General features: G+C 65.5%; 196 protein-coding genes, 5 tRNA genes, 1 other RNA gene, 6 pseudogenes and 1 riboswitch (1 of these 209 cut by a window edge). Of the genes and pseudogenes, 134 read left to right on the forward strand and 74 right to left on the reverse strand.

Features of this window, described 5'->3' with window-relative positions:
• From QFZ57_RS12155 to QFZ57_RS12225, 15 genes are all read left to right on the forward strand, one after another.
• A protein-coding gene (locus QFZ57_RS12155; protein WP_306630675.1) for a type II secretion system F family protein crosses the window boundary here: on the forward strand, positions 1–452 show its 3' portion. The gene continues 406 nt to the left of window position 1, outside the view; 452 of the gene's 858 nt are visible here — the last part of the coding sequence; its start codon lies off the left edge, out of view; the stop codon is at positions 450–452.
• Positions 452–1,390, forward strand: a complete 939-nt coding sequence (locus QFZ57_RS12160; RefSeq protein WP_306630676.1) for a type II secretion system F family protein — start codon at positions 452–454, stop codon at positions 1,388–1,390. Before QFZ57_RS12155 ends, QFZ57_RS12160 begins: the two co-directional genes overlap by 1 nt.
• 68 nt (positions 1,391–1,458) lie before the next feature.
• Positions 1,459–1,755, forward strand: coding sequence for a hypothetical protein (locus QFZ57_RS12165; RefSeq protein ID WP_306630677.1), 297 nt, complete (start codon positions 1,459–1,461; stop codon positions 1,753–1,755).
• 3 nt (positions 1,756–1,758) lie between these two features.
• Positions 1,759–2,175, forward strand: a complete 417-nt coding sequence (locus QFZ57_RS12170; RefSeq protein WP_306630678.1) for a TadE family protein — start codon at positions 1,759–1,761, stop codon at positions 2,173–2,175.
• The gene (locus tag QFZ57_RS12175) at positions 2,156–2,785 is read left to right on the forward strand and encodes a hypothetical protein (protein WP_306900460.1); all 630 of its coding nucleotides are present in this window, start codon (positions 2,156–2,158) and stop codon (positions 2,783–2,785) included. The genes QFZ57_RS12170 and QFZ57_RS12175 overlap by 20 nt, the downstream gene beginning before the upstream one ends.
• A 32-nt stretch (positions 2,786–2,817) precedes the next feature.
• Positions 2,818–3,228 (forward strand): pilus assembly protein TadG-related protein, encoded by a 411-nt coding sequence (locus QFZ57_RS12180; RefSeq protein WP_306632495.1) that lies wholly within the window; start codon positions 2,818–2,820, stop codon positions 3,226–3,228.
• 66 nt (positions 3,229–3,294) lie between these two features.
• Entirely contained in the window at positions 3,295–4,410 is a 1,116-nt protein-coding gene (prfB, locus tag QFZ57_RS12185) for a peptide chain release factor 2 (protein ID WP_306630680.1), read from the forward strand.
• A gap of 187 nt (positions 4,411–4,597) precedes the next feature.
• Positions 4,598–5,386: a cell division ATP-binding protein FtsE gene (gene ftsE / locus QFZ57_RS12190; RefSeq protein ID WP_306630681.1), complete on the forward strand. Its 789-nt coding sequence runs from the start codon at positions 4,598–4,600 to the stop codon at positions 5,384–5,386.
• A complete protein-coding gene (gene ftsX / locus QFZ57_RS12195) occupies positions 5,383–6,297 on the forward strand; it encodes a permease-like cell division protein FtsX (protein WP_306630682.1) in 915 nt (304 codons plus the stop codon). The genes ftsE and ftsX overlap by 4 nt, the downstream gene beginning before the upstream one ends.
• 27 nt (positions 6,298–6,324) lie before the next feature.
• Positions 6,325–7,755 (forward strand): M23 family metallopeptidase, encoded by a 1,431-nt coding sequence (locus tag QFZ57_RS12200; RefSeq protein WP_306900463.1) that lies wholly within the window; start codon positions 6,325–6,327, stop codon positions 7,753–7,755.
• An 83-nt stretch (positions 7,756–7,838) separates the two neighbouring features.
• Positions 7,839–8,312 carry an SsrA-binding protein SmpB gene (smpB, locus tag QFZ57_RS12205; RefSeq protein ID WP_050054575.1) on the forward strand — a complete coding sequence of 158 codons (474 nt, stop codon included), beginning with the start codon at positions 7,839–7,841 and terminating at the stop codon, positions 8,310–8,312.
• 73 nt (positions 8,313–8,385) lie between these two features.
• Positions 8,386–8,754, forward strand: a transfer-messenger RNA (tmRNA) gene (gene ssrA, locus QFZ57_RS12210).
• Positions 8,755–9,680: 926 nt separating this feature from the next.
• Positions 9,681–10,130, forward strand: coding sequence for a pyridoxamine 5'-phosphate oxidase family protein (locus QFZ57_RS12215; protein WP_306630684.1), 450 nt, complete (start codon positions 9,681–9,683; stop codon positions 10,128–10,130).
• A gap of 69 nt (positions 10,131–10,199) precedes the next feature.
• A complete protein-coding gene (locus QFZ57_RS12220; protein ID WP_306900467.1) occupies positions 10,200–13,382 on the forward strand; it encodes an HAD-IA family hydrolase in 3,183 nt (1,060 codons plus the stop codon).
• Positions 13,379–14,404 carry an ATP-dependent 6-phosphofructokinase gene (locus QFZ57_RS12225; RefSeq protein ID WP_306900469.1) on the forward strand — a complete coding sequence of 342 codons (1,026 nt, stop codon included), beginning with the start codon at positions 13,379–13,381 and terminating at the stop codon, positions 14,402–14,404. The genes QFZ57_RS12220 and QFZ57_RS12225 overlap by 4 nt, the downstream gene beginning before the upstream one ends.
• Before the next feature lie 26 nt (positions 14,405–14,430).
• Here QFZ57_RS12225 and QFZ57_RS12230 read toward each other — a convergent pair whose 3' ends face one another.
• Positions 14,431–15,525 carry a zinc-dependent alcohol dehydrogenase family protein gene (locus tag QFZ57_RS12230; RefSeq protein ID WP_373461238.1) on the reverse strand — a complete coding sequence of 365 codons (1,095 nt, stop codon included), beginning with the start codon at positions 15,523–15,525 and terminating at the stop codon, positions 14,431–14,433.
• Complete coding sequence (locus QFZ57_RS12235; RefSeq protein WP_306630688.1) at positions 15,480–15,950, reverse strand: pyridoxamine 5'-phosphate oxidase family protein; 471 nt, start codon at positions 15,948–15,950, stop codon at positions 15,480–15,482. Before QFZ57_RS12235 ends, QFZ57_RS12230 begins: the two co-directional genes overlap by 46 nt.
• A gap of 148 nt (positions 15,951–16,098) precedes the next feature.
• On the opposite strand from QFZ57_RS12235, the gene QFZ57_RS12240 reads away from it, so the two are divergent.
• Both QFZ57_RS12240 and QFZ57_RS12245 read left to right on the forward strand, forming a co-directional pair.
• Positions 16,099–16,992, forward strand: coding sequence for a hypothetical protein (locus QFZ57_RS12240; RefSeq protein WP_306900474.1), 894 nt, complete (start codon positions 16,099–16,101; stop codon positions 16,990–16,992).
• A 10-nt stretch (positions 16,993–17,002) separates the two neighbouring features.
• Positions 17,003–18,076, forward strand: coding sequence for a zinc-dependent alcohol dehydrogenase family protein (locus QFZ57_RS12245; protein WP_306630690.1), 1,074 nt, complete (start codon positions 17,003–17,005; stop codon positions 18,074–18,076).
• Between the two features lie 8 nt (positions 18,077–18,084).
• Here the strand turns inward: QFZ57_RS12245 and QFZ57_RS12250 are convergent, their stop codons facing one another.
• The gene (locus QFZ57_RS12250) at positions 18,085–18,546 is read right to left on the reverse strand and encodes a pyridoxamine 5'-phosphate oxidase family protein (protein ID WP_306630691.1); all 462 of its coding nucleotides are present in this window, start codon (positions 18,544–18,546) and stop codon (positions 18,085–18,087) included.
• A 196-nt stretch (positions 18,547–18,742) separates the two neighbouring features.
• Between QFZ57_RS12250 and QFZ57_RS12255 the strand changes: the two genes are divergently transcribed.
• Positions 18,743–19,726: a S1C family serine protease gene (locus tag QFZ57_RS12255; RefSeq protein WP_306900476.1), complete on the forward strand. Its 984-nt coding sequence runs from the start codon at positions 18,743–18,745 to the stop codon at positions 19,724–19,726.
• A 61-nt stretch (positions 19,727–19,787) separates the two neighbouring features.
• Here the strand turns inward: QFZ57_RS12255 and QFZ57_RS12260 are convergent, their stop codons facing one another.
• From QFZ57_RS12260 to QFZ57_RS12305, 10 genes are all read right to left on the reverse strand, one after another.
• Positions 19,788–20,165, reverse strand: coding sequence for a hypothetical protein (locus tag QFZ57_RS12260; RefSeq protein ID WP_306900477.1), 378 nt, complete (start codon positions 20,163–20,165; stop codon positions 19,788–19,790).
• Positions 20,166–20,229: 64 nt separating this feature from the next.
• The gene (locus QFZ57_RS12265) at positions 20,230–20,628 is read right to left on the reverse strand and encodes a fluoride efflux transporter FluC (RefSeq protein WP_306630694.1); all 399 of its coding nucleotides are present in this window, start codon (positions 20,626–20,628) and stop codon (positions 20,230–20,232) included.
• Positions 20,625–21,044 carry a fluoride efflux transporter FluC gene (locus QFZ57_RS12270; protein ID WP_306901573.1) on the reverse strand — a complete coding sequence of 140 codons (420 nt, stop codon included), beginning with the start codon at positions 21,042–21,044 and terminating at the stop codon, positions 20,625–20,627. The genes QFZ57_RS12265 and QFZ57_RS12270 overlap by 4 nt, the downstream gene beginning before the upstream one ends.
• A gap of 7 nt (positions 21,045–21,051) precedes the next feature.
• Entirely contained in the window at positions 21,052–21,765 is a 714-nt protein-coding gene (locus QFZ57_RS12275; protein WP_306630695.1) for a metal-dependent transcriptional regulator, read from the reverse strand.
• A 46-nt stretch (positions 21,766–21,811) separates the two neighbouring features.
• Entirely contained in the window at positions 21,812–22,570 is a 759-nt protein-coding gene (locus QFZ57_RS12280) for a class I SAM-dependent methyltransferase (protein ID WP_306900480.1), read from the reverse strand.
• A 63-nt stretch (positions 22,571–22,633) separates the two neighbouring features.
• Entirely contained in the window at positions 22,634–24,052 is a 1,419-nt protein-coding gene (locus QFZ57_RS12285; RefSeq protein WP_306900481.1) for an aminotransferase class V-fold PLP-dependent enzyme, read from the reverse strand.
• Positions 24,053–24,089: 37 nt separating this feature from the next.
• A riboswitch (SAM riboswitch) is annotated at positions 24,090–24,203 on the reverse strand.
• Positions 24,204–24,366: 163 nt separating this feature from the next.
• A complete protein-coding gene (hisN, locus tag QFZ57_RS12290) occupies positions 24,367–25,179 on the reverse strand; it encodes a histidinol-phosphatase (protein ID WP_306630698.1) in 813 nt (270 codons plus the stop codon).
• 44 nt (positions 25,180–25,223) lie between these two features.
• The gene (gene rsgA, locus QFZ57_RS12295; protein WP_306630699.1) at positions 25,224–26,339 is read right to left on the reverse strand and encodes a ribosome small subunit-dependent GTPase A; all 1,116 of its coding nucleotides are present in this window, start codon (positions 26,337–26,339) and stop codon (positions 25,224–25,226) included.
• Positions 26,323–27,711, reverse strand: a complete 1,389-nt coding sequence (aroA, locus tag QFZ57_RS12300; protein WP_306630700.1) for a 3-phosphoshikimate 1-carboxyvinyltransferase — start codon at positions 27,709–27,711, stop codon at positions 26,323–26,325. The genes rsgA and aroA overlap by 17 nt, the downstream gene beginning before the upstream one ends.
• Positions 27,712–27,717: 6 nt before the next feature.
• The gene (locus QFZ57_RS12305; RefSeq protein ID WP_306900482.1) at positions 27,718–28,266 is read right to left on the reverse strand and encodes a DoxX family protein; all 549 of its coding nucleotides are present in this window, start codon (positions 28,264–28,266) and stop codon (positions 27,718–27,720) included.
• 236 nt (positions 28,267–28,502) lie between these two features.
• Between QFZ57_RS12305 and QFZ57_RS12310 the strand changes: the two genes are divergently transcribed.
• A complete protein-coding gene (locus QFZ57_RS12310) occupies positions 28,503–29,315 on the forward strand; it encodes a sigma-70 family RNA polymerase sigma factor (protein ID WP_373461308.1) in 813 nt (270 codons plus the stop codon).
• Entirely contained in the window at positions 29,312–29,572 is a 261-nt protein-coding gene (rsrA, locus tag QFZ57_RS12315; RefSeq protein ID WP_306630703.1) for a mycothiol system anti-sigma-R factor, read from the forward strand. Before QFZ57_RS12310 ends, rsrA begins: the two co-directional genes overlap by 4 nt.
• A 119-nt stretch (positions 29,573–29,691) precedes the next feature.
• On the opposite strand, the gene QFZ57_RS21615 is transcribed toward rsrA, so the two are convergent.
• From QFZ57_RS21615 to QFZ57_RS12335, 5 genes are all read right to left on the reverse strand, one after another.
• Complete coding sequence (locus tag QFZ57_RS21615; RefSeq protein WP_369299106.1) at positions 29,692–29,766, reverse strand: 50S ribosomal protein bL37; 75 nt, start codon at positions 29,764–29,766, stop codon at positions 29,692–29,694.
• Positions 29,767–29,899: 133 nt separating this feature from the next.
• The gene (locus tag QFZ57_RS12320) at positions 29,900–30,361 is read right to left on the reverse strand and encodes a PadR family transcriptional regulator (RefSeq protein ID WP_306630704.1); all 462 of its coding nucleotides are present in this window, start codon (positions 30,359–30,361) and stop codon (positions 29,900–29,902) included.
• On the reverse strand, positions 30,361–31,194 hold the full coding sequence (locus QFZ57_RS12325) for a DUF4097 family beta strand repeat-containing protein (protein ID WP_306630705.1): 834 nt from the start codon (positions 31,192–31,194) through the stop codon (positions 30,361–30,363). Before QFZ57_RS12325 ends, QFZ57_RS12320 begins: the two co-directional genes overlap by 1 nt.
• Before the next feature lie 84 nt (positions 31,195–31,278).
• The gene (locus QFZ57_RS12330; protein WP_306901574.1) at positions 31,279–31,878 is read right to left on the reverse strand and encodes a GDSL-type esterase/lipase family protein; all 600 of its coding nucleotides are present in this window, start codon (positions 31,876–31,878) and stop codon (positions 31,279–31,281) included.
• A 156-nt stretch (positions 31,879–32,034) separates the two neighbouring features.
• Positions 32,035–35,856, reverse strand: a complete 3,822-nt coding sequence (locus tag QFZ57_RS12335; protein WP_306900484.1) for a multifunctional oxoglutarate decarboxylase/oxoglutarate dehydrogenase thiamine pyrophosphate-binding subunit/dihydrolipoyllysine-residue succinyltransferase subunit — start codon at positions 35,854–35,856, stop codon at positions 32,035–32,037.
• Positions 35,857–36,414: 558 nt separating this feature from the next.
• On the opposite strand from QFZ57_RS12335, the gene QFZ57_RS12340 reads away from it, so the two are divergent.
• The 5 genes and pseudogenes from QFZ57_RS12340 (at position 36,415) to QFZ57_RS12360 (ending at position 41,635) form a co-directional block, all read left to right on the forward strand.
• The gene (locus QFZ57_RS12340) at positions 36,415–37,749 is read left to right on the forward strand and encodes a hemolysin family protein (protein WP_306630707.1); all 1,335 of its coding nucleotides are present in this window, start codon (positions 36,415–36,417) and stop codon (positions 37,747–37,749) included.
• Positions 37,746–38,817: pseudogene (locus tag QFZ57_RS12345) on the forward strand (hemolysin family protein). The gene QFZ57_RS12340 and the pseudogene QFZ57_RS12345 overlap by 4 nt, the downstream one beginning before the upstream one ends.
• A 143-nt stretch (positions 38,818–38,960) precedes the next feature.
• Complete coding sequence (locus QFZ57_RS12350; RefSeq protein WP_306900485.1) at positions 38,961–39,935, forward strand: metal ABC transporter solute-binding protein, Zn/Mn family; 975 nt, start codon at positions 38,961–38,963, stop codon at positions 39,933–39,935.
• Positions 39,936–40,751 carry a metal ABC transporter ATP-binding protein gene (locus QFZ57_RS12355; RefSeq protein WP_306900486.1) on the forward strand — a complete coding sequence of 272 codons (816 nt, stop codon included), beginning with the start codon at positions 39,936–39,938 and terminating at the stop codon, positions 40,749–40,751.
• Positions 40,751–41,635, forward strand: coding sequence for a metal ABC transporter permease (locus QFZ57_RS12360; RefSeq protein WP_306630711.1), 885 nt, complete (start codon positions 40,751–40,753; stop codon positions 41,633–41,635). The genes QFZ57_RS12355 and QFZ57_RS12360 overlap by 1 nt, the downstream gene beginning before the upstream one ends.
• Here the strand turns inward: QFZ57_RS12360 and QFZ57_RS12365 are convergent.
• The gene (locus QFZ57_RS12365; RefSeq protein WP_018768436.1) at positions 41,613–42,074 is read right to left on the reverse strand and encodes a Fur family transcriptional regulator; all 462 of its coding nucleotides are present in this window, start codon (positions 42,072–42,074) and stop codon (positions 41,613–41,615) included. The two genes, QFZ57_RS12360 and QFZ57_RS12365, sit on opposite strands and share 23 nt — an antisense overlap.
• A 103-nt stretch (positions 42,075–42,177) precedes the next feature.
• Here QFZ57_RS12365 and QFZ57_RS12370 point away from each other — a divergent pair, with 103 nt between their 5' ends.
• A complete protein-coding gene (locus tag QFZ57_RS12370; RefSeq protein WP_306900487.1) occupies positions 42,178–42,834 on the forward strand; it encodes an MBL fold metallo-hydrolase in 657 nt (218 codons plus the stop codon).
• On the opposite strand, the gene QFZ57_RS12375 is transcribed toward QFZ57_RS12370, so the two are convergent.
• Positions 42,831–43,943: a PLP-dependent cysteine synthase family protein gene (locus QFZ57_RS12375; RefSeq protein WP_306900488.1), complete on the reverse strand. Its 1,113-nt coding sequence runs from the start codon at positions 43,941–43,943 to the stop codon at positions 42,831–42,833. The two genes, QFZ57_RS12370 and QFZ57_RS12375, sit on opposite strands and share 4 nt — an antisense overlap.
• Positions 43,944–44,051: 108 nt before the next feature.
• Here QFZ57_RS12375 and QFZ57_RS12380 point away from each other — a divergent pair, with 108 nt between their 5' ends.
• The 3 genes from QFZ57_RS12380 to QFZ57_RS12390 are packed head-to-tail and all read left to right on the forward strand — an operon-like array spanning position 44,052 to position 46,593.
• The gene (locus QFZ57_RS12380) at positions 44,052–44,966 is read left to right on the forward strand and encodes a sulfurtransferase (protein ID WP_306900489.1); all 915 of its coding nucleotides are present in this window, start codon (positions 44,052–44,054) and stop codon (positions 44,964–44,966) included.
• Positions 44,963–46,168, forward strand: a complete 1,206-nt coding sequence (locus QFZ57_RS12385; protein ID WP_306900490.1) for an NAD(P)-dependent alcohol dehydrogenase — start codon at positions 44,963–44,965, stop codon at positions 46,166–46,168. Before QFZ57_RS12380 ends, QFZ57_RS12385 begins: the two co-directional genes overlap by 4 nt.
• Positions 46,165–46,593, forward strand: coding sequence for an HIT family protein (locus QFZ57_RS12390; RefSeq protein ID WP_306630716.1), 429 nt, complete (start codon positions 46,165–46,167; stop codon positions 46,591–46,593). The genes QFZ57_RS12385 and QFZ57_RS12390 overlap by 4 nt, the downstream gene beginning before the upstream one ends.
• Positions 46,594–46,632: 39 nt before the next feature.
• Here QFZ57_RS12390 and QFZ57_RS12395 read toward each other — a convergent pair whose 3' ends face one another.
• From QFZ57_RS12395 to QFZ57_RS12405, 3 genes are all read right to left on the reverse strand, one after another.
• Positions 46,633–47,616 carry a beta-ketoacyl-ACP synthase III gene (locus QFZ57_RS12395; RefSeq protein ID WP_306900491.1) on the reverse strand — a complete coding sequence of 328 codons (984 nt, stop codon included), beginning with the start codon at positions 47,614–47,616 and terminating at the stop codon, positions 46,633–46,635.
• Positions 47,617–47,646: 30 nt separating this feature from the next.
• Positions 47,647–51,612, reverse strand: a complete 3,966-nt coding sequence (hrpA, locus tag QFZ57_RS12400; protein ID WP_306900492.1) for an ATP-dependent RNA helicase HrpA — start codon at positions 51,610–51,612, stop codon at positions 47,647–47,649.
• 77 nt (positions 51,613–51,689) lie between these two features.
• The gene (locus tag QFZ57_RS12405; RefSeq protein ID WP_306630719.1) at positions 51,690–51,857 is read right to left on the reverse strand and encodes a hypothetical protein; all 168 of its coding nucleotides are present in this window, start codon (positions 51,855–51,857) and stop codon (positions 51,690–51,692) included.
• 81 nt (positions 51,858–51,938) lie between these two features.
• Here QFZ57_RS12405 and QFZ57_RS12410 point away from each other — a divergent pair, with 81 nt between their 5' ends.
• On the forward strand, positions 51,939–52,907 hold the full coding sequence (locus QFZ57_RS12410; RefSeq protein WP_306900493.1) for a GlxA family transcriptional regulator: 969 nt from the start codon (positions 51,939–51,941) through the stop codon (positions 52,905–52,907).
• 52 nt (positions 52,908–52,959) lie between these two features.
• On the opposite strand, the gene QFZ57_RS12415 is transcribed toward QFZ57_RS12410, so the two are convergent.
• The gene (locus tag QFZ57_RS12415; protein ID WP_306630721.1) at positions 52,960–53,295 is read right to left on the reverse strand and encodes a protealysin inhibitor emfourin; all 336 of its coding nucleotides are present in this window, start codon (positions 53,293–53,295) and stop codon (positions 52,960–52,962) included.
• A 59-nt stretch (positions 53,296–53,354) separates the two neighbouring features.
• On the reverse strand, positions 53,355–54,407 hold the full coding sequence (locus QFZ57_RS12420; protein WP_306900494.1) for a M4 family metallopeptidase: 1,053 nt from the start codon (positions 54,405–54,407) through the stop codon (positions 53,355–53,357).
• A gap of 125 nt (positions 54,408–54,532) precedes the next feature.
• Between QFZ57_RS12420 and QFZ57_RS12425 the strand changes: the two genes are divergently transcribed.
• A complete protein-coding gene (locus tag QFZ57_RS12425) occupies positions 54,533–55,483 on the forward strand; it encodes a cation diffusion facilitator family transporter (RefSeq protein ID WP_306630723.1) in 951 nt (316 codons plus the stop codon).
• Positions 55,484–55,615: 132 nt separating this feature from the next.
• On the opposite strand, the gene QFZ57_RS12430 is transcribed toward QFZ57_RS12425, so the two are convergent.
• The 4 genes from QFZ57_RS12430 to QFZ57_RS12445 all read right to left on the reverse strand — a co-directional run bounded on the left by QFZ57_RS12430 (position 55,616) and on the right by QFZ57_RS12445 (position 58,723).
• A tRNA-Arg gene (locus tag QFZ57_RS12430) sits at positions 55,616–55,691 on the reverse strand.
• Between the two features lie 123 nt (positions 55,692–55,814).
• Positions 55,815–57,359, reverse strand: a complete 1,545-nt coding sequence (locus QFZ57_RS12435; RefSeq protein WP_306900495.1) for a ferredoxin--NADP reductase — start codon at positions 57,357–57,359, stop codon at positions 55,815–55,817.
• The gene (locus QFZ57_RS12440; RefSeq protein ID WP_306900496.1) at positions 57,356–58,228 is read right to left on the reverse strand and encodes an FAD:protein FMN transferase; all 873 of its coding nucleotides are present in this window, start codon (positions 58,226–58,228) and stop codon (positions 57,356–57,358) included. The genes QFZ57_RS12435 and QFZ57_RS12440 overlap by 4 nt, the downstream gene beginning before the upstream one ends.
• A gap of 3 nt (positions 58,229–58,231) precedes the next feature.
• Complete coding sequence (locus tag QFZ57_RS12445; RefSeq protein WP_306900497.1) at positions 58,232–58,723, reverse strand: FMN-binding protein; 492 nt, start codon at positions 58,721–58,723, stop codon at positions 58,232–58,234.
• 176 nt (positions 58,724–58,899) lie between these two features.
• On the opposite strand from QFZ57_RS12445, the gene argS reads away from it, so the two are divergent.
• The 26 genes and pseudogenes from argS (at position 58,900) to QFZ57_RS12580 (ending at position 88,241) form a co-directional block, all read left to right on the forward strand.
• Complete coding sequence (gene argS / locus QFZ57_RS12450; RefSeq protein WP_306630727.1) at positions 58,900–60,564, forward strand: arginine--tRNA ligase; 1,665 nt, start codon at positions 58,900–58,902, stop codon at positions 60,562–60,564.
• 5 nt (positions 60,565–60,569) lie between these two features.
• A complete protein-coding gene (gene lysA / locus QFZ57_RS12455; protein ID WP_306900498.1) occupies positions 60,570–62,045 on the forward strand; it encodes a diaminopimelate decarboxylase in 1,476 nt (491 codons plus the stop codon).
• A complete protein-coding gene (locus tag QFZ57_RS12460; protein ID WP_306900499.1) occupies positions 62,046–63,374 on the forward strand; it encodes a homoserine dehydrogenase in 1,329 nt (442 codons plus the stop codon).
• Positions 63,375–64,481 (forward strand): threonine synthase, encoded by a 1,107-nt coding sequence (thrC, locus tag QFZ57_RS12465; protein ID WP_306630730.1) that lies wholly within the window; start codon positions 63,375–63,377, stop codon positions 64,479–64,481.
• Between the two features lie 2 nt (positions 64,482–64,483).
• Positions 64,484–65,458: a homoserine kinase gene (gene thrB, locus QFZ57_RS12470; RefSeq protein WP_306900500.1), complete on the forward strand. Its 975-nt coding sequence runs from the start codon at positions 64,484–64,486 to the stop codon at positions 65,456–65,458.
• A gap of 293 nt (positions 65,459–65,751) precedes the next feature.
• Entirely contained in the window at positions 65,752–67,902 is a 2,151-nt protein-coding gene (gene rho, locus QFZ57_RS12475) for a transcription termination factor Rho (RefSeq protein ID WP_306900501.1), read from the forward strand.
• A 254-nt stretch (positions 67,903–68,156) separates the two neighbouring features.
• Positions 68,157–69,230, forward strand: a complete 1,074-nt coding sequence (gene prfA, locus QFZ57_RS12480; protein ID WP_306630733.1) for a peptide chain release factor 1 — start codon at positions 68,157–68,159, stop codon at positions 69,228–69,230.
• A gap of 13 nt (positions 69,231–69,243) precedes the next feature.
• Entirely contained in the window at positions 69,244–70,143 is a 900-nt protein-coding gene (gene prmC, locus QFZ57_RS12485) for a peptide chain release factor N(5)-glutamine methyltransferase (RefSeq protein ID WP_306900502.1), read from the forward strand.
• Positions 70,140–70,955, forward strand: coding sequence for an L-threonylcarbamoyladenylate synthase (locus tag QFZ57_RS12490; protein ID WP_306900503.1), 816 nt, complete (start codon positions 70,140–70,142; stop codon positions 70,953–70,955). The genes prmC and QFZ57_RS12490 overlap by 4 nt, the downstream gene beginning before the upstream one ends.
• A 1-nt stretch (position 70,956) precedes the next feature.
• On the forward strand, positions 70,957–71,868 hold the full coding sequence (locus tag QFZ57_RS12495; protein ID WP_306900504.1) for a glycosyltransferase: 912 nt from the start codon (positions 70,957–70,959) through the stop codon (positions 71,866–71,868).
• 6 nt (positions 71,869–71,874) lie between these two features.
• Entirely contained in the window at positions 71,875–72,837 is a 963-nt protein-coding gene (locus tag QFZ57_RS12500) for a glycosyltransferase (RefSeq protein WP_306900505.1), read from the forward strand.
• A gap of 99 nt (positions 72,838–72,936) precedes the next feature.
• Complete coding sequence (locus QFZ57_RS12505) at positions 72,937–74,805, forward strand: polysaccharide biosynthesis protein (protein WP_306630738.1); 1,869 nt, start codon at positions 72,937–72,939, stop codon at positions 74,803–74,805.
• Positions 74,802–75,827, forward strand: coding sequence for an MraY family glycosyltransferase (locus tag QFZ57_RS12510; protein WP_306900506.1), 1,026 nt, complete (start codon positions 74,802–74,804; stop codon positions 75,825–75,827). The genes QFZ57_RS12505 and QFZ57_RS12510 overlap by 4 nt, the downstream gene beginning before the upstream one ends.
• Positions 75,828–75,926: 99 nt before the next feature.
• A complete protein-coding gene (locus QFZ57_RS12515) occupies positions 75,927–76,409 on the forward strand; it encodes a hypothetical protein (RefSeq protein WP_306630740.1) in 483 nt (160 codons plus the stop codon).
• Entirely contained in the window at positions 76,402–76,740 is a 339-nt protein-coding gene (locus QFZ57_RS12520) for an AtpZ/AtpI family protein (protein WP_306900507.1), read from the forward strand. The genes QFZ57_RS12515 and QFZ57_RS12520 overlap by 8 nt, the downstream gene beginning before the upstream one ends.
• A gap of 81 nt (positions 76,741–76,821) precedes the next feature.
• A complete protein-coding gene (atpB, locus tag QFZ57_RS12525) occupies positions 76,822–77,622 on the forward strand; it encodes a F0F1 ATP synthase subunit A (protein WP_306630742.1) in 801 nt (266 codons plus the stop codon).
• 109 nt (positions 77,623–77,731) lie between these two features.
• Positions 77,732–77,935, forward strand: a complete 204-nt coding sequence (gene atpE / locus QFZ57_RS12530) for an ATP synthase F0 subunit C (RefSeq protein ID WP_009356484.1) — start codon at positions 77,732–77,734, stop codon at positions 77,933–77,935.
• Between the two features lie 51 nt (positions 77,936–77,986).
• Positions 77,987–78,538 (forward strand): F0F1 ATP synthase subunit B, encoded by a 552-nt coding sequence (locus QFZ57_RS12535; RefSeq protein ID WP_306630743.1) that lies wholly within the window; start codon positions 77,987–77,989, stop codon positions 78,536–78,538.
• Entirely contained in the window at positions 78,538–79,365 is an 828-nt protein-coding gene (locus tag QFZ57_RS12540) for a F0F1 ATP synthase subunit delta (protein WP_306900508.1), read from the forward strand. Before QFZ57_RS12535 ends, QFZ57_RS12540 begins: the two co-directional genes overlap by 1 nt.
• A 79-nt stretch (positions 79,366–79,444) precedes the next feature.
• Complete coding sequence (atpA, locus tag QFZ57_RS12545; protein ID WP_306630745.1) at positions 79,445–81,082, forward strand: F0F1 ATP synthase subunit alpha; 1,638 nt, start codon at positions 79,445–79,447, stop codon at positions 81,080–81,082.
• A 69-nt stretch (positions 81,083–81,151) separates the two neighbouring features.
• Positions 81,152–82,042, forward strand: a complete 891-nt coding sequence (locus QFZ57_RS12550) for a F0F1 ATP synthase subunit gamma (RefSeq protein WP_306630746.1) — start codon at positions 81,152–81,154, stop codon at positions 82,040–82,042.
• A gap of 84 nt (positions 82,043–82,126) precedes the next feature.
• Complete coding sequence (gene atpD, locus QFZ57_RS12555) at positions 82,127–83,581, forward strand: F0F1 ATP synthase subunit beta (protein ID WP_306630747.1); 1,455 nt, start codon at positions 82,127–82,129, stop codon at positions 83,579–83,581.
• 1 nt (position 83,582) lies between these two features.
• On the forward strand, positions 83,583–83,867 hold the full coding sequence (locus QFZ57_RS12560) for a F0F1 ATP synthase subunit epsilon (protein WP_018760117.1): 285 nt from the start codon (positions 83,583–83,585) through the stop codon (positions 83,865–83,867).
• Between the two features lie 10 nt (positions 83,868–83,877).
• Positions 83,878–84,309, forward strand: coding sequence for a DUF2550 domain-containing protein (locus QFZ57_RS12565; RefSeq protein ID WP_306630748.1), 432 nt, complete (start codon positions 83,878–83,880; stop codon positions 84,307–84,309).
• 5 nt (positions 84,310–84,314) lie between these two features.
• Positions 84,315–85,644: pseudogene (locus tag QFZ57_RS21620) on the forward strand (alpha/beta hydrolase).
• Complete coding sequence (locus tag QFZ57_RS12580; protein ID WP_373461240.1) at positions 85,626–88,241, forward strand: phosphatidylglycerol lysyltransferase domain-containing protein; 2,616 nt, start codon at positions 85,626–85,628, stop codon at positions 88,239–88,241. Before QFZ57_RS21620 ends, QFZ57_RS12580 begins: the two are co-directional and overlap by 19 nt.
• Positions 88,242–88,382: 141 nt before the next feature.
• On the opposite strand, the gene QFZ57_RS12585 is transcribed toward QFZ57_RS12580, so the two are convergent.
• Positions 88,383–88,586, reverse strand: a complete 204-nt coding sequence (locus tag QFZ57_RS12585) for a cold-shock protein (RefSeq protein ID WP_011692441.1) — start codon at positions 88,584–88,586, stop codon at positions 88,383–88,385.
• Positions 88,587–88,886: 300 nt separating this feature from the next.
• A complete protein-coding gene (gene nucS, locus QFZ57_RS12590) occupies positions 88,887–89,582 on the reverse strand; it encodes an endonuclease NucS (RefSeq protein ID WP_306630750.1) in 696 nt (231 codons plus the stop codon).
• A gap of 118 nt (positions 89,583–89,700) precedes the next feature.
• Here nucS and QFZ57_RS12595 point away from each other — a divergent pair, with 118 nt between their 5' ends.
• Both QFZ57_RS12595 and QFZ57_RS12600 read left to right on the forward strand, forming a co-directional pair.
• Positions 89,701–90,054 carry an ATP/GTP-binding protein gene (locus QFZ57_RS12595; RefSeq protein WP_306900511.1) on the forward strand — a complete coding sequence of 118 codons (354 nt, stop codon included), beginning with the start codon at positions 89,701–89,703 and terminating at the stop codon, positions 90,052–90,054.
• 93 nt (positions 90,055–90,147) lie between these two features.
• On the forward strand, positions 90,148–90,945 hold the full coding sequence (locus QFZ57_RS12600; protein WP_306900512.1) for an alpha/beta hydrolase: 798 nt from the start codon (positions 90,148–90,150) through the stop codon (positions 90,943–90,945).
• Positions 90,946–90,957: 12 nt separating this feature from the next.
• Here QFZ57_RS12600 and QFZ57_RS12605 read toward each other — a convergent pair whose 3' ends face one another.
• Positions 90,958–92,277: an AI-2E family transporter gene (locus QFZ57_RS12605; protein ID WP_306900513.1), complete on the reverse strand. Its 1,320-nt coding sequence runs from the start codon at positions 92,275–92,277 to the stop codon at positions 90,958–90,960.
• Positions 92,278–92,509: 232 nt separating this feature from the next.
• On the opposite strand from QFZ57_RS12605, the gene QFZ57_RS12610 reads away from it, so the two are divergent.
• The 4 genes from QFZ57_RS12610 to QFZ57_RS12625 are packed head-to-tail and all read left to right on the forward strand — an operon-like array spanning position 92,510 to position 96,656.
• Positions 92,510–94,186, forward strand: a complete 1,677-nt coding sequence (locus tag QFZ57_RS12610) for a hypothetical protein (RefSeq protein ID WP_306901576.1) — start codon at positions 92,510–92,512, stop codon at positions 94,184–94,186.
• A gap of 51 nt (positions 94,187–94,237) precedes the next feature.
• Positions 94,238–95,251: a tetratricopeptide repeat protein gene (locus QFZ57_RS12615; protein ID WP_306900514.1), complete on the forward strand. Its 1,014-nt coding sequence runs from the start codon at positions 94,238–94,240 to the stop codon at positions 95,249–95,251.
• The gene (locus QFZ57_RS12620) at positions 95,251–96,348 is read left to right on the forward strand and encodes an NADH:flavin oxidoreductase/NADH oxidase (protein ID WP_306900515.1); all 1,098 of its coding nucleotides are present in this window, start codon (positions 95,251–95,253) and stop codon (positions 96,346–96,348) included. Before QFZ57_RS12615 ends, QFZ57_RS12620 begins: the two co-directional genes overlap by 1 nt.
• A gap of 14 nt (positions 96,349–96,362) precedes the next feature.
• Positions 96,363–96,656: a DUF3253 domain-containing protein gene (locus QFZ57_RS12625; protein WP_306900516.1), complete on the forward strand. Its 294-nt coding sequence runs from the start codon at positions 96,363–96,365 to the stop codon at positions 96,654–96,656.
• 31 nt (positions 96,657–96,687) lie between these two features.
• On the opposite strand, the gene QFZ57_RS12630 is transcribed toward QFZ57_RS12625, so the two are convergent.
• Positions 96,688–98,562 carry a Na+/H+ antiporter gene (locus QFZ57_RS12630; protein ID WP_306900517.1) on the reverse strand — a complete coding sequence of 625 codons (1,875 nt, stop codon included), beginning with the start codon at positions 98,560–98,562 and terminating at the stop codon, positions 96,688–96,690.
• Positions 98,563–98,612: 50 nt separating this feature from the next.
• On the opposite strand from QFZ57_RS12630, the gene QFZ57_RS12635 reads away from it, so the two are divergent.
• From QFZ57_RS12635 to QFZ57_RS12655, 5 genes are all read left to right on the forward strand, one after another.
• Positions 98,613–99,407 carry an ABC transporter ATP-binding protein gene (locus QFZ57_RS12635; protein WP_306900518.1) on the forward strand — a complete coding sequence of 265 codons (795 nt, stop codon included), beginning with the start codon at positions 98,613–98,615 and terminating at the stop codon, positions 99,405–99,407.
• Entirely contained in the window at positions 99,389–100,960 is a 1,572-nt protein-coding gene (locus QFZ57_RS12640) for a transporter (RefSeq protein ID WP_306900519.1), read from the forward strand. The genes QFZ57_RS12635 and QFZ57_RS12640 overlap by 19 nt, the downstream gene beginning before the upstream one ends.
• Positions 100,961–100,981: 21 nt before the next feature.
• Positions 100,982–101,761 (forward strand): glucosamine-6-phosphate deaminase, encoded by a 780-nt coding sequence (gene nagB / locus QFZ57_RS12645; protein WP_306630760.1) that lies wholly within the window; start codon positions 100,982–100,984, stop codon positions 101,759–101,761.
• A 109-nt stretch (positions 101,762–101,870) separates the two neighbouring features.
• Positions 101,871–102,212: a DUF3039 domain-containing protein gene (locus QFZ57_RS12650; protein WP_306630761.1), complete on the forward strand. Its 342-nt coding sequence runs from the start codon at positions 101,871–101,873 to the stop codon at positions 102,210–102,212.
• Positions 102,212–103,996, forward strand: coding sequence for a DEAD/DEAH box helicase (locus tag QFZ57_RS12655; protein WP_306900520.1), 1,785 nt, complete (start codon positions 102,212–102,214; stop codon positions 103,994–103,996). The genes QFZ57_RS12650 and QFZ57_RS12655 overlap by 1 nt, the downstream gene beginning before the upstream one ends.
• 4 nt (positions 103,997–104,000) lie before the next feature.
• On the opposite strand, the gene QFZ57_RS12660 is transcribed toward QFZ57_RS12655, so the two are convergent.
• Positions 104,001–104,633: an isochorismatase family protein gene (locus QFZ57_RS12660; RefSeq protein WP_306900521.1), complete on the reverse strand. Its 633-nt coding sequence runs from the start codon at positions 104,631–104,633 to the stop codon at positions 104,001–104,003.
• Positions 104,633–105,961 (reverse strand): nicotinate phosphoribosyltransferase, encoded by a 1,329-nt coding sequence (locus tag QFZ57_RS12665; RefSeq protein ID WP_306630764.1) that lies wholly within the window; start codon positions 105,959–105,961, stop codon positions 104,633–104,635. The genes QFZ57_RS12660 and QFZ57_RS12665 overlap by 1 nt, the downstream gene beginning before the upstream one ends.
• Before the next feature lie 38 nt (positions 105,962–105,999).
• Here QFZ57_RS12665 and clpS point away from each other — a divergent pair, with 38 nt between their 5' ends.
• The 6 genes from clpS to rdgB all read left to right on the forward strand — a co-directional run bounded on the left by clpS (position 106,000) and on the right by rdgB (position 110,343).
• Complete coding sequence (clpS, locus tag QFZ57_RS12670; RefSeq protein WP_306630765.1) at positions 106,000–106,383, forward strand: ATP-dependent Clp protease adapter ClpS; 384 nt, start codon at positions 106,000–106,002, stop codon at positions 106,381–106,383.
• Entirely contained in the window at positions 106,376–106,942 is a 567-nt protein-coding gene (locus tag QFZ57_RS12675; RefSeq protein WP_306900522.1) for a DUF2017 domain-containing protein, read from the forward strand. The genes clpS and QFZ57_RS12675 overlap by 8 nt, the downstream gene beginning before the upstream one ends.
• A gap of 66 nt (positions 106,943–107,008) precedes the next feature.
• Entirely contained in the window at positions 107,009–108,079 is a 1,071-nt protein-coding gene (gene murI, locus QFZ57_RS12680; RefSeq protein ID WP_306900523.1) for a glutamate racemase, read from the forward strand.
• Positions 108,076–108,873 (forward strand): MBL fold metallo-hydrolase, encoded by a 798-nt coding sequence (locus tag QFZ57_RS12685; protein WP_306630768.1) that lies wholly within the window; start codon positions 108,076–108,078, stop codon positions 108,871–108,873. The genes murI and QFZ57_RS12685 overlap by 4 nt, the downstream gene beginning before the upstream one ends.
• A 67-nt stretch (positions 108,874–108,940) precedes the next feature.
• The gene (gene rph / locus QFZ57_RS12690) at positions 108,941–109,699 is read left to right on the forward strand and encodes a ribonuclease PH (protein WP_306630769.1); all 759 of its coding nucleotides are present in this window, start codon (positions 108,941–108,943) and stop codon (positions 109,697–109,699) included.
• A complete protein-coding gene (gene rdgB, locus QFZ57_RS12695) occupies positions 109,696–110,343 on the forward strand; it encodes an RdgB/HAM1 family non-canonical purine NTP pyrophosphatase (RefSeq protein WP_306900524.1) in 648 nt (215 codons plus the stop codon). The genes rph and rdgB overlap by 4 nt, the downstream gene beginning before the upstream one ends.
• Positions 110,344–110,439: 96 nt before the next feature.
• On the opposite strand, the gene QFZ57_RS12700 is transcribed toward rdgB, so the two are convergent.
• On the reverse strand, positions 110,440–111,234 hold the full coding sequence (locus QFZ57_RS12700) for a VTT domain-containing protein (RefSeq protein ID WP_306632501.1): 795 nt from the start codon (positions 111,232–111,234) through the stop codon (positions 110,440–110,442).
• An 82-nt stretch (positions 111,235–111,316) separates the two neighbouring features.
• Here QFZ57_RS12700 and QFZ57_RS12705 point away from each other — a divergent pair, with 82 nt between their 5' ends.
• Both QFZ57_RS12705 and QFZ57_RS12710 read left to right on the forward strand, forming a co-directional pair.
• The gene (locus tag QFZ57_RS12705; RefSeq protein WP_306900525.1) at positions 111,317–112,381 is read left to right on the forward strand and encodes an exonuclease domain-containing protein; all 1,065 of its coding nucleotides are present in this window, start codon (positions 111,317–111,319) and stop codon (positions 112,379–112,381) included.
• Between the two features lie 82 nt (positions 112,382–112,463).
• Positions 112,464–112,943 (forward strand): DUF4395 domain-containing protein, encoded by a 480-nt coding sequence (locus QFZ57_RS12710; protein WP_306900526.1) that lies wholly within the window; start codon positions 112,464–112,466, stop codon positions 112,941–112,943.
• Here the strand turns inward: QFZ57_RS12710 and QFZ57_RS12715 are convergent.
• A complete protein-coding gene (locus tag QFZ57_RS12715; protein WP_306900527.1) occupies positions 112,924–114,009 on the reverse strand; it encodes an ADP-ribosylglycohydrolase family protein in 1,086 nt (361 codons plus the stop codon). The genes QFZ57_RS12710 and QFZ57_RS12715 overlap by 20 nt on opposite strands.
• Positions 114,010–114,236: 227 nt before the next feature.
• On the opposite strand from QFZ57_RS12715, the gene QFZ57_RS12720 reads away from it, so the two are divergent.
• The 4 genes from QFZ57_RS12720 (at position 114,237) to QFZ57_RS12735 (ending at position 120,928) form a co-directional block, all read left to right on the forward strand.
• Positions 114,237–115,211 carry an aquaporin gene (locus QFZ57_RS12720; protein ID WP_306630774.1) on the forward strand — a complete coding sequence of 325 codons (975 nt, stop codon included), beginning with the start codon at positions 114,237–114,239 and terminating at the stop codon, positions 115,209–115,211.
• Positions 115,212–115,268: 57 nt separating this feature from the next.
• A complete protein-coding gene (locus tag QFZ57_RS12725; protein ID WP_306630775.1) occupies positions 115,269–116,447 on the forward strand; it encodes an exonuclease SbcCD subunit D in 1,179 nt (392 codons plus the stop codon).
• Positions 116,444–119,497 carry an AAA family ATPase gene (locus QFZ57_RS12730; RefSeq protein WP_306630776.1) on the forward strand — a complete coding sequence of 1,018 codons (3,054 nt, stop codon included), beginning with the start codon at positions 116,444–116,446 and terminating at the stop codon, positions 119,495–119,497. The genes QFZ57_RS12725 and QFZ57_RS12730 overlap by 4 nt, the downstream gene beginning before the upstream one ends.
• Before the next feature lie 81 nt (positions 119,498–119,578).
• A complete protein-coding gene (locus tag QFZ57_RS12735; protein WP_373461242.1) occupies positions 119,579–120,928 on the forward strand; it encodes an MFS transporter in 1,350 nt (449 codons plus the stop codon).
• 40 nt (positions 120,929–120,968) lie between these two features.
• Here the strand turns inward: QFZ57_RS12735 and QFZ57_RS12740 are convergent, their stop codons facing one another.
• Entirely contained in the window at positions 120,969–121,700 is a 732-nt protein-coding gene (locus QFZ57_RS12740; protein ID WP_306630777.1) for an IclR family transcriptional regulator, read from the reverse strand.
• A gap of 253 nt (positions 121,701–121,953) precedes the next feature.
• Between QFZ57_RS12740 and QFZ57_RS12745 the strand changes: the two genes are divergently transcribed.
• Positions 121,954–123,288, forward strand: a complete 1,335-nt coding sequence (locus QFZ57_RS12745; RefSeq protein WP_306630778.1) for an MFS transporter — start codon at positions 121,954–121,956, stop codon at positions 123,286–123,288.
• Positions 123,289–123,420: 132 nt separating this feature from the next.
• Here the strand turns inward: QFZ57_RS12745 and QFZ57_RS12750 are convergent, their stop codons facing one another.
• The 3 genes from QFZ57_RS12750 to QFZ57_RS12760 form a co-directional block, all read right to left on the reverse strand.
• Entirely contained in the window at positions 123,421–124,068 is a 648-nt protein-coding gene (locus QFZ57_RS12750; protein ID WP_306630779.1) for a phosphoribosyltransferase, read from the reverse strand.
• A 99-nt stretch (positions 124,069–124,167) separates the two neighbouring features.
• Positions 124,168–124,995, reverse strand: coding sequence for an alpha/beta fold hydrolase (locus QFZ57_RS12755; RefSeq protein WP_306630780.1), 828 nt, complete (start codon positions 124,993–124,995; stop codon positions 124,168–124,170).
• Positions 124,996–125,076: 81 nt separating this feature from the next.
• Positions 125,077–126,471, reverse strand: coding sequence for an amino acid permease (locus QFZ57_RS12760; RefSeq protein WP_306630781.1), 1,395 nt, complete (start codon positions 126,469–126,471; stop codon positions 125,077–125,079).
• A gap of 298 nt (positions 126,472–126,769) precedes the next feature.
• On the opposite strand from QFZ57_RS12760, the gene QFZ57_RS12765 reads away from it, so the two are divergent.
• Genes QFZ57_RS12765 through QFZ57_RS12785 form a run of 5 tightly spaced genes read left to right on the forward strand, consistent with a single transcriptional unit; the run spans position 126,770 to position 132,655 of the window.
• Positions 126,770–127,480: an NUDIX hydrolase gene (locus tag QFZ57_RS12765; RefSeq protein ID WP_306630782.1), complete on the forward strand. Its 711-nt coding sequence runs from the start codon at positions 126,770–126,772 to the stop codon at positions 127,478–127,480.
• Positions 127,477–128,781 carry a quinolinate synthase NadA gene (gene nadA, locus QFZ57_RS12770; RefSeq protein WP_306900528.1) on the forward strand — a complete coding sequence of 435 codons (1,305 nt, stop codon included), beginning with the start codon at positions 127,477–127,479 and terminating at the stop codon, positions 128,779–128,781. The genes QFZ57_RS12765 and nadA overlap by 4 nt, the downstream gene beginning before the upstream one ends.
• Positions 128,781–130,571 carry an L-aspartate oxidase gene (locus tag QFZ57_RS12775; protein WP_306900529.1) on the forward strand — a complete coding sequence of 597 codons (1,791 nt, stop codon included), beginning with the start codon at positions 128,781–128,783 and terminating at the stop codon, positions 130,569–130,571. The genes nadA and QFZ57_RS12775 overlap by 1 nt, the downstream gene beginning before the upstream one ends.
• A complete protein-coding gene (gene nadC / locus QFZ57_RS12780) occupies positions 130,564–131,481 on the forward strand; it encodes a carboxylating nicotinate-nucleotide diphosphorylase (protein ID WP_306900530.1) in 918 nt (305 codons plus the stop codon). The genes QFZ57_RS12775 and nadC overlap by 8 nt, the downstream gene beginning before the upstream one ends.
• Before the next feature lie 7 nt (positions 131,482–131,488).
• A complete protein-coding gene (locus tag QFZ57_RS12785; protein WP_306630787.1) occupies positions 131,489–132,655 on the forward strand; it encodes a cysteine desulfurase family protein in 1,167 nt (388 codons plus the stop codon).
• Positions 132,656–132,673: 18 nt separating this feature from the next.
• Here the strand turns inward: QFZ57_RS12785 and QFZ57_RS12790 are convergent, their stop codons facing one another.
• Both QFZ57_RS12790 and QFZ57_RS12795 read right to left on the reverse strand, forming a co-directional pair.
• The gene (locus tag QFZ57_RS12790; protein ID WP_306900531.1) at positions 132,674–133,162 is read right to left on the reverse strand and encodes a GtrA family protein; all 489 of its coding nucleotides are present in this window, start codon (positions 133,160–133,162) and stop codon (positions 132,674–132,676) included.
• A gap of 86 nt (positions 133,163–133,248) precedes the next feature.
• A complete protein-coding gene (locus tag QFZ57_RS12795; protein ID WP_306630789.1) occupies positions 133,249–133,911 on the reverse strand; it encodes a DUF1684 domain-containing protein in 663 nt (220 codons plus the stop codon).
• A gap of 171 nt (positions 133,912–134,082) precedes the next feature.
• On the opposite strand from QFZ57_RS12795, the gene QFZ57_RS12800 reads away from it, so the two are divergent.
• Both QFZ57_RS12800 and QFZ57_RS12805 read left to right on the forward strand, forming a co-directional pair.
• Complete coding sequence (locus QFZ57_RS12800; RefSeq protein ID WP_306630790.1) at positions 134,083–134,910, forward strand: hypothetical protein; 828 nt, start codon at positions 134,083–134,085, stop codon at positions 134,908–134,910.
• A 70-nt stretch (positions 134,911–134,980) separates the two neighbouring features.
• Positions 134,981–135,787, forward strand: a complete 807-nt coding sequence (locus QFZ57_RS12805; protein WP_306630791.1) for a transglutaminase-like domain-containing protein — start codon at positions 134,981–134,983, stop codon at positions 135,785–135,787.
• 23 nt (positions 135,788–135,810) lie between these two features.
• On the opposite strand, the gene QFZ57_RS12810 is transcribed toward QFZ57_RS12805, so the two are convergent.
• From QFZ57_RS12810 to bcp, 8 genes and pseudogenes are all read right to left on the reverse strand, one after another.
• Complete coding sequence (locus QFZ57_RS12810; protein ID WP_306630792.1) at positions 135,811–136,278, reverse strand: MarR family winged helix-turn-helix transcriptional regulator; 468 nt, start codon at positions 136,276–136,278, stop codon at positions 135,811–135,813.
• Entirely contained in the window at positions 136,278–137,387 is a 1,110-nt protein-coding gene (locus QFZ57_RS12815; protein ID WP_306630793.1) for an LLM class flavin-dependent oxidoreductase, read from the reverse strand. The genes QFZ57_RS12810 and QFZ57_RS12815 overlap by 1 nt, the downstream gene beginning before the upstream one ends.
• A 113-nt stretch (positions 137,388–137,500) precedes the next feature.
• On the reverse strand, positions 137,501–140,731 hold the full coding sequence (locus tag QFZ57_RS12820; protein WP_306630794.1) for an efflux RND transporter permease subunit: 3,231 nt from the start codon (positions 140,729–140,731) through the stop codon (positions 137,501–137,503).
• 69 nt (positions 140,732–140,800) lie between these two features.
• Entirely contained in the window at positions 140,801–142,303 is a 1,503-nt protein-coding gene (locus tag QFZ57_RS12825) for a malate:quinone oxidoreductase (RefSeq protein ID WP_306630795.1), read from the reverse strand.
• Positions 142,304–142,382: 79 nt separating this feature from the next.
• A pseudogene (locus tag QFZ57_RS12830) lies at positions 142,383–144,000 on the reverse strand (ABC transporter substrate-binding protein).
• Between the two features lie 214 nt (positions 144,001–144,214).
• On the reverse strand, positions 144,215–144,910 hold the full coding sequence (locus tag QFZ57_RS12835) for a fasciclin domain-containing protein (RefSeq protein WP_306630797.1): 696 nt from the start codon (positions 144,908–144,910) through the stop codon (positions 144,215–144,217).
• Between the two features lie 233 nt (positions 144,911–145,143).
• Positions 145,144–145,225, reverse strand: a tRNA-Leu gene (locus QFZ57_RS12840).
• Between the two features lie 99 nt (positions 145,226–145,324).
• Entirely contained in the window at positions 145,325–145,798 is a 474-nt protein-coding gene (gene bcp / locus QFZ57_RS12845) for a thioredoxin-dependent thiol peroxidase (RefSeq protein WP_306630798.1), read from the reverse strand.
• Positions 145,799–145,894: 96 nt separating this feature from the next.
• On the opposite strand from bcp, the gene QFZ57_RS12850 reads away from it, so the two are divergent.
• Complete coding sequence (locus QFZ57_RS12850) at positions 145,895–146,353, forward strand: MarR family winged helix-turn-helix transcriptional regulator (protein ID WP_306632503.1); 459 nt, start codon at positions 145,895–145,897, stop codon at positions 146,351–146,353.
• A 600-nt stretch (positions 146,354–146,953) separates the two neighbouring features.
• Here QFZ57_RS12850 and QFZ57_RS12855 read toward each other — a convergent pair.
• Positions 146,954–150,667 (reverse strand): WD40 repeat domain-containing protein, encoded by a 3,714-nt coding sequence (locus tag QFZ57_RS12855; RefSeq protein WP_306900532.1) that lies wholly within the window; start codon positions 150,665–150,667, stop codon positions 146,954–146,956.
• A gap of 622 nt (positions 150,668–151,289) precedes the next feature.
• Positions 151,290–152,525 (reverse strand): lipase/acyltransferase domain-containing protein, encoded by a 1,236-nt coding sequence (locus tag QFZ57_RS12860; protein ID WP_306900533.1) that lies wholly within the window; start codon positions 152,523–152,525, stop codon positions 151,290–151,292.
• Positions 152,526–153,091: 566 nt separating this feature from the next.
• Between QFZ57_RS12860 and QFZ57_RS12865 the strand changes: the two genes are divergently transcribed.
• Positions 153,092–153,814, forward strand: coding sequence for a recombinase family protein (locus QFZ57_RS12865; protein WP_306900534.1), 723 nt, complete (start codon positions 153,092–153,094; stop codon positions 153,812–153,814).
• 259 nt (positions 153,815–154,073) lie between these two features.
• Here the strand turns inward: QFZ57_RS12865 and QFZ57_RS12870 are convergent, their stop codons facing one another.
• From QFZ57_RS12870 to QFZ57_RS12885, 5 genes are all read right to left on the reverse strand, one after another.
• Complete coding sequence (locus tag QFZ57_RS12870; protein ID WP_306900535.1) at positions 154,074–154,391, reverse strand: helix-turn-helix domain-containing protein; 318 nt, start codon at positions 154,389–154,391, stop codon at positions 154,074–154,076.
• A 135-nt stretch (positions 154,392–154,526) separates the two neighbouring features.
• On the reverse strand, positions 154,527–154,586 hold the full coding sequence (locus QFZ57_RS21675; RefSeq protein WP_441296748.1) for a hypothetical protein: 60 nt from the start codon (positions 154,584–154,586) through the stop codon (positions 154,527–154,529).
• On the reverse strand, positions 154,583–154,855 hold the full coding sequence (locus QFZ57_RS12875) for a histone-like nucleoid-structuring protein Lsr2 (protein WP_373461243.1): 273 nt from the start codon (positions 154,853–154,855) through the stop codon (positions 154,583–154,585). Before QFZ57_RS12875 ends, QFZ57_RS21675 begins: the two co-directional genes overlap by 4 nt.
• Before the next feature lie 820 nt (positions 154,856–155,675).
• On the reverse strand, positions 155,676–156,179 hold the full coding sequence (locus QFZ57_RS12880; protein WP_306900536.1) for a hypothetical protein: 504 nt from the start codon (positions 156,177–156,179) through the stop codon (positions 155,676–155,678).
• 249 nt (positions 156,180–156,428) lie between these two features.
• The gene (locus QFZ57_RS12885) at positions 156,429–158,294 is read right to left on the reverse strand and encodes a DUF262 domain-containing protein (protein ID WP_306900537.1); all 1,866 of its coding nucleotides are present in this window, start codon (positions 158,292–158,294) and stop codon (positions 156,429–156,431) included.
• A gap of 507 nt (positions 158,295–158,801) precedes the next feature.
• On the opposite strand from QFZ57_RS12885, the gene QFZ57_RS12890 reads away from it, so the two are divergent.
• Together QFZ57_RS12890 and QFZ57_RS21625 are read left to right on the forward strand one after the other, a co-directional pair.
• Positions 158,802–159,554, forward strand: a complete 753-nt coding sequence (locus tag QFZ57_RS12890) for a hypothetical protein (RefSeq protein WP_306900538.1) — start codon at positions 158,802–158,804, stop codon at positions 159,552–159,554.
• A gap of 200 nt (positions 159,555–159,754) precedes the next feature.
• Entirely contained in the window at positions 159,755–160,831 is a 1,077-nt protein-coding gene (locus QFZ57_RS21625; protein WP_373461244.1) for a DUF2510 domain-containing protein, read from the forward strand.
• Between the two features lie 345 nt (positions 160,832–161,176).
• Here the strand turns inward: QFZ57_RS21625 and QFZ57_RS12895 are convergent, their stop codons facing one another.
• Positions 161,177–161,965 carry a type I restriction endonuclease subunit R, EcoR124 family gene (locus QFZ57_RS12895; protein WP_306900539.1) on the reverse strand — a complete coding sequence of 263 codons (789 nt, stop codon included), beginning with the start codon at positions 161,963–161,965 and terminating at the stop codon, positions 161,177–161,179.
• Here QFZ57_RS12895 and QFZ57_RS12900 point away from each other — a divergent pair.
• From QFZ57_RS12900 to QFZ57_RS12910, 3 genes are all read left to right on the forward strand, one after another.
• The gene (locus QFZ57_RS12900) at positions 161,955–162,518 is read left to right on the forward strand and encodes a hypothetical protein (RefSeq protein ID WP_306900540.1); all 564 of its coding nucleotides are present in this window, start codon (positions 161,955–161,957) and stop codon (positions 162,516–162,518) included. The two genes, QFZ57_RS12895 and QFZ57_RS12900, sit on opposite strands and share 11 nt — an antisense overlap.
• 212 nt (positions 162,519–162,730) lie before the next feature.
• Complete coding sequence (locus QFZ57_RS12905) at positions 162,731–163,588, forward strand: DNA-processing protein DprA (protein ID WP_306900541.1); 858 nt, start codon at positions 162,731–162,733, stop codon at positions 163,586–163,588.
• A 262-nt stretch (positions 163,589–163,850) separates the two neighbouring features.
• Entirely contained in the window at positions 163,851–168,041 is a 4,191-nt protein-coding gene (locus QFZ57_RS12910; protein WP_306900542.1) for an NACHT domain-containing protein, read from the forward strand.
• A 278-nt stretch (positions 168,042–168,319) separates the two neighbouring features.
• Here the strand turns inward: QFZ57_RS12910 and QFZ57_RS12915 are convergent, their stop codons facing one another.
• Both QFZ57_RS12915 and QFZ57_RS12920 read right to left on the reverse strand, forming a co-directional pair.
• The gene (locus tag QFZ57_RS12915; protein ID WP_306900543.1) at positions 168,320–168,748 is read right to left on the reverse strand and encodes a hypothetical protein; all 429 of its coding nucleotides are present in this window, start codon (positions 168,746–168,748) and stop codon (positions 168,320–168,322) included.
• Positions 168,749–168,827: 79 nt separating this feature from the next.
• Complete coding sequence (locus QFZ57_RS12920) at positions 168,828–169,037, reverse strand: helix-turn-helix transcriptional regulator (protein ID WP_306900544.1); 210 nt, start codon at positions 169,035–169,037, stop codon at positions 168,828–168,830.
• Positions 169,038–169,103: 66 nt separating this feature from the next.
• On the opposite strand from QFZ57_RS12920, the pseudogene QFZ57_RS12925 reads away from it, so the two are divergent.
• A pseudogene (locus tag QFZ57_RS12925) lies at positions 169,104–169,732 on the forward strand (IS481 family transposase); the annotation flags it as partial.
• A 629-nt stretch (positions 169,733–170,361) separates the two neighbouring features.
• A complete protein-coding gene (locus QFZ57_RS21630; RefSeq protein ID WP_373461309.1) occupies positions 170,362–170,901 on the forward strand; it encodes a site-specific integrase in 540 nt (179 codons plus the stop codon).
• 74 nt (positions 170,902–170,975) lie between these two features.
• Here QFZ57_RS21630 and QFZ57_RS12930 read toward each other — a convergent pair.
• The 3 genes from QFZ57_RS12930 to QFZ57_RS12940 form a co-directional block, all read right to left on the reverse strand.
• Positions 170,976–171,051, reverse strand: a tRNA-Lys gene (locus QFZ57_RS12930).
• A 113-nt stretch (positions 171,052–171,164) separates the two neighbouring features.
• Positions 171,165–172,292, reverse strand: a complete 1,128-nt coding sequence (locus QFZ57_RS12935; RefSeq protein ID WP_306901578.1) for a PQQ-dependent sugar dehydrogenase — start codon at positions 172,290–172,292, stop codon at positions 171,165–171,167.
• A 19-nt stretch (positions 172,293–172,311) separates the two neighbouring features.
• Complete coding sequence (locus QFZ57_RS12940) at positions 172,312–173,397, reverse strand: sunset domain-containing protein (RefSeq protein ID WP_306900545.1); 1,086 nt, start codon at positions 173,395–173,397, stop codon at positions 172,312–172,314.
• A 260-nt stretch (positions 173,398–173,657) separates the two neighbouring features.
• Between QFZ57_RS12940 and ilvD the strand changes: the two genes are divergently transcribed.
• From ilvD to QFZ57_RS13010, 14 genes are all read left to right on the forward strand, one after another.
• Positions 173,658–175,376 carry a dihydroxy-acid dehydratase gene (gene ilvD / locus QFZ57_RS12945; protein ID WP_306900546.1) on the forward strand — a complete coding sequence of 573 codons (1,719 nt, stop codon included), beginning with the start codon at positions 173,658–173,660 and terminating at the stop codon, positions 175,374–175,376.
• A 393-nt stretch (positions 175,377–175,769) separates the two neighbouring features.
• Positions 175,770–177,677, forward strand: a complete 1,908-nt coding sequence (locus QFZ57_RS12950) for an acetolactate synthase large subunit (RefSeq protein WP_306630801.1) — start codon at positions 175,770–175,772, stop codon at positions 177,675–177,677.
• A gap of 2 nt (positions 177,678–177,679) precedes the next feature.
• On the forward strand, positions 177,680–178,192 hold the full coding sequence (gene ilvN / locus QFZ57_RS12955; protein WP_018768340.1) for an acetolactate synthase small subunit: 513 nt from the start codon (positions 177,680–177,682) through the stop codon (positions 178,190–178,192).
• 84 nt (positions 178,193–178,276) lie between these two features.
• The gene (gene ilvC, locus QFZ57_RS12960; RefSeq protein ID WP_306630802.1) at positions 178,277–179,302 is read left to right on the forward strand and encodes a ketol-acid reductoisomerase; all 1,026 of its coding nucleotides are present in this window, start codon (positions 178,277–178,279) and stop codon (positions 179,300–179,302) included.
• Positions 179,303–179,427: 125 nt separating this feature from the next.
• Positions 179,428–181,017, forward strand: a complete 1,590-nt coding sequence (serA, locus tag QFZ57_RS12965) for a phosphoglycerate dehydrogenase (RefSeq protein WP_306630803.1) — start codon at positions 179,428–179,430, stop codon at positions 181,015–181,017.
• Between the two features lie 217 nt (positions 181,018–181,234).
• Positions 181,235–184,033, forward strand: a complete 2,799-nt coding sequence (locus QFZ57_RS12970; protein WP_306630804.1) for an ABC transporter permease — start codon at positions 181,235–181,237, stop codon at positions 184,031–184,033.
• Positions 184,030–184,785, forward strand: coding sequence for an ABC transporter ATP-binding protein (locus tag QFZ57_RS12975; RefSeq protein ID WP_141160114.1), 756 nt, complete (start codon positions 184,030–184,032; stop codon positions 184,783–184,785). The genes QFZ57_RS12970 and QFZ57_RS12975 overlap by 4 nt, the downstream gene beginning before the upstream one ends.
• 35 nt (positions 184,786–184,820) lie before the next feature.
• On the forward strand, positions 184,821–186,377 hold the full coding sequence (gene metG, locus QFZ57_RS12980; RefSeq protein WP_306900547.1) for a methionine--tRNA ligase: 1,557 nt from the start codon (positions 184,821–184,823) through the stop codon (positions 186,375–186,377).
• Positions 186,378–186,466: 89 nt separating this feature from the next.
• Entirely contained in the window at positions 186,467–187,519 is a 1,053-nt protein-coding gene (locus tag QFZ57_RS12985; RefSeq protein ID WP_306630806.1) for a 3-isopropylmalate dehydrogenase, read from the forward strand.
• Between the two features lie 104 nt (positions 187,520–187,623).
• Positions 187,624–188,736: a branched-chain amino acid aminotransferase gene (locus QFZ57_RS12990; protein WP_306630807.1), complete on the forward strand. Its 1,113-nt coding sequence runs from the start codon at positions 187,624–187,626 to the stop codon at positions 188,734–188,736.
• A 220-nt stretch (positions 188,737–188,956) separates the two neighbouring features.
• Complete coding sequence (locus QFZ57_RS12995; RefSeq protein WP_306900548.1) at positions 188,957–189,772, forward strand: MBL fold metallo-hydrolase; 816 nt, start codon at positions 188,957–188,959, stop codon at positions 189,770–189,772.
• Between the two features lie 10 nt (positions 189,773–189,782).
• Positions 189,783–190,559 carry a fumarylacetoacetate hydrolase family protein gene (locus tag QFZ57_RS13000; protein WP_306630809.1) on the forward strand — a complete coding sequence of 259 codons (777 nt, stop codon included), beginning with the start codon at positions 189,783–189,785 and terminating at the stop codon, positions 190,557–190,559.
• Positions 190,560–190,615: 56 nt separating this feature from the next.
• Positions 190,616–192,130 carry a glutamate--tRNA ligase gene (gltX, locus tag QFZ57_RS13005; protein ID WP_306900549.1) on the forward strand — a complete coding sequence of 505 codons (1,515 nt, stop codon included), beginning with the start codon at positions 190,616–190,618 and terminating at the stop codon, positions 192,128–192,130.
• Positions 192,130–192,870 carry an HAD family hydrolase gene (locus tag QFZ57_RS13010; RefSeq protein ID WP_306900550.1) on the forward strand — a complete coding sequence of 247 codons (741 nt, stop codon included), beginning with the start codon at positions 192,130–192,132 and terminating at the stop codon, positions 192,868–192,870. Before gltX ends, QFZ57_RS13010 begins: the two co-directional genes overlap by 1 nt.
• A 64-nt stretch (positions 192,871–192,934) precedes the next feature.
• Here the strand turns inward: QFZ57_RS13010 and QFZ57_RS13015 are convergent, their stop codons facing one another.
• Complete coding sequence (locus QFZ57_RS13015) at positions 192,935–194,530, reverse strand: hypothetical protein (RefSeq protein ID WP_306900551.1); 1,596 nt, start codon at positions 194,528–194,530, stop codon at positions 192,935–192,937.
• Positions 194,531–194,842: 312 nt separating this feature from the next.
• On the opposite strand from QFZ57_RS13015, the gene QFZ57_RS13020 reads away from it, so the two are divergent.
• The 4 genes and pseudogenes from QFZ57_RS13020 (at position 194,843) to QFZ57_RS13035 (ending at position 198,660) form a co-directional block, all read left to right on the forward strand.
• Positions 194,843–194,914 (forward strand) — tRNA-Gln (locus tag QFZ57_RS13020).
• 128 nt (positions 194,915–195,042) lie between these two features.
• Positions 195,043–195,118, forward strand: a tRNA-Glu gene (locus tag QFZ57_RS13025).
• Between the two features lie 161 nt (positions 195,119–195,279).
• A pseudogene (locus tag QFZ57_RS13030) lies at positions 195,280–197,047 on the forward strand (dynamin family protein).
• Positions 197,044–198,660, forward strand: coding sequence for a GTPase (locus QFZ57_RS13035; RefSeq protein WP_306900552.1), 1,617 nt, complete (start codon positions 197,044–197,046; stop codon positions 198,658–198,660). Before QFZ57_RS13030 ends, QFZ57_RS13035 begins: the two are co-directional and overlap by 4 nt.
• A gap of 10 nt (positions 198,661–198,670) precedes the next feature.
• Here QFZ57_RS13035 and QFZ57_RS13040 read toward each other — a convergent pair whose 3' ends face one another.
• A complete protein-coding gene (locus tag QFZ57_RS13040) occupies positions 198,671–199,216 on the reverse strand; it encodes a DUF1697 domain-containing protein (protein ID WP_306900553.1) in 546 nt (181 codons plus the stop codon).
• A 43-nt stretch (positions 199,217–199,259) separates the two neighbouring features.
• Positions 199,260–199,979: an IclR family transcriptional regulator gene (locus QFZ57_RS13045; RefSeq protein WP_009356552.1), complete on the reverse strand. Its 720-nt coding sequence runs from the start codon at positions 199,977–199,979 to the stop codon at positions 199,260–199,262.
• A gap of 114 nt (positions 199,980–200,093) precedes the next feature.
• Here QFZ57_RS13045 and leuC point away from each other — a divergent pair, with 114 nt between their 5' ends.
• The 6 genes from leuC (at position 200,094) to QFZ57_RS13075 (ending at position 206,621) form a co-directional block, all read left to right on the forward strand.
• Complete coding sequence (gene leuC, locus QFZ57_RS13050; RefSeq protein ID WP_306630815.1) at positions 200,094–201,548, forward strand: 3-isopropylmalate dehydratase large subunit; 1,455 nt, start codon at positions 200,094–200,096, stop codon at positions 201,546–201,548.
• A gap of 9 nt (positions 201,549–201,557) precedes the next feature.
• Entirely contained in the window at positions 201,558–202,160 is a 603-nt protein-coding gene (gene leuD / locus QFZ57_RS13055) for a 3-isopropylmalate dehydratase small subunit (RefSeq protein ID WP_306630816.1), read from the forward strand.
• Between the two features lie 159 nt (positions 202,161–202,319).
• Positions 202,320–203,645: a UDP-N-acetylglucosamine 1-carboxyvinyltransferase gene (murA, locus tag QFZ57_RS13060; RefSeq protein ID WP_306630817.1), complete on the forward strand. Its 1,326-nt coding sequence runs from the start codon at positions 202,320–202,322 to the stop codon at positions 203,643–203,645.
• 8 nt (positions 203,646–203,653) lie between these two features.
• Positions 203,654–204,424, forward strand: coding sequence for a lysophospholipid acyltransferase family protein (locus QFZ57_RS13065; protein WP_306630818.1), 771 nt, complete (start codon positions 203,654–203,656; stop codon positions 204,422–204,424).
• Complete coding sequence (locus tag QFZ57_RS13070; protein ID WP_306900554.1) at positions 204,421–205,470, forward strand: NAD(P)H-dependent glycerol-3-phosphate dehydrogenase; 1,050 nt, start codon at positions 204,421–204,423, stop codon at positions 205,468–205,470. Before QFZ57_RS13065 ends, QFZ57_RS13070 begins: the two co-directional genes overlap by 4 nt.
• A gap of 2 nt (positions 205,471–205,472) precedes the next feature.
• Positions 205,473–206,621, forward strand: coding sequence for a D-alanine--D-alanine ligase family protein (locus QFZ57_RS13075; protein ID WP_306900555.1), 1,149 nt, complete (start codon positions 205,473–205,475; stop codon positions 206,619–206,621).
• A gap of 207 nt (positions 206,622–206,828) precedes the next feature.
• Here QFZ57_RS13075 and QFZ57_RS13080 read toward each other — a convergent pair whose 3' ends face one another.
• Entirely contained in the window at positions 206,829–207,332 is a 504-nt protein-coding gene (locus tag QFZ57_RS13080; RefSeq protein ID WP_306630821.1) for a DUF3515 domain-containing protein, read from the reverse strand.
• A 69-nt stretch (positions 207,333–207,401) separates the two neighbouring features.
• Here QFZ57_RS13080 and thiL point away from each other — a divergent pair, with 69 nt between their 5' ends.
• From thiL to rsmD, 4 genes and pseudogenes are all read left to right on the forward strand, one after another.
• A complete protein-coding gene (gene thiL, locus QFZ57_RS13085; protein ID WP_306900556.1) occupies positions 207,402–208,448 on the forward strand; it encodes a thiamine-phosphate kinase in 1,047 nt (348 codons plus the stop codon).
• A 22-nt stretch (positions 208,449–208,470) separates the two neighbouring features.
• Entirely contained in the window at positions 208,471–209,457 is a 987-nt protein-coding gene (locus QFZ57_RS13090; RefSeq protein ID WP_306632506.1) for a DAK2 domain-containing protein, read from the forward strand.
• A pseudogene (locus QFZ57_RS13095) lies at positions 209,447–211,718 on the forward strand (ATP-dependent DNA helicase RecG). Before QFZ57_RS13090 ends, QFZ57_RS13095 begins: the two are co-directional and overlap by 11 nt.
• Before the next feature lie 42 nt (positions 211,719–211,760).
• Entirely contained in the window at positions 211,761–212,390 is a 630-nt protein-coding gene (rsmD, locus tag QFZ57_RS13100) for a 16S rRNA (guanine(966)-N(2))-methyltransferase RsmD (protein ID WP_306630824.1), read from the forward strand.
• Here rsmD and QFZ57_RS13105 read toward each other — a convergent pair.
• Positions 212,387–213,184: a spermidine synthase gene (locus QFZ57_RS13105; RefSeq protein WP_306630825.1), complete on the reverse strand. Its 798-nt coding sequence runs from the start codon at positions 213,182–213,184 to the stop codon at positions 212,387–212,389. The two genes, rsmD and QFZ57_RS13105, sit on opposite strands and share 4 nt — an antisense overlap.
• Positions 213,184–214,413, reverse strand: coding sequence for an aminotransferase class I/II-fold pyridoxal phosphate-dependent enzyme (locus QFZ57_RS13110; RefSeq protein WP_306630826.1), 1,230 nt, complete (start codon positions 214,411–214,413; stop codon positions 213,184–213,186). The genes QFZ57_RS13105 and QFZ57_RS13110 overlap by 1 nt, the downstream gene beginning before the upstream one ends.
• 43 nt (positions 214,414–214,456) lie before the next feature.
• Here QFZ57_RS13110 and coaD point away from each other — a divergent pair, with 43 nt between their 5' ends.
• The 5 genes from coaD (at position 214,457) to mutM (ending at position 217,565) form a co-directional block, all read left to right on the forward strand.
• Positions 214,457–214,957: a pantetheine-phosphate adenylyltransferase gene (gene coaD, locus QFZ57_RS13115; protein ID WP_306630827.1), complete on the forward strand. Its 501-nt coding sequence runs from the start codon at positions 214,457–214,459 to the stop codon at positions 214,955–214,957.
• A gap of 122 nt (positions 214,958–215,079) precedes the next feature.
• On the forward strand, positions 215,080–215,604 hold the full coding sequence (locus QFZ57_RS13120; protein ID WP_306632507.1) for a YceD family protein: 525 nt from the start codon (positions 215,080–215,082) through the stop codon (positions 215,602–215,604).
• Between the two features lie 36 nt (positions 215,605–215,640).
• Positions 215,641–215,844 (forward strand): 50S ribosomal protein L32, encoded by a 204-nt coding sequence (gene rpmF / locus QFZ57_RS13125; RefSeq protein WP_009356569.1) that lies wholly within the window; start codon positions 215,641–215,643, stop codon positions 215,842–215,844.
• 20 nt (positions 215,845–215,864) lie between these two features.
• A complete protein-coding gene (gene rnc, locus QFZ57_RS13130; protein WP_306630828.1) occupies positions 215,865–216,593 on the forward strand; it encodes a ribonuclease III in 729 nt (242 codons plus the stop codon).
• Positions 216,594–216,599: 6 nt separating this feature from the next.
• Complete coding sequence (gene mutM / locus QFZ57_RS13135; RefSeq protein ID WP_306900557.1) at positions 216,600–217,565, forward strand: bifunctional DNA-formamidopyrimidine glycosylase/DNA-(apurinic or apyrimidinic site) lyase; 966 nt, start codon at positions 216,600–216,602, stop codon at positions 217,563–217,565.
• 29 nt (positions 217,566–217,594) lie between these two features.
• On the opposite strand, the gene QFZ57_RS13140 is transcribed toward mutM, so the two are convergent.
• From QFZ57_RS13140 to QFZ57_RS13150, 3 genes are read right to left on the reverse strand one after another with little or no spacing between them, the layout of a single operon-like run.
• Positions 217,595–218,566: an NAD-dependent epimerase/dehydratase family protein gene (locus QFZ57_RS13140; protein ID WP_306630830.1), complete on the reverse strand. Its 972-nt coding sequence runs from the start codon at positions 218,564–218,566 to the stop codon at positions 217,595–217,597.
• Positions 218,563–221,250, reverse strand: a complete 2,688-nt coding sequence (locus tag QFZ57_RS13145) for an alpha/beta fold hydrolase (protein ID WP_306900558.1) — start codon at positions 221,248–221,250, stop codon at positions 218,563–218,565. Before QFZ57_RS13145 ends, QFZ57_RS13140 begins: the two co-directional genes overlap by 4 nt.
• Positions 221,244–222,296 (reverse strand): 3-oxoacyl-ACP synthase III, encoded by a 1,053-nt coding sequence (locus tag QFZ57_RS13150; protein WP_306900559.1) that lies wholly within the window; start codon positions 222,294–222,296, stop codon positions 221,244–221,246. The genes QFZ57_RS13145 and QFZ57_RS13150 overlap by 7 nt, the downstream gene beginning before the upstream one ends.
• Before the next feature lie 201 nt (positions 222,297–222,497).
• On the opposite strand from QFZ57_RS13150, the gene smc reads away from it, so the two are divergent.
• Together smc and ftsY are read left to right on the forward strand one after the other, a co-directional pair.
• Positions 222,498–226,103 (forward strand): chromosome segregation protein SMC, encoded by a 3,606-nt coding sequence (gene smc, locus QFZ57_RS13155; RefSeq protein ID WP_306900560.1) that lies wholly within the window; start codon positions 222,498–222,500, stop codon positions 226,101–226,103.
• A 114-nt stretch (positions 226,104–226,217) separates the two neighbouring features.
• Positions 226,218–227,423 carry a signal recognition particle-docking protein FtsY gene (gene ftsY / locus QFZ57_RS13160; protein ID WP_306630833.1) on the forward strand — a complete coding sequence of 402 codons (1,206 nt, stop codon included), beginning with the start codon at positions 226,218–226,220 and terminating at the stop codon, positions 227,421–227,423.
• Between the two features lie 35 nt (positions 227,424–227,458).
• Here the strand turns inward: ftsY and QFZ57_RS13165 are convergent, their stop codons facing one another.
• Positions 227,459–228,694, reverse strand: a complete 1,236-nt coding sequence (locus QFZ57_RS13165) for an MFS transporter (protein WP_306900561.1) — start codon at positions 228,692–228,694, stop codon at positions 227,459–227,461.
• A 225-nt stretch (positions 228,695–228,919) separates the two neighbouring features.
• On the opposite strand from QFZ57_RS13165, the gene QFZ57_RS13170 reads away from it, so the two are divergent.
• Positions 228,920–230,281: an ammonium transporter gene (locus QFZ57_RS13170; RefSeq protein WP_306900562.1), complete on the forward strand. Its 1,362-nt coding sequence runs from the start codon at positions 228,920–228,922 to the stop codon at positions 230,279–230,281.
• Positions 230,278–230,616, forward strand: a complete 339-nt coding sequence (locus tag QFZ57_RS13175) for a P-II family nitrogen regulator (protein WP_043453189.1) — start codon at positions 230,278–230,280, stop codon at positions 230,614–230,616. Before QFZ57_RS13170 ends, QFZ57_RS13175 begins: the two co-directional genes overlap by 4 nt.
• The last annotated feature ends 70 nt before the right edge of the window (positions 230,617–230,686 follow it).

Genomic DNA, 230,686 nt, shown 5'->3' on the forward strand with positions numbered 1-230,686 from the left:
AGGGGCCTGACGAACTGCGGCTCATCTTTCGCGAATTCGGTGCTGATTACCGTGCGGGTGGCCAGTTCGATGGCGCTCTGAACAAGCTGAAGCAGCGGCTGGCCGACCCGGTGGCTGACCGCATTATCGAAGCACTCCGGCTGACCCGGGAAGTGGGCGGCTCAGACCTGGGGAAGCTCCTGGGCACCCTGGCGGAGTTCCTTCGGGAAAACGCCCGGACCCGGAGTGAGCTCGAGGCTCGGCAGTCCTGGACCATCAATGCTGCGCGGCTTGCTGTTGCAGCACCGTGGATCGTGATGATTCTGCTTGCGACCAGACAGGAGGCGATCCAGGCCTATAACACCCCCATGGGTGCCGCAGTCCTGCTCGGGGGCCTGGTGGTCTCGCTGGTTTGCTACACGGTCATGTTGAAGATCGGAGCCCTGCCGCAGGATGAAAGGGTACTCCGCTAATGATTATTTCCCCAGGAGCAGTTATCTGCGGAATCGGCCTTGGCTTTGGATTGTGGCTCGTGATCTTCCGGTCCCCTCCAATGCGCGCCATAACCCTGTCTGAACGGATTGAGCCCCAACTCAAGTCGCAGAACCTGGAGTCGCGGCTTCTGCGCGCCGGTGAGCAGAACCTGACACCGTTCGGCCCCCTTGAACGGATTCTGCGTCCTGTCTTCCGGGATTGGCTCACCGCTCTGGGGAAACTGAACCCCTCGCCCGGTGCCACCGGGCGGCGTCTGGCGCAGGCAGGGACCAACAAGTCGCCCATCGACTTCCGCGCGGAACAGCTGCTGTGGGCTGCCGCCGGTTTTGTCCTCTCGTCTGCTGGCATCCTCATCGGAGCCGCAGCGGGCAGGTTCAGTCCCGTCCTCGCAGCCGCAGTGATTTTCGGCAGTGCTGCAGCAGGTTTTGTGCTGCGGGACTACTGGCTCGGCGTCCAGGTCCGGCGGCGGGAAACACGGATGATGGCAGAGTTCCCCAGCCTTGCCGAACTGATGGCACTGGCGGTCGGCGCAGGGGAGAGCGCAACAGGGGCGTTGGATCGGGTCTGCAGGAGTGCGAACGGTGAGCTGTCAAAGGAATTTTCGAAGATCCTCGCAGAGACAAGGGCCGGTAAACCCCTGGTCCTGGCCTTGCAGGAGTTCTCGGCGCGCACCGACCTTGCGCCGCTGGTCAGGTTCGTTGACGGCATCATCGTCGCGGTGGAAAGAGGAACACCACTTGCAGACGTGCTCCGCGCGCAGGCGCAGGACGTTCGCGATTCTGCCAAACGCGACCTGATGGAAGCCGCCGGAAAGAAGGAGATTGCCATGATGGTGCCGCTTGTCTTTGGGGTGCTTCCCCTGACCGTGGTGTTTGCTGTCTTCCCCGGTCTCGCCGCCATCAACTTGGGCTTCTGATGGCGATGAACCCAAAGCCCACAGCAACTACGGAAAGTCCACTCAACAAACCAGGAACAGGACGCAAGATGAAAACCATGGGAACCCGCTGCGCGATGCTGCTTCTTAGCCTGGTGGCCCTGCTGCAGCTGGAGATGCCAATGGCGGCCAGGTCCAGGCGCCCTCAGGCCACCAAGGGACCAGAGGGGCCGGATAACGGCAAAATGCCTTCGACAAGCGCAAGCGACAACCATGAGCGCGGTGATGTCCCGGGATGGGTAATGATTACCCTGATGTCAGCAGTCCTGGTTGCAGCCCTACTGGCGCTCGCCGGCCCCGCTCTGGAGGCCATGTTCAACCAGGCAATGGACAAAGTGGGAAGCTGACCCATGAGGAAGTCCGTTCCCGGGCCGGAGGTGCAGCCGGAGCTGTCCCGGCCGGGTGAGCGGGGTTCAGCCGTCGTGGACTTCGTCCTGGTGGGTGGGCTGCTGACGGTGTTCTTCCTTGCGATCATCCAGCTGACTCTGGTTCTGCATGTCCGGAACACCCTCATCGATGCTGCTGCGTCCGGCGCCCGATATGGAACCCTGGCTGACCGCAACGCCGCAGACGCCGAAGAACGGACCCGCGGCCTCATCGGAATGGCCCTGAACCCAGGCTTTGCTGAACAGGTCAGTACGCAGGAAGTCACTGTCCAGGGGATGCGCACCCTGGAAGTAACTGTGCGTTCCCCAATGCCCGTTATCGGTCTAATCGGGCCGCGGGACATGCTGGAGGTGAAAGGGCATGCGCCTGTTCAGCCCTAACCCGTCCAGCTTCGCTACGGTGCCCCGCTCCAGGGCGGAGTCCCGTTCCAATACAAAGCGGCGTTCCAGCAGACAGCCCCGCATCCGGACCCACCTGGCAGACGCGCTCTCACGCGGGCAGGCGCAGGGAGCCGCAGCAGATGCCATACCCCCATGCCCCGCACTCAAGCAGCGGGAGCACCAGATACCGCGGCAGGGCCACGTGAATGAACAGGGGAGTGCCGTGATCGAGTTCACGTTCCTTGCCCTGCTGCTGATGGTTCCGCTGGTGTACTTCGTTATCACCGTGGGCCAGATCCAGGGCGGTTCCTTTGCCGTGGTGGGCGCTGCGGACCAGGCGGCGAAGGTCTATGTTGCCCAACCCGATGCCGCCACCGCCCAGGCAGCTGCGGAGCAGGCGGTGGCCCTCGCCCTCTCCGACTTTGGGCATGACGCAGGCCGGGCCAGCATGACCACCGCCTGCACTCCCGCTGATTGCCGGGCCGCAGGCACCACGGTAACGGTGACGGTTATCCTTAGCGTGCCGCTGCCCTTCGTACCGTTTGCCCAAGGCTTGTCCGCCACGGAGGTTGAAGCATCCTCCACTCAACTGGTGGGGCGGTACCGGTGAACCCGAGCAAACCGGACGAGAGCGGCCAAGTGATGGTGATGATCCTCGGGTACGTGGTTCTGGCGCTCCTGGTGGCAACGGTTGTTATAGGGATCTCGGCTGTCTATCTGGAGCACAAGCGCCTGCTGTCCCTTGCAGACGGGGCTTCGCTGGCGGCGGCCGACAGCTATACACTGGGCGAAGTGGCATCCCAAGGCGGAAGCCCGTCGGCTGTCCTCAACCCTGCCCGTGTCCGCAATGTGGCCGCGGACTTCGTGGCCAGGAGTCCCGCCTCCCAGCGTTTCTCCGGTCTCGCCGTGGCAGGGGAAACGGGCACGCCGGACGGCTCCACCGCCGTCGTGGTGCTCACAGCCGCGGTGCACCCACCCGTAGTGAACTTCCTCATTCCCGATGGCATCCCTATCGAGGCAACATCCACCGCACGTTCGCGGTTGACCCGCTGACCGGTGGCCACCAGCAGGCAGGCCGCGCCAGGCCCGTATCCGTCGATAGCGTAGGCTTGAACCACCATGGCCAATATTGATTTTTCCGCTGAAATACGTGCACTCCGCGCCACCTACGAGTCCATCGAACGCGTTAGCGAAGTAGAAGCACTCAAGGAAGACATCGCCGAACTCAGCGAGCGGGCAGGGGAGCCGAACCTGTGGGACGACCCCGCGGCAGCGCAGAAGATCACCTCACGGCTCTCCCACCGCCAGTCCGAACTGGAGCGACTCACCAACCTGCAGTCCCGGATCGACGATCTCGAAGTCCTGGTGGAGCTGGGACAGGACGAGGACGATGCCGACTCGATGGGGGAGGCAGCGGCAGAACTCGAGTCCATCAAAAAAGCCCTGAAGGACCTGGAAGTGGTGACGCTGCTCTCCGGTGAGTTCGACGAGCGCGAGGCCGTGGTTTCCATCCGCGCCGGTGCCGGCGGCGTCGACGCCGCGGACTTCGCCGAGATGCTTCTGCGGATGTACCTGCGCTGGGCCGAGCGCCACGGGTATCCGACGACTATCATGGACACCTCTTATGCGGAGGAAGCCGGGCTGAAGTCGGCCACCTTTGAGGTGAAGGCGCCCTATGCCTTCGGCACCCTCAGTGTGGAAGCCGGCACCCACCGCCTGGTCAGGATCAGCCCCTTCGACAACCAGGGCCGCCGCCAGACGTCCTTCGCGGCCGTTGAAGTCATTCCGCTGATCGAACAGACCGATTCAATCGAAATCCCGGACAACGAAATCAGGGTGGACGTGTTCCGCTCGTCGGGCCCCGGCGGCCAGTCGGTCAACACCACAGACTCTGCCGTCCGCCTCACCCACATCCCCACTGGCACCGTAGTGTCCATGCAGAACGAAAAGTCGCAGCTGCAGAACCGCGCCGCCGCCATGCGCGTGCTCCAGTCCCGGCTCCTGCTGCTTAAGAAGGAACAGGAAGATGCGGAAAAGAAGGCGATGGCCGGCGATGTCAAGGCCTCCTGGGGCGACCAGATGCGCTCCTACGTCCTCAATCCGTATCAGATGGTCAAGGATCTGCGCACCGAACACGAAGTGGGCAACACCTCCGCGGTGTTCGACGGCGAGATCGACGACTTCATCGACGCGGGCATCCGCTGGCGGACGGACAACCGCAACGCCGAAAAGTAGGCCGGCCGGTCGGGCTGCGCCGCAGCCGATCCGGCGACACGCCCCCTAAAGCGCGCCCAACCACCCGGCATCCTGCGTATAGTCAAGGGGCCGGGGCCCTACTTTCCCCAAACGAAGACCCGTGCACCGGCTGCAGAACTGGGCTGCATCAGAAGAATCAGCCATGCCCTGCAGGGTACTTAGGGCCATGATCCGATTCGAAAATGTCACCAAGGTCTACGACCAGAAAGCCCGGCCTGCGCTGGACTCCGTCAACCTTGAGATTGACCGCGGCGAATTCGCCTTCCTCGTCGGCGCATCAGGCTCCGGCAAGTCCACCTTCCTCCGGCTGGTGCTGAAGGAAGACCGCGCCACCTCCGGGGCCGTCTACGTCGCCGGCCAGGACGTCGCCAAGATTTCCAGCTGGCGTGTTCCGCGCCTCCGCCGGGGCATCGGCGTCGTCTTCCAGGACTTCCGCCTCCTGCCACAGAAGAACGTGTTCGCCAACGTTGCGTTCGCCATGCAGGTCATCGGCAAGAGCCGCAGCGTCATCCGCGACACCGTCCCCGAGGTCCTCAAGACCGTAGGCCTCGAAGGCAAGGAACACCGCATGCCGCACGAGCTTTCCGGCGGCGAGCAGCAGCGCGTTGCCATCGCACGTGCTGTGGTCAACCGTCCCGGGATCCTCCTCGCGGACGAACCCACCGGAAACCTGGACCCCACCACATCCATGGGAATCATGGGCGTGCTGGACAAGATCAACCAGAACGGAACCACGGTGGTCATGGCCACGCACGACGACGACATCGTCAACGAGATGCGCAAGCGGGTGGTCGAACTCAAGAACGGCGTGGTGATCCGCGACGAAGCCAGGGCCTTGTACACCTCGATGATTCCCGTCGTCGGCCAGTCCAGGCGCCTTAAGGACGCCAGTGGCAGGGAAACGTCCGACGACGGTCTTCCGGGCACGGGCGCAGAAGGCGAGGCCCAGCGGTGAGGCTCGCTTTCATCCTGTCGGAGATCGGCAGCGGCCTGCGCCGCAACCTTTCCATGGTGGTATCGGTCATCCTGGTGACATTTGTGTCGCTCACCTTCGTGGGTGCGGCCGGGATGCTGCAGATGCAGATCAACCAGATGAAGGGCTACTGGTATGACAAGGTCCAGGTGGCCATCTTCCTCTGCAGTGAGGGTTCGACGGCGCCGGGTTGCGCGTCCGGGCCGGTCACCCCTGAGCAGCAACAGGGGCTGAACGCACTCCTCGAATCCCCGGCTGTGGTGCAGTACATCAACGACTTCCAGTTCGAGTCCAAAGATGAGGCCTACAAGCACTTTAAGGACCAGTTCTCCAACTCGCCGATCGTCGATTCCGTGACGCCGGACCAGCTGCCGGCGTCCTTCCGGATCAACATGAAGGATCCCGAGAAGTACCAGATCATCAGCGAGACGTTCTCCTCCCAGCCGGGAGTGGAAACGGTGATTGACCAGCGCCAGCTCCTCGAACGCCTCTTCTCGGTGATGAACGGGGCCTCCCTGGTGGCAGTCGGCATCGCCGGTGTGATGATCGTCTGCGCGATCCTGCTGATTGCCACCACCATCAGGCTCTCGGCGTTCAGCAGGCGCCGGGAGACCGGAATCATGCGGCTTGTCGGCGCCTCCAAAACCGTGATCCAGCTGCCGTTCATCCTTGAAGGCGTCATAGCAGCAGTCATCGGGGCTGCCCTGGCTTCGGGAACTCTGTGGGCAGTAGCGCATTTCTTCCTGGGCGACTACATGTCCCGCCAGTATCCCGATACGGCGTTCATCTCATCGGGACAGACCCTGATCCTCGCGCCGGCGCTGCTGATCCTTGGCGGATCCTTGGCTGGAATTTCGTCTCTCTTGACCTTACGTAGATATTTGCGCGTTTAGGCTGTGCACACCGACCAAGGAATGCCCATGAACGTAACTGATCAAGCCCTGCCCCGCCCCCGGCACAGCCGAGGGCGGACCGCTGCCCGCCGTCTGGGACTGGTCAGCGGCGTGCTCACTGTCATCCTTTCCGCCGGTATGGCCCTGGCCACGCCCGTCGCCTTCGCAGACGACCTCGAAGACCGCAAAACCGCGCTCGAAGCCGAGGCCGCCCGTGTCCAGGCGTCCCTTGAGTTTGTCGACTCCCGGATCGCCAAGGCGGCCGGGGACCTGGTGATCTTCCAGGGCCAGTTGCCGGGTGCCCAGCAGGCGCTGCTCGAGGCCCAGGGTAGGGTAGCCGGCGCCGTCAAGGAAGTCGAAGCCCTGTCGGCACGCGTGGACATGGCCCAACAGAACAAGGCCAAGATCACCCAGCAGCTGGAAACGGACAAGCAAAAGATCGCCGACACCAAGAAGCTGATCGGGCAGATCGCCACCCAGGCTTATAAATCCGGCGGCGTTCCGTCCAACCTGTCGCTGTTCTTTGGATCCAACAGCGGCAGCAGCCTGACCGAAACCATGGACCTTGCGGACCAGGCCATGCGCAGCCAGAACGCGGCCATGGACAAGCTCAGCCAGCAAAACGCCACCAACGTCAACTCCCAGGCCCGCCTTCAGGCCGTTGAAGCGGAAATCAAGGACCTCAAAGCCAAGGCGGACGCCGCCCTGGAACGGGAAAAAGCCGCACGCGACGAAGCCGCCGCCAAAAAAGCGCAGGTTGACCAGCTGATCGCGGACACCACCCGCCTCGACGCTGAGCTCCAGGCGGCCAAGCCCGGGATCCAAGCGCAGCTCGCCGGCGTCCAGGCCAACCAGAACCAGGTAGCCAACGAGATCGCCGAACGCGACCGTAGGGCCCGCGAGGCATGGGAAGCCGAGCAGCGCAGGAAGGCTGCGGCCGCTGCTGCAGCCGCAGCCGCGGCGGCAGCTGCCGCCAACCGCCCGGCCCCGCCGGCCCCGCCGTACGTTCCGCCCGTCGCGGGGCCGCCGTCGGCCTTTGGCCTCCGTCACCCCTTCGACGGCGGCATCCCCATCACTTCCGGCTTTGGCTACCGCAGCACTCCGCCGGGAACGATCGACTTCTACGGTACCGGCGGATACATGCACACCGGCATCGACTTCGGCGCCGCCTGCGGCACCCCGGTGTACGCTGCAGCTGCCGGCGAAGTCTTCAGCTCGGGCTGGAACTCCGCCGACGGCGGCGGCTGGCGCGTCAAGATTGATCACGGCGTGGTGCAGGGCAACAGCCTGACCACCATCTACTACCACAACTCCAGCATCATGGTCTCGAATGGACAAAGGGTCTCTCAGGGCCAGCTCATTGCCTACTCCGGCAGCACGGGCAACTCCACAGGTTGCCACGCCCACTTCGAAACCTGGCTCAACGCCGCCGCCGTCGACCCGATGGGGCTGCTGTAGGGGCCACGGACTGCTGCCGTAGACTGGTATAGCTCCGCGCCGCTGGCCCGGACGCACCCGACTTTAACCTGAGGAGTTTTCCCGTGCCGAAAGAAAGTGGCCGTAAGGTGGTGGCCACCAACCGCAAGGCCCGGCACGACTATCACGTGCTGGACACCTACGAGGCCGGCATCGCGCTGATGGGCACCGAAGTGAAGTCCCTGCGCGAGGGCCACGCCTCCATGGTGGACGGATTCTGCACGTTCTACAACGACGAGTTGTGGATGGAAGCCATCCACATTCCCGAGTACAACCAGGGCAGTTGGACCAATCACGCTGCACGCCGCCGCCGCAAGCTGCTGCTTCACCGGGAAGAACTCATCAAGATCTCCCACAAAGTGCGGGAGTCCGGCTACACCATTGTTCCGCTCCAGCTGTACTTCGTGGACGGCCGGGCCAAGGTCGAAATCGGCGTGGCCCGCGGCAAGCGCGAATACGACAAACGGCAGACGCTGCGGGAGCAGCAGGACAACCGTGAAGCCCAGCGCGAGATGCGCGAACGCAACCGGCGGCGCTAGGAATTATTTCGGCGGGGCATGCGTTAGTATGGGTAGTCCGGCAGGCTTGCCAGCCGGTTTGGTAACAAAATACGGGGATGATCGGTTTCGACGGTGTTAGTCGCGACAGGTGAAGCGGGCCGAGGATGCAGAATTATCTCGTAAACGCTTTCTGCAAACCAATAAGTGCCGAATCTAAGCGCACTGACTTCGCTCTTGCTGCCTAAGCAGTAAGACAGTCCGTCAGCCCGGGGACGCTATCGCCCCGGATCCTGGCGTCATTTAGATAGCCACTGCTGTTTGCTCCCGTCATCGGAGTAAACGGGACTTTTAGATGACTGGGCCCGGATCAGCCAGCTGTTTGCAGCATGGCTGGGGCCGAGAAAATCCGACGCAAACTGCGCCCGGAGAAGCCCTGACAACACGACACCGGACGGGGGTTCAATTCCCCCCATCTCCACCCTTGTGGTGAGTCGGGACATCCTTTACGGATGTTTCGAGTCATCAGAAACACCCTGGTCTTCGGACCGGGGTGTTTTTCTTTGCCCTGATGTTCCGGGATGGCAGCTTTCCCACGAGTGGTCGGCGGCAGCTGACCGTCACCGGCCCGGCTGCTTGCTGCTGCGGTCCAGGAGCCATGATGGGTCCGTGTCCGGCTGTGGCCGACGGCGAAGCCTCCTTGGCAGGAGGGCGAACGGATGGGTGGTGACTATTGAATTGCTGGCTGCCCGGCTTTTTGCCAGGCCTTCAGTACCCCAGCGGCGCCTGGGTCTTCAGCCCCTGACTTTTCTGAGTCTCAACCTGCCCCGCCTCCGTGCAGGACTTTGTCCCGTTACGGGCCGGGACCGGCGCCAGGGCCTGTGCGGACGATCACTGGCGGGGTCAGGAAGGACGGGCGCTGAAGCTACCCTCGAAGACCCTTTCCTGCGGCGCCGCAGCTTCAAGAGAACCCACACAGTCAGGCCGATCCACGCGAACGCGGCAGCAAGTATCAGGGACACCACCTGCACCGTGTTCATGGCCGGGATGCCTGGCGGGGCCCGGACCGGTTCCCGCTGAGGTCTTTCCAGTGTCCACACGTGCTGACCAGGCGGAGTTGAAAAAAGGCCTGTGGCGAGGATCGGGAAGACCGGGCAAGCCGACCCGACAAGGTGCCCGACGGCGAAAGGTTATGGTCTGGGTGATGGTCAGCATGGATGGACATGGCGTCGTGGCTCTCCGGCTACCGGTTTGGCTGACTTCATAACCCGGTAGCTAAAGTCTCCGCTCCTTAGCGCAGCGAGGCAAGGATATTGTGCGGCCACTCTTTGGTGGGGACGTTGTTCGGCTAACCTCCGCCGGGCCTAAGTGCCCTAGCGGTCGGCCCGGCAAGCCGATACCTTCGACTCCATGCACAACGACCCTCCGCAAACGCCCACGGAAGTCCTGGATGCCGGAACGTGCTGGGACCTCCTCCGCGGGGTGTCCGTCGGCCATTTGGCCGTGCTGGTGAACGGGTATCCGGAGGTCTTCCCGGTCAATTACAAGGTCGACCAACAGTCCCTGCTCTTCCGTACGGGTGAAGGCACCAAACTCCGGGCAGCCGGGGGACCACTCGCCGTCGCCCTGGAAGCCGACGGCCATGATGACGCCAAAGCATGGAGCGTTCTGGTCAAAGGCAGGGCCGTCATCCTGGAGCCCTCGGAGGAACTGTTGACGGGCGCAGGGCTTACGCTTTTTCCCTGGCAGGCCGGTGAGAAGGACCACTACGTCCGGATCGTTCCCACCTCCGTGACCGGACGGCGCTTCACCATCACGTCGCCCCTGACGTGGTGGAACCATGTTGGCACGGCCCACTGAGGCACGGAGCAGGAGCCGGCGGGCCCAACGACCCTGTCTGCAACGCCCGCTTACTGATAGCACTGACCTATGACCGGGTCGCCCACCGCCGCTGCTGCCAGGCCGCCGTTCGACGCCGTCATTTTCGACCTGGACGGGGTGGTCACCAACACGGCGCTGCTCCACCAGGCTGCATGGAAAGACGCCTTCGACCGGATCCTCCATGATGCGAGGCTTCCGCCCGGCGCCGGCCGTGCCCCGCTCAGCAGGACGGACTACCTCACCTTTATTGATGGGATGCCACGCGAGGAAGGGGTTGTGCGGTTCCTGGCCTCACGGGGAGTGCAGGTCGAAAAGGGAAAGGAAACGGACCAAGCAGGCACCTGGACCGGGTTTGGCTTGGGTGCCTGGAAGAACGAACTGTTCCTGCAACACCTCCAGCAGGATGGTGTCCAAACCTATCCCGGCACGCTGCAGCTGCTGCAAAGGCTTGCGGGCGCGGCAGTACCAACCGCCGTTGTCACCTCCAGCCGGAACGCCCGGTTGGTCCTGGAAACGGCGGGCATCCAGGATCTGTTCAGGATAGTGATGGACGGAACGACGGCGGCAGGGCTCGGCCTGCGCGGAAAGCCGGCACCGGATGTTTTTCTTGCGGCCGCTTCGAAGCTTGGGGTTGCTCCACCACACGCGGTAGTGGTCGAGGATTCGGCCGCAGGGGTTGAGGCCGGACGCCGGGGCGGCTTTGGCCTGGTGGTGGGAATCGACCGCACCGGCGACCGCCGGCAGCTTGAAGACGCCGGTGCCGACACCGTCCTCAATGACGTGGGCGAGCTGGACCTGGGACAGGTCATCGGCAACGCCTGGCACCTCGTTTATGAGGGGTTCGACGCCGGACACGAGGGGCACCGGGAAGCCCTCACCACCCTGGGCAACGGCTACATGGGAGTCAGGGGAGCGGCCCCTGAGGGCGGCCCGTTCAGCTACGCCGGAATGTACCTGGCCGGCGTCTACAACCGCGTCCAGGTTGAAGCCGCCGGCGAGACGCTGCTGGAAGAACACATGGTCAACGCGCCCGACTGCCTCCCGCTGGACCTGCGCCTGCCCGGCCAGCAATGGTGGTCGGAAGGCGGACTGACCGTAGTCCGCGAGCGCCGGACCCTGGACCTCAGAAGGGCCGTGCTGGAGCGGCGGCTGCTGTTGGAGGGCGTGGACCGCCGGCGCCTGGAGGTAGTGCAGACCCGTTTCGTATCCATGGCCGAACCCCACCTGCTGGCCCTTGAGACAACCATCACCGCCCTGGGCTGGAACGGTCCGGTGGAAGTCCGCAGCGGGATCAACGCCGGCGTCCGCAACGTGAACCTGCCCGAACGTGCCCGGGGGTCCGACGTCCACCTGGCCGACCGGACAGCCCCGCATGGCGCCAGCCCGGGCATGGCCCCGGAGGCAACTGCCGTCGTCGAAGTCGAAACCACCCAAAGCCTCATCCGCATCGCCGCAGCCTATCGAACACAGGTATCTCCGAAAGCGGCGGCCATTGAGGACGGCAGGCAAGGGGCCTTCCACTTCCGTGCACTTCTGCTTTCCCTGCGTGCCGGTGCCGCGGTGCGGATTACCAAGACGGTGGCAGTGGTGACGTCCCGTGACCGTGCCATCTCCTCTCCGGAAACGGGTGCCCTATCGGTGCTGGAGCGTTCAGGGGACTTCGCTTCGCTGCTGGCACTGCATGAGGAGGCATGGCGGCGCGAGCTGCGTCCGTTCATGGTTGAGATCGACGCCCCGATCCCGGTGCGCCTGGTCCTGAACCTGCACATCTTCCATCTGCTGCAGACACTGACACACCATACGGCCGAACTCGATGCCGGCGTCACCGCCCGTGGACTCCACGGCGAGGGCTACCGCGGGCACGTGTTTTGGGATGAGCTGTTTGTCCTGCCAGTACTCACCTCGAGGACGCCCGATGTTGCCAGGGCGGTGCTCGACTACAGGTGGCGGCGGCTTCCCGCCGCGCGGCATGCCGCGGCGGTGGCGGGCCGGGCAGGGGCAAAGTTCCCGTGGCAAAGCGGCAGCGACGGGACCGAGGAAACGCCGAAATGGTTGTACAACGAGAGGTCCGGCAGATGGGTCAAGGATTTCTCCCACCTGCAGGCCCACTCCGGCCTGGCTGTCGCCTTCAACGCCTGGCAGTACTTCCAGGCCACGGGGAACAAGATCTGGCTCCTTCAAAAGGGGGCTGAACTGGTGATCGAGGTTGCCCGGTTCTTCCGCTCCCTGGCGGACTACGACCAGCAGGGCGGCCGGTACCACCTGCGCGGCGTCGTGGGACCGGACGAGTATCACACCGGCTATCCGGGCCGCGGGGAACCGGGCCTGGAGGACAATGCCTACACCAACGTCATGGCGGCATGGGTCTGCTTCCAGGCTGCGGGCATCATGTCCTTGCTGCACGGCAGCGAGCGTTCCGGACTTATGGAACGCCTCGGCGTCACAGATGAGGAAACGGCCGGGTGGGCGCACATGGGTACCGCGATGTACGTCCCCTTCCACAGCGACGGCGTCATAAGCCAGTTCGAGGGATACGGGGAGTTGAAGGAACTGGACTGGGAGCATTACCGGGACAGGTACGGCGACATTGAACGGCTGGACCTGATCCTGGAAGCTGAAGACGACGCAACCAACTGCTACAAGCTGGCAAAACAGGCGGATGTCCTCATGCTCCCGTACCTGCTGGGGCACGAAGGGCTGGTCACCATCCTTGAGCGGCTGCAGTACGGCTTCACGAAAGAACAACTCAACCAGACCATCGAGTACTACCTGGCCAGGACCGCCCACGGGTCCACGCTGAGCCGGGTTGCGCACGCATCCGTACTGGCAGGCCTGGACGCGGACCGGGCGTGGGACAGTTTCCGGGAAGCGCTCGACGCCGATCTCGACGACACGCAGCACGGCACCACGCGCGCAGGCATCCATTTGGGCGCGATGGCTGGAACAATCGACGTGGTCCAGCGCAGTTTTGCGGGGCTCCGGTTCAGCGGCGACACCATCCTGTTCGCTCCCAACCTGCCGACGGGGCTCCGCGCCGTTGCTTTTGAGGTCCTGTACCGGGGACATCGCCTCCGCGTGCATCTCAAGGACGGGGACATGAGCATCGCCTCCGCACCCGGTGATGCAGGCCCGATCAAGGTACACATGTCCGGCACTGACGTGGTCCTTATGCCGGGCCACACCCGGCATTTTCCGGTGCCGGCACGGGCCCGGGGGGTGGCGGTGCCGTGAAGCGGCTGGGGATCCTCACCAGCGGTGGCGACTGCCCGGGGGTGAACGCAGTGATACGGGGAGCCGTGCTGGGCGGGGACGTTGCGCATGGTTACGAATTCCTGGGCTTCCGGGACGGGTGGCGCGGTGTCCTGGAACAGGATTTTCTTCCTCTGCCCCGGACGAGTGTCCGTGGAATCTCGCGCCTTGGCGGCACCATCCTGGGCACGTCCAGGACCAATCCGCTGGCGGGCAATGGGATCGAGGGCGTCCGTGCCTGCTTCCGGCGCCACGGCCTGGAGGGCCTGATTGCGATCGGGGGAGAGGGAACCCTGGCGGCAGCCCGGGAACTGGGCGCACAGGGCATCAATGTGGTGGGAGTGCCCAAGACCATCGACAATGACCTCGGCGCCACGGACTACACCTTCGGCTTTGATTCCGCGGTCCAGACCGCCACCGAGGCCATTGACCGGCTGCGGACGACAGGCGAATCGCACCACCGGTGCATGGTTGCCGAAGTCATGGGCCGCAACGCGGGCTGGATAGCACTGCACGCGGGGATGGCTTCCGGCGCGCATGCCATCCTGATACCTGAACATCCCGTGTCCCTGGACCAGGTCTGTTCGTGGGTGCTTTCAGCCCGCGACCGCGGCAGGGCACCCCTTGTGGTGGTGGCGGAAGCCTTTGCACCCGAAGGCCATGCAGCACCCTACGCACCCCGTGGCCTGGATACCTTCGGACGGCCGCGGCTGGGCGGCATCGGACTGCTGCTTGAAGGAGAGCTGCAGATACGGACCGGCATCGAAACCAGGGCCACGGTCCTCGGCTACATCCAGCGCGGCGGCGAACCCACAGCCTTCGATCGGGTCCTTGCCACCAGGCTGGGCCTGGCCGCCGTCGAATCCGCCGCCGCGGGCAGATGGGGCACCATGGTGTCGCTGCGTGCCACGGACATCGTCAACGTCGGCCTTGAGGAAGCGCTCGGAGAGTTGAAGGTGGTACCCGAAGCGCGGTACCAGGAGGCCGCTGTCCTGTTCGGGTGACGGGGGGATCTGGGGTGATACGTGGACTACTGTTCCGGCCGGACCCGCAGGACTGCCGAACCGGTAATCCTGTCGGCAGCCAGGTCTTCCAGGGCCTTGTCTGCAGCCTCGAACGGATAGGCCGTTGTGGTGAGGGCCAGGGAAAGCCTGGCCGCGAGAGTCAGGAACTCACGCCCGTCAGCCCTGGTATTGGCCGTCACGCTCCGTACCTGCCGTTCAAAAAAGAGCTCCCTGCCATAATTGAGGGCCGGGATGTCGCTCAAGTGGATTCCGGCGATGGCCAGGGTTCCGCCCCGGTCGAGGGCCCGCAGTGCTGCCGGGACAAGATCACCCGCGGGCGCAAAAAGAATAGCGGAATCGAGTGGCACCGGGGGTTCGTCATAGGCGTCCCCCGCATACTCCGCTCCCAACTCCAGTGCCAGCAACCGCGCTTTTTCGGACCGGGTCATGACATATACGGAGGCGCCCTGTTTGAGCGCCAGCTGGGCGGTGATATGGGCGGAGCTGCCGAAGCCGTAAATACCAAGGCGGCCGCCCACGGGCAGGGCCGCGCGTTTCAAGGCGCGGTACCCGATGATGCCCGAACACAGCAGGGGCGCCGCCTGGTCGTCCGTGAAAACAGGCGGCAGGGGGTAGGCGAAGTCCTCAGCAACCGTCAAGTACTCGGCATAGCCGCCATCCCTGTCCCAGCCGGTGAAGACGGGCGCCAGGCATAGATTTTCGTCGCCGCGGCGGCAGTAATCGCACCGGCCGCAAACGCCGCCAAGCCAGGCCACGCCAACCCTGTCACCTGCCCTGAAACGGGAGCAGCCAGCCCCCGTTTCAATAACGGCGCCGACTGCCTCGTGCCCGGGCACGGCGTGCGGACGGTGCGGTGGTAGGTCTCCTTCAGCCAGATGGAGGTCGGTGCGGCAAACACCGCAAACAGTCACTTCCACCAGGAGCTCGTTAGCCGCAGGCGTGGGAGTGTCACGGAGACCCTGAACCAGCGGACGGGTGGATATGGGACCCGGCCCGTTCACCCACCACGCGCGCACAGCGCCTCCTGCCCCCACGTCTTCCGTCCGCGGATCGCCTACTCGAAACCGGCGCGGGTTGCGTCGTCCAGCGGGGTTTGCCACAGAAGCGGTGCGTTCACTGTGAAGCGCCTCCCCGTTACCGACTCCGGCGTGATGCGGATGAAGTGCTCCTGCCCCACGCCCTGCCAGGGAAACAACGCCCGCCGGATGTCATCCAGGTCAGGGCCGGTGGGCATCGTCTCAGCGGCCCTGCCCTTCACCACGACGCTCCACGCGAGGCCAAACTGGGAGCTGACCGCATCTGCTTCGAGGGCCACAGTGGCCTCCGACTGGAGGGCCTGGTGCTTGGTGCCGCCGCCGGTACGGAAAACCAGCGTGCGGCCGTCCACCTTGTAGTTGACCGGAAAGACATCCGGATGGCCCTCGGCGGTGACAGCCAGGCGCCCCACCCCGGTTTGGGAGAGAAGCGTCCAGCACTCGTCCGCGTCAAGGATTTCCGGCACAGGCACGTTTGTGTTGTCAGTCATAGGGCACAGCGTAGGCAACTCTTCCGCCTGCCGTAAGGGCATAAAGGCCCGGCGTGAAAGGGAGGACCTATGGCCCTTGGGACCGGACTGGCCGAATGGGAGGCTGTGTGGACACCCGGGAACCCTGATCTTCCTGCGAAAGGTGGCCATGCTGACGCATCTGTTCCTCAACCGCCTGCTGTGGGCTGTTGCCGGACTGCTGGCGCTGGCCGCTGCGGTGACCGGAGTCTGGCGGCCGGAGATCTACGAGTGGGTGGTCGCCAGGGAACTGATCCCCGGTGCTTACTCCCAGGACCTGCTTTCGGCGGCGGCCGGGCTCGCGTTGCTGTATCTGTCGTATGCTGCCAGGCCGCACCGGACAAAGTACCAGATCGTGGCCGTGGGGCTCCTTGGCTACCTGTTTTACGCATATGGGATCTACGTGATTGAGCGGACCTACAACGGCTTGTACCTGCTCTACATGGCAGTCTTCGCCCTGTCATTTTGGGCGATGGTCACGGCCGGGGCCACCATGGACCGCGGCAACCCATCCGTATCCCTTTCCCGCGCGCTGAGGATCACGTCGGCGTCCGGGGCCATGCTTCAGCCGCTGATCTTCTACCCACTCTGGATCGGCATGCTCCTGCCCTTGATGCGCAGCGGTGAGCAAATCGATTCCCTCTACTCCATCTTCATCCTGGACCTTTGCTTCATCATGCCCGGATTCCTGATCCTGTCCTTCCTGACGTTCCGGAACCACCGCACGGGGCTGCTGCTCCTGCCGGCGCTCTATGTCCTGGGCTTCACCCTCATCTTCTCCCTGGCGGTGGGTGAACTGGTCAAACCCCTGTTCCGTGCAGCTCCCAGCCTGGCCGCCCTGCTGCCGGCACTTGGGCTCTCGGGGCTTTTCCTCGTGCTTGGAGTACTGCACCTGGCCCGGCTTCGGCCGTCGGGACCACCACTTGAAGGCCCAACCGTCCCGCAGCCCGTGGATCCTCAGCGGGCCAGCGCGCAGTCACCGCCAGCGGCCGGGCAAACAACTCAAAGCCGGCCCCCACAGTAAGGAAAACACCGTGAAAGCTCTCGTCTACGGCGGACCCGGCGACAAGTCATGGATGGATGTTCCAGACCCGCGGATCCAGCAACCCGGCGACGCCATCGTCAGAGTTGAAACCACCACGATCTGCGGTACGGACCTGCATATCCTCAAAGGTGACGTGCCCGCCGTCGAAAAAGGCCGGATCCTGGGCCACGAAGGGGTGGGAACCATCGTGGAGACGGGTCCTTCCGTGACGGGCCTGAAGGTGAACGACCGCGTCATCATCTCGTGCATCAAATCCTGCGGCCGTTGTGCCAACTGCAAGACGGGCCTCTATTCACACTGCCTCGGGGACGAGGGCCAAGAGGGTACTGGGTGGATCTTCGGCCACCTGATCGACGGGACCCAGGCAGAATACGTCCGTGTTCCCTATGCCGATAACTCACTGCACCTGTTGCCCGGGGGAGTCAGCGACGAACAGGCCGTCATGCTGTCGGACATCCTTCCCACCGGATTCGAAATCGGGGTCCAGTACGGCCGCGTCAAGCCCGGCGACAGCGTGGCGGTGGTAGGTGCCGGTCCGGTGGGCCTGGCGGCAATCGCTACTGCCGGACTGTACGGCGCGGCTACGGTGATAGCCATCGACCTCGATGCCAACCGCCTTGAAAAAGCGAAGGAATTCGGTGCCACGGACACCGTCCTTTCCAGCAGTGGCGACTGGAAGGACCAGGTCATGCAGCTCACCGGCGGGCACGGCGTGGACGTGGCCATCGAAGCTGTGGGCATCCCGGCAACGTTCGCAATGTGCACGGACATTGTGCGGCCCGGCGGCTCGGTGGCGAACGTGGGAGTGCACGGAAAACCGGTGGAACTGCACCTGGAAAACCTTTGGATCCAAAACATCAACATCAGCATGGGGCTGGTGAATACCAACACGACACCCATGCTGCTCAAGCTGGTGGCGCAGGGAAAGATCAGGGCGGAAAAATTCGCCACGCACCATTTTGGTTTCGACCAGTTCCTCGACGCCTATGACACCTTCTCCCGGGCTGCCGAAACCAAGGCGCTCAAAGTGATCCTCAAGGCCCAGGCAAGCCGGCCTGCCTGAAGGACGGGCTACAGCCAGTCGGCGGAGAAATCGACCGGCGGCCACCAGCGCGTGCGCGACCTGACCGCGAACCGGCGGCCAGTGATATCAGTGGGGGTAATGGCCACCAGATGGTCCTTGATCCCCGGCTGCCACGGTTCCCGGTCGGCGTCGTCCGGGACGTGCATGCTGGTTTCATCGAACGGCTGCGGCCTGCCCTTGGCAACAACGCTCCAGACCTCCGTGGCGTAAGGGTTGAGTCCGTCCACTTCCAGCGCGGCGACTGCACCGCTGAGCAGGGCACGAAGCTTGGTTCCCGGCGCCGTGCGGAACACCAGGGTTTCTCCGGCAACGGAAAAATTCACCGGAAAAATCTCGGGTACATCACCGTTGATGACCGCCAGCCGGCCGATATAAGAGGACCGAAGGTACCGCCAGCACTCATCAGCGCCCAGTATTTCTGTTTGAGACCCTGCCGGGGATTCGGTCATGCTCCGATCCTAGGGCCTGGACGGCAGCCGCGCACGGGTGGGGAAGGGGCCGCGCCAGCAGGGCGGGCCGCAATTGCTGCGTTCACCCACGGCGTAGCGGCAGCGGGACTTGAATCTGGCCGTCCGTCGTTGTTTCCCGTAAGGACCCGGAAGGGCCACGGCACTGCCGGGAACGGCATGAACCTGGAGGTGCGCCATGGAGCAGGCGCGGGAATTCACACCACCGGAGGACGACGACGTCCTGGACTCATATTCGCAGACCGTGATGCGGGTGGCGGCGGCCGTCACACCCCACGTGGCGGCCATCGAAATGAGCGCCAACCGCCGCAACGGAAGGGTCAGGGTGGGCGCCGGTTCGGCGGTGCTCTTCACCGAGGACGGATATCTGCTCACCAACTCCCACGTGGTGGCCGGAACGCAGAAAGGGCACGCGGTCTTCGGGGACGGGAGCCGGATGGAGCTTGAACTGGTGGGAACGGACCCGCTGTCCGATCTTGCAGTGGTCCACGGTTCGCGGCCCAAGGTCCCGCCCGCGGAATTCGGCGCCGCAGAGACCCTGCGCGTGGGGCAGCTGGTGGTCGCGGTCGGCAACCCGCTGGGACTGGCCGGTTCAGTCACCGCTGGTGTGGTCAGCGGCCTGGGCCGGGCCATCCCGGTCTGGTCCGGCGGCAACAGGCGGGTCATCGAGGACGTCATCCAGACAGACGCGGCCCTGAACCCCGGAAATTCCGGTGGAGCGCTCGCGGACACCCGCGCCAGGATCGTCGGCATCAACACCGCTGTAGCCGGTGCCGGCCTGGGGCTGGCCATACCGATCAACGCCACCACCCGCAGGATCATCTCCGCGCTGCTATCGGACGGGAGGGTGCGCCGCGCCTACCTGGGCCTTGTCAGCACCCCGATCCAGCTCAGCCCCAGCGCCCTGATCCGCAGCGGGCTGCGCGAAGGGCTCCGCGTGGTGGAGGTGCTGCCCGGTTCACCGGCCGGCAAGGCAGGCCTGTCGGCGGGCGACATCATAATCACAGCCGGAGGCCGCCCCGTCAGCAACGCCGAGAGCCTGCAGCGGCTCCTGTTTTCCGACGCCATCGGCGAGCCGCTCGATGTTGCCGTCCTGCGCGATGGCACCGAACTGCACCTCATCGCCGTCCCGGAGGAAATGACGGGCAACGGCGCGGCATGATGCGCGACGGCGGCCCGAACTGGGTGCCGCACACCTCGCCGCCGGGTCCTTCGACTGGGGGCTAAGGGCTGACCGACGGCGCTTCCACGTCCGCGATGCCCACGAAACGCGTCCCCACGCCGTCGTACTCACTCCGGACGCAGCCCGGGCGCACGGCAGGAACGTCGGAAGGCGCATGGTGGCTGCACACCACATAGGTGAAGTCCGGCCACCACTTCTTGGGGCGGGCCGCTTCCTCATAACCGCAGACGGCGCATTCCAGGTGAACCCACACGGGCCGCTTGCCCGTCCGGTTGGCACGCGACTGGACCAGCCAGGGCGGAGGATTGTCCAGGATGCCGCGGAGCTCGGCCTCCGTCATCCACTTGGGCAGGCCGTGGCGCTGAGCCATTTCCAGGGGAACATCAAGGGTTATTGCGGCGTCGCGTCTGCTGATCATCACCTTCCACCATACGGGAGGCCGCCAAATCGCAGGCCGGGGGACATCAATGGAAACAGCGCACTCAGGACGCCAGCGCAATGCCCGCGGCCGCCGCAGCAAAGCCAAGGCCCAGGTTGACTGCCACGTTCAGGGCCGCGGCACCGAACCGTGCTTCGCTGAGCAACCGGACGGTGGCGGTGGTCCACGAACTGAAAGTGGTGAGGCCGCCGGCCAGCCCGGTGGCCAGTCCCACCTGCCATTCGGCGCCCAGCCCCAGTCCGGCGGTCAGGCCGTGTGCCAGGCCGATGATGAAGCAGCCTACGGCGTTGACCACCAGCGTGGCCCAGGGCCAGTGCAGCGCGCCACGGCCATCCGTCCGGACGCTGCGGATGCTGCTGTGGTGGGCGAACCAGCTGTCGATCCCAAACCGCAGCAGCGCGCCGGCCATGCCAAAGACCCCCACCAGGGCTGCCGTGATCATCGCCGGACACGGTTCCGGGAGCTGAGCCGGTTTCGTGCGAGGAGCCTGCCGGACCGCCAGCCCAGGCCGGCGGCCGCGAGACCCAGGAGCAGCGACAGCCCCATGTACGTGAGCAATACGGGGTGCGCACCTGCACGTGCCAGCTGGTCGGAGGCGAAGATGACTGCGGAAAAGGTGGTGAAGGAGCCCAGCAGGCCCGGCCCGAGCCCTGCGCGCAGCCAGAAAGCCGTATGCGGGCGGGCCATCCAGATGGTGGTCAGCGCAGCCAGCGCGAAACTGCCGCTGATGTTGATGCTCAGCGTGGCCCACGGCACCGAGTTGGGCCCGTCCGGGAATGCCAGCCCCAGCCCATACCGCAGCTCACTGCCGAGCAGCCCGCCGACGGCAACAGCCAGCCACGCGCGGCCGTTGGGCATCGCCACGTCAGAGACCGTCCAGGACGCAGCCGGCATGCGGGGCGTCGGTGGAGACCCACAGCGCCGAAGCGATCTCATCGGCGAGGTCGTACTCGCGGACGCCGCCGGGACCACCGATCCGCACCACCAGGGCGCCGCCGAACGGACGCCGGCCCACCACCTCAACTTCCGCATCGAGGTCGATGTCCTGGGCGGCGAGGTAGCGGAGCAGTTCAGGGTTGTCGTCGCTGATCCGGGTGATCCTGCCGGTATGTCCCTGGTCCAGTTCGGCGAGCAGGTGTGCGCGCGGCATCAGCACCTGGCCGTCCGCTGTGGGGATTGGATCCCCGTGCGGGTCACGCTTCGGGTTCCCGAGCTTGGCCGCGACGCGTTCGATGAACGTATCCGACACGGCGTGTTCAAGTTGTTCAGCCTCATCGTGGACTTCGTCCCAGCTGTAGCCGAGCCGCTGGACAAGGTAGGTCTCGATCAACCGGTGGCGCCGGACCATGGCCAGGGCCAGCCGCAAGCCGGCCTCGGTCAGCGTTACGGCGCTGTACGGCTTGTGGTCCACCAGGCCCTGGTCCTTGAGCTTGCGGACCATTTCCGAAACCGAGGAATTTGCCACGCCAAGCCGCTGCGCCAGCTGGGAGGACGTGATGGGTTTGTCCTGCCACTCAGTGAATGAATAGATGACCTTGACGTAATCCTCGATCGAGGAGGAGGGCGCGCCGGTCTTCACACGGTCAAGCCTACCGGCTCGGCGGGGGCCGTACGGGATGCGCCGGTCATGCCTTGACGGCCCGCCACGACAGAGTGAGGTAGGGAAGGTCGAGTTCCTGGTGGGGGCTGTAGGCCAGGTGTTCGTGCAGGTACCAGTCCAGGTTGGCCAGGACCTTGGCCCGCGTCGCCTCGCCGGCCCGCAGGTAGTAGCTGCGTGACTTGGTGAGTTCCATCAGATCCGTGGTGCTGACTTTGTCCTCCCAGCGGGTGACGTGCCCTTCGAGCCCTTGGAATTCAGGTCCGACGACGGGTTTGTGGCCGGGCCGGTACACGTCACCTGCGTGCATGATCCGGGAGAGGCGGTGCACCCAGGGCACGGAGGTGTCCAGCTGGTTCCAGACCAGGCCGAGGGTTCCGTACGGCCGCAGGACGCGGGCCAGTTCGGTGCTTGCGGCCGGGGCGTCGCACCAGTGCCACGCCTGGGCAACGGTGACGACGTCGAAGCCGGCATCGGGCAGGCCTGTCGCCTCGGCAGTCCCGGGCACAGCCGTGGCAGCGGGGTAGTGTTCCTTGAGCTGGGTGAGCATGTCCGCGGAGGGGTCCACGGCCGTGACTGCCAGTCCCATGTCCAGCAACAACGCGGTGAATTTCCCGGTACCGGCGCCGGCGTCGAGGGCGTCATGGGCTCCGGCGGGCACCAGCCACCGGGCCGACTCTTCAGGGTAGCCGGGCCGGACGCGCTGGTAGTGCCTGCCGCCGTCCTGGAAGCTCTGTCCGAGCTCCCGGCGCCGCCCGTGATCGAGCTTGGGGCCACCCCGAACCACCCCTGGCCTCCTTCAGTCAACGCCTTGCGGTACCTTCCGAATCTACCGCATCCGCTGGACTTCTCAGTCGTCCGTGCAGGGGGCAGCGCCGGCCGTTCCCGGCGTGTTGGGGGCCCAATGCGGGTAGGTACGGGAATCGTTGACGGGTACCCAGCGGCCGGCGTCCACCACATAGTCCCATCCCAGTCCGTTGCTGCGCAGCGTCCGGATGCCGGCGAGCAGGCGCTCTGCATCCTCGAGCCGTGAGCCCACCCCGAAGCTTGCGCGGAGGGAACCGGATGGCAGGCCCAGGCGCTTCAGCAGGGGATGCGCGCAGAAGCGCCCGTCGCGCAGGCCCACACCGTGCTCTGCCGAGAGGTAGGCCGCCACCAGTCCTGCGTCGTAGCCCTCAACGGAGAAGTTGACCACGCCGATGGTGTCTGTTTCCGGGTTGGTGTCCTTGAAGATCTGGTGGACCGTGACGCCGTCGATGCCCTGGAGGCCCTCCACCAGGAAGGACCGGATGGCGGACTCGTGGGCATGCCAGCGTTCCTGGTCCAGTCCGGCGATGACCTGGGTGGCACGGGCAAGGGTTGCGGCCCCGAGGACGTTCGGCGAGCCCCCCTCGTGGCGGGCCGGTCCGGTGGCCCAGCTGACGCCGTCGAGCCGTGCTTCCTTGACGGCGCCGCCGCCGGCCAGGTGCGGGACGCCTGCGTCCAGCCAGTCGGGGCGTCCCACCAGGACGCCGGCGCCGAAGGGCGCGTACAGCTTGTGGCCGGAGAAGGCGAGATAGTCGACGCCGTCCGCGCTGATGTCCACCCGGCGGTGCGGGGCGAGCTGGGCCGCGTCCACCACGATCCGTGCCCCATGCTGGTGGGCCAGGGCGGCCAATGCACGGATGGGGAGGATTTCGCCGGTGACGTTGGAAGCGCCGGTGACGGCGAGCAGGCTGACGCCGCCCTGTTCCAGCTCGGCGCGGACGGCCTCAAGGGTGCCGGTGAGCGTGTCCGCGGCAACGATGCTGCGGTGCGGGACGCCCTGCCACGGCAGGAGGTTGGCGTGGTGTTCGATGTCCAGGTAGAGGACGTCGCCGTCGGGGCGGCCATCAGTCACCGGCAGGCAACCTGCCAGCAGGTTCAGCGAGTCGGTGGTGTTGCGGGTGAAGATGACCGAATCATCCGGGCGGCCGCCCACGAAGTCGCGGACGATGGTGCGCGCGTTCTCATACACGGAGGTGCTGATCTGGGAGGCGTAGCCGGCGCCGCGGTGGACGCTCGCGTAGTAGGGCAGGATCTCGTTCAGGTAGGCGGATACCACGGACAGTGCCGGGGCGGAGGCGCCGTAATCGAGGTTGGCGTACCGGACGTGGCCACCCGAAATCAGGGGCGCCTGGATCTCGGCGCCGGTGACGGCAGCGAGCGGCCGGCCGGCAACGGCCTGGCGTGCACCAGAAACGGCGGCTTCGGCAGTGACGGGCTGGGGAGATACGGTGGCAGTTGTCACAGAGACCTCACTTGGTTACAGGACTCCGGCATAGGGGAATCCGCGCTTGCCGTATCCGCTCCGGACCGGCCTGGTCGTCACCCGGGGCACCCCACCGCGAATGGAGGGTTGCCGGCCAGCAAACCGGGGTTTTGCGCTGGCACTCGTGACCTGCATAAAAGCGTAGGACATGGGGCGGCCCGGACTGAAGCCGCGGCAATTGTTAAGGGCTTTGTTACGCACTGCCGAATAAACGACGCCGGACACCTCCCCTGGAAGGCGTCCGGCATCGCAATATTCGTTTTCGCGGCTATTTCACGGGGAGGCTGCGGCAGTTACAGCAGATCATCCAGGTAGGGGTTGAGGCGGTGGAGCACCTCTGAGTGCAGGATCGAGTTCGTGGCCAGGGCGTTCCCGCCAAACGGGCCGTCCTCGCCTTCGAGCGAGGTGAACCGGCCGCCGGCCTCCACCACGATCGGCACCAGGGCGGCCATGTCGTAGAGGTTCAACTCCGGTTCGCAGGCGATGTCCACCGAGCCTTCGGCCACCATGCAGTACGACCAGAAGTCCCCATAGGCCCGGGTCCGCCAAACGTCCTCGGTGAGGCCGAGGAAATCATCCAGGTTTCCGCGTTCCTTCCAGCCCCCCAGGCTGGAGTAGGAGAGGGAGGCGTCGGAGAGTTTCGACACGTCCGACACGCGGAGACGGGTGGCTGCGGCAAGGGACCGTCCCATGTAGGCGCCCATGCCTTTCGCGGCCCACCAGCGCTTCCCAAGGGCCGGGGCGCTGACCACGCCCACCACCGGCTCGCCTTCGTCGACGAGGGCGATCAGCGTGGCCCAGACCGGAACGCCGCGGACGAAGTTCTTGGTCCCGTCAATGGGATCGATGATCCAACGCCGCGAACCGTGGCCGGTGCTGCCGAATTCCTCGCCCAGGACGGCGTCGCGGGGGCGTGAGCGGGAGAGCTGGCCCCGGATGGCTTCCTCGGCGGCCTTGTCGGCGTCGGTGACCGGCGTCAGGTCCGGCTTGGTCTCAACATGGAGGTCCTGTGCCTTGAAGCGGCTCATTGTCTGGTCATCCACGGAGTCGGCCAGGACATGGGCCAGGCGCAGGTCATCGTTGTAGCTCGAAGCGGGTTGGATCATGGTTCCAAACTACCGTCTGCGGACGCTTCTGCCGGGAGAACGCGTCAGTTGACGCTGCCGAGCTCCTTCGTTTCCTGTGCTTCCATCCTTGGGTCCGTACCGAGCAGCCGCCGCAATGATGCCAGCCGGGCCGCGCCCGTGGGACCTGCGTGTCCGCCCGCCACCCAGTCGTCGAGGCCGCAGTCCACCGCGGTTGCCGTGTGCTTGCAGCCCCGTTCACACTTCTCGATGCCGGGGGAGAGGTCCGGGAATGAGCGGAGGATCCGGTCCGGGTCCACATGCGCCAGGCCAAAGGAACGGATCCCGGGGGTGTCGATGATCCAGCTGCCGGGCGGCGCGTCTGCCAGCCGCAAGGCAAGCGCGGACGACGACGTGTGGCGGCCGCGTCCGGTCACAGCATTCACTCCGCCGGTGGCCCGCTCGGCGCCGGTCAGCGCGTTTACCATGGTGGATTTACCGACGCCGGAGTGCCCGAGCATCACGGTGACCTTGCCGTCGAGGTGGGCGCGCAGGGCGGCCACCGCCGCGCTGTCCAGCCGGGCCGAGAGGCCGTCGTCGGAGCGCGCGTCGATTCCCGAGGCCAGCGAGTCCGCGGTCCGGCTGATGATGACCGGGAAGTCCAGGTGGGTGTAGTTGGAGAGCAACTCCGCGGGGTCCTTGACGTCGGCCTTGGTAACCAGCAGGATCGGTTCGATCCCGGCGTCGTAGGCGGCCACGAGTGCACGGTCGATAAACCCTGTGCGGGGCTCCGGGTTGGCGGCTGCCACCACTATCACCAGCTGGTCGGCATTGGCCACCACCGCCCGCTCAACGGGGTCCGTATCGTCGGCGCTGCGGCGCAGGAGGGTGTGGCGGTCCTGGATCTTCACCAGCCGGGCCAGCGTGTCCGGGGCCCCGGACACGTCTCCCACGAGTGAGACGAAGTCGCCCGCAACCACGGGCGAGCGGCGAAGCTCGCGGGCACGCGCCGCAATCACCACGCGCTCGTTTGCCGAGTCCTCGCCCACCACCGCCGTGTACCGGCCGCGGTCCACGGTGATGATCCGCCCGGTGACGGCGTCGTCATGGCTGGGGCGGTCCTTCGTGCGGGGTCGGGAGCCTTTCTTGCTGGGGCGGATGCGAACGTCCGATTCGTCCCAGGAATCAGTGCTCCGCGCCACTGCCGCGCCCCTCCGGTCCGGTGACGGACGCAGTTCCCTGGGCCAGCATGTCTGCCCACAGTTGCGGGAAGTCCGGCATGGTCTTTGCGGTGGTGGCGATGTCCTCCACCTGCACGCCGTCCACTGCCAGTCCCAGGATTGCGCCGGCTGTGGCCATGCGGTGGTCCGCGTAGCTGTGGACGACGCCGGCGTGCAGCGGGGCGGGCCGGATCACCAGGCCGTCGCCGGTTTCTTCGGCGTCGCCGCCGAGCCGGTTGATCTCCGCCACCAGCGCCGCTAGCCGGTCCGTCTCGTGTCCCCTCAGGTGGGCGATCCCGCTGAGCCGGGAGGGGCCCGTAGCGAGGGCACACAGTGCTGCCACCGTGGGAGCCAGTTCACTGGTATCAGCGAAATCGCCGCCCTTGATCTCCGGGCCGCCGGTGACAGTCAGGACGCCGTCAGCCAGGGTGACGCTGGCGCCCATGCTGGCCAGTATATTGCGCCAAAGGTCACCCACCTGCCGGGTTTCCGCCGGCCAGTTGGGGATCCGGACCGTACCCCGTGAGGCCAGGGCCGCCGCCAGGAAGGGACCTGCATTGGAAAGGTCCTGCTCGATCCGCTGGTCCAAGGCACGGATGGGGCCCGGTGCCACCACCCAATGGTTGGGAACGGAGTCGTCAACCGACACGCCGGCACTCCGCAGGACGGCCACCGTCATATTGATGTGGTCCAGGCTGGGGACGGGCTTACCCACGTGTTCCAGGTGCAGGCCCTCGTCGAACCGTGCCCCCACCAGGAGGAGGGCGGAGACGAACTGAGAGGAGGCGCTGGCATCGATCACCAGGTGGCCGCCACGGACCGCGCCCGTGCCTTCCACCACGAAGGGGAGCGACGACGGCGCGCTGCCATCTTCCGCGGAAACGGCCACTCCCAAGGCTTTGAGGGCCTCGATGATGGTTCCCATGGGCCGGTTGCGGGCATGGGGATCGCCGTCGAACACGCTGGCTCCGCTGCGGAGCGCCGCCAGCGGCGGGACGAACCGCATGACGGTACCCGCAAGTCCGCAGTCGATCCTGGCCAGGGACGCCGGCGCCGCAGCCGGCAGCGGAACCACCTCCAGGTCAGGCCCAAAGGCGCCGTCCCCAGGCACTTCGGTGATGACGGCACCGAGCTGCCGGAGCGCGTCGATCATGAGGGCGGAGTCCCTGGAATGCAGGGGCGCCCGCAGCCGGGACGGCCCCTCCGCAAGGGCTGCCAGGACCAGGTACCTGTTGGTCAGGGATTTCGATCCGGGCACCGTCACGGTGGCATTCACGGGCCGGGACGCAAAAGGTGCGGCCCAGTGCTGGACAGGTGTTCCGGATCCGTCCCGGGTGGCAGCTGCTGCGGTCATTCGTGTTTATGCTCCCGTGGCGTGTTCGACGGCGCGGCGGACAGCCTTGTCTGCTTTGGTCAACTTTTTGCTGGTGGTCTTGCGGGCATCGGCAGCCAGGTGCGAGGCGTTCCGCCGGGCGTCGGCGGCCAGGTGCTCGGCGCGCCAGGCCAGGCCGGGCTTCCCGGCGGTGTCCACGGAAGCGAGCAGGGCGCCGCCCGACAGCGAGAGGTTCTTGAGCAGCTGGTTCCGGCGGCTTTCGCGCCCTTCCTTGCTGCTGATATCCGCACTGCGCCACTCAACGAAGGTGTTCAAAAGCGAAATCACCGTCAACAGAGAAGCGGAGAGCCGGGAGAACTTGCCAAGACCGAACAGGACGCCGGCCCCCACCTGGGTTCCGCCGATGACACGGGCAAGGGTCTTGTCGCTGGCCTGGATGGGGAGCGAGGCTGCAGCCTTGCGCAGCAGCGGTGAGAGCTGCTGTGCGGTGTCGTCGGAGTTCCTGAGCTTATCCAGTCCGGCAAGAACGAAACTGGATGCAAGCATGGGCCGTGCGAGCGTTCGGACAAAGGGCATGGATTTCCTCCTGGATGGACGAGCCGCGCCGAGCGGCGGAGTCGGTCCTAGTCTTGCACTTTTAGGGAATATTTGCCCGCGGGAGGCGGTTATTGAAGTCGGGTCCACGACATGGGCCCCGACGATCATTCACCCGATACGGAGCGGAGTTGGCCTTGGGGAAGGTGTTGGACGGAACCAGACAGGCGGGCCCGGTGGCAGTGGATAAGCTGGCCGCCGAGCCGCCGGAGTACGGCATGCCCCGGGCAGGGAGCCTGACAGTAGACTTGAAGGCAATGAGCACCCTGGATCCGGCCGTTGCGGCCATGTATGAGGCTTCCCCCGGCGAAGTAAACGGCAGGGCAGGCACCGCGCCGGTGCCTGCCGAACAGGCAGGTCCTGGTTCGTTGGCCGCAGAAGCGGAGACCGATGACGGCACGCTGGACGTTTCCACGGAGAGCGTGGAGCAGCGTCGGCTTCGCTTTGAGCGGGACGCGATGCAGTACGTGGACCAGCTGTATTCCGCGGCTATGCGCATGGCCCGGAACCCGTCCGACGCGGAGGACCTGGTCCAGGAGGCCTACACGAAGGCTTTTTCGGCGTTCCATCAGTACAAGCCGGGCACTAACCTCAAGGCCTGGCTGTACCGGATCCTGACCAACACGTACATCAACCTCTACCGCAAGAGGCAGCGTGAGCCGTTGCAGTCCAACTCCGACACCATCGAGGACTGGCAGCTGGCACGGGCGGAGTCGCACACGTCCAGCGGACTGCGCTCGGCCGAGGCCGAAGCTCTGGACCACCTTCCCGACTCGGACGTGAAGCGGGCGCTGCAGGACATTCCGGAGGAGTTCCGCCTGGCGGTCTACTTCGCTGACGTGGAGGGCTTCGCCTACAAGGAAATTTCAGACATCATGAACACGCCTATCGGCACCGTGATGTCCCGGCTCCACCGCGGCCGGCGAATGTTGCGGGACATGCTCGCGGAATACGCCGCCGAGCGGGGATTCAAAACGGCCGCTGATGCCTCGAATGCGGCAGGAAGCAAAGCACAGGAGAACAGGAAATGAGCGACTGCCAGGGATTGGGCGATTGCGACGATACCCGGATGCAACGCATCTACGAATACCTTGACGGGGCGCTGACCCGCGAGGACCTCACCGAAATCAAGAACCACCTTGATGACTGCCCTGAGTGCACGGAGCAGTATGACCTGGAGTGCGTTATCCGCAACATGGTCAAGCGTTCCTGCACGGAGTCCGCTCCGGACAATCTGAAGAACGCCATCCTGGACAGGATCCACTCCATCCGTACCGTGGAGGCGTAGGTACGAGCCTCGCCCTGTGCGGATCAGGTGTGTGGGAGCAGGGACGCAAACAGCAAAGGACCCCGGAAGCCAATTGGCGTCCGGGGTCCTTCGCTTGAACCGTAGTTCCTGGCATTTGCCTAGGTGTTGGGGCGCTTCCCGTGGTTCGCGCCGCCACGCTTACGGTCACGACGCTTGCGTGCACGCTTGCTCATAGCTGGCCTCCTTACTGTTGGTACTCAAAAGAGCTGCCCTCAAGTCTCCCACATGATGTGGCGGCCCGCGAACCGGGAAGGGCGGATGACCTGCGGCAGTGCGGCAGGACGCGAAGGACCAGGAGACGAAGGACTAGGACTGGAGGGTGCTGCGGATGGCCACGCGGGCCTCGTCCAGGACCGTCCTGACGGTTTCCAGCGTGACGGGGCTGATGGGGTGCCGCCGCGCCTGCCGGCGCAGGTCAGCGCAAAGCTCGTCGCGGAACTTCTGCAGCATCAGCTCCACATCAAGCCGTTGCGCAGAGAGGGCGATGCTGTTCTCCACGCCGGCCAAGTCCTCCCGGCGCCGGTCAAGCTCGGCAAGGCCGGCTGCCGTGATGCGGTAGTTGGTGCGCCGTCCGGCAGGCTCGGTGGCCACCAGGCCGTCTTCCTCGAGCTTGCCCAGGCGGGGGTAGATGGTTCCGGCGCTCGGCGAATAGGTGCCGCCGGACCGGTCCTTAAGCGCCTTGATGAGCTCGTAGCCGTGCTTTGGCCCGCTTTCCAGCAGCGCCAGGAGATAGAGGCGCAACGCACCGTGTGCGAAGACGGGCGGCATCAGCCTTGCGCTTCCCCGTCGCCGTCAATGGGTGCAGGAGCGTGGAAGATGGTGGTCTTGCCGGACACTGAGTTGGTCCGGGCGAGCATCAGTTGCCCGTCCGGTCCGGCGATGGTCTCCATTTTGCCATTGGCCAGCAGGTACTGGTGGCCGTCAAGAATCACTGCTCCGCCGGCGGACTTTGCCACGATGTCAATGCCAACGTCATGTGGCAGCCTGATGGTGAGGTCCCCGGACACGGAGTTGGAGCCGAAGTCCCGGGTGAAATCGAGCAGGTCGAAGCTGAGGTGGCCGCTGACGGTGTTGGTGCGCACGTTGGTGAAGTGGCCGGAGGCGGTGACCTCACCGGAGACACTCTTGGCGGTGAGCACGCCGCGGTGGTTTCTGACAAGCACGCTGCCGCTGATGGTGTTGATCTGCAGCTCTCCGGACGTACCCTCCGCCACCACGGAACCTGACACCGTGTTCAGCCGGACGCGGGCGGAGACGCCGGATACCAGTCCTTCACCGCTGACGGTGCCGGCCTCCACCTCCACACCGTGGGGGACGGCGACGGTGATGAGCGCGGAATTGTCGCTGGTGTGGTTGACCGTTTCCATGAGGTTTTTGAACCAGCCGTGGGCGCCGTGCAGTTGATGCCGGATTTCCAGCCTGCCGCTGTTCAGTGACACGGCCACTGGATCGCCGTGGACCTCAGCGAGCTCCAGCCGAACCACTGGTTCGGCATGCGTCACGACTTCGAACCTGCCCCGGACTATTCCCAGCTTCAGGGACGTCACGCCCTCGATCTCGATGGATTGCGGGCCGTCAACGGTCCAGTTTCCCTCGGCCATGGTTCCCCTCCAAAAGCGATATATCGCGTTGCCCCTTCAACGTATCGCCGCCACCGGGTGGGGTCAAGATATATCTCGAAAGGGTTACTGGGGCGCTTCCATGCCCAGCCACTGGAACCAGCCGCGGTGCAGCACCAGCCATGCCATGAGGCCGTACCCGGCCTGGCCGGGCGTTCCGTTGTTGGCCGCGAGGTCCTGGCGCCACTGTTCGTGGTTCAGAAGTGGCGAGAACGTGTCGACGTAGAGGTGCTTGCGGCGGGTGGTGACGTCGGCGAAAGCGGTGTTCAGTTCGTCAAGCCGCCGGTTCTGGGCCGGATCAAGTGTGGGCGGCGGCCCCACCACGAAAACCTCGATCCGGTTCTGGGAGGCCGAGTCCAGGATGTTGGCCAGGTTCAGCCTGCTCCGTGCAGTGGAGAGGCCGAATTCGATGTCCCGCCCGGAAAGCCCGATGACCAGCCGGTTCTCTGCCTGGTTACTGAAACGCCGGCCTGCTTCGCCCAGCCAGCGTGCAGCCAGACCCTCGGTACCTTCCTGCGGACAGGGGAGGGCATAGCTTTCCAGAAGCATGCCGTCCTGGGGAGTGCGGGCCAGGACGCGGCCCAGCCAGCCAAGGGCCCTGGGATCGCCCAGTCCGGCCAGCAGTTCGTCTCCTACAGCTGCGATCCGCAGCTTCCTGTCTTCCACGCGTTCCTCTTTACTTCGGTACGGGCTTACTTCGGTACGGACGCTGCCACCGTCGCCGCCGCGGCTGCGGAGGTACGGGGCGGCGCTGTCCATCCATTAAACAGAACTGCCCGGCCGGGGTCTGGTATTTCGACTCCGGCCGGGCAGCCTTACTGCTTACTTCCGCGCAAATGCCTGCTTCAGCAGGACATCCTGCTCTGCAGCGTGGCGCTTCATGGAACCGGCAGCAGTGGAGGCGGATGCCGGACGTGAAACCAGCCGGACCCGGCGGTCCAGCATCTCCGGCAGGTTCAGGCCGATGAAAGGCCACGGCCCCTGGTTGGCTGGTTCGTCCTGGGCCCACACCACTTCGGCGTTGGGGTACTTGGCGAGTTCCGCCGCGATCTCCTCGTGCGGCAGCGGGTAGAGCTGCTCCACTCGGACGATGGCGGTGGTCTTGTCGCCGGTCTTCTGCCGGGTGGACAGGAGATCGTAGTACAGGCGGCCGGAGACCAGGAGCACGCGTTCGACGGCGGTGGCCGGCAGCTGCTCATGCTCACCGATGACGGGGCGGAAGGTGCCGGTGGTGAAGTCCTCCACGGAGGAGGCGGCGGCCTTCAGGCGCAGCAGCTGCTTGGGCGTGAAGATGATCAGCGGCTTGCGCGGGCGGCTGTACGCCTGGCGGCGCAGCAGGTGGAAGTGCGAGGCCGCCGTGGTGGGGTTGGCCACGATCATGTTGTCTTCCGCGCACAGTTGCAGGAAGCGCTCGATCCGGGCCGAGGAGTGGTCCGGGCCCTGGCCTTCGTAGCCGTGCGGGAGCATCAGGACCAGCGAGGAGCGCTGGCCCCACTTCTGCTCTGCCGAGGAAATGAATTCGTCGATGATGGTCTGTGCACCGTTGACGAAGTCACCGAACTGGGCTTCCCAGAGAACCAGGGCGTCCGGGCGTTCCACGGAGTAGCCATACTCGAAGCCCATGGCAGCGTATTCGGACAGCAGCGAGTCGTAGATCCACAGCTTGGCCTGGTCATCGGAGAGGTTGCCCAGCGGCAGCCATTCCTTGCCATTGGCGCGGTCATGGAAGACGGCGTGGCGCTGCACGAACGTGCCGCGCCGTGAGTCCTGGCCGGCCAAACGTACGGGGACGCCTTCCATGATCAGGGAACCGAAGGCCGCGATCTCGCCGAAGCCCCAGTCGATGCCGCCCTCGCGGGACATCTGCTCGCGCTTTTCCAGCAGCTGCTTGAGCTTGGGGTGGACGGTGAAGCCGTCGGGGATCTCGACGTGTGCCTTGCCGATCCGGGCCAGGGTCTCGGTGCTGATGGCTGTGGAGGCCGGTGCGCTGACGCTGGAATCGGACTGCTGCGCCATGGGCCGCTCAATGTCGGACACGGCAGCGGAATCCGCCGTAACGATCGGGATCGGGGAGGTCTGCGCGGCGTGGGTCTCGGCGAAGACCCGCTCCAGCCGTTCCTGGTAGTCGCGGAGCAGCTGCTCGGCTTCTTCCTCGGTGATGTCCCCACGGCCGATGAGCGACTCGGTGTACAGCTTCCGGACGGAGCGCTTGGCCTCGATGAGGTTGTACATGAGCGGCTGGGTCATCGAAGGGTCGTCGCCCTCGTTGTGGCCACGGCGGCGGTAGCACACCATGTCGATGACAACGTCCTTGTGGAAGCGCTGACGGAACTCGTAGGCGAGCTGGCCAATGCGGACAACGGCCTCGGGGTCGTCACCGTTCACGTGGAAGACCGGCGCCTGGATCATCTTGGCAACGTCCGTGGAGTACGTGGACGAGCGCGACGACGACGGGGCCGTGGTGAATCCGACCTGGTTGTTGACCACGATGTGGATGGTTCCGCCGGTACGGTAGCCGCGCAGCTGGGACAGGTTGAGCGTTTCGGCAACCACGCCCTGGCCGGCGAAGGCAGCGTCGCCGTGGACCATGATGGGCAGGACGGGGAAAGATTCGCCCTGGTCCAGGCGGTCCTGCTTGGCCCGGACGATGCCCTCGAGGACGGAGTCCACTGCTTCCAGGTGCGACGGGTTGGCGGCGAGATAGACCTTGGTTTCCTTGCCGTTGTCCGACGTGAAGGTGCCTTCGGTGCCCAGGTGGTACTTCACGTCACCGGAGCCCTGGACGGAGCGCGGATCCTGCGTGCCTTCAAACTCGCGGAACACCTGGGCGTAGGTCTTGCCGGCGATGTTCGTCAGGACGTTCAGGCGGCCGCGGTGGGCCATGCCGATGGCAACCTCGTCCAGGCCGTTGTCGGCGGCATCGGACATGATGGCGTCCAGCAGCGGAATCAGGGACTCGCCGCCTTCCAGCGAGAAGCGCTTCTGGCCAACGAACTTGGTCTGCAGGAAGGTTTCAAAGGCCTCGGCAGCATTCAGCTTCGAGACGATCCGCAGCTGCTCCTCGCGGCTGGGCTTGGAGTAGGGGTGCTCCAGCTGGTCCTGGAACCACTTGCGCTCGGCAGGCTCCTGGATGTGCATGTATTCGATGCCGGTGGTGCGGCAGTAGGCGTCACGCAGGACCCCGAGGATGTCACGGAACTTCAGCATCGGCTTGCCGCCGAAGCCGCCGGTGGGCCATTCGCGGTCCAGGTCCCAGAGGGTCAGGCCGTAGGTGAGGACGTCGAGGTCCGGGTGCTTGCGCTGCACGTACTCCAGCGGATCGGTGTCCGCCATGAGGTGCCCGCGCACGCGGAAGGAGTGGATCAGCTGCTGGATCCGGGCCACCTTGTTGATCTCGTCGGCAGGATCCACCTGCAGGTCCGGGCTCCAGCGGACGGGCTCGTAGGGGATGCGCAGGGCTTCGAAGATCTCGTCGTAGAAGTTCTGTGCACCCAGCAGCAGCTGGTGCACCAGCTTGAGGAACTCGCCGCTGCCTGCGCCCTGGATGACCCGGTGGTCGTAGGTCGAGGTCAGGGTGAGGACCTTGCTGATGGCGTTCTGCGCGATGATCTTTTCGCTGGCGCCCTGGAATTCGGCGGGGTAGTCAAGGGCGCCGACGCCGATGATGGCCGCCTGGCCCTTGGAGAGGCGCGGTACCGAGTGCACCGTGCCGATGCCGCCGGGGTTGGTGAGGGAGACCGTGGTGCCCTGGTGGTCCTCGGCTGTGAGCTTGCCGTTGCGGGCCCGCTTGATGAGGTCCTCATAGGTGTGCCAGAACTCGGCGAAGTTGAGGGTCTCGGCCTTCTTGATGTTCGGGACCATGAGCAGCCGGGTGCCGTCGGGCTTGGGCATGTCGATGGCGATGCCGAAGTTGACGTGCGCCGGCTGGACCGCAACAGGCTTTCCGTCCACTTCGTCGTAGTACACGTTCATCGACGGGAACTGGGACAGGGCGCGGATCACGGCGTAGCCGATGAGGTGCGTGAAGGAGACCTTGCCGCCGCGGGCGCGTGCCAGGTTGGAGTTGATAACCACCCGGTTGTCGATGAGCAGCTTGGCCGGAATCGCGCGGACGCTGGTGGCGGTGGGCACCTGGAGGCTGGTGACCATGTTGGTGGCGATGGCCTTGGCCGGTCCGCGGAGGACGGAGACGACGTCCTCCTCCGGTGCGGTGGGGGCCTTGACGTTCTTGGGCAGCTGCGCCGGAATGGGCTGTGAGCCGGTTCCGGCTTCGGTCTTCTTGCCGCCGTCGCGCGCTTCCGTGGCAGGGGCCTTCTTGACAGGTGCCTGGGCCGCGGCGGGAGCGGCCGGGGCAGCGGCTGCGGGTGACGCAGGGGCAGCAGCGGCAGGGGCTGCGGCCGGCGACGGTGCCGGAGCAGCGGGTGCCGTCTTTACGACAGGGAGTTCCCGGGTAGGGGGGTGGGCGGCGTGCGCCGAATTTCCGTTGGAAGAAGAACCGTTGCCCGAGTCGAAGGATTCAAAGAGCGGCCACCACTTGGCGTCCACTGCGTTCTTGTCCTGCTGGTACTGCTCGTACAGTTCGTCCACGAGCCACTCGTTTCCGCCAAATTCCTCTGGTAGACGGTGGCTTGGCTGCTCTGGCACTTGAAATACGCCTCTTCCATGAGTTTGATTTCTCTTTGGCCCCCCGGTGCTTCAGCACTACGTTCGAACCAGTCTCTGTCCTCTGAACCCGGACCTTTGCAAGTCTAGTGAGCATCCTGTCTTAACTGCCAATAAGGGTGACCCAAATCATGAAGTGACGAACAAAGGCCCAAATGTGGCGGTCATCCGCGGTCCGACAGGTGCCGCGTGACAGTCAGCGGAAGGGCGTTTGACGCCGGAAATCCGCGCATTTCCGGGTGCGCTGCCGCGCGTCCAGTGGCGGCACCGCTCCTGTAGACTGAAATTCTTATGGACAGTAAATCTAGGTGCCGGCCTGGGCGCTGTCAGCGGAGCTCCAAGAGAAGCGCCGCGCAGTCCGCCCCCAGAGCCGGCAAACCCCGACAACGCGCCCATCACCAGCCAGCGGCCCAGCTTGCCGCAACCCGCCCGGACCAGGTGTCCGGATCGGCTGATCATCCTCCGCCGGGTCGAAGCAGCTTGCCCACTCCGCGATTACTTACCCTTCCGGCGGTCTCCGCACTTCAGGCGGGATGCTGAATGGAGTGGCTCCTCCTGGCAGCAGGCTTGCTGCTGATCGCCGGCACCGGATTCTTCGTGGCCGTCGAGTTCTCCCTCATCGCCCTGGACCAGCCCACCGTCCAGCGTGCAATTGACGACGGCGACGCCGGCGCGGTGCCGTTGCTCACCTGCCTCAAATCCCTGTCAACCCAGCTGTCCAGTTGCCAGCTCGGCATCACCCTGACCACGCTGCTCACCGGCTACGTCATGGAACCCTCGGTGGGGCGCCTCCTCGAGGCGCCGCTGGCCGCCGTCGGACTTCCGGACGTGGCAGTGCAGTCCGTCTCGCTCATCCTGGCGATGGTGGTGGCAACGCTGCTGTCCATGCTCCTGGGCGAGCTGGTGCCGAAAAACATGGCAATCGCGCTGGCGTTTCCCGTAGGCCGGGCGCTGGCCGGGCCGCAGCTGGTTTTTACGGCGATCTTCAAACCGGCCATCCTGGTCCTCAACGGCTTTTCCAACAAGGTCCTCAACGTTTTCGGCCTGGAAGCCAAGGAGGAAATTTCCGGCGCACGGACACCGGCGGAGCTGGCGTCGCTGGTCCGCAGGTCCGCCGCGATGGGAACGCTCGACGCCGGGACCGCCAACTTCATCGCCCGCACCCTGGATTTCTCCACCCGGACGGCCGCGGATGTCATGACGCCGCGCATCCGGCTGGAGACCATTGACGCGGGCCAGCCAGTCTCGGATGTGGTGGACGCAGCGCGCAGGACCGGTTACTCCAGGTTCCCCGTTATTGGTGATTCCGCCGATGACATCCGCGGACTGGTGCACGTCAAGAAGGCTGTCGCCGTGCCGTGGGACCGGCGCCGGAACCTTGAAGCGGGTGCCATCATGACGGAGGTCCTGCGCGTACCCGAGACCATCCACCTCGATGCACTGCTGGCCGAGCTCCGGGAGGGAAACCTCCAGCTGGCCGTGGTGCTTGATGAATACGGCGGCACTGCGGGCATCGCCACCCTTGAGGACCTCGTGGAGGAAATCGTGGGCGAGGTGGCAGACGAGCACGACAGGGTACGCCCGGGGCTCCTGCAAAGCGCCTCCGGCGACTGGTACTTCCCCGGACTCCTCCGCCCGGATGAGTTGTCCGAACAGATTCCAGGGCTGAGCGTTCCGGACGAAGCTGCATACGAAACCGTAGGCGGCTACGTCATGAGCGAGCTCGGCAGGATCGCCGTTGTGGGGGACACCGTCCCGGTGGGCGGCGGAACGCTCAGCGTCACCAGGATGGACGGCCGCAGGATCGACCGCATCTGCTTCCACCCCGCGGATGAACCTGCTGCGCAGGGCGCCAATGACAGGAGCAAGCCATGAGCGACTGGGCCGGAATACTCTGGCTGGGCTTCCTCCTGCTGGGCAACGCCTTTTTTGTGGCCGCGGAATTCGCCATTATGTCCGCCCGCCGCAGCCAGATAGAGCCTTTGGCCGACGCCGGGTCCAAGCGGGCACAGACCACCCTGCGCGCCATGGAGAACGTCTCGTTGATGCTGGCCTGCGCGCAGCTGGGCATCACTGTGTGTTCGCTGCTGATCCTGCTGGTGGCCGAGCCCGGCCATCCACCACCTGCTCGCGGTCCCGCTGGAGATGCTGGGGCTGCCGATGGAGATCGCCGACGTCGCGGCCTTCGCAGTGGCCCTGATGCTGGTTACCTTCCTGCACGTGACGTTTGGCGAGATGGTGCCCAAGAACATTTCGGTGTCCGTGGCGGACAAAGCCGCACTGTTCCTGGCCCCGTCCCTGTTGTTCATCTCCCGGCTGGTCCATCCGGTGATTTCAGTCCTCAACTGGTCGGCCAACCACATCCTCAAACTGATGCGGATCGAGCCCAAGGACGAGGTGACGTCCTCCTTCACGCTGGAGGAGGTGCAGTCGATTGTCCAGGAGTCCACCCGCCACGGTTTGGTGGACGATGACGCCGGGCTCATCACCGGTGCGCTGGAGTTCTCGGAGCACACGGCGGAGGACATCATGGTGCCGCTCGAAAACCTCGTCATGCTCGGGGCTTCCACCACCCCGGTGGAGTTTGAGAAGGCCGTCAGCCGTACGGGTTTCTCCCGGTTCCCCATGCTGGATGACGAGGACATGCTCTACGGCTACCTCCATGTCAAGGACGTGCTGTCCATTCCGGAGTCTGCCTACGAACTGCCCATTGCCGAGAGCCGCATCAGGTCGCTGGCAAACCTGGCCCTGGCCGATGAGATCGAAAAGGCCATGTCCGTCATGCAGCGCACCGGATCCCACCTTGCGCGGGTGATCGGCCCCGACGGCAAAACGCGCGGTGTCCTTTTCCTTGAAGACGTCATTGAACAGCTCGTCGGGGAGATCCGGGACGCGACGCAGGCCAGAGGCATCCGCAGGCTGGGCCAGCCGAACGGAAGCTGACCATGCCGGGCGCCCTCCCGGCCGGGAAGGGCGCCCAGCGGCGGGTGTCCCACTGCGGGGGAGTCGACCTAAATAGGAATCATTCGCATTTACGTATAGGCTTGCACTGTCATCCTCCCCATCTGAGTGAACTGAGGTTTTCCGTGCGCCGTACAGCCGCTGCCAGCTCTTTCCTTGCCGCCTTTACGGGCCTTGGCCTTTTGCTGGGCGCATGCAGCCCCCAGCCGGCCGGGACGCCCGCTTCCGCGCAGGGGATCAACGTCGTGGCCTCAACGAACGTCTACGGCGACATTGCAAAGACAGTTGGCGGGGACAAGGTCAACGTCACCGCGATCATCAACAGCGCCGGCCAGGATCCGCACTCCTACGAGGCAACCGCCCAGGACCGTCTCACCGTTTCCAAGGCGCAGCTGGTCATTGAAAATGGCGGGGGCTATGACGACTTCCTCCATACCCTGGTGGAGGCCGGCAAGCTTGACAGCGGCTCGGTGCTGACCGCCGTCGAAATCTCCGGCCTTGCCCACCCGGAAGAGGAAACGCCTGCAGCGGCGGGGCCGGCGGCAGAGGGTTCCGATGCGCACGACCACGGCGACTTCAACGAGCACGTCTGGTACAGCCTGCCGGCCATGGAACGGGTGGCCGACAGCATCGCGGAAAAACTCGCCACGCTGGATCCCGGTTCTGCCGCTGCATTCACAGCCAACGCCGAAACCTTCAAGTCCTCCCTGTCCGACCTGCACAGCAAGCTGGACGCCCGCAAAGGCGCCGCAGGCGGGGGCCAGGTTGCAGTCACCGAACCTGTTCCGCTCTACCTGCTCGAAGACGCCGGCCTGAAGAACGCCACACCGCAGCAGTACACCGCAGCGATCGAAGAAGGCAGTGATGTCCCACCCGCCGCCATGAAGGACGCCACTGACCTGGTAGCTTCCAAGACGGTGCGGCTTCTGGCCTACAACGCACAGACGGAAGGTCCACAGACGGAAGCTCTGAAGAAGGCGGCCGAAGCCGCAGGCGTTCCGGTGGTGGACTTCACTGAAACCCTGCCTGAGGGCAAGACCTACCTGCAGTGGATGACGGACAATGTGAACAACATCAGCAAAATTCTGGAGACAAATTAAGTGAAATCCGTCGTCAGCCTCAACGGGGCGTGCCTCAAGTTCGGCCAGCGCACGCTCTGGGAGGACCTGGACCTGGAGATCAGGCCCGGCGAGTTCTTCGCCGTCCTGGGCCCCAACGGCAGCGGCAAGACCAGCTTCCTGAAAGTCCTGCTGGGCCTGCAAAAGCTGCACTCCGGACAAGTGTCCTTGGGCGGACGGCCGGTGGAACGCGGCAGCAGCCTGATCGGCTACATCCCCCAACAGAAGTCCTTTCCGCAGGACACGCCGATGCGGGCCCGCGACCTGGTGGCACTGGGAGTGGACGGGCACCGGTGGGGTTTCCGGCTTTCGGCGGGCAAGACAAACCGCCGGGTGGACCAGCTCCTGGAGCTGGTGGGCGCCTCCGACTACGCCAAAGTGCCGGTTGGCCAGCTCTCCGGCGGAGAACAGCAGCGGCTCCGGGTAGCGCAGGCGCTGGCCACCGATCCGCAGGCGCTGCTCTGCGACGAGCCGCTGCTGTCCCTTGACCTGCACCACCAGCAGGCAGTCAGCGCCCTGATCAACAAACAAAGCCGCGAACACAACAGCGCCGTTGTTTTCGTCACCCACGAAATCAATCCCATCATCGACTATGTGGACCGGGTCCTGTACCTGGCAGGGGGACGGTTCCGGGTGGGGACGCCGGAAGAGGTGATGACCACGGAAGTGCTCTCGGACCTGTACGGCAGCCAGGTGGAGGTGATCCACGCCAACGGGCGGATCGTCGTCGTTGGCCTTCCCGATGCAACCACCCACCACCACGCCGCGGCCGACGCCCTGGCGCGGGAGGTTGCGTAATGGACGCCGACAGCATCCTGGGGGCCATCTTCAACTTTGACAACTACGGCGAACTGCTGGTGCTGGTCCAGAACTCCATCTGGGCGGGCGCCATCCTGGGGCTCCTTGGCGGCCTCGTAGGCACATTCGTCATGAAGCGCGACCTTGCCTTCGCGGTCCACGGCATCTCTGAACTTTCCTTCGCGGGCGCTGCCTTTGCCCTGCTGGTCGGCGCGGATGTGGTGTTTGGCTCGCTCATCGGATCAGTGGCGGCAGCCCTGCTGCTGGGCCTGATGGGAGTCCGGGCAAGGGACAAGAACTCAACCATCGGGGTGATCATGCCATTCGGCCTGGGACTCGGAATCCTGTTCCTGTCCCTCTATCAGGGCCGCGCCGCGAACAAGTTCGGGCTCCTCACCGGGCAAATCGTCTCCGTGGACACCGTCCAGCTCCAGGCGCTTGCCGGCACGGCCGTCGTCGTCATGGCCGTCCTGCTGGCCATCTGGCGGCCGCTCAACTTCGCCAGCGTGGATCCCGAGCTCGCCGAGGCGCGGGGAGTCCCGGTCCGCACGCTGGCCATCGTGTTCATGGTCCTCCTGGGGGTCAGTGTGGCCCTGTCCATCCAGGTGGTTGGCGCCCTGCTGGTGCTTGCCTTGCTGATTACCCCTGCGGCCGCGGCACTGCGGGTCACGTCCTCTCCGGTAGCGGCGGTGGTCCTGAGCGTCGTCTTCGCGGTGGCTGCAACGGTGGGCGGCATCCTGCTGGCATTGGGCGGCCGGATCCCCATCAGCCCCTACGTCACCACGCTGTCATTCCTGATCTACGTCGTGTGCCGCGCCATCAGCTCGGTGCGCGACGCGCGGGGGATCAACGGGCGGGTCCTTACAGCTTCCCGGCAGCCTTAAGGGCGGTGCAGTCGGGGCACAGGCCGAAAATCTCCACCGTATGGTCCACCTCGGTGAATCCATGCTCGGCGGCCGTGCGCACCGCCCACGTTTCGACGGCGGGCGCTTCCACCTCCACTGCCTTCCCGCAGTTCCTGCACAGCAGGTGATGGTGGTGGGCGGTCACTGCGCAGCGCCGGTACACCGCCTCGCCGTCGCCATTGCGCAGCACATCCACCAGGCCTTCGTCGGCGAGGGACTGCAGGATCCGGTAGGCGGTGGCGAGTGAAACGGATACGCCCTGGTTCTGCAGGATCCGGTACAGCTCCTGCGTGCTGACAAAGTCGTCCAGGTGGTCCAGGGCCGCACTGACGGCCTTGCGCTGCTTGGTAACGCGCTGTTCCCTGCCGCCTCCTGCCGGGGATGGGGCGGCGGAATCAGCCTTGACGCCGATCGGCATGGACGAACTCGCTTCCGTGGGGGGCAAACATCAAGATTACCAGCCGCAGCTTCGTGGACAGGGTCCGTGGACAGGGTTCCGGGATGGACCCTAGGCTGGCGCTATGAAGCTGACCAAATACACCCATGCCTGTGTCCGGCTCGAGAAGGAAGGCGGCGTCCTGGTCCTCGATCCCGGCACCTTTTCCGAATCGGCCGAGGCGCTGTCGGGGGCGCAGGCGGTCCTGGTGACGCACGAACACGCGGACCATATTGATACCAAAGCCGTGGTGGCCGCCCTGGAATCGAACAGGGATCTGGCACTTTATGCGCCGGAAGGCGTTGCCGGCCAGCTGCGTGGGGAAACTCCCGCTGCCGCGGACCGCATCCACAGCGTGGAACCCGGCCAGTCCTTCCAGGCCGCCGGCTTCGACATCCGCAGTTTCGGCGGCCAGCATGCCCTGATCCACCCGCAGATCCCCGTGGTGGCCAACATCGGCTTCCTGGTGGACGGCAACGTCTACCACCCGGGGGATTCCTTCATCATCCCGGACGGCATCAAGGTCCAGACCCTCCTGGTCCCGCTGCACGCGCCGTGGAGCAAGTCGGCCGAGGTGGTGGACTTCGTCATCGGGGTGCGGGCACCGAGGGCGTTCCAGATCCATGACGGGCTGCTCAACGAGAACGGCCTGGGCATCGTTGAAGGCCACGTCAAACGGATCGGCGCCAAGTACGGCACGGAATACAGGCACCTGGCCGCCCGCGAGTCCGTAGAGGTCTAGGCTGCGGCGCCGGTCCACTCCCCGGTGTCCAGGAAGCGCGAAATCACCGCTTCATAGGGCGCCGGATCCAACCCCTGGGAAGCCAGCCAGTCCTGGTTGTAGTAGTTGCCCGCATACCGTTCGCCGCCGTCGCACATCAACGACACGATGCTGCCCTGGCGGCCCTCGGAGAGCATCTGCGCCACTGTCTGCCAGACTCCCCACAGGTTGGTGCCGGTGGACGGACCGGCGTGCAGCCCGGCGAAAAAGTTCAGGTGCCGCATCGCGGCAACCGACGCGGCGTCCGGCACCTGGACCATCCGGTCGATCACGGTGGGGATGAAGCTCGGCTCCATCCGGGCCCGGCCAATGCCTTCGATCCTCGACGGCAGCCCGGTGGGACGTTCGGCTGTTTCCCCCAGCCATCCGGGATAGAACGCGGAGTTTTCCGGATCCACCACCAGCAGCCGTGTGGGATGGCTGTGGTAGCGCAGGTACCGGCCGATCGTGGCGCTGGTTCCACCGGTGCCGGCGCCTGCCACGATCCATTCCGGCACCGGGTGCTGTTCCAGGCTGAGCTGGCCGAAGATCGATTCGGCGATGTTGTTGTTCCCCCGCCAGTCCGTGGCCCGCTCGGCGAACGTGAACTGGTCCATGTAGTGCCCGTTGCTGGTGGCAGCCACTTCCTCGGCTATCGAGTAGACATCCGAAGCATTTTCCACCAGCAGGCAGGAACCGCCGAACTTCTCGATCAGCGCGATCTTTTCGCGGCTGGTGGTGCTCGCCATCACCGCGACGAAGGGGAGGCCCAGCAGTTGGGCGAAGTATGCCTCCGAGACCGCCGTGCTGCCGCTGGAGGCCTCCACGATGGTGGTGTCCTCGCGGATCCAGCCGTTCACGAGCCCGAACAGGAACAGGGATCTGGCCAGCCGGTGCTTCAGGCTGCCGGAGCGGTGCGTGGACTCGTCCTTGAGGTACAGCTGGATGCCCCACTGTTCGGGCAAGGGCACGGAGTACAGGTGGGTGTCCGCCGAGCGGTTGTTTTCGGCCGTGATGGTGCGGATGGCACGGTCGGCCCAATCCCGGTCCGTTCCGCCATGGTTCTTACCGGTGCTGCCCTCGATCGTCACCAATCCAGCCTACCCGGGGCAAGAGGAACTGCCCGTCTAGAGTGGGACCGTTGGCTGTAGCAGGATGGTTGCCCGCAGCCGCAGTCCATACCCAGCAGAAGGAGCACCATGAAACCGCTGATGGATATCCCCGCCCTCGAAGCGAGGCTTGCCGCCGGGCACCGGACCGTGCTGCTGGATGTGCGGTGGGTGCTGGGAGATCCGCACGGCCACGAACACTATCTCGCCGAACACCTGCCGGGCGCGGTGTTCGTGGACCTCGCGTCCGGGCTTGCGGACCCGGCAGTCCCGGACCGGGGGCGGCACCCCCTGCCGTCTGCCGCGCAGTTCCAGGAGTTTGCCCGGAGCTGGGGCATCAGGAACGGCGACGTCGTGGTCGCCTACGATGACAGCGCGAACATGGCCGCGGCCAGGCTGTGGTGGATGCTCCGGGACGCCGGCCTCGCCGAGGTTTACCTTCTCGACGGCGGCCTGGGCGCCTGGCGTGCCGCCGGCCTGCCGCTTGAGTCAGGCCCCGTCCATCCCGCGCGGGGAGACGTGGAACTGGGCAGCGGACAGATGCCCGTGCTCGACGCCGGTACTGCCGCCGCCTGGCCGCACAAAGGCCTGTTGCTCGACGCAAGGGCGGGGGAGAGGTACCGGGGCGAGGTGGAGCCCGTTGATCCCCGTGCCGGCCATATTCCCGGAGCGGTGAGCGCCCCCACCACGGGGAACGTGGACGACGCCGGGCGGTTCCTGCCCCGGGCGGAGCTGCGCCGGAGGTTCGAGTCCCTCGGCGTGCAGGCTGACCGGCCGGTGGCCGTCTACTGCGGGTCCGGTGTCACGGCGGCCCATGAGGTGGCTGCGCTGGAGCTCGCCGGGTTCCCGGCCGCGCTGTACCCCGGCTCCTTTTCGGAGTGGTCCAACCGGCCCGAACTGGCGGTGGCCACTGGCCCGGAACCCTGGGAGAGCGGAGCGGGCCGCGGCGAGGGTGGAACGCCGGCTGGAAACTTCGCCTGGGGCGGGGGTAGCGTCGAACTATGACACCAGGACGTCCCGTACCACCGCCTCTTGCTAATCCCATAGCCCCCGCCCAACCCGTAAACCCCGTTCGACCCCTGGCCGCCGCTGCCGGCAGTACAGCCGGGGCAGCTGCGGCGGAAGGCGCCGGCGTGACCGCCGCAGCCTACGGTGCAGTCTCCGGGGACAGCGGACTGGTGCCGCTGACGGTTGCCCGGCGGGCGCCCAAAGCGGATGACGTGGAGATCGCCATCGAGTTCTGCGGGCTCTGCCACTCGGATGTGCACGCAACCCGTGGGGAATGGGGCGGCCAGACGTACCCCCTGGTACCCGGCCATGAAATCGTGGGAACCGTCAGCAGGGTTGGCCCGGGCGTCACGGAATTCGCCGTGGGCGACCGCGTGGGCGTGGGCTGCATGGTGGACTCCTGCCGTGAGTGCGACAGTTGCCTTGACGGCCTGGAGCAGTACTGCGAAAACGGGATGACCGGCACCTACGGCGCAAAGGACCGGCGGAACGGCGGCGCCATCAGCCAGGGCGGCTACTCCACGTCCATCGTGGTGGACCGCCGTTACGTGCTCCGGGTCCCCGAGTCGCTGGACCCGGCCGCTGTCGCGCCCCTGCTGTGCGCCGGCGTCACCACGTTCTCGCCGCTGCGCCACTTCGACGTCGGGGAAGGCGACGTGGTGGGCGTCGTCGGGCTTGGCGGGCTCGGTCACATGGCCGTCAAGCTGGCAAAGGCGATGGGGGCAAGGGTGGTGGTGTTCACCACCTCGGAGTCCAAGGTTGCGGCCGCGCTGGAGCTTGGAGCGGACGAGGTTGTCCTGTCCCGTGATGAGGCCGCCATGGCTGCCGCGGACCGGACCATCGACCTGATTATTGATACCGTTGCCGCCCCGCATGACCTGAACCCCTTCTTCCGCGCCCTGCGCGTGGACGGGGCATTGTTCCAGTTGGGACTGCCGTCCGAGGCCATGCCGCCGGTCAATCCGGGGGCCCTGATCAGGCGCAGGATCGCCTACGCCGGATCCCTGATCGGGGGCATCGCCGAAACCCAGGAGATGCTGGACTTCTGTGCTGGGCACGGCGTGGTGGCCGACATTGAGATGGTGACCGCCGGGCAGCTGAATGAGGCGTACGACCGGATGGTGGCAGGAGACGTAAAGTACCGGTTTGTGCTGGACACCGGCACACTGCGGGAAGAAGCCAGGGAGGCAGACGCATGAGCACGATTTTCACGAAGATCCTGAAGGGCGAGATCCCGGGCCGTTTTGTGTGGCGCGAGGACGACGTTTCGGCGTTCCTCACCACCGGGCCGCTCGCGGACGGCCACACGCTGGTGGTTCCCACCGAAGAAGTTGACCGCTGGACGGATGCCCCGCCGGAAACCCTTGCCAAAGTCATGGAAGTGGCCCGGCGCATCGGTGCGGTCCAGGTGGACGTTTTCGGGGCGCGGCGGGCGGGCCTGATCGTGGCCGGCTACGAAGTCAACCATCTGCACGTCCACGTGTGGCCATCGCAAAGTATGGCCGACTTTGACTTCGGCTCGGCGGACCAGAATCCGGATCCCGCAGTCCTGGACGCCAACGCGGAGAAATTGCGCGAAGGCCTCCGCGCGGCCGGCTACGGGGAGTTCGTTCCGGCGTCGTAACTTCCCGCCCCCGCTGCCGCGGGGCCGTAACCGGGAAGGTCAGCTCCGTCGCGGCGTCATCGCCACCATGCCTGCATAGGTGAAGCCGCCGCCGAAGCCGAACAGCAGTGCGGGGACGTCCGCCGGGATTTTTCCGGAATGCCACCATTTGCTCAGCCCGAGCGGTACGCTCGCGGCGGATGTGTTCCCTGATTCAGTGACATCGGTAATGACAATCCGGTCCGACAGGCCCAGGGCTTCCGCAAGCGGTTCAATGATGCGAAGGTTGGCCTGGTGCGCGGCCAGGACCTGGATGTCGTCCAAGGCCAGTCCCGCTTTGGCCACCGTTTCGCGGGCACGTTCCGGCGCCTTGGTAAGGGCCCACCGCAACACCTCGCGGCCGTTCTGCGAAAACCTGCCCGTGGGCGGGGAGATGCGTACAGCGTCGGCCATCCCGTCCTCCGACCCCCACACCACCGGCCCAATCCGGGGCCTCGCGGACGGGCGCACGACGGCGGCACCGGCACCGTCGGCGGTGAGCACCGCCGTCGCGCGGTCCGTCCAGTCAGTGACCGCCGACAGGGTTTCCGCACCGACCACGATCGCGTGGGAGGCGCTTCCGCTGCGGATGGCCTGGTCGGCCACGGCAAGGGCGTACTCGAAACCGGAACAGGCCGTGTTGACATCCAGGATTCCCGGGCCCCGGCCGTCCCGTCCCAACCCCAGCGCCTCGGCTACGCGGCCGGCGGTGTTGGGGGAGCGTTCGGCGGCCGTCGTCGTGGCAACCACCACGAGGTCGATGTCCGCGGCAGCGACCCCCGAATCGGCCAGTGCCATCCGGGCCGCGGGAACCGCAAGGTCCACCACTGTCTCGCCCTCGCCGGCAATACGCCTTGTGACGATGCCGGTGCGTTGGCGGATCCACTCATCGTTCGTGTCCATCATGGCTTCGAGCTCATGGTTGTCCATGATGCGCGCGGGCTGTGCGTGGCCGAGCCCTGCGATTTCTGTCCCTGCCGGTCCCTGGGCAAGCGTGAGCTTCATTGGATTCCTCTCGTGGGTGGCTGGCCGCCGCTAGGCGGGGGCAAGCGCTTTGTTGAGCACGGCGCGGATCCGCTTCTCGGACACCGAGTAGGCAGTGCCGAGCTCGACGGCGAACAGGCTTACCCGAAGCTCCTCGAGCATCCAGCGCACCTGGGTTAACTCACGTCCGGCACGGCGGCCGGGCAGCAGCGCCGAGACGGCGTTGTCGTAGTCGTCCTCAAGCCGCTGGACCACAGCCATGCTAAGGGCGTCGCGCTGGACGTTGCCGGGCAGGCGCTCCAGCCGCTTCTCGATCGCTGCGAGGTACCGCGGCAACTGGCTGAGCTGCGCGTAGCCCGTGCGTGCCACAAAACCCGGATACACAAGTTGTTCGAGCTGGCTCTTGATGTCGTTCAGCGCGCTGATCAGGGCCAGGCTGGTGGTGCCCTTGAGCTGCTTTTCGATCCGCCTGGTGCTGGCCAGGATGCGTTCAACGACGGCGGTGACCGTGAAGACGGTATCGATCAGTTCGGCGCGCACCAGCTCATAAAGCTGGTCGAAGGCCTTGCGGTCCCAGGGAAGGTCCGCGGGCGTTAGCTTGTCGATGGCCGCCAGCGCGCAGTCGGCGATGAGCGCGGACACCGAGCCGTGCGGATTTTGGCTGAAGGTGAGCTTTTCCGTGTTGCTCAGGTGCTCCAGGACGTAGCGGTCCGGTGCCGGAACCCGCAGTGCCAGGAGACGGATCACGCCGCCGCGCATGGCGTCCAGCTGTTCCTCCTGTGTCTGGAAGACCCGCAGCGACACCGATGTACCCTGGTCCACCAGGGCCGGATAGCCGGTGATGGTGTGGCCTTTGACCACGCTGTTCACCTGGCGCTCGATGGTGCCGAAAGTCCATTCCGTCAGGCCCTCCTGCTCCACGAGGCCGGCCCCGGCGGGGGCTCCGGACACCCCGGTGGCCTGCTGCCCTACGGATGCTCCGCCGTCGGACGCCGTGCCGTTCCTGCGCTGAGCACTGCCGCCGGCGCCGGATGCAGCGGAGGCCGGGGTGGCGCCGAGCGATTCGGCGATGGCACGCCGGGTGGCGGGGGCCAGCCTCTCCTGCAGTTCCGCCAGGTCCTTTCCTTCGCCCAGGACCTTGCCCTTGCTGTCCACCACCTTGAAACTCACGCGGAGGTGCGGAGGGACGGCGTCCCAGTTCCAGGAGCCGGGCGGGATGACGGCGCCCCGGATCCGCCGCAGGGCGAGTTCCAGTGACGGCTCCAGTTCATCCGTGGCGGGATCGAAGTCCGATTCGAGGACGGCCACCGCCTGCCGGGCAACATCGGGCGCCGGAACGAAATTCTTCCGGACCTGCTTGGGCAGCGATTTGATCAGCGCGGTCACCAGCTCAACGCGCTGGCCCGGGATCAGCCACCGGAACGGGGCGTCGTCCAGCTGGTTGAGGAACAGGACGGGAACTTCGGCCGTGACGCCGTCGGACGGATTGGGCGGCGAACCAGGAGCCACGGGATGGAACTCGTAGGTCAGCGGAAGCTCGAAGCCCCTGTGCAGCCAGGTCTTGGGGTATGCGGATTCATCCAGTTCCTCGGCGTCGTCGCTGAGGAGCAGCGATTTGTCGTAGTCCAGGAGGTCCGGGTTCTCCCTGCGGGCATCCTTCCACCACTTGTCGAAGTGCCGTTCGGAAACCACCTCGGGGCCGATCCTGGCGTCGTAGAACTCAAACAGCGTCTCGTCATCGACCAACAGGTCGCGCCGGCGCATGCGTGCCTCGAGTTCCTCCACCTCATGCAGGAGGGCGCGGTTTCGGTGGAAGAACTTGTGGTGGGTCTTCCAGTCGCCTTCCACCAGGGCATGCCGGATGAAGAGTTCCCGGGCCACCACCGGGTCCACGCGGCCATAGTTGATCCGCCGCTGGGCGATGATCGGAACGCCATAGAGGGTGACTTTTTCATACGCCATGACGGCGCCCTGCCGGGTGGACCAGTGCGGTTCGCTGTAGCTGCGCTTCACCAGGTCCGGCGCCACCTGCTCGGCCCACAGGGGGTCGAACTTCGCGGCCACCCTTGCCCACAGCCTGCTGGTTTCCACCAGTTCGGCCGCCATGACGAAGGTGGGGGACTTCTTGAACAGCGCGGAGCCGGGGAAGATTGCGAAGCGGCTGCCGCGGGCACCTGCGTATTCGCGCTTGCGCTCGTCCAGGATGCCGATATGGCTCAGCAGCCCGGAGAGCAGGCTGATATGGATCCCGTCATGGTTGCCCACGGGATCCGCCAGGCGCTTGTTGTCCAGGCTGATCCCCAGCGGCCGGGCGAGCTGGCGCAGCTGGGCGAAGAGGTCCTGCCATTCCCGCACCCGGAGGTAGTTGATGAATTCGGCACGGCACAGCCGGCGGAAAGCCGACGACGACAGCTCCTGCTGTTTCTCCTGCAGGTAGTTCCAGAGGTTCAGGTAGCCGGTGAAGTCGGAGTTCTCGTCCCGGAAGCGGTTGTGCTTCTCCGCGGCCAGCTGCTGCTTGTCGGTGGGCCGTTCCCGCGGATCCTGGATGGTCAGCGCGGCCGCCAGGACCATGACTTCGCGGACGCAGCCCCGTTTCCCGGCTTCCACGATCATCCGGCCCAGGCGGGGATCCACGGGCAGCTGGGCGAGCTTTTGTCCGACGGCGGTGAGGCCGCCGCCCCCTTCGGGCTTGCCGCCCTTGCCCTGGGGGCGTGGGGGAGCCAGGGCGCCGAGCTCGCGAAGGAGGGTGACGCCGTCGTTGATGGCCCGTGTTTCCGGCGGCTCGACGAAGGGGAACTCCTCGACGTCCCTGGGCCCTTTCGCCACTCCCATGGCGGTCATCTGGAGGATGACGGCGGCAAGGTTGGTGCGCAGGATTTCCGGATCGGTGAACCGGGGCCGCGACTCGAAGTCCTCCTCGGAGTACAGGCGGATGGCGATGCCGTCAGACACGCGCCCGCAGCGGCCTGAGCGCTGGTTGGCAGATGCCTGCGAGACGCGCTCGATGGGGAGGCGCTGGACCTTGGTGCGGTGTGAATACCGGGAAATGCGGGCCGTGCCGGTATCGATGACGTACTTGATGCCCGGTACCGTCAGCGACGTTTCCGCCACGTTGGTGGCCAGCACGATCCGTCGCCTGCTGCCCGGGTGGAACACCTTGTGCTGCTCCTGGAGGCTCAGCCGCGCGAACAGGGGGAGGATCTCGGTATTGGCCAGCCTGCGGTTGGACTGGATACGTGCCTGCAGTGCGTCTGCGGCATCGCGGATTTCGCGCTCGCCGGAGAAGAAGACCAGGATGTCGCCGGGGGCTTCCGCTGCGAGTTCGTCCACGGCATCGCAGACGGCATCCAGGGGGTCGCGGTCCTCTTCGAGTTCGTCATCCGAGGCCTCGTCATCCTCGGACTTCGGCTGCGACAACGGCCGGTAGCGGATCTCCACGGGGTAGGTCCGGCCCGAGACTTCGACGATGGGGGCGGGCTTGTCCGGGGTGCCGAAATGGTTGGCGAACCGTTCGGGATCGATGGTGGCCGAGGTGATGATGACCTTCAAGTCCGGCCGCTGCGGCAGGACCCGCTTCAGGTAGCCCAGGATGAAGTCGATGTTGAGGCTTCGTTCGTGTGCCTCGTCAATGATGATGGTGCTGTACCTGCGCAGCAGTTTGTCCCGCTGGATCTCGGCGAGCAGGATGCCGTCGGTCATCAGCTTGACCTTGGTTTCCTTGCTTACCTCACCCGTGAACCGGACCTGGAAGCCCACCTCCTGGCCGATTTCAACGCCAAGTTCTTCCGCGATGCGCTCGGCCACCGTCCGGGCTGCCAGCCGCCGGGGCTGCGTGTGCCCGATCAGGCCCTTCTCGCCCAGGCCCAGTTCCAGGCACATCTTGGGGATCTGCGTGGTCTTTCCGGAGCCGGTCTCGCCGGCGATGATGGTCACCTGGTTGGCGGCGATCGCGGCCATCAGGTCCTCGCGGCGCTCGGAAACCGGCAGCTCGGCGGGATAGGAGATATGAAAAGTCATGGCTGCAGACAGTCTACTGCGGCGGGGCCGGCCCTCCGGTTCGACTGCCTGCGGCGTTCCTTGCGGTGCTGGGCTTACTAGAAGATGCGCAGGGTGTAGCTGGTGCTGGGAAGGTCCAGAGCTGACCATGCCTCGTGGGAGCTGACGGGAGGGGTGTGCCCGCGGCCGTCGCGGAGGAGCGCTGCGATGGTGGCGGCAGCGAGAAGAACGAGCAGGATGACGATGATGGTTGCGAAGATTTCCATGGCTCCATGCTTCTCTTCACGGTTCCAACCCAACAGTGGCAGAAATGCCCAAAAAGCTAAAATTCCTGCCACAATGGAAGCATGCTGAAATCGGTAGCCGTGATTGTGGTTCCCAACTTTTCGATCTTCGAATTCGGAACGGCGTGCGAGGTCTTCGGGATCGACAGGTCCGGCCGGGAGAGCGGCGTCCCGGCCTTTGATTTCCGGGTGTGCACCCCGGAGCCGGGCAATGTCCCCATGAGGTCGGGGTTGTCCATGAACGTGAGCCATGGGCTGGAAGCCACGGAGGATGCGGACCTGGTGATCATGGCTCCCTTTGAGCGGGACCAGGAATTGCCTGAGCCTGTGCTCGCTGCCCTTCAGGCCGCTGACGCCAGGGGCGCGTGGGTCATGTCGATCTGCTCAGGAGCGTTCGCGCTGGCCCGCGCAGGCCTGCTGGATGGCCGCCGCTGCACCACGCACTGGCACTACTCCCGCGACCTGGCCGACGCCTACCCGGCCGTACGGGTGGATGAGAACGTCCTCTATGTGCAGGACGGCAACATCATTTCCTCCGCCGGAACCGCTGCCGGCATCGACGCATGCCTGCACCTCGTGCGGCTGGAACTGGGGGCGAACGTTGCCGCCGCGATCGCCCGGGACATGGTGGTTCCGCCGCACCGCGACGGCGGCCAGGCCCAGTTCATCGACCGGCCCATGCCCACCTGCGGCTCGGCGCCCATGGAGGAACTGCTGAGGTGGATGGTGCAGAGCCTGGACCGTGAGCATACCGTCAACGAGCTGGCAGCCCTCGTACACATGTCACCGAGGACCTTTGCCAGGAAATTCCGTTCCGAAACGGGCGCCACGCCTGCGGCCTGGCTCAACTCGCAGCGGGTAATCCGGGCACAGGAGCTGCTGGAAACGACCGATTTGAACATCGACGAGATCGCCAGGGAAGCCGGGTTCGGCCACCCGGTCCTGTTGCGGCACCACTTTGCCAAGGTCCTCGACACCAGCCCGCAGTCCTACCGCCGGGCTTTCCGGGGGCAGCTGGCCGAGGCAGGCTGATTGCGGTCCTCCTACCTTGGTTGGGCTGCTGTCCGGGTACAGCCCGGGAGTGTTATTCCGTGCTGCGAGGGGTGGAGGTGCCCTGCCCGGTCCCGGACTCCTGGGCTGCTGCCCGGGTGCGGTCCACCAGCACCCGCCAGGGACCGGTCACGGCCTGTTCCGGCAGGGCAGCCCTGCGCTGCCCTGCCGTGATCGAGTACATGAAGCGGTCCGGCTGCGGTGCCTCGAACGCCGCAGCGGCTGCCCGCTGAGTGCTGGGTACTGCATCCCAGGGGCAGGCTTCAACAAGGGGCTGCCACTGGCTGAGGTCGCTGTCCGTTTGCGCGTCCACCGTCCAAACCCGCGTCATCGCGGCGATCCCGCCGCTCCGCTCCACCTTGATCTTCATGGCCTGGCCTCTGGGCTTCCATATGCCCCGGCGGCCTGTGACGGGACAGCGGGGAGTGGTTAAACCTTGACCTTTACAGTCTCCCACGCGACTCGTACAGCGTCATGCTCCGGCGAATCCAATCCGAACAGATCCGCGGCGGAACGCACCGTGGCACGCGCAAAGACGGAAAACGTTGCTGCCGGCGGCAGCGAACCGTTGGTGAGTGTCTCGTACCAGATGCGGCCCGGCGCCTCCCAGGCATAGCCGCCCAAGGTGTCGGCAACCAGGTAGAACGCGCGGTTGGGGATGCCGGAGTTGATGTGGACGCCGCCGTTGTCGGCGCTGGTCCGGACATAGGAGTCCATGGAGTCGGGCTGCGGGTCCTTGCCCAGCACGTCGTCGTCGTATGCCGTTCCGGGTGCTTTCATGGACCGCAGGGCCAGCCCCTGGACCTTGGGCGTAAACAGGCCTTCCCCGATCAGCCAACTGGCCTGGGCGGCTGACTGGTTCTTCACGTACTGCTCAACGAGCACACCGAAGACATCGGACATCGATTCATTCAGCGCGCCCGCCTGGTTCCGGTACGCCAGCCCGGCCGAGTACTGGGTGACGCCGTGCGCCAGTTCGTGTCCGATAACGCTCAGGGACTTTGTGAACCGTTCAAAGACGTCACCGTCGCCATCACCGAACACCATCTGGCTGCCGTTCCAGAAAGCGTTGTCGTACAGGTTTCCGAAGTGGACCGTGGCGTCAAGTTTCAACCCGCGCCCGTCAATCGAATTCCGGCCGAACGCGTCGGCGTACAGCCGATGCGTGTGCCCCAATCCGTCATAGGCCTCATCGGCGGCAACATCGCTGGTGGCCGGTCCGCCTTCTTTACGGATGACCCTGCCAGGCAAGGTTTCCTCGCCGCCGGCATCATAGATGGTGCGGTTCACCGGGCCCGGCGCTACCTGGCGCAGGCTGGAGGGCGGGACCGTGGCGGCTTGTGCACGTGCAGCCTGGAATGATTCGACGTGGCCCAGGGCTTTCCTGGCGGCGCTTGCCGCCGAAGAGAACCCGGGTGCATCCTGGTGCGCCAGCCGCCGCAACAAGTAGGGCGGAACGATGGAACAGAACTGAACTTGCATGGCGTACTCCCTCAGCTAGGTGGTTTCAGCCTAAGAGGAGCCACTGACAATCAACGGCAGGCGGCGGGCGAAAATTAAACAGCGTCCCGGGCACTGCACCAGGCCCGGATGGGTACGGTAGGCCCATGGCTGAAACCGAAAAGGAACCCACCAAAAGCTCCACCATGCTGACGGTCATCATCGCATTCGTAGCCAACACGCTCGTGGCGGCGGCAAAGTCAGTGGCCGCTGTCCTTACCGGCTCGGCCTCCATGGCAGCGGAGGCAGCCCATTCCTGGGCGGATACCGGAAACCAGGTATTCCTGTTCTTCGCGGAGCGCCGCTCTGCCCGCCCCCGGGACGAGGGCCATCCCATGGGCTACGGCCGGGAAGCCTACGTGTGGTCCATGTTCGCCGCTTTCGGACTTTTTACCGCCGGCGCAGTGGTGTCCATCATGCACGGCGTCCAGCAGATCATTGAGCCCGAGCCGGCGTCGGACTTCGGTGTGGCCTACGTGGTCCTTGCCGTAGCTTTCGTGCTCGAAGGGATCTCCTTCGTCCAGGCCTTCCGGCAGACCAGGAAGGCGGCCCATGAGCTGGACCGGCACACGCTCGAGCAGGTCCTCATCAGCTCCGATCCCACCCTGCGCGCCGTCTTCGCCGAGGATGCTGCCGCGCTGATCGGCCTCGTCGTGGCATTCGTGGGCGTGTTCCTGCACCAGGTCACCGGATCACCACTGCCCGATGCGATCGGTTCGATTGCCGTCGGCGTGCTGCTGGCCGTCGTCGCCGTTGTCCTGATCGACCGCAACAGGCGCTTCCTGGTGGGCCAGGGTGTAACCCCCGACATCGAGCGGTCCATGGCCCGCCGGGTGCTGGAGCACCCCGGGATCGCCCGGCTCACGTACCTGCACCTGGAATTCGTTGGTCCCCGCAAGCTGTACCTTGTGGCGGCCGTGGACCTGCAGGGGGACCACCCCGAACACGAGGTGGCGGTGGCCCTCCGCCGCATCGAGCGTGAGCTGGAAGACCACGAAACTGTCGAGGAAGCCGTGCTGACTCTGGCCACCCTCGACGAGGCCGCCTTGCGTTACTAAACGAGCAGGGATCTGCCGGCCCCGGCGGGCCGGAACAGTCCTGTCCGGTCTGGAGCTGCGGCACCACTGCTGCGGCGGCCGAAACGGGGAAACGAAAACCCCGCCACTTCCCTGAAGTGACGGGGTTTCTGTTGGTGCCCTCGATAGGATTCGAACCTACGACCTTCTGCTCCGGAGGCAGACGCTCTATCCCCTGAGCTACGAGGGCAATCCGGATTTCCTGCCGTTGCCGGCGGGACGTCCTAGAGCTTAGCAGGAAGGTGGGCCCCAAGGGAAAATCGGCGCCCGCCTGGCGGGTTTTGCCCTGCCGGCAGGGACGAAGGCTGCGGCATCAGTATCCGGAGAACGAGTCCACGTGAATCCGCCGGGCCCCTGCGTTGCGCGCGGCCCGGCGAAGGGAGGCGACGCTGGCCGGCGAGCCGGAGACATACACTTCGCGGGTTCCGATATCCGGGACCAGTGACTTCAGTCCTTCCGGGTCCAGCCTTGCACCGCCGCCCGCAACGGTGCCAAAGTCCGGCGGAGGCTCTGAACCGTCCGCCAACCGCACCAGCACCCGGACGCCGGAGTCCCGCAGTTCGTCCGCGTAGGCCAGCTCATCTGCGCTCCTGGCCAGGAGCAGGAGCACGGCGTCCCGCTCCCGCAGGCCCCCGGAGGAGAGATGCGAAACAAAGGGCGTGATGCCGATGCCGGCGGCAATGAGCAGCACCGGCCGGCGCGGATCGCGTGGCAGGACAAAGTCGCCGCCCACCGAGGTTGCCGTCAGCTCATCGCCGGGCTTCAGGGCCAGGAGCACCTTCTTTGCCGCGGACAGCGGCTCGGCGGTCCGGACTCCGAATTTCACCACCCGTTCCCCAGGCGAACCCGTCAGGCTGAACACCCGCCGTCGGCCCTTCCCATCCGGTTTCGCGTGCGGCAGGTCAAGTTCCATGTACTGCCCCGGAAGGAAGCGCACCGGCCGGGCCGGCTCGAACGAGAACTCCGTGGTACTCGGGGTCAGGCTGCGGCTTCCCGTGAACCGGAGCCTGACACGGCCACGCTGGCCCACCAGGAAGGCTAGGAGGTTACCCGCCAGCAAAGCTGCCTCCGGCGAATTCGCGAGGAATCCGAGGTTCCAGGGGACAGCGAACAGAACGCCAACGACGCCGGCCAGCGCCAGCTGCTGCCGGCGCCGCGGCGGCAGCGTCAGGGGCTCGGTCAGCATGAATCCGACGAAGAACAGCACCGGGCGCTGGGCCAGGGCCTGGTAGATGCCCGTCCCCGCCGTCATGCCCGAGCGAAGCAGCTCAAGGGTGATGACCGCCGTGGCCACAACGGTGAACGCGGACGCCATCAGGACCTTGCGCGTCCGGTACAGGACCAGCAGCACGCCCGGCACCAGGAGCCACAGCATGGCAGGAGTCGCTGCCCACCACGTGGCGATATTCAGCCCGGTAAGTCCGGTGACAAATGCGCCCGCGGCGGCAGGATTGAAGATGTGCCGGCCTTGCCACGCCAACGCGTATTTAGATGCGGACGCCAGGACACATGCCAGTGCCACCCCGGCCAGATCCCGCGATTCCAGGGACGGCCAGAACAGGAAGTACAGCAGCAGCCCCGTGATGAGGGACGAATCCGTATGGGGGCTCACCCGGAAAAGCGCCGCCAGTGCCCTGTTGGAGGCGTAGGTCAAGCCCAGGCACAGCACCAGATGGGCCAGCATTTCGGGAATGCCGAAGGTCAGCCAGCCAAGTACGTTGAGCAGAATGCTGTAGGCGGCCAGCACCGCCAGCACCACCAGGACAATCCGGTACATGGTGAACCTGCCCACGGCTGTCCCCATCCGGCCAGCCAGGGAGGGCGCAGGTCGGGCTTCCGGCGTTTCCACAGGGCTCATGAGTACAGCGTCCCTTCGAATTCGGCGGAATAGGCTGCGCTGCCGTCGGAAAAGACGGTCAGCCACGAAAAATCAAAGGTCTCCTGGAGCGTGGCGCCGGGGACAAAGAACAGGGCCGTTGCCAGGGCGTCGGCTGCCATGGCGGTCTCCGCCAGTGTCCAGGTGGCGACGGCGGTCCGCACCGGCCGCCCGGTGGTCCCGTCCAGGACGTGGTGCAGTCCGTCGCCCCAGGCGCGGCGGTTGGCAGCGGAAGCACACAGGGCGCGGCCGTCCAGGTGGATCACGCCAATCGCCTGCGCAGGGTTGTAGGGGTGTTCAAGTGCCACGCTGACGGGCCCTGCCCCGCGGACCAGCAGGTCGCCGCTGGCATCGATGACGAACGCGCCAATCCCGGCAGCCTGCAACTCCGCTGCCAGCAGGTCGACCAGCAGGCCCTTGCCCGCGGCGCCGATGTCCAGAACCACGGGGGCGCTGGCCGTCAGCACTGTTCCGGACCACGTGAGGACTGATTCCCAGGCCGGCGCGGGGAGCGGCGGTCCGGCCGGCCGGAGCGAATATGCTGCGTCGTATCCCAGGCGCTCCAGGCTGCCGCCAATCAGCGGCGTCATGGCGCCGTCGGTGACCCGGTAGAGCCGGCTGTACAACTCGCCCAGGGGAGCGGCCTCGTCCGGAAATCCGTAACGCCCGGGTTCCCGTGCCATGTCTGCAACCAGGGAGTCGGCGCGGAAACGGGACCAGTCGCCGTCGAACTCTTCAACCCTGTCCACAAGGCGCGTACGCAGGGACGAAGGCAGCGGCAGGGGAGTGGTGATTTCCCACTCGGTACCTATCCCCTGGAATGAAAAGTCCTCCCAGTCCGTGACGGGCACCGCCTACTGCGCCTCCGCCCTGATCTTGTCTACGGCCTGGTTGAAGCCTCCGCTGGTCAGCGAGGACCCGGCAACCTTGGACACGTCCAGTTCATCGATGTTCCTGCCCACCACCTGCGCAGCGATGCCACCGGCGAACTCGCCCTGGAATTTGCGGGTGTTTGGGTTGGACGGGTGCTGGGTGATCTGCACGTCCGTGATTTTTCCCGCTGCAAGCGTCAATTGCACGCCAACGGTTTCCGTGCCGTTGGGCGACACATAGTTCCCATCCGCGCTATAGGTGCCGTCTTTATAACCGGCGCCGCTGCCGGCAAGAGCGGAAGAGCCGGTTGACGGGGTGGCCGGGCTTCCAGCGGTCCCAGGGGTGCTGTCCGCGGTGGACGGTGCGCAACCCGCCACGGTTCCTGCCAGGGACAGCCCGGCGATACCGGCAAAAAGGCCTTTGCGTAAGGTGCCTTGGGGTAGGGAGGGGCTTGTCGAGTTGGAGGGTCTCATGAAGGCTCTCGTTTCACTTTTGGGGCTGCGCCCTGCGGCAGTGGCTACGGTTTAGTCAACGCCGGATCCGCCTGAATGGTTCACGGACGTCGCCGGGTCACCATTCTTTTCCGCGCCGGACGTCAGCCAAGGCGGTCAAATTCTTTGCTGTCTCTGGCCCCCGGTAGGCTAGAGGGGTGACTCCCGAAGAACTTTCCCTCGCCATATCCGCCTGCCTCAAGGACGCCGTCGCCGCCGGCGATATTGCCCTTGCGGCGTCAGCCATTCCGGCTGAGGTGCGTGTGGAGCGGCCCAAGAACCGGGACCACGGCGACTGGGCCACCAACATAGCCCTCCAGCTCGCCAAGCAGGCAGGCACCAACCCGCGTGAGTTCGCCACCATCCTCAGCAGCCGGCTGAAGTCGATCGACGGCGTCTCCGCGGTGGATATCGCAGGCCCCGGCTTCCTGAACATCACCGTGGACGCCGCAGCCGCGGGCGCCCTGGCCAAGGCCATTGTCGAGGCCGGCAAGGAGTACGGCACCAACACCGCGCTCGCCGGGCACACCGTCAACATGGAGTTCGTGTCCGCCAACCCCACAGGTCCGCTGCACATCGGCCACACCCGCTGGGCCGCCCTGGGTGACGCCATCGCGCGCGTGCTGCGGGCATCCGGCGCGGACGTCACGGCCGAGTACTACATCAACGATGCCGGCTCGCAGATGAACACGTTCGCCACCTCCGTGTACTCCCGCCTGCATGGCCTTCCCGTGCCCGACGGCGGCTACCCCGGGCAGTACATCGCCGACCTTGGCCATGAGGTTCTCACCGCACACCCTGATATCCGTGAGCTCACTGAAGTGGCAGCCCTGCCGGTCATCCGCGCCGCCGCCTATGAAGCCCAGATGAAGGACATCCAGGCCACCCTGGCGGACTTCGGCGTCGAGTTCGACGTTTTCTTCTCCGAGCAGGAACTGCACGACGCCGGCGCCATTGAAAGTGCCGTGGCGCGCCTTCGCGAACAGGGCCACGTGTTCGACGACGGCGGTGCGGTCTGGCTGCGCACCACGGACTTTGGCGATGACAAGGACCGTGTGATGATCCGCGCCAACGGCGAACCCACTTACTTCGCCGCCGACGCGGCGTACTACCTGTCCAAAAAGGACCGCGGCTTCACGGAGAAGATCTACCTCCTGGGCGCCGACCACCACGGGTACATCAACCGGCTCAAGGCCATCGCGGCTGCCGCCGGCGACGATCCCGAAGTGAACATCGAGGTGCTGATTGGCCAGCTGGTGTCCGTAAACGGCGCCAAGCTGTCCAAGCGCGCCGGCAACATCATCGAGCTCAAGGACCTGATCGACTGGCTGGGCAAGGACGCCGTCCGCTACTCGCTGGCCCGGTTCCCCGCAGATTCGCCGCTGACCCTCGATCCGGAACTGTTGAAGAAGCACAGCAACGAGAACCCGGTGTTCTACGTGCAGTACGCCCATGCCCGCTCGCGCGGCGCGGCCCGCAATGCCGTGGCAGCGGGCGTGGAACGCCGTGTGGACGGCAAAGACAGCTTTGACGCCTCGCTGCTTGACCACGCCACCGAGAACGAGCTGTTGTCCTACCTGGGCAGCTACCCGTCGATCGTGGCCAAGGCGGCCGAACTGCGCGAACCGCACCGCGTGGCCCGTCACCTTGAGGCGATCGCAGGGGCCTACCACCGCTGGTACGACGCGTGCCGCATTGCCCCCATGGGCGACGAAGCGGTGACCGACCTCAACCGCACCCGGCTGTGGCTCAACGACGCCACCAGCCAGGTGCTGGCCAACGGACTCGACCTGCTGGGCGTTTCAGCCCCGGAACGGATGTAAGCGCCATGCCAGTATTCCCAAGCACCGCCGCGTCCCCGCTTGCCCCGGAATGGCTGCAGGTGCCGGCCGACCTCAACACGCTGCATGAGCCCATGTGGGCCGGCAGCGTGGTCCGCAGCGACTCCGGTGCCCTCGCCGTGGGCGGCGTGGACGTTCAGGAGCTCAAGGAGCAGTTCGGCACCCCCCTGTTCGTGATGGACGAGGCCGACTTCCGTGCCCGGGCCCGCGCGTTCAAGGATTCCTTTGACGCCGCGTTCGCCGATATCTGCGGCGGGGTGGACGTCTACTACGCCGGAAAATCCTTCCTCTGCACCGCAGTGGTGAAGTGGGTGGAAGAGGAAGGGCTGTGTTTGGACACCGCATCCGGGGGCGAACTGGCAGTGGCAGCCCGCGCCGGAATACCTGGGGAGCGGGTGGCGCTGCACGGCAACAACAAGTCCGACGGTGAGATCAAGCGCGCCCTGGACATGAAACTGGGCCGGATTGTGGTGGACAGCCTGGCCGAGCTTGTCCGCGTGGGTGACATCGCCCAAGCCCGTGGGGAGCAGGCCAAGGTCATGCTGCGGCTTACCCCCGGCGTCCATGCCCACACCCACGAGTTCATCGCCACCGCCCACGAGGACCAGAAGTTTGGCCTCTCCATGGCGGCAGACACCACAGACCAGGCTGGCCTGTCCGCTGCCGAGGAGGCGGTGGCTGCTGCCACGGCACACCCCGGCATCGAGCTGCTGGGCCTGCACTGCCACATCGGCTCCCAGATCTTCGAGCCGGATGGCTTCGCCATGGCAGCGGAGAAGCTGCTCCGCTTCCTCGCAGCGATGCAGGAAAAGTACTCCATCGCGATGCCGGAGCTGGATCTCGGCGGTGGCTACGGCATTGCCTACACTCCGGTGGACACCCCCCGCCCCGCAGCGGACATCGCGCAGGCGATGGCCGCCGTCGTGCGTTCCACCTGCGCCGAGCTCGGCATCGATTCTCCCCGGATTTCCATTGAGCCGGGCCGCGCCATCGTGGGCAGCACCACGTTCACCCTGTACGAGGTGGGCACGCTGAAGACCGTTCGCGTCGACGCTCCCGCCACCTCAACCGCCGGTGACGGCGGCAACAACGTTACGTATCTGCGCCGGTATGTTTCGGTGGACGGCGGCATGAGCGATAACGCCCGGCCGGTGCTGTACGACGCGGATTATTCGGCCGTCCTGGCGTCCCGCACGTCCTCCGCCGCGCCGCAGCTGTCCCGCGTGGTGGGCAAACATTGCGAGAGCGGCGACATAGTTGTTAGAGATGTATATCTGCCCGAGGACGTGGCAGCCGGTGATCTGCTTGCCGTACCGGGGACCGGCGCCTACTGCTGGGCCCTGTCAAGCAACTACAACTATCTGGCCCGGCCGGGCGTTGTCGCGGTGCGCGACGGATCTGCCCGGCTGATTGTCCGCGGGGAAACCGAAGAAGATCTGCTGAACCGCGACATGGGAGCCTGAATGACGGAAATGCGAACGCTGAAAGTAGCCCTGCTGGGCTGTGGCAACGTTGGGGCCCAGGTTGCGCGGATTCTCATTGAGGATGCCGACACCCTTGCCGCCCGGACCGGTGCCCGACTGCAGCTCAGCGGCATCGCCGTGCGCAACGTCAGCGCCCCGCGCGACGTGGACCTGCCGCAGGAGCTCTTCACCACCGACGCCGATACCCTGGTCAAGGACGCCGACCTGGTGATCGAACTGATGGGCGGCATCGAACCTGCCCGCACGCTGATCCTCTCCGCGCTGCGCAACGGCGCCTGCGTGGTCACCGGCAACAAGGCGCTCCTGGCCCAGGACGGCCCCACGCTTTACGAAGAAGCCGACAAAGCCGGCGTCCAGCTTTCCTACGAGGCCGCCGTGGCCGGAGCCATCCCCATCCTCCGCCCCATCCGCGACAGCCTTTCCGGCGACCGGATCACCCGGGTGCTGGGCATCGTCAACGGCACCACCAACTTCATCCTTGACCAGATGGACAGCACCGGCGCCCAGTTTGCCGACGCCCTCGCGGAAGCCCAGCGCCTTGGCTACGCCGAAGCGGACCCCACTGCCGACGTCGAAGGCCACGACGCCGCGGCGAAGGCCGCGATCCTCGCGTCCCTTGCGTTCCACACGCGGTTCGCCCTCGAAAATGTGCATTGCGAAGGCATCACCTCCGTCAGCGCCGCGGACATCGCCGCCGCAAAAGACGCCGGCTTTGTCATCAAGCTGCTGGCCATCGCTGAGAAGCTGCCCGCTGCAGGCACGGAAGCAGACGGCAGCGAGGGCGTTTCCGTCCGCGTCCACCCCACGCTCCTGCCACGCGAGCACCCGCTGGCCGCCGTTCGCGGCGCCTTCAACGCCGTGTTCATCGAGGCGGAGAACGCCGGCGAGCTGATGTTCTACGGCCAGGGCGCCGGCGGAACCCCTACAGCATCCGCCGTACTGGGCGACCTCGTCTCGGCAGCCCGCCGCCTGGTTCTCGGCGGCCCCGGACGCACCGAGACCACCACGGGCCACGTGCCGGCGCTGCCCATCGACGCCGCCGTCACCAGCTACTACATCGGCCTCGACGTGGCGGACCAGCCCGGCGTCCTCGCCAGGATCGCCCAGCTGTTCGCCGAGCACGGCGTGTCCATCGAAATCATGCGGCAGACCATCCACCGCGACGCCGAGTCCAACGTTGAGTCGGCCGAACTGCGGATCGTCACCCACCGCGCATCAGAGGCTGCCCTTGCAGCCACCGTCGAGGCCGTAAAGGGCCTGGACGTCATCAATTCAGTTACATCCGTTCTGCGGGTAGAAGGAGTCTAAGTGGCTCACCAATGGCGCGGTGTCATCCGCGAATACGCTGACCGTCTGCCCGTGACGGAATCCACCAGGGTCATCACCCTGGGTGAGGGAGGCACCCCGCTGGTGCGCGCGCAGAAGCTTTCCGAGCTCACCGGCTCGGAGGTGTACCTGAAGGTTGAGGGTATGAACCCCACCGGTTCCTTCAAGGACCGCGGCATGACCATGGCCATGACCGCTGCGGTGGCCTCCGGGGCCAAGGCTGTGGTGTGTGCTTCCACAGGCAACACCTCTGCCTCTGCTGCTGCTTACGCAACGGCGGCAGGCCTCAAGTGCGCCGTCCTGGTGCCTGAAGGCAAGATCTCCATGGGCAAGCTGAGCCAGGCGATCGCCCACGGCGCCACCCTGCTCCAGGTGGACGGCAACTTTGACAACTGTCTCGACATCGCCCGGAAACTGGGGGAGTCCTACCCGGTATTCCTGGTCAACTCCGTCAATCCGGCGCGCATCCAGGGACAGAAGACCGGTGCGTTCGAGATCGTCGACGCACTCGGTGACGCCCCCGACATCCACGTCCTCCCGGTAGGAAACGCCGGAAACATCACTGCCTACTGGAAGGGCTACAAGGAGTACTCCGCTCCGTTCGAGTCCGACACAGCCGGCACGCTGCCCGCCGTTGCCACCAGGACCCCCGCGATGTGGGGCTTCCAGGCAGCCGGGGCCGCGCCCTTCGTAGCTGGCCACCCCATCACGGAACCGGACACGATCGCCACCGCAATCCGGATCGGCAACCCTGCTTCCTGGGACGGCGCCATCGCTGCCCGCGATGAGTCCGGCGGGTTCATCGACGCGGTTACCGACGACGAGATCCTCAACGCCCACCGCTGGCTGTCCTCACGGGAAGGCGTCTTTGTGGAGCCGGGGTCTGCAGCAGGCGTTGCCGGGCTTCTGAAGAAGCACGCCGCCGGCGAGGTGCCGTCCGGCAAGACCATCGTCATCACGGTCACCGGGCACGGCCTGAAGGATCCCCAGTGGGCCCTGCGCACCGAGGATGGCAGCGACGTCCAGCCGGTTAAGGTTCCGAACGACGTGGTGACCGTTGCCGCTGAGCTGGGACTGGAAGAAAAGTAGCCTTGGACACCACCTCGCAGGCCGCCGTCGGCCTGCAACTGATTGAGCCGGGGCAGTGCGTCACTGTCCGCGTCCCCGCCACCAGCGCCAACCTCGGTCCCGGTTATGACAGTCTGGGCCTCGCGCTGGCCCTGCATGACACCCTCACCGTGGAAAGCCTCGGCACGGACCAACTCGTGTTCGAGCTCCGCGGCGAGGGTGCGGACACCCTGCCCCGGGATGCCAGCCACCTGGTGGTCCGCGCCATGGATGCGGCCTTCGAACGGCTGGGCTACCGCCACGGCGGCCTGCGGGTGGTTGCCGAAAATGTGAACCCGCACGGCCGGGGGCTCGGTTCCTCCGCGTCGGCCGTGGTGGCCGCGGTGTCGGCTGCCAACGCGATGGTGCCGGCCGAAGACCAGCGCGGAAAGGACTGGATCCTCCAGCTCACCAGCGAACTGGAGGGCCATCCGGACAACGTGGCTCCCGCCATTTTCGGCGGCCTGGCGCTGTCGTGGCAGGACAGTGAGCAGTACAGCAGCACCAGTGCCACCGTGGCCGGGTCCGTTATTCCCATCGTGGCGGTACCCGACTTCGAACTCTCCACCGAAGCGGCCCGCGCACTGCTCCCGGCATCCGTGGGACACCACGCGGCCGCCATGAACTCCGGCCGGGCAGCACTGCTGATCCATGCGCTGACGCAGAAGCCCGAATTCCTGTTGCCGGGCACTGAGGACTACCTGCACCAGAGCTATCGTGCTGAAGCCATGCGGCCCAGTGCGGTGCTCATCGGGGCACTTCGCGCAGCCGGCTATGCCGCAGTGGTTTCCGGGGCCGGGCCCACCGTGCTGGTGCTGGCGAACGGTGAAGAGCAGGCGGGCAATGCCCTTGCCTTGATTGAGGCCTATACGGCGGAGAACACGCCGGACATCGGCTGGCGCGTGCTGAAGCTCGCAGTGGACGTCGAAGGTGCTAAGGTTGAACTGCACCGGCGGTAATTCCGCCTATCTGATCTGCTTCTGCATCCAGTTGCTATTTGATCTACCACTGTGAATGTATTCCGGTGCCGCCTGCTTGGTCTGTCGCAGGAATCTGCAGCATTCAACTGCCCCTGAACCGTCAGCCCGGCGTTGCGCCATGGGCACAACGCAAGGTGTATCAGTATCCGGCCCTGCTGGCCGATATCCAACCGGCAAGGCCGAAATCCCGGCTGCAAATCTGAACTGCAGCCCAGATCAAATCATCGCGCCCAGCTCCCAGTCTGGACGCCGTCGAGGGGGAAGGATCCTTCGTGACCGAAACCACTGAGCTGTCGCCAGCTGTGGAACACACAACTTCTGCTGCCGAATCACCGGCCGCAACCGCCAAGAGCAGCGGCCTCGCCGGCCTGAAGCTCGCCCAGCTGCAGGCCCTCGCCAGCCAGCTCGGTATTTCCGGCGGCTCCCGCATGCGCAAGGGGGACCTGGTCTCGGCCATTTCCGCCCACCGTGCAGGAACGCCTACCGTCAAGGCCCCCGCAAAGGCAGCGGAAAAGGCTCGGGAATCCATCGTGGCCCCGGCCGCAGCTGCACCGGCTTCTGCTCCGGAGGCCCCGGCCGCCGAAGCTCCCGCCGTTGAAGGCAGCCGTGCCCGCGGACGCGGCCGCAGCCGCCGCGCCGTCAGTGACGGCGTGGTTGCCCCGGCAACCGAAACCCCCGTAGTGGAAACCTCCGCCGCGCCTGCCGGCGCAACCGACGAGGTGCCGTCGGCCGCCCCTGCGGAAACCACGGAGGCAACCGAAGGCGCCCCTGAGCGCCGCCAGCCGCGCACCCGCAACCGCCGCCGCGGCGAAGCCGCTGCCGCCTCCATCCAGGAAGCCCCGGCGGAAACCCCGGCGGAACAGCCCGCCACGGAACAGCGTTCAGGCGAGCAGCGCACTGAAGCTCCCGCAACTGAAGCGGGAGACGCAGGCCAGCGCGGCGAACGCCGTGAAGGCGGGCGCACCCGCGGCCGCGACAACACCTCCCGTGATTCGGACGGCGGCCGCGACAACAGCGGCAGCCGCGATGCAGGCCAGCGTGAAGGCAGCCGGGAAACCCGCGACACCCGCGATGGCGATGACGCTGACGGCGGAAGCCGCCGCAACCGCCGGAACCGCCGCGACCGGAACGACCGCAATGACCGCTCCGGCGGGCAGGACCGGGACAACTCCCGCAACGACCGCTTCCGCGACCGCAACGACCGCCGCCGTGGCCGCAACCAGGGTCCTGACGTGGACGACGTCGAGGTCACAGAGGACGACGTCCTGCTGCCGGTTGCCGGCATCCTGGACGTCCTGGAGAACTACGCGTTCATCCGCACTTCCGGTTACCTGCCGGGCCCGAACGACGTCTACGTCTCCCTGGCCCAGGTCAAGAAGTACAACCTGCGCAAGGGCGACGCCGTTGTGGGCGCCATCCGGGCACCACGTGAAGGCGAAGACCGCAGCCAGCAGTCCGCCCGCCAGAAGTTCAACGCCCTGGTCCGCGTAACGTCCGTCAACGGCAAGACCCCGGAAGAACTCAAGGACCGCGTCGAGTTCGCCAAGCTGGTTCCGCTGTACCCGTCCGAGCGCCTGCGCCTGGAAACCGACCCCAAGAAAATCGGTCCCCGCGTCATCGACCTCGTGGCCCCGATCGGCAAGGGCCAGCGCGGCCTGATCGTCTCCCCGCCCAAGGCCGGCAAGACGCTCATCCTGCAGTCCATCGCCAACGCAATCACCACCAACAACCCTGAGGTCCACCTCATGATGGTGCTGGTTGACGAACGGCCCGAAGAAGTCACGGACATGCAGCGCACCGTCAAGGGCGAGGTCATTGCCTCCACCTTCGACCGCCCCGCCGACGACCACACCACCGTCGCCGAACTTTCCATCGAACGCGCCAAGCGCCTCGTGGAAATGGGCATGGACGTGGTGGTCCTCCTGGACTCCATGACCCGCCTTGGCCGCGCCTACAACCTGGCAGCACCGGCCTCCGGCCGTATCCTGTCCGGTGGCGTGGACTCCGCCGCCCTCTATCCGCCCAAGCGCTTCTTCGGTGCTGCCCGCAACATCGAAAACGGCGGCTCGCTCACCATCCTGGCCACCGCCCTCGTGGAGACCGGCTCCAAGATGGACGAGGTCATCTTCGAAGAGTTCAAGGGCACCGGCAACATGGAACTGCGCCTGTCCCGCCAGCTGGCCGACAAGCGCATCTTCCCCGCCGTGGACGTAAACGCGTCCGGCACCCGCCGCGAGGAAAACCTGCTTTCGCCCGAGGAAGTCAAGATCATGTGGAAGCTGCGCCGCGTCCTCTCCGGACTCGAGACCCAGCAGAGCCTTGAACTGCTCACCAACAAGATCCGGGAAACCCAGAGCAACGTCGAGTTCCTCATGCAGGTCCAGAAGACGACGCTTGGCGCGAAGTCGGATAACGACAAGTAGCTGAGTCAGGGGCGGGCGCTGGAGCGTTCGTGCGGTGGGCGCCGCGCGGATGTTCCGCCCCCGCCCCTTTGTCGTTCGGATTTTGCCGCCCCCGCCCCTACGCTGGGAGGCTTTCGATCTTCGATCGTCAGCCTCCCGGCTCCGGCAGGCCCGATGCCACTCCCGGGGCGGCAAAATCCGAACGCCACGCCGTTGTCTCATCAGTCGCTCGGCGAAACTAGACTGTTTCCCAGCGCGTCGAAAGGTTTTGAAGAATGTTTGAGTCCGTACAGGGCCTGCTTGATGAGCATGATGCTATCCAGGCGCAGCTGGGGGATCCTGCTGTTTACGCTGATCAGCGGCTTGCCCGGAAGCTGGGGCGGCGTTCGGCTCAGCTTAATGGCATTGTTGAGGCTTATCACAAGTGGGAGGCTATCCAGGATGACCTGGCAGCTGCCAAGGAGATGGCTGGGGAGGATCCCGAGTTCGCTGCCGAGGTTCCTGAGCTGGAGCAGGCGCTGGAGGTTGCTTCGGCGAAACTGCGCCGGCTGCTCATCCCGCGCGATCCTGACGACGCCCGCAACGTGATCCTCGAAGTCAAGGGCGGTGAAGGCGGCGACGAGGCTGCCCTGTTCGCCGGCGACCTGCTGCGCATGTACACCCGGTACGCGGAGTCCCGCGGCTGGAAGACTGAAATCATTTCCGCCACCGAGTCGGACCTCGGCGGGTACAAGGACGTCCAGGTGGCCGTCAAGGGCAATTCCAACGATCCCGCCGAGGGTGTCTATGCCCGGCTCAAGTTCGAAGGCGGCGTGCACCGTGTCCAGCGCGTTCCCGTAACTGAATCGCAGGGCCGGATCCACACGTCCGCGGCGGGCGTGCTGGTCCTGCCCGAAGTCGATGAGCCCGAAGAGCTTGAGATCAACCAGAACGACCTCAAGATCGACGTGTACCGCTCCTCGGGCCCGGGCGGACAGTCGGTCAACACCACGGACTCCGCCGTCCGCATCACGCACCTTCCCACCGGCATCGTGGTGGCCATGCAGAACGAGAAATCCCAGCTGCAGAACCGCGAGGCCGGCATGCGCGTGCTCCGGGCACGCATCCTGGCGCACCAGCAGGAGCAGATCGACGCCGAAAACTCGGCCCAGCGCAAGTCGCAGATCCGCACCATGGACCGCTCCGAGCGGATCCGCACCTACAACTACCCCGAGAACCGGATCGCTGACCACCGTACCGGCTACAAGGCCTACAACCTGGACCAGGTCATGAACGGGGACCTGGAACCGGTCATCCAGTCTGCGATCGAGATGGACGAGCAGGCGCGGCTGGACGCCATCGGCGACTGACCGGGAGCGTCCCATGAGCGAGCCCACCCACGTGGCGCATGCCCAGTCCCTGGCCGCGGCGGTCCGTGAGGCCGCGGCGGTCCTGGCCGAGGCCGGCGTCCCCAGTCCCCGGGCCGACGCCGAGCTGCTGGCGGACCATCTCCTCAATGTCGGGCTGGGGCGCCTCCGCGCCCTGATGCTGGGTGACACGCCCGTGCCCCAGGGATACGCCGAGCTTGTCGCCGAGCGTGCCCGCCGCATCCCGCTGCAGCACATCACCGGAGTCGCGCACTTCCGTTACCTTGAACTGGCAGTGGGCCCGGGTGTGTTCATTCCCCGACCGGAGACCGAGTCCGTGGTTCAGCTGGCCATCAACCAGGTCAAGGACATCCGGAACCCCCGGATCGTTGACCTGGGGACCGGCTCGGGGGCCATCGCGGGTTCCATCGCGCACGAAGTACCCGGCGCCGAGGTGCATGCCGTCGAATTCAGCCCCTTCGCGCACGCCTGGGCGGCAAAAAACCTGGCCCCGCTGGGCGTCAATCTTGTCCTGGGGGACCTGCGCGACGCATTTCCGGAACTCAACGGGACAGTCGACGTCGTCGTGTCCAACCCGCCGTACATCCCGGCCGAAGCCATCCCCAACGAGCCCGAAGTAGCCTTGCACGACCCGCCGGAGGCTTTGTACGGCGGGGGAGCGGACGGCATGGAACTTCCGACGGCGGCGGCGGCCACCGCCGCCCGGCTGCTGCGCCCCGGGGGCTACTTCGTGATGGAACACGCGGAAGTCCAGTCCGGCTGGATCGCCGCCATGCTTGCCAGCACCGGATCCTGGACAGCCATCACCACCCACCTGGACCTTAACGGCAAGGAGCGCGCCACCAGTGCCGTTCTCGCAGACCAGACCACACGGAATGAAAGAATGGGCCAGTGACCACAACATATGACTGCACCATTGACGACGAGCGGGCACAGGGGCTGGAGCACGCCCAGCGTGCCATCAACGAAAAGAAGTGCGTCGTGCTCCCCACGGACACTGTTTATGGCATCGGCGCAGACGCATTCTCGCCGCAGGCCGTCACCATGCTGCTGGTATCAAAGGGGCGCAGCCGCACCATGCCCCCGCCCGTCCTGATTCCGCGCATCAACGCCTTGGACGGCCTGGCCACCGAGGTTTCGGCCGACGCCCGCAAGCTGGCCGAGGCGTTCTGGCCCGGCGGCCTGACCCTGATCCTGCACGCCCAGCCGTCGCTTGACTGGGACCTTGGCGAAACCAAGGGGACCGTGGCGCTCCGGATGCCCGCCGACGAAGTTGCACTGGAACTGCTGACCCTGACGGGCCCGCTTGCCGTTTCGTCGGCCAACCGTACCGGCCAGGCTCCGGCCCAGACCGCCGCAGCGGCGCGGGAACAGCTGGCGGACTCGGTCGAGGTCTACCTGGAGGGTGGGCCGCGTCCGCTGGAGGGCGAAGCCGGCGTGGCGTCCACCATCGTGGATGCCACCGGGCCCGTCCTGCGCGTGGTGCGCAACGGAGCAGTGAGCCTGGAACAGCTCCGGGAACAGGTTCCGGGTGTCCTGGGGCTCGGCGAAATCCCCATGGCAGCGGTGGAACCGGAAGACACGGAGCCAGCGGTGGAACCGGAAGACGCGGAGCCAGTGGCGGAACCGGAAGCACGCGCGCCTGAAGCCGCCACAGGCTCCGGCAGCGGCGCCGTAAGTGATGCCCACAATGTTCCCGGGAACTGACATGCAGCCCAAAGTTGCCGTAGCGGCCGTGACCTTTGACCGCCACGAGGAGCTGGCCCTGCTCCTGAAAGGCCTGGCCGCCCAAAGCGCACCGATCCATTCCATCGCCTTGGTGGACTCCGGCACCATCCCTGCCACCGACGTCGTCAACGCCGTGGGAGCAGCCAACATCAACTACCTGCGCTCCGAAGCAAACCTCGGCGGCGCCGGTGGGTTTGCCTACGCCATCCTGGCCGCCATGGCCAGCGGAGCGGAATGGATCTGGATGATGGACGACGACGGCCATCCGGAGGACGCCAGCTGCCTGGCGGAACTGCTCCGCACCGCGGATGAGCATCAGCTGGACATCGTCAGCCCGCTGGTGGCCGCCACGGCCGATCCCAACCGGCTTTCCTTCAACTTCCGCATCAACGGGCTGCTGACCAACGACCGGTCCCGGCTGGCGCCCATGGGCTACCTTCCGGACATGGTCCATTTCTTCAACGGTGCGCTGATCCGCACCGAGGTTTTCTACAAGATCGGCATTCCGGACGTGAAGTTCTTCATTCGGGGCGATGAAGTGGATTTCCTCTCCCGGGTCAAAAAGGCCGGGCTCAAGTACGGCACGCTTGCCACCGTGGCGGTCCAGCACCCCGCCACATGGACCGAGATGAAACCGGTGTTCGGCGGATTCATCACACCCGTCATCCCGGAAGGCGAGTTCAAGCGCTACTGCTACTTCCGCAACCGCGGTTACCTGACCCGCAAGTACCGGAACCTGCGCTGGTTCAGCGCGGACATTGTCGGTTTCCCCTTCTACTTCCTGAAGACCGGTGACCTCAGGGGCCTGGCGCACTGGTTCAAGGCCTACTCAACCGGCTTCCGTGGCAAGGGCTTCGGCTCGCCCGCGGAACTGATGTCCGCCAACAACTAGGCCGCCGTGGAGAACCTGTACGCCGTCGTAGTCACTTACAACCGCGCCGACTTCCTGCGCAACCTGCTCGATTCCTTTGCCCGGCTGGACACTGCACCTGAGCGCATTCTGGTGGTGGACAATGCCAGCAGCGACCATACGCCGGACGTGGTTGCCCAGGCCATCGCTGCCGGCGGGCCGGCCATCCAGTACGAACGGCTCGACCGGAACCTAGGCGGGGCCGGTGGCTTTTCCCGGGGCGTGGAACTGGCGCTGGACGCCGGCGCCGAATGGCTGTGGCTGATGGACGACGACGTGGAAGTCCTTCCGGGCGCCGTGGCAGCCCTGGATAAGTTCACGCCGGACTATTCCTGCATGATCGGCCGCCGGTACGACGCCAACGGCAAACCGTTCTTCTGGCAGCATCATTTCGTCGAGGCGCTCGGAGTCTTCCTCCCCGTCTCGCGTGATGTGTTCCGGCATTCGGATGTATTCCACACCAATGTGGGGAACTTCGAAGGCATGCTCATCAAGGCCTCAGTGGCCCGGGCCATCGGGCTGCCGGATCCGCGTTTTTTCATCACCTGGGACGACCTCATCTACGGCTGGCTTGCCGCGCAGCAAACCCCCGTGGTGTACGTCAATGCCTTTGTCATCAAGAAGGTCCGGGCACAGCGCCAGGTGGACCTGGGGCTCCGGCACCTCAACGATTCCTCTGACCTGAGCCGCCGCTACGTGATGCGCAACCGCGGACATGTGGCCCACTACCTGCGGGCCTACGGCAAGTACAACCGGGCCGGTTTCGCGGTGGGGACGGCACTGACCTTCCTCAAGGAACTTGCAAGGCTGGTATTGGTCGAGCGGACCCTCAAAGGGGCCGGCGCGCTGTGGCGGGGATGGCGTGAATCGCGCACCATCCTCGCCGACGCCGGGTGGAAAGCCATGCCGCCGCTGCCGGTGTATCCGGGCAGCGGAACCCGGAGCGATTAGTATCGTTCTAGGCCCCGACGCCGTCCGACAGTCTCGCGGCGGGGTATTTTGTAACAGGCGCCTGGCCGCCGTGGTAGTGGAAGTCGGTTGCATCTTTCGTTGAGTACACAATCAGAAACGCGCGCACCTGCCGCAGTACGGGACGAGAAACCCGCCCTCTGGATCTGGATCCAGCTCTTCCTCGACTCGATGTCGTGGGTGGTGGCCATCGGCCTGGCACTGCTGTTGCGGTACGAGATGGGCATCCGCGTGGAACAGTTCGCCGGTGCCTGCCTCATCGCCGCCATCGCTGTGGTGGCACAGATGCTGGCCGGCTACTCCCTCGCCCTCTACCGCGGCCGGTATCCGTTCGGCAGTTTCCAGGAAGCCAGGGCACTCGTTTTCGTCACCGTCATCGTGGCCGCCACCATCACGGCAAGCCTGCTGGTGCTTTACGAAGAGATCAACATCGGCCGCAGCGTTGGCCTGATCGCCTTCCCCTTTGCCTGCCTCTTCATGTGCGCCGCCCGCTACGCCAAACGGCTTTACGTGGAGGGCAGGGCCCGGCCCGGGGACGGGGCACAGAACACGCTGGTTTACGGCGCCGGATTCCTCGGCAACTCGCTGGTGGCCCGGATGCTGCAGGACCCGGATTCCCCGTACTTTCCGGTGGGCCTGGTGGACGACGACCCCGCCAAGAAGCACCTGCGGCTTTCCGGCATCCAGGTCCAGGGCCGGGGCGATGACCTGCCCGCGATCATCCGCCGCACCCGGGCGAAAGTGCTGGTCCTGGCCTTCGCCCACGTGGAGGCCAGTGTGGTCCGCCGCATCTCGGACGCTGTTGCCGGTTTGAACGTGCGCGTCCTGGTCCTGCCTCCGCTGCGTGACATGCTGGGCACCGGCGCACCCGCCGGTTTCTCCGACTTCCGCGATGTGGCAGTCGAGGACTTGATCGGCCGGCGCCCCGTGGACATCGAAGTTGACGAGATCGCCGGCTACATCACGGGCAAGCGGGTGCTGGTCACCGGGGCCGGCGGATCCATCGGTTCGGAGCTCTGCCGGCAGATCGTGCAGTTCCACCCTGCGGAGCTGATCATGCTGGACCATGACGAGACAGGGCTGCAGCAGACCCAGATCTCCATCACCGGCCGGGGGCTGCTGGCCGGCAGGGATACGGTCCTGGCCAACATCCGGGATGGTGATGCGCTGCAGGAAATTTTCGCTGACCGGCAGCCGGAAGTGGTGTTCCATGCCGCAGCCCTTAAACACGCCCCCTTGCTCCAGCAGTACCCGGTGGAGGCCTGGAAGACGAACGTCTGCGGCACCCTGAATGTCCTGCGCGCGGCCCGGCACTCGGGTGTGTCACACTTCGTGAACATCTCCACCGACAAGGCCGCGAACCCCACCACCGCCCTTGGCCATTCCAAGCGTGTTGCCGAAAAGCTGACCGCATGGATGGCCGGCCAGACCGGTCGCAAGTTCGTCTCGGTCCGCTTCGGCAACGTGATGGGCAGCCGCGGTTCGATGCTGCCCCTCTTTACCGAGCAGATCCGTGTTGGCGGTCCCGTCACCGTCACCGACCCCGATGTCACCCGCTTCTTTATGACAATTCCCGAGGCGTGCCAGCTGGTGATCCAGGCCGGGGCCATCGGTAACGGAGGCGACGTCCTGATCCTGGACATGGGCGAACCCGTCCGGATCCTCGACGTGGCACAACGAATGATTGCCATGTCCGGCAAGGACGTGGAAATCATCTACACCGGGCTGCGGCCGGGGGAGAAGCTGCACGAGGAACTGGTGGGCACCGGGGAACTCGACAAGCGCCCCCTGCACCCGAAAATTTCGCACACCCGGGCGACGGAGCAGGATCCGGACAAGCTCGACCTCAACGTCTGGCTGGCGCGCTGCGAGGCAGAACAGGGCCTGAGCATCTCCGACATCCCTGATGACGAGGCCGATGACGCCGGTGAGATCCGGGTGGCGTCATGATCCCCCTGGCTTTGGTGGCTGCAATTACCCTGCTGGCAAGCCTGTTGCTTCCCTTGGCCGTCAAACCCTGGCTGTTCCGGATGGGTGTTGTGGACGTTCCTTCCGCACGGTCATCCCACGTCAAAGTGACCATCCGCGGCATGGGCGTCGCCACAGCGCTGGCCACCGTCATCGGCTATGGGGCGGCGGTGTTGCTGGGTGTCGTCACGGTGGACCGTTCGGTGTCCGCCGTCGTGCTCGGCGTCATTGCCGGGTGCGCCGTCGTCGGCTGGATTGAAGACCTGCGCGGACTGTCCATACGGGGCCGCGCGGCGGCCCAGCTTGGGATCGGTGCCGTCGGGTCCGCCGTGCTGATCGTCCTCACGGAGCAATCGTTCTGGTGGCTGCCCCTGGGCGCCCTGGCAATTGCGGCCTACGTCAACATCGCCAACTTCATGGACGGCGTCAACGGCATTTCGGGTCTTCACGGGGTCACGGCCGGGGGGGCGTACGCGGTGGCGGGGATGCTGTCCGAACAACCCTGGCTGACCGCAGGCGGCGCCGTGCTCGCGATGTCCTTCCTCGGTTTCCTGCCATGGAACCTGGGCCGGAGCTCGGTCTTCCTGGGTGACGTCGGCAGCTACCTGCTGGGAGCCTCGATAGCCGCCCTGGCGGTGGCAGGCTTCCTCGGCGGGGTCTACGTGGAGTACGTTCTGTCGCCGATCCTCGTCTACGCGGCGGACACCGGCTACACCCTGCTGCGCCGGATCAAGGCGGGGGAACGCTGGTACGCCTCACACCGCGAGCACGTCTACCAGCGGCTCACGGACGTGGGCTTCTCCCACCTGCAGTCCGCGGCAGCGGTCACCGTGTGCACCCTGGCCGTGATCATCCTTGGGTTCATTGCTGCCACCGCAGAACTGCCTGTCGTGGCGCTGTGCGTGGCGGGGAGCATGCTGGTACTCGTCCTCTACCTGGCCAGCCCCGACCTGATCCGGCGCTACAGGCGCCGGTCCAAGGTCACACGCCTGCCGGTGACCTAAGGGTGTTCTATCTCGTGTAGAATTTAGGGGCAGCCCAAGCTGCCACTCCACCCCTTGCCTCCTGGTGATCTGCCACGTGGTGACGACGATTGGGATCGAATGACCTCCAACGCCGAGTCCGGACCTGCCTCCGGCAACGGACGCGTTGGCGCCTCCGGTCCCTCACCTTCCTTGTGGCTGGGCCTGCTCAAGCGCAGCTCGATTGCCGCCACGGCCGGGCTGGCGCTGTGTGCCATTCCCGCCGGACTTCTCAACGGAGCAGCCGGCGCCTTTTCCAGTGTCCTCGGTGGCCTGCTGGTCATGCTGTTCTTCGGCATCAGCCTGCTGGTTGGCCACGCCGTGGGACGCCGGAACCCGTCCGGCGCCATTGGGATGTTCGTGGCCACCTATGTGATCAAGGTAGTCGGCTTTGCCGTCATCCTGTTCGTCATCGGCGCTCCGGAATGGCTGCATGCCCGCTGGTTCGTCATCGGCGCAGTGGTTGCCGTTGTCCTTTGGCAGGCCGCGGAGATCCATGGCTTCAGCAAGGCGCGCCTCCAGATCTACAACGATCCAGAAGACAAGGGAGCAACCCATGCGTGACCCGAAGAAGTCCGCCGGCGCCACGCACGGCAAACGTGGATCCAACGGCTCCGCAGCAACTCGTTCCGACGCTTCCATCGATGGCGGCTACAACGCTGGAATGGCTGTATTCAGCTACATCATTGGCGGAATCATCGTCTGGAGTTTGATAGGGTGGGGACTGGATTATCTGTGGGGAACGCGCTGGATTGTGCTCGCAGGCGCTCTGCTCGGAGCCGTCGGAGGTTTCTACCTTTCCCACATGCACGGCCTCACCAGTTCCCGCAAAAATGCTGATGAGCGCCATGCTCCCAGCGCACCGTCCCAGGACGGAGAAGATAATGCCAAATAATTTCACAGGGGGAACAGCAGGCTGTCAGGCTGCCGGACCCCGCCCAACGCCCAATGATGGACACTGCAGAGAGGAAACGCGTTGATCGCGCTTGCGCTCCCGGCCCAAGATTCAGGAGAGTTCACTCCTCCTGGTATTAACGAAATGCATTTGCCGGCAATCCTGCCGTGGGGTGCCGCAGAAGGATTCTCCAAGCAGATGCTGCTGGTCCTCCTCTCTGTCGTCTTTATCGCCGTCTTCTTCGTGCTGGCCGCACGCAAGCAGCAGCTGGTACCCGGCAAGCTCCAGTTCGCCGGAGAAGCCGCCTACGGCTTTGTCCGCAACGGAATCGCCAAGGACATCATTGGCGGCAGGGACTTCATCAAGTATGTGCCCCTGTTGTTCAGCCTGTTCTTCTTCATCCTGGTCAACAACATCTACGGCGCCATCCCGTTCTTCCAGCTCCCCACGTTCTCGCACGTTGGCGGCGCCTATGTACTGGCGGGCATTGTCTACTTCACCTGGATCGCCATCGGCGTCAAGAAGAACGGACTGCGTTACTTCAAGCTGGCCACTGTGCCCTCGGGTGTTCCCTGGTTCATCCTTCCGATCGTGATCCCGATCGAGATCATCTCCAACTTCCTGGTCCGGCCCGTCACGCACAGCCTCCGTCTGTTCGCCACCATGCTCGCCGGCCACCTCATCGTGATGATCGCCGGGTACGGCATCGAGTTCCTCGTCATGCAGGAGAACGTCCTGCTCAAGGGAACCTCCGTCCTGGTCCTGGCAGGTGCCATCGCCATGTACATGCTTGAAGCCCTGATCATGGTCCTGCAGGCGTACGTCTTTACGCTGCTGACCGCGATCTACATCGAAGGCGCCCTGCACGCCGACAGCCACTAGGCCCACGCCTCGCGGAGCCCGGCTCCGGCGGCACTCAAAGAATTCCCCTCGCGGGGATGAAGCAACCCAAACAACCTGCCACATGGGTGGCATCTTGAAAGGAAGAAAAATGGAAGGCAATCTCAACCTCGTAGGTTACGGTCTGTCCGCAATCGGCGGTGGTATCGGTGTTGGCCTCGTATTCGCTGCTTACATCAACGGTGTTGCACGCCAGCCGGAAGCCCAGCGCGTGCTGCAGCCGATCGCATTCCTCGGCCTTGCGCTGACCGAAGCCCTCGCCATCCTCGGCCTGGTCTTCGCCTTCGTTCTCTAGTCCTAGAGCGAAGCGAACTTTCAGAACCGAGTAGAAAAGGACGGGTGAAATATGAATCAGCTGATCATCTCAGCCGCCACTGAGGGTGAGGTCAACCCCCTGGTTCCCAATGTCTGGGAAATGGGCGTTGTCCTCGTGGGCTTTGCCATCCTCATGTTCATCGTGGTCAAGTTCGTTGTCCCGATGTTCGAAAAGACCTTCGCCGAGCGTGCCGAGGCCATCGAAGGCGGCATTGCCAAGGCTGAAAAGGCTCAGGCTGAGGCGTCTGCTGCACTCGAAGAGTACAAGCAGCAGCTGACCGACGCCCGCGCCGAAGCCAACCGCATCCGCGAGGAAGCCCGCGCCGAAGGTGCCCAGATCCTTGCGGATCTGAAGGAGAAGGCAGCTGCAGAGTCTGCCCGCATCACGGCCCAGGCCCATGCCCAGATCGAATCCGAGCGCCAGGCGGCCGTTGTGTCCCTGCGTTCGGAGGTAGGCACCCTGGCCACCACCCTTGCCGGCCGCATCGTCGGTGAAGCGCTGAACGACGACGAGCGCGCAGCACGGGTAGTGGACCGGTTCCTGGCAGATCTGGAGACCCAGAGCGCAGGTGCAGCTAAGTAATGGCAGGCGTATCGAGCGAATCGCTGGCAGCAGGGCTGGCAGAGTTGGAAGCAAAGCTACCGACGGCGTCACTGCAGCTGGCAAAGGAACTCTTCGGAATTCTGGGAATGGTGGACAGCTCGGCTGGCTTGCGCCGCGCCCTGACTGACCCGTCCCGCAACGGTGACGAAAAGTCGGCGCTGGTCAGGCAGCTGGTTGGCGGAAAAGTCTCCGCTGATGCTGCAGAGATTGCGGGCGGACTGGCCAGCTCACGCTGGGCAACTGCCCGGGATGTCGGCGATGCGCTCGAGACTCTTGCCGCAACGGTGGTCATTTCCGTTGCTGAAAACAAGTCGGCCGTTTCTGCCTCCGGAATCACTGGCCTGGAAGAACTGGAAAACGATCTGTTCTCCTTCAACCAGGCTGTTGCCTCCAGCCACGAGGTACAACGTGCTCTGTCCGAACCACAGGCCAGCGCTTCGGCAAAGGCTGCCCTTGCGGAAAAGCTGGTGCCTGCCGCAAGCGAGGAAGCCAAAGTCCTCATCAGGCAGGCCGTCACCCAGCCCCGCGGCATCAAGCCCACCCGGCTGGTGCAGCGGTTCGCCGAGCTGGCGGCAAAGCGGCAGCAGCGCTGGATTGCAACGGTCAGCGTGACCCGTCCTTTGACGCAGACGCAGCTTGAACGCCTCCAGGCGGCCCTGAATGCGCTGTACGGACGGGAACTGAAGGTCAACATCAACGTTGACCCGGCACTCATTGGCGGCATCCGCGTCCAGGTTGGTGACGAAGTGCTCGACGCTTCGGTCCTCACCCGGCTGGGCCAATTGCAGCGCCAGCTGGCCGGCTAGCCGGACAAGCACAACCCAACTGATAGAAACCCCGGTCACCGGCAACGGTGATCACAAAACAGGAGAGCAGGGACTGCAGATGGCCGAATTGACCATCAACGCCGACGACGTCCGTAATGCGCTGAACGAGTTCGCGGCGTCCTACGAACCCGGAAACGCAGAACGCGTAGAGGTCGGCCGCGTAACCACCGCTGGTGACGGCATCGCACGTGTTGAGGGCCTTCCCTCGGTCATGGCGAACGAGCTGCTTCGCTTTGAGGACGGCACGCTGGGCCTGGCCCAGAACCTCGATGTCCGCGAAATCGGCGTCATCATCCTCGGCGACTTCACCGGCATTGAAGAAGGCCAGGAAGTCCACCGCACCGGACAGGTTTTGTCCGTTCCCGTGGGCGACGCCTTCCTCGGCCGTGTTGTTGACCCGCTGGGCATGCCCATCGACGACCTCGGCGAGATCAAGGCCGAGACCACCCGCGCCCTGGAGCTCCAGGCTCCCGGCGTAACCCAGCGCAAGTCTGTGCACGAACCGATGCAGACCGGGCTCAAGGCCATCGACGCCATGATCCCGATCGGCCGCGGCCAGCGCCAGCTCATCATTGGTGACCGCCAGACCGGCAAGTCCGCCATCGCGATCGACACCATCATCAACCAGAAGGCCAACTGGGCTACGGGCGATGTGACCAAGCAGGTGCGCTGCATCTACGTGGCAATCGGGCAGAAGGCGTCCACCATTGCCGCCATCCGCCAGACCCTCGAGGACAACGGCGCACTGGAGTACACCACCATCGTGGCGTCTCCCGCTTCCGACCCCGCGGGCTTCAAGTACCTGGCACCGTACGCCGGCTCGGCCATCGGCCAGCACTGGATGTACGGCGGCAAGCACGTCCTCATCGTGTTCGATGACCTGTCCAAGCAGGCTGAAGCCTACCGTGCCGTATCGCTGCTGCTGCGCCGCCCGCCGGGCCGCGAAGCCTACCCCGGCGACGTCTTCTACTTGCACTCCCGCCTGCTGGAGCGTTGTGCAAAGCTGTCCGACGAACTGGGAGCCGGCTCCATGACTGGCCTGCCGCTGATCGAGACCAAGGCGAACGATGTTTCTGCCTACATCCCGACCAACGTCATCTCCATCACCGATGGCCAGATCTTCCTCCAGTCTGACCTCTTCAACGCCAACCAGCGCCCTGCTGTTGACGTGGGTGTGTCTGTGTCCCGCGTGGGCGGCGCCGCACAGGTGAAGTCCATGAAGAAGGTCTCCGGTACGTTGAAGCTGGACCTGGCCCAGTACCGCGACATGCAGGCATTCGCCATGTTCGCTTCTGACCTTGACGCCGCATCACGCCAGCAGCTGACCCGTGGCGCCCGCCTGATGGAACTGCTCAAGCAGGGCCAGTACTCGCCGTTCCCGGTGGAGAACCAGGTTGTGTCCATCTGGGCAGGTACCAACGGCTACCTGGACGACGTGCCGGTTGAGGACATCAGCCGCTTCGAGTCCGAGTTCCTGGAGCACCTGGCGCACAAGTCCTCGATCCTCACTACGCTGGCCCAGACCAACGTGCTGGACGACGACACCGCAGCAGCTCTGAAGTCTGCCATCGTGGCCTTCAAGAAGGGCTTCTTCGGCGAGGGAGACAACCACTTGGTAGGCGCCGGCCACGAGGAGCATGAAGCTATCTCCGAGGGCGAAGTCGACCAGGAAAAGATCGTCAAGCAGAAGCGCTAGTTCCACTGACCGGTGCGCCGGGCCCACGGGCCCGGCGCACCGGTCAGGGAATGTTAGGAAAGGATAAGTATGGGAGCCCAGATTCGGGTCTACCGCCAGAAGATCAGCTCGACCACGTCGATGCGCAAGATCTTCAAGGCGATGGAACTGATCGCTACCTCGCGCATCGGCAAGGCCCGTGCGCGCGTAGCAGCTTCACTGCCTTACGCGAACGCGATTACACGCGCCGTTTCTGCTGTCGCAAGCCAAAGCGAAATCGACCACCCGCTGACCACCGAGCCGGAGCAAATCCGCCGCGCTGCCGTCCTGGTAATCACTTCGGACCGTGGCCTGGCTGGATCGTACTCCGCTAGCGTGCTCAAGCAGGTGGAGGGTCTCAATGAGCTGCTCCACGCCGAAGGCAAGGAAGTCAAGACGTACCTCGTCGGACGCAAGGCGCAGGCCTACTACGAATTCCGGAACCGTGAATACTCGCGGGTCTGGACCGGAAGCACCGACGCACCCGAGTTCATCACCGCCCGTGAAATCGGCGAGGCGCTGCTGGCAGATTTCGCTACGGACTTCGAAGAGGGCGGCGTGGACGAAATCCATGTTGTCTACACCCGCTTCAAGTCCATGGTCACCCAGGAGCCCACGGTCATCCGCCTGCTCCCGCTTGAAGTTGTGGAAGAACAGGCCACTTCTGAATCTGACCTGTTGCCGCTGTACGAGTTCGAGCCGGAAACAGAGCGCGTTCTTGACGCTTTGCTCCCGCGCTACATCGAGTCACGCATCTTCGCGGCCATGCTGCAGGCAGCGGCTTCCGAGCTCGCTGCACGCCAGCGGGCCATGAAGTCCGCCGGCGACAACGCGACGGACCTGATCAAGAAGTACACGCGTCTGCGCAACACGGCCCGCCAGGCTGAGATTACGCAGGAGCTTTCCGAGATTGTTGCCGGCGCCGACGCCCTCGCGTCCTAGCTTGCAACCAGCCCGGATTCCGCAGCACCTGCACCACCACAGATAAACTTAAACCCACGCCATCTACTGAGTGAAGTGAGAGAGATGACTGCCACTGCTACCGAACACGTAGCCGCAACGTCCGGTGCTACCGGCCGCATTGCGCGCGTAATCGGCCCGGTTGTCGACGTCGAATTCCCGGCCGACGCAATTCCGTCCATCTACAACGCCCTCACCACCGAGATTACTCTCAACGGTGAAACCAAGACCATCACCTTCGAAGTTGCGCTGCACCTCGGCGACAACCTCATCCGCGCGATCTCGCTGCAGGCGACCGACGGCCTGGTCCGCGGCACCAACGTGGTGGACACCGGTGCCCCGATCTCCGTGCCGGTCGGCGACGGCGTCAAGGGCCACATCTTTAACGTCCTTGGCCAGCCCCTGGACGTCAAAGAGTCGGAGCTGGACATCAGCGAACGCTGGCCCATCCACCGCAAGGCACCGAGCTTCGCTTCGCTCGAAGGCTCCACCGAGATGCTGGAAACCGGCATCAAGGTCATCGACCTCCTCACCCCCTACATCAAGGGTGGAAAGATCGGCCTGTTCGGCGGCGCCGGCGTGGGCAAGACCGTGCTGATCCAGGAAATGATCACCCGCGTGGCCCGCAACTTCGGCGGTACTTCGGTATTCGCCGGTGTGGGTGAGCGTACCCGTGAGGGCAACGACCTCTGGGTTGAAATGGAAGAGGCAGGCGTCCTCAAGGACACCGCCCTTGTATTCGGCCAGATGGATGAGCCGCCGGGAACGCGCCTGCGCGTGGCACTGTCCGCGCTGACCATGGCGGAGTACTTCCGCGATGTCCAGAACCAGGACGTGCTGCTCTTCATCGACAACATCTTCCGCTTCACCCAGGCCGGTTCGGAGGTGTCCACCCTGTTGGGCCGCATGCCTTCTGCCGTGGGCTATCAGCCCAACCTGGCCGATGAGATGGGCCTCCTGCAGGAGCGCATCACGTCCACCAAGGGCCACTCCATCACCTCGATGCAGGCCATCTACGTTCCCGCAGATGACTACACGGACCCGGCTCCGGCGACGACCTTCGCACACCTCGACGCGACCACGGAACTTTCCCGTGAAATCGCCTCCCGTGGTCTGTACCCGGCCGTTGACCCGCTGACGTCCACGTCCCGCATCCTGGACCCCCAGTACATCGGCAAGGACCACTACACCACGGCTGTCCGTGTGAAGCAGATCCTGCAGAAGAACAAGGAACTCCAGGACATCATCGCCATCCTCGGCGTCGATGAACTCTCCGAAGAGGACAAGATCGTCGTGTCGCGTGCACGCCGCATCCAGCAGTTCCTCTCGCAGAACACCTACACCGCCAAGCAGTTCACCGGCGTCGAGGGCTCCACGGTTTCCATCAAGGACACCGTTGAAGGCTTCACCGCCATCTGCGACGGCGAGCTCGACCACATCGCGGAGCAGGCGTTCTTCAACGTCGGCGGCCTCGATGACGTTGAGCGCCAGTGGGCCAAGATCCAGGAACAGACCAAGTAATATGGCTGAGCTTGAGGTTGAGATTGTCGCAGCGGACCACTTCGTGTGGTCCGGAGCGGCCAAGATGGTCAAGGCCCGCACCAGCGATGGTGAAATCGGAATCCTGCCCGGCCACTCGCCCCTGCTGGCGATCCTGGCCGAGGGTGAACTGGCCATCCAGCCGGTGTCCGGGGACCGTATTGCGGTAGATGTGGACGGTGGCTTCTTCTCCGTTGACAACAACCGCGTGGTGATCGTTGCTGACAACGCCCAGCTGGGCGGCTCGGCTACCGCTGGGATCCGCTAGCACGACCTTGATGGACGCACCGGGTATTCCGTTCATCGCACTGGCAATCGCGTTCGGATTGCTGATCTTTGCACTGTGCCTTTCGGGGGTACGCCGCTTCAACCTGCGGCGTGCCCTCGGCACGGTGGACGCCTCCATTTGCGTTGCTGGAAACAGCTGGCAGATGGGGGTTTGTCGTTATCAGGACAACGACCTTGAATGGTTCAGGCTTATTTCCCTAAGCGTCCGCCCCAAGTACACGTTCAAACGAAGTTCGCTGGAGCTCCTGGGCCGCCGGAAACCAACGGAGGCCGAGGCCGTAAAGGTCCAGCCGGACGTGGTGATCGTCGAACTCCGGTATGAGGGGCAGGACCTGCACCTTGCCATGAAGTTCGACGCATACACGGGTCTTTCATCCTGGCTGGAAGCGGGTCCGGTGATAGGCGTAGGGACCTGGCGCTAGCCGACGTGGATTGGCTTTCAGACATCCGGCTTACGGACGGTCCTCTGTACGGAACCGTTCTGGTATTGGGCATAGGCGGCGCAGCCTACCTCCTGGTGCCACCTTGGCGCGCCTCCATGGCGCCGGTGCACCGGCGCCGGGCCTGGGCGGTCCGCATCCTCACGGCTGCGGCAACGGCCTTCGCCCTGGTGGGCACGGCCCACTGGGCAGTCATCAACATTTTCACTGTCTTCCCCGAGGACCTGCCGGATGCTGTGCTGCTGTGGCTGGTGCCCGCTGTTGCGGCTGTCCTCCTTGGCCTGCTCCGGCTGCCCCGGACCAGCTGGGGCGCCCGCGGGGGAGGTATCCTCGCCGCGCTGCTGGTGGTACTTCTCTCAGCGCTTCAAATCAACGCCTACTTTGGCCTCAACAGGACCGTCAGCGACCTGCTGGGCACCGCCCAGGCCCGGATACCGGCGCTTGAGCAGGACCGCATGCGCCACCCCGGTGAACCAGACGGTGTGCCGCTCCAGGGCTGGAAGCCGGAGGGGGAGCTGCCGGCCGGGGGAGTTCTGCGGAAGTCCGGGATCCCGGGAGCGACGTCCGGGATGAACACCCGCGACGCCTACATCTATCTTCCGCCGGCGTACTTCGCGGCCAACCGGCCTGCATTGCCGGTACTGGTCCTGGTGGGCCGGCCAGCCGGGCGGCCCGGCGGACTGGCTCACCGGCGGTGCAATCCGAGGCCATATGGATTCCTTTGCCGCGGCACACGGTGGCGTATCCCCGGTGGTGGTCATCCCGGATCCCAACGGTTCGCAGTCCGCCAACACCATGTGCATGGACAGCCGCATTGCCAACGCGGACACCTACCTCTCGCAGGACGTGCCGCAGTGGATCAGTTCCACGCTGGCGGTGGACACCAACCACAGCCACTGGGCCGTGGGTGGCTTCTCCTTCGGGGGGACGTGCGCCGTGCAGATGGGAACCAGGCATCCCGACATCTACGCCGACGTGCTTGCGTTTTCCAGCGAGGCCGAACCCGCCATTGCCAAGGAACGGCAGAAGACCATTGACGCCGCATTCCCCGGAAACCCTGATGAATTCACTAAGCAGACGCCACTGGAGATCATGAAACACCAACGGTTTGAGTCCAGTGGCATGTACCTCACTGCAGGCCAGAACGATCCCGAATTCGTGGGGAACCTCCGAACGTTGGCCACTGCCGCGGAGGCTGCCGGCTTCACGGTGCGGGCACACGAGGTGGAGCACACCGGACACTCCTGGGATACCTCGTCCAAGCGGTTCGCGGATGCGCTGCAGTTCCTTGGCAGCCGATGGGGGCTGCAGTGGTGAGCACCAGGAACCCTGACCGCACCGTGACCCTGATGTGGGCCGCCGTCGGACGCCCGGCGGTCCGGCAGGCACTGCTGTCGCTGAAATCCATGCCCTTCACCCTGGGCGTGCTTGTTGCCTTCCTTGCGGCCGGTGCCTTGACCGGAAGCTTCCTCGAGGGGCCGCCGGAGCAGCTTCTGGGCCTCGCCTCCGTCAGCGGTCCGGGCCTGCGCGGCGGGCAGTGGTGGTCGCTGTTCACCAGCCTCTTCTTCGCCACCAATCCGCTCGCCTACCTCGCGGCGTCGCTGATGATCGTCATGTTGCTGGGCCTGGCGGAGCGCAGGCTGGGGCGGCGCGCCGCCGTCGGGCTGTTCCTGGGCGGGCAGTTCGCGGCCGTGACGGTGTTCCTCCTGGTGACCCAGCTGGCAGGGTACGTGGGTGACGGCTGGCTGGACCGGATGGTGGATGACAGGCTCATCGGCCCTTACGCCCCGGTGCTGACGGCGGGACTTGCCGCCAGTGCCAGGATCACGCTGCTGTGGCAGCGCCGGCTGCGCACGGCGGTGTTGTCCATTTCCCTCCTCCTGGTCCTGTACGTCGGGCACGCCGAAACGGTCATTGGCCTCATCGGCGCCCTCCTTGGCCTCCTTGCGGGCTGGTGGATCCAGGGGGACCAGGGGCGGCTGCACCGTCACCGGTCCACCGGCCGCGAGACCAGGAACCTCCTGGCCCTGACGGTTGCCGTGTTTGCCGTGGGTCCCATCCTGACCGGCATCACGCGCGCGCCCACCGGCCCGCTGGCCCTGCTCCGCGACGTCGTGCTGAGTCCCATGCCCACGCTCGGCCAACTCGTCTTCAACTGCGGTGCCACGGTTGACGCCTCCTGCCTGGAAACGGGAAGGGCGGGATTCGCCGGACCCTTCGGCCTGGCGCTGGCAGTGGTGCCGGTCATCCTGCTGCTGATCTGCGCCGACGGCATGCGCCGGGGCCGCCGGCTGGCCCTCAACATTGCCCTGGCCATCCAGCTGGCCGTCACGGCACTGGCTGCCGTCTACCTTGCCCTCTTCGCCCTGGTTCCATCGCGCCTGCAGGGGACGCATGCAACGCCCCTGTCCTCGGCCTTCGCCCACGTGCTTCCGCTCGTGGTTGTCCCATTGCTGCTGGCGGTCATCCTGTGGCTCAACCGCCGCCAGTTCCGCGTGCAGACCCGTCCGGGCGCCCGCCGGGTACTCGCGGTGGTGGTCTGCGGAACGTGGCTGGTCCTGGCCACTTCCTACGCCGTGGCCTGGTTCTGGTCCGGCGGGCTGTCCCGTGACGGCGGGCTGCTGGGCCTCTTCGCCGAGTTGGCCCGGCAGTACGTTCCGGTGCCCATTCCGCAGCAGTTCCGCCGGGTCTTCCCGGAGCACGACAGCGCGGAAGCACTGCTGTTTGCCTACTCGGGTCCGGTGTTCTGGCTCGTCGCCCTGGTTGCGGTGTGGTGGGTGCTGGTGGGTCGGCACCACGGCCTCCATTTCGGGCGGCAGGACCGCGACCGCGCGCGGGAGCTGCTCCACCAGGGCGGCGGCCCGCTGTCCTGGATGGCACTGTGGGAGCCCAACACGTACTGGTTCAGCCCGGACGGGGCAGGCGCCATGGCATTCCAACAGCATGGAACCGTTGCCCTGACCCTGGGCGGTGCGTTCGGCGACCGCCAGGCGGAGCAGCGGGTGACCGAAGGGTTCCTGGACTACTGCCGCAACCACGCACTGATCCCCGCGCTGTATTCCTGCGACGACACCATGTGGCCGGTACTGAGGGAACGGGGATTTTCCCGCGTGGCCGTCGCCCAGGAGACCCGGCTGGTGCTGAGCGAGCTTGAGTTCAAGGGCAAGGAATGGCAGAACGTCAGGACCGCGCTGAACCGCGCGGCGAAGCTGGGAGTCCACGCGGTCTGGGGTTCCTACCATTCCCTGCCCGCGGCGCTGCGGTCACGGCTGAGCGAAGTGTCCGAGGAATGGGCGGCCGGCAAATCGGTTCCGGAAATGGGCTTCACGCTGGGGGGAGTGGACGAGCTCGACGACGACGAAGTCCTCTGCTGCCTGGCCGTGGACGGCAACGGCGCGGTTCACGGCGTGACCAGCTGGCTGCCCGTATATGACGGCGGCCGGCTGGTGAGCCGGACGCTTGACGTCATGCGCCGCGGCAGTGAAGGATTCCCGGGGGTGATGGAATTCCTGATTGCCTCTGCAGTGCTGGAGTTGCGGGATTCCGTGGACGTAATCTCCCTGTCGGGCTCGCCGCTGGCCTCCCGTCCCGAAGCGCTGCCGGAGCGGGTCACCGGCGCAGATGACATGGAGGCGGGAGCGGGAGACCAGGGATACGAAGAGGCCGGCACCGATGAGGGAGCGCAGAACCTCGTGAGGATCCTGGACCTGGTAGGCCACGCGCTGGAGCCGGTCTATGGCTTCCGGTCCCTGGCGGCCTTTAAATCCCGGTTCAAGCCGGAATACCGGGCCCTCTACCTGTACTATCAGGACCCGCTGCACCTGCCTGCCATCGGCAGGGCCCTGACCCGTGCCTACCTCCCCGGGCTTTCCCTGGCGCAGGGCGCCCGGCTGGTCCGCAAACTGGTGACGTGAGGCCCGCATTTACGCATACTTTGTTTTATAACCCCGGAAAGTCGTATTTCCGTGGCAATAATTACGGCACAGAAATGGTCCCCGGCATTTCTGCCGGGGACCATTTATTTCGCTGACAGCCGTTAAGCGGCCGGGCAGTACCTAGACCAGAGTTACGCCGGTAGCCTGGGGGCCCTTGGCGCCCTGGCCGATTTCGAACTGAACGCGCTGGTTCTCGTCGAGGGTCTTGAAGCCGCCGGTCTGGATCTCGGAGTAGTGAACGAAGACATCGCCATCCGAGTCATCCGGGGTGATGAAGCCGAAGCCCTTTTCAGCGTTGAACCACTTCACAGTTCCCTGTGCCATTTATTTCTCCTCATTGTGGAACTTTTAGGACCGGCACACCTCGTGCCGACCTTGGTCACTCCGCGAGAAGAATCCTGGATTGCCGTGCCCCGATAAGAGGTCCGGCGCTGCAGGAGCTTCGCGCTCGCAACATGTCTTGCGAGCATGAAAAACACCTACACAAAGACTGAGATAAGAATTTCATGCCCGTTCCCGCAGGTCAACGGCCCGCACAATAAAAATTAGGTAAAAACCCGGTGACTCTGAAGGCCGCAGCTAAAAGCATGCCATTCGTAAGCGTGAAGCACCGGAAGGGAATATCTAGAAGAGACGCGATTCGCTGTCGTCCACCCCGCGCATTGCGTCGTAGTCCAGGGTCACGCAGTCGATCCCGCGGTCGTTGGCCAGCACTTTGGCCTGTGGCTTGATCTGCTGGGCCGCAAAAATGCCGCGGACCGGTGCCAGCAGGGGGTCGCGGTTGAGCAGTTCGAGGTATCGGGTCAGCTGCTCCACGCCGTCTATGTCCCCCCGGCGCTTGAGTTCAATGGCCACCGTGGCACCGTCGGCGTCCCGCGCCAGGATGTCCACGGGGCCGATTGCAGTGAAGTATTCGCGCCTGATGAGGGAGTAGCCCTGGCCCAGCGTTTCGATCTGTTCGGCCAGCAGGCGCTGCAGGTCCGCTTCCACACCGTCTTTGATCAGTCCGGGGTCCACGCCGAGGTCGTGGGAGGACTCACTGAGTTTGTCGTGGATGTTGATGATGAGCCGGTCATCGGTCTTGGCCGACTGCACGGTCCACTGCTCCACCACCCCAAGTTCGAGGTCCACTTCATCCGGAGACGAAACCCGGAGTGTGGCAGGGGGGCTCATCCAGTTCAGCGGCTTGTAGGAACCGCCGTCGGAATGCACCAGCACGGAGCCGTCGGCCTTGACCAGCAGGAGCCGGGTGGCGAGGGGGAGATGGGCTTTGAGCCGGCCAACGTAATCAACGGAGCAATGGGCTATGACAAGTCGCACGCCGTACAGACTATCGCGTGGGCGCGGCAGGCCATGCCCGACGGCGGGACGTCCGGTGCAGCGGCAGGGCACCAGAAAGCGGGCCGGGTGAGGGGACGGGCTGGGGCAGAATGGATACATGCCACGTTCCAACCGTCCCCGCCGTCCCGCTTCCGGCAGGGGTCCCGCTTCCGGCAGGGGAGCAGGAGGGAAGAGGAGCGGCGAGGTTCCCGAGCTGGACCTGGAACGGGCAAGGGCCGGAATCGCCCGCCGGGAGAGCGCCCCCGACGGGGAGTGGATGGTCCGGACCATGACGGCCAAAAACGCCGGCAAGACCTACATCTGCCCTGAATGCTCCACCGCCGTGCTGCCCGGCGTCGCACACCTGGTGGTGTGGAAGGACCACCACCTTTTTGGCGCGGCCGCCGGCCTGGCCGAACGGCGGCACTGGCACACCAACTGCTGGATGACGCGCAGCTACCGCTACCGCTGACTGGCGGCCGCGCAGCTTCCCGCCACACCGACCGGAAGCCGCGGCGCCGCTGCATGGAACATCGATGCCCCTGCTGTCGCTAAGCTGGCAGGCATGACTTTTGATCCGGCGTCGTACGAATTCACCCAGGCCCGGGGCCCCGCTCCCATCCGCGCCTCCACCGTCCTGCCCGCCCGCCGCGAGAACATCGAGCTGCAGACGGAGGACGGCCATACGCTGGTGGGGGAGCTGGCGCTGCCCGAATCAGGTCCGGTCAGGGCCACGCTGATCACGCTCCACCCGCTGCCGACGCACGGCGGCTTCATGGATTCGCACGTCTTCCGCAAGGCCTCCTTCCGCCTGCCGGCGCTGGCGGGCATCGCGGTGCTGCGCTTCAACACCCGGGGTACCGCCTCTCCCCACGGCACCAGCAGCGGCGCCTTCGAGGAAGGGATTGGGGAACGGTATGACGTGGAGGCGGCCGTGCGTTTCGCCGTCGAGCGGGGCCTGCCCAACCGCTGGCTGGTGGGCTGGTCGTTCGGGACTGAACTGGCGCTGATGTACGGCGCCCTGGAGCCGGTGGCCGCGCAGATCGAGGGGGCGGTGCTGCTGTCGCCGCCGCTGCACCGCGCCACGGACAAACACCTGCAGCTCTGGGCCGAATCGGGCAAGCCCCTTACTGTCCTGGTGCCGGAGCACGACGACTTCCTGCAGCCGGCCGAGGCGGCTGCCCGGTTCAGCCTGGTGCCGCAGGCCCGCGTGGTGGCTGTGGCCGGGGCCAAGCACCTGTGGGTGGGGGAGAAGTACGCTGCGCGGGTCCTGAACGACGTCGTTGCGCAGGTCATTCCCGACCAGGCCGGGGTCCCGCTGCCGCAGGAATGGGACGGCCCGACGGCGGCTGCCGGCGCGTAGGGCGGGGGGCGTTTAGTGCTGGTCCTGCCGGACGATGTAGATCTCCCGGAGCAGCAGCAGGACAGCGGCCGCGGTGGGGATGGCGATGAGCGCCCCGAGCACGCCCAGCAGGCTGCCGCCGGCGATGACGGAGATCACCGCCACCGCACCGGGCACGGCCACTGCCTTCTGCATGACGCGGGGTGAGATGAAGTAGGCCTCGAACTGCAGGTAGGCGAAGTAGCAGATGGCGTAGATGGCCGCTGCCTGCCAGCCCTGGGTGAGGGACACGAGGATCACCACAACGCCCGCGATCATGCCGCCCACCAAGGGAATGAAGGCGAGCAGGACCACCACGAACGCCAGGAGCAGCGCAAACGGGATGCCCACGATGGACATCACCACGAAGGCAAACGTGGCGTTGAGCAGGGCCACGCAGGCCTGGCCGATCACGTAGTTTCCCACTGACCGGGTGATCTCCTCCGACAGGGCGGCCACCCGCGTCCGGCGGGAGCGCGGTGCCAGCCTGTAGCCCCACTTCTTCATGGCCGGGAGCGCCGCCAGGAAGTACAGGCTCAGCACCAGGACGATCAGGGTGCCAAAGAGCCCGTTGGCCACGGTGGAGCCAAATCCCACCACGCCGCCGAAAATGCCACCCACCGCCGCGGGGTCGTTGACGAACTTCTCCAGTTCCTCGGTAATGCGGTCGCGCACGCCGAACTGGTCATCGAGGCTGCGGAAGAAGTCCGAGTCCATGAAAGTGCGCACCCATTCCGGGGCCTGCCGCACGATTTCCGATACCTGTTCAACGATCGTGGGGATGAGCGTGGCGAAAAATCCGACGACGGCTCCCATCAGGACGGCCACCGAGACCAGGATGCCGGCGGGCCGGGGGATCTTCCTGGTCTCAAGCCAGCCCACCACCGGCTCCAGCCCCAGCGCGATGAACAGTGCCGCCACGATCCACAACAGCAGCTGCGTGGTGTGTGAACCGATCCAGTAGACCAGCAGAGCCAGTCCCACGCCCACTGTTCCCATGAACCCCATGTACAGCGGATGCTGTGGGGACATGCGCGGGCCCGGATGCCCGAACTGCGGCTCCTCGTCACCGCCGTGGTCCGTCTCGGAGACCTGTCCGGTGTATTCCGGGGGCATCTCGAACCGAAGCCTGGGCTGCGCCCCGGGCAAGGGCTGGCGGAGCCTCCGAACCACGTGGCCCAGGGCAGCCGCGGCAGTACCCCTGCGGTGCGCTGCTGCCGCCATCCCGAGGGGTGGCAGCGGCGCAGGGACCGGGCCCCTGGAATCACCGGGATTTCCGGCTGCGGCCGAGGACGGGTCCGTCTTGTCAGTCACTGGTTTGGGGGCCTGTTCCGTGCGTGGCTCCGCCTTTGCGGGCCGGTGTGATGATCATCGCAAACACTATCAGCAGGCTTGTCACCACGAGCCGAAGCCACTGCCTGGAGGTCTGCGGGAAAGGAGGTTGACGGCCAAAAAGGGGCCCGTGGTAACAGAAAGGTTACTATTGAGGGCAAACCCCCGCTGATGATAGGTGTTTCCCTTGCGTTTAAAGACTGCAGCCGCACTTGTGCTGCTCGGCCTCCTGACACTTTTGGCCGGTATCGGCCAGAGAACCATCTGGGCTCCATCCGAGACGTTCACCGCCTCCGTGCCGGCCGATGCCGCCGCCGCGCCGCTGACCGTCATCGACCAGAAGCTGCGTACCCTGCACGACGGAACCGTCAAGATCAACATCCAGGGCGACGGAAACTTCATGCTGGCAACCGGCCGGCCCGATGACGTGAGCGCCTGGGTGGGCAAGACGGCCCACAACACCATCACCGGGGTTTCCGAGGATGAAAAGTCCCTCCTGGTTGAGCACGCCGACGGCGAAGGCACCGCCCCCAACCCGGCCGGTTCAGATCTTTGGGTTTCCAACGAGACCGCCAGTGGCGAACTTGAGTACACCTGGACCCCGCCTGCGGACGGCGACTGGAGCCTCCTGCTCGCCTCCGACGGCACCAAGCCCGCGCCGGCCTCTGTTTCCATGACCTTCCCCAACGACACCTCCACCCCCTGGGCGGTTCCGCTGATGGTCCTGGGCAGCCTGCTGATCCTTGGCGGGATCGTCCTGGCGCTGCTCTCGGCCCGCAGGAAGAACGGTGAGGGCGGCGACAGCAGCTACGCCCGCCGCGCCCGTGCACGGAACGCCGCGCCGCAGAGCGATGCCCCGTCGTCGTCGTCCTCCTCCAAGGCCACCATGGTGGCAGCGGGTGTGGCGGCAGCCCTGCTGGCCGGATCCGGCACCGCTGCCCAGGCCGCCACCCCCAGCCCGCAGCCTTCCGGCAGTGCCTCGTCCCCGGCAGCCAAGGATGCAGCAGCATCGCCTGTCCTGCTGGATGCCCAGTTCCGCCGGATCCTGGAGCAGGTCTCCAGTGCCACGGACGCCGGGGACGCAGCCAAGGACGCGGCCAAGCTCGCGGACCGCGTGGCCGGCCCCGAACTGGAAATCCGCACCCAGAACTACAAGATCCGCTCCCAGGTTGGCTCCTATGAGCCGCGCATGCCCGTGCGCTCCACCAAGCTGCTGACCTTTGTAGTGACCAGCGACCGGGACTGGCCGCGCTCCGTGCTGGCCGTGACCCAGGGTGAAGGGAACGTGGTTCCGCAGATCCTGACCCTGGTCCAGCAGTCTCCGCGCGAGAACTACAAGCTGATGGAAACCACCCCGCTGCAGCCGGGCACTACTTTCCCGAACATCAGCCGGGGCGGTACCGAGACGCTCGCCGCGTCGGACAAGAGCGGGCTGCTCTACAGCGGCGAGGAAGCAATGTCCGGGCTGGCTGACAGGCTCACGTCCGCCGACTCTCCGTTCAAGGACAAGTTCGTCGAGGGCCAGTCCTCGCCGTACATCGCCGACACGCTGTCCTACCAGGCGGAGGTGGTGAAGGCGGGTGAGAACGGCAACTTCTCCTTCACCCACAAGGTGGTCCCTGAAAGCACCGTTGTGTTCCGTACCTCGGACGGCGGCGCCCTGGTCCTGGGCCGGATCAACTTCGGCTTCGAGGGCACCCCGAAGGCAGCCGGTGACAAGCTCAGCATCGGCGACGACGCCGCAGCCCTGGCCGGCGGCAAGGAAACTACCACCGGCATGGTCCTGAGCTTCGCCGAATCCATGGCGGTCTACGTACCGCCCGCAGGATCCACCGATCCGATGAAGCTCGTTGCCGCCACCCGCGGACTGGTGGGGGCCAGCTTCAAGTAGGGCCTGGCTCTATTACCACCGGCAGCGGCCGGAGTGGCTAGAGTGGGAAACATGAGTTCGCCAGCTTCCCGCCCAGTTCCTCCTGCCGCTGCCAACCTGCTTAACCTGCGCGGCGCCGTCGACCTTTCCTCGCTGAAACGCCCCGCCGCCACCTCCGGTGCACCAGCTCCATCCGGGACCACAACCCCGTCCGGGAGTGCGGCCGGCCCGGCGCCGGGCACGCAGCCGGGGGCACCCGCCGGCGGGCCTGAACTCAAGGTCAACGTCACCGAAGCAAACTTCCAGCAGCTGGTGGAGCTGTCCGCCCAGGTGCCGGTGGTGTTTGCCCTCTGGGCCCCCTACTCGCCGGAGTCCGGCAGGATGCTTGAGACCCTGGACCGCGTGGTGGCCAGCTACGGTGGCCGCCTGGTCCTTGGCGCCGCGGACATCGAAGCCTTCCCGCAGCTTGCCCAGGCCTTCCAGGTGCAGGCCGTGCCCACCGCCGTCGCCGTCCTCAAGGGGCAACCGGTGCCCCTCTTCCAGGGCGGGGCGGACGAACAGCAGGTGCGCAGCCTCTTTGATGAACTCCTCAAGGTGGCGGCGGCCAACGGGGTCACCGGAAGCCTTGACGGCGGGGCCGATGCTGAACCCGAGCCCGCACCGCTGCCGCCGCTGCACCAGGCGGCCTTCGACGCCATTGAGGCCGGCGACTACGCCGCAGCCGCCGAGGCGTACCGCCAGGCGCTGAAGGAGATGCCAGCGGACCACGAGGCCAAGGCCGGGCTGGCGCAGGTGGAACTGATGGACCGGCTCCAGTCGCTGTCGGCCGAGGAAAGCGAAGCGCTCCGGGCGCGTGCGGCGAATGAGCCCGACAACCTGGCTGCACAGCTTGGCGTCGCAGACCTGGATGTGGCCGGCGGGCACGTGGACGATGCGCTGAACCGGCTGGTGGCCTTCATCGGCAGGAACTTCGGCCCCGAGCGTGAGACCGCGCGGGTGCGGCTGCTGGAACTGTTCGACGTGGTGGGGCCGGGTGACGAGCGGGTGGCAAAGGCGCGCCAGGCGCTTGCGCGGGTACTGTTCTAGTGCCGGCCCTGTTCCAGCCGCTGACGCTGCGGTCCATGGAACTGCAGCACCGTGGCTGGGTTTCGCCCATGTGCCAGTACAGCTGCGATCCCGACGACGCCCCGGGCGTTCCGAACGACTGGCACCTGGTGCACCTGGGAGGGTTTGCCACGGGCGGCGCGGCAATGATCCTTACGGAGGCCGCGGCGGTGAACGCCGCGGGCCGGATCAGTCCGCGCGACGCAGGCATCTACAACGACGAGCAGGCGGCGGCGTGGCAGCGGATCATTTCCTTTGTCCACCGGCACGGTGCTGCGGGCACCAAAATTGGTGTGCAGCTGGCCCACGCCGGCCGGAAGGCATCCACCTACTGGCCGTTTTCCGGCAAGCAGGGGAGCGTTCCGGCGTCCGACGGCGGCTGGGACACCGTGGGCCCGTCCGGCACCGCGTTCGAAGGCTATGCGGCCCCTTCGGGCATGAGCGTGGAGCAAATCCAGGGCGTCATTGCCGATTTTGCCGCTGCGGCCGTACGGGCGGTGGACGCCGGTTTTGACACCATGGAAATCCACGGGGCGCACGGCTACCTGTTGCACCAGTTCCAGAGCCCGCTGATCAACCAGCGTGAGGACGAGTGGGGCGGGGACGAAGCCGGAAGGAACCGGCTGATGCTGGCCGTGGTTGACGCCGTCCGGGCAGTGATTCCCGATTCCATGCCTCTGCTGCTCCGCATCTCGGCCACCGACTGGGCGCCGGGAGGGGTGGACCTGGCGGCGTCGGTCCGCCTGGCCCGCGAGGCGGCCGCCCACGGCGTGGATCTGGTTGATGTCTCCAGCGGCGGGGCAGTGGCGCACCAGCAGATCAAGCCGGGACTGGGCTACCAGACCGGATTCTCGGCCGCCATCCGTGAGGAGGCAGGGACCGCCACAGGCACGGTGGGCCTGGTGACCACGCCCGGCCAGGCGGAGCATGCCATTGCCACCGGGCAGGCCGATGGCGTCTTCATTGCCCGGGCGGCGCTGCGCGATCCCCACTGGTGGCTGCGCGCCGCGTTCGACCTGGGCTACGACATCCCCTGGCCGCCCCAGTACGAGCGGGCCGTCCCGCGGCGCACCTTCTGATTCCGGTGTCCGGCATGGCGCAGCGCGGCGGGAATGATCGTGGCGGGAAAGAGCCGCAAACCCCGGTTGACCGGCAGCTGGAAGCGAAGATCCTGGAACTCCTGGCAACCCGGGCGGCCACGTCCACCATCTGCCCGTCCGAGGCCGCCAGGGCGGTGGGCGGAGATGACTGGCGCCGGCTAATGGAGCCTGCCCGCGAAGTGGCGCGGCGGCTGGTTGACTCGGGGCAGGTCCACATCACCCAAGGCGGTTCCGTGGTTGATCCGGCCACGGCAAAGGGCCCGATCAGGATCCGGAAGGTTCGCTGAAGACCGCGGCTTGGAAAACCTCGGCCTGTTCTCAGCCCAGCAGGTCGTCCACGTAGCACCAGCGCCATTCTTCGCGGGGCTCAATGCTGCGCATGACGGGGTGGCCGGTTTCCCTGAAGTGCCGGCTGGCGTGCCGTCCCGCCGACGAGTCACAGCATCCAACGTTTCCGCACCCGAGGCACATGCGCAGGTGCACTGGGGTGGTTCCCTCCCTCTCACAGTCACGGCAGGTGGGGTCGCCGGGCGCAGGCGACGGCATGGCGGCGGCCAGGTGGTCGCAAACGCCGCCGGGCTGGGACAACCCTTCGCCGCCGCCGTCAGCGGCGGAGTCCAGTTCATTGAGGGAAGCGTCAAGCATGGACTCCTCCACATCCAGCCGTTCCAGGACCTCGCTGAGGACTTCATGCGCAAAGTCTCCGCCGCGCCTGAGTTCCAGCACCTTGTCACGTTCGGCGTCCAGCATCGCCATCCGCAGCTGCGCGTACCGCTGGCTGGGGGTTGCTGCCTCTGCCGCGGGCCTGCCCAGGCGCTCCCAGGCCGCCAGCCCCCGCTCCTGGGTCCGCCGCCGCAGCATGTCCATGACTTCGGGCGGGTCGCTCTCCCGCCGCAGCTGTTCCAGCCGCTCCATCCCCGCCGCGGTGGCCAGCTGCATCAGTGAGGCCTGGTTCAGCGCGTCCTCGCGCTTGTCCGGTCCGGGCAGCCCCAGGGCCCGGACCAGGGCGGGCAGGGTGAAGCCCTGCAGCACCAGGGTGCCGGCCACCACCACCATGGCCGCCAGGACCAGCACGTTGCGGTGCTCCAGCTCATCCGGCAGCGTCAGGACCGCGGCGAGGGTGACCACGCCGCGCATGCCCGCCCAGGACACGATGGCGGGGAACTGCCAGGGCGGCGCGGGGTCCGCGCGCCGTACGGAGGGGATCAGGCGGGGAAGGTACGTGGCCGGAAAGACCCAGACGGGGCGCAGGACCAGCACGGCCAGCAGGATCACGGCGCAGCCGAGCCATACCCGGCCGGCGCCCAGCGAATCGTCCTGGACGCTGTCAATGATGGTCCGCACCTGCAGTCCGATCAGGAGGAACACCGAGTTCTCCAGCAGGAACTGCACGGTGTCCCAGTTGCTCCGGGCGCTTTGCCGTGCGGCGCCGTTGGGCATGGACGGCGCCTTGGTGCCCATCACCAGGCCGGTCACGACGACGGCGAGCACACCGGACGCGTGGATGGCCTCGGCAGGGAGGAACGCCACGAAAGGAGCCATCAGCGACGTTGAGGTGTTGATGGCAACGTTGCTGATCCGCTTCCGGATCCCGGTCAGGAGGTAGGCGGCGGCGAGGCCCACCACCAGGCCGCCGCCGGCCGCGAGAACAAAACCGCCGGCCACATCCAGCGCTGAGACGGAGCCGGCGATGGCCGCTACCGCAGCGCGCAGGCACACCAGCGCAGTGGCGTCATTGACCAGTGATTCCCCTTCCAGGATGTTGACGATCCGGCGGGGCATGCCCACTTTCCGTGCGATGGCCGTCGCGGCCACGGCGTCCGGAGGTGCCACCACTGCGCCAAGGGCGATGGCTGCTGCCAGCGGGATCTCCGGGAACAGCCACCACACCACCACCCCCACTCCCAGGGTGCCGAAGATGACGTAGCCGACGGACAGCAGCCCGATGGAGCGGCGGTTGGTCTTGAAGTCGAAGAGCGAGGTGCGGAACGCGGCTGCGTAGAGCAGCGGAGGCAGCAGGCCCACCAGCACCAGTTCGGGGTTCAGCTCAACGGGCGGGATGAATGGCAGGAACGATCCCGCCACCCCGGCCAGGACCAGCAGCAGCGGAACCGGGATATTGAACCTGCGGCCCACGGCGCTGCCCGCGCACACCACAGCAACGATCACCAGCAGGCCCAGCGCGATGTCCATGAGGTTAGTCTCGCACCCGCAAGCGCCGGTCCGCGGACTAGGCTGGCATCATGACTGCTCCGATACCTGGCCAGCCCCCGAATTCCGGGCCGGTGGCGGCCCTTTCCATCCGCGGACTGGCCAAGCGGTTCGGCGGAAAGATCGCGGTGGACGGCATCAGCCTGGAGGTTCCGGCAGGTTCGTTTTTCGGCATCGTGGGCCCCAACGGTGCGGGCAAGACCACCACGCTGTCCATGGCCACCGGGCTCCTGCGCCCCGACTTCGGGACGGCGGTGGTGCATGGTGTGGATGTCTGGCGGCACCCGTTGGAAGCCAAACGGCTGATGGGGATCCTGCCCGACGGCGTCCGGCTCTTCGACCGGCTTACCGGCGAGCAGCTCATCACCTATGCCGGGCTGTTGCGCGGCATGGATAAAACCGTAGTGGCTGCCCGGGTGGCGGAGCTGCTGGCCGCCATGGACCTTGCCCAGGATGCCGGGACACTGGTGGTGGACTACTCGGCCGGCATGACCAAGAAGATCGCCCTGGCCTCCGCCTTGATCCACGCTCCGCGGCTCCTGGTCCTGGATGAGCCTTTCGAAGCTGTTGATCCGGTGTCAGCCGCGAACATCCGTTCCATTCTGGACCGGTACGTGGCCTCCGGTGGAACGGTCATCGTGTCCAGCCATGTGATGGACCTGGTGCAGCGCATGTGCGACCACGTTGCGGTGGTGGCCCATGGCCGGTTGCTGGCCGCCGGGACGGTGGACGAGGTGCGCGCCGGCGCCTCCCTTGAGGACCGGTTCGTGCAGCTGGTCGGCGGGCACAGCCACACGGAAGGGCTGGAATGGTTGCGCACCTTCTAAGGCTCAAGCTCACGCTGCTGCGCAACGGACTGCGCCGCAGCCCCTGGCAGCTGGTTGGCATGGCCATCGCGGGGCTGTATGCGCTGGGGGTCGTGGCAACACTCATCAGTGCCCTCGTCCTCCTGCGCAACGCCGGTCCCGTGACCGCGCACACGGCCGTTGTCCTTGGCGGCTCCGCCGCCGTGCTTGGCTGGGGCGTGATTCCGGTGGTGGCCTCAGCCACGGACATGACGCTCGATCCGGCGCGCTTCACCACCTTTGCGATTCCCATGAAGCAGATGCTCGCCGGCCTTGCCCTCGGCGGGCTGATCGGCATCCCGGGCCTCGCCACCGTGCTCGTGGCCCTGTCCACGGTGGTGACCTGGTCCCGCGCCGTGCTCCCCGCGCTCGCAGCCCTGCTGGGCGCATGCCTGGGCGTCATGACCTGCGTTGTGCTGGCCAAGGTGGTCACCACCGCGACGGCAAGCCTGGCTGCGTCGCGGCGCTTCAAGGACATCAGCGCCATCGCGTTCATGGTGCCCCTGGTCCTGCTGGGCCCCATCGTGGCAGGGGTTGGCCGGGGCATCTCCGCATCCACAGGGTTCCTGCCCGGGTTCGCACAGACCTTGTCCTGGACCCCGCTCGGGGCGCCCTGGGCGCTCGGCGGTGACATTGCGGCAGGCCGGCCCGGGCAGGCCGCGGTGAAGCTGCTGGTTTCCGTGGCGGTCCTCGGCGCCCTGGCCTGGTGCTGGAAGCTGCTGCTCGAGCGGGCGCTGGTCACCCCGCCGTACGCCGGTACCGGGAAGCGGAGGGGTGGCAGGCTGGGCCTGTTCGGCGTGCTGCCCGCCAGTCCGGCCGGGGCCGTGATGGCCAGGTCGCTCACCTACTGGCTTAGGGACCCGCGCTACTCCGGTTCCCTGGTGGTGATCCCGCTGCTGCCGGTGGTGCTGGCATTCCAGGGAGCCCAGACAGGCAGCTATGGCAGCATGGCCTTCCTTGCCCCGGTGTCCGCCTTCATCCTGGCGTGGTCCATCTCCGCGGACGTCTCCTACGACAACACTGCCTTTGCCCTGCACCTGGCCACCGGGGTCCGCGGGGTGGCGGACCGGCTCGGCCGGGCCTTGGCATGCATGACCTTTGCGCTGCCGGTGGTGCTGGTGTTCTCGGTGGGCTACGCGGCATTCACCCGCAACTGGGCTGCCCTGCCGGGCCAGCTGGGGTTCAGCCTGGGAATCCTCTTCACCGGCCTGGGCCTGTCCTCGGTGGTGTCGGCCCGCTACACGGTGACCGTCCCGCTGCCGGGGGACAGCCCGTTCAAAAAACCGCCAGGAAACGTTGGGCAGACCTTGGCCGTGCAGTTCGGTGGAATGCTGGTTTTGATGGTCCTGGTCCTGCCCGAGGCCGCGCTGCTGGTTGCCCAGGCCGTCACAGGAAACGTCCTGTTCGGCTGGCTCACCCTGGCCGTGGGGAGCGTTGTGGGCCTGGTCCTTTTCCTGGCCGGTGTCCGGCTGGGCGGCAAGTGGCTCGATGCGCGGGGGCCTGAGCTCCTGGCGCAGGTTACCGTCAACCGCTGACAGTTCCCGGAAAGGAACACCATGGAAATCGTGATTCTTGGCGGCAGCAGGCAGATCGGAAAACTCGCGGCCGACGCCATCGAACAGCTGATCCGGCGCAAGCCCGGCGCTGTCCTCGGCCTGGCCACCGGATCCTCGCCGCTGCCCGTCTATAACGAGCTTGCGGTCCGGCATGAACAGGGCCTGGACTTCAGCCGTGCCTCCGGTTTTGCGCTGGATGAATACGTGGGCCTGCCGGCCGGCCATCCCGAGTCCTACCGCGAGGTGGTCCGCCGGGAATTCACCAACCGCGTGAACATCGCGCCGGAGAACGTCCACGGCCCCGACGGAACCGCGGCAGACATCCCCGCTGCCTGCGAAGCCTATGAGCAGGCCATCACCGCGGCGGGCGGCGTGGACCTGCAGCTGCTGGGCGTAGGCACCGACGGGCACATCGGGTTCAACGAGCCGGGCTCCTCCTTCGCCTCCCGGACCAGGATCAAGAGCCTGATCGAACAGACGCGCCGGGACAACGCCAGGTTCTTCACCAGCCTGGCGGAGGTGCCGCACCACGTCATCACCCAGGGACTGGGCACCATTATGGCTGCGCGGCATGTGATCCTCCTGGCCACGGGGGCGCAAAAGGCGCAGGCCGTCCGCGATTTCATCGAAGGGCCCGTCGCTGCCATTTGCCCCGCATCCGTGCTGCAGTTCCACCCGCACGCCACCGTCCTGCTGGACGAGGCCGCCGCCTCCGCCCTGAAGCTGGCGGATTTCTACCGCCACACCTATGAGAACAAGCCCGACTGGCAGGGGCTGTAGCGGCCTTTCGGCTGCTGCCCGCCGCGGATAAAAAAGAACGACGGCGGCCGGTGCCGGGCCCCGGCGCGTGCATGCCGCCGTCGAACGCCCGGCCGGTGGAACGGCTAAGATGGATGCCATGACTAGCATGACGGACCCTCTCGAAAACGACCCGATGCGCGAGCTTTCCGGGGCTGGAACGTCCACGGCCACCATTGAGCGCGAGGAACTGCGCCAGGAAGTGGAGCCCGGGGACCGGGAGCGCTTCTCGCACTATGTGCGGAAGGAAAAAATCATGGAGTCCGCGCTGACCGGCGAGCCCGTCATCGCCCTGTGCGGCAAGGTCTGGACGCCGGGCCGGGATCCGCAGAAGTTCCCGGTCTGCCCCGCCTGCAAGGAAGTCTACGAGGGCCTTCGGCCGGGCAACGACGGCGGCAAGGGTCCCGGAGGGGACTCAGGCAGCAACAAGTAGTGACGGAGACGCTCTTTGGCGGCCCCACCCTGCCTCCGGCATATCCGGAACGTGCAGCCTGGGGAACCGCCCCGAAACTCCGTGCCTGGCAGCAGGAAGCCCTTGACCTCTACCTGAAGAACACCCCCCGCGACTTCCTTGCGGTGGCAACGCCGGGCGCCGGTAAGACCACCTTCGCGCTGCGGGTGGCCTCCACGCTCATTGATTCCGGTGCCGTGAACCGGGTGACCATTGTTGCACCCACCGACCACCTGAAGCGCCAGTGGGCGGATGCGGCCGCCAAGGTGGGAATCGCCATCGATCCCAACTTCAAGAACTCCGACGGCCAGCACGGCCGCGGCTTCATCGGCGTCGCCGTCACCTACGCCCAGGTGGCCAGCAAGCCCATGCTGCACCGGGCCAAGACCGAGGCCGCCCGCACCCTGGTGATCCTGGACGAGATCCACCACGGCGGCGAAGCGCTGTCCTGGGGCGACGGCCTGCGCGAGGCGTTCGATCCCGCCGTGCGCCGGCTGTCCCTGACCGGTACGCCGTTCCGTTCGGACACCTCACCCATCCCGTTCGTGGAGTACGCCGAGGACCGGGACGGCATCCGGCGCTCCAAGGCCGACTACACCTACGGCTACGGCAATGCCCTCCGGGACCATGTGGTCCGGCCCGTCATGTTCATGGCCTACTCCGGCCAGATGCGGTGGCGCACCAGCGCGGGCGAGGAAATGGCAGCCTCCCTCGGTGAGGCCGCGGTGACCAAGGACATCACCAGCCACGCCTGGCGGACCGCGCTGAACCCGGCAGGGGAGTGGATTCCCGCGGTCCTGGCCGGCGCGGACAAAAGGCTCGGCGAAGTCCGGCGGACCGTGCCGGACGCCGGCGGCCTGGTCATTGCCACCGACCACGAGGACGCCCGGGCCTACGCCGGCCAGCTGAAGCGGATTACCGGCGAGTCGCCCACCGTCATCCTGTCCGACGACGCGAAGGCCTCGAGCAAGATCGAGGAGTTTTCGGCCGGCGACAAACGCTGGATGGTGGCCGTCCGCATGGTGTCCGAAGGCGTGGACGTCCCCCGGCTCTCGGTGGGGGTGTACGCCACGTCGACATCCACCCCGCTGTTCTTCGCCCAGGCCGTGGGCCGCTTCGTGCGTGCCCGCAAGAGGGGCGAAACGGCGTCGGTCTTCCTTCCCTCCGTGCCCCAGCTGATGGCACTGGCCAACTCCATGGAAATGGAGCGGGACCACGCGTTGGACCGGCCGGAAAAAGAGGACGGCGATGGCCTCTTCAACCCGGAAGACTCCCTGATGGAGGAGGCCAACCGCGAAGAGAAGGCCTCCGACAGCCTCACCAAGGGCAAGTTCGAGGCACTGGACTCCCAGGCCTCCTTTGACCGCGTATTGTTCGACGGCGGCGAGTTCGGCACCGGCGGCGAGGTGGGGTCCGACGACGAGCTGGACTTCCTGGGGATCCCCGGACTGCTGGACGCGGAGCAGGTGGGGACGCTGCTGCGCCAGCGCCAGCATGAGCAGCTGAACCGGAAGAACCGGAGAGCCCCGGCTGCGGCCGCCGAAAGCCAGTTGCCGGCCGTTCCCGACCACCGGATGCTGATGGATCTGCGCAACGAGCTCGCCAAGAATGTGGCCGCCTGGGCTGCCCGCACCGGCACGCCCCACGGCGTGGTTCACACCAAGCTGCGGACAGTCTGCGGCGGCCCTCCTGTGGCGCAGGCCAACGAGGAGCAGCTGAAGTCCCGGCTGCGCAAGCTCCAGGACTGGTTCGTGGGCCGCAAGTAGCGGCTCAGGCGATCTCCGCGCCGCCGAGTTCCATCTCGGCGACCGTGTCTTCGAGGTCATCGGCGATGCCGGCGGTCAGCGACCGCACCACGGTGACGCCGTAGCCGGCCTGGACGGCGTCGAGCGCGGTGGCCTTCACGCAGTAGTCGGTGGCGATGCCAACCACCACCACGTCCTCCACGTCATGGCTCTGCAGCCAGTCATCGAGGCCGATCGCGTCCTCATCGGGCTCCAGCGCCTCGGTGGAACCGGGCAGGCCGCCGGCCTGCCGTTCCCCGGTGGGGACGGCGTCCTCAGGTGCCAGCAGGCCTTCGAAGCCGGAGTAGGCGGCGGCGAACTGGCCCTTCCGGAAGTAGGCATCGATGAACTCGGTGTCGAGGTCCGGGTGAAGCTCGGCTCCGCGGCTTCCGGCCACGCAGTGCGGCGGCCAGCTGTCCTTGTAGTCAGGTGCATCGGAGAAGTGGCTGCCCGGGTCGATATGCCAGTCCTGCGTGGCAACCACGTAATCGAATTCGCTGTTGTGGGCGTCCAGGTACTCGCTGATGGCAACGGCCACGGCCGCGCCGCCGGGAACGGCGAGCGAACCGCCCTCGCAGAAATCGTTCTGGACGTCGACGATAATCAAAGCGCGGGACATCAGTGCTCCTCGTAGATCGTGGGGATCGCGGCCTCGCCGCGCTGCAGGCGGTTGACCACCGACGGCAGTTCGGCCATGGAGTCCGCGTGGCGCTGCCGTGCGCGGAGCACGCCGTCATGTCCGGTCCAGCCGGGCAGCAGTTCACCGTTCTTCATGAACTGCTGCAGCAGCGGACGGTCGTTGCCGTCGTCCTCCGGCCGGTGGCCCACGCCCACCACCTCTGCGGTGGCGGTGCCGCCTTCGTCCAGCTTCCGCAGTGCGTACTTGCGCCCGCCCACGCTGGCCTTGTTCTTGGCCGCTTTGGCCACGGACACGAAGTTGCCGTCGTCGTCCGTGCGGCTGACCAGCTTGTAGACCATGCTGGCGGTGGGGGCGCCGGATCCGGTCACCAGCGACGTGCCCACACCATAAGAGTCCACGGGCGCAGACTGCAGGGCGGCGATGGCGTATTCGTCCAGGTCGGAGGTGACCACGATCTTGGTGTTTTCGTTGCCGAGGTCGTCCAGCAGCCGGCGCACCCATTGGGCCTGGGCCACCAGGTCCCCGGAGTCCAGCCGGACGGCGCCCAGGCGGGGCCCTGCCAGGTCAACGGCCGTGCGGACGGCCTTTTCGACGTCGTACGTATCCACCAGCAGGGACGTGCCCTCGCCCAGCGAGGCAATCTGGGCCTCGAACGCTTCCCGCTCAGTATCGTGCAGCAGCGTGAACGAGTGCGCGGCGGTGCCTACGGTCTTCACGCCGTAGCGGATGCCCGCTTCAAGGTTGGAGGTGCTGTCAAAGCCGGCGATGATCGCTGCACGGGCTGACGCGGTGGCGGCCTCTTCATGGGTGCGCCGCGATCCCATCTCGATGCAGGGCCGGCCGCCGGCGGCACTGACCATCCGGGACGCGGCGGAGGCGATGGCGGTGTCATGGTTCAGCACGGACAGCAGGTAGGTCTCCAGCATGCAGGCTTCGGCGAAGGAGGCCTCGACCACCAGGATGGGGGAGTTGGGGAAGTACGCCTCGCCCTCGGCGTAGCCCCAGATGTCGCCCGAGAATTTGTAGTTTGCCAGGTACTCCAGCGTCTCCCGGTTGACCACCCGGGTACGCTCCAGGAAGTCCAGTTCAGCCTCGCCAAAGCGGAAATTCGCGATGCCTTCCAGGAGGCGTCCGGTGCCGGCAACAATGCCGTAGCGCCGGCCGTCGGGCAGCCGCCGCGCGAACGCCTCGAACACGGACCTTCGGTGCGCGGCCCCTGAATGGAGGGACGCCTGCAGCATGGTCAGCTCGTAGTGGTCGGTGTAAAAGGACGTGCGGGGATGGTCCCAGCCGGCTGAGGTGCTCACGAAAGTCACTCTAGTAGGCATCCCCATAGAATGGACAGATGACCATAAGCGTTGCGCCTGGCCCTGATACACAGGAGGGCATCCGGACCGGCACAGCAGAGTCCACCGACTCCCTGACCGCACCGGACATCCCCTGGAACCTGGTGATCTGGAACGATCCCGTCAATCTCATGAGCTATGTCAGCTATGTTTTCCAAAGCTACTTTGGCTACTCGGAGACCAAGGCGAACAAGCTGATGATGGAGGTCCACCGGAAGGGCCGGTCCATCGTCGCCTCGGGCAGCAAGGAACAGGTGGAGCGGCACGCCGTGGCCATGCACGGTTTCGGGCTCTGGGCCACGGTGGAGAAGGCAAGCGGCGGCTCCGGCGGCAAATCAGGCAAGTCCGGCGGTCCGGGCCAGGGTAAGGGGAAACGTGGCTAAGGCATTCAAATACGGGCTGAAAGGCATCACCGGCCACCTGGAGCCGGCTGAACGCGAGCTGCTGCGCAGCCTGATCGACGACGTCATTTCCATGCTTGAGCCCGAGGACCGCACCGGGCAGGACCCGCTGGCAGCACTGATCGGCCTGGACATGGACGTGGCCGAACCGACGGACCGCGCGGTGAAGCGGCTGTTGCCCAACGTGAATAAGGACGACGGCGCCGCGTCCCTTGAGTTCCGGCAGCTCACCGAGCGTTCACTGCGGGAAACAAAGATCGGCGCCCTGCGCGCGGCGGCGCTGGATCTGGACAAGGACGAGATCGTGCTGGCGCCCGAGGGAGCGCGGCATTGGTCCATGGCGCTGAACGATGTGCGGCTGGTCCTGGCCGAGCGCCTGGACATCCGGGACGAGGCCGACGCCGAACACGTCCACCGCATGCAGGACTGGTCCCAGGCCGAGGACGTGGAAAGCTACCTGGCGCTGGTGTACAACTTCACCACCTGGCTGCAGGAGTCCCTGGTCCAGGCCATGCTGCAGTCCATGGAATCCCGCCGGTGAGCCACGGCGGCCAGGGGGAGGCCGTCCGCTGTGACCCAGCAGACATGAGTCGCAGGACACAAGATGATGGCTGACGCTTCCGGGAACACCTATCCTCGAATAATCATGACTTCAGCATCGAGCACGGATCCGGCAGCGGTGGCTGCGGCGGAGACCGCGGCGGGCAGCGCCGGAGATCCCCAACTGGGGGAGCGTCCCATCGGCGTCTTCGATTCCGGTGTCGGCGGGCTCACCGTGGCCCGGTCCATTATCGACCAGCTCCCCAACGAGTCAATCCTCTACGTCGGGGACACCGCCCACGGGCCGTACGGACCGCTGCCCATCGCGGAGGTGCGGGCCAACGCCCTGGGCGTGATGGACGAACTCGTGGACTCCGGCGTCAAGCTGCTCACCATCGCCTGCAACTCGGCGTCGGCCGCTGTCCTGCGGGACGCCCGGGAGCGGTACACCGCCAAGTACGGCATCCCGGTCATCGAGGTCATCCAGCCCGCGGTGCGGCGCGCCGTTGCCGCCACCCGCAGCGGACGCGTGGGCGTGATCGGCACCTCGGCCACGGTGGGATCGCGCGCCTACGAAGACACCTTCGCCGCCGCGCCCAACCTCGGCATCACCTCCGTGGCGTGCCCGGAGTTCGTCAGCTACGTGGAGGCCGGAATCACCACGGGCCCGGCACTGCTCGCTGTCGCGGAGGAGTACCTGGCGCCCCTGAAGGCGGCCGGGGTGGACACGGTTGTCCTGGGCTGCACCCACTACCCGCTGCTGACGGGGGTGATCTCCTACGTCATGGGCGCGGACGTCACACTGGTCTCCAGTGCCGAGGAAACCGCCAAGGACGTCTACCGCGCCCTGGCAACCCACAACCTGCAGCGGACCTCCGCAGCCCCGCCCGAGCACCACTTCGTGGCCACCGGCGACGCCCGGCAGTTCGAGGCGCTCGCCCGGCGGTTCCTGGGCCCCGAGGTGCTGTCCGTCCGCCACGTGGACCATGTGGCTGCGCAGTACCCCACGGGCAGCCTGGCCCGCATCACCCCCGAGATGATCGCTGCTGCGCAGAGCGCGCGGGAACGCCCCAGGATCTCCAACTTCGTGGGCGGCGGATTCGCTGACGCCGGCCGCGCCGGAGGGCCGTCCCTGTGAAGCTGACCATCGTGGGATGCACCGGCTCGTTCCCCGGACCCGGCTCCCCGGCGTCGTGCTACCTCCTGACCGCCACGGACGGTGAACGGACGTGGAAGGTGGTGATGGACCTCGGCAGCGGCGCGCTGGGAGCCATCCAGCGCTACACGGACCTCGAGGACATCGATGCGATCTTCCTCACCCACCTGCACCCGGACCATTGCATGGATTTGTGCGGGCTGCACGTTGCCATCCGCTGGAAGCCCGGCGGCTGGGGTCGCGGCCGGATTCCCGTGTGGGGCCCGGCCGCTACAGCCGACCGGATGGCCACCGCCTACGGGCTGGACCTGGACCCCGGAATGCATGAAGAGTTCGACTTCACCAACTGGATTGAACGCGAACCCGTGACCGTAGGCCCCTTCACCATTACCCCCTTCGCCGTTAACCATCCCATCGAGGAGGCCTACGCCCTCCGGGTGGAGGTGGTTGAGCCCGGCAAGGACGGCACTCCGGTGCGCCGGGTCCTGACCTATTCCGGCGACACCGATTCCTGCGCCGGGCTTGAGGAAGCCGCCAAGGACGCAGACCTGTTCCTGTGCGAGGCAGCCTTCGAAGAGGGCCGTGACGACGGTATCAACGATGTCCACCTCACGGGCAAGCGGGCGGGCGAGGCTGCGGCGGCGGCCGGCGCCCGGCGGCTCCTGCTGACCCATATCCCGGTATGGACGTCCCAGACCACCGTCATGGCCGAAGCCCGGCCGGCGTTTCCGGGCGACGTGGCCGTTGCCGTGGCGGGCGTGCACTACACCATCTAGCTGCAGCTGCAGCTGCAGGCCCGGGGCACTGGGCACCCTCCGTACCGGCACTCGATAAGCTAAAGGCATGACATCTGAAGCAACTGCAGTGCCCATTGTGCGCGCCGACGGCCGTGCCCCCGACCAGCTCAGGCCCATCAGCATCACCCGCGGATGGTCCAACCAGGCTGAAGGATCGGCGCTGATCGAGTTCGGCAACACCAGGGTGCTGTGCACGGCATCGCTGACCCCCGGTGTGCCGCGTTGGCTCAAGGGCGAGGGCCGCGGGTGGGTCACGGCCGAGTACGCCATGCTGCCGCGCGCCACCAACACGAGGTCGGACCGCGAATCCGTCAAGGGAAAGATCGGCGGCCGCACCCACGAGATTTCGCGGCTGATCGGGCGCTCGCTGCGTTCCATCATCGACACCAAGGCCCTGGGCGAGAACACCATCGTGCTGGACTGCGACGTCCTTCAGGCCGACGGCGGAACCCGCACCGCAGCCATCACCGGTGCCTACGTGGCGCTGGCCGACTCCATCCGGTTCGCCCGTGACACCAAGCTCATCGCCAGGAACGCCCAGCCCCTCGTGGATACCATCGCAGCGGTTTCCGTGGGCATCATCGACGGCGTTCCCATGCTGGACCTGCCCTACGTGGAGGACGTCCGCGCCGAAACCGACATGAACGTGGTGGTCACCGGCTCGGGCAAGTTCGTCGAGGTGCAGGGGACCGCCGAGGGTGCCCCGTTTGACCGGGATGAACTGAACCAGCTGCTGGACCTGGCCCTCCTGGGCACCGCCCAGCTCGCTGCGATCCAGCGCGAAACCCTGGCGGACACCCTGTGAGCAGCGCAGCTCCCCGGCTGGTGCTCGCCACGCACAACAAGGGCAAACTCCGGGAACTGCGTGAGCTGTTGCGCGGGCAGGTACCCGGGCTCGACGTCGACACCCAGGTGGTGGACGCCGCGGCGGCGGGTGCCCCGGACGTCGTCGAAACAGGGGTGACGTTCGCCGAGAACTCGCTGCTGAAGGCGCGCGCCGTGGCAGGCGCCACCGGACTGCTGGCCATCGCCGACGACTCCGGGCTCGCCGTGGATGTCATGGGCGGCGCGCCGGGAATCTTCTCCGCCCGCTGGGCAGGACGCCACGGTGACGACGCCGCCAACCTGGAACTCCTGCTGAACCAGCTGTCCGACGTTCCGGACGCACATCGCGGCGCGGCGTTTGTATGCGCTGCCGCCCTGGCCACGCCCGCCGATGCGGAGGGCCCGGGGCGCGAAGTGGTGGAGTACGGGCAGCTGGAGGGCATCCTGCTGCGCGAACCCCGGGGAGACGGTGGATTCGGCTACGATCCGGTGCTGCAGCCGGCCGGCGAGGACCGCAGCTGCGCCGAACTGTCGGCCGAGGAAAAGAACGCCATCAGCCACCGCGGCAAGGCATTCCGGGCACTCCTGCCGTCGATTGTGGCAGCCCTGGAGGCGGCGGGCTAAGAACCGGCTGTAAAAGGAAGGTGCGCACCCCGCCGGGGTACGCACCTTCTCTTTTGCAGTCAGGACGGGCTTTTTACAGCCGCCACGGGGAGGCTGCTACTCAGGCCGGCCGCCCCGCATGTTCCGGGGAGTCTTGTGCTCCTCTTCCGGTTCGTGTTCCTCGATGAACTCGTCCAAGGGGTCGGTGCCGTAGGCCTGTGCCTGGCGCTTGGCGGACAGGCCCCGCAGGACCTCGATGCCGATGGGAATCACCGAGACCAGCACGATGGCGATGAAGATGATGTCCAGATTGTCCCGGACCCACGGAACCTTGTCGCCCAGAAGGTAGCCGAGCAGCGTCACGCCGCCGCCCCACAGCACCGCCCCGATGACGTTGTAGAGGAAGAACTTCTTCCTGCTCATCTGCGCCACGCCGACGATGACGGGGACAAAGGTGCGGATGATGGGGACGAAGCGGGCCAGGATCAGGGCCTTGCCGCCGTGCTTTTCAAAGAAGGCGTGCGCATTGTCCACGTTCTCGCGCTTGAAGAGCCGGGAATTGGGCTTGTTGAAAAGGGCCGGTCCGGCCTTTGAACCAATGAGGTAGCCGGTCTGGTTGCCGATGATGGCCGCGACCACGATCAGCAGGGCCAAAAGCCAGATGTTGAACTTGATGGTGTCCGTGGCCACCAGCAGGCCCGCGGTGAACAGCATGGAGTCTCCGGGGAGGAAGAACCCCACCAGCAGCCCGGTTTCGGCGAAGACGATTCCGCATACCAGCAGGACCACCCAGGGTGCGAGTGCGGAATCGGCCAGGAAGACCTGGGGGTTCAGCCAATCGGGCAGGAAGGAAGCCATTTTCGGCTGGACCGGTCCCGCACCGCCCAGCATGGACACAGCGAGGTCATTCATCACAGGAAAGTTCACCCCTCAAGGGTACTTGACAGGCCTGTGCGTCCCGGCTTGGGACGTTTGCGGCGGTAAGGTAGGGGCCGTGGGTTTGGACTTTACGGCGATCGACTTCGAAACGGCCAATGGATTCCGCGGCTCCCCGTGCTCTGTGGGGCTGACGAAGGTGAGGGGCGGGAAGATCGTCGCAGAGGCGTCCTGGCTGATGCGCCCGCCGCCCGGCTACGACCACTTTGACTACCACAACGTCCGGATCCACGGGATCACGGCTGCGGACGTTGTGGGCACACCCCGCTTTGGTGACCTGTTCCCGGAAATCGGCGCCTTCATCGGAGACGACGTTTTGGCAGCCCACAACGCAGCATTTGACCGGGGCGTGATCCGCTCGGCGCTGGAGGTATCAGGCCTGCCCGGGCCTGCCTACGACTACGTCTGCACGGTCATGCTGTCCCGGCGCTGCTACTCGCTCGTCTCCAATTCCCTTCCCTTCGCCGCCGAGGAAGCGGGTGTGCCGCTGGTCAACCACCACGACGCCGCGGAGGACGCCCGGGCCTGCGCGGGCATCCTCATCGACATCGCCGCGCGCAACGGTGCCAACAGCATCGCCGAACTCTTCCTCTCCCTGGGGCTTGCCATGCCGCGCCAGCAGGCTTTCGATCCCGCCTCCGGCGACCTGTCAAAGCCAAGCCTGGCAGCCATGGCAGGTGCTTCCGGCAACGGTGCCGCGCTGGTGCGCCGGTTCCAGTCCGGCTGGCCCGAGGAAGGGCTGAACCCGGAACCCAACCTGGACGCCGAGCCGGGCCATCCGTTGTACGCGCAGACGGTGGTGTTTACGGGGCAGCTCTCCATTGACCGCCCGGAAGCGAAACTGCGCTCCGCCAGGTGCGGCGCCCGGACGGAAAGCCGGGTCACCGGCCGCACCACGGTCCTGGTGGTGGGGGACGGATTCGTGGCGGCGGACCTGCGCTCGGGCCGGCTAACCGGTAAGGCCCGCCGTGTGCTGGAGCTCCATGAGAGGGGACAGGCCATCGAAGTGCTCTCCGAGGGCGAGTTCCTGCAGATGGTGGGCGGCGGGGACGTCCGGCTTGCGGGGTACGCCGGTGCCGGAGAAACCTGGGACGGCGCCTGCGCACCTGCCGCCAGCGCCTGACCCGTCGGGTCGTTGGAGGTGCGCACAGTCATCCGGCGCAACAAACCTTGGCCGCCCGGCGGCAGCCTCCTACCCTTGCGTCATGGCCTCGCTGTTCGCATTCCCCAATCCCGTGAATGAGTACGCCGCCCGCGTCACGGCGGCGCTCGTGGTGCTGCTCGCCGCCGCCACTGCCGTGGCAGGTTCCGGGTGGGGGCTGCTCGCCATTGCCACCGGGTTCTGGCTGCGGCTGCTCTTCGGCCCGCGGATTTCACCCCTGGCGTTGCTCTCCGTGAAGGTCATCACCCCGCGGCTGGGAAAGGTGAAGCTGGTCCCCGGGCCGCCCAAGCGCTTTGCCCAGGGGATCGGCGCTGCGGTATCCACCGCCGCCCTGCTCCTGTTCGCTGCGGGTGCGGCACCGGCAGCGTGGACGCTGCTGGGGATCCTCGTGGTTGCGGCGTCGCTTGAGGCGTTCGCGGGGTTTTGCCTGGGGTGCACGATTTTCGGGTTCCTGCAGCGCCGTGGGCTGATTCCCGAGGACGTTTGCGAGGCCTGCAGCAACATCAGCCTTCGCCGGTCGTAACCCTGACCAACTGACCGGCCATGCCGCGGATCACCTCCGGCGCTTCCAGGGCCTGCAGCCACTGCCCGGGCAGGCAGTCCTCCCCGTACAGGGCTCCCAGGATGTTCCCCGCCATCGAGCCTGCGGTATCGCTGCCGCCGCTGTGGTTCACGGCCAGCGCCACGGCCTCCCGGAAATGCCGGGCGGGCCGGGCGTCCGCCCCGTCAGCGGGCAAAGTGGCAAGGACGGCATAAAGCGCGACGGCGAGGGCTTCCTCAGCCATCCAGCCTGCACCTAGCACCTGAACCAGTTCCTCCGGGCCAACGACGGCCTTCTCTGCAAGACGGAGGGCGGCCTCGAGCCGTTCCGGCAGTTCCGGCGCCACACGCGGGAGGGCGGCCGCGTGCGCGGCGACTGCGGCAGCGGCGTCCCGCAACGCCTCCCCGGACACCAGTTTGTGGATCAGGAGGCTGAAGATCCCGGCACTCTGGTGGGCAGCGGGGTGGCCGTGCGTCAGTGCGGCGGCGTCGGCACTCAACTTGTAGACGGCGTCGGGCGTGATGTGCGGAATCAGCCCGAACGGTGCCGAACGCATCACCGTGCCGGCGCCTTTCGCTCCGGGGTTGACGGGACGGACGGACGTGCCCATCTCCCCGGTGGCGAGGCCGGTGATGCAGTCCTTGTCCGGATGCCGGCGCTGTCTCAGCACCTCGTTGCCGTCGATCCAGCGTGGCTGGGGTACGGGCGCGGCAGGGCCCGTGTGCTCGCCCTGGGTGGCCAGCCAGCGCAGGTAGGCCAGCCAGAGGCAGGCGTTCACGTCCGCGCCCACCCCGGAGTTGGCCCATTCCAACGCCTCCACCAGCCCGTCCACGGTATACAGGGTCAGCTGGGTATCGTCGGAAAAGTGCAGGGGGCTGGAAAGGCCGTCAAACCCGGTCAGACCCTGGGCCCCGAAGCGCTGCCGGATCTCGTCGATGGAATCAAACTCCACGGTGTAGCCCAGTGCATCTCCCAGCGCCCCGCCCAGCAGGGCGCCGTGGATCCGGGACTTGAGGGTGGGCGCAGGAACGCCGTGGTCAATGCTCATGGAGTAAATTTACCGTCCGTAAACCGGTTCAGGACCCCGTCCCCTCCGACCGCGGAGGCCGCGCGGTCAGCCGGTGTCCAGCAAACGCACAGCCTGGGCTGGAATACTGCACGGGTTGCCCGGCCCGGCAAACTGCCCGGCGGCCGCAGCACCGGAACCAGCCGCCGGAACCGGCAACCACAACCGGAAACGCAAGCACCAGGTCCCCGAGAAGCAAAGGTCCCATCATGAGCACCCCTGTCCCTGCCCGCGACGCACTGCAGCCCGGCACGGCTTCCGCGCCCGGCAGTTTGTTGCCCCGCCTGGTGGCCGAGGCCTTCGGCAGCCTCTTCCTGGCGGTGGCCGGGCTGGGCGTGCCCCTGTTCAGCATTCCGCAGTCCAGCCCGGTGCCCGCGGCCCTTGCTGCCGGCCTTGCCATCACCGCAGCCATGCTCGCCTTCGGGCATATCTCCGGCGGCCACTTCAACCCTGCGGTCACCCTGGGGCACCTCCTGGCCGGACGGATCCGTGCCGGTGCCGCCGCAGCCTACGCCGCCGCGCAGGTGGCGGGGGCCCTGGTGGGCGCCCTTGCCCTGTTCGGAATCCTGCGCACCCTGCCCAGCATCCCGGACAGCCGTACCGCCTTCGACACCGTGGCCGCGGGCTTCGGTGAACACTCCATCATCCAGGCGCCGCTCGCCGCCGCCGTGCTCCTGGAACTGCTGGGGGCCGCCATCATCGTGGCTGTCTTCCTCGGCGCCGGGCGCCCCGGCGGCAGCCGTGCTGCGGCGCCCGTTGCCGTCGGCCTGTCCTTCGCGGCCCTGCTGCAGGTGGGCCAGTCGGTGGGAAACCTGCCGTACAACCCCGCCCGTGCCGTTGCCTCCGCAGTTTTCAGCTCCGGCTGGGCCGTGGAGCAGCTGTGGGTCTTCCTGGTGGCGCCGCTGGCCGGCGGTGCCATCGCGGGGCTGGTGTTCCGGATCGCCGCAGGGGCTGAATCCGCGGCGCCCGTTGAGGACCGTCAGGCGTCCGACGGCGGCACGGCCGGCCCGGATGCAGCAGACGGGAATGTTGTGGACGGCAATGGCGGGGCCAAGGATACTGCCGGGGACGCCGACGAAGGCCTGGAGAACGAGGACGGGGTGGCACCCGCGCCGGCTGCCCGGCAGGAGACGGCCGGCGGCGTCAGCGAGGCCCAGGAGTTTTTCGACGGCAAACGGTCCTGACCGCTGCGGGCCGCGGCGCTTTCTGTGACTGTCAGTGGTTCCCGATAGCTTAGGAACATGCGGTTACTTCACACCTCGGACTGGCATCTGGGCCGTTCCTTCCACGGCGTTGGCATGCTGGACGCCCAGCGCGCCTTCGTTGACCAGCTGGTGGCAGCGGTCGAGCGGGACAGCGTGGACGTTGTCCTGATCGCCGGTGACGTCTATGACCGGGCGCTTCCCGGCGTGGACGTGGTCCACCTGCTCGATGACGCACTGGTCCGGTTGACTGCCACGGGTGCAAAAGTCTTCCTCACCAGCGGGAACCACGACTCCGCCATCCGGCTGGGATTCGCCTCCCGGCTGCTGGAACGCGGGGGAGTGCACCTGCGCACCAGGGTGGAGGACCTGGACCACCCGCTGCTGCTGCCGCTGGGAACGGATGCTGCCGGTAAGGAAGCTGTCCTGGCGCTTTACGGCATCCCGTGGCTTGAGCCCAGGCTGGTGGCCGAGCAGCTGGGGGCGGACACGGCAAGCCACTTCGAGGTCACCCGCGCCGCAACGGCCCTGGTCCGCGAGGACATCAGCCGGCGCGCGGCTTCCGCCAGAGTCCACCCGGTGGTCCTGGCCCACACTTTCGCCAGCGGAGGCATCAGTTCGGACAGCGAGCGGGACCTCAGCATCGGCGGCGTGGGCGCGGTGCCGCTGGATCTCTTCAACGGTTTCAGCTACACGGCACTGGGCCACTTGCACGGGCGGCAAAAGCTTTCCGATTCCGTCAGGTATTCGGGTTCGCCACTGGCCTATTCCTTCTCCGAGTCCACACACCAGAAGGGTGCCTGGCTGGTGGACGTCGGTCCGGATGGGGTCACGTCCGTGGCGGAGGTCCTGTGGGAAGCCCCACGTTCCCTGGCCGTACTGCGCGGCACCCTGGAAGATCTCCTGGCGGAACCCGGCCATGCGTGGGCTGAAGCCGCCTATTGCCAGATCACCCTGACGGATGCCCAGCGCCCCGCCCGCGCCATGGAACGGCTCCGCGCCAGGTTCCCGGACACGCTGGTCCTGGCATTCGATCCGCAGGGCGCAGCTGCGGCCAGCCAGGCCACCTATAGCAGCAGGCTCGCCGGCGCGCCGGATGACCTCGCGTTATGCTGCGGGTTCCTAGAGCACGTGCGGGGACGCGACGCCGACCAGGCGGAGAAGGCGGCGCTCGCCGCCGCGCTGGAGAACGTCAGGCTCTTGGAGGCGTCCCGGTGAGGATCCACCATCTGCGCATCTCCGCGTTCGGCCCCTTCGCCGGAACCGAGGACATCGATTTTGACCGCCTCAGCGCCCACGGACTGTTCCTCCTGAACGGGCCCACCGGTGCCGGGAAGACCAGCGTGCTGGACGCCATTTGCTTTGCCCTGTACGGGTCCGTTCCCGGCGCCCGGCAGGACGGCAAGCGGCTCCGCAGCGACCATGCGGAACCGGGGCTGGAACCTGCTGTCACCTGCGAATTTTCTTCCCAGGGCCGTCGCTTTGAGGTGACCCGCTCCCCGGCGTGGGACAAGCCCAGTGCCCGGGGGAAGAACGGTTTCACCGTCCAGCAGGCAAAGACGCTGCTTCGCGAACGGGTGAACGGGGCCTGGGTGGAGAAGTCGGCCCGCAATGATGAGGCGGGCGCCGAACTCATGGCCCTGCTGGGAATGGACCGCGAACAGTTCACCCGGGTGGTGATGCTGCCGCAGGGTGATTTTGCTGCCTTCCTCCGCTCCAAGGCTGCTGACCGTCTGGACCTGCTGCAGAAACTCTTCGGCACCCAGCGTTTCGAAGCCCTGGAGCAGGAACTGTCACGGCAGGCCGCCGCTGCCCGGGAGGACGTCGCGGTCCTGTCCGGGCAGCTCGGACTCCTGGCCTCGCGCGCCGAAACCGAGGCCGCCCCGCTCCAGCTTCCGGACGGCGGGGCGCCGTCACCGGACGATGTCCCCGGCCGCCTTAAATGGCTGCAGGCTTCCGTTGCCGGGCGCCTGGCGGAACTGACGGAGCTCGCCACCGCCGCCGCGGCGGCCAGCCAGGACCGCCGCACTGAAGTGGAAAGGGAAGCCGCACGGCATGAGCGGCACCGGAAACTCCACGCGGCCACCGCACGGAGGACGGCCGTGGAGGAAGGGGCTGCACAGCGGGAGGAACTCTCCGCCAGGCTCGCCCGGCACCGCCAGGCCGAGGTCCTCCAAGGGCAGCTGCAGGCCATGGACGCTGCAGCCGCCAAGGTCCACAGCGCCGAAGCCGCTGCCCAATCTGCCATGACGTTGCTCCGCCTGGCCGCCGGGGACGACGGCGAACTGGCCCAGCTCGGCCTGGAAACAGCAGAGGTTGCTGCTGCCGGTCCCGACGTTGCGGAAGAACTGGGACGGCTGCGTTCGCTCCAGGCCGTGGTCGAGGCACGGCTGCCGGACGAGGACCGGCTCCAGGACCTGCGGAAGCGGCACCACAGCCTGGCCGGCAGGCAGGAAGACCTCCAGCTGGCCGTGGAGACGCTTGGCAACCGTGCAGCCCACCTGCTGGCGGAACGGGAACAGCTCGCCAACGGCATGGACCAGCTGGAAGCCCGGTCCGTCGAGGCGGCACTGCGCCGCAAGGAAGCTGCCGCCGCCTCGGAACTGCTGGACGTCGTCCGGAGGTACGGGTCCGCCGCCAAAGCAAGGGACCAGGCCAGGATCCGCCATGAAGACTCGCGGGAATACCTGTTGGAGGCGAAACGCCGCTGGCTGGACCTGCGGGAGGAACGGCTCGCCAACGCCGCCTCCGAACTCGCCGCCAAGCTGGTTCCCGGAGAGCCCTGCCCCGTCTGCGGAAACGGGCAGCATCCCGGTCCCGCCAGCGCAGGTACAGGGGGTCCCGGCCTGGCCCAGGATGAGGAGGAGGCCCACGGCGTATACGAGGCTGCAGAGGCAGCCCACGCCCGGGTTGCCGCTGACCTTGCCGAGGCGGAGCAGGCGGTGGCCGTCCTCGCCGGACAGGGCGGCACCACCCCGCTGGCGGAGGCACGCACCGGCGCCGATGAGGCAATGACTGCAGCAGCTGCCGCCGAGCAGGCCGCCGAGGAGCTGCAGGACAGGCGGCAACGGCTGGAATTACTGGATGCCGGCATTGGCCAGGCCCGGCACACGCTGTCTGAAACGGAGGCAGAGCTGTCCCAAACCGCGGTGTCCCTTGCTGAGCTGGCCGAACAGGCTGGTTCACTGGACACGGCGCTTGCCAGCCTGCGGGGCGGCCACCGCAGCATGAACCGCCGGCTAAGGGCACTCGCGGACGCCGTGGCAGTCCTGGACAAGGCGGTCGAAGCACAGTCGCGGCTGGATGCAGCCCGGCTGCGGTCTGCCGAAGCCCGGGAACACCTGGAACTGGCCCTGCCGGGTGCGGGCTTCGCCACGGCTGACGACGTCCGCGGCCAGCTCCTTGGCGCCGCTGACGTGGCAGCCCTGGAAGCCGCCATCCGTGCTGCGCAGGACGAAGCCGCCCGCGTGGCCGGATTGTTCGAGTCCGAGGACATTGTGCTCGCCCTGGCGGAAGCCGCCGAAGGCTTCCTGGCGGACGAGGAACGGCTGGCAGCGCTGCGCCTTGCGGCGGCAGCCGCCCAGAATGACGCCCGGGAAGCCGATCTGGCCGCCGGCCTGGCCGCCCGCTGCCTGGCATCCCTGAAATCCATCGCCGCCGAATACGAGGAACTGCTCTGCTCGTCCCGGGAACCGGCGGAACGGGCACAGATGCTCGCCGGATTGGCTGACGCCGCAGCCGGCCGGGGCGAGAACACGTACCGGATGAGTCTGAACAGCTACGTCCTGGCCGCGCGGCTGGAGCAGGTGGCCCTCGCTGCGTCCGAACGCCTGGTGGCCATGAGCGATGGCAGGTACCTGCTCCAGCACACGGATGCCAAGGCGGCACGGGGCGCCAAGTCGGGGCTGGGACTTGAAGTGGTGGACCAGTGGACAGGCTTCCGCCGCGACACCTCCACCCTCTCCGGCGGCGAATCCTTCATGGCTTCGCTCTCACTGGCCCTGGGGCTCGCGGACGTTGTCCAGCAGGAGGCCGGAGGCGTGGAAATCGAAACCCTCTTCGTTGACGAGGGCTTCGGGAGCCTGGACGAACAATCCCTGGAACAGGTCATGGACGCCCTTGAGGGACTCCGCGACGGCGGCAGGGTGGTGGGGCTGGTCAGCCATGTTGCCGAAATGAAACAGCGGATCGGCACCCAGCTGCAGGTCCTCAAGAGCCGGAACGGCTCCACGCTGCGGATCTCCGAAAGCCTGGACGCCCTCCTCTGACCGGTCGATATACTGGAGCCTGTTACCGGGTTGCGCGCATCGGGAGGAGGGACGATGCGCACCTACTGAACGAGCCCGGAATTGACACCACAAACCACTCCTTCGACCACCCGCAACACTCCTTCCCGCGTCGTTACAGGACAGGAAGGCCACGGCCCGGACTCCGTGCAACGGGCGGCGGGGGGACGCTTTTCCCGGCTGCCGCAGCTGGCCGGCCGGAGCTTCATGCCCCTGGGGCTTTTCGCCCGGCTTCCCCTGGCCATGCTGGCCATGGGCACACTCACCCTTGTCACCTCCGTCAGTGGCTCCTTTGCCGCAGGCGGTGCCGCTGCAGGCGCGGTGGGCATCGGCTCCGCACTGGGAGCTCCGGTGCTGGGTTCCCTGGCGGACCGGCGGGGACAGCGGCCCGTCCTGCTGCTCGCCGCGGTGCTCAACACGGTGGCGGTGCTGGCCCTGGTCCTCGCCGCCGGCAACACTGCCGCCGCCGGGGATTTTCCGCTTGCTGTCCCGGCAACTGCTTTCATAGCCGGCGCCACCTGCCCCCAGGTGGGACCCCTGGCCCGGGTCAGATGGATGGCCCTGACGGCCAACGCCGCGGGTTCGGCAGCGCCGCCCGCCGGCACTTCGCGTGACCTGGACACCGCACTCTCCTACGAGAGCACGGCCGATGAGGTGACATTCGTGCTTGGACCGGCCCTGGTGGGAATCCTGGCCAGCCTCGTGGCGCCCTGGCTTCCCCTGGTGCTGGCCGCGGCCATGACCATCACGCTCGTCCCGGCCTTCGCCGTACACCCCACCCACCATGCCGTACCGGCCGCGCAGCGCCCGGGAGACAGGGGAGGCCGGAGGGGCAAGAGCGCTGCGAACGCTTCGAAGCTCCCGTGGGCCGTTGCCCTCCCTGTCTTTGCCATGGTCTGCGTGGGGACTTTCTTTGGTTCCACCCAGGCTGCGCTCAGCGCCTTCTCCGCCGGGCTCGCGGGCGCGGAAATAGCTGGCCTGCTGTACGCGGTCATGGGCCTGAGCTCCGCGGCGGCGGCACTCTCGGTTGCCTACTGGCCGCGGAAGGCCGGCCTGGCGCTGCGCTGGGTGCTGTGCGCGGTCCTGATGGCGGCGCTGGCGGTCCTGCTGCTGGTGCCGGCGTCGCTGCCCATGATGGCTGCCGTCCTGCTGGTCCTTGGACTCCCGGTGGGTCCGGTCATGGTCACCGTCTTCGCCGTGGGCGGGACGGTGGCGCCCGCCGGCCGGCTTGGCACGGTCATGACGGCGCTCGCCAGCGGCATTGTCGCCGGAACCGCCATCGGGTCCTCGGTTGGGGGACAGCTGGCCCAGCTTCACGGACCCGGGGCTGCGTTCCTAGTCCCGGTCTGCGCTGCGGCGGCGCTGGCGCTGCTTGGGGCGGGAGCCGCCGTCGTGCTCCGCCGGCGGGCCTGACGGGGCACCCCACCACAGGCCGTGCCCGCGTGCTGCGCGGTTACGCCAACTGGCTCTCGATCCTGGCCGCGCTTTCGGCGATGGCGGCCCCCACCGCTTCCGGATCATGGGCTGAACGGATATAGACGACGGCGAGCGCTGCCGGGCGGCCACCGGGCACCCGGACGGGGGCTGCCAGCGAGGAGACACCGGCGATGACTTCGTCGTGGCTGGCAGAGTAGCCCTTCCTCCGCGCTTCCGACGCCTCCGGGCGGTAAGGAATACCCGTGTCCAGCCGGTCCCATTCCGCTTCGGAGAGGGCTGACTGGATGGCGATACCCGGTGCCCCTGCGTTAATGGGGTGGCGGGTACCCGGGTGCTGGGCCACGGTCGCCCCGGAATGCCTGGGCTCGACGGTAACGAGCGTAATGCAGTCGTGGTGGTCCCACACCGCCACGAACGCGGTCATATCCAGCGAGTTTGCCAACTGGGTGAGTTCCGGAAGGGCGGCCGTCTGCAGGTTGCGGGATACACCGCGCGCCAGGACCGCGAGGCCGGGGCCGGGCTGGACCCGTCCCGCGTCGTCCCGCACCAGGAGCGAATGGTCTTCCAGGGTGCGCAGGATCCGGTAGGCCACCGAACGGTGGACGCCCATGGCATCGGCCAGTTCGGCGATGGTCAGCGGGCCCGGGGCAGCTGCCAGGATTTCGAGTGCGCGGATACCGCGCGAAAGGGTCTGGGACGGCGAAGCCTGCGGCGCGGCCGTCCGGGCTGCGGCTGCTGGAGGAGTCATGATTTCCATCCTAGGTGGCGTGGACCGGGATGCCGTGACTCTTGTCTCATTTGCGCACAGGGAGTATTGTCCTCATTACGAACTGCCAGTTCGAATATAGAACTAAAGCTCTTCGGCGATCCACCTACAAAAAAGTCCCCCGCCCGTGTCCCGCATCACAAATCCGTAGTACCCTACTAACTAACTGACCGTTCTGTCGGTAATCCTGAAGGCGACCGGGTGGCATTGCTGCCCAATAAACAATGGAGTTTCAATGACCACACCTTCCAAGGTGGATACACTCGCCGGTCCCAGCAGCCGGCGGGAGGAACGCAAGGTCCTCGCCGGCACCCTGGTTGGCACCACCATCGAGTGGTACGACTTCTTCATCTTTGCCCAGCTGACCGCAACGCTGCTGTCACCGCTGTTCCTGGCACCGCTGAACGAGTCCAACCCGGGCCTGGCCCAGATCCTGTCCTTTGCCCTCATCGGCATCAGCTTCCTGTTCCGTCCCCTCGGCGCCGTCGTCGCCGGACACCTGGGAGACCGCCTGGGCCGGAAGGCGATGCTGGTCTTCACCCTGGTGATGATGGGCGCAGCCACGGCCCTGATAGGCATGCTCCCCACCTATGCGCAGATCGGCGCCTGGGCTCCTGTGCTGCTGATCCTGCTGCGCGTCGTCCAGGGATTCTCGGCCGGCGGTGAATGGGGCGGTGCCGCCCTGATGGCCGTGGAGCACGCACCGATGAACCGTCGCGGCCTGTTCGGTGCCTACCCGCAGATCGGCGTGCCGGTGGGCATGATCCTGGCCACCGGCCTGCTGTTCTTCCTCAACACCGGCATGTCCAAGGAAGACTTCGCGGCCTGGGGCTGGCGGGTGCCGTTCCTGCTGTCCATCGTGCTGATCGTGGTGGGCTACCTGATCCGGCGCGCAGTGGCCGAGAGCCCGGTCTTCCAGGAAATGGCACTGCGCAAGAAGGAGAGCAAGGCTCCCCTGGGCGAGCTGATCCGGAACCACAAGCTGCCCGTCCTGTACTCCACCATGATCTTCATCGGCAACAACGCAGCCGGATACCTGCTGATTGCGTTCTTCATCTCCTATGCCACCAAGACCCTGAAGATGCCGACACCGCAGATCCTCCTGGCCACCACGCTGGCGTCCTTCGGCTGGCTGATCTTCACCCTGGTGGGCGGCTGGCTGTCGGACCGGATAGGCCGCGTCAAGACCTTCCTGACCGGCTACGCCATCGTCTTTGCCTGGATGATCCCCATGTTCGCGCTGATCGACACCAAGAACATCATGCTTTACGGCGTCGCCCTGTTCGTCCTGACCATCGGCCTGGGCCTGTCCTACGGACCCATGTCCGCCATGTATGCCGAGATGTTCCCCGCAAACGTCAGGTACTCGGGCATCTCCATCGGCTACGCCTTCGGTGCCATCCTGGGTGGTGCCTTCGCGGCTACCATCGCTGAAGCACTGTTGCAGTCCACCAAGTGGACCGGTTCGATCGGCATCTACATCATGGTCCTTTGCGTCATCTCCGCCATCGGCGTGGTGCTGGCCAAGGAAACCAAGGGCCGCCCGCTGGGCGTCAGCAGCCACCACTAGCCCCACCGCCCCCCTCGCCTCGCTTCGCATCGGCCAGGGAATCCTGACGGCGTGGGCCCATCCACCCACCTGTCCTCGTGTAGCAGCAGGCCCGGACCACACGGTCCGGGCCTGCTGCGTATCCAGCTCCCGTCAGCGTGCCAGCAGCCTGACCGCGTCCTCGTCGCTCAACTGCCCAAAGTGCCGGTAATAGCTCCCCACGGCCCGGAACTTGCCCGGCAGGTGCAGGCACACCACGGCATCGCACACCCGCTCAAGCGAGGCTTCGGCGTCGATTGAACCCACGGGGGCGGCGGCCACCACGGCAGCCGCGCCGCCTTCCCGCATGGCCTCGACGGCGGCGCGCATTGTGGCGCCGGTGGCCAGGCCGTCATCCAGCAGGAGAACGGTCTGGCCCGCCACATCAAGGGCGGTCTCCGGATACAGCTGCACCCGGCGGAGCAGTTCGGCCCGTTCACGATTTTCCACGTCGTCCAGCCATTCCTGCTGCACGCCGTGCTCAAGGACGCGCTCGAACAGGGGCTTGTTGATCACTCGGACCGTCCGTCCGTCCGCCCATGCCAGGGCGCCGTATGCGGTTTCTTCGTGCCCTGGAATCCCCAGCTTCCGTACCATTACGGCGCCCAGGGGCAGGCCGAGGGCAGTTGCGGCAGCCGCCGCGACGGGGATGCCCCCGCGCGCAAGGCCAAGAACCACGGTGTGCGGATGTTCCCGGAACTGGGAAAGCGCGGCCGCCAGGCGCTGCCCGGCATCCGTGCGGTCCTCGAAACGCATACCCATGGGTCCCCTCCCGGCGCTGCGCGTGCCTGCCTTCAGCCTACTGCTGGATGAACCGCCGGGTGCGGGGCCCGGACTTTTCCCGCAGCATCAAGGCGGCAATCAGGCGGACAGGAACGAGATCGCGGCCTGTTTGAAGGCCCTGCTGGTGATGGCATTGGTGTGGTTCCGGCCCGGGAGCACCAGCTGTTCGGCCATGGAACCGGCGCCCCGGGCGAGCTCGGCGAGCTTGGGCAGGGTGCCGGCCCGTTCATCCTTGTCTCCGGCCACGAGCAGCATGGGAACGTGGGGGACGGCCTCGGCGGGGTCGTAGGGTTCGGCCTTGATGGCCTCCACCAGGGACAGCAGCGCAAAGATGTTGTTGCTCGGCAGCAGCAGTGCCATCTTCAGGAGCTGGGCTGTGGATTCGTCACGGATGGGGGTGCCGTCCGCCAGGTAGTCCTGGGCGGCCACCAGGTCGAACGCGGCAAGCGGATCCGAGTCGTTGGGCCCGCCCAGCACCAGCCGGTGGACCAGCTCGGGCTGGGTGGCGGCGAACTCCCAGGCGAGCCGCGATCCCAAAGAGTAGCCCACCAGGTCCAGACCGCTGGAAGGGTCGCCGTCCTGCAAAGGCCGTGCACCGGCGTCGAACGCTGCCTGGAGCAGGTCCGCCCTGATCCTGCTGGGGGAGTAGGAGTCGCGGTCCTCGGGGGCGCCGCTGCGGCCATGGCCGGGAAGGTCCACCGTGATGACCCGGCGGCCGGCGTCGAGCAGGGCCGAAACCCAGCCGGTGTCCTCCCAGTTGAGCTTGGAGGAGGAGGAGAAGCCGTGCAGCAGCATGACCGGGCGAAGGCCTGCATCGCCCGCCGGATCATGGACTGCCACATACAGCTGCGGGTCGGTGCCTTCAACGGTATGCGCCTGCTGCTGTCCGGTGTGCCTGCCGCTCATGGTGTCAGTTCCCCAATCAGGTACGGCGCCTGGGCGGGCCCGGCGCGTCGGTGCGTCTTCCTTGGAAAGGTACGCTCCACTCTACCTGTTGGCAGGCCGGTTCCTGCTGGTGAGGCGGGCGCCGGCGGCACACGCCAGGGCGATGCCCGCGATCAGGCCAAAGGTGCTGAAGAGCTGCACGCGGCTGCTGTCCGCGCTCAGGCCGACCGCGAAAATCAACCCCAGCAGGGCCAGGCCCAGGATGGTCAGGCCGGGAAAGCCCTTCATCCGCAGGGGGAGCGGGCTCCCGTCCCGGTCGGCCCGCCGGCGCAGGATCAACTGGGAGACCAGGGCGCTGCCCCAGACCACCAGGCAGGTCGATCCCACCAGCTGGAACAGTGCCGGCAGGATCCGGTCGGGGAACAGCAGCTCCAGGACCGTGGCCACGAAGCCGAAGGCCACGGATACCGCTACTGCGGGCAGGGGCACGCCGGCGCCGTTGAGGCGGGTCAGGACCCCCGGTGCCTCGCCCCGCTGCGCCAGGGAGTACGCCATGCGGGAGGCGCCGTAGAGGTTGGCGTTCAGTGCCGAGAGGAGTGCGACGACGGCCACCAGGGTGATGGCGGTGGAGGCGCCGGGGATCCTGGCAGCGTCCAGCACACCGGCGAAGGGTGAGGCAAGGCTCTTGGACGTGGCGGGCAGGACGGCGGCGATCACAAAGACGGAACCGATGTAGAACACCAGGATGCGCCAGACCACTGTCCGGATCGCCTTGCCGACGCTGCGTTCCGGATCCTCTGTTTCGGCTGCGGCCACCGAGACGATTTCCGTTCCACCGAACGCAAAGATCACCACGAACAGGGCTGCGGCAACACCGCCCAGGCCCTGGGGGGCGAAGTTGGCGGTGAGGTTTCCCGGACCGGGGGAGGCGACGCCGGGCAGCAGGCCCAGGAGTAAGGCGGCACCAACTCCAAGGAACAGCACGATGACGGCAACCTTGAGGATGGCGAACCAGAACTCGAACTCACCGAAGTTCCGGACCCCGGCGAGGTTGATGCCGGTGAACACCACCATGAACAGCAGTGCCAGCGCCCAGACCGGGACCACGGGCCAGACGGAGAACAGCAGTCCGGCGGCGCCCAGTGCTTCGGCTGCGATCACCACCACCAGCTGCAGCCACCACAACCATCCGATGGTGGCTCCCGCGGTGCGCCCCAGTGCCCGCTCCGCGTAAACGGAAAAAGCGCCGCTGTTCGGGTTTGCGGCCGCCATCTCACCCAGGGCCCACATCACCAGGATGATCAGCGTTCCGGCCACCATATAGGAGATGAGGACTGCCGGCCCGGCTGCCTGGACCCCGGCGCCCGAACCCAGGAACAAACCCGCGCCGATGGCGCTGCCCAGCCCCATCATGGTGAGCTGGCGCGGCTTCATGCTGTGGCCGGCCGTGATCGTCGGTGGGGGTGTGGACGTGGTCTGGTCAGACTTCGTCGTCATGGGGCGGTGCGCCTTCCGGGGCTGGTTGGAGGGTCCGGTCAGTGTGGGTCCGGGGTCCTTCTGGGACCTTTTGAATTTACCGCCTCCGGTACCGGCCCAAAAACGGAGGGCGGAGCGGGTGGCGCAGCGGGGAAGGCGTGCGCCTGTCTGCCCGGACCCATGCTGCCCTCCCGGGCGGCGGCAGAAACATTTCCCTTCCAGCGCCCCGCGCCGTAGACTTAGTTTTGGTCAAGTTGACTATAACTATGAAGAGCCGCCTGCGCGGGCACCACGAGCACGACGAAAGGCGGTGGAACGGATGTACTACAGCTCGGCCAATGTTTCCGAGCGGCAGGCCGCGCCGCCGTCGCTGGCCATCTCCACGGTGATCTTCGCGCTGCGGCCCAGCGAAACCTCGGGCCGTCCCACCCTGTGGCTTCCCCTGGTGCGGCGCATCCGTGAGCCGTTCAAGGGGCTGTGGGCACTGCCGGGAGGGCCCCTCAGCCATGACGAGTCCCTCCAGGACGCCGCCGCCAGGAACCTGCGGGAGACCACGGGCCTCGCACCCCGCTATCTTGAGCAGCTGTACGCCTTCGGCGGCCTGCACCGCTCACCCACCCAGCGCGTGGTCTCCATCGTCTACTGGGCCCTGGTCCAGCCCACGGAGGCCGCGCTCGCGGACGAGTCCGAGAACGTCAGGTGGTTCCGCGCGGACCGCCTGGAGGACCTCGCCTTTGACCACAACGCGATCGTTGACTACGCGCTTGGCCGCCTGCGCAACAAGCTGGCGTACGGCTCGGTGGCCTACCACCTGCTGGGCGAGTACTTCACCCTGGCCCAGGTCCGCGAAGTCTATGAAGCTGTCCTGGACCGCGAACTGGACCCGGCCAACTTCCGCCGGCAACTCAAATCCACTCCGGAAATCGAAGAAACCGGGGAATACCTCCAGGGCGGCAAACACCGCCCGCCACGCCTCTACCGCTACACCGGCCGGCCAGGCCTTGACCCAGACAACAGGAGCACACCATGAGCAGCGTCAACACGGCAATCCAGCTGATCACGCGCGAACAGGCCGAAAAGGGCGCAGCTGCCGAACGCAGCACCTGCAGCCCGGCGCTGGCCAGGGGCCCATGGGACTACGACCTGGCCGAGGCGCTCGCCGGTATCCCCGCGTACGGCCCGGGCGCATCAAGCGCCGACCCCGCCCCGGCTTCAACCCCGCGCCAGGGCCAGCTGCCCGAGGAATACAAGCTGGCCGGCGACGCCGAGCTCGGGGAACGGATCAAGGCCGCCAAGGCTGCCCTGGGGGACCGTGCCGTCATCCTCGGCCATTTCTACCAGCGGGATGAGGTGGTCCAGTACGCCGACTTCGTGGGCGATTCCTTCCAGCTCGCCAATGCGGCGCTCACCAGGCCGGAGGCCGAGGCCATCATCTTCTGCGGGGTCCATTTCATGGCAGAAACCGCGGACATCCTCTCCACCCCTGACCAGGCGGTCATCCTGCCCAACCTCGCCGCCGGCTGTTCCATGGCCGACATGGCGGACGAGGACTCCGTTGAGGAATGCTGGGAACAGCTGGCGGAGATCTTCGGCACCGAGCCCGACGCCGAAGGGCGGGTTCCGGTTATTCCGGTCACCTACATGAACTCCTCCGCAGCCCTGAAGGCATTCTGCGGGGAGCACGGCGGCATCGTCTGCACCTCCTCCAACGCCAGGACCGTCCTGGAGTGGGCCTTCCAGCGGGCACAGCGGGTGCTGTTCTTCCCCGATCAGCACCTGGGACGCAACACCGCCAAAGCCCTGGGCGTGCCGCTGGAACAAATGCCCATGTGGAACCCGCGCAAGGACCTGGGCGGCAATGACGAGCAGGCGCTTCTGGACTCCCGCGTTATCCTCTGGCACGGTTTTTGCTCCGTGCACAAGCGCTTCAATGTGGCCCAGATCGAGAAGGCGCGCGCTGATTTCCCCGGCGTCCAGGTCATCGTGCACCCCGAGTGCCCCATGGAGGTGGTGGACGCCGCGGATTCCGCCGGCTCCACCGACTTCATCAGGAAGGCCATTGCGGCGGCGGCCGAGCCCACCACGTTCGCCATCGGCACCGAAATCAACATGGTGAACCGGCTTGCCGCGGAGTACCCGCAGCACACCATCTTCTGCCTGGACCCGGTCATCTGCCCGTGCTCCACCATGTACCGCATCCACCCCGGCTACCTGGCCTGGGTGCTGGAGGAACTGGTGGCCGGCCGCATTGTCAACCGCATCACCGTGGACGACAACGTGCAGGCCAATGCCAGGACGGCGCTCGAGCGCATGCTCGCTGCGAGGCCGTAGTGCCCCGGCAGCCTGAAGCGCCTGGCCGCCGGCTCGCCGTCGTCGGAAGTGGCATCGCGGGCCTCTACGCCGCGCTGCTCGCCGCCGATGCCGGCGCCGACGTGGTGCTGCTGACCAAAAGCGCACTGGAGCACAGCAACACCTGGTACGCGCAGGGCGGCATTTCGGCCGTACTCACCGAACCGGCGCCCGGAGACACCGTTGCGGCGCACATCGCCGACACGCTCCGGGCGGGGGCGGGGCACTGCAACGAGGCCGCCGTCCGGCTTATGTGCACGGAGGCGCGGCAGGACATCACGGGCCTGCAGCGTTACGGGGTCACCTTTGACGCGGGGCAGGGTGACAGAGCGCACGACGGCGGACCGGCCCTTGGGCTTGAAGCTGCACACAGCGCCCCCCGCATCCTGCACGCAGGAGGGGACGCCACGGGCGCACGCGTCGCCGCGGCGCTGATTCAAGCCGTCCTGTCCCGGCGCGACGAGGGAAGGCTCACGCTTCTCACGCACGCCCACGTCACCGCCCTCGCCACCCGGGAGGGGCGCGTGGCCGGAGTCGACTACCTCCAGGGCGGCCGGCACGTCAGCCTGGAGACGGACGCCGTGCTGCTCGCCACGGGGGGAGCAGGCCAACTGTTCGCCCAAACCACCAACCCCGCCGTGGCCACCGCCGACGGACTCGCGCTCGCCGTCCGTGCCGGGGCAGCCGCGGCAGACCTCGAATTCTTCCAGTTCCACCCCACCTGCCTGGTCAGCTCCGCCACCGCCCACCCACACCGGCTGGACGGACCACTGCTGATCTCCGAAGCCGTCCGCGGCGAAGGGGCCGTCCTGCTCGATTCCGGCGGCCGGCGCTTCATGAAGGCCTACCACCCCGACGCCGAACTGGCGCCCCGGGACGTCGTCGCACGCAGCATCGCCCTCCACCTCGCCAAACTCGGCGACCCCAACGGCCACGTCTACCTCGACGCCCGCGCCATCGAACAGGCCAGGGGCACAGGCTTCCTCCGGCAGCGGTTCCCCACCCTCACCCGCAAGACCCTCGACGCCGGCATCGACTGGACCCGCGAACTGGTCCCCGTCGCCCCCGCCGCCCACTACTGGATGGGTGGGGTAGCCACGGACCTCCACTCCCGCACCACCGTCCCCGGCCTCTACGCCGCCGGGGAAGTTGCGTGCACCGGGGTCCAAGGGGCTAACCGGCTTGCCAGCAACTCCCTCCTCGAGGGACTCGTCTTCGGCCGCCGCGCTGTTGAAGCTTTTCTCTCGGGTGACGCGGGCTGGGACGCGTCCCGCGGCAGCGATGCTCCGCGTGCTGCCTCGGCCGCGGGCGGCCTCCGCTTGACGCACGCTTCCGCACCCCTGCCGCGAAACGCAAGTGCGCCGGTCGCCGTCCCTGCTGCTTTAAGTGGCGCGACGGATCGATCAGGTGCGCCACGCGGAAGTTGGCCGGCCCGCTTCGCTGGAGGTGGGGGCCTGGATACTCCTTTCTCCCGCGAGGCCCTGCGGCGGTTGATGACTTCGCATGCCGGGGTTTTGCGCTCCGGGCAGCTGTTGGCTGAGGCTGCCGGGATCCTGGCCGCCTGGGCCGCCGTCGTCCGTACTGATGCTGTCTGTTCTCCTGGTGATGCTGTGGCGCTTGAGGACCGGAACCTGTTGCTGGCTGCGCGGCTGCTCGTCGCCGGTGCCCTTGACCGCCGTGAATCCCTTGGGGCGCACTACCGCAGTGACGAACCCGCAGACCCTGAAACCACCTACCCAACCCGGCCGAAAGCGAGCCTGCTCCATGACTGAACCCGCCGTGATCGACCAGGCAGCCACCCTGCGCCCGGCATTGGACCTCACCCTCCCGCCGGCACCGGTCAGGGAGATCCTGGAACGGGCCTTCGCCGAGGACGCGCCCTCCGGCGACATCACCTCCCAGCTGCTCATCCCCGCCCACGCGCGTGCCACCGCCGTCCTCAATGCACGCGTCCCGGGCGTCCTCAGCGGGGCCACCGTGTTCCGGGATGCCATGCAGCTGGTGGATCCCGCCACCCGGGTGGAGCTGCTCGTGGCGGACGGGGAAACGTTCGACACGGGCACGCACCTTGCGAGGGTCAGCGGCACTGCCCGCTCGGTGCTGATGGCAGAACGCGTGGCGCTCAACCTGGTCCAGCGGATGTCCGCCATCGCCACGAAGACGGCCGCCTTCGTGCGGCTCGCAGAAGGAACCCGGGCCCGCATCACCGATACGCGCAAGACCACGCCGGGCCTGCGGATCCTGGAACGTTTCGCCGTCAGGTGCGGCGGCGGCTTCAACCACCGGTACAGCCTCTCCGACGCGGTGCTGGCCAAGGACAACCACCTGGCCGTGATGACCGGGGGAGACCCGGCGAAGCTCACCGGGCTCCTGCTGGCCGCCAAAGCCCAGCTGGGGCACACCACCCACTTTGAAGTGGAGGTGGACAGCATGGAGCAGATCGAACCCGTGCTGGCCGCCGGCGTGGACACCATCATGCTGGACAACTTCACCGTGGCGGAACTGAAGGCGGGCGTGGCCCTCGTGGCCGGACGGGCCCGCGTGGAAGCAAGCGGCAACGTGAACCAGGGCACTGTCGCGGCCATTGCCGCCACAGGCGTGGACGTCATCTCCGTGGGCGCACTGACACATACCGTGGCCGCCCTGGACCTGGGCCTCGACGTCGAACTGACCGCCGGCTGAGCCTGCCGTGATCTTCCTCGACGCCGCCGCCACCACCCCCGTCCGACGTGAAGTGCTGGACGCCATGTGGCCCTACCTCACGGGCTCCTTCGGGAACCCCTCCAGCCACCACACCCTTGGCGAGGCGGCCGCCGCGGCGCTGGCGGGAGCGCGGGCGGCGGTGGCCGGCGCCCTCGGCTGCCGGCCGGGCGAAGTGGTGTTCACATCCGGGGGGACGGAAGCGGACAACCTGGCCGTCAAGGGCATTGCCCTGGCCCGGCAGGCCGCGAACCCGCACTTGAACCGGGTGGTGATCAGCGCCGTCGAACACCCTGCCGTGGAGGAATCCGCGCGCTACCTCGAGCGCTTCCACGGTTTTGTGGTTGACGTGGTGCCGGTGGACGCCGCCGGCCGGGTCACGCCGGAGGCCCTGGCTGGGGCGCTGCGTCCGGAGACCGCCCTGGTCAGCGTCATGTACGCCAACAACGAGGTGGGCACCATCCAGCCCATCGCCGCGCTGGCGGAACTGGCCCGCGGCCACGGCATCCCTTTCCATACCGACGCCGTCCAGGCGGCCGGCTGGCTGCCGCTCGACACCAGGGCCCTGGGCGTGGATGCAATGAGCATCTCCGGGCACAAGCTGGGGGCACCCAAGGGCTGCGGCATGCTCTTCGTCCGGAGCCGCACGCGGCTTGAACCCGTCATCCATGGTGGCGGCCAGGAGCGGGGCCGCCGCTCGGGAACGGAGAACGTGGCCGGGGCGGTGGGGCTGGCCACGGCCCTCACGCTTGCCCGGGACCGGCAGGCAGAGCAGCAGGCAAGGGTGGCGGCCCTGCGGGACCGGTTCATTGCTGCCGTGGCAGCCGGGGTGCCGGACGCCGTCCTGACCGGCCACCCCTCCGAACGGCTGCCATCCGTGGCATCATTCTGCTTCCCCGGAACCAGCGGCGAGTCTGTGCTCCTGGAGCTGGAACGGCACGGCGTGGTCTGTTCCAGCGGCTCGGCCTGCGCGGCCGGCTCGGACGCGCCGTCGCCCGTTCTGACCGCGCTGGGGATTTCCGCCGAGGTGGCGCAGACCGCAGTGCGGTTCAGTTTCGACGCCTCGGTGACCAAGGAGGACCTGGACATCGCTGCGGCCGCAGTCGGTGCCGCCGTCGCCAGTGTCAAAAACCTGGGCGCGGGCCAAAGCCGCTGACCGTGCGGCGCAGCAGGATCAGCGGTGGCGCGCGCGGCGGAAGATCCAGTGCCGCAGCATGCTGAAGCGCACGCCGGTGGCCAGGAAGCCGGACAAGGTGGTGGCCACCAGTTCGTCACCCACGGTGGCATCCGGATTGAACCAGTGCAGCACGCCCAGGCTGCTGCCGGTAATCACCAGCGCCACGGCGATCACTACCAGGCCGTTGAGGTGGTCGCGGTGGCGGCGCTGCCCGCCGGCGATCTTGAACGTCAGCCGCCGGTTCAATGCCGTGTTCAACAGGGACGTGAGGACCAGCGCCAAAGCGTTGGCCGGCTGGGCGCCGAGCCACGGCCGCAGCAGCGCGTAGAGGCCAAGTGATGCCGCAGTGCAGACTATGCCAACACCGGAGAAGCGGAGCAGCTGCCGGACCACGGGAAAACGCAGGATCCCCCTGTAGTGCCTCGTGGCGGGCAACCGCCGGGCAGTGGACTCCAGCACTGTGGGTGCGGACGGTCCCTCCCTCATGCCATGGCACCGGCCGCACGCTCAGTGCCGTTGGCAGGACGCAGGAATGTGATGCGCGCAAGGCGCCCCCAAAGAACCGCCATACGTCAGTAGAGCTCGCCGACGGGGATTTCCACCGCCAGGCGGTTGGACGGCCCGGGCAGCGGGCACGCCCAGGCCTCGTTGTAGGCGCAGGAGGGGTTGTAGGCAAAGTTGAAGTCCAGGACGAACATGGCGCCGGGCCCGGTGCCGCTGACACCGTGGAACGCGCCCTTGATGGTGTCCAGCAGGTAACGGCCGGCACCGTAGGTTCCGCCCGGCTGCCCGGCCGTGGCGTCGCGGAACGGAACAAAGATGCCGCCGCCGTATCCGTGGAGTTTCCACACCCCCAGCTGGCCCATTTCCGGCAGGTCGAAGGTGCCCAGCCGGACAAAGTGGACCACGCCGTCGGTCCCGGTGTCGACACTCATTTCCCGGCCCGCGCCTTCCTTGGTCAGCGGGACGTGGAACCGGTAGATGGGATCGTAATCGGCAGTCTTCAGCCCGGAGAAGCGCGCCTTGTCCGCCGCGGTCAGTGCGGAAGCTGGATGGGTGGCGAACATCAGGTCCCGCTGATGGCGCCAGTACGAGTGCGCCTCCGACGGGCTGTCGGCAGAGATCCGGCGGACGTTGTCGTAGAGCGCGAAAGTCCTCAGCCGCCAGTCGGCGATGTCCAGGGCGGAGATATCCGCGGGATTGTCTTCGGCTGCGCCGTGCTGCTCTTCCGCCATAACCTCCAGCCTAGTCCCAGGCCAGGGTGGTAGACGTCCGACGACGACACGCCGGGCAGGTGCCGGCGGGAAGGGCTGGTTGCCGGGCCGGCTGAGGGGCCGGGCCGGTGGCGCACGAAACACCACCGCGCCGGCCCGGGAGAGGGCCGGGGCGGCGCTAGGCTGGCTCCCATGACAGGCAAGGCAGAACTTACCGTACGGGCCGCTCTTTGCCGGACTTCACTGCTGGCCGCCGTGGTGCTGCTGGCGGCATGCTCCGCAACGCCGTCCGGCAGCCCCGGCTGGACGGCACAGCCTGAACCGTCCGGAGCAGCGTCAACCGGGGCGGCAACGTCCACAACAGCATCTGCGTCACCCGATGCTGGAAGCAGCGTCCCGGCCCCTGCCTCCGCAACGCCCGGTGAGCCCCAGGGCGCAGCCACCGCGGCCTCATGGAAAACATTCTCCGACCCCGCAAAGACCATCAGCTTCGACCTGCCGGCGGACTGGATCGCACAGTCGGTGCCGCCGGAGGAAGGGGCGCTTCCCGGCGGACTGAAAATTGAGGTGAAGAAGCCCGACGGAACCTTTGTTGCCGCGCTCCGGACCGGATTGCCGCCGTCGTCCGCTGACTGCCCGGAAAGCGCAAGGCGGCCGTACACGGTGATCAGCAGCGTGCCGTTTGAGCTCGCCGCCCAGGGCGGTGAGGGGACCATCCCGCCACGCATGGTCTTCAGGGTGATCCAGGGATACCGCTACTTCGGTTCCTACGGCATCACCAACCTGGTGGGCGGAACGGACGGGCAGGCGTGCCAGTTGCGCAACGTGGTGCGCGGGCCGGCCGGCAAGGGCGACTACTCGTTCGGCGACCTGGTGGCCCTGAAGGCCTATGCGCCGGATGAAAAAGTGGCTCCGGCAAAGCCCTTCGACACCCTTGGCCAGGCAGCCCAGTACGTCAACGAGAGCCCTGACTTCGCCAACGTGCAGCGGATGCTAATGTCGCTGAAGGTCAATTACTAGTCCCGCTGCCGGCACTCACAAGAGCCGGGGCGTGCGACTTGCCTTCCGCCCCCAACACCCCCGGAGAGACATGGAACGCTCTGTTTCCGCACGCCTGGCCTTCAGGACCATCGCCAACACCAAGGTGGCCATGGCCATCGCCGTCGCGAGGAACAGCGGCTACTCATCCTTCGAAGAATCACTCTCCGTCACGGCCGGCGGAGCAGAGGTCCCCTTCACCGAGGTCTCCGACCACCACGGCGGCCGCTTCCACTACATGGAGTTCGCCGAACCCGCCGACGTCACCGTGGAGTATTCGGCCACGGTGGGCGGCCGCGCCGAGCCGGAAGACGCCACCCTCGCCGACCGGATCCGCTACGTGCGTCCCAGCCGCTATGCGGAGTCGGACCGGCTGCTGCCTACGGCCTACGCCGAGTTCGAAGGGCTCCAGGGGGCGGACCTGGTGCACGCCGTCCGCGACTGGGTCAACGGTGAGCTGCGGTACATCAGCGGCGCCTCCCGCGGCACGGACGGTGCCGTGGAGACCCTCCTCAGCAGGCGCGGCGTGTGCCGGGACTTTGCGCACCTGGCCATCGCCCTGCTCCGCTCCAAGGACATCCCTGCCCGGTTGGCGGCTGTCTACGCACCGGGCCTGAGCCCCATGGACTTCCACGCCGTGGCGGAAGCCTACGTGGAGGGAGCCTGGCACGTCATGGACCCCACGGGCCTTGCCCCGCGGGAGTCAATGCTGCGTATAACCGCGGGCCGGGACTCATCGGACACGGCCTTCCTATCCACCGTGGGCGGAAGCCTGGTGCTGAACCAGCTGCGCGTCACGGCGGTGGTCAACGGTGACCTGCCCGGCGAGGATCCCTCCCGGCTGGTGGCGCTGGGCTAACCGGGGCTGAGGGCCGGCGCCGCTTACCCGGGGAGGGGGCCCAGCGAACCCCGCAGCTTGTCCGTGAGCCGCATCAGTTCCTTCTGCTCCGCAGCGGTCAGTGCCGGGCCCACCAGTGCGGAAATGTCCCGGACGTGCTCGCGGCCGATCTCCTTCTGCAGCTCCCGGCCCTCGTCCGTCAGCTTCAGCAGCACACCGCGGCCGTCCTCGGGCGCCGGCATCCGGGCCACGAGCCCCCGCTTTTCGAGCCGCTCCACCAGCCTGCTCAGGCTGGACTGGCTCAACAGCACGTTGTCATTGAGCTCGTTGAGCCGCAGCCAGCCGGACGGGCAACGGGAGAGTGTGAACAGGACATCGTATTCATTCACCGCCAGCTTCCGGAACGCCCGCCCGGACTGCAGCTTCCGCATCACGGCAACCTGGGCGCGGAACAGCGACTCCCACGTTTCGGCAGCCAGCCGCACCGGCGATTCCTGCCCTCCCGCTGCCATCACGCCTCCGAGGTCGCTTTTTCGGCGTCCTGCGATGCCAGCAGGGCGGCCACGCGGCCGGCATGGGTCGGCGGCTCCGGAACATGCGCGGGCTTGAGGGCTGCGTACTCCTTGCGGAGGACCGGCAGGACTTCCTCGCCGAACAGGTCCAGCTGCTCCAGTACGGTCTTCAGAGGCAGGCCCGCGTGGTCGATCAGGAAGAGCTGGCGCTGGTAGTCGCCGAAGTACTCCCGGAAGGTCAGGGTCTTTTCGATGACTTCCTGCGGGCTGCCCACGGTCAGCGGGGTCTGGGAGGTGAAGTCCTCCAGGGACGGTCCGTGGCCGTACACAGGCGCGTTGTCGAAATACGGGCGGAACTCGTTCACCGCATCCTGGGAGTTCTTCCGCATGAAGAACTGGCCGCCGAGCCCAACGATCGCCTGGTCCGCCTTGCCGTGGCCGTAGTGCTCGTACCGGTCGCGGTAGAGGCCGATCAGCTGCTGGTAGTGCTCCTTGGGCCAGAAGATGTTGTTGGCAAAGAAGCCGTCACCGAAGTAGGCGGCCACTTCTGCGATCTGCGGGGTCCGGATGGAGCCGTGCCACACGAACGGGGCCACGCCGTCCAGCGGCCGGGGCGTGGAGGTGAAGTTCTGCAGCGGGGTGCGGAACTTGCCGGACCAGTTCACTGTGTCCTCGTCCCACAACTTGCGCAGGAGGCTGTAGTTCTCGATGGCCAGCTCCACGCCGTCCTGGATGTTCTTGCCGAACCAGGGGTACACCGGGGCGGTGTTGCCGCGGCCCAGGACCAGGTCCACGCGGCCGTCGGCCAGGTGCTGGAGCATGGCGAAGTCCTCGGCGATCTTCACCGGGTCATTGGTGGTGATCAGCGTGGTGGCCGTGGAGAGGATAATCCGTTCGGTTTGCGCTGCGATGTAGGCGAGGGTTGTGGTGGGGGACGAGGAGAAGAAGGGCCGGTTGTGGTGCTCGCCCAGGGCGTAGACATCCATGCCGATTTCCTCGACCTTTTTCGCGATGGCCACCGAGGCCTTGATGCGTTCGTGCTCGGTGGGGGTACGGCCCGTGGTGGGGTCCGTGGTGATGTCGCTGACGCTGAAAACACCGATCTGCATGGCATGCCTTTCCGTTCCTGGACCTGCTGGCTTGGTTTAAGTGTAAACCAATTTAGATGCATATGCATCTATCGCCGTCTACAACGCAGCCACGTCCAAAATATTCCGAGGTTTTACTCGGCGCCTGGAGCTGCGCGTCGTCCGGTGACCTTGGGAACCTGTCCGGTGGTCCAGTCGCGGAACTCGGCGTCCACGTCAGCGGCAGGACCAAACTCCGGACGGGCCTGCAGCTCCCGCAGCAGTGCCTTCTTCTCGCGCCGTCCCTCCACCAGCCGGTAGAGCACCGGAACCAGGACCAGGGTCAGTGCCGTGGAGGACACCAGCCCGCCGATCACCACCACGGCCAGCGGCTGCGAGATGAAGCCGCCGCCGCCCGTGAGGCCCAGGGCCATCGGGGTCAGGGCAAAGACCGTGGCAAGTGCCGTCATCAGGATGGGCCGGAGGCGCTGCCGTGCGCCGTTTGTGATGGCGTCCGCCACGTTCATGCCGGGCCTGCCGTCGTGCGGCTGGCGGTATTGGTTGATCAGGTCGATCAACACAATGGCGTTGGTGACTACGATGCCCACGAGCATCAGCATGCCGATGAGCGACGGCAGGCCCAGCGGCACTCCGGTGAGCAGCAGCAGGGCCACCGCGCCGGTCGCTGCGAACGGAACCGAGACCAGGAGGATCAACGGCTGGATGAGGGACTTGAAGGTGGCGACCATGATCACGTAGACGATGGCGATGGCCGCCAGCAAGGCAAGCCCTAGCTGCCGGAACGATTCAGCCTGCTGGGTGGTGGCGCCACCGATTTCGGCGGTGACTCCTTGCGGCAGCTGGACATCAGCCAGGCGTTTTTGGACTTCGGTGTTCACGGCGCCCAGGTTGGAGCCCGACGGCGTGATGGACACCTTGGCGGTACGCTGGCCGTTGCTGGCGGTAATGGAAACGGGGATGTCCACCTGCTCTACCGAAGCGATGCTTCCCAGCGTCACCGGCCGGCCGGCCGCCGGCAGCGGGATGTTGCGGACAGCATCGATGCTGGTGAATTTCGTGCCCTGGCCGATCCGCACAGGGAAGTCGTTGGTATCGATCCGTACCGTTCCGGCGGGGATGGGGCTGATGGTGGACGCCAGGACGCCGGCCACCTGTTCCTCGTTAAGCCCTCCGGCGGCCGCTTTGGCCCTGTCCACCTTGACTTGCACGACGGGCTGGCTTGCGGCCAGGTTGCTGGCCACCTCGCTGGTGCCGGGTACGCCTGTCATGGCGGCAACCATGGTGTCGCTGGCGGCCTGCAGGTCGGCGCTGGTGGCAGCCTTCAGGGTGATGTCCACGGTGGATGAGGTGCCGAAGCCGCCCTGCTGGGTGCCTACGGATACCTTGCCCGAATCAGGCACCTTGGCAAGCTCGGAGCGCACGGTGTCCTGGAGCCGCTCCTGGTTGGCTTTTTCATCCGTGACTACCGTGAAGGTGGAGTTGGAGGATCCTGTGGACGTGAGTGCAGCGAAGCCGGCCTGGGCATTGCCGGAGGTCACCTGTACGTTCTTGATGCCCTCGATGCCACGGAGCACCTCTTCGAGCCGGATGGCCGCGGCGCTGGTGTCGGCCAGGCTGGTCCCGGCCGGCAGCACCTGCCGCACGGTCAGGCTGTTCTGGCCCGAATTTCCCAGGAGGTTGGTGGCCAGCAGCGGTGTCATCGCCCCCGTGGCCCCGAGCACCAGGACGGCGGCCACCAGGGTAATGACCGGGTGCTTCTGGGTGGACCTGAGGATGGGAAGGTAGCCGCGCTGCAGGCGGCTGCGCTGTTCGGCGTCGTGTGCCTTCGCCTTCGCCTCAGCGGCGGTCCGCCGGGCTGCGGCAGAGCCTGCCTGCACTGCTCCCGCCGCGTCCTTGGGGTTCTTGAGGAACCAGTAGGCGAGCACCGGGACGATGGTCAGGGACACCAGCAGCGATGCCAGCAGTGCCATGGTGACCGTCAGGGCGAACGGCCTGAACAGTTCGCCGGCCAGTTCCCCCACGAAGGCGATGGGCAGGAATACCGCCACCGTGGTCAGGGTGGAGGCGGTGATGGCGCCGGCCACCTCCCTGATGGCGGTGAGGATCGCCGTCGACTTTTCCTCGCCGTAACTGAGGTGCCGCTTGATGTTTTCGATGACGACGATGGAGTCGTCCACCACCCGCCCGATCGCGATGGTGAGTGCGCCGAGCGTCAGGATGTTCAGCGAGTAGCCGGTGGCGGACAGGCCGATGAATGTGATCAGCAGCGACAGCGGAATGGACACCGCCGTGACCAGCGTGGAACGGGCGGACATCAGGAAGACCAGGATGACGGCGACTGCGAATCCCAGCCCCAGCAGGCCTTCGGTGGTGAGGTCCTTGATGGACTTTTCGATGAACGGTGCCTGGTCGAAGACGGGGGTGAACCTGGCGTTGGAGCCCAGCTCCGCCGCCAGGTCATTCAGGGAGTCCCGCACCGCGTGGGAAATGCCCACCGTGTCGCCTTCGGGTTTCTTGGTCACGGAGATGGCAAGCGTCTCGGCCCCGTTGGTGCGGGTGATGGAGGTGCGTTCGTCGTCTTTGAGCGAAACGTCGGCAACCGAGCCGATGGTCTCGGCGTTCCTGGCCCCGGCCAGCGGCAGCGCCTTGATGGCGTCGAGGGAGTCCACCGGGCTGCCGATCTGGAGCGAGAGGGTCTTGCCCTGGTCTTCCAGCGTGCCGGCAGGGACCAGCGCGCCGTTATTGGACAGGGCATCCCGGATGGCGGTGAGGCTTGTACCCGCGGCAGCCATCGCATCGGTCCGGGGGAGGATCTCGATGTGCTGGGACGCGCCGCCGGTGATATCCGCGCTCCGGACGCCGTCGATCTTCTGCAGCCGGGGCACGCTCAGGCGCTGCAGGTCGGCGTTCAGGTCACTGAGCGGCTTGTCCGAGGAGACGGCGAGGAAAACGATGGGGAAGTCGCTGATGCTTCCGGCGATGGCCTGCGGCTGGACGTCGCTGGGCAGCGTCCGCTTGGCATTGGAGATGGCCCGGTCGATCTGGTTCCTGGCCCGGTCCAGGTTCGACCCGTACGTGAACACCATGGTGATCTGGGAGACGCCGGCACGCGACGTGGAGGAGGTGGATTCCAGCCCCTCCACGCCGTTCAGCGCCTTCTCCAGCGGACCGCTGACCTGCTTATCCACTACTTCCGGCGACGCACCCGGCATGGAGCTGAGCACCGTGATCTGCGGAAACTCAATGGAAGGAATGAGCTCCTGCTTCAGCGATGACATGGTGATTACGCCGAAGACCGAGGCGAAGACGGTGATCAGGGCGATCAGGGCCCGGTTCGCCAGGGAAAGGTGCGCCAGCCGGAACATGGGTGGTCTCCTGGGGGTCTAAGTGACTGGTACATGCCCTGGGGGTGCCAGCCGCTGGCCCCGGCAGGGTCAGTGGCTGGCGGAAACGCTCTCCAGCTGGAGTGACTTGGCCGTTGCCCGTTCCAGCTCCGCGGCAAGGTCCGGATTCTCATCCAGCTTCACCCCGTAGCCGGGCATCATGTCCTTGAGCTTGGACTGCCACCCCTTGAAGTTCCTGGGGAACGTCTTCTGGAGCAGCTCGATCATGATGGGGACAGCGGTCGATGCTCCGGGCGACGCGCCCAGGAGCGCACCGATGGAGCCGTCTCGGCCGGCGATCACTTCAGTTCCAAACTGAAGGATGCCGCCCTTTTGCGGGTCTTTCTTAATGATCTGTACACGCTGGCCGGCGGTGATGAGTTCCCAGTCGCCGCCCTTGGCCTCGGGGTAGTACTCGCGCAGCGCCTCCACCTTCTGGCCGTGCTTCTTCACCACTTCCTTGACCAGGTATGCGGTGAGGTCCATGTTGTCCTTCGCTACGGCCAGCATGGGGATGATGTTGCCCGGGCGGATGGACAGCGGCAGGTCCAGGTAGGAGCCGTTCTTCAGGAAGTTGGTGGAGAAGCCCGCGTACGGGCCGAACAGGAGCGAGCGCTTCCCGTTGACGTAACGGGTGTCCAGGTGCGGGACGGACATGGGGGGAGCGCCCACCGAGGCCTGGCCATAGACCTTGGCACTGTGCTGGGCGGCGATGGTCTCGTCCGTGCAGCGGAAGAACTGGCCGGAGACGGGGAAGCCGCCGTAGCCCTTGCTTTCCGGGATGCCGGAGGCCTGCAGCAGGTGCAGGGCACCGCCGCCGGCGCCAACGAAGACGAACTTGGCGTGGATCTTGCCGTGTTCCCCGGACCGGGGGTGCTTCAGCGTCAGGTCCCAGCCGCCGTCGGACGCCTTGGAGATCCCGGTGACGTCGTGCCCGTAGTTGATTTCGACGCCGTTGTTCCCCAGGTAGCCGGTCAGCTCGCGGGTCAGTGCGCCGAAGTCGACGTCGGTACCCTCAGCGGCGCGCGTTGCAGCGATGCGCTGCTTGGGGTCGCGGCCCTTGACGATCAGCGGCGCCCATTTGGCGATCTGGGCGTGGTCCTCGGAGTACTCCATGCTCCGGAACAGGGTGTGCGGCTTCAGTGCCTCATACCGGGTCTTCAGGAACCGGGTGTGGTCCTCGCCGATCACGAAGCTCATGTGCGGGACGGTGTTGATGAACCCCTTGGGTGAGCCGATGAGGTTGTTGTCCACCAAGTGGGACCAGAACTGGCGGGACAGCTGGAACTGTTCGTTGATGACCAAGGCCTTGGCGGGGCTGACGGAACCGTCTTTGGCCGCCGGGGAGTAGTTGAGCTCGCAGAGGGCTGCATGGCCCGTTCCTGCGTTGTTCCAGGGATCCGAGCTTTCGAGGCCCGGCTGGTCCAGCCGTTCGAACAGGGAGATGGTCCAGTCCGGCTCCAGCTGCTTGAGGAATGCCCCCAGCGTGGCGCTCATGATGCCGCCGCCTATCAGGACAACGTCGGCGTGTGGGGTCTTGGAAATGAAGGTCACGATCAGTCTCCGATTGCAGCGGCTCTGGCTGTCACAGAATATCCCCGCGCGGCCCGCATACTGAAATTGGCCGGGCCCGTCAAGGCTTTAGCTGGACCTTCGTGAAAACCTCGTTTAAGACCGGTGATGCCGGGTAGCTCAGCACGCGGTCCGAAAGGGCAAGCGCGGAGATGGGAAAGGGCGATGGGAACTGCCGGCACGGTCGCGGCGATCTGGTTATTGATGGTGTGATAAAGCTCATCACGCTCCTTGCCGTCAGGCAGTCCCCGTGCCCGGTTGATCTTCGAAAAGACCTGCGGATCCTGGTACCCGAACTCGCCGTTCTTCTCCCCGAAGAGCGGGCCGACAAAGTTGTCCGCATCCGAGTACGAGCCGTTCCAGCCGAGGATGTGGAATGCGTGGTCCCCGGCGCTCTGGACCTTCTGGAGGTAGCCGTCGGACCAGTCGACGGGGACGGGCCGGATGTTGAAGCCGACGGCGGTGAGCTGGCGGCTGAGCTCGGCGTAGACCTTCTCGGGCGTGGGCAGGTAGGGCCGGGTGACGTTCAGGGGGTAGTAGAACTTCAGTTCCTCGCCCGCGTAGCCGCCCTCCTTGAGGTAATCCTTTGCCTTCACCGGATCGTGCCCAAGTGCGGGGGCGTCGTTGTTGAAGCCGCTGATCTTGGGCGGGACGAACTGGGTGGCCTTGGCGGTGTTGTCGATGAAGAACTTCCGGATCAGGGTTTCCTTGTCGATCGCAAGCTCCACCGCCTGCCGGACCTTCTGGTTCTGGAGCACCGGTATGTCCTGGTTCATGCCCACGTACATCACCGAGAACGGGTCGCGTTGCACAATTTGCTTGCCACGCTTGACCAATTGGTCGAAATTCCCGACGGTCACGGCATCGTAGCCGTCGATTTTTCCATCCAGCAGGGCCTGGAGGCGGGTCTGGGGATGGTTGTAGGCCAGGAAGTTGATGGTGGCGATCTGGCCGCGTTCGCCCCAATAGGTCTTATTGCTGGACAGCGTGACGCTGTCGTTGCCCCAAGCGGCCAGGGCGAAGGGCCCGGTGCCGATGGGGTTCGTGGCGAACGCGGACATTGCCTGGCCGCCCCGGTTCTGGTCCAGGACGTCGGCCCTGCCCGAGGCGAGGGCCGCGGGGGACGCGATGGCGAAGGCGGGCAGGGTCAGTGCCTGGAGGAACGCCGTGAAGCGCTGCGTAAGGTCGATCTGTACCGTGTCGGCCGACACCGCCGTGCAGCTCTTGAAGATCGACAGCTCCGGCTCGTCCGAGTGCGCCTTGAACACGCTCTTGAAAGAGCTGCCGGGTGCCTGCTTCCGCAGTTCGGCCGGAAAAGCGAACCAACGGTTGAAGTTGGTGCAGACGGCGTCGGCGTTGAACGGGGTGCCGTCGTGGAAAGTCACCCCTTCGCGGAGTTTAAAGGTGTAGGTCCGGCCTTCGTTGGACTCGTTCCATTCCGTTGCCAGCAGCGGGGTGGGCTTGCCGGTGGTTTGGTCCACGCCCACCAGGCCTTCGAGGATCTGCCGGGTGATGCGCTGGGACTCCACGTCGCTGGACAGGGCCGGGTCCAGTCCCAGGGGCTGGGCAGCGGTGCCGAAATTGAACGTGGCCTCAGGCTCCGCAGGTGCGGAACTGGGCGTCCCGGACGTGGGGGAGGGAGACGGCGTGCCTGTGCATGAGGTCACGCCCAGTGCCATGAGGACGGCGCCGGCCTTGATGACCGTCCGCCGCGATGTACTGCTGGGCACTCGTTTATCACCTCTGGATGCTGCCGGCTCCGCCGCTTGCGGGCCGGGATCCAGTCTAGGGGACAGGACCTGGCGCCCACCCCAGGCAGGCCCGTGACGCGCCAGGGCCGGGCCCGCTGGCTGCCAGCGGGCCCGGCCCTGTTTGGGGGCAGTGGGAGGGAGCTTACTTGGGCATGAGGACGGAGTCGACCAGGTAGACGGTTGCATTCTTGGTCTTGACGCCGCCGCAGACGACGTTGGCGTTGTCCACCTTGAGGTTGTCGCCGCTGCCGGTTACGGTGACGGAGCCGCCCTCGACCGTGGCGTGGGTGCCGGCGATCTTGTCCGGGGTGATCTGGCCGGGAACCACGTGGTAGGTCAGGATCTTGCTCAGGAGGGCGTCATCCGTCTTCAGGGTTTCGATGGTGGCGGCGTCAATCTTCGCGAAGGCATCATCAACGGGTGCGAAGACGGTGAATTCGCCGCCGTTCAGGGTGTCAACCAGGTTGACCTTGGGGTTCAGCTTGCCGGAAACCGCAGCGGTGAGCGTGGTCAGGATGGGGTTGTTGGAGGCTGCGACGGCCACCGGATCCAGGGCCATTCCCTCCACCGAGCCTGCACCGGAGGGAACCTGCTGGGCGTAAGCGGCGCAGCCCGGGCCCACCAGGTTGGCGGCGGGATCCATGGTGCCTGCCGAGGAGCTTGCGGACGGGGACGCCATGGCGGAGCTGGACGGGGACGCCATGCTGGAGCTGGGGGAGGACGCCATCGGCGCCGACGACCCGGAGGTGCTGCCCGAACCGCCACATGCAGTGAGGCTGAGCAGAGCGGCCGCTGCAACGCCTGCGACGGTGAAAGTGGTGCGCTTAAAGGTCTGCATTTCAGTTCTCCTTGGATCGTTTTGCCTGCCGCCTTCGGACACTGCGTCCGCGGCTGCAGTCTGACTTGGGGTAAGCACCTGCCCTTGGCTGGTGTCTCATTGGCAATTCGGTCGGTGGGCAGCGGCGGATGGGTGCACTTCTGAAGTTTTTCGATTCGAGGCACGAATCCGGTGGAGCACTGGCAGGTGTTTAACGCAGAAATCCCCCGGCCGAAGCCGGGGGATTCACTCTGTGCGCAAGGGGGGACTTGAACCCCCACGCCCGAAGGCACAGGAACCTAAATCCTGCGTGTCTGCCAATTTCACCACTCGCGCGCGGCTTCCTGCCGTGAACGCGGGACGTTCGACGGCGGATGCCAGAGTCCATTGTAGCGTTGCGTCGGGCAGGTGCCTGGGCTGGCGCCGGCCGGCGGGTCAGCCGTCCAGGTTGAGGTCCCGCCGCAGTTTGGCGACGTGGCCCGTGGCCTTGACGTTGTACTGGGCCAGCGAAACGTTGCCGGAGGGATCCACCACGATCGTGGAGCGGATAAGGCCCTGGTACGTCTTGCCGTAGTTCTTCTTCTCGCCCCAGGCGCCATAAGCCTCGGCCACGGCGTGGTCCGCGTCGGAGAGCAACGGGAACGTCAGTGATTCGTTCGCGGCGAACTTGGCCAGTTTTTCAACGGGGTCGGGGGAAATCCCGAGGACGTCGTAGCCGGAGGCCTGCAGGGAGGCAAGGCTGTCCCGGAAGTCGCAGGCTTCCTTGGTGCAGCCGGGTGTGGAGGCGGCCGGGTAGAAGTAGACGATGGTTGAGCGGCCGGATCGGGGAGCCAGGCTGACATCCTTGCCGGTTGAATCCTGCAGGGTGAAAGCGGGCGCTTTGTCGCCGGTAACGAGTCTTTCAGCCATTGTTTTTCTCCTTGTGGCGGGCGGGACACAACAGCCTAGTAAGCACGTGGAGCAAGTGCTAATCGGCACTTGGCTATACTGGCAACTATGCCTGATATGGATCACTGGCCCACAGGGCGTCTCCTGTCCACTGCTGCGCGACTCGTTGAACACTCATGGAACGAAAAACTTGGCGCCATCGGACTCACGCACGCCGGTGTTATAGCCATCGAGGTCCTTGCCGCGCAAGGACCCATGACCCAGGCCCAGCTCGCCCAGTATGTCCGCGTTCAGGCCCAGACCATGGGCAAGACGCTCAGCCGGCTTGAGTCCCACGGCCACATCGTCAGGGTGCGCAGCACCTCGGACCGCAGGAGCCACGTGGTATCGCTGACTGAGCAGGGCAAGGAAGCGGTTGCCCGCGCCGTGGAGATGGAGCGCGCAGTGCTGGCGTCGTCCTCCATTGATCCCGAAGTCCTGCGCCAGGAACTCAAGGCTGTGGTTCGTGAGCTCGCCAGCCAGTTCGCCACGACGCCCGGCAATGCAGACGCCCTGGTAAACAACGCCGCCAAATAGTTGTTGATGCCGCTGGTTTCATAAGGAAAGCGCGGCCCCGGCTTGGAGAAGCCGGGGCCGCGCTTTTTTGTACCTGGTGCGGGCCAGCGTCTACTCTCCAGATCCCATAAGCGCAGAAAACAAAACAGCCTCCGGTTCGTGTTTCCACAAACCGGAGGCTGTTTTCCCAGTGGTGCACCCCCGGGACTTGAACCCGGAACCCATTGCTTGCGAATCCTTGTTTCCGGAGGCTTTCAAGGATCCCTTAGGCCTTCATCTATTGGGATCTTGGGCGATGGACGGTCACCCCAGCTATCACTAGATTGCGTGGACTTCCGTCGTTTTAGGTGGGTAAGCGGTGAGTTTGCCAGGGAGCGAACTGCCGGGTTGAGGCATGGCGGGAGAGACGGAGCTGGACATGAGGTGCGACCTGGGCGTGCGGTGTGCCCCTCTACCGGATTGGGGAAAGCCTCTAAAGTGACGGTCTCGGCGCGTATTTTCGTGGGCGGCGGCCCCGGCTTTACAATCTCGGACAGGTAGTTCCTCGAGCTTGAAGCTGTTGTCCTTTCGCTGATTTGCCCACCTTATGAGGGAAGCGAACAATTAGGTCATGTTGGCGGTTTAGGCAGGGGTTCGTGGTGTTCCCCTAAAGACGGTGACCGTGCCGGACTCTTCGCCTAAGACTGCCGTCGTAGAACCTCCGATGGTGGACCAAACGCCACACGTTGCTACCGAACCTAGAGCAACTTGCTGCTCTTGATCGAATGAATCAAGGTTCCAGATCCTGGCCGTAGAGTCCCAGCCTGTGGTCATGGCATGCATGCCATCGTCCGATATAACCACTGAAGTGAGGGGACGATTGTGGCCGCTTAGCTCGCGCAACAAAGTGCCTGTCCTCAGGTCCCACAGACGGGCAACCCCATCTTTCCCCCCGGTAAGTGCTCGCGTCCCGCTCTTGTCGAGGGAAACACTTCCTATCAAAGACGTTTTCCCGTCAGTGAGGCCGCGAAGGGTGTGCATACTCTTTCCAGTTATCAGATTCCACTGACGCACACTGCCGTCGTTACTGGCCGTCAGTGCACGTGTCCCATCCGGGGTGATGACAACCGAAACCACACGCCCCGTGTGACCCCTTAGAATGTGCAGCATCTCACCGTTCGTAAGGTCCCAATGACAAGCCGTGGAATCGGAACCCGTAGTTACTGCACGCTGTCCGTCAGGGGTAATGGCCACAGATAGCGCTGAGTTCGAATGAGCTCTTAGTGTATGAATCTTGTGGCCGTCTCGCAGGTCCCATAAGGTTGCGGCCCCATCCGTGCCAACTGTCATAGCCCTGTCAGCTTCGGGCGAAAGAATGCTTGAGTTGAATCTTTGGCCTCTGAGTGTCAGCAGCAACCGACCAGCGGAAAGATCCCAGTACATAACGGTGCCTTGAGCGTCGGTAGTAAGGCCCCGCGAGCCATCGGGTGAAACAGACAGACCTGTAACCCGTCCTGAGTGCGCGGAGAGCCTATGCAATTCCTCGCCGTTCGCAAGATCCCAAACTATGACAGTTCCGTCACTACTAGTGGTTACGAGGGTTTCATTGCTTCCCGACAGGGCTGCCGAGAGCACCCGATCTGAGTGGCCTCGGAGACGTCGGGTTAATGCCGTAGCAGGGACGTCCCAATGACGGATCTTGCGGTCGATACTGGCCGTGACACATTGCGTTCCTTCCCGATTGGAAGCCACCGCCGTGACGGCGTTGTTGTGAGCGTCGAGGACCTGAATCACCGATCCAGTGTCAGTGTTCCAAACGCGAATCGTACCGTCCCAGCTTGCGGTTAGCGCAGCCGAGTCATGCAACACCGGTAGCACGCCGTTTACATGCCCACTATGCCCCCGGAACGTTTGGATCACGTCGCCGGTCGTGAGATCCCAAAGTTTTGCTGTTTGGTCATCACTACCGGTCAGCGCGTGGAGGCCATCTGAATAGAAGGAGGTTGCTTTGATGCCCAGCGAGTGACCCTTCAGCGTCGATAGAACCTTTCCAGTTTCGACACTCCAAAGCAGAGCAGTGGCGTCGTCGGCTCCAGTGAGGATCCGTTTTCCACCCGGTTCGATCGCTATCGAGTGAATCGAGCCCACATGTCCGACCAGTTGCGGACGCTGCACCCCTGAATCGGCGTCCCAAATGCGGACAGTCGCGTCCAGGCCCCCAGTAACAACGAAGTCTCCTTGCGGGCTCACAGCAAAGGCGGTGATCGGGCCGCGATGACCTTCCAAAACTTTGCTTGCCTGGCCAGATATTATTGGCCAGATTCTTGCGGTTCCATCCCAGCTCGCCGTGAATGCTGTGTCACCGCTTGCAGAGATGGCAACAGCCGTAACTGCTTGGGAGTGGCCTTGCAAGACTGAAACAACTTGCCTGGTTCTGAGATCCCATAAGATGGCCGTCTTGTCCCGGCCCCCAGATATAGCGGTTGTCCCGTCCATCGACACTGCCACGCACAAGACATGATCAGTGTGTCCGTCGAGAGTGAGCAGCGGAACCCCTTCTTCTAGATCCCAGACTCGGACTTCGTTATCCCACGCGCCGCTAACAGCACGACTGCCGTCAGGGGTCATGCAAACCGAGCTGATTCGGTGAGTATGGCCCTCGAAGGTCCGCTTTAGGGCAGGACTTGCTGCACCAGCGGACCAAATAGGAACCAAAGTGCTATCCGAGATGCTGGCTAAGAAGTTTTGCGCTCGCCCGCCGAGGTCAAGGTCGGAATTAATGAGGGCCTGCATTCCAAGTTGCCTGGCACAATAGCCATCGTCATCCACGAAGAAAGGTGGCCTCAGATGATGAGCCTCGAGGTCAAGGAGGTGGACTATTTTCCTCGAAGAATCCTCAACTGCGCCTTTTATCTCTGGCAGAGCGCATATTTTTCGCAAGTTACCGGCCACACGATCGACTCCCAAGGTACGGATGGCGCGTTCGAGGTAGCCGAAGTCTTCACAAAGGGCAGGAAGCGACCCGGGGTCAAGCTCTGCTAGATGGAAGGGATAGTTCGTTACGCCGTAGCGGCTTTCGGATTCGGACCATGCGCTGCAATAATTCAAGAGATCTTGGCGAGCTTCGTTGAGTAAAGTAGGGGTGAATTTTTCCAGAAAGTGCTGACGTAATCGGGGGTGCGTCAACGAGTAGCCAATCGAGTTGTTGCCAGAAACAACTCTTCGGATCCTCGGCAGCAGCTTGCGTTCAAACCAGTCCGTTGTATACCCAAGGGGATCATTCACATGCTCGGGTACCGCAGCGGCCAAGTCATCGCGCGTCAGAGGGCCAAAAGAGACGGTAAGAACCGCAAACAATTTGATCGGAACCTGGTCGCCTGCAACGTTACAAAGTTCTAACCACCATCGGTCAAGATATGAGCTTAAACCCCTAGGTTTTGAAGTAAGGTCCTGAAGGGTAACTCCGGGGGTGTTGGCGTCCTCAGCTAGAAACCGGACGTAAAGGGGATCCGCTGAAGGAAATGATGAACCGGATCTCCTGTCGACGCCATCCTGCACGTATGCCGCTCTATCCATGATCGTAGACACAGCTCCAGGTTGCCGAATTAGATCGGATGAAAGGTCGCCAGTGGCTTCAAAGACCGCCGCGACCGCCGTACCGTCGAAGCCCTGAAGGGGTAGCTCTGTGACGGTAGTCCTACGCAGTTGGTAATCTTCGTGCCAGTCTTGGCCGGTATCGCGAATACTCACAATCACGTGAGTGTCATCCGCAAGACGCCCGGAGATATACGTTGCAGGCGACCATCCTCGTACTTCGTCTAAACCGTCGAGAATAATTGTTTTTGGCTTGGCGCTCTGAAAAGAAGCCACTGATCCTGAACGGAGTAAAAAGCGCCGGTATATCGCTCGTAAGGAAGCGAGATCCATCTTTGCTCGGCTTCCGCCGCCTGGGTCGAATTGCTGGATCATGCTACGCAGGAAGAAGACTTCATCCAGCCATTCACCGTTTTCGTATCGTGCATTGAAGAAATGATAAACGGAATCGGAGGGCTGGCGCCGCACTAGTTCGGCAAGAAGGGCGGTTTTACCAAGGCCTGCGGGGGCAGTGACTGCTAAGACGGCAGATGGTCCAGCGAGAAATGTCTCGATAACTTGAAACGCGTCGTCGCGGCCCGCGAAAACAGCGTAATCTGGATCGTCCAGTAGCTGGCTGAAGTTCGTCCGTAGGAGAACGTCCTCTTCGTGCTTTTCCGGGGTTTCTATCGCCTCACCGATCTTCAGGACATCTTGAAGATAAGCCACATCGATGGCAAATCGAAACTCCCGTTTGTCAAGTTGTTCCCGGCCTGCAGCCACGGAGCGCTCCCACGGCAGCAAACCATTTACTCTGCCTTGCCCTTCGGGCCATTGTTCCGAGAGCGCACCTTTGCTATTCGAAAGGCCCGTGCATTCGACTAAGAGATAACATCCACTGTCGACTAGCTCCATCAGTAAAGCCCGGTCAGTGAGGACACCGCTGTCCTGCCACCAGGCGGTGCCCTCCCCGCCATCTTGCAACGGTTGCTCACGCTTCCAGCTGTCGCTGGCACTGCGCTGGGTGAGTAGAGACACGGCTACGAGAGCATGCCCGTCGAGGACCGCGACCAGCGGAAGGAGGCCCTTCCCCAGCGCCGCTCCCGCGAATAACAACGCGAGATCAAGACAAGTCCCATCTCGTGCGCCACCCAGTATGGTATCTGGGTCACGGACGATTTGAATCATCCTTTCTGGGTGATAGGCCTCTCGGGACCAATAGATGTCTCTATCGCACAACGCCTCATACAGTGCACGGACTAAGCCACGGTAATCTTGGGATGCGAGCATAGTTTCGGCAGAACTGGCGCCGTCAGTACGTATTGTTACCTGGTCAGCTAGGTCGGCTCGGACGTAGCGAGCCAGGCCCTTCTCATCGATCTTCGACCAAGGAGCCCAGACCATGTCACCAACCCACTTTGCCTACTACATCGAATGTTCCATGCACCGGAGTGGGGCGCGGTAAGCGCCCACTGTCTGTGCCAACCGTAACGGTGTATCTACCAGGTGACAGCCCTTCAATCTTTGCTTCGTGGTAGTGATCTAGCCCTTCTGCCAAGAAGTGCCGGTCAGGTGGGCCTGCCTGCAGACCTTCGACTTGCTGGATGTCAGCGACAAGGGTATGGGCTGGGTCCATCGTGCCAACACGAGCCCGAATAACTATCGGCTCGTTCGGCTCGTAAAGGTCGTCAAGAAGCAAATCAATGGGATTTAAACGCAGCTGGCCCCCGCCTTGAATTTCGGCAAGCCCCCGGGATTGCACCTGTTTTACCCGTTCGAACAGGTCGTCCAACAGCGTCGCACTACTCTGCAGGAAGCCATGCCGCTCACCTAGGAACGTCTCCCTTTGATCTTCCGAGAGCTCAATGGGGGTGGCGGATACCCGAGGAACGGTGCCGTCGCCGCCCGCTAGAAGATTGTCTATTGATTCTGGCACCGTCCAACTCGTGCTCAACGAGCTCCCGGAGAAGTTGGCAGACTGAAGAGTAGTTTGCCCCACGCCTACAAGCGGAAACGTCTTGTAAGCGTCCTTTGCATAGTCGGGATCCCTAGCATGCATTGCAGTTGCAGCTTTAATTTCATCGTGGAATACTTTAGCAGCATTTAAGTAGCCGGGAGTGGCATTCGGAATGTCTATATCATAAGGTCGCTTCCAGGTGCCGTTATGGTTTATTGCCCGGTAAACAGGCATTAGCTCGTAAACTGACGGGCAACTCCTCAGCATTTCGGTAAAATCGTGGAAAAGCTTCTTGTAGCCATTAGCTACATACCCGACGGCGTCAATAGAACCCCGATAGGGCGTGCCAAAGGAGAATAAGGCCCGACATTTGCGCCATTGGCCGTCGCCCCTGTCTTCAGCATCACCCGTAACCTCGAGATAATACCGGGCCACGAGACCACCCATGCTGTGAGCGATTAGGATGACCTTTGCGCCGGGTTCCCCTGAGTGAATTCGCCACAGCTGGAGCTTCCTATCAACGACAGCCTTCAACTGCCGCGCGTTATATCTACAACTAAGCCGCCAATCGTAAGGGAAGGCAATAAGATTGGCCGGGGCATCATCAAAGGCGTTGCCTGCGGTGAGGTTTAGCGATCTGGCCAGTGATTTTAGAAGATACTCGTAGCCGGCAATCCTGCCCATCCCGTAAACCCCGTGAAAACCTGGCATAAGACTCTGGGGACGCACAGGAGTGTGTGGTACTTCGTCTATCGGATCATGTGCCGGAACGACAAGTTGGCCGATAGTTTGCTCGCCTTCTACAAGAAGTTGCCAAGCCGCTCCCGGCGATTGCTCCCAGAGGGGAGTTCGAAGCCCTCCAGAGCTGCTGTAAAGAGTGCTACCAGTTATTCCCGGGAGCACCACCACAATGTCCTTTAGCGTTCCTCGCACCGCCAAGCCAGGCCCTCCTGAATCCCCTCATGAGACCGTGCCCCTATGCTGAACCACGCTATGCCACAGGATCCTCCTACCCGAGGAGGGCTGTCAACGCATCGCCCAGTAACTTGACGGCATGCCCAGTTCCATCCGCTATTGATCTGACGGGCTGAGGATATTGCTAACCCGACGGGCTGTCAGGTAATTAGGTGTCTCGATTGTCGCACTAAGGTGCTTGGCATGGCCGAATTGGTCTTGAAAAAAGTCGCCTAGTAGCGACTGGGGCGAGTCCGACCTTTATATACCAATGGAACCATTGGTATAATGGAAGTGTGGAAAAGACCCCCTGCGGTCGGAGAAAGCCCCTCGCAATAGCGTATACACGCGTCTCCACTCTCGAGCAAGCCGAACAGGGCGCTTCGTTGGAAGCACAAAAAAATGTGCTTGCAGCGGAGGCTGCTATGAGGAATTGGGACGTTGAAGTTATTGCAGACGAGGGAGTCAGTGCGAAAAGCTTGAAGCGTCCAGGTCTGCAATTGGCATTGGCGAAATTGGATTCTGGGCAGGCTGACTATCTCCTTTCTGTGAGACTTGACCGAGTTAGCCGTTCTGTGGCTGACTTCGCCGGACTGCTCGACCGGGCTGGCCGCAAAGGCTGGGGTCTTGCCCTTCTTTCTCCTAACATCGACACGTCGGACGCTGCAGGCCGCTTTACGGGCAATGTCTTGGCGTCTGCCGCACAGTACGAGAGGGAGCTTATTGGGGCGCGCACGCGCGAAGGGATGGCCCAGCGACGGGCCGAAGGCGTCAAGCTTGGCAGGCCTCGAAGCCTTGCCACAGGAGTCTCAGACGAAATAGTCAATTTGCGCGGACTTGGACGATCCCTGAGCGCTATCGCCAATGAGTTGAATGATCGAGGCGTTCCGACCGCTCAGGGCGGAGCCCGATGGTACGCCGCAACAATCAAGAAAATCATCGTTTCCAGGAGCGGAGAATCAGACCTGGATGGGTGCCCTTGGGAAGGATTGAACGATGACAAAACCGTGGCTTGTTAGGGAAATCGAACAAGAGTTGCGCGATCACTTGAACTCGGACCGGTACCTGGAACTTGTCAAACAATTGGAGGTTGCACTCGCCCCGGACGGGGAGAGCATAGTTGTAAGGGCGGTGTATCAAGATGATCGCACGACTAGGACCACCTTCGATGGGAACGCCGACGTCAACGACGTGGACGACATCGTCGAGGTCACCATTGAAGAATTGACCACCAATAGCGAGGAGGTTGCTGGCCACCTGGGTGGGACCACGGCACTTTCAGAGATTGCTGCGCCGTTCCCGGAGGTCACGCATCGCAGAGGGCCTGCCCCGGCACTCCCATGGGGAGGGCAATGGGTACCCCCACTGCGCGGTTGTTGTACTCAATATCGTAGACGTGTCCTCTTCGGACACTGCGCCGGTGGCTACGCGCTCAGCAGTCTTGAGGTAAGCCCGCTCGATGTAGTCCTCAAGATCCTTGACAGCCACACGCCACAATCCCCGGCCACCAACCTGGAATCCACGTAGCTCCCCGGTTCCCAGTAACTGGCGAACAGTAGGCAGGCCAACGAACAGCTCGTCTGCAACCTGAGACATAGTCAAAAACCTGGGGCGCTTTGGCAACGCATTGTCACTCACCTGACAACCATTAGGCTTTCGGAACCACCAGCTGAGGGGCAGGTCCGAATTACCTGAAGTTCGGAACCCCCCTCGCAATCTGCTCGAAGTTCTTTAGTGGGCTGCTTCGAACTGCTCCAAGACCTCAGCCTGGATGCGTCCGCGGCTATTCACCTGGATGCCATTTCAGTCGCCCATTGCCGGACGGCTTTAGCGTCCGGGCCTCCTTGGGCGGACCGATGCCGAATAATTGGACGAGTACGCCCGCCGGACAACTTTCGGCCCGCGCTTGTAAAATGCGCTAAAGCTTCCCGGAGTTCATTGGCATGGCTGTCATTCAAATCAATCTCGTATTCGGTACCGTCGAGGGCGAAGGATACCGTCTGACTGGCTTCCGAGCCGTCAATGTCGTCCTCAAGAAGGACTACTGTCTTTTTTGCCATGAATAAAGGCTATCAGCCGACAAGGTAAGCGAGCTCTATATCCACCATCTCTAGGTCACGCGACTGAAGAAGGCGAACAACAATCTATCGGATCAGGACGGCAGCGTGCCCCAATCTGACTTTCCGCTATTCGGGTAAGTCGGTAACGCCTGGGCGTGCGTGATCGATCATCTATCTTCCCCTGATGACCAGACCATCGAGATACATCTGACCTCAGGTGCCAACTTCTCGCTCAAAACAAAAGGCGTTCCCACAATTTTCGACAAAGTGACAGTGACGCAGGTCCTGGATTTGAATACGTGCGTATACCATTTTGCTGCTATCGCTCCAGACGCACAGCGTGTCGATTGGTACAACCAACGATGCCGTACCAAGCACGATTCGCTGCTTTAGCCATCGATTTCCTGTCAGGGGCAGATCGCCGCATGGTCTCCCGGCTCCATTGCAGCGGGTCTTTGTTGGCCTTTGGGCCTTTGCGGGAGGCCTTAAGGCGGGATCCGGCGCCAGCGCCGTGTTTCTCGGTTGGTGATCCTAATGAGCTGCAACGAGTGCCCGCAACAAGACGATAAAAGGAATTCAGTGTCAAAGCTGCGGAGGCTCAGCCGCTACGCCCCAAGCTGGTCTGCCGCTTATTGGTTTCCTTTGGTTGGGCGTATTTATTGTTTTTAGGCAACGGTGGGAACCGGGGAGGATAAGGCTATGTGCCGTTGTGATGTGACGAAAACGGTCTCGAAGCGTTACTGGTACTCCGACCGGCCGCAGCACCAGGACAGCGATGTCGTGGTCGTCTGCGGCGAACTGACCGTCAGGCGGCTTCGGGCTAACGTTTTTTATGTTGACGCATTTGCCCCCGGACCATCAGAGCCGCGGTGAACAGTGAAGTGAGCCCAACAGCCATCATCGTTCGGGCCGCTGATCCTGAACCAGCCGGTTGGGAAGCTTGCAGCTGAGCGTCCAGGGCGGGAATCGCTTCTTTCTTGTGGGCAGGTAGCTTCTCCTTTGGTCCAGCGAATAAGGCCGGTGCCAGGGAGCCGAAAATCAGCAGGCCGACCAGCGCGAGCATCCACTGCTTTGCCGCGGTCAGTGACTCGTCAGGCCAATTTACCTCAGCGTACGTTGGCAGGCCGGTTGTCCAAATGAGTTGCAGTGCAGCTCCTTCAGCCAGAACAGAGCTACCGAGCACGACCAGGTTATAAAGTACGACCAGCTTTTCTTTAGTCTTGACGGCACCCTGCGTCGAAGACTCCCTGAATTGAACGATGTGGGCCAGATAGAACACGGGTATCACCAGCGCGATCACGACGAAGTATTGCTGATAGCTCAAAGGATCCTCCGTGTGAGGGGATGGCTTCCGGCTTGGAGTGAATCGTACTCCTGTCGCGGCCGGTTAGCGCCGGGTCACCGGCGGCCGCACCATCACCCAAGGCAGCTCTGATGGCCGTCCTCGCGGCTGTGAAAGTACAAGCGGGCACACCGGGCACCCCGACAGGCACGGCCTACCCAAGACGACGAACGCCATGGCGAAGGTCGGGCAGGTTGCGCCTTGAATTGCATGCGCTGCAGCCATGAACTCTTAGCCCTTCGCAACAGCAGGGAGATCGTCGGGGTTCCAGATTTGCTTGGCGATGTCGCGGTACAGATCGCCGCGCTCTACGACGTCGGCGGCTTTGAACTGCTTGTAGGGCTTGAACGGCAGCTGGCTGGACTTGGCGAAGGCCACAAAGCCGGGATTCTTCTCGTAGCTCAGCGGGTTGAGGCTGGCCGCGAGCAAGTTCTGACCGTAGTAATGAGGCAGCTTCTTCTCATAGGTGTCATCGTTGTAGCTCGCGTTGAACTGCTTCGGCAGTAGCAATAGGTCGCCGATGCGGTTTCGGTGTCGTGCAAAGTCTGCTTCATGACTGAACTCGTCGACGTGGCGTTCGGGGTGATTGGCCCAAATATGCTCTACTTCGTAGCGTACGTTTGTGCCGTTGGTCAGCTCGATGTAGGGGGAGGGAAGGCCGGAGCGGACGGTGATGTGGTCCGTGATCCGCGCGAGGATCTTGTGGAGTTGCCCGCGGTTTTGTTGGTGGACGTGCAGGTGGTCGTTGCTGTCGAAGTTCTCGTCAATCTTGAGCAGGGCCTCGCGGAGCACGGTGGCGAGTTCGGCGGCCGCGAGCCCCCGGATGTCGCGCATGACATTGAACATCGCGTACTGCATCGTCGAATAGGCGGTGGCTCGGAAGTTCCAGATCCGCCAGGCGAGCAGGATATCGGTGAACCGGCCAACGATCTCCAGCTTCTGGTCAATAACCTGTTTGCTGTCCTCGACCCGAAGTGGGGCCAAGAGGAGCTGATCCTGCAGGGTGAAGCCGAGGTCACTGTTGTAACGCACGAAACGCAGCGGGCTGTCGGGGTGGAATGTTCCCCTTGATGCCCGGAGTATGCGCTCGTACTGGTGGCTGTAAAAGTCGAGGTCACGGGTCACGAACTCGTAGAAGTCTGTTTTTGAGCTGAGGCCAATACCATCCTGGGCCCCGCGGAGCCAGCGGTGAAACTCCGTTCCGATACGGTCCCAGTCTTCCGGCTTTGCCCCTTTCTTGCGTTCGCGGATCTTTTTTGAGTATTGGCTTCGGAGCCAAGTCTTCAGGAAATCGGAGCTGGCGTCGTCGGCCTGGTCGTCGAGGGTGCGGAGTCGTTTGCGCCAGAGCTCGTTTGCCGTGGTGCGGGGCTTGCCGTCTTCCATGTTGGCAAGGAGATAGCCCTTGAGCATGTCGGCCGGGGTTAGTTTGAGTCCGCGGTCATTCATCGTCTCGAAGATCGCGTACGCATCATCGTCGGTGTATGCAGTGATTTGCACGAACTGGACCCGGTCCTTGAGCCAGTCGATAAAAAACGGCAGCACCTCGTTCCTCAGCTCATCCGGGAAAAGTTCGTCCAGCTCGCTGTACCGTCCCGCGAGGGTGTGGACTGACTCGGATGCGTCCGGGCGTGGCTCGTACGCGCCGGAATCGAAGAGTTCCTTCATGCAGTCCGTGCGGTCAGGGACGTCGAGGTTGAAGGACTTTTCGCCGAATTTCTCCGAGTAGATCAGCTGGTCGACGTCGACTTCGTCGTCACGGCCCTGCTGCAGACGGCGTAAGAAAGTGAGTAACAGGGTAAGGCTGGTGAGTCGCTGCTGGCCATCGACGATGAACGGCTGGCTTCCCTTTTGGGAGATGATGATGGAACCCAGGAAGTAGCCAGCATACTTGGCCACGTCCTTGCGCGAATGGCCAGGCTCGTAGAGGTCGAGAAACTTCGTGGTCAGGTCGGCGACTAGCTCGGCGAGCTGCTTGGACTCCCATTTGTACTCACGCTGGTAATAGTCGATCGAGTACTTCTTCTTTTCCAGTACTTCGGCGATCGTCTTTGCGACGCCGTCGATGGTGCGGTCAATGGTGCTGTGAGTGTCGCTCATGCATTGCTCCCGGCGATCTCGGCCGATCAGGTTGTCTCTCCCTGACTTCCAGACGGGATTCTAGCAACCTTCCTGATCCTCGGACTTCGCAACCGGGGTGGCCCCCAGTTCTCCTGGAACGTGAGGCCAGGGCCTGAAAGTTGCTGCCGGGGCAGCGGGAGGCGGAGCCGCAGACACAAGCGATGGCGAGGCCTCTGTTCCAGAGGCCTCGCCCTGCTGGACTAGCTTGGGGCGTGGCTCCGGGCCAGCGACCGAGGTTCCGAGCTTCACGACTGCGTCAGCGGCCGCAAGTTCAAGGCCGCGTCTGGGCTGGAGGTCACCGTCGACACAAAGTCCAAGCTCCACCTCGCCAGAGTCGGGTCACCGTAGACGAGCAATTGCGCTGGCATGTATGAAGGGCATCAGCGCCTGACCAAGGAGGTCGGAAGCTCTCACGTAGTGGGTGGCGCCTAGACGCTGTTTCGGTCTCCAGAATGGGACAACTCTCGGATGCGCCAGAATTGCAACGTGAAGAAGTCCGAAGTGAAGAAGATTGCGCGCGCCGTTGGGGACACCATTTGGGCCGAACGTACAGGTCTAGAACAAGTTCTGTTGCTTGTATCCGCTGGTTTAGTTGGTCTGCTCGTGGCCGCATGGGTTGCCTTGGTGCGTGACTCTGCGCCCTTGGCAACCGAGTGGGGCCCGGTCGCAGATTGGGTTGGTGCTTCTGTAACGTTCTTGGGCTTCGTCGGTGCAATCGCTGCCTTAAGGGTTCAAAGGAGGTCCGTCGATGCTCAGCTTGAGCAGCACAACAAGCAAAAGGAGAAGGAGGAGGCCGAGGAGCAGAATCAAGCCGCAGCGCGGAAGGCTGAGGCTTTAGAGGCAAAACAAAAGGACGCCAAAGCTGTGGAACTGAACGTTTCTGCCGGCCGTCGCAAGGCTGACCCAGGCACGGAGTTTGTTAACGCGCAGCCATTCGTTGTGACCTGCACACTGGTCTTCCCTTACAGGAACATTCAGTATACGGAAGTGGATTTCAAAGTACCTGACACCCCGGAAAACTTCCGGCAATTGCAGGACGACAGGAAAACGGCGAATTTCAGCAGCGTGAATCATGGTGCCCGAATCACTTGGCAGATTTCGGGAAACGAATGGCCTCACAGCGATGAGGCCGATGCCAAAGCCTGGGTGGCGGCCCGAACGTTTGCGACATTCACGGACCCATCAGGCAATAAGTGGAAGCTGAACGGTGCCGGTAACCTCACTGACGCTACCGGTTAGTCGATTCAAGTCCCATATGCTGGGCGAGCTATACCGCGTTGGTGCGGCGGCTACCTGCCGGGCATCGCGCTGCCCTGGCACTTGTGATCGATAGCCAGACATTGCTGGTAACCCACCTCCCGCTGCCTACATGGCTGGTTCTATGATGGTGGTATTCCTCAGTTATGCACCTGGAAGCGATACGGAGTCGGTGCATCAGAATGGTCTGGCCAGCTGGATGGTATCCAGATCCTAACGTTCCCGCACACCAACGTTGGTGGGACGGAAAAGAATGGACGCCGCACGTGCGCCCAGTAGAAGCCAGTGCGGACGATCCTAGCTCCCGAAGTCGAGATCAGTCGAGCAGCGCGACAAAGCCGGCTGTGCACGGGTTTCTCGGGCGGCTGGGAGCTTCCACATACGTCGCACTTGGCCTACTGGCTCTGCTTCTGGTCCCTTTCGCGGCAACCGGGGGGTTTTTTGTTTGGCTTGCCTTGGCGATGTTCCTCCTGCTTCTGACTGGCCTATATACCCTGCTGACCGGGCGCAGGTCTTGGGCCCATATCAGGGGGCGGCGGGCAGGAGCCGTTGTCATCGGCGCAAGCGTGGTATGCCTCTTGGCGTCAGTCTTACTTGTTGGCGAGACGGCCCCCGTTGCCAACAAAGAACCGGTTGTACCGACGTCGGCAGTTGCCGCCTCGCCAACAATTAGCGCTCCTGGGACTCCAACTCCAACGGCGCCCTCTATCCTGGTAACCCCCACTCCGACCCCAAGTGCCCTAGCAACGCCAACTGCTCAGTCAGAACCAACTTCCGCGGCTCCTGATACCACAGCCACAGCAATTGCTTCTCCGCCCCCGGAGGCACCCACGACCAGCCCATCCGTTGAGGCGCCGACGACCTCGAGCCAACCAACGACAGCCAGCCCACCCGCTGAGGCAACAAACGATGCCTCAACTTACGCCGCAAAATACACTCAGGCCCTACTGGCCAGGATCCATGCCAGCACATTCGCGGAAACGTGCGGCCGAAGCGTCAGCTTAGGCGGTAACGCTTGGGCATGCGTGATCGACCATTTGGCTTCCCCAGACGATCAGACCATTGAAATATATTTGACCTCAAGTGCCGACTTTGCGCTGGAAACAAGAGTCGTTCCCACAATTTTTGACAAAGTGACAGTGACGCAGGTCCCGAATTTGAATACGTGCGTGTACCATTTTGCTGCTATCGCTCCAGACGCACAGCGTGTCGATTGGTACACCCCACGGTGCCGTACCAAGCACGATTCGCTGCTTTAGCAATCGATTTCCTGTCAGGGGCAGATGGCCGCATGGTCTCCCGGCTCCATTGCAGCGGGGCTTTGTTGGCCTTGGGCCTGGCTCAGCCGCAACGCCCTTCGCTGGTTTGCCGCTTATTGGTTTCCTTTGTTGGGCATATTTATTGTTTTTAGGCAACGGTGGGAATCGGGAGGATGCTGTCGGCGGGGGACAAGTCCCACCTGCTCGAGGTACACATCGTCTTCATCAGCCATATCCAAGCCTCCCGGGTTGACAGAGATGTATCCTTCGTAAGGCGACCTATTCGTCGAGACTGGCGCTGACGAGATTCAGGGACGACCAAACGTAGGGGCTTGCTGGCCGCGATCAGTTTTCAGTCGGCGAACTCAGCCCGAAGAATCGTTCAAAAGACACGCCGAGTTTGGCAATCACGCTTTGCTTTTTCTCGCCATGACCGCCAGCTGCGGAAAAGCGCGAAACTGGCGGGAGAACTTTAGTGATCGATGTTCCGGTGGTAACTATGTGGCCATCACGAAACGCAGTATCCACGAAAATTCGCGTTTCGTCGGGGCGAAGGTTCTCGTCTTCGATAATAACGTTGAGCTCAGCTTCACGTTTGGCAAAGATGAAAGCCCTCCATTCCCGGTCAATTTCCCCATCAGCTGAGAGAGAATCAACGAAGTCTTCGATAAGATCTTTCTTGTTGCGCAGGGTTGGGCTGGCATCCACGGCTCGGGTGATCTCTGCACGGATTTCCTTATCGTCGCCATCACCGCGTCCGCTGCGGTATTTCTGAACGAGCATGAGGATGTAGTCGACGTTGATCTCGACCTGTTTGATCAGCTCGATCTCGAAGACGATGTCGTCATTGATCTGTTCCTTTTCCGCGTTCTTGTCCTTGCGGAAATTGACGTACAGGTCCAGGTACACGCTGCGGTAGTCCTGGCCCTGCCGGTCGCTGAGAATCTCGTGACCGGTGAACTCGTCGAACGACGTAAGGATGTTTTGCAGGCGCAAAATCGCATCAAACAGGCCTATGAACTCCTTTTGCGCTGACTCCCCGATGATCGGCGTGCCCAACGGGAACATAGTGACAAGCTCGCTGACCTTCTCGGCATAGTCGCTGTAGTACTCACTGTATGACTTGAGCAGCACCAACCCGCGGGCGTCCTTGTTGCCGAACAGTGCGATCGCATCATTGGACCTGCGTTGTCCTCAGGAAGCTGTCGACCAGATACTGGCCTGTTTTGGTTCTACTGCAAAAGAGGTAGGGGTACCCGAAGAACTGGAAGCGACAGTCAACCACAGTCTCTACTTCAACGAAGGTTTTCCCCCTCAGTTACGGGACTTCGTCTACCTACTGAAAGAAGTTGTGTCCATCCCTGCTCCCGTAGGGGTGGACCTTGCGATTGCCCTCGATTGGTACAAGCAAGTTGAGGATGGGCTGGCGTCGACAGAATGGGCCGATACGGCGATGGGCCAATGCATCCGATACACCAAGTATGCGTCGCAACCGACTTGGTCTACTTCCCGAGCCAAGCGAAGGGAGTTGATACACGCACTGGTCGGGTTTATACAGGGGCATCCTATGTATGCTGACGCAACAGCGATCAGCGCTCCTCCGGGGAGCGCTGCGGACGGCCAGAGCTTCGCTGAGTTGCTCACCCAAGATGTTGCTGCAACCGTGGGCAAGCTTTACGTTAGCTAGGCTGCAGCGGGTCCTAGGCTGCCACAGAAGGAGGGGGTGCACCGGGACTTGTCGGAGGCATTCACTATGAGTGGCCATGTTAGGGGAACCATAATAGTTATCGACGATGTCTATCGGACGGGATCCAGCATCTCGGGTGCTGCTCAGGCAGCGAGACGCGCTGGCGCTTCTTCCGTCCTTGCCTTGACCGCAGTCCGCACAATGAGGAACTGATGCCGATTCAGTCGCTGACGATAGCCCTAGCGGCTTTTGCTGTCCTCGGATCACCGGGACGGATTACCAAGGCACTGCAGGATGGGGGTAGGTCCGCAATCCTGCAGGCCACTTCACACCTGAATTCCGAACAGCGGGCCGACCTGGAGCATACGGCGGAGCGGCTAGCTGACGAGGGCATTCAGGTAGTGATGTACGGGGACCGGGGGTATCCGGAGTCCCTAGTTATCAATGGCAAACCTATTGCCCCAATTCCGTTCTACAAGGGAAACAGCGAGCTCTTTCATCGCCCCAGCATAGGGATGTGCGGTTCACGTAACGTGTCGGAGCTAGGGCTGAAGCCGGCGAACTCTTGCGGCGTGGAAGTGGCGAACAACTCTATGGTGGTGGTTTCTGGCTATGCGAAGGGGGTGGATACGGCCACGCACCTTGCTGCCCTGGAATCCGCCGGGGCAAGGGTCATAGTGCTTGCTGAGGGCTTCGACCACTTCAGAATCAAACAGGAGTTCAAGAGCCACTTCGACTGGCGGCGAACACTTGTCGTTTCACAATTCGCGCCATCACAGCCATGGAAGGCCTTTGCCGCGATGGCCCGAAACGGCATCATCTTCGGTCTTGCGCGCGCCCTCGTGGTGATCGAGGCCGGTGAACGTGGCGGAACTCTGGCAGCAGGGGAAGGCGCCATGAAACTGGGGCGGCCCGTTCTTGTCCTCGATTTCGGGGACTCGACTCCAGCGGGTAATTTCAAGCTGCTCAACAAGGGGGCTCGGCCAGTACACTCGGTCAACGATCTTCGATTCGTCCTGCGAGAACTGCCTCGCCTGCGCTCAGAGCCCGTAGTGGAGAAGCTCTTCTAGAAGCGGTGTCATCTGCTAGGGCCTCTATCACGGACTGAGGCGAGATTCAGCACTGCAAAGCATGGCCCGACAGCCGCTGGAACCGCGCAAGAGTAGCTGTAAATCAGCAGACACGAATCCTCAGCGTATCAAGGAGAGCGTCCGTGTTCGGCCCTGTCCCTTGGAAGCCCATTGATATGATCTGCGAAGCAGCCGTAACAGTGCTAGCTTCGGGCCGCGTGCATGCTTCTTTTGAAATCTTGGGATGGGGGGAAGAAGGAAGTTGAACTGGAACCCCTGGCCGAAAGCAGATGAGAAGGGTCTAGCTCGTTACGTTCTTCCCTCGATCGGTGAGAAAGTGAAAGTTCGCCCGTCCGGCGGCCGCTCGGCAGCAGACCTACATGCCGCCGGAGATTATCGCGCGCTTACGCGAGCGATCTATGAAGCGCTATGTCAGAGGGATATCCACTGGTCGCGTGCCTCGTATCATCCTGATAGCAAGTCGCAGGTAATTCGTCACCCGGAGTCCATTCTGAATGGGTCCGGTGAAGGAACTTGCCTAGATCTAGCGTTGCTTTTTGCCGGAGTGCTGCTTGGATACGGATTATTGCCGCTCGTGGTGGTTCTAGACGGCCATGCCCTGGTAGCCGTTAGTTTGACCAGCGAGCGAAGGAAGAGTGACAGCACCCAGCGCGAGCAAAGCATTGACGATGGCGGTGAGGGGACATGGTGGGTAGATTCTGGTGTTTTGAACGACTCAAAAGTCTTGAAGCATCTCGTTGACAGGGGTACCTACGAAATAATCGAGTGCACGGGGTTTTCGCGAACTATAGATTCGACGATTAACTCTTTTCCTGAAGACCGAGGAAGAGTCGATGGATTATTATCTTGGCAACAAGCAGTATCTGCTGGACGGGCGCAACTTGAGGTTACTACTCGGGCCTTTCGTTTTGCCGTTGATCCGGGCTATTTACAGGACATCCTTAAGATTGGGATTCACCTGTCAGAACCTTACTCTGCCAAGTTGGAGTTGGATGACGGCGCCGCTAGGCGGCTACTCAAGTCCTCTCGCCGCCTATTTGATGACTTGACTCGGCAAATGGCTGGCCCCAAGTCAGATCAGTCCAATCTTGCCGCGGCCGCAGCTTCTATGTATGTTCGACGTGAATGCCAAGATGAATTGCTCAGGAAACTGGTTACTCCGGGAAGCCAGCCACAAATTCTGTCGGGCGAGGCGGGCCACGGTAAGAGCAGTCTCCTCTGGGACTTGACACGTGAGCTATCTTCGGCACCGCAAGTCACTGCCTTATTGATTTCTTCAGGCTGGCTGTCGCCAACGGGTCATGAACCGCCCTTGTTCAGCATCCTCGAAGTTATTGAATCTACTCGAAGTTTTCGCGCCTCTCACTCCAACGTTGTCGTTCTCCTGGATACTGCGGACTTGCTCCTCCACAACGAGAACTCAGTCCATCGAACTCATGAACTTATTGAGTCTCTAGTTGAGTTGAGCGTAGGGGTAATAGTTGCGGTAAGGCCCCAGGAACAGCAGGAACTCAGGGAAGGTTTAGGCCAAATAACAAGCCTCGGTGCTTTCTCAGCGACCGAACGCGACCGCGCTGTGGCAGCTTTGATGAAGCGGCACTTTCCTCATTATCCAGAGGAGCAGGGGCTGGAGCTGGTTAAAAAGGCGGTAGCCAGGGGACTCGCGGTAGTTGAGATATCCGAGTCGCCCTTTCTTTTGAAGCTGCTGTTTGAGCTGGCGGGAGATGTCCTGCCGTCGATGGAAATAGACATCACGGGGCTGTACCGCCAATATTGGGAACGCCGTATTAAGTCTGATTTTCGGGGAATGGTCGGAGTGCCGAGCAAGGATCTGACGGCATTAGCTGGCCACGCCGGGATAGCTATGCTTGCCGAGGGCACTCCGGAGCCGCAGAACTTTGCGTTGGACATGGCGCTCAGCCAGATCCGACAGCACCTACATCTGCCGGAATCAGGGATTGACGATGACCTCGCGACGTTGGTACAGCGAGGGGTCTTGATACGTGATGGTGAACGGACTCGCTACATGCACCAGACACTCTTCGAGTACTGCGCCGCCATGGGGCTTGCTTACAGGGGGGGTAGTCGTGAACTCATTCGGCTCGTAAATATCGCTTTTGATTTTCCAGAGGACTACTTTATCGGGACCGTTCTGGAGCAGCTCCTAACGATAATGGCAGGACAGCCGTCAGCGCGTGCCGTAGTAACCAAAGAACTGGATCGGCTTTTGAAAAGCAATAACGATGCACTTAAGCAACTAGGGGTGCTTTCGTGGGTACATGATCCAAGTATTGTTGCTGACATAGAAACACCCTTACGGTCACTACCGAGCACGGCTGTCATCCGCTTTGTTCGCATTATACCTCGGGTGTGGGGCATGAACATTAGCGATTTGCGGTTTGCCTTCGGACTTGTCTGGAACAGAAAAGAGAGTAGCTGCAAACACGAAGTTGTAAGGGCCCTTGGCCGCCTAGCCCGCAGCCAACCTTTAGAGATCGCGGAACTGGTCAAAGAGCTAAAATGCATCGAATACTTTACTTCGGCGGGGAGGGTGACTCTTTCCAATCCTAGGCAGTTATTCGACTTGGTTTTTGCATTGGGCAAAGTAGCACCCGACATGGTTTCGGAGTCGGTACTGCGCCTCTTCGGAGCCATTGAATATCCTGAATCTCGCATATTGCTGATCAACCTCGTGGCCGAGCATTGGGGAGCCATTGGTAGTCAATCGCTCCACGACGAGATCATTGTGATGCTTCGCCAGGAACAAGCAGAGAACGATGATGAACGGGGGAGGAGTGTCCGTGACGCCCTGGGAGCCCTGTTGTTCGCCTTCTGGACCAACCAAGAGGGCGTCGAGACGGAATCTAAGGCCGAAGCCAATGCCGCTTGGGTCTCAAGGGCAGCGGAAATACGCGAATCTCTAGTTGCTGACCCAAGGGACGTGGTCGCTGGAGCGGGTCTATTCGCGCTTGCCCGCCATTTGTGCTCCGATGACTTGACCGAGGAGCACATACGGCGGGTCTTGGACGAAATTTGGGCTATCGAGGATCTACAAGCGCAAAGGAAGCTCGTCAGCAATCTGTTGGCCCCACTTCTGATAGAAGATGGGCTCGCACGGCAAGTGCTAGTTCCTAAGCTTGCCGAACAGCTAGATCAGCTTCCAGTCACACCGAACGCTGATGTACTGTCCCCAGCCCAAAGTTGGGCATCAGTTGCTCGGTCTGTGCTTGAAGATGAGCGCCTAGATCCAGAAGTGATACGAGCAGTGGTGTCCCGAATGACGTTACGCTGCGAAGAGCTTTGGCTTAGCCGGGACTACCTCGTGTCGCTTCTTTCGCAGGCAGTTCGGGGGAACATCCCAAGTGCCCGGGAAGCCATTAGGGAGATAGCTGCCGATCCTGAAGTTCTTGGCCCCGCTGACCAGACTAAGTTCGCCAACGAGTGCCTACGTCACGCCTCGAAGGATCCAGCGCTGACTCTCGCCTACGTTGCTGTGGCTACCCATAGAGGCGACACGGGGGGCATCTCAGTAGCCGTTCGGGATGCCTCGCTGGCCGAAGCCTTCAAGCAGGAGAAAACTCGCCTGGCGGGCTTTGTCGAGGTACGGCTCCGTGGGAATGACACCGAGCAACGTCAAGCGTTGAACTTGTGGAGTCGACTTCAGCGGGCTCGTGTGGTGGATGTCAGTCTGGAAGATCTGGTGGGTGTCATGCCAACACTCCGTCATCCGACCGTGAAGGCAAGCGCCCTGTCGATGGTTCCGCTCACAGTTTCCGCGCATCCAGGTGACTATGATGCCGCTGTTGAGTTTCTGGGGAGGTTCGTTGCCGTGCAAGATGGAATAACTGTTACTCCTGCGGAAAGTTCCCGTTCGAATAAGCCGGGGGTATTGGACGCGGCCGCCGCTTCCCTAAGGCTAGTTTTGGCGGAGCATGGTCCTCCCTCGTGCTGGCCCATGTTAAGGGCTTTGATAGCTACGCCGAAACACACCGGTAAGGAGCCGCACGAAGCATCTGTTTTCCTAGCCGGAAACAAGTTTATTAGAAGGACTTTTGACGTAAACGGTGGAAATTTTGCCGTCGGATGTTTTATCGATTTGGGAGCCCTGATACCAACGCTCGGTTTCAGACATGCCCAGATTGAGGCTGCAAGTAACTGCCTTTATTCGGCAGCTCAGCTCATCATCCGCGAGTCTTCCGCGGACGCTCTGGGCGTGCTTGTTCGATCCCTACCTCAACACCCTCGGCATCTAGCCGAAGTTATTTCGCGACTTTCATTGCACCTTCGGAGAACTACCGTTCGACCCATTTTTGAGGAGATGCTTACGCACGGGCGGCTCGGTATACTGGCAGACTACATATCGCACAACCTTCGAAACAATTTTGTGGGAGTGGTAGGGGGTGCATTGCCCGAGTTGCTCGAGCCCGCCTAACAGTTCCTTCACCACGCGTGGCTAGGTCGATAACGTTGCTTTTCGTGTGTTAGGTGTCCTAATCCGCTCTCCAGCTGCGCAGGTCCCCCCCCCGCCGTTGCCAGGGAGCATCAGGACCTCGAACGCTCTCACCGCTTGTAGGAACAACACACGTCGGCGTCTACCATTCCTCTGAGCTAGCTTTCCCCGATCAAGGCCGTTTTAGCGGCGCTGGCCAATCCGCATTAAGGCCGTCGTTCCATTGCCTGTCTTTTGATTCCTCATTGATTTGGGCCAAGTCATAGGCTTGTCCTGTCCTGTCCTGTCCTGTCCTGTCCTATGTCGTCACGTGATTCTTCGTGTGACTCGTCACGTGACGCAGTCACATCCCTTTTCCGGTCTCGGTAGTCCTTTGAACGTTTCCGGTCCAGTTCTCTCCGGCGTTCGAGCCCCTCCAGTTGATCCCGGCTCGTTTGGGTTGCCTTGTAGTCCACGATCTGCCATCCTCCGCCCCTACGTACCTGCCAGAGCCTGAGTTCGACTAGTCGGGCCGCTTCGTCGACAGACACATCAGGTATGAATTGCAGATCTTCATCAGATATTTTCCCATCCGAACGGTTGGCGACAGCCCAGGCGAGGGTGTTGACGTAGGTCCGATAGCCCTTGTCACTGAGTCGCCGGAAGCGACCGTCATTCAGCCAACGCTCCGGGAATCGTGCGTCAGTCACTGTCCGGGTCCTGCCGTTCCCCTTGCCTTCTGCCGCCTACGCTCGACCCCGGACTCGCAGTCAAAGCGCGCACCGATTCTTATGTGAGTTCGACATGCTGGGCGAGCCACGCATCCACCTGAGATTTGCGAAACCGAATGGTCGCTGCGCCGATCTTTATTGCGGGGGGTCCCTGCTTCCGGTGACGCAACATGTAGAGAGACTGCACAGGAATGGCGAGGTAATCGGCCAGCTGAGCGGTAGTCATCAGAGGATCGTTGCCGTATGCGTCCGTGTTCAAAGACTTCATGTGATTCCTTCATCCCTATCACGGTTTTTAGTTACAGCAGGTACTGCATACCGATGACAGTAAGAGAAACTGGCCTGGCTTGACCGTGGCACCGGACGAGTGATTCGCCGCTACAAACACGAGAAGCCCGGGGACCTGGTCATGTGGACATCAAGAAACTCGGCCGGATCCCGGGCGGTGGCGGGCCCAGGGCCTTCGGCAGGGCCGCCGGCTGGCGCAACAGAACCGGCTCCGCAGCCAACCGCCGACCGGGGTACCACTACCTCCACAACGCCGTCGATGACCGCTCCAGACTCGCGTACACCGAGATCCTGTCCGATGAGAAGAAAGAAACGGCAGCCGGTTTCTGGGAACGCGCCAACGCCTTCTTTGAATCCCGCGGCGTCAGCGTTAAACGGGTTCTGACGGACAACGGCCCCTGCTACCGCTCCCACGCCTTCAAAGACGCTCTTGGCCCGGACATCAAGCACAAATACACCCGCCCGTACCGTCCTCAGACCAACGGCAAGGTCGAGCGCTACAACCGCACCCTGCTCGACGAATGGGCCTACGCCCGCCCCTACCAATCAGAGGCAGAGCGTGTTGCCGCTTTCCCCGCCTGGCTGCACCACTACAATCACCACCGAGGCCACACCTCACTCCAAGGTCAGCCACCAGCCAGCCGCGTCACCAACCTCTCAGGTCAATACAGCTAGCAGTGGGCAGTTGGGGGAAGGTCAGTCGGACGGCGCTCGGAACCAAGAAATGGAGAGCTCGCGCAAGATTTCGGGACTTCTCAGGGGTCACGAAAACTGTCGAAGCATGGGGCCAGAGTGGCGCGGAAGCGCAACGACGGTTGGAGAGCGAGCTGCGCAACCGTGTGGCTTCAGCGGGTCCAGGAATCACTGGCGACACCCGGCTCTCATTGCTGGGCGAGTTGTGGCTGGCGGAAGTTGCGCAGGCTGGGCTGACGGCTCAGACGGTAGACCGATACAGGGATGCTTTCAAAAAGGTGGTGATGCCCGGATTGGGCGGCCTACGAGCCCGGGAAGCCACGGTGTCCGCGGTGGACAGGTTCCTGAAGACCGTTGCCGCCAAGACGCCAGCACAGGCAAAACAAGCTCGGGTGGTCTTGAACGGGATCCTAGGAATGGCTGCCCGTCACGACGCTATTCGATGCAATCCTGTAAGGGACACTCGTCTGCCTCGTCAAGCTCGAAAACCTGTCCGCGCGCTGTCAGTAGATGACGGTGAAGCCCTAAGGCGGGGAGTCCAGATGTGGCAAAACGACCCACACCAGATGGGACCTAGGCGCGCGCCCGACCTGTTGGATGCCGTAGACCTAATGCTGGCCACAAGATGCCGAATAGGAGAAATATGTGCCCTTCGTTGGAGCGATGTGGACCTTTCGGTCACTCCGGCCACAGCTACCATCAGCGGCACAGTCGTCCGGATTGCAGGCCAAGGACTAGTAAGACAACCCACACCCAAAACTGCCGCTGGGCATCGGACTGTTACTCTGCCAAGATTCGCAGTTGACACCTTGCTCCGTCGACAAGTTCAAGGATGGCCCAATGCCCATAACGTAGTTTTCCCTAGCTCCTCGGGAACGCTGCGTGATCCCCACAACCTGCGAAGACAATGGCGGGACGCCAGACATGCCGCAGGCTTCGATTGGGTAATACCTCACAGCTTCCGTAAGACGGTGGCAACAATGATTGACAGGGAAGCCGGGACGAAGGAGGCGGCCGCTGTCCTAGGTCATTCTGCAGTGGCTGTGACGGCGGAGCGATACGTCGAGCGGCCTGCCGTAGCCCCGGATACGTCCGGCCTTCTGGAGGTCTTGGGGCAAAAAATAGAGTGTTTGGGCGAAAAGCGCGAGTAAATGTGGGGTTACGCCGCTGCGAGCGGAAAGCAAAAGGCCCTGATCTTACGTTTCCGCAGATCAGGGCCTTTCTATGGTGCACCCCCCGGGACTTGAACCCGGAACCCATTGATTAAGAGTCAATTGCTCTGCCAATTGAGCTAGAGGTGCATCTTTTTGCTTCCATCCCCGGGCTTTTTCTTTCCCGTTGATCTCCGCAACGACATGAAACTCTACACGAACTTCTGGTGCAAGTGAAATCGGCGCCCGGGGCGGTGCACTGTTCAGGGGAGGGGTCCCAAAACCAGCGCAAAATCAGGGTTTTCGTTGTTCGTTAGAAGCCACAACCCTCCTTGTGGGGTTCGAATCACGTCCCGGATCCTGCCGTACGCGCCTGTGAAATAGGCCACAGGATCACCTGCGTCGGTTCCCTGAAGCGGCACCGCCCACAGCCTCTCGCCACGGAGGGCACCCAGGTACGCATGACCTCCGGAAATTTCCAGCCCGCTTGGTGAGGAGTCGCGCGTAGAGGGCCACACGACCTTTGCGTCCTGGAAATCCGCGCGGTGCGGTGCGCCGGTAACCAACGGCCAGCCGTAGTTGGCGCCCGGCACGATCAGGTTCAGTTCGTCGTCCACGTCAGGCCCGAACTCGCTGGCCCAGAGCCGGCCGGATCCATCCCAGGCCAGGCCCTGGACGTTCCGGTGCCCCAGGCTGTAAACGGCGTTACCGAACGGGTTGCCGGGCGCGGGGCTCCCGTCGGGAGTAAGGCGCAGGATTTTGCCGCCCAGGGCATTGGGGTCCTGGGGCTGTTCGCGGCGCTGGGCGTCGCCGGTGCCCACGTAGAGGAAACCGTCCGGGCCAAAGCGGATCCTGCCACCGTTGTGGGTGGTGGCCTTCGGTATTCCTGAAAACACGACTTGGAGCTGGCCCAGCGTCAGGGAACCATCGGCGTTGCCGTCGACGGTAAGCCTGATCACCCGGTTGTCCTCCCGCCCGGTCAGGTAGGCGTAGAGGTAGCGGTCCGCGTCAAACTGCGGGGAAAGCGCCAGGCCCAGCAGGCCGCCTTCTCCGGCAGGCGCCACGCCCGGCACTTTGCCCAGGCTGGTGGCCTTGCCGTCCCGTACGGCCTTCAGGAGAGCAGTTTCACGTTCGGAGATAATTGCCGTGCCATCCGGAAGGAAGACCGCAGCCCAGGGGATGCTCAACTGCAGCTCCAGGCGTTCCTGCACCACGGGGACTGGGGCGGGGACGGGGGAAGACGCAGGGGCGGGGGCAGTCGCAGGGGCGACGGCGGTTCCTGGCCGGGTGCCGGCCGTGGCCGTGCTTGTGGCCGGCGCCGGCGGCCCGGAAGTCCCCGTGCAGGCCGTCAGCACCAGGCACAAAGCCAGGCAAGGAAGGCCCGCCACAATGCGGCGGGCCTTCCTCCTGCTAGAGCCGTCTGCGCCGCGGGGCGCGGAAGCCGGCGGCCTCCGCGTGCGCAGCTGACTCAAACCAGACTTCCGCCCGGGTCTGCTCATAGTCGGGGTGTCCTTCTTCGTAGTAGACCATCGCGGCGGCATCGCCTTTGACTGTGTAGTCCGCCGGTCCGCTGCCGTCGGGACCCGCCGCAGCCGAACCGGCACCGTATGGCTCATCGGCTGCAAGGTGCCCGCCCGGCTCGGCCGCGGCCAGGCCCTGCCCGGATGGCCGGTGGTGGTCGGCCCCGTTCTCCACCAGCGCCGAGGACTGGGCCCGTTCCCGTGTTTCGGCCGCTGCGGCGTCCCCGTGGGGGCCATCGGAGACCGCCGGCAGGGCCGGCTCCTGCCCGGCTGATGCGGACGTGTAGGCCCGGTGCTGGGACGCCTGCCTGCCGGCTGGCCCCGCAGCCGCTGCGCCGCCGTCGTCCGTGCTTTCCACTGCAGCTGTTTCAGCACCGGGAAGCGTGGGAGCGTGGGGGGCCGTGTATTCGTCATGGTGGACCGGGCGGACTGCTGCGGGGGAGGCCTGCCCGGAAGGCGTTTCCGTGGTTTGACCGGCCCGCCCCGCCACGCCCGGGGCAGTTCCGGCCGCACCGGCGACGGAGGCGCCCGACCCGGTTCCGGCTTCGGACCATTGGGTTTCCCATTCGGCCTGGTCCGCCGCCTGGTCCGGGCCGGCCTGGTTCGCGTCGGCCTGGCTCCGGCCGGTTTCGTCCGGTGCCTGGTCCTGGCGGCGAGGTTCCCGGCCCACCGCGCTGCTGCCGGAAGTGCCATGGCTGGAAGCGGCCGACGAATCCGCCGGTTCCTCAGCCGTAACCGGGGCGGCCGGTTCGGCAGCCCTGCCGAATCCCGCTGCGGTGGGAATCCCGGTGGTGCCTGCAGCCTGGGCGGACGCTGCGGCACTGCCGCCTTCCCGCGCCCCGTCGGTGCGGGGCCCGTCCGTCCTGGCTCCGGCGCCTGGTCCGCCGGGAGGGTTGGCGGATTTGTTGCGGTTCAGCAGCCACCAGATGATTACGGCGACGACAACTACGAGAATGATCCAGAAAACAATGTCCATGGCAGGCCTTTCGGTCCAGGTGGCTGGGTGTCCTGTCCCCGACGCTACGTCGGCTCACCACTGCTGTCCAGAGATGCCGCGGGACGGCGGGGGAGCGCCAGCCGGAGAGGGCGGTGGCACAGGCGGGGCGCGGTCCGGACTCCGAACTGTCTCAAAATGTGAGATGCCAGTCCACTATTTGATAGAAATTTCCCACCTTTTCGCCTTGACCCAGTGCCGGCTGTCGTTTCCGCAACAATCCGAGCCCTAGACTTTCCCCTATGAGTGACGCCCAGATCGCAACCGAGAACAAGCCTGATATCAAGCCCCGCAGCCGCGTGGTGACCGACGGCATCCACGCGGCTCCCGCGCGCGGCATGTTCCGGGCTGTTGGCATGGGGGATGACGACTTCGCCAAGCCCCAGGTGGGTGTGGCAAGTTCATGGAACGAGATCACCCCCTGCAACCTTTCGCTGAACCGGCTTGCGCAGGGCGCCAAGGAAGGCGTCCACGCCGGCGGCGGCTTCCCCATGCAGTTCGGCACCATCTCCGTCTCGGACGGTATTTCCATGGGCCACGAAGGCATGCACTTCTCCCTGGTCTCCCGCGAGGTCATCGCCGACTCCGTTGAGACCGTCATGCAGGCCGAGCGGATCGACGGTTCCGTCCTGCTGGCGGGCTGTGACAAATCCCTGCCCGGCATGCTCATGGCCGCCGCCCGCCTGGACCTGGCCAGCGTGTTCCTCTACGCCGGCTCCATCATGCCCGGCTGGGTCAAGCTCGAGGACGGCTCCGAAAAGGAAGTCACTCTTATCGACGCCTTCGAAGCCGTTGGCGCGTGCGCGGCCGGCAAGATGAGTATGGAGGACCTCACCCGCATCGAAAAGGCCATCTGCCCCGGCGAAGGCGCCTGCGGCGGCATGTACACGGCCAACACCATGGCCTGCATCGGCGAAGCCCTGGGCATGTCCCTGCCCGGCTCCGCCGCCCCGCCCTCGGCAGACCGCCGTCGTGATGAATTCGCCCGCAAGTCCGGCGAAGCGGTGGTCAACCTGCTGCGCCTGGGCATCACCGCCCGCGACATCATGACCCGGAAGGCCTTCGAGAACGCGATCGCCGTCACCATGGCCTTCGGTGGCTCCACCAACGCCGTCCTGCACCTGCTGGCCATCGCCCGCGAAGCCGAGGTGGAACTGACCCTGGACGACTTCAACCGCATTGGCGACAAGATCCCGCACCTGGGTGACCTCAAGCCGTTCGGCCGCTACGTCATGACCGACGTCGACAGGATCGGCGGCGTGCCCGTGATCATGAAGGCACTGCTCGACGCCGGCCTGCTGCACGGCGACTGCCTCACCGTCACGGGCAAAACCGTTGCGGAGAACCTCGAGGCCATCAACCCGCCGGACGTTGACGGCAAGATCCTGCGCGCGCTGGACAATCCGATCCACAAGACCGGCGGCATCACCATCCTGCATGGCACCATGGCCCCCGAAGGCGCCGTGGTGAAGAGCGCAGGCTTTGACGCCGACGTCTTTGAAGGCACCGCCCGCGTGTTCGAACGCGAGCAGGGCGCCCTGGATGCGCTGGACAACGGCCAGATTCACGCCGGGGACGTCGTGGTGATCCGTTACGAAGGCCCCAAGGGCGGGCCCGGCATGCGCGAAATGCTCGCCATCACCGGCGCCATCAAGGGCGCAGGCCTGGGCAAGGACGTCCTGCTCCTCACGGATGGCCGGTTCTCGGGGGGCACCACCGGCTTGTGCATTGGCCACGTTGCGCCGGAAGCGGTCGACGGCGGCCCCATCGCGTTCGTGAAGGACGGCGACCGCATCCGGGTGGACATCGCCGCCCGCACTTTCGACCTGCTGGTGGACGAGGCGGAACTCGAAGCCCGCAAGGTGGGCTGGGAACCGCTCCCGGCGCGCTACACCAAGGGCGTGCTGGCCAAGTACGCCAAGCTGGTCCACAGCGCGAGCAAGGGCGCCTACACCGGCTGATGCCTGCCCCTTGCGTGCGGCGCTGAGCGCCGCACGCAAGGGGCCCCTCGGCATCAGCCTTATTAAGCCGAGCGCCACGTGCGGTTCGGCCGCGGTCCCGCCAGTAAAGGGATCGATCGATGGGTGGACAATGGAGTCCACATGGTGAGACTCGGGTCACCCTCGTTGACACCCTGTTCACCAGAGGGAAAACTGAACGCATGACTTTCGTTACCAGCTGCGCCGCTGCAGAAGCAGTCGTCGTCCTTACCAAGCGCGTGGCACATTAGCCTCCACTGGTAACGAACCGTCACGCGCGAACCCCTCACAGAGCCACCAGGCTGAGGGGTTTTTTTATTTCCCGCAGTTTCAAACCAGTTCCAGAACCAGAGAAGATCCACAAGGAAGAGTCCGATGAGCAAAGGATCGCCCATCAGCCCCTCGCTGATGGCCACCAAGTCCGCTGGAGCCGCCAAGGCTCCGGAACGCGCCGACCGGACGGCTGACCACGCCGCCGTCGTCGCCGATCTTGCTGCCGTCTCTCCTGTCCTTGGGCCGAACAACGTCGTACCCCCGACGGTGATGACCGGCTCGCAAGCAATCGTCCGCTCGCTCGAAGAACTCGGCGTCGACGATATTTTCGGTTTGCCGGGTGGCGCGATCCTGCCCACCTACGACCCCTTGATGGCCTCCACCATGAACCACGTGCTGGTCCGTCACGAACAGGGAGCCGGCCACGCCGCGCAAGGCTACGCCATGGTCACCGGGCGGGTTGGCGTCTGCATCGCCACTTCCGGCCCCGGGGCCACCAACCTCGTCACCGCCATCATGGATGCCCACATGGACTCCGTACCCCTGGTGGCCATTACCGGCCAGGTATCCAGCGGCGTCATCGGCACCGATGCCTTCCAGGAAGCCGACATCGTGGGCATCACCATGCCCATCACCAAGCACTCCTTCCTGGTTACCGACCCCAACGACATCCCGCACGTCATGGCCGAAGCCTTCCACCTGGCGTCCACCGGCCGTCCCGGCCCTGTGCTGGTTGACGTCGCCAAGGACGCCCAGGTGGGCCAGATGACGTTCTCCTGGCCCCCGAAGATCGACCTTCCCGGCTACCGTCCCGTCACCCGCGGGCACAACAAGCAGGTCCGCGAAGCCGCGAAGCTGATCGCCGCAGCCCGCAAGCCCGTGCTCTACGTGGGCGGCGGTGTGGTTAAGGCCCATGCTTCTGCAGAACTCCTGGCACTCGCCGAAGCCAGCGGTGCCCCCGTTGTGACAACGCTGATGGCCAAGGGTGCCTTCCCTGACTCCCACCCCCAGCACATGGGAATGCCCGGAATGCACGGGACAGTCTCAGCCGTCACGGCCCTGCAGCAGTCCGACCTGCTGATTACGCTCGGCGCCCGCTTCGATGACCGCGTCACCGGCGTGCTGAAGACCTTCGCCCCCAACGCCAAGGTCATCCACGCGGACATCGATCCGGCCGAGATTTCCAAGAACCGCACCGCTGACGTGCCGATCGTGGGATCCGTCAAGGAAATCATCCCTGAACTGACCGAGGCCGTGCGCAGCCAGTTCGAGGCCTCGGGGGCCCCCGACCTGACCACCTGGTGGGCCTTCCTGAACAACCTCAAGGAAACCTACCCGCTGGGCTGGACGGAACCGGACGATGGCCTCATCGCCCCGCAGAAGGTTATCCAGCGGATCGGCGCCCTGACCGGGCCCGAAGGCGTTTACGTGGCCGGGGTGGGCCAGCACCAGATGTGGGCTGCCCAGTTCATCAAGTACGAGCGTCCCCACGCCTGGCTGAACTCCGGCGGAGCCGGCACCATGGGCTACGCCGTCCCGGCGGCCATGGGAGCCAAGGTGGGCGAGCCGGACCGCGTGGTCTGGGCCATCGACGGCGACGGCTGCTTCCAGATGACCAACCAGGAACTGGCCACCTGCGCCATTAACAAGATCCCCATCAAAGTGGCTGTCATCAACAACTCGTCGCTGGGAATGGTGCGGCAGTGGCAGACCCTCTTCTACGAGGGCCGCTACTCCAACACCGACCTCAACACCGGCCATGACACCGTCCGCATCCCGGACTTCGTCAAGCTGGGGGAGGCCTACGGCTGTGCCTCGTTCCGCTGCGAACGCGAAGAGGACATCGACGCCACCATCCAAAAGGCCCTCGAGATCAACGACCGCCCAGTGGTCATCGACTTCGTGGTGAGCCCCAACTCCATGGTGTGGCCGATGGTGCCCGCCGGCGTGAGCAACGACCAGATTCAGGTTGCCCGCAACATGACCCCGGAATGGGAAGAGGAAGACTGAGCATGAGCCGCCACACACTCTCCGTCCTGGTTGAGGACAAGCCCGGCGTCCTGACCCGCGTGGCCAGCCTCTTCGCCCGCCGCGCCTTCAACATCAACTCCCTGGCCGTTGGCCCCACCGAAGTACCGGGCGTGTCCCGGATGACGGTGGTGGTCGACGCCGACGGCGACCTCATCGAGCAGGTCACCAAGCAGCTCAACAAACTGATCAACGTGATCAAGATTGTTGAGCTCACCCCTGAATCTTCCGTACAGCGCGACCACATCCTGGTCAAAGTACGTGCGGATGCCGCAACACGCCTGCAGGTAACCCAGGCCGCAGACCTGTTCCGCGCCTCGGTCGTCGACGTTTCCACCGACTCCGTCGTCATCGAGGCCACCGGCCACCCCGAAAAGCTCACAGCCCTGCTCTCAGTGCTGGAGCCCTTCGGCATCCGCGAAATTGTGCAGTCCGGCACCCTGGCCGTTGGACGGGGATCCCGCTCCATGAGTGACCGGGCGCTCCGCTCCGCCTAGGCACCTGCCCAAGGCGGGACCTGGCGCCCGTAACCGCAGCACCGCAAGACCACTATCTACAACCACTCAAGAGGAGTTACGCAAGTGACTGAAATGTTCTACGACGATGACGCCGACCTGTCGATCATCCAGGGCCGCAAGGTTGCCATTGTTGGCTACGGGTCCCAGGGCCACGCCCACGCGCTCAACCTGCGCGATTCCGGCGTCGAGGTCGTCATCGCCCTGAAGGAAGGCTCCAAGTCAACCGCCAAGGCCGAGGATGCAGGCTTCACGGTTAAGAACGTTGCCGACGCCGCCGAATGGGCCGACGTCATCATGATCCTGGCGCCGGACCAGCACCAGCGCTCGATCTACAATGACTCCATCAAGGACAAGCTGACCCCCGGCAAGGCCCTGGCCTTCGCCCACGGCTTCAACATCCGCTTCGGCTACATCCAGGCTCCGGAGGGCGTTGACGTCATCCTGGTCGCGCCGAAGGCTCCGGGCCACACCGTCCGCCGTGAGTTCGAAGCCGGCCGCGGCATCCCGGACATCATCGCCGTCGAGCAGGACGCGTCCGGCAACGCCTGGGAGCTGGCCAAGTCCTACGCCAAGGCCATCGGCGGCACCCGCGCCGGCGTCATCAAGACCACGTTCACCGAAGAGACCGAAACCGACCTCTTCGGCGAGCAGTCGGTGCTGTGCGGCGGCGTGTCCCAGCTGATCCAGTACGGCTTCGAAACCCTGACCGAGGCCGGCTACCAGCCGCAGATCGCCTACTTCGAGGTGCTGCACGAGCTCAAGCTGATCGTCGACCTCATGTGGGAAGGCGGCATCGCCAAGCAGCGCTGGAGCGTCTCGGACACCGCAGAGTACGGCGACTACGTCTCCGGCCCGCGCGTCATCACCCCCGAGGTGAAGGAAAACATGAAGGCCGTCCTGGCCGACATCCAGTCCGGTGCATTCGCCAAGCGCTTCATCGAGGACCAGGACAACGGCGGCGTTGAGTTCAAGGAACTGCGCGCCAAGGCCGAGCAGCACCCCATCGAGGCTGTTGGCCGTGAACTGCGCTCCCTGTTCTCCTGGCAGCAGCAGGACGTCGACTACGTGGAAGGCTCCGCAGCCCGCTAAGGCTGCCAGCGCAACCGCATAGACCGCAGTGGTGAGGCCGGGTTCACGCTTAACAATGTGAGCCCGGCCTTTCCGTCGGCTTAGACTTGTATCCATCCCCAGGACTGCAACGCAGAGGATCAGCCGTGTCAAAACCCGTAGTACTGCTCGCCGAAGAACTTTCCCCCGCCACCGTCGAGGCCCTTGGCCCGGACTTTGAAATCCGCCAGACCGACGGCGCCGACCGTTCCCAGCTGCTCTCGGCGATCAGTGACGTAGACGCCATCCTGGTCCGCTCCGCCACCCAGGTGGACGCCGAAGCGATCGCCGCGGCCAAGAACCTGAAGGTCATCGCCCGTGCCGGCGTGGGGCTGGACAACGTGGACATCAAGGCCGCCACCCAGGCAGGCGTGATGGTGGTCAATGCGCCCACCTCCAACATCGTGTCCGCCGCCGAACTCACCGTGGGCCACATCCTCAGCCTGGCCCGCCACATCCCGCAGGCCAGCGCCGCCCTCAAGGACGGCGAATGGAAGCGCTCCAAGTACACCGGCATCGAACTGTTCGAAAAGAAGATCGGCATCATCGGCCTGGGCCGCATCGGCGCCCTAGTGGCAGCCCGCCTGAAGGGTTTTGACACCAAGATCCTGGCCTACGATCCCTATATCACCTCGGCCCGTGCCGCGCAGCTGGGCGTGCAGCTGGTCACCCTGGACGAGCTCCTGGCCCAGTCCGACTTCATCACCATCCACATGCCCAAGACCCCCGAGACCGTGGGCATGCTCGGCGCTGACGCGTTCAAGAAGATGAAGAAGACCGCCTACGTGGTGAACGTGGCCCGCGGCGGCCTGGTGGACGAGGAAGCACTCTTCACTGCCCTCCAGGACGGCGAAATCGCCGGCGCCGGCGTCGACGTCTTCGCCAAGGAACCCAGCACCGACCTGCCGTTCTTCAAGCTCGACAACGTCGTGGTGACTCCCCACCTTGGCGCATCAACGGACGAAGCCCAGGAAAAGGCCGGCGTCTCCGTGGCCAGGTCCGTCCGCCTGGCCCTTGCCGGCGAACTGGTTCCGGACGCCGTCAACGTCGCCGGCGGCGTCATTGCCCCCGACGTCCGCCCGGGCATCCCGCTGATCGAGAAGCTGGGCCGGATCTTCACCGCGCTGACCCACGCGTCCCTGACCCAGTTCGACGTCGAGGTGGCCGGCGAAATCTCCTCCCTCGATGTCAAGGTCCTGGAACTGGCCGCGCTGAAGGGCATCTTCGCCGACGTCGTGACCGAGCAGGTGTCCTACGTCAACGCCCCGGTCATCGCCGAGCAGCGGGGCATCAACGTCCGCCTCATCACCACCCCGGAGACCGAGTCCTACCGCAACGTCCTGACCTTGCGCGGCGCCCTCAGCGACGGCAGCCAGATCTCCGTGGCCGGCACCCTGACCGGCCCCAAGCAGATCGAGAAGCTGGTGGGCATCAACGGCTTCGAAGTTGAAATCCCCATCAGCGAGCACCTCGTGGTGGTTGCGTACACCGACCGCCCCGGCGTCATCGGAACAATCGGGCACATCCTGGGCATGAACAACATCAACATCGCCGGCATGCAGGTTGCCCGCTCCAACGAGGGCGGCCACGTCCTTGCCCTGCTGACCATCGACAGCTCTGTTCCCCAGCAGGTACTGGACGCCATCAAGGCCGGTATCGGCGCCGAGATGGTCCGGGAAGTGGACCTGGAAGACTAACGCGGCATACCGGCCGAAACGCCGAAGCCGCTCCTCCGCAAGGGCACGTCCAGGCGGAGCCACGTATGATTGGCCGGTCTGCTTACAATGGCTTGGTCCTGATTCGGGACCGCAGCCGGCAGACCGGCCAATACCTTTTGCACATCCGTCCGTCATTGTCCACGCCTGCCCGGGCGGATGGAGGTGTGCGCACGCAATCCAGGTTTCAGGGAGTTCCATGAACGCCGTCCAGAGGTTCATCAGAAGCAGGGTGCTGCTGTTGACCGCGGCCATCCTGATCGCAGCCATGTGCTTGTCGGTCCTCGTCCAAAGCCAGTCACAGGCTGCGCTCAACCGGACGGTTGATGAGAATTCAAGGGGGCTCTACGACATCCTGGTCCAGGCCAAGGCACCCTCCGGGGCCCTCCTGCAGCCCGAGATCGCCAACGGCGCCGGCGGCATCGGTTTCGACCAGCTGGACTCCATCCGGAAGCTGTCCGGCACATCCGTGGCTGCCCCCATCAGCCTGGTCTCACGCGTCACCCAGAACCTGGAGACACCCCGCCTCGACGCCATGGACTACCTCGGCTACAACGCCGGGCTGGCCGGTACCGCCACCGCGGACCAGGCAGCCGGTGCCACCGCCCCGGATAAGTGGCCCGCCGCTGAATCCGTGCTGACCGATGCTGCGAAGAAGTACCGGCTCACCGCCAGCGCCGTAAGCTCCGACGGCAACTCGGAGCAGACCCTTTTCAAGACCACCGCCGAGGGCACGCTGGGCAAGGCCCGGCTCGTGGAGGAAAAGGCGCAGGGCGGCAACAGCATCCGCATCGCCCCGGCGGCAGGGGAGACCGGCATCAAGTTCCCCGCTCCCGCCGGCGGCTCCGAGCACAACCTGTTCAACCTCTCCGTCTCGTTGCCGCTGGCCCCTGAAGTCACCGAATCCGTGGTGGCGGTGGACCCGGCTGCCGAACGCGCGCTGCTGGGCCAGGCCGGCGACTTCCTGGCCCCGCTGGAAAAGGCACCGCCCGCCGACGCCCGTGACGCAGGTGCCGTGGGACGTTACCTGGAAGGGCTGTTCACCAGCGGCATCAGCATGGACCAGCTCAAGGAGGGGCCGGACTTCCTGGGCGTCAAGCTCAAGTACTGGGCTCCGCTGATGACCCAGTACCAGCAGGCCAAGCGCACCGGCCAGCTGACCAGCGGCTCGCAGGCCGTTCCGCTGATCGTGCGCTCCGGCACATCCCTGGACCTGAAGTACAACGTCAAGATCGAAGAAATTGACGACGCCGGCAAGGTCGTCAAGGACGTCGGCACCGTTTCGAAGTCCCTGGGCAAGGATTACCTCCCCTTCGTTTCCAAGGACCCCTTTGTTTTGTCCTGGCCCGGTTCCACGGACCACTCGTCCCTGCTGGGCAGCAACGGCAACTTCAACCCTGGCCTGTACACCCCGGCCAAGTGGAGCACAGCGTTCGCCGGCGCCCCCAAGTACACGGACGGCGACACCGCGGCCAACGGCGCCGTGGACAAGACCGCCGTGCCCGGCGAGTGGGTTACCGTGAACCGCCTGCCGGAAAAGGCCGCCAACGGCGCGCCCGTTGACCAGACCCAGCGCAACCCGGTGGACGAGCGGTCCTACCGGGACAACCTGTCCACCGGCCAGCAGCAGGCTGCGACGCCGCTGCCCATGGTCTATGGCACGTTCGACCCCGCCGTGGTGGAGGCCGCCTCCGGAGATGTCAACAAGCTCCCGCTGGGCGGCTACGACCCCACGCCGTTCACCTTGGTCAAGGACGCCGCCGGCAAGGATGTTCCCGCGGCAGAACTTAAGCCTTCGCTGAGCGCCACCGGGCTGGCCAGCCAGTCCGCCGGTGCCATTACCGACTACTACGGACTCGCGGCCGCGCGGGGCTACAAGCAAAACGCAGCCGTCATCGATGCCGTCCGCGTCCGCGCCAAGGCTCCGGGAAGCTGGAAGGACGCCCAGCCCGAGGTGGAGAAGCTCGCTTCCGACATCCGCAACATGGGCCTGGACGCCACGGTAGTGGCCGGTTCGGCCCGCGAGGACACCAGCATCTTCGTTCCCGGCTACTCGAAGGACGGCGCCGGCAAGGAGTCGGCGCTGGGCACGGTCCAGCAGTCCTGGGTCCGGCAGAACGCTGCCGGGGCCGTCGCCGGAGCACTGTCCGGAACCAATGTCACCCTGCTCTTCCTGACGCTGTGCGGAGCGGCACTCCTGACCGGGGCTTCGACAGTGAGCTACATCCGGAAACGCCGCAGCGAGGCCGGCACCCTCCGCGCCATGGGCTGGACCCAGCGGCGGATCCGCAACTGGGTGCTGGAGGAATTCGGTGTCGGGGCAGTGCTGCTTGCCGCCGCCGGCATCGTGCTGAGCCTGCTGAGCTGGAACCTTGCCACCGCACTGGTCTGCGTCGCCGTCCTGGTCCTGTACTGCGGCGCAGCCCTGTTCGCCGCGCAGCAGCTCCGCCACCGCGATGAGATTGACCAGGAGCCGCAGCATGACGAACGGCTCATCGCGGTCGATTCCCCGCTCACCTTCGCCAACCGGCAGCTGAGCACCAACAAGTTCAATACGCTGTCCCTGGCTGTCGCGGTCGGCGTCTTCGGTGCCGCCGCAGGCGGGCTCATCGCCCTGCTCATCGACATTCCGCGCGCAGCAGGTGCCAGTGCCCTCAGCGGTTTGGCTGCGGCCAGCGTGACCCTGCCGAGCATCCTGCTGGCGCTTGCCGGAGTGGCCGTGGGACTGGTGCTTACCCTGGTGACGGGCCGCTTTGAGCTCAGCGCCAAGCGGCAGTACCTGGCCATCCTCCAGGCGATGGGCTGGAACCCTGACATGCTCCGCCAGGTCCGGTTGTTTGAAAACGCGCTGGTGGGAACCGTGGCCCTGCCGCTGGGCGTGCTGGGCGCCCTGGGCGTCGGCCTGCTGCTGGCCCCCTACGCCGCCATCTGGGCCGCCGTCGCCGGTCTGCTGGCTGTACTTTGCTGGATACCGATTGCAACGAAAGTGGTCCGATGACAAACCCGACGAACGTCCAGCGCAGCCGCAGGAGCGGCTCCAACGAGGTCCCGCTGCAGACCCGGGCCAACACCATCGTCAAGTCGGCCGACCACGCCACCCCGCTGGAGATGCGCGACATCACCATCCGCTACGGCGGTGGAAAAGGCGGCGCCGAGGCCGTGAGCGTGGTGGAAGGCTTCGACCTGACCCTGCACGCGGGCGAGATGCACTGCGTCGCCGGCCGAAGCGGCTCCGGCAAGACCAGTATCCTGACCGTCGGCGCCGGGCTCACCCTGCCGACGTCGGGCCGCGTCTTCTGGGAAGGTGATTCCCTCGAAAGCATGGGCGACGACGAAATCGCCGACCGCCGTCGCGCGCTGATCGGTTACGTCGACCAGGGCGGCGCCCTGATTGACGGCATGAGCGCGCTCGAGAACGTGCTGTTGCCCGCCGTTCCCGACGGCGAAGTGGACCAGCGGCGCGACATGGCGAAGGACCTCCTGGACCTGGTGGGCCTGGGCCGCCGCATGCGGCACCGTCCCGCCCAGCTGTCCGGCGGTGAACGGCAGCGCGTGGCCATCGCGCGTGCACTCATCCTGGGCACCCGGGTCCTGGTGGTGGATGAGCCCACCGCCAGCCTGGACCGCGCCTCCGCGAACCGCATCATCAGCATCCTGAAGGACACCACCTCGGACGGCATTGCCGTGCTCGTTGCCTCGCACGACCACGAGCTGGTCCGGTTGAGCGATACCCTGACAGAACTGATCTAGCCCGCCCACTCCGCACCGAAGGTAACCGTCCGAACGTGACTGCTCCAGAGAAAACGCCGTTCTACATCACCACGGCCATCACCTACCCCAACGGCGTGCCGCACATCGGCCACGCCTACGAGTACATAGCCACCGACGCCATGGCACGCTTCAAGCGCCTGGACGGCTACGACGTGATGTTCCTGACCGGCACGGACGAGCACGGCATGAAGATTGCCCAGACCGCCGAAAAAGAGGGCATTACGCCCAAGGAGCTGGTGGACCGCAACGCCGAGGTCTATATGGCCGCCCACGCCGCACTGGGCATCAGCTATGACCGCTTCATCCGGACCACGGACGAGGACCACTACGCTGCCTCGCAGGCCATCTGGAAGAAGATGGAAGCGAACGGTGATATCTACCTCTCCAAGTACGAGGGCTGGTACTCCGTCCGTGACGAAGCCTTCTACGGCGAGGACGACACCGTGGTCAAGGACGACGGCGTGCGCTACTCGAAAGAGACGGACACCGAGGTCACCTGGACGGCGGAGGAGAGCTACTTCTTCCGGCTGTCCGCCTACCAGGACAAGCTGCTGGCACTCTATGAGGCGCAGCCCGAGTTCGGCGCGCCGCAGTACCGGTTCAACGAGGTGATCTCCTTCGTCAAGCGCGGGCTGGAGGACTTGTCCATCAGCAGGACCACGTTCGACTGGGGCGTTCCGGTTCCGGCGAACGACAAGCACGTCATGTACGTGTGGGTGGACGCGCTGACCAACTACCTCACAGGGGTGGGCTACCCGGACACCGACTCGGAGATGTTCCGGAAGTACTGGCCCGCGGACGTGCACATCATCGGCAAGGACATTTCCCGGTTCCACGCCATCTTCTGGCCGGCGTTCCTGATGAGCGCGGGGCTGGAGCTGCCCAAGCGGGTGATGATCCACGGGTTCCTGCACAACAACGGCGTCAAGATGTCCAAGTCGCTGGGCAACGTGGTGGCCCCCGCCGACTTCGTAGCGCAGTACGGCCTTGACCAGGTGCGGTTCTTCTTCCTGCGCGAGGTACCGTTCGGCGCCGACGGCAGCTACAACCACGAGGCCATCGTGGGCCGGATGAACTCTGACCTGGCCAACAACTTCGGCAACCTGGCCCAGCGCTCCCTGTCCATGGTGGCCAAGAACTGCGGCGCGGCCGTGCCCGCCCCGGGGGATTTCACGGCCGAAGACACCGCCATCCTGACGCAGGCGAATCATTTGCTCGAGGCCGCCCGCGCCGCCTTCGACAAACAGGAATTCAGCCGTGCCCTGGAAGCAATGTGGCATGTCCTGGGGGACACCAATGCCTACTTCGCCGAGCAGGCACCCTGGGTCCTGCGGAAGACCGACGTCGAACGCATGAACACCGTGCTGTACGTGACCCTGGAAGTGCTGAGGATCGTGGCGCTCCTGGCGCAGCCCGTCATGCCGAACGCCACGGCCAAGCTCCTGGACGCCCTGGGGCTGCCGGAGGGCGGCGCCCGCCAGTTCACTGCGATCGCCACCCCGATCGTTCCAGGTACCGAACTGCCCGCACCCACGCCCGTGTTCCCCAAATTCGAGGAACCGGCGGAGTAATCTCCCCGTGGGACTGCCGACGGATGCGCTCGTGTCCAAAAGCTGAGACGGCTTGACCAGCATGTGGATGTCTTGGCTAGGCTGAAAACATGAGCGCATCCTCCATCGATCTTGCAGTTATTCCCGGCGACGGCATCGGCCCCGAGGTCATTGCCGAGGCCCTCAAAGTCCTGGAAAAGGCTGTCGCGGCGGAGGGCGTGGAGCTCAAGCCGACGCACTACGAACTCGGGGCCGAGCACTGGCTTCGCACGGGGGAGACGCTGCCGGACGAAGTCCTGGCGGACCTGAAGACGCGCGACGCCATCCTCTTCGGCGCAGTGGGCGCCGCGCCGGGCGACACCCGCATCCCGTCCGGAATCATCGAGCGTGAGCTGCTCCTCAAGCTCCGCTTCAGCCTGGACCACTACGTTAACCTGCGGCCCTCGCGGCTCTACGGAACTGTCGGCAGCCCGCTGGCCAACCCCGGCACCATCGACTTCATTGTGGTGCGCGAAGGAACCGAAGGCCCCTACGTCGGCAATGGCGGTACCCTGCGCGCAGGGACCCCGCACGAGGTAGCCACCGAGGTCTCCCTGAACACCGCCCACGGCGTGGCCCGCGTGGTCCGTGACGCCTTCCGCCGCGCGAGCCTCCGTGAGCGCAAGCACGTCACCCTGGTGCACAAGCACAATGTCCTGGTCTTCGCGGGGCACCTGTGGAAGCGGACCGTTGAAGCCGTTGCCCAGGAGTTCCCGGAGGTTACCCACGATTACCTGCACGTGGATGCCGCCACCATCTTCATGGTCACCAACCCGTCGCGCTTCGACGTGATCGTCACTGACAACCTGTTCGGTGACATCATCACCGACCTCGCCGCGGCCATCACCGGCGGCATCGGCCTGGCCGCATCCGGCAACATCAACATGGACCGCACCGCGCCGTCCATGTTCGAGCCCGTCCACGGTTCCGCGCCGGACATCGCAGGCCAGGGCAAGGCAGATCCCACCGCGGCCATCCTCTCCGCGGCCCTCCTGCTGGACCACCTGGGCTACGCGCAAGCTGCCCGCAGGATCGAAGCGGCAGTGGTTGCCGACGTCGAAAAGCGCGATGGAACCGCACGCAGCACCAGCGCCGTGGGCGATGCCATCGCCGCAGGTCTGTAGCCCGCGCCGGGGCCTCCGGCATCGGGCGTAAGCTTGTCTCGAATCACCAAATGCCGCCTCGCCGTTCAGCGCTGAACCCCGGGGCGGCCGATCGTGGAGGAACCATGACCCAGACCGCCCATGGCGTCGAATTCACCCGGCAGCCCTCGGCCAACCCGAAGTCTGCCGAAGAGCGTGCAGCCGTCCTGGCGAACCCGGGATTCGGCAACTACTTCACCGACCACACCGCCATCGTCGACTACAGCGTGGACGCGGACGGCAACGGCGGCTGGCACGATCCCCGGATCGAACCCTACGGTCCGATCGTCCTCGATCCCTCCGCAGCGGTCTTCCACTACGGCCAGGAGATCTTCGAAGGGCTCAAGGCGTACCGGCATGCCGACGGATCCATCTGGACCTTCCGGCCCGAGGCGAACGCTGCACGCCTGAACAAGTCCGCCCGCAGGCTGGCCCTGCCGGAACTTCCCGCGGAGTACTTCCTGGGCGCCATCCGCGAACTGGTGGCCGTGGACAAGGAATGGGTTCCCTCCGGCGACGGCGAGGCCCTGTACCTGCGGCCCTTCATGATCGCCACCGAGGCCTTCCTCGGCGTCCGGGCCGCCCGTGAGGTGTCCTTCCGGGTGATCGCCTCGCCCGCCGGCAACTACTTCGGCGGCGAACTCAAGCCGGTGTCCATCTGGATCTCGCGGCAGTATGCGCGTGCCGGCCGCGGCGGCACCGGTGACGCAAAGTGCGGCGGCAACTACGCCGCCTCGCTGATCGCCCAGCAGGAGGCCGAGGCCAACGGCTGCAAGCAGGTCCTCTTCCTGGACCAGGCCAACGACAATGCCGTGGAAGAACTGGGCGGCATGAACGTCTTCTTCGTCATGAAGGACGGCTCGCTCGCCACGCCGGCGCTGACCGGAACCATCCTGGAAGGCGTCACCCGGATGTCCGTGATCCAGGTGGCCAAGGACATGGGCCGCGAGGTGGCCGAGCGCAAGATCACCCTCGACGAATGGCGCGACGGCGTTGCCGCCGGCGACATCACCGAGGTGTTCGCCTGCGGCACCGCAGCCGTGATCACTCCGATTGGGGTGCTGAAGGACGCCACCGAGTTCATCGGCTCGGAGGACGCCAAGGCGGGGGAGACCACCATGGCCATCCGGGAAAAGCTCCTGGGCATCCAGACCGGCGCGGAGCCGGACACCCACGGCTGGCTGACCCGCCTGGCGTAGTCCATCCACTTTCCGGACGTACGACGGCGCCTGCCGGACTTTGGTCCGTGCGGGCCCCGTTCTGCGTTCCCGCCGGCAGCTTTTCCTGGGCTTGTTCGCAGAACGCGACCTTCAAGGGTTGGCTTTGCGAACAAGCCTGGGACGGACGCGTGCCGGATCTCCAACAGGCCGCCGGCGGTCCGGGCTGGGGAGGGGCGGCCCGGGATGCAAGGATGGGTCAGTGACCTCAGTAACCGGCCTGCGGCGCAGTTCCGCACTGACCCAGTTCATCCTGGCCCCCAACCCCGGCCCCATGAGCCTGGACGGGACCAACTCGTACCTCCTGCGTGCCCCGGGCCATTCCGCCGTGGTGATTGTGGACCCCGGCCCCAATGACGAAGCGCATCTGGCTGCGCTGGCCGGAGCCGGCGCCGTCGAACTGGTTCTGGTGACCCACCGGCACGCGGACCACACGGCGGGTTCTGCCCGCCTGTACCAACTCACGGGTGCACCGGTCCGGGCCGCCGATTCCAGCCACTGCCACGGCGGCGGGGAACCGCTGGGCAACGGGGAAGTCATCCAGGCGGCAGGGCTGGACATCACAGTGCTGGCCACACCCGGCCACACCTCGGATTCCGTCTGCTTCCACCTGCCGGCGGACGGGCCATCCGGTTCCGTGCTGACGGGGGATACGGTCCTTGGCCGTGGCACCACCGTCCTGGACTATCCGGACGGCACCCTGGGTGACTACCTTGCGTCCCTGGACCGCCTCGAAGCGCTGGGTCCCGCAATTGTCCTGCCGGCGCACGGCCCGGTGCTGCCGTCCCTTGAAGCCATCGCCCGAGACTACCGGAGCCACCGGGAAGAACGGCTGGCCCAGATCCGCGCGGCGCTCCACCGGCTGGGCCGGGACGCATCCGTGGGGGAGGTGGCTGACGCCGTCTATTCCAACGTCGGACCTTCCGTCCGGCGTGCGGCCGAACTGTCCGTGGCCGCGCAGCTTTCCTACCTGCGCGGCGGCGGTATCGAGGGGCAGGCGACGCCGGCGGGACGGTAGGGTAGGAGCCATGCGTATTGCCAGGTTTGTAGTCGATTCCGATCCCCTGTACGGCGTTGTGGAAGGTGATCCGGGCAGTGAGGAAATCACTGTCATCCACGGCGACCCCTTCTTCAACGGCGTGGAGCGCACCACTGTGCGCCACAAGCTGGAGGACGTCCGGCTGCTGGCGCCGATCATCCCGCGGAGCAAGGTGATCGGCGTGGGCCGGAACTTCGTGGAGCACGCCCATGAGCTCGGCAACGAGGTCCCCGCCCAGCCGCTGCTGTTCCTGAAGCCCAACACCGCCGTCGTGGGTCCCAACGACCCCGTGGTGCTGCCGGAATTCTCGGAAGAGGTCTCCTTCGAAGCTGAACTGTGCGTGGTAATCGGCCGTATCTGCAAGGACGTGCCGGAAGACCGTGTGGACGATGTCATCTTCGGTTACACCTGCGGCAACGACCTCACCGCCCGCGATGTCCAGAAAACGGACCTGCAGTGGACCCGTGCCAAGGGCTTTGACACCTCCGCGCCGCTGGGGCCCTGGATCGAGACGGACCTGGATACGGAGGACCTGCAGATCCAGGGCAGGCTCAACGGTGAGGTGCGCCAGGACGGCAGCACCAGCCAGATGATCCGCGGCGTGCGCGAACTGGTGTCCGTGGTGTCGCAGGCGTTTACCCTGCTGCCGGGCGATGTGATCATGACCGGCACGCCCGCCGGCGTGGGGCTGGTCAAGGAGGGTGACCGTTTCGAGGTGGAAATCGAGGGCATCGGCCGGCTGTCCAACCCCATCGTCCGCCGCTAGGCCTGTCCGCTGGGCGGAAGGCCGGACCCGGCCAGGCGGGTAAAGTTGAAGCCACTATGACTATCGCTTCTTCGTCACCTGCCGCCGCTATCCCGCCCGTTACCGCCGAGACGCCCGTCCGGGTCCGTTTCTGCCCCTCACCCACGGGTACCCCGCACGTTGGACTGATCCGCACAGCGCTGTTCAACTGGGCCTACGCGCGCCACACCAAAGGCACGCTGGTCTTCCGGATCGAGGACACGGATGCGGCGCGGGACAGCGAGGAAAGCTACCACCAGCTGCTGGACGCACTGAAGTGGCTGGGCATCGACTGGGACGAGGGCGTGGAAGTCGGTGGCCCGCACGAGCCGTACCGGCAGTCCCAGCGCGGCGACATCTACCAGGACGTCATCAAGCGTCTGCATGACGGCGGGTTCATCTACGAGTCCTTCTCCACCCCGGAGGAGATCGAGGCACGCCACCGTGCCGCCGGCCGGGACCCGAAGCTTGGCTACGACGGCTTTGACCGGCACCTGACAGAGGAGCAGTTGGCACAGTACCGGGCAGAGGGCCGGCAGGCTGTCCTTCGCCTGCGCATGCCGGACGAGGACATCACGTTCACCGACCTGGTCCGCGGCGACATCACGTTCAAAGCCGGGTCCGTCCCCGACTTCGCGGTGGTGCGGGCCAACGGCGCACCGCTGTACACCCTGGTCAACCCCGTGGACGACGCGCTGATGGGCATCACCCACGTGCTGCGCGGCGAGGACCTGCTGAGCTCCACCCCGCGCCAGATCGCGCTCTACCGGGCGCTGTATGCCATCGGCGTTGCCGAGTACATGCCGGAGTTCGGCCACCTGCCCTACGTCATGGGCCAGGGCAACAAGAAGCTTTCCAAGCGGGACCCCGAGTCCAGCCTTTTCCTCCACCGCGAGCGGGGCTTCATCCCTGAAGGGCTGCTCAACTACCTGTCCCTGCTGGGCTGGTCCCTCAGCGCGGACGAGGACATCTTCACCGTGGAGCAGCTCGTGGAGCACTTCGATATCCATGACGTCCTGGGCAACCCGGCCCGCTTCGACCTGAAGAAGGCCGAGGCCATCAACGGCACGCACGTCCGGATGCTCGAGCCCAAGGTGTTCCGCGACCGGGTGGTGCACTACCTGCGCGAAGCCGGCCTGGTGGGGGAGATCCTGACCGACCGCGAAGAGGAGATCCTCACCGAAGCGGCGCCCCTGGTCCAGGAGCGCATCACGCTGCTGGGCGAGGCGCCTGAGATGCTGGCGTTCCTGTTCAAGGCCGACGACGCCATTGACATCGCCGACGACGCGCGCAAGGGCCTTCCCGCCAACCTTCCCGAGGTGCTCGATACCGCCATCGCCGCGCTGGAACCGGTGGCCGACTGGTCGGCAGAAAACATCCAGGCTGCCCTCAAGCAGGCCCTGGTGGAGGACATGGGGATCAAGCCGCGGCTGGCCTTCGGGCCCGTGCGCACGGCTGTGTCCGGCCGGCGCGTTTCGCCGCCGCTGTTCGAGTCCATGGTCATCCTGGGCAAGGAGTCGTCGCTCAGCCGGCTCCGGGCCTTCCGCGGCTGATGACCACTGCCAGCGAGGCGGCACGCGCCGGCGTGCTGAACACACCGTTCGGTATTGTCCGCGGCGTCCTGTTCGACATCGACGACACCCTGGTGGACCTCGAATATTCCATGACCACTGCCCTGCGCGAGGTCAGCGAACACCTCCTGCCCGGCCTGGACCAGGCCGGGTGGGAGCGGTTCGGGCGCATCTTCACCCACGAAACCACGCATTACTACGACCGCTACCTGGCCGGAGAGCTGACGTTCAACGAACAACGCCTGCTCCGGGGGCGGGCAGCCTTGGGGCACTTCGGGGTTGAGCTGGCAGACGGCGAGGAATCGCACCACTGGCTCACGGCCTACATGGAGAAGCAGCCCGCCTACGTGAAGCCGTTCCCCGATGTGCTGCCCCTCCTGGATGTCCTGGACAGTGCCGGCGTCCCCTACGGTGCGGTCAGCAACAACGTCCATGACTACCAGCGGGCCAAGCTCGACACCGCCGGCCTGGAACGGGTGACCCACCTGGTGGGTACGGACACCCTTGGCGTGGCCAAGCCGGATCCCGCAATGTACCTCGAAGGGGTCCGGCTCCTTGGTACTGCCCCCGGCGAAACGCTCTATGTGGGTGACAACCGGCTGCTGGACGCGGAAGGCTCGACGGCGGCCGGCCTGCTGGGTGTCTGGCTCAACCGTATGGGTGAGGTTGTGGAGGGCTTCGAGGGCAGCATGGTGGCGTCCCTTGAGGAACTGCTGAAATAACCGGCCCGCCGGAACCGCCGCCCTGTTTGAAGGGCGGCGGTTCCGGCGTTTTTTGCTTCTGCTGTCAGGCGGCCCGCAGTCCCGAGGCACGCCGGCGGAGGAGCAGGTAGGCTGCGACGGCGGCAGCCACCAGCAGTGCGACCAGCACCAGCGCGATTGCAGGGTTGTCCAGCCACGACGACGGCGACACGCCGGCCACCTTCGTGTGCAGTTCCTGCGTACCCGCAGCGATTCTTGCGTTGCCGTCCGCCAGCTTGCCGGCGCCATCGGCGAGTTCGCCCGAACCGTCGTCCAGCTTGCCGTTGCCTTCGGCCAGCTGTCCCGTTCCTTCGGCGAGGCGGGCGGACCCCGATTCCAGTTGGCCCGTTCCACTGCTGAGCTTGACGGTGCCGTCGGAGAGGGCTTCCGTCCCCGCGAGCAGGCCCGGGCTTGCCGGGTCGCCGCTGCCGTTGATTCCCGCGCTGAGCCTGGTGGTTCCGTCCTGGAGGTTGTTGGCTGCATAAATCAGGCCCGGATGGTCGGGGTCGCCCGGCACTCCGTCCATTCCCACCCGGATTTTCGCGGTGCCCTCGGCCAGCATCGACGTACCCAGCACCACGCCGGGGTTCTGCGGGTCCGTCGCATTGAGCTTTTCCGCCAAGGTGGCGAAGCCTGCCTTCAGCCGTCCCGCGCCGTCGTTCAATGCGCTGGCTCCCGCGTTCAGCTGGCCGGTTCCGGCCTTCACCTGCCCGGCGCCTTCGTTCAGGGCCGCGGCGCCGTCGTTCAGTTTCGCTGCACCGGCATCAAGCTGCGCCGCGCCGGCATAGGCCCTCCGGCCGCCGTCGGCCAGTTTGGCAATCTGGTCCTTGATCACCGCAAGGGGCACCAGGCCCTGGGGCCCGTTCGCGGCCGCCTCAAGCTGGTCCAGTCCCTGGCTGAGCGCGGCGAGCCCGTCACCCTTGGCGGGATCATTGCCGGCGCCCGGGTAACCCTTAAGCTGCCCTGCTCCTGCTGCAAGCTGGCCCGTGCCGTTCTTCAATGCCGCAGTCCCGGCGCTGAGGCTGGTGGCGCCGGCGTCCAGCTGCCCGGCCCCGGCAGCGAGCTGGCCCGTGCCCTTTGCGAGCTGACCCGCGCCGTCAGCGAGATTGTCCGTTGCGTTTCCGGAAGCCGTTGGGGTGAGGGCGGCGGAAAGAGCGACGGCGCCGGCCTGAAGCTTCCGTGCGCCGTCGTCCACCTGGTAGACGCCCGGGACGAGTTTGTTCAGGACGTCATCCTGCAGCTTGGTGGTACCGGCGTGCAGCTTGTCCACTCCCGGTGCCAACTGGTCCCGGACTCCCGAGAAGATTTTGCCGGCACCAGACTGCAGGGCCACCGCCCCGGCATTCAGTTCGCTGCTGCCGTCCTTGACCTTGGCTGAGCCGTCCTTCACCTGCATGGCGCCCTTGTTGGCGGCGCCGGCACCCTCCGCCAGCCGGCCCGACCCGTCCTTGAGCTGGTTGGCTCCCGCGGCGGCTTGCTCCGCTCCGTCTATCAGCTGGGCCGCCCCGTTGGAGATCTTGCCCGTGAGGTAGGTGTAGAAGGCAAGAAAAAGAGCCAGCAGCAGGGACAGGGCAATGATTGCGATGGACTGGGACCGGGGTTTGGGCCTGGTTGCGGCGATGGTTTCTGTGCGGGTTGTCAACGCTGACACTTCCTAACTTTCCGCCGGACGACGCTGCCCGGTGGTGTATACCGTTGGTTGGTAAGGGTTCCCGTTTCCTCGTGGGTGCCCGGTCAACAGGGCGGGGCGTTGTTACCGATGGGTAACTTACTCGAGGGTAACCACACGACTCATGGGCGGGCAAGGGTTTGAGGGAATCCGTCCACGCAGCGGCGGCTCCGCGCCCCCTGTGGCGCCGATTTGTGCCAGCCGAAAGTCTCGGGTAAAGTAATTTCTCGTGCTGAGGCGCACGGAGCAGGGAAAACACCCTGAAAACCGGCCCCAAAGTATCATTGGGATATGGTGTAATTGGCAACACTACGGTTTCTGGTACCGTCATTCTAGGTTCGAGTCCTGGTATCCCAGCTCTGTTTTGACGGCTGGTTTCAGCTGAAATGCAGTAGGTTTCCACTCGGTTCGCCGATTTGAAACCACAGCAAAGTGTGTGAAATACTCACTGAGCTTGAGCAGCGGAGACGCTGCCGGAAGTGCACGGCCCCATCGTATAGCGGCCTAGTACGCTGCCCTCTCACGGCGGTAACGCGGGTTCGAATCCCGCTGGGGTCACCATCGGAATGGTCCCGGGCAACAGCCCGGGACCATTTTTGTTTGCCCTTGAAACGCACCATCACCTCCTGCAGGACGTCCGGTAAGTCGTGGTGGGGACTCCCGGGCTGCCACCGACGCGCCGTGTCAGCCCCGGAACAGTACTCAGCTGGCATGATGTTGCTGTGACCTCCCCCAACGAGCACGGCCGCCCCGCCCAGCCCTTACCGCACGCCATGGCGGCAGTAACGCTGCTGGAGGAGATCCGCGGCGGCCTGGACGAGGTCATGCTGCCGCTCGCCCTGCCGTCGGCAGAGCAGGCACGCCGTGAAACGTCGGCCGCAAGAGCGCAGCTGGACGACTACATCCTCCCGCGGTACCGCAGCCTTGACGCCCCCTTGCTCGCCGTCGTCGGCGGTTCCACGGGCGCCGGCAAATCCACCCTGGTGAACGGGCTCGTGGGGCACCCCGTCACGCGTGCCGGTGCCATCCGGCCCACAACCCGCCAGCCCATCCTGCTGCACAACCCAGCCGAGGCAACCTGGTTTGAAGGGCAGCGGGTGCTGCCCGGGTTGAGCCGGATCCGCGGGACCCTCGCCGGCAGCCCCGCGCCGGCCGCTGCCATGCCGGAGCCGCGGGAGGTCTCGTCGCTGGTGCTGCTGGCCGATCCCGCGGTACCCGCGGGCATCGCCCTCCTGGACGCCCCGGACGTTGACTCCATTTCCGACCAGAACCGCGTCCTCGCCGGGCAACTGCTGGCCGCGGCTGACTTGTGGGTGTTTGTCACCACAGCCAACCGGTACGCGGACGCCGTGCCCTGGAAGCTCCTCCTGGACGCCGCAGGGCGCGACATCACGGTGGCCGTCGTGCTGGACCGCGTGCCGGGCGGGTGCCGAGGCGGAGGTGAGTCAGGACCTCCGGGGCCTGCTCAACCGCGAGGGGCTCGCCGGGAGCCGGCTGTTCATCATCGCCGAAACCGTCCTGGACGAGCACGGCATGCTGCCGCCGGGCACGGTCAATGAGCTGCGGGACTGGCTCGGTTCCCTGGCCGCTGATGCTGCCGGCCGGGCCGACGTCGCGCGACGGACCCTGAACGGGACCGTCCGCGCCTTGGCCCACCGGATCCCGGAGATCGCTGCTGCAGTCCGTGAGCAGGAGCTGGCAGCCGTGCGGCTCGAGGCTGACGCCGTGGCGGCCTACGGGGACGCAGTCACACGGATCCTCGAGGCGACCCGTGACGGAGCACTCCTGCGTGGCGAAGTGTTGGCCCGGTGGCAGGACTTTGTGGGCACCGGCGAATTCTTCCGCGCACTCGAGCAGAACGTGGGCCGCTTCAGGGACCGGCTCGGGGCTTTCTTCCGCGGTGAACCGGCTCCGGCTGTGCGGGTTGAAGCGGCCATAGAGACCGGTCTGCAGGCCGTCATTGTCGACGAGGCAGCCAACGCCGCGGAGGACACCGACCAGCGGTGGCGGTCGGATCCTGCGGGACGGCAGTTGCTGGGTACGGACGACCTGTCCGGGGCGACGCCAGGGTTTGCCGAACGGGCAGCAGCGGAAATCCGGGCCTGGCAGGAAGCCTTGATGGAGCTGATCAGTACGGAAGGCCAGGGAAAGCGGACCCAGGCCCGGTGGCTGTCCTTCGGCATCAACGGCCTCGGTGCGGCGCTGATGATTGTGGTGTTCTCGACGACGGCGGGCCTGACCGGACTGGAGATCGGTGTGGCAGGTGGTACCGCCGTCGTGGGCCAGCGCCTGCTGGAAGCAGTGTTCGGCGAGGACGCCGTGCGGCGCATGGCCGACAAAGCGCGGGAAGACCTGGCCGTGCGCTGCCGGGAACTGCTGGTGGAGGAACAGCAGAAGTTCCTGCAGCGGCTGCCGGAAGGGAATCCTGCCCTTGCGCAACGGCTTGCTGCGCAGGCCGAAGAGTTGACCCGGCTGGCGGAGAAGGCGTGAGCCGGCACAGCGGGGCGCGGCAGTCTTCCCGGCTGGATGGCCGGCTGCAGGCGCTCGAGGATGCCCGGGAACTGGGGGAGGGCGTCCTGCCGGAGCAGGCGCTGCAGGAAGCGTTCGATGTCATGGAGCGCGCAAGTTCCCGCCGTTCATTGTCCGGTGATCACACGGTGGTGGGGTTCTTCGGGGCGACGGGCAGCGGCAAGTCCTCCCTCTTCAACGCGGTCAGTGGCGCGGAGATCGCGACGGCGGCCGCCCGCCGTCCGACAACATCCGAACCACTCGCGGGTGTTTGGGGAGCAGCTGGCAGCGAAGCCCTCCTCGACTGGCTGGAGGTGGGAAACCGGCATCACGCCGCGCCGGTGGACGGCTTCGCCGATGAACAGACCGGACTGATCCTGCTGGATCTGCCTGACTTCGACTCCACCCATGCCGCCAACCGTGAAGTCGTGCAGCGGATGGTGGGCATGGTGGACGTCCTGGTGTGGGTGCTTGACCCGCAAAAATATGCCGATGCGGCGGTCCACAACGGATTCCTGGCACCGCTCGCGTCCCACGGGGCCGTCACGCTTGTGGTCCTGAACCAGGTGGACCGGCTGCCGGAACGCGATGTGCAGCCGGTGCTCGACTCGCTGCACGCGATCCTCGCCGGTGAAGGACTGGGGCAGGTGCGGGTACTCGCTTCATCTGCAGTGACAGGGGCAGGGATAGGGGAAGTACGCGCGGCGATCCGGAAAGCGGCTGTCCAGCGCCAGGCCCAGTCCCGGCGGCTGGAGGCGGATGTCACCAAGGCGGCGGAGGACCTGTGGCGTGCGTCCGGGGACGGCGAGGCTGCAGGGGTGCGTTCTGCCGCCAGGACGCGGTTGGCGGACGAACTCGCTGTGGCAGCAAACGTTCCTGCCGTGGTGCGTGCCGTTGGCCAGTCCTACCGGCTGGAGTCGGTGCGGCGTACCGGGTGGCCCGTGACCCGCTGGCTTTCCAGGTTCCGGGTGGATCCCCTGAGACGCCTCAATCTCCGCAGCAATTCTCCGGCCGGGTTGAACAGGACCTCGCTGCCGCCCGCGGGGGCGCCGGAGCGGGCCCGGACGGACGCTGCTGTGAGGGAATTCGCAGACACGGCCAGCGCCGGGGCGCCGGGCCCGTGGCGGGCGGCGATCCGGGGGGCCGCCAGGGCAGGCCGGGACCGCCTGCCCGATGCGCTGGACCAGGCCATCGCCGGAACGGACCTCGGAGCGAACCGCAAGGCGTGGTGGTGGGCTGCGTTCAACGTGGTGCAGTGGCTGGCGCTGCTGACAGTGCTGGGCGGGCTGGGGTGGCTCGGCGTGCTGGCGGGCCTGGGTTACCTCCAGCTGCCCGTTCCGGAGGTGCCTCGCACGGAGGGCTGGCCCGTGCCCACCCTGATGATTGTCTTCGGCGTGGTGCTGGGGATCTTCCTTGCCGTCACCGGCCGCTTCATCGCCGCGGGGGCCGCCAGGGCACGGGCTGCAAGGGCACGACGGCGGCTCAACGGTGCCGTTGCTGCGGCAGCCCAGGAGTTGGTGGTGGAACCAGTTGAAAAGGAGATTGCCAGGCTGGCAGCCTTCAACAAGGCACTGAAGAAAGCAGGGCAGGGATAGGATCTGCTGGTTAGCCTGCGGAGAGGGCGGCCGCGGCGTCACGGACCTTGAGCAGGGTACGCAGGTTGCGCGTGGTGGTGGCAGCCTTGAACTTCGTCTTCGCACTGATCTTGCTGAAGGGGCTCGCCAGGGTTCCGCCCGCGGGGGCCAGCCAGGCAAGCGCCTCCGGGCCCAGCCGCTTTTGTTCCTGGTCCTCCAGGGCCGACCCGGCCGCCTCCAGTTCATCGAGGACGGCGGCGTCCGAGGAGATGGTGATGTAGGTGTGGGTGGACTTGTCGTCGTCCGGATAGGGGCAGGCGTCCACCAGCTGGGCCACCCTCACGGCGTCCAGGACCACTACCCACGCTTCATACCCGAAGGCGGCACGGAGGCACTTTTCGCACTCCTGCTTGACGGCGGCCGCGTCCAGGCTGCTGGAGAGCACGACGTTTCCGCTGGCCAGCAGGGTCTTTGCGTCCGGGAAACCGCAGGTCTTCAGGGCGTCCCGAAGGTCCGCCATCCGGATATTGATCCCGCCAACATTGATGCCCCGGAGGAACACTGCATAGCCGCCCATGGGCACAGCCTAGCGGCCGGAGCCCCCGCGGGACCGGAAGGGACTAGTCGTTGTTCTTGCGCAGGGCCTCGGTCAGGATGCGCCCCGCGTTGCAGACCACTTCGGCATGCAGGCGCCCGGGCTGGCGGGTCAGCCGCTCGATGGGGCCGGATATGGAGACGGCGGCAATCACCCTGCCGGACGGTCCCCGCACCGGTGCCGACACGGAGGCGACCCCCGGCTCGCGCTCGCCCAGGCTCTGTCCCCAGCCCCGCCGTCGTACTCCTGCCAGGACGGTGGGCGTGAAGCGGGCCGACTGCAGGCCCTCAAGGAGCCGGTCGTGGTCCTCCCAGGCGAGCAGCACCTGGGCGGCGGAGCCGGCCTTCATGGAAAGCTGCGTGCCGACGGGGATGGTGTCGCGCAGGCCGATGGGACGCTCGGCGGACGCGACGCACACGCGCCAGTCACCCTGCCGGCGGAAGATCTGTGCGCTTTCCCCGGTCGCGTCGCGCAACTGCATGAGCACGGGGCCGGCGGAGGCGATCAGGCGGTCCTCGCCGGCGGCTGAGGCAAGCTCAACGAGCCTGCTGCCGAGCACGAAGCGGCCCTGGATGTCGCGGCTGACCAGGCGGTGGTGGACCAGTGCCAAAGCGAGGCGGTGGACGGTGGGCCGGGCAAGTCCGGTGGCGGCTACGAGCTGCGCCAGCGTGGTGGGGCCGGCTTCAAGGGCATCAAGCACCTGGGCTGCTTTATCAATGACACCGACTCCACTAGAATTGTCCATGTAATGATATTGCCGTCTCAATATCTGAGATGCAAATCTTTCGGCTGGCGCAGTGCGGAGCCGTCCTGATTCAGTTGGACTAATCAGCCAAACATGCAGTGAAGGGAGATGGCCATGGCAAAGACATTGGCCGAGAAAGTCTGGGACGCACACGTGGTGCGCAAAGGTGACGGCGATGGTGCCAACGCCCAGCCGGACCTTCTCTACATCGACCTCCACCTGGTCCACGAAGTCACGTCCCCGCAGGCATTCGAAGGCCTGCGGCTGGCCGGGCGCAAGCTGCGCCGGCCGGACCTGACCATTGCCACCGAGGACCACAACACCCCCACCCTGGACATCGACAAGCCTATTGCCGATCTCACCAGCCGCACCCAGATCCAGACCCTGCGCAACAATTGCGCGGAGTTCGGCGTCCGGCTGCACAGCCTGGGCGACGCCGAGCAGGGCATTGTCCACGTGGTGGGCCCCCAGCTGGGCCTCACCCAGCCCGGCATGACGGTTGTCTGCGGCGACTCGCACACCTCCACCCATGGCGCCTTCGGTGCCCTGGCCATGGGCATCGGCACCTCCGAGGTGGAGCACGTGATGGCCACCCAGACGCTTTCGCTGAAGCCGTTCAAGACCATGGCCATCAACGTGGAAGGCAGCCTGCGCCCGGGCGTTACCGCCAAGGACATAATCCTCGCCGTGATCGCCAAGATCGGCACCGGCGGCGGCCAGGGCTACGTCCTGGAGTACCGCGGCTCCGCGATCCGCGCCCTGTCCATGGAAGCGCGCATGACCATCTGCAACATGTCCATCGAGGCCGGCGCCCGGGCAGGCATGGTGGCCCCGGACGAAACCACGTACGCGTTTATGTTGGGCCGCCCCCACGCACCGGAAGGTGCGGACTGGGATGCCGCCGTCGAGTACTGGAACACGCTGAGGACCGACGACGACGCCGTGTTCGACGCTCAGGTGGACCTGGATGCCAACACGCTGGAGCCGTTCGTCACCTGGGGCACCAACCCCGGCCAGGGCGTGTCCCTGTCCGGGGCCGTTCCTTCGCCGGAGGACTTCGGTGACGAGAACGCGAAGGCGGCCGCGGAACGCGCCCTGCAGTACATGGGACTCGAAGCCGGCACGCCCATGAAGGACATCCGCGTGGACACCGTCTTCCTGGGTTCCTGCACCAACTCGCGGATCGAGGACCTGCGCGCCGCGGCGGACATCATCCGCGGCCGGGAAAAAGACCCGCAGGTCCGGATGCTGGTGGTGCCCGGTTCGGCACGCGTCAGGCTCGAAGCCGAAGCAGAGGGACTGGACCGCGTGTTCAAGGACTTCGGGGCCGAATGGCGCTTTGCCGGCTGCTCCATGTGCCTGGGCATGAACCCGGACCAGCTGGAGCCGGGGGAGCGGTGTGCTTCAACGTCCAACCGCAACTTCGAAGGACGCCAGGGCAAGGGCGGCCGCACCCACCTGGTCTCCCCGGTGGTGGCGGCAGCCACGGCAGTGCGTGGCACGCTCAGTTCGCCGTCGGACCTTGAACCGGCCCCCGAACCCGCCGCCATCCGCATCGACGCAGCCTAGGACATCATCATGGAAAAGTTCACCAAGCACACCGGCGTCGGCGTCCCGCTGCGCCAGAGCAACGTCGACACCGACCAGATCATCCCCGCGGTGTACCTCAAGCGCATTACCCGGACCGGCTTCGAGGACGCCCTCTTCTCCGCCTGGCGCAAGGACCCCTCCTTCATCCTGAACCAGGAGCCCTACAACGCCGGGTCCGTACTGGTGGCCGGCCCCGATTTCGGTACGGGCTCCTCCCGAGAGCACGCTGTCTGGGCGCTGAAGGATTACGGCTTCAAGGCCGTGCTGTCCTCCCGCTTCGCGGACATCTTCCGTGGAAACTCGGGCAAGCAGGGGCTGCTGGCCGCGGAGGTGGCCCAGGACGACATCGAGCTCATCTGGAAGGAACTCGAAAACGCTCCGGGGACCCAGGTCACGGTGGACCTTGAGTCCAAGACCGTGGTCTGCGGGAACATCGTGGCACCGTTCGACATCGACGACTACACCCGCTGGCGGCTCCTGGAAGGCCTGGACGACATCGGGCTGACCCTGCAGCACGAGGGGGACATCACGGCCTATGAGGCGACCCGTCCGGCGTTCAAGCCCAAGACCCTGCCGGCCAGGCTTTCCTAGCTCCCGTGCACCATCCCGGCGGCAGGGGCGGGCCGGGTGAATGTCCCGCCACGCCCCGCCGCCCGTGTCCCCTTATTTCGGTTCGGTAACGCGACCTCCTATGCTTGGTTGGAGCCTTTGCAAGGTTTTGGGGGCTAGTGATCGTGAGGAAACCGGTATATGAGTAGTGTTCTGACAATCCGCGGCGGTGTCCCGCTTACAGGCCGCGTCCGCGTCCGTGGGGCAAAGAATCTTGTCCCCAAGGCAATGGTGGCGGCGTTGCTGGGCAACGAACCCTCGGTGTTGCGGAACGTGCCGGAGATCAAGGACGTGGAGGTAGTCACCTCCCTGCTGCAGCTGCACGGCGTAACCGTGGAGAAGGATCCCGTCAACGGTGACCTCACCCTCGATCCCAAGGCTGCCAAGACGGCGCCGAGTACCGCGATCGATGCCCATGCCGGTGACTCCCGCATCCCCATCCTGCTGTGCGGGCCGCTGATCCACGCGATCGGCGAAGCCTTCATTCCGGACCTGGGCGGCTGCAAGATCGGTGACCGTCCCATCGACTACCACCTGGATGTCCTGCGCCAGTTCGGCGCCGTCGTGGAGAAACGCCCCGGCGGCATCCACATCTCGGCACCCAAGGGCCTGCACGGCGCCAAGATCTCGTTGCCGTACCCGTCCGTGGGTGCCACCGAGCAGGTCCTGCTGAGCGCCGCCCGTGCCGAAGGCATCACGGAGCTTTCCGGCGCGGCCACCGAACCGGAAATCATCGACCTGATCGCCGTGCTGCAGAAGATGGGCGCCATCATCAGCGTGCAGACGGACCGCACCATCCGCATCGAGGGCGTCCGCGACCTCGGCGGCTACAACCACCGTGCGCTCTCGGACCGCAACGAATCGGCATCCTGGGCTTCCGCCGCGCTGGTGACCCGCGGCGACATCTTCGTTGAAGGCGCGTCCCAGCGGGACATGATGACGTTCCTGAACACCTACCGGAAGGTGGGCGGCGGAATGGACATCGGCGAGGACGGCATCCGGTTCTACCACAAGGGTGGAAAGCTGAACCCGCTGGTCCTCGAGACGGATGTCCACCCCGGGTTCATGACGGACTGGCAGCAGCCGCTCGTGGTGGCGCTGACCCAGGCCGAAGGCGTTTCCATCGTCCACGAGACGGTGTACGAAAACCGTTTCGGCTTCACCGATGCCCTGATCCGTATGGGGGCCAGCATCCAGGTGCACCGGGAGTGCCTGGGCAGCGTGCCGTGCCGGTTCGGCCAGCGCAACTTCCTGCACTCAGCGGTGATTTCCGGGCCCACGCAGCTGAAGGGTACGGACATCGACGTGCCCGACCTGCGCGGCGGGTTCAGCCACCTGATTGCCGCCCTGGCCGCCACCGGGACCTCGCGGGTCACCGGGATCGACATCATCAACCGGGGGTACGAGCGGTTCACGGAAAAGCTCGCCGGCCTGGGTGCCGATTTCGACATCACCACCACGAAGTAGCGCGGACCGTGAAGGAATCTGCCAAGAGCAGGGTCACGTTTGTGTTCATCGCCGCCATCGCCCGGCCGCTGCTGAACCTTATGATGTCCAAGACGTGGGAAGGCACCGAAAAACTTCCCGCAGGCGGCTTCATTGCCGCCCCCAACCACTGCACCGAGATCGACCCACTGGTTGTGGGGCACATGCTCTACAACCACAAGCGGGCCCCGCGCTTCCTGGCCAAGGCCGCGCTGTTCAAGGTCCCCGGCTTTGGCGCGCTCCTGCGGGCCACCAAGCAGGTGCCGGTGGAGCGCTCGACGGCGGGAGCGAACCGATCGCTGCAGGTGGCCCAGGAGATTGTGGCTGAGGGCGGGGCCATTATCATCTACCCGGAGGGCACGCTGACACGCGACCCGGGGCTTTGGCCGATGAAGGGGCACACCGGCGCGGCCCGGCTGGCCCTCGAGGGCGGTATCCCGGTGGTGCCAATCGCCCACTGGGGTGCGCACGAGGTGTTCCCCCGGTACGGCAAGCGGCTCCACCTGTTCCCGCGGAAGCACTCCCGCGTGGTGGTGGGAGATCCGGTGGACCTGAGCGCATTCAGCGGCCGGCCCCTGGACAAGGCCACCCTGGCCGAGGCCACCGAAGTGATCATGGATGCGATCACGGAATTGCTGGCAGGTCTGCGTGGTGAGCAGCCTCCTGCGGAACGCTGGGACCCGGCCAAGCAGCAGCAGGCCAAGCATGGACGGTTCGTTGAACGCGGACAGCAGCCCGGCTCAGGAACGGAAGCTCCGTGACCGGTGATGCAAAGCCGCTAGCGGCCCGCACCGTGGCCGTCCTCGGTGCAGGATCCTGGGGGACAACCTTCGCGAAAATTCTCGCAGACGCCGCTACGGCCACCGGCACGCCCCGGGACATCAGGCTGTGGGGCAGGCGCGCCGAAGTGGTGGAGGAGATCAACAGCAGCCATCGCAACAGCGACTACCTCAAGGACATCCTCCTGCCGGGGAGCATCACGGCGTCCACCGACGTCCGCGAGGTGCTGGCAGGAGCGGAGCTTGTGGTGGTGGCCGTTCCGGCCCAGTCCCTGCGCCCGCAACTGCAGGAATGGAAGGGCATGATCGCTCCCGGAGCTGTTGTGGTCTCCCTGATGAAGGGGCTGGAGCTGGGGACGGACGCCCGGATGAGCGAAGTCCTCGGCCAGGAACTGGACCTGCCGCTGGAACGCATCGCCGTTGTCTCCGGACCCAACCTCGCCATGGAAATTGCCCGGGAGGAGCCGACGGCATCAGTGGTGGCCTGTACCGATTCGGCCACGGCCGGCTGGCTCGCCAGGAGCTGTACCGCCCCCTACTTCCGGCCCTACACCACGGCAGATGTGGTCGGCGTCGAAATCGGCGGCATCGTCAAGAACGTGATCGCGCTGGCGGTGGGCATTTGCGAGGGCAAGCAGATGGGCGACAACACCAAGGCCTCGGTGATCACCCGGGGGCTCGCGGAAACGTCCCGCCTCGCCTTGGCACTCGGCGGCGAGGCGAAGACCATGGCCGGGCTCGCCGGGCTTGGCGACCTCGTGGCAACCTGCTCGTCCGCGCTGTCCCGCAACCACACCGCCGGAAGGCTGCTGGGCGAGGGCCTGACGCTGGAGGAGGTGGGCCGCAAGATGACCCAGACAGCCGAAGGCATCAAATCCGGCCAGGCCGTCCATGATCTCGCCGGCAAGCTCGGCGTCGAAATGCCCATCACTGCCGCCGTCGTCGCGGTACTGGCAGGCAAGCTGTCCGTTGACCAACTGGGGCCGGTTCTGCTGTCCCGGGATTTGAAACCTGAAGGCGATTACTGACCATGTCCCAAGACACACCCACCACAGGGGAAACCGCCACGACCCGGAAACCGCGGGTAGCAGTGCTTTTCGGCGGCCGCTCCAGCGAGCATGCCGTGAGCTGCGTTACCGCAGCAGGTGTGCTGGGCGCGATCAACAAGGACAAGTACGAGGTGATCCCCATCGGGATTGCCAAGACCGGCCAGTGGGTTCTCGCGCCGGCTGAAACGGCCCAGTGGTCGCTTGCCGGATCATCCCTCCCCGAAGTTGTACCGTCGCCGCAGACCGTCACCCTGGCCGAGATCGGCGGGGAACACCAGCTGATCGTGGCATCGCCCAATCAGGTTCCGCAGGAACTCGGCGCCGTGGATGTCGTCTTCCCGCTGCTGCACGGCCCCTTCGGCGAGGACGGCACCATCCAGGGACTCCTTGAGCTCTCTGACACCCGATACGTCGGCGCCGGGGTCCTGGCGTCGGCCGTCGGCATGGACAAGCACTACATGAAGGTGGTCTTCGAAGCCGCCGGGCTCCGTGTGGGCCCATACGTTGCCGTGACCGACAGGCAGTGGCGCAGGGACCCTGAATCCGTCCGTAAGCAGGTTGACCGGCTGGGGTTCCCCGTTTTCGTCAAACCCGCCCGTGCCGGCTCGTCGATGGGGATCTCCAAGGTCGACTCGCTTGATGACCTGGACGCCGCCATCGAAGAAGCCCGCCGCCACGACCTCAAGCTGGTGATCGAAGCCGGCATCGTCGGCCGCGAAATCGAGTGCGCCGTCCTGGAAGGCAGGGGCACCGATGCGCCCCGGACCTCAATGCCCGGCGAAATCTCCGTATCCGGCGGAAGCCACGAGTTCTACGACTTCAACGCCAAATACGTCGAGGATGATGCCGCAGCCCTGAGCTGCCCTGCAGACATCCCGGCGGAAGCGATCTCCCGGGTCCGCGAGCTGGCCGCCGCCGCGTTCGACGCCGTGGGCGCTGAGGGCCTGAGCCGCGTGGACTTCTTCTATACACCCGAGGGTGAGCTGATCATCAACGAGATCAACACCATGCCCGGCTTCACGCCCAAGAGCATGTACCCGCAGATGTGGGCAGCCTCAGGGCTGGGCTACGCGGACCTGATCGACGAACTGATCCACCTGGCCCTGAGCCGCAAAACCGGACTCCGCTGATCCCCACCGGCACCCTAACCTCGCTTCGCTTCGGCCAGGGAACCCTGCCGGCGTGGGCCCACCACCGGCACCCTAACCTCGCTTCGCTTCGGCCAGGGAACCCTGCCGGCGTGGGCCCACCACCGGCACCCTAACCTCGCTTCGCTCCGGCCAGGGAACCCTGCCGGCGTGGGCCCACCACCGGCACCTGGTGGTTCGGTCGAAAAGCTACTGGCTTTTCGGCAGGTTCTGCAGGTCTTCCTGGCCCACGCAGTTCCGCGAGGACGGCACCTTGCCCGCTGCTGCGGCGAGGTCCGCGAGTACCGTGGCGGAGCTGATCTTGTCCGGGTCCATCAGGATTTCCGTGGCCGGTTCCCGCCCGTAGGTGGTCAGCGTCCACACCGGGTTGCCTTCCTTGATGACCCAGTCGATGCCGTTGACGGTGACGCAGCGGTCCGTCGTCGGCCCCGGCACATTGACGCCGCAGCGGAGGATGACAAGCGAGGGGTCGCCCCAGGCGGCGGTGGCCTGGCTGTTGGTCTTCCGCAGTTTCGAATCGCCGATGGCATCCGGCAAGGCCACCATCATCGGCGCGCACATCGGGTTGGCCGCGTCCTTGGCGGCGGTGACGTCCACTGCGGGGGAGCAGGCAGTCAAGGAGAGCGCGGCGATTCCCCCAACCATCGCCGCCCTGGCGGCGCGGGCGGACAGGGGCAGTTGGGGATGGTGCATGCTTCCAGCCTATCGCCGTCGCCGTCCGCACCCGGACACGATGTCTGCCGGGCGCGGTAGCGTAGTGGCGTGCCTGAAGACCTCCGTAACCGCGTTGACCGCCAGCCCACCGTCGCCGGCCTTTCCGAAGCCGATCTGCTGGCCCGGATCTTTCCGCGCCTCCGGATGGAGGGCGGCCACGCTTCGAGCACGCTGCTGGGGCCCGGGGATGACGCGGCCGTCGTCGCAGCCCCGGACGGGAAGACCGTCATCAGCATCGACACCCAGGTGCAGGACCAGGATTTCCGGCTCGTGTGGCCCAATGGCTACCGCACCACCGGGTTCGACGTCGGCTGGAAGGCTGCGGCGCAGAACCTCAGCGATATCAACGCCATGGGCGCAAACGCAACGTCCATGGTGGTCAGCCTCACCCTCCCCATTGACACGCCCGTCAGGTGGGTGGAGGACCTGGCGGACGGATTGACAGCCGGAATCCGCAACCTCGGGGCAACCCGCTGTTCGGTAGCCGGCGGGGACCTGGGCCGCGGCACGGAAATCTCAGTGACAGTGGCAGTGCTGGGAACGCTCGACGGCGGCCGGCCAGTCCTCCGGTCCGGCGCGCAGCCCGGAGATATCCTGGCGCTGGCAGGAACAGCCGGCCATGCCGCGGCCGGCCTGGCCCTGCTTGAGTCGGACATCGCCGTGGACAGCCTCAACCCGGCGGAACGTGTCTTCGTGGACCTGCAGTGCCGTCCGCGTCCGCCGCTGGATGCCGGCCCGGCGGCCCGGGCGGCCGGTGCCACAGCGATGCTGGACGTCTCCGACGGACTGCTGCGCGACGGGAACCGGCTGGCCGCGGCCAGCAATGTCGGTATCGCCCTCGATCCCGTCCGCTTGGCCCAGTTGGCGGATCTCCTGTCCCCGGCATCGGCCCTGCTGGGCGGTGATGCAGGGCAGTGGGTACTCGGCGGCGGCGAGGATCACGGGCTGCTGGCCACATTCCCTGACAGCGTTCAGCTGCCACCCGGATTCACTGCGATAGGCTCGATACATGCACTCGGTACCGACGAAGGCCCGGGCGTCCTGATAGCGGGCCGGGCCGCGGACACCGGGGGATGGGATCACTTTGCACACTAAGGTTGCTGCCAACGCGCTGGCGATGAAGAGGTGGCTGGGCAAGGCTGAAACAGCCCTGGGAAACCACAGCGACCGGCTCAACGCCATCAACATCTTCCCGGTGGCTGACGGTGATACCGGCACCAACCTGTACCTCACTGTCCGCGCTGCCGCCCGGTCCCTGGTGCTGAGCGAGGACCAGCCGGCCCCGGTAGACGTCGGGGAAGTCCTTGCCGTGGCCGGGCAGGCCGCAATGGAGGAGGCCAGGGGGAACTCCGGGACGCTTTTCTCCGTGTTTCTCTGCGCTGCCGCCGAGCCCCTGGCCGGCCACACCCGGTTGACGTCCGCCCTCCTGTCGGCAGCGCTGAACCGCGCCCAGATCCGCGCATGGTCCGCACTGAGTGATCCCGTTCCGGGCACCATGCTTTCGGTCATGGAAGCGGCCGCCCGCGCCGCCGCCGCCGTCGACGCCACCCAGGACGGCGACGACAGCAACCATGCGTTGGGCCTCGCCCTCGACGCCGCGGTGGAGGGCGCGCTGGCCGCCGTGATCCACACCGAGGAGCAGCTCGATCTGCTGCAGTCCGCCCGGGTGGTGGATGCAGGCGGCGTGGGCATGCTGCTGATCCTCGACTGCCTCCGCTCCGCGGTCCTGGGCCAGGAACTGCAGAGCGAACTCCTCGACGGCCTGCACGGCTACGACGTCTCCGATCCCCACATCCACACCTCCATGCCGGACGACGATGGGGTGGAAGTGATGTGCACCATCACCCTTTCGCCCCTTAACGCCGCCACCCTCCGCCAGCGGCTGGACGAGATCGGCCAGTCCGTCATCATGAGCCAGGTGGGCAACGGTCCGGATCCTGAAGGCAACTACCGGTGGCGGGTACACGTGCACGTCCCGGACCCCGACCCCGCTGTGCAAATCATCCGGTCCCTGGGTGAGCCGTCCCAGATCAGCATCAGTGAGCTGGCGCTTCCCCGGGACCCGGACGTGGAAAAGGTGAACACCGCCGGGCATGAACGCTGAGCTGGATCTGGCCCTGGAGCGCCGGATTGGAAAGCGCTCCGCCGCCGTCATTGAGAAACACCTCGGCATCGACACCGTCGAAGGCCTTCTGAACTACTTTCCCCGCCGTTACCTGATGCGGGGCGAGCTGACCCCCATCAGCGAGCTCCCGCTTAACGAAGAAGTCACCCTCATTGCCCGGGTGCTGTCCAGCAGCACCCGGCATATGCAGGCACGGCGCGGGACCATCACCGACGTCATAGTTTCCGATGACGACGGGCAGCAAGGGCTCCGGCTGGTGGGTGGCACGGACTACCGCGGCAGAGTGCCTGGGACCCTCAAGATCAGCTTTTTTAACGGCTACAAGGCAAAAGCCGAACTCCTGCAGGGACGCCGGGCCCTGTTCTCAGGAAAGGTCACCAGCTTCAAAGGCCAGCTGGGCCTCACCAACCCGGACTTCCAGCTCCTGGACGATGACCCCTTCGTCCAAGGCAGCGGGGACCCCGAAAAGCTCGCAGCCATGCCCATCCCCGTGTACCCGGCAACAGCCAAGCTACCCAGCTGGAGGATCCAGAAGGTAGTGGGCACCCTGCTCGAAACCGTGGACCTCGACTCGCTGCCCGACCCCCTTCCGCCCCCCGTCGCCGCGAGGGAAGCCTTCCTGCCAGTTGCGGACGCGTACCGGCTCATCCATGCGCCCGAAACCGCTGCCGACTGGAAACACGCCCGGGACCGGTTCCGGTACCAGGAAGCCCTGGTGCTGCAGTCCGCGCTTGCCCGGCGGCGGGCCCAGCTCGCCGCCGAGGAAGCCACCGCCCGGCGCCCCGTCACCGACGGTATCCTGGCCGCCTTCGACCAGAACCTGCCGTTTACGCTCACGGCCGGCCAGGCCGCAGTCGGCAGGACCCTCGCCGCGGAGCTGGCACAGGCCGCCCCCATGAACCGTCTGCTCCAGGGCGAAGTGGGCTCCGGGAAGACCGTGGTGGCGCTGCGGGCCATGCTGCAGGTGATCGACGCCGGGGGCCAGGCTGCGCTCCTGGCCCCCACCGAAGTGCTCGCCGCCCAGCACTACGACTCCATCCGCCGCACCCTGGGCGTGCTTTCCGGCGACGGACTGCTGGGCGGGCTGGCAGGAGGCAACGGGCCTTCCGTGCAGGTCACGCTGCTGACCGGGTCCATGCCCACGGCGGCGCGGAAACAAGCCATGCTGGACGCAGCCTCAGGGACCGCAGGGATCATCATCGGCACCCATGCGCTGCTCAGCGACAACGTCTCTTTCTACGACCTCGGCCTGATCGTGGTGGACGAGCAGCACCGCTTCGGCGTGGAACAACGCGATGCCCTGCGCGCAAAGGCCCGGAAGCCGCCGCACCTGCTGGTCATGACCGCCACCCCCATTCCCCGCACCGTGGCCATGACCGTCTTTGGCGACCTTGAAACCTCCACCCTCGACGAACTGCCAAAGGGGCGGGCGCCGATCAGCACCCATCTCGTGGGCCTTGCGGAGAATCCCGGCTGGGCGGGGCGGATCTGGGCTCGTGCCAGGGGAGGAGATCGACGCCGGCCACCAGGTGTACGTGGTCTGTCCCAAGATCGGAACAGACGACGACGGCGACTTCAGTCCGGGGGAGGCGGCGCCTCCGGGCATGGAAGGGGAGGAGACGCGGGAGCTCGCGTCCGTCACCGCCGTCGTGGACCATCTGCTCGCCGAGCCGTCGCTGGCCGGGGTGCCGCTGGCTCCCCTCCACGGCCGGCAGGACCCGGAGCTGAAGACGGACACCATGGCCGGGTTCACCGCCAACCGCATCAAGCTGCTCGTCTCCACCACCGTGATCGAGGTGGGGGTGGATGTCCACAACGCCACCTTGATGGTCATCCTCGACGCCGACAGGTTCGGGATTTCCCAGTTGCACCAGCTGCGCGGCCGCGTGGGCCGCGGTGGCCTGCCGGGTACCTGCCTGCTGGTCACCGCCCTTGAACCCGGCCACCCAAGCCGGCGGCGGCTGGAGGCCGTGGCCGCCACCACTGACGGTTTTGTCCTCTCGCAGGAAGACCTCAAGCTGCGGCGTGAGGGCGATATCCTGGGCGCTTCCCAGTCCGGCGGAAGGTCAACGCTGAAACTGCTGCGGGTCCTCGAACACGAAGACGTGATTGCCCGCGCGAGGGAAGACGCCCAGGCAATTGTTGGCGGCGACCCAATGCTGTCCGGCCACCCGGAACTCGCCGATGCCATCGAGAAGTACCTCAACCCCGAGAAGGAGGCGTTCCTTGAACGCGGTTAGCAACAGAAGCGCACCGGGCGCCGGCGGATCGTGGTGGGCGCGGTGACCCGGATTATCGCCGGTGCAGGTGGCGGCACGCCGCTGGCGGCGGTCCCGGGGTCCTTGACCAGGCCCACCACAGACAGGGTGAAGGAAGCGCTGTTCTCCCGCCTCGAAGCCTTCGACGTCATTGCGGGCGCCCGGGTGCTGGATCTCTATGCCGGTTCGGGTGCCCTGGGGGTGGAAAGCGGCAGCAGGGGAGCGCAGACAGTGGACCTGGTGGAGTCCGACGCCAAGGCCAGCGCCGTGTGCCAGCGCAACGCCGACCTCATCAACGGCGTGCTGGGCCGCAAAGCCGTCACGGTTCACCGCTCCAAGGTTGAGCCTTTCCTGGACCGGTCCGCAGAATCCGCCGTCTGGGACCTGGTGTTCCTGGATCCGCCGTATCCGTTGGAGGATCCCGCACTGTCAGCGGTGCTGCGGAAGCTCGCCGTGCACCTGGTCCCGGGCGCCGTTGTGGTGGTGGAACGCTCCTCGCGCTCCCCGGAACCAGAGTGGCCGGACGGGATGACGAGGTTCGCCGAGAAGAAGTACGGGGAGACCCGGTTGTGGTTCGCCGAGCCGTTCGTGCCCGACGCGATCGCTGCCGATGACCTGGCTGACGCTGCCGGGCCCGACGCCCCTGGGGCCTAGCTGTCCTGGCTGGAGAACGGGTCCAGATCCACTCCCGCCACGACACGCGCAGGGTGCGGACCCCGTGCGGTCAGCTCAGCCGTCCAGGATTCCGGCCAGGGGCCCTGCGTCCCTGCCAGGATGATGTTGCCCGGATACCTGCCCTCGAACATGCCCGCTTCCGCAAAGGCCGCCACGTCAGCCATGGCCTCCCGCATCGCCGCCACCTGGCTCCTGACCAGGGTGAGGGCCGCTTCGTCGCCCACATTGACGATCAGCAGTCCGTTCGGGCGCAAACGTTCCCTGGCCTCGCGGTAGAAGCCGCTGGTGGCGATGTGGGCGGGCGCGTCCGGGCCGGAAAAGATGTCCAGGATCACGACGTCGAACGTGAGGCCGGGATCGAGCGCACCGAGTGCCTGGCGGGCGTCGCCGATGATGGTGGTCAGGTCCGTTCCCTCGGGCATGGGGAGGTGCCGGAGGACAAAGTCCAGCAGCTCACGTTCCAGCTCAACCGCGTACTGGGTTGAACCGGAGCGTGTGGCCTGGATGTACCGGGCCAGCGTCAGGGCCCCTGCTCCCAGGTGGAGGGCCCTGACCGGTTCGCCGCGGGGTGCAGCCAGATCCACCAGGTGTCCGATCCTGCGGAGGTACTCGTAAAAGATGTCCTCCGGCCGGTCAAGGTTGACGTGGGACTGCTCGGCACCACCGATGCTGAGCACATAGCCCCCGTCAGTAAACGAATCGGCTTCGATGGTGGCGTGCTGGCCCGTGGTGCGCAGGAACCGGCTGAAGGGCCCGCCGCTTCGGCCGGGCATCAGAGCCGGCTGCGCAGGGTGGCCAGCCTCGCCGCAGCCTCTTCGAGGACTTCCGTCTTCTTGCAGAAGGCAAACCGGAGCAGGCTTCGCGTCCGTTCCGCTCCTTCCGGATGGCAGAAGACCGGAACGGGGATGGCGGCGACACCCACCAGCGCCGGCAGGCGGCGGGCAAGGTCCAGGGCGTCTGTTATGCCCAGCGGCGCGGTGTCCACATTGACGAAGTAGGTTCCCTGCGGCGTGAAAACCTCGAAGCCCGCAGCCCTGAGCCCGGCACTGAGAATGTCGCGCTTCTGCTCCAGGGCAGAGGCGATACCGGTATAGAAGCTGTCAGGCAGGGCCAGGCCTGAGGCGATCGCCGCCTGAAAAGGAGTGCCTGAGCTGTAGGTGAGGAACTGCTTCACCGTGCGGACGGCGGCAACCAGTTCCTCGGGCCCGGTCAGCCAGCCGATCTTCCACCCGGTCAGGGAAAACGTCTTTCCGGCAGAGGAAATGGTGATGGTGCGTTCCGCGGCGCGGGGAAGCGTGGCCACGGGAGTATGGCTTACCCCGAAGGTGAGGTGCTCGTACACCTCGTCCGTGATGATGATGCTGCCGTGCTTCTCCGCAAGGTCCACCACCCGCTGCAGGACGGCAGGCGGAAAAACCGCGCCGGTGGGATTGTGCGGATTGTTCAGCAGTACCAGGCGTGTCCGCTCACTGAAGGCGGCCTCCAGTGCCGCCGGGTCCGGCATGAAGTCCGGGGCGGCCAGCGGCACGGTGACGTGGGAGGCGCCGGAGAGTCCAATGACCGCGCCGTAGGAGTCGTAGAATGGCTCGAACGTCAGGACCTCATCACCCGGCCCTGAGAAGGCCAGGATAGAAGCGGCGATGCCTTCGGTGGCCCCGGTGGTGATGATGACCTCGGTTGCCGGGTCCGGCACCAGCCCGTAAAAGCGTTCCTGGTGTGCCGCCACGGCCTCACGGAGTTCGGGGAGGCCCTTGCCCGGCGCGTACTGGTTCGCCCCGGCAGCGATGGCCGCACGCGCTGCCTCCCGGATTTCGGCCGGGCCGTCCTCATCGGGGAAGCCCTGTCCCAGGTTGATGGCGCCGGTCTGGACGGCCAGGGTGGTCATCTCTTCGAAGATGGTGACACCCAGGCCGCCATCCGGCGCCAGGAGGTTGGCGCCGAGCGCGGTGCGCTGCCAGGGGGCAGGTGCCAGGGGGGTGGAAAGTTCCCGTGGAGGATGCATCCAGTCATGGTATCCCGGCCTTTCCATGGGGTAGGTTCGGAGCATGAGACGCGCTGTGTGCCCCGGATCCTTCGACCCCATCCACAACGGCCATCTCGAAGTAATCGCACGGGCCGCCGGGCTTTTCGACGAGGTCATTGTGGCCGTCTCCACCAACTACGCCAAGAAGTACATGTTCAGCCTGGAGGAGCGGCTGGAGATGGCGCGCGAAACCCTGGCGTTGCTCAAGGGCATCGTGGTGGAGCCGGTGGGTGAGGGGCTCCTGGCGGAGTACTGCCGCCAGCGGGGCGTGTCTGCCATCGTCAAGGGGCTCCGGTCGTCGTCGGACTTTGATTACGAGCTTCCCATGGCCACCATGAACAGGCAGTTGAGCGGGGTGGAGACTGTCTTCCTCCCGGCCGAGGCCCGCTACGTCCACCTGTCCTCCACCTTGATCAAAGAGGTGTCTTCCCTGGGCGGCAGCGTGTCGGACTATGTGCCCCGGTCGGTGCACCGCCGAATGGTTTCCGGCGAGCCTTCGCCGGATCAGCAGCCAAAGCGGTAAGCTGGATCGGTACTTCGGCGCTGCGTCCTGCCGGTTTGAGTCACCATGGCTCTTCAGGCTAGGATGGTACGTCGGTCATATGTTCAACAGGAGTTCTCATTAACAGAGATGCTGGTTCGCCCCTGGCGTTCGACGTCAAGGACCTCGGGCGCAGCCCGGGAAGCATGCGGACACTGAAGGAACATGTACCCGCACCGGGTGATCTTGGTGTGGCGCTCATTGGTGTTCAGGAAGGCTCGGATGTCGAGCTGGACCTGAGGCTGGAGGCCGTACACGAAGGAATTCTGGTATCAGGAACCGTTCTTGCCGAAGTTACCGGCGAATGCGGCCGATGCCTGGATCCCCTTGCGTATGACCTTGAGGTCAATGTGCAAGAACTTTTCTTCTACGAGGGCGCTCAGCTTTCGGACGGAGAAGAAGATGAAGAGCAACGTCGAGTCGAGCACGATGTAATCGATCTTGAACCGGTGTTGCGGGACGCGGTTGTCACCAATCTGCCGTTCCAGCCGGTGTGCCGGGAAGACTGCCAGGGCCTTTGCTCCGAATGCGGAGCTCGCCTGGAAGACGAGCCGGGGCACCACCACGAGGTCCTGGATCCTCGCTGGGCTGCCCTAGCTGATATGGCTAAGCCTGACCGGCAAAATTGATTTGTACGTGTTTGTCTAGAGAGAAATGAGTTAGCCGTGGCTGTTCCCAAGCGGAAAATGTCTCGCTCGAATACCCGCGCCCGCCGCTCGCAGTGGAAGGCGACCGCCCCCCACCTGGTGAAGACCGTTGAAAACGGCCAGGTCACCTACAGCCTGCCGCACCAGGCAAAGGTCGTTACCGACTCTGCTGGCACTGCGCTGTTCCTTGAGTACAAGGGCCGCAAGGTCGCTGACGTCTAATCGGCCCAACAGGCTGACTGATGTCTTCAACTGAAGAGCTTCTGAAGCGTCTCGGTGTCACTATTGACGCCGGGACGCTTCGTCTTGCGCTTACCCACCGTTCCTACGCGTACGAGAACGGCGGCATACCCACCAACGAGCGGCTTGAGTTCCTGGGTGACTCCATCCTGGGATTCTCCGTAACCGATGCCCTTTACCGGGACAACCCGGACCTGCCCGAAGGCGAACTCGCCAAGCGCCGGTCCGCCGTCGTCAGTACCCGGGCACTGGCCGGCATCGGACGCAGCCTGGGCATTGGTGAGTACATCTACCTGGGGCAGGGCGAAAAGCTCACCCACGGCAAAAACAAGGCCTCCATCCTCGCGGACACCATGGAGGCCCTGATCGGGGCAACTTACGTCTCCAACGACATTGAAACTGCGCGCCAGCTGGTCATGCGGCTGATCGGTCCGCTGCTGAAGGACGCCGCCGCCCTGGGGGCCGGGACCGACTGGAAGACCAGCATCCAGGAACTTGCAGCCAGCCGGCAGCTGGGAAGCATCCACTACGCAGTGGATGGCTCCGGCCCGGACCATGCCCGCACCTTCACTGCGGTACTGAACATTGGCGGCACGGCCTACGGCAGGGGCTCCGGCCACTCCAAAAAGGAAGCCGAACAGGAAGCCGCGGCAGATGCCTGGCGGGTACTTTCCGGGGCTGAAGCCCAGGCTGCCGCCAGCACCTCCGCGGGCCCCGTAGCTGCCAAGTAGCGCTCCGTGCCTGAACTGCCCGAGGTCGAAGTAGTGCGCCGAGGCCTGGTCAACTGGGTCCGCGGCAGGACCATCCGCGCCGTGGAAGTCCTCGATCCACGCTCCATCCGGCGCCATGCCCTCGGCGCGGGGGACTTCATCGGAAACCTTGAAGGCGCTACCGTGTCCGACGTCGTGCGCCGCGGCAAGTTCCTCTGGATGCCGTTGCTGGACGGCACGGCTGCCGCAGACAACCAGGACACCCCCCGCCTGCCGGAAGTGGCGCTCATGGCGCATCTGGGCATGAGCGGGCAGCTGTTGATGCAGGGCCCCGGCGTTCCCGATGAAAAACACCTGAAAATCCGGTTCCGGCTCAGTCCCCGGGACGGCATGCCGGACCAGCTGCGGTTCGTGGACCAGCGGATCTTCGGCGGCCTCTTCGTCACCGCATTGGTACCCACGGACGACGGCGGCCCGGGCGGCCTCGCGGAGACTCCCCTCCCGCTGATCGCAGGGGAGGCGGCACACATTGCGCGCGATCCCCTGGATCCCTCCTTCTCCTTCGACCTCTTCTACCAGCGCCTGCGAAAGCGCAGGACCGGACTGAAGCGGGCACTGCTGGACCAGGGGCTGGTCTCCGGGATCGGAAACATCTACGCCGACGAAGCCCTGTGGCGTGCCCGGCTGCATTACGCCCGGCCCACTGACACCCTCCGCCGGGGCGAGGCCCGGCGTGTCCTCGACAGCGCCCGCGAGGTAATGCTGGATGCCCTGGCAGCAGGGGGAACCAGCTTCGATTCCCTGTACGTGAACGTCAACGGTGCCTCAGGCTACTTCGACCGGTCCCTCAACGCCTACGGCCGCCAGGGCGAGCCGTGCAAGCGGTGCGCGGCAGCAGGAATCCACGCCGTCATCCGCCGCGAGCAGTTCATGAACCGTTCGTCCCACACCTGCCCGGTGTGCCAGCCGCGGCCGCGCAACGGCCGCTGGTAGCGCCAGCCGGTCCAGCCGCAGCATGTGGCTCAGCGGGAGCCGTAGTGCGCTGCCAGCCGGGCCAGGCCTTCGTCGATCGACACCGCCGGGGTCCAGTCGAGGAGCCTCCGGGTCTCGCGCTGGTCGAACCAGTGCGCCGTGGACAGCTGCTCGGCAAGGAACCTGGTCATGGGCGGTTCGTCCCGCTTCCCAAAGGTGAGCCACGCCCGTTCCACCACGGATCCCGCAATGCGGGCAAGCCGTCCCGGCACGGACCACGACGGCGCGGGCACGCCACCGGCAGCGCAGATGCCTGCGATCAGCTCGCCCACCGGCCGCGGCTCCCCATTGCTGACAACCAGCGCCCTGCCGTGGATGTGGTTGATGCGCTCCAGCGCCGCAACAATCGCTGACGCAGCGTTGTCCACGTATGTGGTGTCGATCAGCGCAGCGCCCGCATCCAGCAGCGGCAGCCGGCGCCGGGCCGCCCGCGCCAGCACACGTTCCACCAGCTGGGTGTCCCCGGGGCCCCAGACCACGTGCGGCCGCACGGCAGCGACACGGAAGTCGGGTGCGTCCGAGGCGAGGGCCAGCAGTTCCGCCTGGGCCTTGGTACGGGAGTAGTCCCCGTGGGCATGCTCCGGGTCCGCCGGCTCTGCCCCCAGGCCGGCGATGGCGGCGCCCGAGTTGGCCACCGACGGGGAGGAGACAAAAACCACGTCCCGCACCCCGGCCTCGCGGGCGGCAAGGAGCAGGCGCCGGGTGCCCTGGACGTTCACCTCGTCAAACTCTGCGGCACGGCCGGTGAAGGAGACTTTGGCTGCCAGGTGGATGACTGCTTCGGCGCCCCCAACGGCATCCCTGACTGCCGCATCGTCGGTGAGGGAGCCGCAGTGGTCCGCCGCGCCGTCGACCCCTGAGGCACGCCGCTGGAAGGTGCTGACCTGGTGGCCCTTGCGCACCAGGAGTGCCGCGACTTCCCGGCCCAGCAGGCCGCTTGCACCCGTGACCAGGACTTTCATGGCATCCCCGGGCGGCCGCCGGCCAGTACGGAGGCAGCCCATCGGGACAAGCGCGCCCGGTCAATCTTTGCGTTGTGGCGGATGTCGGTGGGCTGCGCGGGAACAACCAGGACCGCCGCCACGGACACGCCTGCACTGCGGGCTGCTTCCCGGACCTTTCCGGCCAGTTCCGTGCCCGCGGGGCCGGCTTTGCCGGCCGGCGGGACGGTTTCGACGACGGCGGTAACGGCCTGGGTCCCTGCCGGTCCCACGCCCACGACAGCGGCCATGCCTACCCCGGCCCGGCGTTCAATGGCCTGTTCGGCGCCCACCGGGGTCACAACCGCACCGGGCACGGTGATCACGTGCGCAAGGCGCCCTTCCACCCACAGCCGTCCGGCGGCGTCGAAGTGGCCCACGTCGCCGGTACGGTGCCATCCTGGCACGCCGGCGCTCACCTCTTCGGTCAGCCAGAGCCGGTCGTAGGCCTCCTTGACGTGTGGAGCACTGACCAGGATTTCTCCTGCGACGCCTGCCTCCGTGACAGGAGTGGACCCGGGTGCTGTACCGTCCGCAGCCAGGGGGATGACGGCTACCCGGGTGCCGTGGACGGGCCGGCCCACGCAGACGCCGTTGCCGGCCCCGGGCATTGTTCCGGAGTCGGCGTCGGCTTCGGCGGCCCGGATTTGTTCGAGGCTGATGTCCGTGACCGGCAGGGCTTCCGTCATGCCGTAGGGCGTGTGCAGCGAGGCGCCGGGCAGCAGCCGGTGCACCTCTGCAAGGAGCGGTTCCGGAACCGGAGCGCCGGCGGAAAGCAGCAGTTCAACCCGTTTCAAAGCTGCGGTGCCCTCCGCGGTGAGGCCGCCGCTGGTGGCAACGACATTGCGCAGGGCCGCCGGGGACGCGAAGACAACCGTGGCCCCGACGGCCGCCGCGGCGTCCGCGAGGGCACGCGCCGTCAGCGTGCGGGGCGCCGTGACGTCCATGGCCGGTGTCACGGATACGGTTCCCAGTGCCGGCCCCAGCAAAGCGAAGGGCGCGAAACCCGCCACCAGCCGGTGGCCGGGATGGATCCCGAAAGTTTCGGCCACGGTGTCCCGCATGGCGGCGAGCTGCCGGTGTGTGTACAGCACGCCCTTGGCAGGACCGGTGGAGCCAGAGGTAAAGAGCACGGCCGCGGGGGAGTCCGGGTCCGGGCAGTACCCTGTGCCGCCCTTGACGGAACCTTCTGCCTGATGCCGTGCGCCGGCCTTGGCGAGGGCGGCGAGGGAGGTTTCCACCCCGAGGACACGCCGGCGGGTGGCAGGCAGGTCGCGTACGCTGATACGTCTGGCCGCCCAGCCCAGGGCGCGGGCAGCAGCAAGTGCCTTGTCGATGCCAATCAGGAAATCGGGAGTGGCGCCCTTGACGGCACGGCTCAGTCCCCTGGTCCCCAGGCCGGCATCGGCCACCACCACCACCGCTCCCAGCCGCAGGCAGGCGTACAGGGCTACGGTCAGGTCAACGCCGGGCGGAACCATGAGGCTCACGCGGCTGCCGGGCCCCACCCCGGCCCCGCGCAGGCCGGCGGCAAGGTTGAAGACGCTGGTTTCCAGCTGCTTCCAGGTAAGCGAGCGCGCTACAGTGCCGTCCGCTGCCATTTCGGCGACGGCGGTTTCACCTTCGGCGGGTCCCGCCGCCAGTTCCGCGAGGACCGCCCAAAGAGGCTGGAAACCGTCGAGGGCCGATGGCTGCGAAGCGCCGTGCCCGGGCGCGGGCGAACCGTTGCCGCCGCCCGTGACTCGCCCGGCCAGCCAGTCGAAAACGGCCGGTGCCACGTTCCGGTCTTCCGCGAGCAGGTGTCCGGCGCCCTCGTAGCGGTGCACGTCAGCGTGCGGTAGGCGGGTGATGAGGTCCTTCAGGTAGCGGTCCGAAAAGATCGGGTCGCGCGGGCCCCACAGCATCAGGGCAGGGACATCCAGGCTGCGCACGCCTTCCGCTACGCCGGTGAGCGCAGCAAAGCTGGGATGCGAAGCATCAACGGGAATGTCCGCAACAAAGTTTCCCACCCCCGCACGCCGTAACGCTCCGCGGTAGGGGGCCATGTATGCGTTCCGGATATCCGCAGGCAGCGGCGGATGCGCCAGCGAATGCGTCACCCGCAGGAAAGCGTCGGAGGTGGTGGTTCCCCACTTGTGCAGGGCAGGGTGCAGGGCAAGGCGCAAAGCCGGGGGAATGGACGAGCCCGCAGGCTGGTTTACGGCCGTGTTGGTGAGTACCACGCCCGCCAGCTGGTGTTGATGGGCCAGCGCCCAGCCCAGGCTGACCACCCCGCCCCAGTCGTGGCCCACTGAGACGACCGGTCCCTCCAGGGCCAGTGCGTCGGTCAGATCGCCTAGGTCGTTAATCCTGTCAGCCAGCCGGCGGAAGGTGCCGGTGCGCTCGGAGAAGCCCATGTTCAGTTGGTCCACGGCAACCACCCGCCACGGATGCGCGGGGTCGGATCCGGCGGCCAGCAGGCTCCGCCACAGGTAGGACCAGGTGGGGTTGCCGTGCACGCACAGCAGGGTTCCGGCGGGGGCCAGGCCGCGGCGGGAGAGTTCTCCGCCGTTGTCCAGCAGGTGCCAGCGGCGCACCGTCCCCGGTGCATCGGCGCCCGACGTGGAGGCAACGTCGACTTCGCGTGACCACTGGGGGTCGACGCCCGGCCAGTCCGCGATCACCAAACGATTTCCAGCATTGCGGTGTTCAGGCCGGAACCCACACCCATGCACAGGACCCGGTCCCCGGTTCCCAGGGACTGCGACTCGGCCGCGAGCGTCATGGGAAGCGATGCGGGCCCCACGTTGCCCCAGTACGGGAAGGTGATAGGCACCTTGTCCGGGTCCAGGTCGATCGCGTCGATGATGGCCTGGGTGTAGGCGTTGCTGACCTGGTGCGTGACGTAGCGGTCCATGGCCGACCAGTCCCACTCGGGCTGCGCTTCATGCCACGCATCGACGACGAGCCGGAGGCCGCCGTCGAGCAGTCCTTTCGTGTCGGTGTGCATGCCGTCGATGCCGCCCACGCACAATTCGTGGTGCTCCGTGCCCGCGCGCATCACTCCGCCCACCACCCGGTGCGCACCGGGGTGTTCGTCGGCCGGACCCAGGACGGCGGCAGCAGCTCCGGACCCCAGCGTCAGCGTGGCGAACTCCCGGTTGAAGTCGTCGCGCGTGGTTTCCGGCCGCTGCAACCGGGCCAGGGTGGCCTCCTGCGTCAGCTGGGCATCCTCGCCGTTGACAATGACGGCGTACCTGATCTGCCCCGAGTCGATCATGTTCGCTGCCAAGGTCAGGGCGTTCACGAATCCAAGGCAGGCGTTGGCAAGGTCGAAGTTCATGGCCGACGACGGCAGGCCGAGGCCGTGGTGGATCTTTACCGCCACGGACGGTTCCAGGTTGCGCCGCGTGACCGAGGTGTTGATCAGCAGGCCGACGTCGGACGCTTCGATGCCTGCCTCGGCCAGAGCCTTGGCGCCCGCTTCCACCGCGGCGTCGTCGAACGATGTTCCGGGGGCCCACCAGCGGCGGTGCGTGATGCCCGCAACGCGCTCCAGCAGCCGTGGCGGAAACTTCAGCCGCTTCAGGGTGGATGCCAGGTGGCGGTCGAAGTCCGTGGAGCTCACAATCCTCGGAGCCTCGACGCTGCTCACCGAGAGCAGCGCGGTGTTGCTGTGGCGGAAGGTTGCATTACCTGCCAATTCAAGCCCCTCTTCGTTTCCGTCCTGCATTCATGCGGTGACTGTACCCACATCAACGCAGGCTCAAGAGCTTAACTATGCCTTTGCCGGGCTGGAACATGCATATCCGGCGGTGGCGACGGCATCGGCAAGGGGGTGCTGCTGCGGGGAAATGTCGGTTCTGCCCAGTAGATTGGAGGGAGCCGGTTCCAGCAAAGTGCCCCACCCCCGCTCCAGGAGACCAGAAAAGCCTTGCACCTCAAAAGCCTCACCGTCCGGGGGTTCAAGTCCTTTGCGTCTGCCACCACCTTCGACTTCGAACCCGGCGTCACCGCCGTCGTGGGTCCCAACGGATCCGGCAAGTCCAATGTGGTGGACGCCCTGGCCTGGGTCATGGGCGAGCAGGGGGCCAAGACCCTCCGCGGCGGCAAGATGGAGGACGTCATTTTTGCCGGGACGTCCGGGCGGCCGCCGCTGGGACGTGCCCACGTTTCGCTGACCATCGACAACACCGACGGCGCCCTGCCGATTGAATACAGCGAAGTGACCATTTCCCGGACATTGTTCCGCACAGGTGGATCCGAGTACGCCATCAACGGTGCCGGCTGCCGGCTGCTTGATATCCAGGAACTGCTCTCCGACTCCGGGCTGGGCCGGGAAATGCACGTCATCGTGGGCCAGGGCCAGCTGGACCGCGTGCTTCACGCCACCCCGGAGGACCGCCGCGGCTTCATCGAGGAGGCGGCAGGGATCCTCAAGCACCGCCGCCGCAAGGAACGGACGGTCCGGAAGCTGGAGGCCATGCAGGCCAACCTCCAGCGCCTTACCGACCTCACCGGGGAGATCCGGCGCCAGCTCACGCCCCTTGGCAAGCAGGCGGAGGTGGCCCGCCGTGCCCAGCGCGTCCAGTTCGACGTCCGGGACGCCCGTGCCCGGCTTCTTGCCGATGACCTGGTCCAGCTGCAGCAGGCGCTGGAGCAGGACGTGGCGGACGAGGCAGCGCTCAAGGCCCGCCGGACCGCCGTCGAGCAGGAACTCGAAGCAGGGCGCAGGCAGCAGGCAGCGCTGGAGCAGCTGGCGGCCGAGGCCACGCCCCGGCTCAACGCGGCGCGGGACACCTGGTACCGGCTGTCCACCGCGCGTGAGCGGCTCCGGTCGCTGGGCTCACTGGCCACCGAACGCAGCCGGCTGCTGGGTTCCGACGATGCCGCGCCGGCCTCCGGACGGGACCCCGAACAGCTTGAGCGCCAGGCTGCCAGGGTGCGGCAGGAGCTGGCCGGGCTTGAACAGGACATCCAGGCCAGGCGCAGCACCCTGGACGCGGCCAGCGCGGCCAAAGCCGAGGCAGAGCAGGCCGCACAGGCCGAGGACCGGCGGCTGACGGCCCAACTTCGGGCCGCAGCGGACCGGCGGGAGGGCCTGGCCCGCCTGGCCGGACAAGTAGCAGCCGCCAGGTCCCGGGTGGAGTCCGCGCAGGCGGAACTGGGCCGGCTGCGGGAATCCCTCGCCGCCGGAACGGAACGCCGTGCCCGTGCCCAGGCCGAGTTCACGGCACTGGAAAACCAGGTGGCCGGCGTGGAAGAGGGGGAAGAATCCCTCGACGCCGACTACGAGGCCGCCAGTGAAGCGCTGGACGCGGTGCTTCAGGAGATCGCCGACCTCAAGGCGGCCGTCAATGAGGGCGTCCGCAAGCGGGATGCCCTCGCCGCGCGGCTCGACGCGCTGAAGCTCGGCCTTGACCGCAAGGACGGCGCCAGGCACGTGCTGGAGTCGGGGCTGCCGGGAGTGCTGGGAAGCCTCGCTGCCGGGATCACGGTGCAGGGCGGCTATGAGGCGGCAATCGCCGCCGCCCTGGGGGAGGCCTCCGACGCAGTCCTGGTCAAGGATGCGGACACGGCGGCCGCGGTCCTGCAAGTGCTCAAGGACGACGACGCCGGGCGGGCGTCGCTGCTCCTCGCATCGGCGGCCGGAGACCACCGGGGGGACGCTGCCACGACGCAGTCGGTTGAAAGAGTGCCGCTGCCCGCGGGAGCGGAATGGGCCGACGCCCTGGTCGACGGACCTTCTGATCACATCCCGCTGGTCCGGCACCTGCTTTCCGGAACCGCCGTCGTCACCGGCATTGACGCTGCGGCCTCGCTCGTGGCTTCACAGCCCGGGCTCACGGCCGTCACCCGCGAGGGGGACGTGTTCACTGCCGTATCCGTCGCCGGCGGCTCGGCCAAGGCGCCGTCCCTCCTGGAGGTGCAGGCGGCAGTGGACGACGCCGGCCGGAGCCTTTCGGCGGTCACGGCAGACCTGGAGCGGAACAGGTTCGCCCTGGCCGCCGCCAAGGCCCGGCGCGCAGGGGCGCAGGAGGAAGCGGACGCGGCCCTGGACAAGCTGCACGATTCCGATGCCCGCCTGGCCGCCGTGGCTGAACGCCTGGGCCACCTCAACTCGGTTCTGCGCAGCGCCGTCGGCGAGAGTGAGCGGCTGGCAGCGTCCCTGGCACGGGCCGGGGAGAACGTTGCGGCGGAGGAGGAAGCGCTCGCTGCCATCACCGCCCGCCTGGCCGCCGCCCAGGAAGCTCCCGTTGAAGAGGAGCCCTCCACAGACCAGCGGGACGCCCTGGCGCAGGCCGCCTCCGCCGCCCGTGCAGCCGAGGTGGAAGCGCGGTTGTCCCTGCGCAGTGCCGAAGAGCAGCTGGTGGCCACCCGCAACCGGGTGGAATCCCTGGAACGCGCCGCCGCCACCGAGCGCCGCGCCCGGGAGGAAGCCGCCCAGCGTGCCCGGCGCCGCCGCATCCAGGCCAGGCGTGCAGCCGCCGTTTCCGCCGGGGTGGAACAGGCGCTGGCCTACGTGGACGTCTCCGTGGACCTTGCCCGGCATGAACGGGACCTTGCCGAGGAAAACCGCGAACAGCGTGACCGTGGGCTGCGGGACGTCCGGGAAGCGAACGATGCCCTGGCCCGGGAACTCGCCGACCTCACGGACAACGTGCACCGGGACGAGCTGGCCCGGGCCCAGCAGCGGGCCAGGATCGAGGCGGTGGAATCCCGCTCCGTGGATGAACTGGGCATCACCCCCGAAGCGCTGGTCGCAGAGTTCGGGCCCCATATCCCGGTTCCCTTGCCGGCTGAGGAATCCGGCGACAAGTGGGCGGCACTGCGGGCCCCTGTAGATGCCAGCGGGGAAGAGGTCAGGCAAGGGAAGCCCTACGTCCGGCAGGAACAGGAGAAGCGGCTGCGGAAGGCCGAGCGCGACCTCGCCAGCCTGGGCAAGGTCAACCCACTGGCGCTGGAGGAATTCGCGGCGCTGGAGGAGCGGCACCAGTTCCTCAGCACCCAGCTCGAGGACCTGAAGGCCAGCCGCCGGGACCTGCTGGACATCATCAAGGAAGTGGATGACCGGGTCCAGCGTGTCTTCGCCGAGGCGTTCGAGGACACCCAGGCCCAGTTCGTCCGGGTTTTTGAGCGGCTCTTTCCCGGCGGCGAAGGCCGCCTGGTCCTCACAGACCCTGCGGACATGCTCACCACAGGCATTGAGGTGGAGGCCCGTCCCGCGGGCAAGAAGATCAAGCGGCTGTCCCTGCTCTCCGGCGGCGAGCGGTCCCTGACCGCCGTGGCGCTGCTGGTGGCCATCTTCAAGGCGCGGCCCTCGCCGTTCTACGTCATGGACGAAGTGGAGGCGGCACTGGACGACACCAACCTCGGCCGGCTGATCACCATTTTCGAAGAGCTCCGGGAATCCAGCCAGCTCATCGTCATCACCCACCAGAAGCGGACCATGGAAGTGGCAGACGCGCTGTACGGCGTGACCATGAGGGGCGACGGCGTCTCCACCGTCATCAGCCAGCGCCTGGGGGCGGAGGTTTAGCAGCAGGCGGCAGCCCAAAGGTGCAGGTCAGGGGCAGGTCAGGGCAGATCGCCGGCAGGTCACCGGCGCCGGGGGCGCCGGAACCCGGCGGGCCGTTTGTGAGAAGCTAGGGGAGTGAATGACATCCTTCCCATTGTCCTGTCCATTCTTGCTGCGCTGGTGGTCATCGGCGGTCTGATTCCGGTGCTGCTTAAGACGCGGAGGAACATCACCAAGTACCCCGGCACCCGGGATGCCAACGATCCGGAGGTCCGCTCCGGCGGGAGCACCGCGGTGGCGGACAGGGATGGAACCCTCGAGCGGAAGGCCCCCGGCTACGCCGACCTCGACGGGCTGGATACCGCAACGGTTCCGGATGACGCCGCCGGGCTGGAAACCATCCCCGTCGAAACCCCGCTCCCTGTCGCTGGCCGCCTCACCCGCCTTCGTGAACGGCTGGTGCGCTCCAACAACATCATGGGCAAGGGCCTGCTGGCACTGCTTTCCAGCGACCGGATCGACGAGGGCGTCTGGGACGAGGTTGAAGAGACCCTCCTGCTCGCGGACCTGGGAACTGAGCCCACCATGCAGCTGGTGGATGCCCTGCGGGAACGGGTCAAGGTGCTGGGCACCCGGACCCCGGAACACGTCAAGACCATGCTCCGCGAGGAACTGATCAAGCTTGTGGACCCCACCATGGACCGCAGCCTGAACGTCACGCGCCATGCGGACAAACCCGCCGTGATGATGGTGGTGGGCGTGAACGGCGTGGGCAAGACCACCACAGTGGGCAAGCTGGCACGGGTGCTGGTGGCCGAGGACAAGGACGTCCTGCTGGGCGCCGCGGACACGTTCCGCGCCGCAGCGGCGGAACAGTTGGCCACGTGGGGGCAGCGCGTGGGCGTACCGACCGTGAAGTCGGATATCGACGGCGCCGACCCCGCCTCCGTTGCCTACGAGGCCGTGAAGGCAGGCATTGAGCAGGAAGTGGACGTCGTCATGATCGACACCGCCGGGCGCCTGCAGAACAAGGTGGGCCTGATGGACGAACTGGGCAAGGTCAAGCGCGTGGTGGAGAAACTGGCCGACGTGGATGAGGTCCTGCTGGTGCTGGATGCCACCACGGGCCAGAACGGCCTGAACCAGGCACGGGTCTTCTCAGAGGTGGTCAACATCACCGGCATCGTCCTGACCAAGCTGGACGGGACTGCCAAGGGCGGCATCGTCGTCGCCATCCAAAAGACCCTTGGCGTGCCCGTCAAGCTCATTGGCCTGGGCGAAGGTGCCGACGACCTGGCCCCGTTCGACCCCGAGGGCTTTGTCGACGCCCTGCTGAACTAGCAGGGAAGCGCGGCCGGGAGGCCCGCCCTCGGTGGCTAGCCAGCCCGCAGTGTTTCGCGGGTGGGCAGCCAGCCGATTGCGGCCAGGAGCATGATGCCCCCGGTCACCCCGAAAGCCCAGCCGAAGCCCAGCCGGTCCGCGAGCAGTCCGGCGGCGATCGGACCAACGATCGCTCCGACGTCGGACGTCATCTGGTAGGCGGCCAGCACCTTGCCGCCCGAGCGTCCGTTGCCAATGACATCGGCCACGGCGGCCTGCTGGGCGGGGCCGAAGAGCCCGGACCCGACGCCGGCAAGCGCTGACGCCGCAAGGAACCAGGGCAGCTCGGAGGCAATGCCGATCGCCGCAGTTGATAAGGCTGCCACCAGCAGGCCCGCGATCATCATTGGCTTGCGCCCCAGGGAGTCCGCCAGCCGTCCCGAAAAGGTCAGCGCGGCTGCATTTCCGGCAGCAAACACCGCAAGTGCCAGGCCCGCGGCCTGCGGACCCGCCCCGAAGGCGGCCGCGGCGAACAGCGGCACCGTTGCCATCCGGACGCCAAAAGTGGCCCACCCGTTGGCAAAGCTGGACAAGAGGGCCGACCGGTAGGTTCCGGCGGCAAGGGCCTCGCCAAAGCGCATGTCCGGTGGACGGTGCCGGGTTTCGTCCCCGCCCCGGCGCTGATGGCTGAGCTGGGTCTGCACCACAAATGCGGCAACGAGCAGGGCCGCGGCATACGCAAGGAACGGGACCCGCAAGCCAAGCCCCGCCAGCAGCCCACCCACAATCGGCCCGCACACGTTACCGATCAGGAAAGCCGACGCATAGGCTCCTGAGACCCTTCCCCTGCTTTTGGGCGGCGCCAGCCGGACCACCAGGGCCATCGATGCCACAGTGAACATGACGGAGCCTGCCCCGCCAAGGCCGCGGAACAGCAGCAGCTGCCAATAATCCTGCGCGAAGGCACAAGCCGCCGTGGACAATGCCACGATCAGCAGTCCCGCGACATAGACAGGACGTTCGCCGCGCCTGCCGATCAGGGCGCCGCCGGCGGGCGCGAACGCCAGGCGCATGAAGGCAAAAATCGCCACAATGACGGCAGCCTCGGTATTCCCGACCCCGAAGGTCGTTGCGAACTGCGGCAATACGGGCGCCACGAGCCCGAATCCGAGCGCGATGAGGAACGCGGCGCCCAGCATCACCTTGATGTCGCGTGGAAGCTTTTCCCGCTGCGGCCTCAGCCGCGCCAAAAACCTTGAAGTGGCGCCGCTTGCGCGGGGTGGTGCCGTCATGGTGCAGGAGTCCTTGCCTGAAAGGGAGCCGGGTGGCTGCGCGGGTGCGGAAACATAACCGTAACAAGGCGGATATGCACCATTTACTTCCTAGAGGTTGTTGTAACAGCCCGGCAATCTAAATCCTCCGCGGGCGAAACACGCCGCCCACAAACTCTTTACAGGACGCAAAAGGCGTTGGCAGGCGGAGTAGTCCGCAAGATTCGATGAGAGAGGACGTGCACCATGGAACTTACCGCAGGTCACGTTTGGGTCATGGTGGCGGCAGCCCTTGTGCTGTTCATGACACCCGGTCTGGCATTTTTCTACGGCGGCATGACCCGCGCCAAGGCAGCCCTGAACATGATGATGATGAGCTTCATCTCCATCGGCATGGTGGGCGTTGTCTGGGTACTGTGGGGCGCCTCCATGAGCTCCGGCGAAGGGTTCCTGGAGATCGTGGGCAACCCGTTCGCCACGTTCGGCCTTGAGGGCATCACCACCCCCGACGGCCTGATCAAGGTGGGCTACGCCGCCACCTTCGCCATCATCACCGTCGCACTGATCAGCGGCGCCATCGCCGACCGCGCCAAGTTCGGCGCCTGGTCCGTCTTCGTTCCCGTGTGGGTCACGCTGGTTTACTGCCCGCTGGCCTACATGGTGTGGGGAGGCGGTCTCTTCGGTCCCGAAGGCGCCATCGGCAAGGCCCTCGGCCCCGCCATCGACTTCGCCGGCGGCACGGTCGTCCACATCAACGCAGGTGTGGCAGCACTGATCCTCGTCCTGATCATTGGCAACCGCAGGGGCTTCGGCAAGGACCCGAACCACCGCCCGCACAACATCCCGTTCGTCATGCTCGGCGCGGCCATCCTCTGGTTCGGCTGGTTCGGCTTCAACGGTGGTGCAGCCACCACAGCCGAACAGGGCGGCCTGATCTGGATCAACACCCTCGCAGCCCCGGCAGCGGCGATGCTCGGCTGGCTGGTCACCGAACGCATCCGCGACGGACACCCCACCTCCCTGGGCGCAGCTTCCGGCGTTGTTGCCGGCCTCGTGGCCATCACCCCAGCGTGCGCCAACGTCAGCCCCGTCGGTGCGCTCGGCCTCGGCGTGGTAGCCGGCGTAGCTTCCGCCCTGGCAGTCGGCCTGAAGTTCCGCTGGGGCTTCGATGACTCGCTGGACGTCGTCGGCGTGCACCTGGTGTCCGGCATCATCGGCACCGTGGCACTGGGCTTCATCGCGCTGCCCACCGACGGTGTTGGCGGCGGCCTCTTCTACGGCGGCGGACTGACACAGCTCTGGGCACAGCTCGCAGCAGCCGGCATCGCCATCGCGTACTCGGCGGTCTTGACCTCAATCATTGCGCTGGCCATCCACAAGACCATGGGCTTCCGCGTCTCGCAGGAACAGGAAACGGTGGGTGTGGACCTCAGCCTGCACGCCGAGACTGCCTACGAGTTCGGCCTGAGCGGACACGGCGGAAGCTTCCAGCCGCTGCACGACATGATCACCGGCAAGGGCCAGGGCGGGTCCCACGAAGCAGCCCAGGCAGCACCCGGTACGCAGAAGGCACAGCCAGCAACAGGTAAGGAAAGTGTGGGGGCATGAAACTGATTACTGCAATCGTCAGGCCGGAAAAGCTCGAAGCCATCAGGGAAGGACTGGAAGCTTACGGCGTCCAGGGCCTCACCGTCAGCGCAGCCAGCGGATACGGCCGGCAGCGCGGCTACACCGAGGTCTACCGCGGAGCGGAGTACAACGTGGACCTCCTGCCCAAGATCCGGGTGGAAGTCCTGGCCACGGACGAGCAGGCCGACGACATCCTGGACGTGATCATTGCCAGTTCCAATACCGGCAGGGCCGGGGACGGCAAGGTCTGGACCATTGACGTCCACGAAGCAGTACGGGTGCGAACCGGGGAACGCGGAGTGGCTGCCATCTAGGGCACCGACAACTGAAGCAGAAACAAAGGTGGGCGGGAACCGGAAAGGTTCCCGCCCACCTTTGTTCTTG

Source organism: Arthrobacter sp. B1I2 (assembly GCF_030816485.1).
Classification (GTDB): domain Bacteria; phylum Actinomycetota; class Actinomycetes; order Actinomycetales; family Micrococcaceae; genus Arthrobacter.

Excerpts from the sequence above, each read along its gene's own strand:
- QFZ57_RS12750 (WP_306630779.1), bottom strand. The coding sequence starts at position 124,068 with ATGGGTATGCGTTTCGAGGACCGCACGGATGCCGGGCAGCGCCTGGCG.
- prmC (WP_306900502.1), top strand. The coding sequence starts at position 69,244 with ATGAGCGAGCCCACCCACGTGGCGCATGCCCAGTCCCTGGCCGCGGCG.
- QFZ57_RS12370 (WP_306900487.1), top strand. The coding sequence starts at position 42,178 with ATGAAGCTGACCAAATACACCCATGCCTGTGTCCGGCTCGAGAAGGAA.
- QFZ57_RS13090 (WP_306632506.1), top strand. The coding sequence starts at position 208,471 with ATGAAGAGGTGGCTGGGCAAGGCTGAAACAGCCCTGGGAAACCACAGC.
- QFZ57_RS12805 (WP_306630791.1), top strand. The coding sequence starts at position 134,981 with ATGGAACGCTCTGTTTCCGCACGCCTGGCCTTCAGGACCATCGCCAAC.
- QFZ57_RS12520 (WP_306900507.1), top strand. The coding sequence starts at position 76,402 with ATGCGTGACCCGAAGAAGTCCGCCGGCGCCACGCACGGCAAACGTGGA.
- QFZ57_RS12510 (WP_306900506.1), top strand. The coding sequence starts at position 74,802 with ATGATCCCCCTGGCTTTGGTGGCTGCAATTACCCTGCTGGCAAGCCTG.
- QFZ57_RS12815 (WP_306630793.1), bottom strand. The coding sequence starts at position 137,387 with ATGCAGATCGGTGTTTTCAGCGTCAGCGACATCACCACGGACCCCACC.
- nadC (WP_306900530.1), top strand. The coding sequence starts at position 130,564 with ATGACTGAACCCGCCGTGATCGACCAGGCAGCCACCCTGCGCCCGGCA.
- QFZ57_RS12745 (WP_306630778.1), top strand. The coding sequence starts at position 121,954 with ATGACCACACCTTCCAAGGTGGATACACTCGCCGGTCCCAGCAGCCGG.
- QFZ57_RS12165 (WP_306630677.1), top strand. The coding sequence starts at position 1,459 with ATGAAAACCATGGGAACCCGCTGCGCGATGCTGCTTCTTAGCCTGGTG.
- QFZ57_RS12240 (WP_306900474.1), top strand. The coding sequence starts at position 16,099 with ATGCTGACGCATCTGTTCCTCAACCGCCTGCTGTGGGCTGTTGCCGGA.
- QFZ57_RS12340 (WP_306630707.1), top strand. The coding sequence starts at position 36,415 with ATGGAGTGGCTCCTCCTGGCAGCAGGCTTGCTGCTGATCGCCGGCACC.
- QFZ57_RS12615 (WP_306900514.1), top strand. The coding sequence starts at position 94,238 with ATGAGTTCGCCAGCTTCCCGCCCAGTTCCTCCTGCCGCTGCCAACCTG.
- QFZ57_RS13110 (WP_306630826.1), bottom strand. The coding sequence starts at position 214,413 with ATGCATCCTCCACGGGAACTTTCCACCCCCCTGGCACCTGCCCCCTGG.
- QFZ57_RS12255 (WP_306900476.1), top strand. The coding sequence starts at position 18,743 with ATGGAGCAGGCGCGGGAATTCACACCACCGGAGGACGACGACGTCCTG.
- QFZ57_RS13170 (WP_306900562.1), top strand. The coding sequence starts at position 228,920 with ATGGAACTTACCGCAGGTCACGTTTGGGTCATGGTGGCGGCAGCCCTT.
- QFZ57_RS13045 (WP_009356552.1), bottom strand. The coding sequence starts at position 199,979 with ATGGACAATTCTAGTGGAGTCGGTGTCATTGATAAAGCAGCCCAGGTG.
- QFZ57_RS12870 (WP_306900535.1), bottom strand. The coding sequence starts at position 154,391 with ATGTCTCAGGTTGCAGACGAGCTGTTCGTTGGCCTGCCTACTGTTCGC.
- QFZ57_RS12940 (WP_306900545.1), bottom strand. The coding sequence starts at position 173,397 with ATGGACATTGTTTTCTGGATCATTCTCGTAGTTGTCGTCGCCGTAATC.
- QFZ57_RS21630 (WP_373461309.1), top strand. The coding sequence starts at position 170,362 with ATGCTGGCCACAAGATGCCGAATAGGAGAAATATGTGCCCTTCGTTGG.
- QFZ57_RS12305 (WP_306900482.1), bottom strand. The coding sequence starts at position 28,266 with ATGCCCTTTGTCCGAACGCTCGCACGGCCCATGCTTGCATCCAGTTTC.
- QFZ57_RS12420 (WP_306900494.1), bottom strand. The coding sequence starts at position 54,407 with ATGCAAGTTCAGTTCTGTTCCATCGTTCCGCCCTACTTGTTGCGGCGG.
- QFZ57_RS12820 (WP_306630794.1), bottom strand. The coding sequence starts at position 140,731 with ATGTTCCGGCTGGCGCACCTTTCCCTGGCGAACCGGGCCCTGATCGCC.
- QFZ57_RS12885 (WP_306900537.1), bottom strand. The coding sequence starts at position 158,294 with ATGAGCGACACTCACAGCACCATTGACCGCACCATCGACGGCGTCGCA.
- QFZ57_RS12860 (WP_306900533.1), bottom strand. The coding sequence starts at position 152,525 with ATGGGCAGGATTGCCGGCTACGAGTATCTTCTAAAATCACTGGCCAGA.
- QFZ57_RS12985 (WP_306630806.1), top strand. The coding sequence starts at position 186,467 with ATGAGCGCATCCTCCATCGATCTTGCAGTTATTCCCGGCGACGGCATC.
- QFZ57_RS12170 (WP_306630678.1), top strand. The coding sequence starts at position 1,759 with ATGAGGAAGTCCGTTCCCGGGCCGGAGGTGCAGCCGGAGCTGTCCCGG.
- QFZ57_RS12625 (WP_306900516.1), top strand. The coding sequence starts at position 96,363 with ATGGCGCAGCGCGGCGGGAATGATCGTGGCGGGAAAGAGCCGCAAACC.
- rsrA (WP_306630703.1), top strand. The coding sequence starts at position 29,312 with ATGAGCGACTGCCAGGGATTGGGCGATTGCGACGATACCCGGATGCAA.
- QFZ57_RS12200 (WP_306900463.1), top strand. The coding sequence starts at position 6,325 with ATGAACGTAACTGATCAAGCCCTGCCCCGCCCCCGGCACAGCCGAGGG.
- QFZ57_RS12265 (WP_306630694.1), bottom strand. The coding sequence starts at position 20,628 with ATGATCACGGCAGCCCTGGTGGGGGTCTTTGGCATGGCCGGCGCGCTG.
- aroA (WP_306630700.1), bottom strand. The coding sequence starts at position 27,711 with ATGACCGCAGCAGCTGCCACCCGGGACGGATCCGGAACACCTGTCCAG.
- QFZ57_RS12235 (WP_306630688.1), bottom strand. The coding sequence starts at position 15,950 with ATGACTGACAACACAAACGTGCCTGTGCCGGAAATCCTTGACGCGGAC.
- QFZ57_RS12970 (WP_306630804.1), top strand. The coding sequence starts at position 181,235 with ATGAACGCCGTCCAGAGGTTCATCAGAAGCAGGGTGCTGCTGTTGACC.
- QFZ57_RS12410 (WP_306900493.1), top strand. The coding sequence starts at position 51,939 with ATGCTGAAATCGGTAGCCGTGATTGTGGTTCCCAACTTTTCGATCTTC.
- bcp (WP_306630798.1), bottom strand. The coding sequence starts at position 145,798 with ATGGCTGAAAGACTCGTTACCGGCGACAAAGCGCCCGCTTTCACCCTG.
- QFZ57_RS12395 (WP_306900491.1), bottom strand. The coding sequence starts at position 47,616 with ATGAAGCTCACGCTTGCCCAGGGACCGGCAGGGACAGAAATCGCAGGG.
- QFZ57_RS12310 (WP_373461308.1), top strand. The coding sequence starts at position 28,503 with ATGCCCCGGGCAGGGAGCCTGACAGTAGACTTGAAGGCAATGAGCACC.
- ilvN (WP_018768340.1), top strand. The coding sequence starts at position 177,680 with ATGAGCCGCCACACACTCTCCGTCCTGGTTGAGGACAAGCCCGGCGTC.
- rnc (WP_306630828.1), top strand. The coding sequence starts at position 215,865 with ATGTCTTCAACTGAAGAGCTTCTGAAGCGTCTCGGTGTCACTATTGAC.
- leuD (WP_306630816.1), top strand. The coding sequence starts at position 201,558 with ATGGAAAAGTTCACCAAGCACACCGGCGTCGGCGTCCCGCTGCGCCAG.
- QFZ57_RS12630 (WP_306900517.1), bottom strand. The coding sequence starts at position 98,562 with ATGGACATCGCGCTGGGCCTGCTGGTGATCGTTGCTGTGGTGTGCGCG.
- ilvD (WP_306900546.1), top strand. The coding sequence starts at position 173,658 with ATGAGTGACGCCCAGATCGCAACCGAGAACAAGCCTGATATCAAGCCC.
- QFZ57_RS12950 (WP_306630801.1), top strand. The coding sequence starts at position 175,770 with ATGAGCAAAGGATCGCCCATCAGCCCCTCGCTGATGGCCACCAAGTCC.
- atpE (WP_009356484.1), top strand. The coding sequence starts at position 77,732 with ATGGAAGGCAATCTCAACCTCGTAGGTTACGGTCTGTCCGCAATCGGC.
- QFZ57_RS12365 (WP_018768436.1), bottom strand. The coding sequence starts at position 42,074 with ATGCCGATCGGCGTCAAGGCTGATTCCGCCGCCCCATCCCCGGCAGGA.
- QFZ57_RS12650 (WP_306630761.1), top strand. The coding sequence starts at position 101,871 with ATGGATGCCATGACTAGCATGACGGACCCTCTCGAAAACGACCCGATG.
- QFZ57_RS12790 (WP_306900531.1), bottom strand. The coding sequence starts at position 133,162 with ATGAGGGAGGGACCGTCCGCACCCACAGTGCTGGAGTCCACTGCCCGG.
- prfA (WP_306630733.1), top strand. The coding sequence starts at position 68,157 with ATGTTTGAGTCCGTACAGGGCCTGCTTGATGAGCATGATGCTATCCAG.
- QFZ57_RS12850 (WP_306632503.1), top strand. The coding sequence starts at position 145,895 with ATGGATCACTGGCCCACAGGGCGTCTCCTGTCCACTGCTGCGCGACTC.
- QFZ57_RS12260 (WP_306900477.1), bottom strand. The coding sequence starts at position 20,165 with ATGATCAGCAGACGCGACGCCGCAATAACCCTTGATGTTCCCCTGGAA.
- atpA (WP_306630745.1), top strand. The coding sequence starts at position 79,445 with ATGGCCGAATTGACCATCAACGCCGACGACGTCCGTAATGCGCTGAAC.
- QFZ57_RS12560 (WP_018760117.1), top strand. The coding sequence starts at position 83,583 with ATGGCTGAGCTTGAGGTTGAGATTGTCGCAGCGGACCACTTCGTGTGG.
- QFZ57_RS12250 (WP_306630691.1), bottom strand. The coding sequence starts at position 18,546 with ATGACCGAATCCCCGGCAGGGTCTCAAACAGAAATACTGGGCGCTGAT.
- rph (WP_306630769.1), top strand. The coding sequence starts at position 108,941 with ATGACATCTGAAGCAACTGCAGTGCCCATTGTGCGCGCCGACGGCCGT.
- QFZ57_RS12755 (WP_306630780.1), bottom strand. The coding sequence starts at position 124,995 with ATGAGCGGCAGGCACACCGGACAGCAGCAGGCGCATACCGTTGAAGGC.
- QFZ57_RS13150 (WP_306900559.1), bottom strand. The coding sequence starts at position 222,296 with ATGCAGGACGGAAACGAAGAGGGGCTTGAATTGGCAGGTAATGCAACC.
- QFZ57_RS12810 (WP_306630792.1), bottom strand. The coding sequence starts at position 136,278 with ATGGCAGCGGGAGGGCAGGAATCGCCGGTGCGGCTGGCTGCCGAAACG.
- QFZ57_RS21625 (WP_373461244.1), top strand. The coding sequence starts at position 159,755 with ATGGTCTGGCCAGCTGGATGGTATCCAGATCCTAACGTTCCCGCACAC.
- lysA (WP_306900498.1), top strand. The coding sequence starts at position 60,570 with ATGCCAGTATTCCCAAGCACCGCCGCGTCCCCGCTTGCCCCGGAATGG.
- QFZ57_RS13175 (WP_043453189.1), top strand. The coding sequence starts at position 230,278 with ATGAAACTGATTACTGCAATCGTCAGGCCGGAAAAGCTCGAAGCCATC.
- QFZ57_RS12565 (WP_306630748.1), top strand. The coding sequence starts at position 83,878 with ATGGACGCACCGGGTATTCCGTTCATCGCACTGGCAATCGCGTTCGGA.
- leuC (WP_306630815.1), top strand. The coding sequence starts at position 200,094 with ATGGCAAAGACATTGGCCGAGAAAGTCTGGGACGCACACGTGGTGCGC.
- QFZ57_RS12220 (WP_306900467.1), top strand. The coding sequence starts at position 10,200 with ATGACCGGGTCGCCCACCGCCGCTGCTGCCAGGCCGCCGTTCGACGCC.
- QFZ57_RS12835 (WP_306630797.1), bottom strand. The coding sequence starts at position 144,910 with ATGCAGACCTTTAAGCGCACCACTTTCACCGTCGCAGGCGTTGCAGCG.
- QFZ57_RS12795 (WP_306630789.1), bottom strand. The coding sequence starts at position 133,911 with ATGGCGGAAGAGCAGCACGGCGCAGCCGAAGACAATCCCGCGGATATC.
- QFZ57_RS12360 (WP_306630711.1), top strand. The coding sequence starts at position 40,751 with ATGGACGCCGACAGCATCCTGGGGGCCATCTTCAACTTTGACAACTAC.
- QFZ57_RS12550 (WP_306630746.1), top strand. The coding sequence starts at position 81,152 with ATGGGAGCCCAGATTCGGGTCTACCGCCAGAAGATCAGCTCGACCACG.
- murI (WP_306900523.1), top strand. The coding sequence starts at position 107,009 with ATGGCTGACGCTTCCGGGAACACCTATCCTCGAATAATCATGACTTCA.
- atpD (WP_306630747.1), top strand. The coding sequence starts at position 82,127 with ATGACTGCCACTGCTACCGAACACGTAGCCGCAACGTCCGGTGCTACC.
- QFZ57_RS13010 (WP_306900550.1), top strand. The coding sequence starts at position 192,130 with ATGACCACTGCCAGCGAGGCGGCACGCGCCGGCGTGCTGAACACACCG.
- nagB (WP_306630760.1), top strand. The coding sequence starts at position 100,982 with ATGGAAATCGTGATTCTTGGCGGCAGCAGGCAGATCGGAAAACTCGCG.
- murA (WP_306630817.1), top strand. The coding sequence starts at position 202,320 with ATGAGTAGTGTTCTGACAATCCGCGGCGGTGTCCCGCTTACAGGCCGC.
- QFZ57_RS12660 (WP_306900521.1), bottom strand. The coding sequence starts at position 104,633 with ATGTCCCGCGCTTTGATTATCGTCGACGTCCAGAACGATTTCTGCGAG.
- QFZ57_RS12585 (WP_011692441.1), bottom strand. The coding sequence starts at position 88,586 with ATGGCACAGGGAACTGTGAAGTGGTTCAACGCTGAAAAGGGCTTCGGC.
- QFZ57_RS12725 (WP_306630775.1), top strand. The coding sequence starts at position 115,269 with ATGCGGTTACTTCACACCTCGGACTGGCATCTGGGCCGTTCCTTCCAC.
- QFZ57_RS12270 (WP_306901573.1), bottom strand. The coding sequence starts at position 21,044 with ATGCCCAACGGCCGCGCGTGGCTGGCTGTTGCCGTCGGCGGGCTGCTC.
- QFZ57_RS12180 (WP_306632495.1), top strand. The coding sequence starts at position 2,818 with ATGGTGATGATCCTCGGGTACGTGGTTCTGGCGCTCCTGGTGGCAACG.
- QFZ57_RS12990 (WP_306630807.1), top strand. The coding sequence starts at position 187,624 with ATGACCCAGACCGCCCATGGCGTCGAATTCACCCGGCAGCCCTCGGCC.
- QFZ57_RS12640 (WP_306900519.1), top strand. The coding sequence starts at position 99,389 with ATGGTTGCGCACCTTCTAAGGCTCAAGCTCACGCTGCTGCGCAACGGA.
- QFZ57_RS12715 (WP_306900527.1), bottom strand. The coding sequence starts at position 114,009 with ATGAGCATTGACCACGGCGTTCCTGCGCCCACCCTCAAGTCCCGGATC.
- QFZ57_RS12975 (WP_141160114.1), top strand. The coding sequence starts at position 184,030 with ATGACAAACCCGACGAACGTCCAGCGCAGCCGCAGGAGCGGCTCCAAC.
- QFZ57_RS13040 (WP_306900553.1), bottom strand. The coding sequence starts at position 199,216 with ATGGGCGGCTATGCAGTGTTCCTCCGGGGCATCAATGTTGGCGGGATC.
- QFZ57_RS12905 (WP_306900541.1), top strand. The coding sequence starts at position 162,731 with ATGCCGATTCAGTCGCTGACGATAGCCCTAGCGGCTTTTGCTGTCCTC.
- QFZ57_RS12390 (WP_306630716.1), top strand. The coding sequence starts at position 46,165 with ATGAGCACGATTTTCACGAAGATCCTGAAGGGCGAGATCCCGGGCCGT.
- QFZ57_RS12535 (WP_306630743.1), top strand. The coding sequence starts at position 77,987 with ATGAATCAGCTGATCATCTCAGCCGCCACTGAGGGTGAGGTCAACCCC.
- QFZ57_RS12415 (WP_306630721.1), bottom strand. The coding sequence starts at position 53,295 with ATGAAGATCAAGGTGGAGCGGAGCGGCGGGATCGCCGCGATGACGCGG.
- QFZ57_RS12800 (WP_306630790.1), top strand. The coding sequence starts at position 134,083 with ATGACAGGCAAGGCAGAACTTACCGTACGGGCCGCTCTTTGCCGGACT.
- QFZ57_RS13140 (WP_306630830.1), bottom strand. The coding sequence starts at position 218,566 with ATGAAAGTCCTGGTCACGGGTGCAAGCGGCCTGCTGGGCCGGGAAGTC.
- QFZ57_RS12515 (WP_306630740.1), top strand. The coding sequence starts at position 75,927 with ATGACCTCCAACGCCGAGTCCGGACCTGCCTCCGGCAACGGACGCGTT.
- QFZ57_RS12215 (WP_306630684.1), top strand. The coding sequence starts at position 9,681 with ATGCACAACGACCCTCCGCAAACGCCCACGGAAGTCCTGGATGCCGGA.
- QFZ57_RS13080 (WP_306630821.1), bottom strand. The coding sequence starts at position 207,332 with ATGCACCATCCCCAACTGCCCCTGTCCGCCCGCGCCGCCAGGGCGGCG.
- QFZ57_RS12710 (WP_306900526.1), top strand. The coding sequence starts at position 112,464 with ATGGCCTCGCTGTTCGCATTCCCCAATCCCGTGAATGAGTACGCCGCC.
- prfB (WP_306630680.1), top strand. The coding sequence starts at position 3,295 with ATGGCCAATATTGATTTTTCCGCTGAAATACGTGCACTCCGCGCCACC.
- QFZ57_RS12175 (WP_306900460.1), top strand. The coding sequence starts at position 2,156 with ATGCGCCTGTTCAGCCCTAACCCGTCCAGCTTCGCTACGGTGCCCCGC.
- QFZ57_RS12495 (WP_306900504.1), top strand. The coding sequence starts at position 70,957 with ATGCAGCCCAAAGTTGCCGTAGCGGCCGTGACCTTTGACCGCCACGAG.
- QFZ57_RS12875 (WP_373461243.1), bottom strand. The coding sequence starts at position 154,855 with ATGGCAAAAAAGACAGTAGTCCTTCTTGAGGACGACATTGACGGCTCG.
- QFZ57_RS13000 (WP_306630809.1), top strand. The coding sequence starts at position 189,783 with ATGCGTATTGCCAGGTTTGTAGTCGATTCCGATCCCCTGTACGGCGTT.
- QFZ57_RS12405 (WP_306630719.1), bottom strand. The coding sequence starts at position 51,857 with ATGGAAATCTTCGCAACCATCATCGTCATCCTGCTCGTTCTTCTCGCT.
- QFZ57_RS12635 (WP_306900518.1), top strand. The coding sequence starts at position 98,613 with ATGACTGCTCCGATACCTGGCCAGCCCCCGAATTCCGGGCCGGTGGCG.
- QFZ57_RS12425 (WP_306630723.1), top strand. The coding sequence starts at position 54,533 with ATGGCTGAAACCGAAAAGGAACCCACCAAAAGCTCCACCATGCTGACG.
- QFZ57_RS12740 (WP_306630777.1), bottom strand. The coding sequence starts at position 121,700 with ATGACTCCTCCAGCAGCCGCAGCCCGGACGGCCGCGCCGCAGGCTTCG.
- QFZ57_RS12445 (WP_306900497.1), bottom strand. The coding sequence starts at position 58,723 with ATGAGACCCTCCAACTCGACAAGCCCCTCCCTACCCCAAGGCACCTTA.
- QFZ57_RS13165 (WP_306900561.1), bottom strand. The coding sequence starts at position 228,694 with ATGACGGCACCACCCCGCGCAAGCGGCGCCACTTCAAGGTTTTTGGCG.
- QFZ57_RS12540 (WP_306900508.1), top strand. The coding sequence starts at position 78,538 with ATGGCAGGCGTATCGAGCGAATCGCTGGCAGCAGGGCTGGCAGAGTTG.
- nadA (WP_306900528.1), top strand. The coding sequence starts at position 127,477 with ATGAGCAGCGTCAACACGGCAATCCAGCTGATCACGCGCGAACAGGCC.
- QFZ57_RS12765 (WP_306630782.1), top strand. The coding sequence starts at position 126,770 with ATGTACTACAGCTCGGCCAATGTTTCCGAGCGGCAGGCCGCGCCGCCG.
- QFZ57_RS12595 (WP_306900511.1), top strand. The coding sequence starts at position 89,701 with ATGCCACGTTCCAACCGTCCCCGCCGTCCCGCTTCCGGCAGGGGTCCC.
- QFZ57_RS12460 (WP_306900499.1), top strand. The coding sequence starts at position 62,046 with ATGACGGAAATGCGAACGCTGAAAGTAGCCCTGCTGGGCTGTGGCAAC.
- gltX (WP_306900549.1), top strand. The coding sequence starts at position 190,616 with ATGACTATCGCTTCTTCGTCACCTGCCGCCGCTATCCCGCCCGTTACC.
- QFZ57_RS12160 (WP_306630676.1), top strand. The coding sequence starts at position 452 with ATGATTATTTCCCCAGGAGCAGTTATCTGCGGAATCGGCCTTGGCTTT.
- QFZ57_RS12720 (WP_306630774.1), top strand. The coding sequence starts at position 114,237 with ATGAGCACCCCTGTCCCTGCCCGCGACGCACTGCAGCCCGGCACGGCT.
- QFZ57_RS12320 (WP_306630704.1), bottom strand. The coding sequence starts at position 30,361 with ATGCCGCCCGTCTTCGCACACGGTGCGTTGCGCCTCTATCTCCTGGCG.
- ftsE (WP_306630681.1), top strand. The coding sequence starts at position 4,598 with ATGATCCGATTCGAAAATGTCACCAAGGTCTACGACCAGAAAGCCCGG.
- QFZ57_RS12325 (WP_306630705.1), bottom strand. The coding sequence starts at position 31,194 with ATGGCCGAGGGAAACTGGACCGTTGACGGCCCGCAATCCATCGAGATC.
- QFZ57_RS12435 (WP_306900495.1), bottom strand. The coding sequence starts at position 57,359 with ATGAGCCCTGTGGAAACGCCGGAAGCCCGACCTGCGCCCTCCCTGGCT.
- QFZ57_RS13105 (WP_306630825.1), bottom strand. The coding sequence starts at position 213,184 with ATGCCCGGCCGAAGCGGCGGGCCCTTCAGCCGGTTCCTGCGCACCACG.
- hrpA (WP_306900492.1), bottom strand. The coding sequence starts at position 51,612 with ATGACTTTTCATATCTCCTATCCCGCCGAGCTGCCGGTTTCCGAGCGC.
- QFZ57_RS12385 (WP_306900490.1), top strand. The coding sequence starts at position 44,963 with ATGACACCAGGACGTCCCGTACCACCGCCTCTTGCTAATCCCATAGCC.
- QFZ57_RS12920 (WP_306900544.1), bottom strand. The coding sequence starts at position 169,037 with ATGAAGTCTTTGAACACGGACGCATACGGCAACGATCCTCTGATGACT.
- QFZ57_RS12700 (WP_306632501.1), bottom strand. The coding sequence starts at position 111,234 with ATGAATGACCTCGCTGTGTCCATGCTGGGCGGTGCGGGACCGGTCCAG.
- QFZ57_RS12380 (WP_306900489.1), top strand. The coding sequence starts at position 44,052 with ATGAAACCGCTGATGGATATCCCCGCCCTCGAAGCGAGGCTTGCCGCC.
- QFZ57_RS13075 (WP_306900555.1), top strand. The coding sequence starts at position 205,473 with ATGTCCCAAGACACACCCACCACAGGGGAAACCGCCACGACCCGGAAA.
- coaD (WP_306630827.1), top strand. The coding sequence starts at position 214,457 with ATGAGACGCGCTGTGTGCCCCGGATCCTTCGACCCCATCCACAACGGC.
- QFZ57_RS12600 (WP_306900512.1), top strand. The coding sequence starts at position 90,148 with ATGACTTTTGATCCGGCGTCGTACGAATTCACCCAGGCCCGGGGCCCC.
- hisN (WP_306630698.1), bottom strand. The coding sequence starts at position 25,179 with ATGATCCAACCCGCTTCGAGCTACAACGATGACCTGCGCCTGGCCCAT.
- QFZ57_RS12760 (WP_306630781.1), bottom strand. The coding sequence starts at position 126,471 with ATGACGACGAAGTCTGACCAGACCACGTCCACACCCCCACCGACGATC.
- QFZ57_RS12580 (WP_373461240.1), top strand. The coding sequence starts at position 85,626 with ATGGGGGCTGCAGTGGTGAGCACCAGGAACCCTGACCGCACCGTGACC.
- clpS (WP_306630765.1), top strand. The coding sequence starts at position 106,000 with ATGACCATAAGCGTTGCGCCTGGCCCTGATACACAGGAGGGCATCCGG.